Origin of the sequence: Mesorhizobium huakuii (assembly GCF_014189455.1) — a bacterium.
Classification (GTDB): domain Bacteria; phylum Pseudomonadota; class Alphaproteobacteria; order Rhizobiales; family Rhizobiaceae; genus Mesorhizobium; species Mesorhizobium huakuii_A.
Map to the genome: position 1 here is coordinate 4,596,544 of NZ_CP050296.1, position 230,686 is coordinate 4,827,229.

At 64.0% G+C, this 230,686-nt stretch carries 196 protein-coding genes, 7 pseudogenes and 1 riboswitch (2 of these 204 running past the window's edge); of the genes and pseudogenes, 90 read left to right on the plus strand and 113 right to left on the minus strand.

Going from position 1 to position 230,686, the window contains the following annotated elements; translation table 11 throughout:
* On the minus strand, nt 1-645 hold the 5' portion of the coding sequence (locus HB778_RS22170; RefSeq protein WP_183456963.1) for a carbohydrate ABC transporter permease. It extends 252 nt beyond the left edge of the window; only the first 645 of its 897 coding nucleotides appear in the window; it begins with the start codon at nt 643-645; its stop codon lies off the left edge, out of view.
* A 133-nt stretch (nt 646-778) separates the two neighbouring features.
* Entirely contained in the window at nt 779-2,098 is a 1,320-nt protein-coding gene (locus HB778_RS22175) for an ABC transporter substrate-binding protein (protein ID WP_183456964.1), read from the minus strand.
* A 169-nt stretch (nt 2,099-2,267) separates the two neighbouring features.
* Between HB778_RS22175 and HB778_RS22180 the strand changes: the two genes are divergently transcribed.
* On the plus strand, nt 2,268-3,053 hold the full coding sequence (locus HB778_RS22180) for an IclR family transcriptional regulator (protein ID WP_183456965.1): 786 nt from the start codon (nt 2,268-2,270) through the stop codon (nt 3,051-3,053).
* A 66-nt stretch (nt 3,054-3,119) separates the two neighbouring features.
* Nucleotides 3,120-3,959 (plus strand): amidohydrolase family protein, encoded by an 840-nt coding sequence (locus HB778_RS22185; protein WP_183456967.1) that lies wholly within the window; start codon nt 3,120-3,122, stop codon nt 3,957-3,959.
* Nucleotides 3,960-4,022: 63 nt separating this feature from the next.
* Here the strand turns inward: HB778_RS22185 and HB778_RS22190 are convergent, their stop codons facing one another.
* From HB778_RS22190 to HB778_RS22215, 6 genes are all read right to left on the minus strand, one after another.
* Nucleotides 4,023-5,168 (minus strand): extracellular solute-binding protein, encoded by a 1,146-nt coding sequence (locus HB778_RS22190; RefSeq protein ID WP_183465186.1) that lies wholly within the window; start codon nt 5,166-5,168, stop codon nt 4,023-4,025.
* Between the two features lie 14 nt (nt 5,169-5,182).
* Nucleotides 5,183-6,343 (minus strand): CaiB/BaiF CoA transferase family protein, encoded by a 1,161-nt coding sequence (locus HB778_RS22195; RefSeq protein WP_183456969.1) that lies wholly within the window; start codon nt 6,341-6,343, stop codon nt 5,183-5,185.
* A gap of 2 nt (nt 6,344-6,345) precedes the next feature.
* Nucleotides 6,346-6,897: a MaoC family dehydratase gene (locus tag HB778_RS22200; RefSeq protein WP_183456971.1), complete on the minus strand. Its 552-nt coding sequence runs from the start codon at nt 6,895-6,897 to the stop codon at nt 6,346-6,348.
* Between the two features lie 362 nt (nt 6,898-7,259).
* Nucleotides 7,260-8,240: a Tim44 domain-containing protein gene (locus tag HB778_RS22205; protein ID WP_183456973.1), complete on the minus strand. Its 981-nt coding sequence runs from the start codon at nt 8,238-8,240 to the stop codon at nt 7,260-7,262.
* A 64-nt stretch (nt 8,241-8,304) separates the two neighbouring features.
* Nucleotides 8,305-8,604, minus strand: a complete 300-nt coding sequence (locus tag HB778_RS22210; RefSeq protein ID WP_183456975.1) for a zf-TFIIB domain-containing protein — start codon at nt 8,602-8,604, stop codon at nt 8,305-8,307.
* Between the two features lie 175 nt (nt 8,605-8,779).
* Nucleotides 8,780-9,769, minus strand: a complete 990-nt coding sequence (locus tag HB778_RS22215; RefSeq protein ID WP_183456977.1) for a zinc-dependent alcohol dehydrogenase family protein — start codon at nt 9,767-9,769, stop codon at nt 8,780-8,782.
* Nucleotides 9,770-9,871: 102 nt separating this feature from the next.
* Between HB778_RS22215 and HB778_RS22220 the strand changes: the two genes are divergently transcribed.
* Both HB778_RS22220 and HB778_RS22225 read left to right on the plus strand, forming a co-directional pair.
* Nucleotides 9,872-10,774, plus strand: a complete 903-nt coding sequence (locus HB778_RS22220) for a LysR family transcriptional regulator (protein WP_183456979.1) — start codon at nt 9,872-9,874, stop codon at nt 10,772-10,774.
* A 94-nt stretch (nt 10,775-10,868) separates the two neighbouring features.
* Nucleotides 10,869-12,515, plus strand: coding sequence for an acetolactate synthase large subunit (locus HB778_RS22225; RefSeq protein WP_183456980.1), 1,647 nt, complete (start codon nt 10,869-10,871; stop codon nt 12,513-12,515).
* A 44-nt stretch (nt 12,516-12,559) separates the two neighbouring features.
* Here the strand turns inward: HB778_RS22225 and HB778_RS22230 are convergent, their stop codons facing one another.
* From HB778_RS22230 to HB778_RS22265, 9 genes and pseudogenes are all read right to left on the minus strand, one after another.
* Nucleotides 12,560-13,729 carry a substrate-binding protein gene (locus tag HB778_RS22230; RefSeq protein ID WP_183456981.1) on the minus strand — a complete coding sequence of 390 codons (1,170 nt, stop codon included), beginning with the start codon at nt 13,727-13,729 and terminating at the stop codon, nt 12,560-12,562.
* A gap of 79 nt (nt 13,730-13,808) precedes the next feature.
* On the minus strand, nt 13,809-14,510 hold the full coding sequence (locus HB778_RS22235) for an ABC transporter ATP-binding protein (RefSeq protein WP_183456982.1): 702 nt from the start codon (nt 14,508-14,510) through the stop codon (nt 13,809-13,811).
* A gap of 2 nt (nt 14,511-14,512) precedes the next feature.
* Nucleotides 14,513-15,217 carry an ATP-binding cassette domain-containing protein gene (locus HB778_RS22240; RefSeq protein WP_183456983.1) on the minus strand — a complete coding sequence of 235 codons (705 nt, stop codon included), beginning with the start codon at nt 15,215-15,217 and terminating at the stop codon, nt 14,513-14,515.
* A complete protein-coding gene (locus tag HB778_RS22245) occupies nt 15,214-16,200 on the minus strand; it encodes a branched-chain amino acid ABC transporter permease (protein WP_183456984.1) in 987 nt (328 codons plus the stop codon). The genes HB778_RS22240 and HB778_RS22245 overlap by 4 nt, the downstream gene beginning before the upstream one ends.
* Nucleotides 16,197-17,069 (minus strand): urea ABC transporter permease subunit UrtB, encoded by an 873-nt coding sequence (urtB, locus tag HB778_RS22250; RefSeq protein WP_244661567.1) that lies wholly within the window; start codon nt 17,067-17,069, stop codon nt 16,197-16,199. Before urtB ends, HB778_RS22245 begins: the two co-directional genes overlap by 4 nt.
* Entirely contained in the window at nt 17,059-17,541 is a 483-nt protein-coding gene (locus HB778_RS41575; protein ID WP_348524627.1) for a hypothetical protein, read from the minus strand. The genes urtB and HB778_RS41575 overlap by 11 nt, the downstream gene beginning before the upstream one ends.
* Nucleotides 17,489-18,181, minus strand: a pseudogene (locus tag HB778_RS41580) (class II histone deacetylase); the annotation flags it as partial. The pseudogene HB778_RS41580 and the gene HB778_RS41575, both read right to left, overlap by 53 nt.
* 84 nt (nt 18,182-18,265) lie before the next feature.
* Nucleotides 18,266-20,926 (minus strand): LuxR C-terminal-related transcriptional regulator, encoded by a 2,661-nt coding sequence (locus HB778_RS22260; protein WP_244661569.1) that lies wholly within the window; start codon nt 20,924-20,926, stop codon nt 18,266-18,268.
* Between the two features lie 50 nt (nt 20,927-20,976).
* Nucleotides 20,977-21,609, minus strand: a complete 633-nt coding sequence (locus HB778_RS22265) for a GNAT family N-acetyltransferase (RefSeq protein ID WP_183456988.1) — start codon at nt 21,607-21,609, stop codon at nt 20,977-20,979.
* A 178-nt stretch (nt 21,610-21,787) separates the two neighbouring features.
* On the opposite strand from HB778_RS22265, the gene HB778_RS22270 reads away from it, so the two are divergent.
* The 4 genes from HB778_RS22270 to HB778_RS22285 are packed head-to-tail and all read left to right on the plus strand — an operon-like array spanning nt 21,788 to nt 26,129.
* Nucleotides 21,788-23,089: an ArgE/DapE family deacylase gene (locus HB778_RS22270; RefSeq protein WP_183456991.1), complete on the plus strand. Its 1,302-nt coding sequence runs from the start codon at nt 21,788-21,790 to the stop codon at nt 23,087-23,089.
* The gene (locus HB778_RS22275) at nt 23,086-24,144 is read left to right on the plus strand and encodes a phosphotransferase (RefSeq protein WP_183456993.1); all 1,059 of its coding nucleotides are present in this window, start codon (nt 23,086-23,088) and stop codon (nt 24,142-24,144) included. Before HB778_RS22270 ends, HB778_RS22275 begins: the two co-directional genes overlap by 4 nt.
* Nucleotides 24,145-25,455 carry an aspartate aminotransferase family protein gene (locus HB778_RS22280; RefSeq protein WP_183456995.1) on the plus strand — a complete coding sequence of 437 codons (1,311 nt, stop codon included), beginning with the start codon at nt 24,145-24,147 and terminating at the stop codon, nt 25,453-25,455. It abuts the gene before it with no gap.
* Nucleotides 25,456-25,472: 17 nt separating this feature from the next.
* A complete protein-coding gene (locus tag HB778_RS22285; protein WP_183456997.1) occupies nt 25,473-26,129 on the plus strand; it encodes a GntR family transcriptional regulator in 657 nt (218 codons plus the stop codon).
* A gap of 24 nt (nt 26,130-26,153) precedes the next feature.
* Here HB778_RS22285 and HB778_RS22290 read toward each other — a convergent pair whose 3' ends face one another.
* The 5 genes from HB778_RS22290 to HB778_RS22310 are packed head-to-tail and all read right to left on the minus strand — an operon-like array spanning nt 26,154 to nt 30,886.
* The gene (locus tag HB778_RS22290) at nt 26,154-27,458 is read right to left on the minus strand and encodes an NAD(P)/FAD-dependent oxidoreductase (protein WP_183456999.1); all 1,305 of its coding nucleotides are present in this window, start codon (nt 27,456-27,458) and stop codon (nt 26,154-26,156) included.
* Nucleotides 27,455-28,438, minus strand: a complete 984-nt coding sequence (locus HB778_RS22295; RefSeq protein ID WP_183465188.1) for a branched-chain amino acid ABC transporter permease — start codon at nt 28,436-28,438, stop codon at nt 27,455-27,457. Before HB778_RS22295 ends, HB778_RS22290 begins: the two co-directional genes overlap by 4 nt.
* Nucleotides 28,435-29,343, minus strand: coding sequence for a branched-chain amino acid ABC transporter permease (locus tag HB778_RS22300; RefSeq protein ID WP_183457001.1), 909 nt, complete (start codon nt 29,341-29,343; stop codon nt 28,435-28,437). Before HB778_RS22300 ends, HB778_RS22295 begins: the two co-directional genes overlap by 4 nt.
* Nucleotides 29,340-30,089, minus strand: a complete 750-nt coding sequence (locus HB778_RS22305) for a branched-chain amino acid ABC transporter ATP-binding protein (protein WP_183457003.1) — start codon at nt 30,087-30,089, stop codon at nt 29,340-29,342. The genes HB778_RS22300 and HB778_RS22305 overlap by 4 nt, the downstream gene beginning before the upstream one ends.
* Nucleotides 30,086-30,886: an ABC transporter ATP-binding protein gene (locus HB778_RS22310; protein ID WP_183457005.1), complete on the minus strand. Its 801-nt coding sequence runs from the start codon at nt 30,884-30,886 to the stop codon at nt 30,086-30,088. The genes HB778_RS22305 and HB778_RS22310 overlap by 4 nt, the downstream gene beginning before the upstream one ends.
* A 128-nt stretch (nt 30,887-31,014) precedes the next feature.
* Here HB778_RS22310 and HB778_RS22315 point away from each other — a divergent pair, with 128 nt between their 5' ends.
* The 7 genes from HB778_RS22315 to HB778_RS22345 all read left to right on the plus strand — a co-directional run bounded on the left by HB778_RS22315 (nt 31,015) and on the right by HB778_RS22345 (nt 36,982).
* Nucleotides 31,015-31,749, plus strand: a complete 735-nt coding sequence (locus HB778_RS22315) for a GntR family transcriptional regulator (RefSeq protein WP_183457008.1) — start codon at nt 31,015-31,017, stop codon at nt 31,747-31,749.
* Nucleotides 31,746-32,228 (plus strand): DUF3830 family protein, encoded by a 483-nt coding sequence (locus HB778_RS22320; protein ID WP_183457010.1) that lies wholly within the window; start codon nt 31,746-31,748, stop codon nt 32,226-32,228. The genes HB778_RS22315 and HB778_RS22320 overlap by 4 nt, the downstream gene beginning before the upstream one ends.
* Nucleotide 32,229: 1 nt before the next feature.
* Nucleotides 32,230-32,583 carry a TIGR04076 family protein gene (locus HB778_RS22325; protein ID WP_095198917.1) on the plus strand — a complete coding sequence of 118 codons (354 nt, stop codon included), beginning with the start codon at nt 32,230-32,232 and terminating at the stop codon, nt 32,581-32,583.
* Nucleotides 32,580-33,635 (plus strand): aldo/keto reductase, encoded by a 1,056-nt coding sequence (locus HB778_RS22330; protein ID WP_183457012.1) that lies wholly within the window; start codon nt 32,580-32,582, stop codon nt 33,633-33,635. Before HB778_RS22325 ends, HB778_RS22330 begins: the two co-directional genes overlap by 4 nt.
* Entirely contained in the window at nt 33,632-34,063 is a 432-nt protein-coding gene (locus tag HB778_RS22335) for a hypothetical protein (protein WP_183457013.1), read from the plus strand. The genes HB778_RS22330 and HB778_RS22335 overlap by 4 nt, the downstream gene beginning before the upstream one ends.
* Before the next feature lie 49 nt (nt 34,064-34,112).
* On the plus strand, nt 34,113-35,372 hold the full coding sequence (locus HB778_RS22340) for an ABC transporter substrate-binding protein (RefSeq protein WP_183457015.1): 1,260 nt from the start codon (nt 34,113-34,115) through the stop codon (nt 35,370-35,372).
* A 212-nt stretch (nt 35,373-35,584) separates the two neighbouring features.
* Complete coding sequence (locus HB778_RS22345) at nt 35,585-36,982, plus strand: FAD-binding oxidoreductase (RefSeq protein WP_183457017.1); 1,398 nt, start codon at nt 35,585-35,587, stop codon at nt 36,980-36,982.
* A gap of 25 nt (nt 36,983-37,007) precedes the next feature.
* Here HB778_RS22345 and HB778_RS22350 read toward each other — a convergent pair whose 3' ends face one another.
* From HB778_RS22350 to HB778_RS22385, 8 genes are all read right to left on the minus strand, one after another.
* On the minus strand, nt 37,008-37,808 hold the full coding sequence (locus HB778_RS22350; protein WP_183457019.1) for an ABC transporter permease: 801 nt from the start codon (nt 37,806-37,808) through the stop codon (nt 37,008-37,010).
* Nucleotides 37,805-38,677 (minus strand): ABC transporter permease, encoded by an 873-nt coding sequence (locus HB778_RS22355; protein WP_183457021.1) that lies wholly within the window; start codon nt 38,675-38,677, stop codon nt 37,805-37,807. The genes HB778_RS22350 and HB778_RS22355 overlap by 4 nt, the downstream gene beginning before the upstream one ends.
* Nucleotides 38,674-39,777 carry an ABC transporter ATP-binding protein gene (locus HB778_RS22360; protein ID WP_183457023.1) on the minus strand — a complete coding sequence of 368 codons (1,104 nt, stop codon included), beginning with the start codon at nt 39,775-39,777 and terminating at the stop codon, nt 38,674-38,676. The genes HB778_RS22355 and HB778_RS22360 overlap by 4 nt, the downstream gene beginning before the upstream one ends.
* 77 nt (nt 39,778-39,854) lie before the next feature.
* Complete coding sequence (locus HB778_RS22365) at nt 39,855-40,880, minus strand: ABC transporter substrate-binding protein (RefSeq protein ID WP_183457025.1); 1,026 nt, start codon at nt 40,878-40,880, stop codon at nt 39,855-39,857.
* Nucleotides 40,881-40,931: 51 nt separating this feature from the next.
* Nucleotides 40,932-41,930 carry an AraD1 family protein gene (gene araD1 / locus HB778_RS22370; RefSeq protein ID WP_183457026.1) on the minus strand — a complete coding sequence of 333 codons (999 nt, stop codon included), beginning with the start codon at nt 41,928-41,930 and terminating at the stop codon, nt 40,932-40,934.
* Nucleotides 41,931-41,962: 32 nt separating this feature from the next.
* Entirely contained in the window at nt 41,963-42,742 is a 780-nt protein-coding gene (locus tag HB778_RS22375) for an SDR family NAD(P)-dependent oxidoreductase (RefSeq protein WP_183457028.1), read from the minus strand.
* Nucleotides 42,743-42,754: 12 nt separating this feature from the next.
* Nucleotides 42,755-44,482, minus strand: coding sequence for an IlvD/Edd family dehydratase (locus tag HB778_RS22380; RefSeq protein WP_183457030.1), 1,728 nt, complete (start codon nt 44,480-44,482; stop codon nt 42,755-42,757).
* A complete protein-coding gene (locus HB778_RS22385) occupies nt 44,479-45,222 on the minus strand; it encodes a FadR/GntR family transcriptional regulator (RefSeq protein WP_244661570.1) in 744 nt (247 codons plus the stop codon). Before HB778_RS22385 ends, HB778_RS22380 begins: the two co-directional genes overlap by 4 nt.
* A 109-nt stretch (nt 45,223-45,331) precedes the next feature.
* Here HB778_RS22385 and HB778_RS22390 point away from each other — a divergent pair, with 109 nt between their 5' ends.
* Nucleotides 45,332-46,258, plus strand: a complete 927-nt coding sequence (locus HB778_RS22390; RefSeq protein ID WP_183457034.1) for an aldose 1-epimerase — start codon at nt 45,332-45,334, stop codon at nt 46,256-46,258.
* A 34-nt stretch (nt 46,259-46,292) separates the two neighbouring features.
* On the opposite strand, the gene HB778_RS22395 is transcribed toward HB778_RS22390, so the two are convergent.
* The 8 genes and pseudogenes from HB778_RS22395 to pcaQ all read right to left on the minus strand — a co-directional run bounded on the left by HB778_RS22395 (nt 46,293) and on the right by pcaQ (nt 54,387).
* A complete protein-coding gene (locus tag HB778_RS22395; protein WP_183457035.1) occupies nt 46,293-47,738 on the minus strand; it encodes an aldehyde dehydrogenase in 1,446 nt (481 codons plus the stop codon).
* Nucleotides 47,739-47,776: 38 nt separating this feature from the next.
* Complete coding sequence (locus tag HB778_RS22400) at nt 47,777-48,562, minus strand: coniferyl-alcohol dehydrogenase (RefSeq protein WP_183465189.1); 786 nt, start codon at nt 48,560-48,562, stop codon at nt 47,777-47,779.
* Nucleotides 48,563-48,564: 2 nt separating this feature from the next.
* The gene (locus HB778_RS22405) at nt 48,565-49,569 is read right to left on the minus strand and encodes a branched-chain amino acid ABC transporter permease (RefSeq protein ID WP_244661571.1); all 1,005 of its coding nucleotides are present in this window, start codon (nt 49,567-49,569) and stop codon (nt 48,565-48,567) included.
* 74 nt (nt 49,570-49,643) lie between these two features.
* Nucleotides 49,644-50,525 (minus strand): annotated as a pseudogene (locus tag HB778_RS22410) (branched-chain amino acid ABC transporter permease); the annotation flags it as partial.
* On the minus strand, nt 50,522-51,250 hold the full coding sequence (locus HB778_RS22415; protein WP_183457036.1) for an ABC transporter ATP-binding protein: 729 nt from the start codon (nt 51,248-51,250) through the stop codon (nt 50,522-50,524). The pseudogene HB778_RS22410 and the gene HB778_RS22415, both read right to left, overlap by 4 nt.
* Nucleotides 51,247-51,894 carry an ABC transporter ATP-binding protein gene (locus HB778_RS22420; protein ID WP_244661996.1) on the minus strand — a complete coding sequence of 216 codons (648 nt, stop codon included), beginning with the start codon at nt 51,892-51,894 and terminating at the stop codon, nt 51,247-51,249. The genes HB778_RS22415 and HB778_RS22420 overlap by 4 nt, the downstream gene beginning before the upstream one ends.
* 117 nt (nt 51,895-52,011) lie before the next feature.
* The gene (locus HB778_RS22425) at nt 52,012-53,328 is read right to left on the minus strand and encodes an ABC transporter substrate-binding protein (RefSeq protein WP_183457037.1); all 1,317 of its coding nucleotides are present in this window, start codon (nt 53,326-53,328) and stop codon (nt 52,012-52,014) included.
* A 141-nt stretch (nt 53,329-53,469) separates the two neighbouring features.
* A complete protein-coding gene (gene pcaQ, locus HB778_RS22430) occupies nt 53,470-54,387 on the minus strand; it encodes a pca operon transcription factor PcaQ (protein ID WP_183457038.1) in 918 nt (305 codons plus the stop codon).
* Nucleotides 54,388-54,455: 68 nt separating this feature from the next.
* Here pcaQ and pcaD point away from each other — a divergent pair, with 68 nt between their 5' ends.
* The 6 genes from pcaD to pobA are packed head-to-tail and all read left to right on the plus strand — an operon-like array spanning nt 54,456 to nt 59,278.
* Nucleotides 54,456-55,289, plus strand: coding sequence for a 3-oxoadipate enol-lactonase (gene pcaD, locus HB778_RS22435; protein ID WP_183457039.1), 834 nt, complete (start codon nt 54,456-54,458; stop codon nt 55,287-55,289).
* Nucleotides 55,282-55,689, plus strand: a complete 408-nt coding sequence (pcaC, locus tag HB778_RS22440) for a 4-carboxymuconolactone decarboxylase (RefSeq protein WP_096455528.1) — start codon at nt 55,282-55,284, stop codon at nt 55,687-55,689. Before pcaD ends, pcaC begins: the two co-directional genes overlap by 8 nt.
* The gene (gene pcaH / locus HB778_RS22445; protein WP_183457041.1) at nt 55,679-56,434 is read left to right on the plus strand and encodes a protocatechuate 3,4-dioxygenase subunit beta; all 756 of its coding nucleotides are present in this window, start codon (nt 55,679-55,681) and stop codon (nt 56,432-56,434) included. The genes pcaC and pcaH overlap by 11 nt, the downstream gene beginning before the upstream one ends.
* Nucleotides 56,434-57,048: a protocatechuate 3,4-dioxygenase subunit alpha gene (pcaG, locus tag HB778_RS22450; RefSeq protein WP_183457044.1), complete on the plus strand. Its 615-nt coding sequence runs from the start codon at nt 56,434-56,436 to the stop codon at nt 57,046-57,048. The genes pcaH and pcaG overlap by 1 nt, the downstream gene beginning before the upstream one ends.
* Nucleotides 57,049-57,056: 8 nt before the next feature.
* Nucleotides 57,057-58,109: a 3-carboxy-cis,cis-muconate cycloisomerase gene (locus HB778_RS22455; protein WP_183457046.1), complete on the plus strand. Its 1,053-nt coding sequence runs from the start codon at nt 57,057-57,059 to the stop codon at nt 58,107-58,109.
* A complete protein-coding gene (gene pobA, locus HB778_RS22460) occupies nt 58,109-59,278 on the plus strand; it encodes a 4-hydroxybenzoate 3-monooxygenase (RefSeq protein ID WP_183457048.1) in 1,170 nt (389 codons plus the stop codon). The genes HB778_RS22455 and pobA overlap by 1 nt, the downstream gene beginning before the upstream one ends.
* A 23-nt stretch (nt 59,279-59,301) precedes the next feature.
* On the opposite strand, the gene HB778_RS22465 is transcribed toward pobA, so the two are convergent.
* A complete protein-coding gene (locus HB778_RS22465) occupies nt 59,302-59,973 on the minus strand; it encodes a FadR/GntR family transcriptional regulator (protein ID WP_183457050.1) in 672 nt (223 codons plus the stop codon).
* A gap of 206 nt (nt 59,974-60,179) precedes the next feature.
* On the opposite strand from HB778_RS22465, the gene HB778_RS22470 reads away from it, so the two are divergent.
* The 13 genes from HB778_RS22470 to HB778_RS22530 all read left to right on the plus strand — a co-directional run bounded on the left by HB778_RS22470 (nt 60,180) and on the right by HB778_RS22530 (nt 76,213).
* Nucleotides 60,180-61,058 (plus strand): fumarylacetoacetate hydrolase family protein, encoded by an 879-nt coding sequence (locus tag HB778_RS22470; protein WP_183457051.1) that lies wholly within the window; start codon nt 60,180-60,182, stop codon nt 61,056-61,058.
* Nucleotides 61,055-61,834, plus strand: coding sequence for an alpha/beta fold hydrolase (locus HB778_RS22475; protein ID WP_183457053.1), 780 nt, complete (start codon nt 61,055-61,057; stop codon nt 61,832-61,834). Before HB778_RS22470 ends, HB778_RS22475 begins: the two co-directional genes overlap by 4 nt.
* A gap of 52 nt (nt 61,835-61,886) precedes the next feature.
* On the plus strand, nt 61,887-63,227 hold the full coding sequence (locus tag HB778_RS22480) for a metal-dependent hydrolase family protein (protein WP_183457055.1): 1,341 nt from the start codon (nt 61,887-61,889) through the stop codon (nt 63,225-63,227).
* Nucleotides 63,224-64,273 (plus strand): branched-chain amino acid ABC transporter permease, encoded by a 1,050-nt coding sequence (locus HB778_RS22485; protein WP_432421200.1) that lies wholly within the window; start codon nt 63,224-63,226, stop codon nt 64,271-64,273. Before HB778_RS22480 ends, HB778_RS22485 begins: the two co-directional genes overlap by 4 nt.
* Entirely contained in the window at nt 64,270-65,298 is a 1,029-nt protein-coding gene (locus HB778_RS22490; RefSeq protein WP_183457057.1) for a branched-chain amino acid ABC transporter permease, read from the plus strand. Before HB778_RS22485 ends, HB778_RS22490 begins: the two co-directional genes overlap by 4 nt.
* A 52-nt stretch (nt 65,299-65,350) precedes the next feature.
* Nucleotides 65,351-66,598 carry an ABC transporter substrate-binding protein gene (locus tag HB778_RS22495; protein ID WP_183457059.1) on the plus strand — a complete coding sequence of 416 codons (1,248 nt, stop codon included), beginning with the start codon at nt 65,351-65,353 and terminating at the stop codon, nt 66,596-66,598.
* Between the two features lie 23 nt (nt 66,599-66,621).
* Nucleotides 66,622-67,407: an ABC transporter ATP-binding protein gene (locus tag HB778_RS22500; RefSeq protein WP_095198886.1), complete on the plus strand. Its 786-nt coding sequence runs from the start codon at nt 66,622-66,624 to the stop codon at nt 67,405-67,407.
* A complete protein-coding gene (locus HB778_RS22505; RefSeq protein ID WP_432421201.1) occupies nt 67,400-69,631 on the plus strand; it encodes an ABC transporter permease in 2,232 nt (743 codons plus the stop codon). Before HB778_RS22500 ends, HB778_RS22505 begins: the two co-directional genes overlap by 8 nt.
* Nucleotides 69,632-70,048: 417 nt before the next feature.
* A complete protein-coding gene (locus tag HB778_RS22510; RefSeq protein ID WP_183457061.1) occupies nt 70,049-71,908 on the plus strand; it encodes a flotillin family protein in 1,860 nt (619 codons plus the stop codon).
* A 278-nt stretch (nt 71,909-72,186) separates the two neighbouring features.
* Nucleotides 72,187-72,624 carry an SRPBCC family protein gene (locus HB778_RS22515; protein WP_183457063.1) on the plus strand — a complete coding sequence of 146 codons (438 nt, stop codon included), beginning with the start codon at nt 72,187-72,189 and terminating at the stop codon, nt 72,622-72,624.
* A 9-nt stretch (nt 72,625-72,633) separates the two neighbouring features.
* Nucleotides 72,634-74,160 (plus strand): zinc-binding dehydrogenase, encoded by a 1,527-nt coding sequence (locus tag HB778_RS22520; protein WP_183457065.1) that lies wholly within the window; start codon nt 72,634-72,636, stop codon nt 74,158-74,160.
* A gap of 85 nt (nt 74,161-74,245) precedes the next feature.
* Nucleotides 74,246-74,997 (plus strand): IS5 family transposase gene (locus tag HB778_RS22525; protein ID WP_183457067.1). Its coding sequence is split into 2 segments (ribosomal slippage): nt 74,246-74,576 and nt 74,576-74,997, totalling 753 coding nucleotides; the frame shifts between segments, so codons are not numbered across the junction.
* A gap of 181 nt (nt 74,998-75,178) precedes the next feature.
* Complete coding sequence (locus HB778_RS22530) at nt 75,179-76,213, plus strand: LacI family DNA-binding transcriptional regulator (RefSeq protein ID WP_183457069.1); 1,035 nt, start codon at nt 75,179-75,181, stop codon at nt 76,211-76,213.
* Here HB778_RS22530 and HB778_RS22535 read toward each other — a convergent pair.
* The 3 genes from HB778_RS22535 to HB778_RS22545 all read right to left on the minus strand — a co-directional run bounded on the left by HB778_RS22535 (nt 76,201) and on the right by HB778_RS22545 (nt 79,352).
* Nucleotides 76,201-77,151: an alpha/beta hydrolase gene (locus tag HB778_RS22535; protein WP_183457071.1), complete on the minus strand. Its 951-nt coding sequence runs from the start codon at nt 77,149-77,151 to the stop codon at nt 76,201-76,203. The two genes, HB778_RS22530 and HB778_RS22535, sit on opposite strands and share 13 nt — an antisense overlap.
* 23 nt (nt 77,152-77,174) lie before the next feature.
* A complete protein-coding gene (locus tag HB778_RS22540; protein WP_183457074.1) occupies nt 77,175-78,323 on the minus strand; it encodes a Gfo/Idh/MocA family protein in 1,149 nt (382 codons plus the stop codon).
* A 267-nt stretch (nt 78,324-78,590) separates the two neighbouring features.
* Complete coding sequence (locus tag HB778_RS22545; RefSeq protein WP_127291316.1) at nt 78,591-79,352, minus strand: DeoR/GlpR family DNA-binding transcription regulator; 762 nt, start codon at nt 79,350-79,352, stop codon at nt 78,591-78,593.
* A gap of 162 nt (nt 79,353-79,514) precedes the next feature.
* Between HB778_RS22545 and HB778_RS22550 the strand changes: the two genes are divergently transcribed.
* From HB778_RS22550 to HB778_RS22605, 12 genes and pseudogenes are all read left to right on the plus strand, one after another.
* Nucleotides 79,515-80,315 (plus strand): class I fructose-bisphosphate aldolase, encoded by an 801-nt coding sequence (locus HB778_RS22550; protein WP_010914679.1) that lies wholly within the window; start codon nt 79,515-79,517, stop codon nt 80,313-80,315.
* Nucleotides 80,316-80,318: 3 nt separating this feature from the next.
* A pseudogene (locus HB778_RS22555) lies at nt 80,319-81,268 on the plus strand (PfkB family carbohydrate kinase).
* 89 nt (nt 81,269-81,357) lie between these two features.
* A complete protein-coding gene (locus HB778_RS22560; protein ID WP_183457076.1) occupies nt 81,358-82,503 on the plus strand; it encodes an ABC transporter ATP-binding protein in 1,146 nt (381 codons plus the stop codon).
* A 123-nt stretch (nt 82,504-82,626) separates the two neighbouring features.
* Nucleotides 82,627-83,874, plus strand: coding sequence for an ABC transporter substrate-binding protein (locus HB778_RS22565; protein WP_183457078.1), 1,248 nt, complete (start codon nt 82,627-82,629; stop codon nt 83,872-83,874).
* Between the two features lie 138 nt (nt 83,875-84,012).
* Nucleotides 84,013-84,909: a carbohydrate ABC transporter permease gene (locus tag HB778_RS22570; protein WP_095198876.1), complete on the plus strand. Its 897-nt coding sequence runs from the start codon at nt 84,013-84,015 to the stop codon at nt 84,907-84,909.
* Between the two features lie 5 nt (nt 84,910-84,914).
* Complete coding sequence (locus HB778_RS22575) at nt 84,915-85,757, plus strand: carbohydrate ABC transporter permease (RefSeq protein WP_183457080.1); 843 nt, start codon at nt 84,915-84,917, stop codon at nt 85,755-85,757.
* Nucleotides 85,758-85,807: 50 nt separating this feature from the next.
* A complete protein-coding gene (locus HB778_RS22580) occupies nt 85,808-86,629 on the plus strand; it encodes a sugar phosphate isomerase/epimerase family protein (protein WP_183457082.1) in 822 nt (273 codons plus the stop codon).
* A gap of 11 nt (nt 86,630-86,640) precedes the next feature.
* Nucleotides 86,641-87,717, plus strand: coding sequence for a Gfo/Idh/MocA family protein (locus tag HB778_RS22585; protein ID WP_183457084.1), 1,077 nt, complete (start codon nt 86,641-86,643; stop codon nt 87,715-87,717).
* Nucleotides 87,717-88,535 (plus strand): sugar phosphate isomerase/epimerase family protein, encoded by an 819-nt coding sequence (locus HB778_RS22590; protein ID WP_183457086.1) that lies wholly within the window; start codon nt 87,717-87,719, stop codon nt 88,533-88,535. The genes HB778_RS22585 and HB778_RS22590 overlap by 1 nt, the downstream gene beginning before the upstream one ends.
* Nucleotides 88,535-89,368: an alpha/beta fold hydrolase gene (locus tag HB778_RS22595; protein WP_183457088.1), complete on the plus strand. Its 834-nt coding sequence runs from the start codon at nt 88,535-88,537 to the stop codon at nt 89,366-89,368. Before HB778_RS22590 ends, HB778_RS22595 begins: the two co-directional genes overlap by 1 nt.
* The gene (locus HB778_RS22600; protein ID WP_183457089.1) at nt 89,365-90,087 is read left to right on the plus strand and encodes a ribulose-phosphate 3-epimerase; all 723 of its coding nucleotides are present in this window, start codon (nt 89,365-89,367) and stop codon (nt 90,085-90,087) included. The genes HB778_RS22595 and HB778_RS22600 overlap by 4 nt, the downstream gene beginning before the upstream one ends.
* The gene (locus HB778_RS22605; protein WP_183457090.1) at nt 90,084-91,103 is read left to right on the plus strand and encodes an ROK family protein; all 1,020 of its coding nucleotides are present in this window, start codon (nt 90,084-90,086) and stop codon (nt 91,101-91,103) included. Before HB778_RS22600 ends, HB778_RS22605 begins: the two co-directional genes overlap by 4 nt.
* A gap of 64 nt (nt 91,104-91,167) precedes the next feature.
* Here the strand turns inward: HB778_RS22605 and HB778_RS22610 are convergent, their stop codons facing one another.
* Nucleotides 91,168-92,496 carry a dicarboxylate/amino acid:cation symporter gene (locus HB778_RS22610; RefSeq protein WP_183457091.1) on the minus strand — a complete coding sequence of 443 codons (1,329 nt, stop codon included), beginning with the start codon at nt 92,494-92,496 and terminating at the stop codon, nt 91,168-91,170.
* A 346-nt stretch (nt 92,497-92,842) separates the two neighbouring features.
* Here HB778_RS22610 and HB778_RS22615 point away from each other — a divergent pair, with 346 nt between their 5' ends.
* The 3 genes from HB778_RS22615 to HB778_RS22625 all read left to right on the plus strand — a co-directional run bounded on the left by HB778_RS22615 (nt 92,843) and on the right by HB778_RS22625 (nt 96,531).
* Nucleotides 92,843-94,663 (plus strand): sensor histidine kinase, encoded by a 1,821-nt coding sequence (locus HB778_RS22615; protein WP_183457092.1) that lies wholly within the window; start codon nt 92,843-92,845, stop codon nt 94,661-94,663.
* A complete protein-coding gene (locus tag HB778_RS22620; RefSeq protein ID WP_183457094.1) occupies nt 94,660-96,045 on the plus strand; it encodes a sigma-54-dependent transcriptional regulator in 1,386 nt (461 codons plus the stop codon). The genes HB778_RS22615 and HB778_RS22620 overlap by 4 nt, the downstream gene beginning before the upstream one ends.
* Nucleotides 96,046-96,108: 63 nt before the next feature.
* Nucleotides 96,109-96,531, plus strand: a complete 423-nt coding sequence (locus tag HB778_RS22625; RefSeq protein ID WP_183457096.1) for a GNAT family N-acetyltransferase — start codon at nt 96,109-96,111, stop codon at nt 96,529-96,531.
* Here HB778_RS22625 and HB778_RS22630 read toward each other — a convergent pair.
* The 9 genes and pseudogenes from HB778_RS22630 to murA form a co-directional block, all read right to left on the minus strand.
* Nucleotides 96,528-97,644: pseudogene (locus tag HB778_RS22630) on the minus strand (anhydro-N-acetylmuramic acid kinase). The gene HB778_RS22625 and the pseudogene HB778_RS22630 sit on opposite strands and share 4 nt — an antisense overlap.
* Before the next feature lie 10 nt (nt 97,645-97,654).
* A complete protein-coding gene (locus HB778_RS22635) occupies nt 97,655-98,653 on the minus strand; it encodes a serine hydrolase domain-containing protein (protein ID WP_183457098.1) in 999 nt (332 codons plus the stop codon).
* 222 nt (nt 98,654-98,875) lie between these two features.
* Nucleotides 98,876-100,624 (minus strand): ABC transporter ATP-binding protein, encoded by a 1,749-nt coding sequence (locus tag HB778_RS22640; protein WP_183457100.1) that lies wholly within the window; start codon nt 100,622-100,624, stop codon nt 98,876-98,878.
* Entirely contained in the window at nt 100,621-101,460 is an 840-nt protein-coding gene (locus HB778_RS22645; RefSeq protein WP_183457102.1) for an ABC transporter permease, read from the minus strand. Before HB778_RS22645 ends, HB778_RS22640 begins: the two co-directional genes overlap by 4 nt.
* Complete coding sequence (locus HB778_RS22650) at nt 101,460-102,419, minus strand: ABC transporter permease (RefSeq protein WP_183457104.1); 960 nt, start codon at nt 102,417-102,419, stop codon at nt 101,460-101,462. The genes HB778_RS22645 and HB778_RS22650 overlap by 1 nt, the downstream gene beginning before the upstream one ends.
* A 34-nt stretch (nt 102,420-102,453) precedes the next feature.
* Complete coding sequence (locus HB778_RS22655) at nt 102,454-103,971, minus strand: ABC transporter substrate-binding protein (RefSeq protein WP_183457106.1); 1,518 nt, start codon at nt 103,969-103,971, stop codon at nt 102,454-102,456.
* 99 nt (nt 103,972-104,070) lie between these two features.
* A complete protein-coding gene (gene murQ, locus HB778_RS22660) occupies nt 104,071-104,994 on the minus strand; it encodes an N-acetylmuramic acid 6-phosphate etherase (protein ID WP_183457108.1) in 924 nt (307 codons plus the stop codon).
* A 160-nt stretch (nt 104,995-105,154) separates the two neighbouring features.
* The gene (locus HB778_RS22665) at nt 105,155-106,033 is read right to left on the minus strand and encodes an N-acetylglucosamine kinase (RefSeq protein WP_183457110.1); all 879 of its coding nucleotides are present in this window, start codon (nt 106,031-106,033) and stop codon (nt 105,155-105,157) included.
* Entirely contained in the window at nt 106,030-107,286 is a 1,257-nt protein-coding gene (gene murA / locus HB778_RS22670) for a UDP-N-acetylglucosamine 1-carboxyvinyltransferase (RefSeq protein WP_183457112.1), read from the minus strand. Before murA ends, HB778_RS22665 begins: the two co-directional genes overlap by 4 nt.
* Nucleotides 107,287-107,445: 159 nt before the next feature.
* Between murA and HB778_RS22675 the strand changes: the two genes are divergently transcribed.
* Nucleotides 107,446-108,306, plus strand: a complete 861-nt coding sequence (locus HB778_RS22675) for a MurR/RpiR family transcriptional regulator (RefSeq protein WP_183457114.1) — start codon at nt 107,446-107,448, stop codon at nt 108,304-108,306.
* Between the two features lie 57 nt (nt 108,307-108,363).
* On the opposite strand, the gene HB778_RS22680 is transcribed toward HB778_RS22675, so the two are convergent.
* From HB778_RS22680 to HB778_RS22695, 4 genes are all read right to left on the minus strand, one after another.
* On the minus strand, nt 108,364-110,553 hold the full coding sequence (locus tag HB778_RS22680) for a TonB-dependent siderophore receptor (RefSeq protein ID WP_183457116.1): 2,190 nt from the start codon (nt 110,551-110,553) through the stop codon (nt 108,364-108,366).
* A gap of 136 nt (nt 110,554-110,689) precedes the next feature.
* Nucleotides 110,690-111,574 (minus strand): helix-turn-helix domain-containing protein, encoded by an 885-nt coding sequence (locus tag HB778_RS22685; protein WP_183457118.1) that lies wholly within the window; start codon nt 111,572-111,574, stop codon nt 110,690-110,692.
* Nucleotides 111,575-111,708: 134 nt separating this feature from the next.
* The gene (locus tag HB778_RS22690; RefSeq protein ID WP_183457120.1) at nt 111,709-113,064 is read right to left on the minus strand and encodes a glutamine synthetase family protein; all 1,356 of its coding nucleotides are present in this window, start codon (nt 113,062-113,064) and stop codon (nt 111,709-111,711) included.
* A 288-nt stretch (nt 113,065-113,352) separates the two neighbouring features.
* A complete protein-coding gene (locus HB778_RS22695; protein WP_183457122.1) occupies nt 113,353-114,051 on the minus strand; it encodes a GntR family transcriptional regulator in 699 nt (232 codons plus the stop codon).
* 432 nt (nt 114,052-114,483) lie between these two features.
* On the opposite strand from HB778_RS22695, the pseudogene ftsZ reads away from it, so the two are divergent.
* From ftsZ to HB778_RS22780, 17 genes and pseudogenes are all read left to right on the plus strand, one after another.
* Nucleotides 114,484-115,514, plus strand: a pseudogene (gene ftsZ / locus HB778_RS22700) (cell division protein FtsZ).
* 205 nt (nt 115,515-115,719) lie between these two features.
* The gene (locus tag HB778_RS22705; protein WP_244661576.1) at nt 115,720-117,105 is read left to right on the plus strand and encodes an SWIM zinc finger family protein; all 1,386 of its coding nucleotides are present in this window, start codon (nt 115,720-115,722) and stop codon (nt 117,103-117,105) included.
* Nucleotides 117,102-118,529, plus strand: a complete 1,428-nt coding sequence (locus HB778_RS22710; RefSeq protein WP_183457126.1) for a DUF5691 domain-containing protein — start codon at nt 117,102-117,104, stop codon at nt 118,527-118,529. The genes HB778_RS22705 and HB778_RS22710 overlap by 4 nt, the downstream gene beginning before the upstream one ends.
* 29 nt (nt 118,530-118,558) lie before the next feature.
* Entirely contained in the window at nt 118,559-119,638 is a 1,080-nt protein-coding gene (locus tag HB778_RS22715) for an ATP-binding protein (protein WP_183457128.1), read from the plus strand.
* Between the two features lie 4 nt (nt 119,639-119,642).
* The gene (locus HB778_RS22720) at nt 119,643-121,892 is read left to right on the plus strand and encodes a DUF5682 family protein (RefSeq protein ID WP_183457130.1); all 2,250 of its coding nucleotides are present in this window, start codon (nt 119,643-119,645) and stop codon (nt 121,890-121,892) included.
* A complete protein-coding gene (locus HB778_RS22725) occupies nt 121,885-123,120 on the plus strand; it encodes a VWA domain-containing protein (protein ID WP_183457132.1) in 1,236 nt (411 codons plus the stop codon). Before HB778_RS22720 ends, HB778_RS22725 begins: the two co-directional genes overlap by 8 nt.
* 228 nt (nt 123,121-123,348) lie before the next feature.
* Nucleotides 123,349-124,323, plus strand: coding sequence for a sugar-binding transcriptional regulator (locus tag HB778_RS22730; RefSeq protein WP_183457134.1), 975 nt, complete (start codon nt 123,349-123,351; stop codon nt 124,321-124,323).
* A 46-nt stretch (nt 124,324-124,369) separates the two neighbouring features.
* Entirely contained in the window at nt 124,370-125,815 is a 1,446-nt protein-coding gene (locus HB778_RS22735; protein ID WP_183457136.1) for an ABC transporter substrate-binding protein, read from the plus strand.
* A gap of 159 nt (nt 125,816-125,974) precedes the next feature.
* Nucleotides 125,975-126,898: a carbohydrate ABC transporter permease gene (locus HB778_RS22740; RefSeq protein ID WP_023777019.1), complete on the plus strand. Its 924-nt coding sequence runs from the start codon at nt 125,975-125,977 to the stop codon at nt 126,896-126,898.
* A 9-nt stretch (nt 126,899-126,907) separates the two neighbouring features.
* A complete protein-coding gene (locus HB778_RS22745; protein WP_095198845.1) occupies nt 126,908-127,765 on the plus strand; it encodes a carbohydrate ABC transporter permease in 858 nt (285 codons plus the stop codon).
* Nucleotides 127,766-127,767: 2 nt separating this feature from the next.
* Entirely contained in the window at nt 127,768-128,886 is a 1,119-nt protein-coding gene (locus HB778_RS22750) for an ABC transporter ATP-binding protein (protein WP_183457138.1), read from the plus strand.
* Nucleotides 128,883-130,007, plus strand: a complete 1,125-nt coding sequence (locus HB778_RS22755; protein WP_183457141.1) for an ABC transporter ATP-binding protein — start codon at nt 128,883-128,885, stop codon at nt 130,005-130,007. The genes HB778_RS22750 and HB778_RS22755 overlap by 4 nt, the downstream gene beginning before the upstream one ends.
* A complete protein-coding gene (locus tag HB778_RS22760) occupies nt 130,007-131,560 on the plus strand; it encodes an FGGY-family carbohydrate kinase (protein ID WP_183457143.1) in 1,554 nt (517 codons plus the stop codon). Before HB778_RS22755 ends, HB778_RS22760 begins: the two co-directional genes overlap by 1 nt.
* 10 nt (nt 131,561-131,570) lie before the next feature.
* A complete protein-coding gene (locus HB778_RS22765) occupies nt 131,571-132,611 on the plus strand; it encodes a 2-hydroxyacid dehydrogenase (RefSeq protein ID WP_183457145.1) in 1,041 nt (346 codons plus the stop codon).
* A 45-nt stretch (nt 132,612-132,656) separates the two neighbouring features.
* Nucleotides 132,657-134,174 carry a glycerol-3-phosphate dehydrogenase gene (locus tag HB778_RS22770; RefSeq protein ID WP_183457146.1) on the plus strand — a complete coding sequence of 506 codons (1,518 nt, stop codon included), beginning with the start codon at nt 132,657-132,659 and terminating at the stop codon, nt 134,172-134,174.
* A complete protein-coding gene (locus HB778_RS22775; RefSeq protein WP_183457148.1) occupies nt 134,174-135,226 on the plus strand; it encodes a class II aldolase in 1,053 nt (350 codons plus the stop codon). Before HB778_RS22770 ends, HB778_RS22775 begins: the two co-directional genes overlap by 1 nt.
* Nucleotides 135,227-135,275: 49 nt before the next feature.
* Complete coding sequence (locus HB778_RS22780) at nt 135,276-136,217, plus strand: sugar phosphate isomerase/epimerase family protein (protein ID WP_183457150.1); 942 nt, start codon at nt 135,276-135,278, stop codon at nt 136,215-136,217.
* Nucleotides 136,218-136,279: 62 nt separating this feature from the next.
* On the opposite strand, the gene fba is transcribed toward HB778_RS22780, so the two are convergent.
* Nucleotides 136,280-137,344, minus strand: a complete 1,065-nt coding sequence (fba, locus tag HB778_RS22785; RefSeq protein WP_183457152.1) for a class II fructose-bisphosphate aldolase — start codon at nt 137,342-137,344, stop codon at nt 136,280-136,282.
* 274 nt (nt 137,345-137,618) lie between these two features.
* Here fba and HB778_RS22790 point away from each other — a divergent pair, with 274 nt between their 5' ends.
* The 3 genes from HB778_RS22790 (at nt 137,619) to HB778_RS22800 (ending at nt 139,667) form a co-directional block, all read left to right on the plus strand.
* Nucleotides 137,619-138,389: a DeoR/GlpR family DNA-binding transcription regulator gene (locus HB778_RS22790; protein ID WP_183457154.1), complete on the plus strand. Its 771-nt coding sequence runs from the start codon at nt 137,619-137,621 to the stop codon at nt 138,387-138,389.
* Nucleotides 138,390-138,467: 78 nt separating this feature from the next.
* Nucleotides 138,468-139,196, plus strand: coding sequence for a triose-phosphate isomerase (locus HB778_RS22795; protein WP_244661998.1), 729 nt, complete (start codon nt 138,468-138,470; stop codon nt 139,194-139,196).
* A 27-nt stretch (nt 139,197-139,223) separates the two neighbouring features.
* The gene (locus HB778_RS22800; protein ID WP_183457158.1) at nt 139,224-139,667 is read left to right on the plus strand and encodes an RpiB/LacA/LacB family sugar-phosphate isomerase; all 444 of its coding nucleotides are present in this window, start codon (nt 139,224-139,226) and stop codon (nt 139,665-139,667) included.
* Between the two features lie 86 nt (nt 139,668-139,753).
* Here the strand turns inward: HB778_RS22800 and HB778_RS22805 are convergent, their stop codons facing one another.
* Entirely contained in the window at nt 139,754-140,488 is a 735-nt protein-coding gene (locus tag HB778_RS22805; RefSeq protein WP_244661577.1) for a FadR/GntR family transcriptional regulator, read from the minus strand.
* A 250-nt stretch (nt 140,489-140,738) separates the two neighbouring features.
* On the opposite strand from HB778_RS22805, the gene HB778_RS22810 reads away from it, so the two are divergent.
* Nucleotides 140,739-142,664, plus strand: a complete 1,926-nt coding sequence (locus tag HB778_RS22810; protein ID WP_183457160.1) for an autotransporter outer membrane beta-barrel domain-containing protein — start codon at nt 140,739-140,741, stop codon at nt 142,662-142,664.
* On the opposite strand, the gene dhaL is transcribed toward HB778_RS22810, so the two are convergent.
* The 4 genes from dhaL to HB778_RS22830 form a co-directional block, all read right to left on the minus strand.
* The gene (gene dhaL, locus HB778_RS22815) at nt 142,659-143,303 is read right to left on the minus strand and encodes a dihydroxyacetone kinase subunit DhaL (protein WP_183457162.1); all 645 of its coding nucleotides are present in this window, start codon (nt 143,301-143,303) and stop codon (nt 142,659-142,661) included. The genes HB778_RS22810 and dhaL overlap by 6 nt on opposite strands.
* A gap of 15 nt (nt 143,304-143,318) precedes the next feature.
* On the minus strand, nt 143,319-144,332 hold the full coding sequence (locus HB778_RS22820; RefSeq protein WP_183457164.1) for a dihydroxyacetone kinase subunit DhaK: 1,014 nt from the start codon (nt 144,330-144,332) through the stop codon (nt 143,319-143,321).
* Between the two features lie 58 nt (nt 144,333-144,390).
* On the minus strand, nt 144,391-144,864 hold the full coding sequence (locus tag HB778_RS22825; protein ID WP_183457166.1) for a 6,7-dimethyl-8-ribityllumazine synthase: 474 nt from the start codon (nt 144,862-144,864) through the stop codon (nt 144,391-144,393).
* A gap of 78 nt (nt 144,865-144,942) precedes the next feature.
* Nucleotides 144,943-145,090: riboswitch (FMN riboswitch) on the minus strand.
* A 100-nt stretch (nt 145,091-145,190) separates the two neighbouring features.
* Nucleotides 145,191-146,366: an MFS transporter gene (locus HB778_RS22830; protein ID WP_183457168.1), complete on the minus strand. Its 1,176-nt coding sequence runs from the start codon at nt 146,364-146,366 to the stop codon at nt 145,191-145,193.
* Nucleotides 146,367-146,414: 48 nt separating this feature from the next.
* On the opposite strand from HB778_RS22830, the gene HB778_RS22835 reads away from it, so the two are divergent.
* Entirely contained in the window at nt 146,415-146,954 is a 540-nt protein-coding gene (locus tag HB778_RS22835) for an Lrp/AsnC family transcriptional regulator (RefSeq protein ID WP_183457169.1), read from the plus strand.
* Here HB778_RS22835 and HB778_RS22840 read toward each other — a convergent pair.
* Both HB778_RS22840 and oiaX read right to left on the minus strand, forming a co-directional pair.
* Entirely contained in the window at nt 146,951-148,273 is a 1,323-nt protein-coding gene (locus HB778_RS22840) for a four-carbon acid sugar kinase family protein (RefSeq protein ID WP_183457171.1), read from the minus strand. The genes HB778_RS22835 and HB778_RS22840 overlap by 4 nt on opposite strands.
* An 8-nt stretch (nt 148,274-148,281) precedes the next feature.
* A complete protein-coding gene (gene oiaX / locus HB778_RS22845; RefSeq protein ID WP_183457173.1) occupies nt 148,282-149,532 on the minus strand; it encodes a 3-oxo-isoapionate-4-phosphate decarboxylase OiaX in 1,251 nt (416 codons plus the stop codon).
* Nucleotides 149,533-149,707: 175 nt separating this feature from the next.
* Here oiaX and HB778_RS22850 point away from each other — a divergent pair, with 175 nt between their 5' ends.
* Nucleotides 149,708-150,421, plus strand: coding sequence for a transcriptional regulator NanR (locus HB778_RS22850; protein ID WP_183457176.1), 714 nt, complete (start codon nt 149,708-149,710; stop codon nt 150,419-150,421).
* A 2-nt stretch (nt 150,422-150,423) separates the two neighbouring features.
* Here HB778_RS22850 and apnL read toward each other — a convergent pair whose 3' ends face one another.
* The 10 genes from apnL to HB778_RS22900 all read right to left on the minus strand — a co-directional run bounded on the left by apnL (nt 150,424) and on the right by HB778_RS22900 (nt 163,402).
* Nucleotides 150,424-152,262: a D-apionate lactonase gene (gene apnL / locus HB778_RS22855; protein ID WP_183457178.1), complete on the minus strand. Its 1,839-nt coding sequence runs from the start codon at nt 152,260-152,262 to the stop codon at nt 150,424-150,426.
* The gene (locus HB778_RS22860; protein ID WP_183457180.1) at nt 152,259-153,293 is read right to left on the minus strand and encodes a Gfo/Idh/MocA family protein; all 1,035 of its coding nucleotides are present in this window, start codon (nt 153,291-153,293) and stop codon (nt 152,259-152,261) included. Before HB778_RS22860 ends, apnL begins: the two co-directional genes overlap by 4 nt.
* A 2-nt stretch (nt 153,294-153,295) precedes the next feature.
* Entirely contained in the window at nt 153,296-154,360 is a 1,065-nt protein-coding gene (locus tag HB778_RS22865) for an ABC transporter permease (RefSeq protein ID WP_183457182.1), read from the minus strand.
* Entirely contained in the window at nt 154,360-155,919 is a 1,560-nt protein-coding gene (locus tag HB778_RS22870) for a sugar ABC transporter ATP-binding protein (RefSeq protein WP_183457184.1), read from the minus strand. The genes HB778_RS22865 and HB778_RS22870 overlap by 1 nt, the downstream gene beginning before the upstream one ends.
* The gene (locus HB778_RS22875) at nt 155,916-156,560 is read right to left on the minus strand and encodes a DUF2291 family protein (RefSeq protein WP_183457186.1); all 645 of its coding nucleotides are present in this window, start codon (nt 156,558-156,560) and stop codon (nt 155,916-155,918) included. Before HB778_RS22875 ends, HB778_RS22870 begins: the two co-directional genes overlap by 4 nt.
* Nucleotides 156,561-156,637: 77 nt before the next feature.
* A complete protein-coding gene (locus HB778_RS22880) occupies nt 156,638-157,579 on the minus strand; it encodes a D-ribose ABC transporter substrate-binding protein (RefSeq protein ID WP_183457187.1) in 942 nt (313 codons plus the stop codon).
* A gap of 294 nt (nt 157,580-157,873) precedes the next feature.
* On the minus strand, nt 157,874-158,701 hold the full coding sequence (locus HB778_RS22885; RefSeq protein ID WP_183457189.1) for a phosphogluconate dehydrogenase C-terminal domain-containing protein: 828 nt from the start codon (nt 158,699-158,701) through the stop codon (nt 157,874-157,876).
* Between the two features lie 109 nt (nt 158,702-158,810).
* Nucleotides 158,811-159,842, minus strand: a complete 1,032-nt coding sequence (locus HB778_RS22890) for an ABC transporter permease (RefSeq protein ID WP_183457191.1) — start codon at nt 159,840-159,842, stop codon at nt 158,811-158,813.
* Nucleotides 159,839-162,310, minus strand: coding sequence for an ATP-binding cassette domain-containing protein (locus HB778_RS22895; protein ID WP_183457193.1), 2,472 nt, complete (start codon nt 162,308-162,310; stop codon nt 159,839-159,841). The genes HB778_RS22890 and HB778_RS22895 overlap by 4 nt, the downstream gene beginning before the upstream one ends.
* 69 nt (nt 162,311-162,379) lie before the next feature.
* A complete protein-coding gene (locus HB778_RS22900) occupies nt 162,380-163,402 on the minus strand; it encodes an ABC transporter substrate-binding protein (protein WP_183457194.1) in 1,023 nt (340 codons plus the stop codon).
* A 348-nt stretch (nt 163,403-163,750) separates the two neighbouring features.
* Here HB778_RS22900 and HB778_RS22905 point away from each other — a divergent pair, with 348 nt between their 5' ends.
* Nucleotides 163,751-164,821, plus strand: a complete 1,071-nt coding sequence (locus tag HB778_RS22905) for an ISAs1 family transposase (protein ID WP_244661578.1) — start codon at nt 163,751-163,753, stop codon at nt 164,819-164,821.
* A gap of 93 nt (nt 164,822-164,914) precedes the next feature.
* On the opposite strand, the gene mtnA is transcribed toward HB778_RS22905, so the two are convergent.
* Entirely contained in the window at nt 164,915-166,009 is a 1,095-nt protein-coding gene (mtnA, locus tag HB778_RS22910; RefSeq protein WP_183457197.1) for an S-methyl-5-thioribose-1-phosphate isomerase, read from the minus strand.
* Nucleotides 166,006-167,280 (minus strand): S-methyl-5-thioribose kinase, encoded by a 1,275-nt coding sequence (gene mtnK / locus HB778_RS22915; RefSeq protein ID WP_183457199.1) that lies wholly within the window; start codon nt 167,278-167,280, stop codon nt 166,006-166,008. The genes mtnA and mtnK overlap by 4 nt, the downstream gene beginning before the upstream one ends.
* Nucleotides 167,281-167,416: 136 nt before the next feature.
* Here mtnK and HB778_RS22920 point away from each other — a divergent pair, with 136 nt between their 5' ends.
* The 3 genes from HB778_RS22920 (at nt 167,417) to HB778_RS22930 (ending at nt 171,105) form a co-directional block, all read left to right on the plus strand.
* Nucleotides 167,417-168,928, plus strand: coding sequence for a sugar ABC transporter ATP-binding protein (locus HB778_RS22920; protein WP_183457201.1), 1,512 nt, complete (start codon nt 167,417-167,419; stop codon nt 168,926-168,928).
* 81 nt (nt 168,929-169,009) lie between these two features.
* On the plus strand, nt 169,010-170,005 hold the full coding sequence (locus HB778_RS22925) for an ABC transporter permease (RefSeq protein ID WP_183457203.1): 996 nt from the start codon (nt 169,010-169,012) through the stop codon (nt 170,003-170,005).
* A gap of 47 nt (nt 170,006-170,052) precedes the next feature.
* A complete protein-coding gene (locus tag HB778_RS22930; protein ID WP_183457205.1) occupies nt 170,053-171,105 on the plus strand; it encodes a substrate-binding domain-containing protein in 1,053 nt (350 codons plus the stop codon).
* An 81-nt stretch (nt 171,106-171,186) separates the two neighbouring features.
* Here the strand turns inward: HB778_RS22930 and HB778_RS22935 are convergent, their stop codons facing one another.
* The 4 genes from HB778_RS22935 to HB778_RS22950 form a co-directional block, all read right to left on the minus strand.
* Nucleotides 171,187-171,411, minus strand: a complete 225-nt coding sequence (locus HB778_RS22935) for a type II toxin-antitoxin system YafQ family toxin (RefSeq protein ID WP_432421202.1) — start codon at nt 171,409-171,411, stop codon at nt 171,187-171,189.
* A 50-nt stretch (nt 171,412-171,461) separates the two neighbouring features.
* A complete protein-coding gene (locus HB778_RS22940; RefSeq protein ID WP_183457209.1) occupies nt 171,462-171,719 on the minus strand; it encodes a type II toxin-antitoxin system RelB/DinJ family antitoxin in 258 nt (85 codons plus the stop codon).
* A 149-nt stretch (nt 171,720-171,868) separates the two neighbouring features.
* Nucleotides 171,869-173,923, minus strand: a complete 2,055-nt coding sequence (locus HB778_RS22945) for a bifunctional aldolase/short-chain dehydrogenase (RefSeq protein ID WP_183457210.1) — start codon at nt 173,921-173,923, stop codon at nt 171,869-171,871.
* 86 nt (nt 173,924-174,009) lie between these two features.
* The gene (locus HB778_RS22950) at nt 174,010-174,975 is read right to left on the minus strand and encodes a sugar-binding transcriptional regulator (RefSeq protein WP_183457212.1); all 966 of its coding nucleotides are present in this window, start codon (nt 174,973-174,975) and stop codon (nt 174,010-174,012) included.
* Nucleotides 174,976-175,177: 202 nt separating this feature from the next.
* Here HB778_RS22950 and HB778_RS22955 point away from each other — a divergent pair, with 202 nt between their 5' ends.
* The 5 genes from HB778_RS22955 (at nt 175,178) to HB778_RS22975 (ending at nt 183,726) form a co-directional block, all read left to right on the plus strand.
* The gene (locus HB778_RS22955) at nt 175,178-176,818 is read left to right on the plus strand and encodes an acyl-CoA synthetase (RefSeq protein WP_183457214.1); all 1,641 of its coding nucleotides are present in this window, start codon (nt 175,178-175,180) and stop codon (nt 176,816-176,818) included.
* A 186-nt stretch (nt 176,819-177,004) separates the two neighbouring features.
* Complete coding sequence (locus tag HB778_RS22960; RefSeq protein ID WP_183457216.1) at nt 177,005-177,610, plus strand: TetR family transcriptional regulator; 606 nt, start codon at nt 177,005-177,007, stop codon at nt 177,608-177,610.
* A gap of 48 nt (nt 177,611-177,658) precedes the next feature.
* Nucleotides 177,659-178,801, plus strand: a complete 1,143-nt coding sequence (locus tag HB778_RS22965; protein WP_183457218.1) for an efflux RND transporter periplasmic adaptor subunit — start codon at nt 177,659-177,661, stop codon at nt 178,799-178,801.
* A 241-nt stretch (nt 178,802-179,042) separates the two neighbouring features.
* Nucleotides 179,043-182,183 carry an efflux RND transporter permease subunit gene (locus tag HB778_RS22970; RefSeq protein ID WP_183457220.1) on the plus strand — a complete coding sequence of 1,047 codons (3,141 nt, stop codon included), beginning with the start codon at nt 179,043-179,045 and terminating at the stop codon, nt 182,181-182,183.
* A gap of 223 nt (nt 182,184-182,406) precedes the next feature.
* Entirely contained in the window at nt 182,407-183,726 is a 1,320-nt protein-coding gene (locus tag HB778_RS22975) for an LLM class flavin-dependent oxidoreductase (protein WP_183457222.1), read from the plus strand.
* 73 nt (nt 183,727-183,799) lie between these two features.
* Here the strand turns inward: HB778_RS22975 and HB778_RS22980 are convergent, their stop codons facing one another.
* From HB778_RS22980 to HB778_RS23055, 16 genes are all read right to left on the minus strand, one after another.
* Nucleotides 183,800-185,509, minus strand: coding sequence for an APC family permease (locus tag HB778_RS22980; RefSeq protein WP_183457224.1), 1,710 nt, complete (start codon nt 185,507-185,509; stop codon nt 183,800-183,802).
* Between the two features lie 238 nt (nt 185,510-185,747).
* Entirely contained in the window at nt 185,748-188,117 is a 2,370-nt protein-coding gene (locus HB778_RS22985) for a DUF1989 domain-containing protein (RefSeq protein WP_183457226.1), read from the minus strand.
* A 268-nt stretch (nt 188,118-188,385) separates the two neighbouring features.
* Nucleotides 188,386-189,009, minus strand: a complete 624-nt coding sequence (locus tag HB778_RS22990; protein WP_183457228.1) for a sarcosine oxidase subunit gamma — start codon at nt 189,007-189,009, stop codon at nt 188,386-188,388.
* Nucleotides 189,002-191,983 (minus strand): sarcosine oxidase subunit alpha, encoded by a 2,982-nt coding sequence (locus HB778_RS22995; protein ID WP_183457231.1) that lies wholly within the window; start codon nt 191,981-191,983, stop codon nt 189,002-189,004. The genes HB778_RS22990 and HB778_RS22995 overlap by 8 nt, the downstream gene beginning before the upstream one ends.
* Nucleotides 191,983-192,258: a sarcosine oxidase subunit delta gene (locus HB778_RS23000; protein ID WP_183457233.1), complete on the minus strand. Its 276-nt coding sequence runs from the start codon at nt 192,256-192,258 to the stop codon at nt 191,983-191,985. The genes HB778_RS22995 and HB778_RS23000 overlap by 1 nt, the downstream gene beginning before the upstream one ends.
* Before the next feature lie 10 nt (nt 192,259-192,268).
* On the minus strand, nt 192,269-193,522 hold the full coding sequence (locus HB778_RS23005) for a sarcosine oxidase subunit beta family protein (protein WP_183457235.1): 1,254 nt from the start codon (nt 193,520-193,522) through the stop codon (nt 192,269-192,271).
* Nucleotides 193,523-193,613: 91 nt separating this feature from the next.
* A complete protein-coding gene (glnT, locus tag HB778_RS23010) occupies nt 193,614-194,921 on the minus strand; it encodes a type III glutamate--ammonia ligase (protein ID WP_183457237.1) in 1,308 nt (435 codons plus the stop codon).
* Nucleotides 194,922-194,983: 62 nt separating this feature from the next.
* Nucleotides 194,984-196,312 carry an FMN-binding glutamate synthase family protein gene (locus HB778_RS23015; RefSeq protein WP_010914750.1) on the minus strand — a complete coding sequence of 443 codons (1,329 nt, stop codon included), beginning with the start codon at nt 196,310-196,312 and terminating at the stop codon, nt 194,984-194,986.
* A 6-nt stretch (nt 196,313-196,318) separates the two neighbouring features.
* Entirely contained in the window at nt 196,319-197,050 is a 732-nt protein-coding gene (locus HB778_RS23020) for a GXGXG domain-containing protein (RefSeq protein ID WP_183457239.1), read from the minus strand.
* Between the two features lie 4 nt (nt 197,051-197,054).
* Nucleotides 197,055-197,951, minus strand: a complete 897-nt coding sequence (locus tag HB778_RS23025) for a class II glutamine amidotransferase (protein WP_183457240.1) — start codon at nt 197,949-197,951, stop codon at nt 197,055-197,057.
* A gap of 85 nt (nt 197,952-198,036) precedes the next feature.
* Entirely contained in the window at nt 198,037-198,366 is a 330-nt protein-coding gene (locus HB778_RS23030; RefSeq protein ID WP_183457241.1) for a hypothetical protein, read from the minus strand.
* Complete coding sequence (locus HB778_RS23035) at nt 198,363-199,052, minus strand: hypothetical protein (RefSeq protein WP_183465195.1); 690 nt, start codon at nt 199,050-199,052, stop codon at nt 198,363-198,365. The genes HB778_RS23030 and HB778_RS23035 overlap by 4 nt, the downstream gene beginning before the upstream one ends.
* 47 nt (nt 199,053-199,099) lie before the next feature.
* The gene (locus HB778_RS23040; RefSeq protein WP_183457242.1) at nt 199,100-200,503 is read right to left on the minus strand and encodes an APC family permease; all 1,404 of its coding nucleotides are present in this window, start codon (nt 200,501-200,503) and stop codon (nt 199,100-199,102) included.
* A gap of 14 nt (nt 200,504-200,517) precedes the next feature.
* Complete coding sequence (locus HB778_RS23045; protein WP_095198794.1) at nt 200,518-200,679, minus strand: hypothetical protein; 162 nt, start codon at nt 200,677-200,679, stop codon at nt 200,518-200,520.
* Nucleotides 200,680-200,711: 32 nt separating this feature from the next.
* Nucleotides 200,712-201,089 (minus strand): hypothetical protein, encoded by a 378-nt coding sequence (locus HB778_RS23050; protein WP_019856864.1) that lies wholly within the window; start codon nt 201,087-201,089, stop codon nt 200,712-200,714.
* Nucleotides 201,090-201,101: 12 nt separating this feature from the next.
* On the minus strand, nt 201,102-201,389 hold the full coding sequence (locus tag HB778_RS23055) for a hypothetical protein (RefSeq protein ID WP_183457243.1): 288 nt from the start codon (nt 201,387-201,389) through the stop codon (nt 201,102-201,104).
* 285 nt (nt 201,390-201,674) lie between these two features.
* Between HB778_RS23055 and HB778_RS23060 the strand changes: the two genes are divergently transcribed.
* The 4 genes and pseudogenes from HB778_RS23060 (at nt 201,675) to HB778_RS23075 (ending at nt 205,597) form a co-directional block, all read left to right on the plus strand.
* Nucleotides 201,675-202,808 (plus strand): aminomethyltransferase family protein, encoded by a 1,134-nt coding sequence (locus HB778_RS23060; protein ID WP_183457244.1) that lies wholly within the window; start codon nt 201,675-201,677, stop codon nt 202,806-202,808.
* 100 nt (nt 202,809-202,908) lie between these two features.
* Complete coding sequence (locus HB778_RS23065; RefSeq protein ID WP_183457245.1) at nt 202,909-203,505, plus strand: dimethylamine monooxygenase subunit DmmA family protein; 597 nt, start codon at nt 202,909-202,911, stop codon at nt 203,503-203,505.
* Nucleotides 203,502-204,466 (plus strand): annotated as a pseudogene (locus HB778_RS23070) (PDR/VanB family oxidoreductase). Before HB778_RS23065 ends, HB778_RS23070 begins: the two are co-directional and overlap by 4 nt.
* A gap of 90 nt (nt 204,467-204,556) precedes the next feature.
* Complete coding sequence (locus tag HB778_RS23075; protein WP_183457248.1) at nt 204,557-205,597, plus strand: heme-dependent oxidative N-demethylase family protein; 1,041 nt, start codon at nt 204,557-204,559, stop codon at nt 205,595-205,597.
* A gap of 173 nt (nt 205,598-205,770) precedes the next feature.
* Here the strand turns inward: HB778_RS23075 and HB778_RS23080 are convergent, their stop codons facing one another.
* A complete protein-coding gene (locus HB778_RS23080) occupies nt 205,771-206,484 on the minus strand; it encodes a helix-turn-helix domain-containing protein (RefSeq protein ID WP_183457250.1) in 714 nt (237 codons plus the stop codon).
* 262 nt (nt 206,485-206,746) lie between these two features.
* Here HB778_RS23080 and HB778_RS23085 point away from each other — a divergent pair, with 262 nt between their 5' ends.
* Nucleotides 206,747-208,105: an NAD(P)-binding domain-containing protein gene (locus tag HB778_RS23085; RefSeq protein ID WP_183457252.1), complete on the plus strand. Its 1,359-nt coding sequence runs from the start codon at nt 206,747-206,749 to the stop codon at nt 208,103-208,105.
* A gap of 18 nt (nt 208,106-208,123) precedes the next feature.
* Here HB778_RS23085 and HB778_RS23090 read toward each other — a convergent pair whose 3' ends face one another.
* The 7 genes from HB778_RS23090 to HB778_RS23120 all read right to left on the minus strand — a co-directional run bounded on the left by HB778_RS23090 (nt 208,124) and on the right by HB778_RS23120 (nt 216,856).
* Nucleotides 208,124-210,103, minus strand: a complete 1,980-nt coding sequence (locus HB778_RS23090; RefSeq protein ID WP_183457254.1) for an ABC transporter permease — start codon at nt 210,101-210,103, stop codon at nt 208,124-208,126.
* On the minus strand, nt 210,100-211,173 hold the full coding sequence (locus tag HB778_RS23095; RefSeq protein ID WP_183457256.1) for a quaternary amine ABC transporter ATP-binding protein: 1,074 nt from the start codon (nt 211,171-211,173) through the stop codon (nt 210,100-210,102). Before HB778_RS23095 ends, HB778_RS23090 begins: the two co-directional genes overlap by 4 nt.
* A 76-nt stretch (nt 211,174-211,249) precedes the next feature.
* On the minus strand, nt 211,250-212,224 hold the full coding sequence (locus HB778_RS23100) for an ABC transporter substrate-binding protein (RefSeq protein ID WP_183457257.1): 975 nt from the start codon (nt 212,222-212,224) through the stop codon (nt 211,250-211,252).
* 421 nt (nt 212,225-212,645) lie between these two features.
* Entirely contained in the window at nt 212,646-213,410 is a 765-nt protein-coding gene (locus HB778_RS23105) for an SDR family oxidoreductase (RefSeq protein ID WP_183457259.1), read from the minus strand.
* Nucleotides 213,411-213,468: 58 nt separating this feature from the next.
* Nucleotides 213,469-214,056 carry a hypothetical protein gene (locus HB778_RS23110; RefSeq protein ID WP_183457261.1) on the minus strand — a complete coding sequence of 196 codons (588 nt, stop codon included), beginning with the start codon at nt 214,054-214,056 and terminating at the stop codon, nt 213,469-213,471.
* 97 nt (nt 214,057-214,153) lie between these two features.
* Nucleotides 214,154-214,951: a DUF427 domain-containing protein gene (locus HB778_RS23115; protein ID WP_244661579.1), complete on the minus strand. Its 798-nt coding sequence runs from the start codon at nt 214,949-214,951 to the stop codon at nt 214,154-214,156.
* Nucleotides 214,952-215,197: 246 nt separating this feature from the next.
* Nucleotides 215,198-216,856, minus strand: a complete 1,659-nt coding sequence (locus HB778_RS23120) for an ABC transporter substrate-binding protein (protein WP_183457265.1) — start codon at nt 216,854-216,856, stop codon at nt 215,198-215,200.
* A 116-nt stretch (nt 216,857-216,972) separates the two neighbouring features.
* On the opposite strand from HB778_RS23120, the gene HB778_RS23125 reads away from it, so the two are divergent.
* Complete coding sequence (locus HB778_RS23125; RefSeq protein WP_183457267.1) at nt 216,973-217,869, plus strand: LysR family transcriptional regulator; 897 nt, start codon at nt 216,973-216,975, stop codon at nt 217,867-217,869.
* A 23-nt stretch (nt 217,870-217,892) separates the two neighbouring features.
* On the opposite strand, the gene HB778_RS23130 is transcribed toward HB778_RS23125, so the two are convergent.
* The 9 genes and pseudogenes from HB778_RS23130 to HB778_RS23170 form a co-directional block, all read right to left on the minus strand.
* On the minus strand, nt 217,893-219,935 hold the full coding sequence (locus HB778_RS23130) for an ABC transporter ATP-binding protein (RefSeq protein WP_183457269.1): 2,043 nt from the start codon (nt 219,933-219,935) through the stop codon (nt 217,893-217,895).
* A complete protein-coding gene (locus HB778_RS23135; RefSeq protein ID WP_183457272.1) occupies nt 219,928-220,806 on the minus strand; it encodes an ABC transporter permease in 879 nt (292 codons plus the stop codon). The genes HB778_RS23130 and HB778_RS23135 overlap by 8 nt, the downstream gene beginning before the upstream one ends.
* Entirely contained in the window at nt 220,803-221,693 is an 891-nt protein-coding gene (locus HB778_RS23140) for an ABC transporter permease (protein ID WP_056565658.1), read from the minus strand. Before HB778_RS23140 ends, HB778_RS23135 begins: the two co-directional genes overlap by 4 nt.
* Before the next feature lie 65 nt (nt 221,694-221,758).
* Nucleotides 221,759-224,119, minus strand: coding sequence for a molybdopterin guanine dinucleotide-containing S/N-oxide reductase (locus tag HB778_RS23145; protein WP_183457274.1), 2,361 nt, complete (start codon nt 224,117-224,119; stop codon nt 221,759-221,761).
* A 135-nt stretch (nt 224,120-224,254) separates the two neighbouring features.
* Complete coding sequence (locus HB778_RS23150) at nt 224,255-225,919, minus strand: ABC transporter substrate-binding protein (RefSeq protein ID WP_183457276.1); 1,665 nt, start codon at nt 225,917-225,919, stop codon at nt 224,255-224,257.
* Between the two features lie 260 nt (nt 225,920-226,179).
* The gene (locus tag HB778_RS23155) at nt 226,180-227,364 is read right to left on the minus strand and encodes a mandelate racemase/muconate lactonizing enzyme family protein (RefSeq protein WP_183457278.1); all 1,185 of its coding nucleotides are present in this window, start codon (nt 227,362-227,364) and stop codon (nt 226,180-226,182) included.
* Between the two features lies 1 nt (nt 227,365).
* Nucleotides 227,366-228,468, minus strand: a pseudogene (locus tag HB778_RS43090) (mandelate racemase/muconate lactonizing enzyme family protein).
* Nucleotides 228,469-228,503: 35 nt separating this feature from the next.
* Complete coding sequence (locus HB778_RS23165) at nt 228,504-229,196, minus strand: GntR family transcriptional regulator (protein WP_183457280.1); 693 nt, start codon at nt 229,194-229,196, stop codon at nt 228,504-228,506.
* A 112-nt stretch (nt 229,197-229,308) separates the two neighbouring features.
* Nucleotides 229,309-230,097, minus strand: a complete 789-nt coding sequence (locus HB778_RS23170; protein ID WP_183457282.1) for a HalD/BesD family halogenase — start codon at nt 230,095-230,097, stop codon at nt 229,309-229,311.
* Nucleotides 230,098-230,198: 101 nt separating this feature from the next.
* Between HB778_RS23170 and HB778_RS23175 the strand changes: the two genes are divergently transcribed.
* Nucleotides 230,199-230,686 carry the 5' portion of a LysR substrate-binding domain-containing protein gene (locus tag HB778_RS23175; RefSeq protein WP_183457284.1) on the plus strand. Its footprint extends 421 nt past the window's final position, so 488 of the gene's 909 nt are visible here — the first part of the coding sequence; the start codon lies at nt 230,199-230,201; its stop codon lies off the right edge, out of view.

Below are 230,686 nucleotides of genomic sequence, written 5' to 3' on the forward strand. Positions count from 1 at the left end.
GGCGAAGGGCATGACGAAGGGCCACGTCACATAGCGGAACGTCTGCCACGGCGTGCAGCCGTCGACCCGCGCCGCCTCGATCGGCTCCTTGGGCATGGCGAGCAGGCCGGCGAGGATCAGGATGGCGAAGATCGCCGTCGACGACCAGATCTCTGCGATCGAAATGGCGATGAAGGCGAGATGGCCCTCGATCAGCCACGGAATAGCGTCCTGCGTGATGCCGAGCGACTGCAGGGCATTGTTCACCAGGCCGATATTGTCGTTGAACATGAACTTGAACTGGAAGCCGACGAGGATCGGCGAGAACATCATCGGAAACATCATCAGCGTGCGCAGGATGCGCTGACCACGCGTCGCCTTCTCCACCAGCATGGCAAGGCCGAGACCCAGCAGCATTTCGAGATTGAGCGCGATGGTCAGCAGCAGCACCGTGCGGCCGAAAGCCCACCAGAAATCGGCGTTGGCCAGGATCGAAAGATAGTTCCGGAAGCCGACGAAGACGAAGAAGGTTTCGGGCTTGGTCAGGCGGAAGGGTGTGAAGCTGGAATAGAGCGACAAAAGCAGCGGCACGACGACGACCGCCGCCAGCACGATGATGGCTGGAAGCAGCAGCAGGAATGGCGCGGATGGCTTGAAGCCCTTCATCAGAATTCCTGAAATGTTGCATTGGACTGGCGGCGAGGCGGACGCGACGAAAGGGCCATGTATCGCCGAGCCTCCGGCAAGACGCGATCGCCTCCCCCATTCCTGATGGGGGAGGCAGCCTTGGGAGACGGTTCTAGAGCTTGCCGGCGTCCTGCAGGATCTGCGTCGCCTTGGCGGCTGCTTCATCCAGTGCCTGCTTGGAGGTCTTGTCGCCAAGGATCGCCGCCTGCAGTTCGGGATAGACGGCGTTCGAGATCTCGATCCATTCAGGCGTCTGCGGCACGGCGAAGGCGTGCTTGGCTTCTTCCTGGAAGGCGGACAGAACCTCCTTCTTGTAAGGATCGTTCTCGGCCTGCTTCAGGTCCCAATCCCAGACAGCGGTGCGGGTCGGCAACGGGCCTGCTGCCGCCTCGAGCTTCTGGCTGTCCTCGTTGGTCAACCACCACACCAGCGAAGCCGCGGCCTCCTTGTGTGGGCAGTTTTCCGTGACCGAGAAGCCGTGGAAACCGGACCAGCCGGTGCGCTTGCCGGAAGAGCCCTTCGGCGCGACTTTCACGCCGACATTGCCGGCGACCTTCGACGACTTCGGATCGTTGAAGAACCCGGCCCAGCCCGGCCAGTCGAGGTTGATGGCGACGGTGCCCGAGGCAAAGCCCTGGCCGAGATCGTCCCAGAGATAGTTGGTGGTTCCGGCCGGCACGGCCTTGGCCTTGTAGAGATGGACGAACCAGTCGAGCGCGCGGATGCCGGCCTCGGAGTTGAAGACCGGCTTGCCGTCCTTGTCGAGATATTCGCCGCCTTCGGCGACCACCATCTCGTAGAAGCGGCCGTTGATCGCCTCTTCCTTGCCGGCAAATTGCGTGCCGTAGAAATTGGGTGGGTTGGCGAAGAACTCGGCCTGGTCGGTGACTTCCTTCCAGCTGTCCGGCGGCACCAGGTCATAGCCGTATTTGGCCTTGAACTTGGTCTTGTTGTCGGCGTTCTCGTAGAGGCTCTTCTGGTAGTAGAGCGCCGAGACGTCGAACTGCGCGCGCGGCAGCATCTCCAGCTTGCCGTCGATGGTTGCCGCGTTGATCGTCGACGGCACGAAGGCGTCGATCTCTTCCTTGGGCAGCAATTTGCTGAGGTCGGTGTAGAGGCCGGTATATTGCGGCGCGAAGGACGAGTGGTTCCAGCCGACGCACCAATTGGTGCTGCCCGAGGCGATGTCGGACTTCAACTCCTTGTCGATGTCGAAGCCGTTCTTCTTGGTCAGGATGTTGACCTTGGCGCCGGTCGCCTTCTCCCATTCGGGGATGCGCTCGTAGAGCTTTTCATATTGCTGGCCGCCGATCAGTTTCACGTCGACGGTCACGCCTTCGAACTTGCCGGGCAGGTCGCCGGCAAGGGCCGTGCCTGCACCAAATGCAAGCATCAATGCACCGGCGGACACGCCGGAAAGCAGTCTGTTCATTGGTATCCTCCCTTGGTGCGCCTTGGCAGGCGACCGCAACTCGTCTGATGACAAGAAGTGCTACATTCATATACAAACAAAACATTCATGGATACGTCAAGGCGAAATTTGTTTCCGCCGGCTCCATTTATGCGTATATGAAGAATCGATTTCACTGGAGAAGTGCCCCATGGACGACAGCGAAGACGAGCGCTATCGCGCGCCGGCGCTCGACAAGGGACTCGACATCCTGGAATTGCTCGCCGGTGTCGATGGCGGCCTGACGCAGGCGGAAATCGCCAAGAAACTCCACCGCAGCCCCAATGAGTTCTACCGCATGCTCGACCGGCTGGTGAGGCGCGGCTATGTCACAAGGCTGGATGGCGACCGCTATTCGCTGACGCTGAAACTGTTCGGCCTGGCGCAACTGCACGCGCCGGTGCGGCGGCTGGTTTCCTACGCCACGCCGCTGATGCGCGAGCTGGCCGAGACCTCGCAGCAGGCCAATCAACTCGTTGTTTTTGATCGCGGTTCCGCCGTCGTCATCGCCCAGCAGGAGGCGCCGAATTACTGGGGCATCTCGATCCGCGTCGGCTCCCACATCAGCCTGTTCGACACCGGTTCGGGCCATGTGCTGCTCGCCTTCCGCTCACAGGAAGAGCGGCAGATGATGATTTCCGAGCACGTCCGCAGCACCGACAAGACGGCGCAATCGGCCGAGTTCTTCACCCGGCTCGACCAGATCCGCGACCGCGGCTACGAGATGATGGCCTCGATGCAGACCGCCGGCGTCTTCAATCTTTCGGCACCGGTGCGCAGTTCTGATGGCAGGGCCATCGCAGCGCTGTCGATCCCCTACATCACAGTCATCAACACGCCTTCAGCGCCTGACATCACCAGGACGATCGAGCTGTTGCTGGCAACCTGCGAAAAGCTATCGCATCTGGCTGGGTCGGCTGTGGGCTCGGCAGCATAAATTCTTATTTGAATGAAGAATTCCTCCGTGAGATGATTGAAAAACACTGGAGGGAGGAGCCTCGCCATGATCATCGACACTCATCTGCATCTCATCGATCGCTCGGCCTTGCGCTATCCCTGGCTTGCCGGCGTGCCGGCGCTCAACCGCGATTTCTCCTATGAGGAATACGCCGTGGAAGCGCAGCGCGTTGGCGTCGAGCGCGTGCTGCATATGGAGGTCGATGTCGATCCGGCTGACATCGAAGCCGAGACCGCGCGGGTCGAAGGTCTGTCGCGGCAGGCCGGCAGCATGCTGGCAGGGGTCATCGCATCGTGCCGGCCGGAAGAGGCGGACTTTGCTACCTATCTCGAGAGGCAGCGGGCAAATCCCTTCGTCAAAGGCTTCCGCCGCGTGCTCCATGTCGTGCCGGATGATCTCTCGGAAGGCGCGGTGTTCCGCGACAACATCAAGCAGCTCCGCGGCACCGGCCTGACCTTCGACCTCGTCGTGTTGCCACATCAGATTCCGAAAGCGATCGCGCTGGCCGACCTGGCACCTGACGTCCAGTTCGTCCTCGACCATTGCGGCGTCCCCGACATCAAGGGCAACGCCGAGCATCCCTGGCGCGAGCATATGAGCGAGATCGCGCGACGTCCGAATGTCATCGCCAAGATCTCCGGTGTCGTTGCCTATGCCGATGCCGGCAGTTGGACGGTCGAGACGCTGCGTCCCTACGTCGAGCACACCATCGCTGCGTTTGGCTGGGACCGTGTTGTCTGGGGCAGCGACTGGCCGGTCTGCACGCTTGGCGGCGGCCTCTCGACCTGGGTCGGCGCGACCCATGCGCTGCTTTCCGGCTGCAGCGTCGCGGAGCGCGACAGACTGTTGTCCGCGAATGCCCGCAAGCTGTGGCGGCTGGAATAGTTGGATTCGCCTCGGCGTCTTGCTGGGGCGTAGCCCCAGACGTTCTCCTCCATTCGGTTTCTCTCAGGCTCCTCCACCGGCAGCGCCGGACACCTGTGCGGGAGAACTCTCCCGGAACAGGTTATTGAGATCGGCAACGACCGCGGCGGGCTTCTGCCTGCCGGTGATGCCGGAAAGGATGCGGCCGGACGCTGCCTGCTGGAACGCCATGTAGCCGTCATGGCGCGGCCGCACCCATGCGCCCTCCAGTGTCGCGCGCGTGTAGCGATAGAAATTGCCGGTCGCGGCGTTGACCGTCTGATCCTCCCAGGCAGCCGCATGACCCGGCTGTCCGCCGGCGGCGGCATAGGGGCCGCGCTGGACATCGCCGCTGGCAACCCAGTAGGCGAAGTCGATCGCGGCTTCTTTTGCCTGGGAAAAGGCTGACACCGCTATGCCGGTGCCACCGAGCGCCGAGCCGATTGGACCGTTTGAGCCGACGGTCGGGATGTCGGCGAAGGCCAGGCGGTGTGCACGAAATCCTGATATCGCATAGGAGACATAGCCATAGATCAGCGGCGCGCAGACGATCTTGGAATCGGCCGCCGCCATCCATTCCGAAACCGCGATCGGATCCATCTCGAAACAGGCCGGTTCGACCAGCGCGGCGATCTCGCGCATCGCCTCGAAGATCTGGCTGCCGGTCTCGATATTGATGAGAGCACGGGACGGATCGGTGGCGCAGGGATGACCGAGATTGCCGGCCAGCGTATAGAACACCATCAGCACATGTGGCGGCCGCAGCGGCAACAGCACGCGGCCTTGCCGCGCGAGATAGAGCACCTCGCTCCAGCGCGCCGGCGGCGCGTCGAGCGCATCCGGTCGCCAGGCCAAAACTTGGCTGGCCGCGTCGATCGGGAAAGCCCATTGCCGTCCCTGCCAGTTGTAGCTCGGATAGGACTGGCCGACGCTGGCCGAGGCGAGCGCGGTACGTTCCGCTTCGCGGCCGGCGACATCCAGCGGCGCGAGGCAACGCTCCGCCGTGATCCGGCCGACATGCGGGTGGTCGATGACGATGAGGTCGTAGGCGCGCGCCAGTTCCTCGACCGGGAAGGACTCAAAATCCTGCAGCGACCGCTTGTCCCATGCGATGGCGACGCCGGTCTTCTGCTCCCACAGCGCCGAGCATGCGACCATCGGATCGTAGCCGCGCGGATGGCTCCAGGTCATGCCCTTGAGTTTGGTCACAGGCCAAACTCCGCGCGGATCGCGGCACTGTGCTCGCCGATGCGTGGTGCGGCGCGATCGACCTTGGCCCTGATACCATCGACCCTCAGCGGCGAACTGGTGGTGAGGATCGAAACATCGTCCTCGCGCGTCACCGTCTGCAGCATGTCGAGCGACTGAAAACCTTCGCTGGCCAGCATTTCCGGCCAGGTCAGCACCTTGGCGCACCAGATGTCGGCCGGCTCGAGAATGGCGAGCCATTCGTCGATTGTCTTGCTGGCGATCCTTTGCGCAATGATCGCCTTGATGTCGTCGCGCGCGGTGAACCACGAGGCCGGTCTGTCGCGATAAGGCGCCAGCTCTTCGAGCGACAGCAGATCGGCGAGTTTCGGGATCGGCGTCATGGCGATGGCGAGGTAGCCGTCCTTGGCCGGATAGACGCCATAAGGCGCCGACAGATAGGCATGCGCGCTGCGGAAGCTGGAGCGCCTGGGCAAGCGACGGCCGTCATTGAGATGCGTGGTCAGCACCTCGAACTGGAAGTCGACCAGCGCTTCCAGCAGGCTGGTTTCGATATGGCTGCCTTGGCCGGTGATGCCACGCCGCACCAGAGCCGCCAGAATGCCTTGCGCGCAGGCCGCACCCGCCAGCATGTCGCCGATGGCGAGGCCAAACGGTACGGGTCCCTGGTCCTCGTCGCCGTTCAGCCACATCACGCCGGAGCGCGACTGCGCCAGCAGATCCTGGCCGGGCCGTTTGACCCATGGACCCTCTTCGCCATAGCCGCTGATCGAGGCATAGACGAGCCGCGGATTGATCTTGCGGACGGCCTCGTAGTCAAGGCCGAGGCGCTCGATGACGCCGGGCCGGAAATTCTGGATCAGTACATCGGCCTTGGCCAGAAGCCCGCGCAGCGCCTGGAGATCGGCCTCGTTCTTGAGGTCGATGGCAAAACTTTCCTTGGCGCGGTTGATGGCGTGGAAGATGGTGGAATCGCCGCCGATCTCGGTGTCGCTGAGATAGAGCCGGCGCGACAGGTCGCCGCCATCCGGGCGCTCGATCTTGATGACGCGGGCGCCGAGATCGAGCAGCCTGAGCGAACAATAAGGCCCGGACAGGAACTGGCTCATGTCGACGATGACAAGACCGGTAAGCGGCAATTCGGCTGGCGCCGGCATCTCTATTTCTCCGTCTTGCCGACGAAATCGGCCGGGTTGCGGTACTTCACTGTCTGCAAATGCTCGCAATAGAGAACGAGTTCACCTTCGCCCTTGAACACTTCGTAGCTGGCGCGGATCAGCCCCATCTCCTTGTAGCGCGGCTTCTTGTCGAGGTTGGAGCGGATCGAATAGATCGTGTCACCAATGAAGACAGGCTTTATGAAGCGGAGCTTGTCATAGCCATAGGAAAAGGCATTGACGCAGTTGGTGGCGACCAGCCCCAGCCCCGCCGAAAAGACGAAGGCGCCGGCGATCAACCGCTTGCCGAAAATGCCTTCGCTCTCGGCAAATATCTGGTCCTGCACATAGGGGTGGATGTCGAGCACCAGCGTGTTGAACAGATGACTGTCGCCTTCCGCCATGGTGCGCCGCAATGAGCGGATTTTCTGGCCGACAGGCCAGTCCTCATAGAACCAGTTCTCGGCGTTCCACACCGGTAGCGCGGCATGATCTTCAGGCATGTTTTTTGGATGCGTCGAGGCAACGCCGACTGTGGGGGCGAAGTCGTTCATGGCTGGCTCCAGCGATCTCGCAGGAGGTTCCCAGCAATCGTTTGAACACGCTTCGAAGCGCCCAAATGCAAGACGTCTCCTCCCGTCAATCTTCTTTTGTAAATAGTATTTTCACATATGGGGTTGCGTTGCAAGCGAGGACAGGCGAAATTTTGGCCGGCCACAGGCGCTCAAGCGTGGCCGGGCAGGGGAGCAAATCCCGCGCAGTGCCTGTCTGGTGTTGTCGGCAGTCTGAACCGGAAGGCGCCTTGTTCTCGGCGCGCGCGGGGACACCGGAAGCGCCATCGAGATCGGCACGCCGAGTGTGTCGGGATCGTGCGCTGAGGCGCGCCCGCGACGACCCTCGGACAGCTGGACGGGGCTCAGGCCTGTTGTATGGCCGAGAGCTTCCAGCTCGAGCCATTCTGACGCGTGAATGTCCAGAGCTCGGTCGTCTCGGTCGGATGGTCCGCGTCGCCCTCGACGACCTTGCCGCTGGCCCGTTCGCGCATCACGTCGCGAGACTCGTAGCGCAGCGCGGCCGTGGCGTAGTCGCGGTCATCCTCGCGCCAGCTTTCCGCAATGTCGGCCTGCAGTAGAGTGATGTCAGAGACCTCGTTCCTGAGACCTTTCTGGGCATTGTCGGCCAGTTCTTCTGAGAGATAGGATACCATCTCGGGCGTCGTCGCCCGGCGCAGGGCGGCATGGTCTTCGCGTCCGAATGCTTCTTGGACGTCGGTCAGCAGTTGATGGAAGGCGTCGAGGTCGGTCTGAGCCAGCGTGATCTCCTCGGAGACGGAGGCCGGAGAGCCTTCGCCAGAACCACCGCCAAAGCCGGGAATTGTGAACGAGCCTGCCGTCTGCGGCTGTGACGTTGCGCGGTTCTCGAATCGCGACGCCTGGGCATTGCCGGCACCAGCGAGCGCGGGCGCCGGACCACGCGCGGATTGCGACCGGAAGAAGCGGATGGCCAGCATGATCGCGCCACCGATGAGCAGGGCCTGAAGCAGGAAGCCGAACATGCCGGCCAAGCCGCCGAAACCTTGGCCCACGAGCAGGCCGATGAGGCCACCGATCAGCAGGCCGCGCATCATGGTTCCGCCGAAGCCGCTCATGAAGCCAGGCCTCTGCACCTGCGGCTGCCGTGCGGCAGAATTCACACCGGTGTTGGGTGTCATCGAACGCTCGACCGGAGCGGTCGGCGCCGGTGCGGTCCTCGTCGGCGGTGCCGACTGGAACGTGCGCGTGCCGCGACTGCCGAAACTGCCGCCGCGCCGCGCCTCGGCATGATCGATCGCGACCATGGAGAATGCGAGGAACAGTCCGGCAAACAGGGTTGCAAATCGGCTGGTGCGAGACATCATCGGAGATGAACCTTTGTCGATGTGGTTTTGTGGAAATTTTCAGCAGCCGCCGGGCGACATCTGGTCAATCGAACAATTCTTCGAAGAAGGATTTCTTCCGCTTGGGATAGCGGTGGCCCTGCGAGCGGGAATAATCGTCGTCGCGGCCATGGCCATGCTGCGGCTGGGAGAAGGCAGCCGGCTGTGGCTGCGGCGCAGGCGCCGCCTCCCTGCCGGAACGCTCGATGATCTTGTCGAGTTCGCCTCGATCAAGCCAGACGCCTCGGCACTGCGGGCAATAATCGATCTCGATACCCTGGCGTTCGCTCATTGTGAGCGCGACGCGGCAGGAAGGGCAAACCAGGCCAAGAAGGGAAGATGTCATACGGGGCTCCAAACCGAAAGGAATGAGCCCGCTTGACCGAAAAGGAAGGAAACGGGCCCGTTAAAGCGGTCCGACATCACGGTCGCCAGAAGCAACAGTCAGAGGGGCCCGGCCCGCATTCGACAGTTAGGAATGCGGAGCCGCGCCTTCAAGGGCGATAGTGCCGGAAAGTTGCTCAGACCGTCACGACGATCTTGCCGAACTGTTGGTTCGATTCGAGATAGCGATGCGCCTCGATGATCTGGTCGAAGGGGAAGGTCCGGTCGATGATCGGCCTCAGCGTGCCGGTCTCCAGCCCTTCAAGGATGAATGCCTTGGCGGCTTCCAGTTTTGCCGGGTCACCGGTGATCTCGTGGACGAGGTAGCCACGCAGCGTCAGCGTCTTGCTCAAGACGGCAGGCAAGGGGAACGGCGTCGGCTCGCTGCTGAGGCCGCCATATTCGATCAGAATGCCACCCTTTGACATCGCGGCCGTCAGCGGCTCGAAGATCGGATCGCCGACCGCATCGAACACGACGCGCACGCCTCGCGGTCCCGCGATTGCGTTCAGCCGTGCGGTGAGATCCTCCTCGGCCAGGACCACGACTTCAGCCGCTCCGGCGTCGAGCAGGGCCTGTTTCTTTGCCGCCGTTCGCGTCACCGCGATCGCTGTTGCGCCAACCTTGTTGGCGATCTGGATCGCCGCGAGGCCGACACTGCTCGACGCCGCCGTGATCACGACGGCGTCTCCGCTACGCAGCCTGGCGATGTCGATCAGCGCGCCATAGGCGGTGAGATACTGCATCCAGACAGCCGCCGCCGTCTGCCAGTCGAGCGATGGCGGATGCCTGACGATGAGCCCGGCCGGATAGGTGACCAACTCGCCGTAAGCCGACCAGTGAACCATCGATTGCGGCGGGATGACGCTGACAGCATCGCCCGGCGCGAAATCCTTCACGCCTTCGCCTACCGCTTCGACAACCCCCGCCGCTTCAAGGCCAAGTCCGGAGGGCAGGGCGGGTGTTTCGATATAGGTGCCTGCGCGCAGCAGCGCTTCGGCGCGATTGAGGCCGAGCGCCTTGACACGAATTTGAACCTCGCCAGGGCAGGGTGGGGGAAGGTCGATATCGTCGATGCGCAGAACCTCGGGACCGCCATGCTGGTGGAAGCGAACTACACGTGTCATTCGGGTTACTCCAAATTATCTGAACCGAATGAGCTATGCAGCCAGAGGTTTCATGGATAAATGGGCGTAAGGATAAAGAAGTAGAAACCAGAGGTTTCGAATATGGATAGGCTCGAGAGTATGGCCGTGTTCGTCAAGGCGGTCGACCTTGGCTCGTTCGCGGCTGCTGCCGTCGCGCTCGACCTGTCCGGGCCGATGGTGGGCAAACATGTCCGCTTTCTCGAGGAGCGGCTTGGCGTGCGTCTCATCAACCGCACCACGCGCCGCCAGAGCCTGACCGATTTCGGCCGCGCCTATTACGAACGCTGCCGGGTCGTATTGGCCGAGGCCGAAGCCGCGGATGCGCTCGCCGCCGACCAGTTTTCCGAACCGCGCGGAAAACTGCGCGTCACCATGCCGGCGCATTTCGGCCGCCACTGCGTCACCCCCGTGCTGCTGCAGCTCGCGCGGCAATATCCGATGCTGGAACTGGACCTGTCGCTCAGCGACCGCTTCGCCGATCCCGCCGAGGACGGTTTTGATCTCGCCATCCGAACCGGTGATCTGGACGACAAGGCCGGCGTGATCGCGAGGCGTGTCGCGCGCCAGGGCATGGTTGTCTGTGCCGCGCCGTCTTATCTCAGAATTCATGGCGAACCGCGTCGGATCGAGGACCTCGCCGATTATCAAGCCATTGTCTATCGCCGGCTCGGCCAGGTCGCTCAGCCGTGGCTCTTCCCACGCGAAGGGCAAGCCGCACAGGAGGTCATGCCCAATGGCCGGCTGCGGCTCGACGATCTCGATGCCATCGCCGACGCCGCGGTCGAAGGCATGGGGTTGGCGTGGCTGCCCTGGTGGCTGGTTCGCGAGCGCATCAAGGCCGGTACGCTGGTGGCGCTGTTGCCGGACCAGCCGCGCTATCCCTACGACTGCCACGCCCTTTGGCTGCAGACGCCGCATCTGCCGCTCAAGGTCCGGCTCGCCGTCGATGCGCTGGCGGCCACCTTGTCGAAACTGATGGCCTGATTGCCGACAGAGCAGGCTTGCGCTCTTTGCGGCGGCGCCTTCCCTGCCATATGAAGGTGACTGGCGGAATGCGCGCATTGCAGGGAGATTGTTCATGACCAAAGGTTCGGATCTGTTCGTGGCGGCCCTCGAGAATGAAGGGGTCGACCGGATCTTCGGCATTCCGGGCGAGGAAAATCTCGACATCGTCGAATCCATCCGCCGTTCGTCGATCCAGCTGATCCTCACCCGCCACGAGCAGGCCGCTGCCTTCATGGCCGCCACCTATGGCAGGCTCACCGGCAAGGCGGGCGTGTGCATCACCACGCTTGGCCCTGGCGCGCTCAACCTGACGACCGGCGCGGCCTATGCACTGCTCGGCGCGATGCCGATGATCATGATCACCGGCCAGAAGGGCATCCTGTCATCGCGGCAGGCGCGTTTCCAGATCGTCGACATCGTCGCCGCGATGAAGCCGCTGACCAAGCTTTCGCGCCAGATCGTCTCACCGAAGATGATCCCCTCACTGGTGCGCGAGGCCTTCCGCGTCGCCCAGGAAGAGCGTCCAGGCCCCGTGCATCTGGAACTGCCGGAAGACATCGCGGCGGCGGAGTGCGAGCCGGTGGCGCTGGTGCCGACGCACCCGGTCGAACTGCCAACGGCCAGTGCGGGTGCGCTCGATCGCGCCGCCCGCATGATCATGGAGGCCAAACGTCCGCTCTTGATGTTCGGCGCGGCGGCGTCGCGGCCGCGCGTGACGCCCGATGTCGCGCAGTTCGTGCTGCGTACGCAAATACCCTACTTCACCACGCAGATGGGCAAGGGCACGGTGCCCGGCGGCACCGAGCTCTATATGGGAACGGCAGCCCTTTCGGAGCGCGACTATGTGCACGAGGCCATCGAGCAGGCCGATCTGATCATCACCATCGGCCACGACACGGTGGAGAAGCCGCCCTTCATCATGGGCGCCAAGGGGCCGAAGGTTATCCATGTCGGCTATCAAACGGCCGATGTCGAGCAGGTCTATTTCCCACAGGCCGAGATCGTCGGCGACCTTGGCCCTTCGCTGGCGCTGCTGGCAGACCGTGTCGAGGGCAAGATCCCCAACGCGCAGGCCCTGCTGCCGCTGAGGGAAGGCATTTTGAGCCGGATCGCCGCGCGCGCCACCGAGGACCGCTTCACGCCGCAGCGCCTCGTGCATGACGTGCGCGCCGTGATGCCGGCGGACGGGATCCTCGCCCTCGACAACGGCATGTACAAGATCTGGTTCGCCCGCAATTACCGTACGCGCATGGCCAACACGCTGCTGCTCGACAATGCACTCGCCACGATGGGCGCCGGCCTGCCGTCGGCGATGATGGCGTCACTGCTCTATCCCACGCGCCGCGTCATGGCCATTTGCGGTGACGGCGGCTTCATGATGAACAGCCAGGAGCTGGAAACCGCCGTCAGGCTGAAGCTCAACCTCGTCGTGCTGCTGCTTGAGGACCACGCCTATGGCATGATCCGCTGGAAGCAGGCGGTCGACGAATTCCCGGATTTCGGCATGACCTTCGGCAATCCCGATTTCGTCAAATACGCCGAGGCCTACGGTGCCAAAGGGACGAGGGTTGCCGAGGTCGCCGACTTGCGCCCGGCGCTGGAACAGGCCTTCACCGGTGGCGGCGTGCATCTCGTCGTCGTGCCCATCGACTATTCCGAGAACACCAGGGTGCTCGTCGACGAATTGCGCGAGCGGCTGCCGGCGCCACAGAGACCCTGACGGCAGCGGCAAAGCCGCCGTCAGGATTGGTTGGGTGCGAGGGCCTACACTTTGCAGTAGGGCGTGACCGGCGCGATGGTGCCGAAATCCTTAGCGATCTCGTAGCTGATGCCGTCCGCCACCGCCTTGCCGACATAGGAATGGCAGAGCGTGTGGTTGTTGGAGGCATCGACGCGGATCTTGCCTTGCGGCGCGTCGAACTCGATGGTCGGCAGCGCCTTGAGCACATCGTCGTCTTTCAGCGATCCGGCCTTCTCGGCGGCCAGCGCATAGAGATGCAGGCCGTTGTAGCCGGCCTCGCCGATGCCGTTGACCATTTTCTCCTGGCCGAACTTTTCGCGGAAGCTCGCGATGAACTTCTTGTTGACCGGATTGTCGAGCGCCATCCAGTAGGGCTGCGGCGCATAGGTGCCGGCGGCGACGCCAGGCGGCAGCGCGTCCTTGTTGAAGACCTCGTCGAGCGGCGCGATCAGCGGCTGCTTGATGTCGAAGCTGCGATACTGCTTGAGCTGCGTGACCGCATCGTTGCCGACCACCATCGACCACACGACATCGGGCTTCAGCGACTTGATCTTCTGGAAGGCCGGGCCGAAATCCGTGGTGCCGAATGGATAATAGTCGGCGCCGATGATCTTGCCGCCGGCCTTCTCATAGGCGGCCGTGATCGCCTCGGTCATCTTCTGCGGCCAGGCATAGTCGGAGGCCATGACGTAGATCGTCTTGCCGAGGTTTTCCGCCACCCAAGGCATCATCGGGTCGACCTGCTGCATCGGGATCGGCCCCGTGGCGACGAAGTAGCGGTTGCATTCGCCGCCCTCGAAATTGGTCGGGTAGAAGAACAGCTTCTTGGCTTTCGAGGTCACCGACAGCGTCGCGCTGCGCTCGGGCGAAATGATCGTGCCCATGATCATGTCGACCTTGTCTTCGTTGAGGAGCTTGCGCGCCTTGTCGATGGCGCCCTTGGTCGTGGTCTGGTTGTCCTCGATGAACAACTCGACCTGGCGGCCGCCAATGCCGTTGGCGGCGTTGAGTTCGGCGGCGGCGAGCTTGTAGCAATTGAGCAGAGTCTCGCCGAGGATCGCCTGCAACCCCGTGATCGGGATCGACAGGCCGACCTTGACGGTGTCGGCGGCGCGCAGGATCGACGGCGCGCCGACCATGGCGAAGGCGGCGGCAGCGCCGCCGGATTTCAGGATCGTTCTTCTGCTTATCATTGTTATGTTCCCTTCCAGTCCAGGCGCGCCCCATGCACGCCTTACAAAGTCATCAGGTCCAGGCGCGCTTGGGCGCGCCTCATAGGGCCAGCAGGTCCTTCAGCAGGCTCTCGTCGGCGAACGCCTCCGGCGTGCCTTCGTGCACGATCCTGCCCTTCTCCATCACCAGGCAGCGGTCCGCCGCCTTGAGAACGAGATCGAGATTCTGCTCCACCAGAACGATCGCGATGCCGCGCTCGCGGGCGATGCGCGGCACCAGCTCGGCGATCGACTGAACGATGTTCGGCTGGATGCCTTCCGAGGGCTCGTCGAGCAGCAGCGCCGAGGGCAGGCCGCACAGCGCGCGGCCGATGGCCAGCATCTGCTGCTGGCCGCCTGAAAGCGTGCCGGCGACTTGTGCCTCACGTTCCCGCAGAATTGGGAAATAGCCGAAGATATCGTCAGGAATGCCGCCGTCGCCACGGTCCCTGGCGGCACGCGTGCCGACCTCCAGGTTTTGTCGCACAGTCAGCTGGTTGAAGATGCCGCGGCCCTGCGGCACATGCGCGATGCCGGCCCGCGCCCGGCGGAAGGCCGGCGCATTCGTAAGGTCCTGGTCGCCGAGAACCACGGCGCCACCGCTCGCCTTCAAGCCGCCAGCGATGACGCGCAGCAGCGTCGTCTTGCCGGCGCCGTTGCGGCCGAGCAGGCCGACGACTTCGCCTGATGCGACGCTGAGGTCGATGCCGTTCAGCACCGGGAGCAGGCCGTAGCCGGCCGAGACCGCGAGTGTCCGCAGCATGGTCAGCGCCTCCCCAGATAGACATCGCGGACCATTTCGTCGGTCTCGATGTCATGGAAAGGACCACTGCGCAGCCGGCGTCCCTGATGCAGCACCAGCGTCTCGCAGTTCAGCGCCCGCACGAAACGGATGTCGTGTTCGACGGCGACGATCGAGAACTCGCCCTTGAGCTGCAGCAGCATCTCGGCGGTCGCCAGCGTCTCCTGCGGCGTCATGCCGGCGGTGGGCTCGTCGAGCAGCAGCAGCCGAGGCTCGATCGCCAAAGCCATGCCGATCTCCAGCCATTGTTTCTGGCCGTGCGCGAGTTCGCCGGCCAGCGTGGCGGCGCGATTGCCGAGCGCGACCAGTTCCAGCAGTTCACCGACTGGACGGACAGGCGAGGGCACGCCCCATCGCGCCACCTTCAGATTGTCCTCGACCGAGAGGCTCGGGAACACCGACGGGATCTGGAATTTTCGCGCAATGCCGAGTCGGGCGATGCGGTGCAGCGGAAGGCCGGCTATATCGTGGCCGAGGAAGTGCACGCTGCCGCTGGTCGGGCGAAGCGTGCCGGTCAAGACGTTGAGGAAGGTGCTCTTGCCGGCGCCGTTCGGGCCGATGATGCAGCAGAGCTCCTTATCGCGGACCGTCAGGTTCAACCCTTCCAGTGCTTGCAGTCCGCCGAAGCGGATGCCGACATTCTCGGCCTGGAGCAGGACGTCGCTCATCGCGCCTGCCTCCGGCCTTTGAACAGGCTCTTCAGCCGCGCGTAGATCGACAGTATGCCGTCGGGCAGCACGAAAACGATGATGACGAAGACGCAGCCGAGCAGCAGCGGCCACAGGCTCGGGTTGAAGCTTGAGATCGTCTGCTGCGCGCGTTGGATGGCGATGGCGCCCAGCACCGGACCAAGCAGCGTGCCGCGCCCGCCGACCGCCACCCAAACGATGACTTCCGTCGACAGAAGCAGGCCGGACAGGTCGGGCGCTACCAGCCCGGCCATGCAGACATAAAGCGCCCCGGCAAGCCCGGCGATGGCGGCGGACAGGACGAAGGTGACGAGCAGCCGCAGCGGCGCATTGTGGCCAAGCGCTGCCGCCCGGACCTCATTGTCCTGGATGGCGGTCAGCACCGTACCCCAGCGGCCACGGCTGATCGACCACAGCGCCAGCACGACCACCGCGACGATCGCCGTGACGAAGATGTAGGAGGGCAGATCCTGGCTGAGATCGACATGCATCCCGCCAACATCAAACGCGATCGGCGGGATACCAATCAGGCCGCTGTCGCCGCCGGTGACCGAGCTCCAGGAGACGGCGGCTTGCTGGCAGATGACGCCCATCGCCAGCGTGACGATGGTGAAGTAGCTGCCGCGGATGCCGCCAAAGAACAGGAAGTAGCCGATGATGGCGGCGACGAAGGCTGCACCGGCCACCGCGCCCATGATGCCGAGCAGGCTGCCGAAGGGGATGGCGTCGTTGAGCGTGATCAGCGCCATGATGTAGCCGCCAATGCCGAAAAAGGCGGCGTGGCCGAAACATAATATGCCGGTGCGACCCCAGAAGAAGTCGAGGCTCGCCGCGAACAGGCCGAAGATCAGCGCGTCGCGGATCACCGTCAGCTGGTAACCGTCGGCGAAAAGGGGATAGATGACGGCGAGCGCCGCGCAGACGGCGAAGATCAGCAGCCAGTTGCGGTCGCGGGCGATCATCGCGACGCTCCGTTGAACAGGCCGTTGGGCCGCAGCCGCACGGCGACGATGGCCGCCAGCAGCACGATCGCTTGCGCCAGCGATGGCGAGATCTGGTAGTTGAGTACGCTGGTCAGCCCGCCGACGAAGACACTGCCGGCGACGAGGCCTCCGATCGAGCCGACGCCGCCGACAATGACGACGAAGAAGGCGTTGGCGAGATAGTTCACGCCCATCTGCGGCAGTACGATCGCCAGCGGCGCGACCAGCCCGCCGGCGAGCCCGGCAATGGCCGCACCGAAGGTGAAGGCGATGGCGTAGGTGCGCCGCGTGTTGATGCCGACGCCTTCGGCCATTTCGCGGTTCTGGATGACGGTGCGGATGTCGAGCCCGAAGGAGGTCCGGCTGATCAAGAGGACGACGCCGAGCAAGGTCAGCATGGCAATGGCGATCAGGATCAGCCGATAGGCGGGATAGACGGTGAAGAACAGGTCGAGCGTGCCTTCGATCGGTGGCGTCACCGGCTTGGCGCCGAGACCGAAGGTCAGCTCCAGTCCTTGCTGCAGGATCAGGCTGACGCCCCAGGTGGCAAGCACGGTCGAGACCGGCCGCGAATAGAGATGACGGATGATGGCGAATTCCAGGATGCAGCCGACCACGGCGCCGGCGATGGGCGCGGCGGCCAGACCCAGCCAGAACGAGCCGCCGATGCTCTGGACGAAATAGACCGCAAAGGCACCGACGGTGACGAACTCGCCATGCGCCAGGTTGGTCACGTTCATCAGGCCGAAGCTGATCGCCAGCCCGAGCCCGACCAGCATCAGGATGCTGATCAGCGTCAGCGCGTTGAGGAGCGTGGTGACGACAAAATCCATCGTGTCAGGCAGCACTTGCAAGGCGTTGGCGCAGGCCGGCGAGCAGGGCTTCGGCGGCGTCGATCACCGCAGCCTGATGCGGCTGCAAATCCTGTCCGGCCCATTCGTCGATATGGTCCGAGAGCGGGTCGACCACTTCGGTGCGGTGATTGGCCAGCGTCTCGATGACGGCATGGCCGCAGAACGGCACATAACCCTCGGAGTAGCCGCCTTCATGGCTCATCATCAGGCGCCCGTTCGACGTTTCGGCGGCCAGCGCCACCATGCGCGCGGCAAGGCGCCGGAAGCATTCGCTGTTCAGCATCATGCGGCCGAGCGGATCGAAGCCCGATGCGTCGAAACCGGAGGCGACAATGACGAGGTTCGGCTTGAAGGCGCGCAGTGCGGGGGGCAACAACGCGGTCGAAGGTCGCCTCATAGGCGCCGGTGCCGCTGCCCGCCGGCAGCGGGATGTTGATGTTGTAGCCTTCGCCTTCACCCTTGCCATTGTCGGCCAGCGCGCCGCGCCCGGTCGGGTAGAGATTGTCCTGGTGCAGGGAAATCGTCAGCACCGACGGATCGGAATAAAACACCGTCTCGGTGCCGTTGCCGTGATGCACGTCCCAGTCGACTATCGCCGCACGGCCGAGCAGGCCTTCATGCTGCAGCCGGCGCACCGCCACGCCGATGTTGGAGAACAGGCAGTTGCCCATCGCCTGGTCGGGCTCGGCATGATGCCCCGGCGGGCGCGCCAGCGCATAGGCATTGTCGACGCGGCCGGTCAGCACCGCGCGCATCGCGGCATAGGTGGTGCCGGCCGAGAGCAGGGCGATGTCGAAACTGTTGAGGCCGATCGGCGCCTGCGGCCCGGCGAAACCGGAACCGCGTTCGCTGAGCATGCGGATATCGTCGACATGGCGCTGCGTGTGAACGCGTAAGAGATCCTCGACCGTCACCGGCTCGGCAAGGATCGGCACCAGGTGGCGCGCCAGGCCGCTGACCTGGATGAGGTTGTTCAGCCGGCGCTTCGATCCGGGCGATTCCAGGTGCCGGCCGGGTTCCACGAAACGGCCGGGAGGCATCATGTCGGCACTGGGGCCGGTGTCATGCCACATCAGCTGTTCGTGAAAAACGTAACCTGTCGCCATAAGCAGCGTCCTCTGCAATCCGGAGGAGGCTAGCAGGCTAACGATGCCATGGCCCGACCCGAAAGAGGGGGTTGTGCCAGATGTCTATGCCCCTCCTTTCGGAGGGGGACGGAGGTTCGCTGCCGCCTGCGCGGCACGCACGGCCTGGACGCGGTTCGACACCGAGAGCTTGCCGAAAATGTTCTTCAAATGCCATTTCACCGTCGTTTCGCTGACCGACAGCGCAACCGCGATATCCCTGTTGGACATGCCTTCCGACAGGCAGCGCAGCAGTTCGGTCTCGCGTTGGGTGAGTTGTTCCTTTTCCGCTGCCGGTGCCGCCTGCTTCCGCATCGCCACAGGCATGGTCTGCGCGGCATCGATGATGCGCGTTGCATAGGCTGACAGGGACGGGTCGGTCTTTGCCTGCGCGGCGCGCAGCCGCATCAACGCTTCGACCACAGGCCTGCCCTCGTCGACGAAAGAGCGAATGAAGCCGGAAGGCTGGGCAAGGCGCAGCGCTTCGAGGAGATGCCGGTCGGCCTCGCGCTGGTCCTGGCCGGCGCTCTTGGCGCGCAGGATCAGCGCCAGTATGTGGCGGCGCATGCGCCCGCTGCTTTTCGTCCGCTCCAGCAGCGCGTCGAGAAGTGCCGCGGCCGCCGCGTAGGATTTTTCCGCCGTCAGCAGCCTTCCTTCGGCGAAGAACTCGAATTCGTTGGCGACAGTCGGGGCGGTTTCAGTGCTTTCGCGGCGATGCTCGTCGAGCAGGGCGCGCGCCTCGGCGATGCGGTTCTGGTCGATGAGCAGCCGGATGCGATCATGCACCAGCACCGAAGCGAGGCGGCGGTAGACGGAGCCGCGCACGCGCTGGTAGACGCGTTCCAGCATATCCAATGCCACGTCGCCGCGACCGGTCAGCTGCAGCACGCGGGCATAGGTCGGCACGCTGGCCAGGGGATAGACGATGACCGCGGCGCCCTCGATCAGCGGCCCGAGATTTTCGACCAGCGTCAGCGCCTCGCCGGATGCGTTGGTTTCGTAGGCGAGTTCGGCGAGCAGCGTTCCGGCCAGCGCCTCGGCATAGGAGTTCGCGCCGATCCGCGTCCTGGCCTCGATGATAGTGTTGCGCAGCAGCTTTTCGGCGGCGGGCAGGCGGCCGGCCGAGCGCTCGATGACGGCCATGTAGCAATTGGCGATGGTGACGCCGAGCAGGCTGCCGCTTCGCTCATGCGCCTTGCGCGCCGCGTCCGCCGCCGCCCGAGCACCCTCGAGGTCGCCCAGCGCGTAGAGATTGTAGCCGATGACATTGGCGGTCGCGCCTTCCATGAACCAGGCGTCGGGGGCGATGATGCGCAGGGCAGACAGCGCGGTGTCCCGCGCGGCCTCGAACTGCTCCAGCGTGCTGTGCACGGCGGCATCGAGGACGACGATTTCGGCCTCGATCGTGGTGCCGGTCAGCGTGCCCGGATCCTTGCCGTCGGCCGGCCGGGTCTCGACTAGCTTGCGCGCATTGGCGAGCGTCTGCTGCGCGATCTCGGGCTGGCTTGAGTGCACCGCCAGCCACAGCACGACGAGTTGCAGCCGGATGCGCTGGTCGACCAGTTTCCTCGGCAGCAGTGCCAGCAACTGGCGCACATAGAGCAGCTGGCACTGGGCGATGAGTTCGAGCGCGTTGTTTTCGACGAACACCGCCGCGCGGGCCTGGTCGCCGGCGGCGAGCGCATGTCCGATCGCCTCGGTCAGCATCTTGCGTTCGCCGAACCATTCGGCCGCGGCCAGATGCAGCGGTGCGATCATCTCCGGCTCGCGCCGTTCCATTTCGCGGCTGAGGAAGTCGTGGAACAGATGATGATAGCGGAACCAGCGCCGCTCCTCGTCGAGCGGCACCAGGAACAGGTTGCGGGTCTCGATCTCGGTGATGTCAGCCTCGGCGTCGGCCGCGCGCAAGACGGCCCGGCACGCTTCGGCGCTGAAGCGCTCGAAGATCGAACTGTGGAGCAGGAACTTCGCCAGGGCCGGCGGCAGCCCCAGGAAGACTTCGCCCATCAGGAAATCGGCGACATTGCGGTTGGCGCCGGTGAAATTGCCGATGACGGTTTCCGGAGCATGCGCGGCACTGAGCGACAGCGAAGCGAGTTGCAGGCCGGCGGCCCAGCCTTCGGTCCGCGAGCACAAGGTCTCGACGGTACCGCTGCTGACGCTGAGGCCCAATTTGTCGTTGAAGAAGGCTTCGGCTTCGGACGATGCGAAGCGCAGATCGTCCGGGCCGATTTCGAACACGTCGCCAAGCACCCTGAGCTTGCCGAGCTGCAGGTCGGGCAGGTTGCGCGAACCGATGACGAAGGCGACGTCGGCCGGCGCCTGCCGGGTCAGCCGCTCCATGAACCGCTTCACCGCCGGCGCCTCGATGACGTGGTAGTCGTCGAAGAACAAAGTGATGTCGGCGTCGCGCGCCGCAAAACCCGCCACCAGTGCTGCGAGCACGACATCGAGCTGCGGGATCGGGCTCGACTGGAAGGCGAGGTCGAGCTCGGCCGGATTCTGGACGAGATGGCGCAGCGCGCCCACCAGATGCGACAGGAAGGCGCCTTCGTCATTGTCCGTCGCCTCGCAGGACAGCCATGCGGTCAACCGGCCATGGCGTGCGACCTCAGCCGCCCACTGCGCCATCGTCGTCGACTTGCCGAAGCCTGCTGGCGCGGCGAACAACACGATGCGCGTGTCGACATGCCGCTCCAGCCTCGACAGGATGCTTTCGCGCCACACCCACCGGCGATGGTGAGACGATGAAAGGCCGGCGGGTTGCGAAGACGGTCTCATCTGGCGCCAGGCACCCATTCCGTTTCGATCAACGGGATTTGCGGGGCCGCATCGCGCGGCAGGGTTCCCTTGATACGGGGATCGTCGGTGATCTCGAAACCCGCTGCATAGGGCTTGAACCCGCAAGCCCGGTAGAAACCGATGACACTGTGATGGTCGATGCTGCTTGTGTGCAGCCAGATGCGGCCGGGGCCGAGGCGCCATGCCTGATCGAGCGCACCGGCCATCAGCCGCTTGCCGAGGCCGCGGCCGGTCAAGGAAGGGAAAAGGCCGAAATAGGTGATCTCGATCTCGTTGTCGTCGGCAACGCGGAATTCGACCATGCCGACATGGCCGCCGCTTTCATCATGGCCGTAATAGAGATGCTGGCGCGCGGCGACTTCGGAATCCGACATTTCGGCGGCGCGGTCCCACAGCCAGGGAGCGCCGATCTCGAGAAAGATCGCCCGGTAGGCGGCGCTGTCGGGCTTGCTGATCCGGGTCATTGCCAAGGGTTGGGCGAGACCCGGCATCGGGGCACGCGCTTCCATCCATGTCACCGCATTGACGATCTTGCCGGCCGGCACGCGCCGGTAACCGGACGCGAGATCGGTGATTTCATCCGGCAATGGGCCGTCGGTGACCTGCATCTGTCCTCGATCTCCGCCATGCAGCTTCGCTGGCATGCGGGAAGCTGATGCCAACTCTGCGCCCCCCCTGCCAAGAGCTTCCCGGGTTGGGCCATCGTTTTGGCCCGACCTGTCTCTTTGCCTTTCCCGGTAATGGCATATGAGATATGATACACCATCCACGAGAAAGCGGAATATCGTGACTGAGCGAATTGCCGACGAAGCCATTTTGCGCGCGGTCGATGACGGCTTCGCGCGGCAAGTCGCATTCCTGGCGGACCTCGTGCGCTTTCCCTCCCAGCGCGGCGGGGAGCACGCCGCGCAATCCTTCATGGCCGCTGCCTATGAGGCCGATGGCTATAGGGTCGACATGTGGCGTGTCGATGTCGGCGCAATCCGCGATCTGCCGGGCTTTTCACCCGTGGCGGTCTCGTATGACGATGCCTTCAACGTCGTTGCCACCCACACGCCGCGAAACGCCACTGGCCGCTCGCTGATCCTCAACGGCCATATCGACGTGGTGCCGACGGGACCGCTCGACCGCTGGGTGCGCGATCCCTACGACCCGGCGATCGAGGGTGGTTGGATGCATGGCCGCGGCGCAGGCGACATGAAGGCCGGCCTGTCGGCCTGTCTCTATGCGCTGACCGCTTTGCGCAGCCTCGGCTATCAGCCGGCTGCGAACGTTTACCTCCAGTCGGTGGTCGAGGAGGAATGCACCGGCAATGGCGCGCTCGCTTGTCTGCAGCGCGGCTATCGCGCCGATGCCGCCTTCATTCCCGAGCCCCTGGAACCGCGCTTGATGCGGGCGCAAGTCGGGCCGATCTGGTTCAGGGTCGAGGTCGACGGCGATCCGCAACATGCCTCCGGCGCTTTCTCGGCCGGCGCCAATGCCATCGAGAAGGCCTTCCTCATCATCCAGGCGCTGAAGCAGCTCGAAATCGTCTGGAATGCGCGCAAGGTCGATGATCCGCATTTCTGCAATCACCCGCATCCGATCCGCTTCAACCTCGGCAAGATCGAAGGCGGCGAATGGACATCGAGCGTGCCGGCGCGCTGTGTTTTCGAGATGCGTGTCGCGACCTATCCCGGCCAGAAGCTCGAGGACGCCAGGGCCGAGCTCGAAGCCTGCATCGCCGATGCGGCCCGCGCCGATCCGTTCCTGGCCAATCGCCCGCCCAAGATGAGCTACAATGGCTTCATGGCCGAGGGCTACGTGCTGGAGGGTGCCGACGAGATGGAAGCCGTGCTGCGCCGCAGCCATACGGCCGTGTGGGGCGAGCCGCTGACCGAACATGTTACCTCTGCTACGACGGATGCACGCTTCTTCGGCCTCTATGCCGACACGCCGGCGATCGTCTATGGCCCGATCTGCCGCATGCCGCATGGCTATGACGAGGCCGTCGATCTGGATTCGGTGCGCAAGGTCACCCAGACCATCGCGCTGTTCATCGCCGACTGGTGCGGCCTCGAGCCGATCGATCCGGAGGCGCACTCATGAACGCAGCCGTGCCTGACGGTTTCGGCGAAACGCTCGCCGAGGACGCGCCCGATGTTTCGATCGCCGACGCGCTCGCCATCTTGCGCCGGCACTACGGCCTCACCGGCAGCGCGCGTCCGCTGCCGGGCGAACGCGACCACAATTTCCACATCCAGACCGAAGGCGAGGGCGAGTTCGTCCTGAAAGTTTCCCATCCGGCCGAAGAAGCCGGCTTCACCGATTTCCAGAACAAGGCACTCGACCATATCCTTGCGGTCGACCCGACATTGCCGGTTCCTTCGGTGCGCAAAAGCCGCGAGGGCGAAGCGCAATTCACGGTCAGCGTCGGCGGATCGGCGCCGCGCATCATCCGGCTGGTCACCTATCTGCCCGGCCAGTTGCTGTCGCGCTCGCCCACCTCGGCGGCGCAGGATCGCAATCTCGGCATTTTTCTCGCCCGGCTTGGCCGGGCACTGCGCGGCTTCTTCCATCCGGCGGCCGGCAGCGACCTGCTCTGGGACATCCGCAAGGTCGCCAAGACGCGGCCGATGCTGGCGTATATCGCCGATTCCCGTCACCGGGCTATGGTCGAGCGTGTGATGGACGCCTTTGAGGAGCACGCGGCGCCGGTCATCCCGACCCTGCGCGCCCAGATCGTCCACAACGACATGAACTCCTACAATGTGGTGATGGACGCCTCGCGGCCGGAGGTCGTGACCGGCATTCTCGATTTCGGCGACATGATCCATTCGCCGCTGATCTGCGACCTCGCCATCGGCGCCGTCTATCGCTGGCCGGCTGAAGGTCATCCGCTGGCATCCGCCGCGCGCTTCGTCGCCGGCTATCAATCCGTGCAGCCGCTGGAACCCGAAGAGGTCGGCATTCTGTTCGATCTGATCCGCGCCCGGCTTGCGCTCATCGCCAACATCGCCAGCTGGCAGGCCGAACGGTTCCCGGCCAAGCGCGACTATGTGCTGCGTCTCATCACCGAGGTCTGGGCATCGCTCGAACGGCTGGACGGACTGTCGTCCGCGGAGGCCCGCCGCTATTTCCTCGACCATTCCAATCCGGAGTAGATGCTCGTGTCCCAGTCCTCGCCATATCCTGCCAATGCCGATTCGGTGGCATCCGAGCAGGCCCTGCTCGAACGCCGCGCCAGGCTGCTCGGGCCGACCTACCGCGCCTTCTACCGCAACCCGATCCATCTGGTGCGCGGCAGCGGCGTCTGGCTCTACGATGCGGGAGGGCGCAAATTCCTCGACGCCTACAACAATGTCGCCTCGGTCGGGCACTGCCATCCGCGTGTCGTCGAGGCGCTGTCGGGGCAGGCGGCCACACTCAATACGCACACGCGCTATCTCAGCGAGATCATCCTCGACTACGCGGAAAAACTGCTCGGCACGGTTCCGGCCCATCTCGGCCATGCCATGTTCACCTGCACCGGCAGCGAGGCCAACGACCTCGCCATCCGCATCGCCCAGCATTCGAGCGGCGGCACCGGCGTCATCATCACCGATTTCGCCTATCACGGCGCCACGATCGCCACCGCGCAGCTGTCGCCGGCGGCGGTTGGCGCCAAGGGCGTACCCGCGCACCACCGGACCGTGGCGGCGCCGGACACGTTCCGCGACCATGGCCGCGCCGCGCATGATTTCGCCGGAAATGTCGCCGCCGCCATCGACGACATGCGTGCGCAAAATATCCGTCCGGCGGCGCTGCTGCTCGATTCGGCCTTTTCCAGCGACGGCATTTTCTTCCCCGATGCGGCTGTCATGCGCGAGGCGGCCGATCATGTCAGGAATGCAGGTGGCATCGTCATCGCCGATGAGGTCCAGTCCGGCTTCGGCCGCCTCGGCCAGGGCATGTGGGGTTTTGCCAATTATGGCCTCGAACCCGACATCGTCACCATGGGCAAGCCGATCGGCGACGGGCATCCGATGGGCGCGGTGCTCGTGCGGCCGCAGCTTGTTTCCTCCTTCGGCTCCAACACCGGTTACTTCAACACATTCGGTGGCAATCCGGTCGCGGCCGCCGTCGGCATCGCGGTGCTGGACGTGATCGAAGGCGAGGGGCTGATCGAGAACGCACGCAATGTCGGCGCCTATACGGCTGACTTGCTGCGCACGCTGCAGACCCGGCACGGCATGGTGGGTGACGTCAGGCAAAACGGCCTCTATTTCGGCGTCGAGCTGACGGCGGATGGCGACGAGGCGCTGGCCGCCAGCAAGACATCGTCTGTCGTTGAAGCCATGCGCGAGGATGGCGTGCTGATCTCGTCCTGCGGTCCGCGTGGTAATGTGCTGAAGATCAGGCCGCCTCTGCCGTTTGCCAGGGACAATGCCGAGCAACTGGCCGCGACGCTCGATCGCGCTTTGTCGAACTGGTGATCGGAGCAGGCCCGCGCATGCTAAAGCTCGAACATCAAACCCTCAACGACCGCGCCTATGGCGCGCTCAAGCAGGAGTTGATTTCGGGTGGTTTCAGTCCGGGCCAGACGCTGGTCATCCGCAAGCTCGCCGAGACCTTCGGCATCTCGACGACGCCGATCCGTGAGGCGCTGCAAAGGCTGGTCGCCGAGCGGTTGCTCGAGATGCAGAACAACCGCTCCATCATCGTGCCCTTGCTGTCGGCTCCCGCCTTTGAGGAACTGACCCATATCCGCATCGCCGTCGAAGGGCTGGCGGGTGAGATGGCGGCGTCGCGGATGAGCGAAAGCGGGCTGGTCGACATACAGGCGACGCTTGCCGGCATGCAGCGCGCCATCGAGGCCGGCGACGCCAGCGCCTATCTCGCGCTGAACGAGGCGTTTCACTTCGCCATCTACCAGCATGCCGGCGCGCCAATTCTGCTCAACATGATCCGCGATCTCTGGGGCCGCGTCGGGCCCTACCTGAAACTGCTGATGCAGGCCGATCGCTACATTCCGCAGTCGAACGACGCGCATCGCAGGATTGTTGCCGCATTGGAGCAGCGCAATGGTCCTGCTGTTCGGGCTTCTCTTGAACAGGACATCGCCGCGGCGGCCGCGGTTCTCTCCGAAAATCTTCGCATGACGGCCTGATCCGCGCGGCCAGAAGCGACCGCCTTATCCGGTCTCGTCCAGCCGGTCGCGCAGCATGCTCCAGCCGAGCAGCATGTTGGGCGCGTGCCGCAGCACGGCATGGAAGGGGATCGGCGCCGGCGGCGCGAACGGCAGCGGCAAATCGCGCGCTTCGGTTCCGGCGGCCCAGTCGGCCAGCACCTTGCCCATCGCCGTCGTCATGGCGATGCCGCGCCCGTTGCAGGCGCGGCCGGCGATCAGTCCCGGCCCGAGGTCCAGGAGGTGCGGCAGGAAATCCGGTTCGACCGCGGCCATTCCCGACCAGCCATAGGCCAGCGGCGGCAGGTCAGGCAGGTCGAGATGCCGGGCGAGACGCCGCCAGATTGTAAGCGGCACGCGCGTGTCGGCGCCGGCACTCAGAATATGCATGCCGCCGCTGATCAGCCGGTTGTCGGCATCGAAGCGGAAGGTGAAGAGATTGCGCCTGGTGTCGCCAACGCCTTGCCCGCCGGGAAGCAGCCGCGTGCGGATCTCGGGCGGCAGCGGCTCGGTCGCAATCTGAAAAACCTTCAGCGGAATATAGGTCCGCCGCAGTGATGGATTTAACGTTCCGCCATAGGCGTTGGTGGCGATCAGCACCTTGCCGGCACGCACCGAGCCCGATGGCGTTTTCAGTGTCCAGCCATCGGCAACGCGATCGACCGAGGTAACCGGCGTGCGCTCGAAGATCTTCGCGCCAGCCTTCTCCGCCGCGTCGGCCAGTCCGTTCGCGTAGGCGACCGGATTGAGCACGCCACCTGAACGGTCCATCCAGCCGCCGGCATAGCCGCGCGCGCCGGTCAGCGCCTCGACCTCCTGCCGATCCAACGCGACAGCCGGTCGGCCACGCCGTGCCCATTGCCCGGCACGCGATTTGACCTTCTCGAAAGCGGCAACCGAATGCGCCGGCTGGATCCATCCGTTCTGCACCGCGTCGCAGTCGATGCCGTGCCGCCTGATCAGGCCGAAGACCAGATCGGCGCTGCCGGCGGCAAAATCGATCAGTCTCTCGCCTCGCTCGGGGCCGAGATGCGCAAGGATGGTGTCCGGGTCCATCTTGGCGAAGTTGGGCACGACGAAACCGGCATTCCTGCCGGTCGCGCCCCAGGCGATGATTGCGGCCTCGAGAACGGCAACGGAAAGCCCTTTCCCGGCGGCGTGCAGCGCGGTCGACAGGCCGGAAAAACCGCCGCCGACAATGGCGAGGTCGACAGTGATCTCGTCGTGCAGCGCCAGCCGGTCGCGGCGGTTGCGGCTGACGGCCTGCCAGAGTGAAGCACCATGCGCTTCCTGCCGGATCGCAGCGGTCATGAGCCGGAACTGCTCTTGGCCGTAGTCACCTTCGCCTGCTTGCCCAGACGTGGCCGCCGCAGCCTGTCGCCGAACAACCCGTTCGGCCGGATCAACAGGATGACGCAGAGCATGACGCCGATGGCGACGATCTGCAGCGAGGCCGCACGCGCCTGCTGCTCGGGCGCAAACAGCACGCTGGTCAGCGTCCCGGATCCGGCCCATATTCCCCAGACCAGAATGCTGCCAATGACGGCGCCGAGATTGCTGCCCGAGCCGCCGACGATCAGCATCACCCACACCTGGAAGGTCAGGATCGGCAGATAATTGTCCGGCGCGATGAAACCGGTGAAATGCGCCTGCAGCGCGCCGGCCAGCGCCATGATGGCGCCGCCGACGGCAAAGGCCTGGACACGGTAGAAGCGCGCGCTCTTGCCGAGCGAAATCGCCGCCCGCTCATCCTCGCGCAAGGCCTTCAGCACGCGTCCCCAGGGGCTGCGCGACAGATGCTCAAGGGCGAGGTAGGCGATCAATGTGACGGCCGAGACGACGGCGAGGTTCGACAGGTTGAACAGCAGCGGTGTCTCGGCGAGGCTGCCGAACGGACGTGGGATGAAACCGATGCCGAACGGCCCGCTGGTCAGCTTCTGCGCATTGAGCGCGACCAGCTGTACGACCACGGCGACACCGAATGTGGTGATCGCCAGATAGTCGGATCTCAGCCGCAATGTGGCCATGCCGGTCAGCGCCGCGGCGATGCCGCCGACGATCATGGCGCCGAGCCAGCCGACAAGGATCGGCAGGCCGAAGCCACCGAGCCGCGCGGCATCGTCCGGTGTGGTCAGCAGCGCGGATGTATAGGCGCCGATGGCGACGAAGCCGGCGAGGCCGACATTGAAAAGTCCGGTCAGGCCCCACTGCAGATTGAGCCCCAGCGTGACCAGCGAAAAGATCAGCGCGGTGGTCAGGAAGAAGGCGCCGTAGCCGAGCAGGTCCATCAGCGTTCCCTCACACCAAACAGGCCGATCGGCCGCACGAACAGCACCGCCATCAGGATGATGAAGGAGACGGCGGCGCGCCATTCGGCACCAATCAGCTGCACCGCGCCGGCTTCGGCGAGCCCGATGATCAGGCCGCCGAGCACCGCGCCCGGGATGCTGCCGATGCCGCCGAGAATGGCGGCGGCAAACATCGGCAGCAGCATGTCGAAGCCCATGAACGGGCGGATCTGCACCAGAATGCCGATCATCACGCCGGCGACGCAGGCGAGCGCCCCGCCGATGACCCAGGTGACGCGCACCACGGAGGCGACGTCGATGCCGACGATGCGGGCCAGTGCCGCATTCTGGCTGAGCGCCTGCATGGAACGGCCGGTCTGCGTGCGCGTCATCAACAGATGCACGCCGAGCACCAGCACGGCGGTCAGCAGCAAAAGTGCGATCTGGTCGGGTGTGATGCGGATGCCGAAGCCGACCGGCATGGCGATCTGGATCGCCCGGCTGAAATAGGTCGGCCGCGAGGTGAAGGTGAATTCGAGCAGGCTGCGCAGCGCCATCGAGGCACCAAAACTCGCCATCACCACGATGATGGCTTGCCCCTGCGAGCGCAGCCGCGAAAACAGCACCTTGTCGAGCAGCAGCGCCAGTATAGCGGTGAAGGCCATGCCAATGACCAGTGCGACAAGCAGCGGCCAGCCGAAGGACAAAGGCGCGATCGGCGCTGCCTTGCCGAAAGTGGCGCCGACGGCGCTGACGACGGCCAGCGTCGCATAGGTGCCCCAGGCCATGAAGTCGCCATGGGCAAAATTCGAGAAGCGCAGGATCGAATAGGTCAGCGTCACGCCGATGGCACCGAGGCCGATCATCGAGCCGGTCAGCAATCCATCGACGACAAATTGCAGGCTCATGCCGCGCCTCCCTTGCTGGCGTGGGAAGGGCGTTGGCCGAGATAGAGTTCGGCGACGACAGGGTCGTTCCACAGTTCGGAAGCGATGCCCTCGTGCCGGTCCTTGCCTTCGACCAGCACATAGGCGCGGTCGCCAATGGCCAGTGCCGCCTTGGCATTCTGCTCGACCAAAAGGATGGTGACCCCGGATTTGCGGATGCCGGCCAGCATCTCGAACACCATCGACACGAATTTCGGCGACAGGCCGGCCGACGGTTCGTCGAGCACCAGCACCTTGGGATGGACGATCAGGGCGCGCGCGACAGCCAACATCTGCCGCTGTCCGCCCGACAAATTGCCGGCGGCGGTGCGGCGCTGACGGACGAGGTCCGGGAAGGCGGCATACATTTCTTCGATGCGGCCGGGGATTTCGCGCCGTTCGAGGATGCCGCAGGCGACCCTAAGATTGTCCTCGACCGACATCAGCGGAAAGATGTTTTCCGTCTGCGGCACGAAGGCGAGCCCAAGCCGCACCATGGTGTGGGCGGGTGCCGCGGTGATGTCCTTGCCATCCAGGAACACGGTGCCGCCGGTGATCGGGACGAGGCCGGCGATCGCCTTGATGAAGCTCGACTTGCCGGCGCCATTGGGGCCGAGGACGACGACGATCTCACTTTTTCTGACAATGATCGAGGCGCCGCGCACGATCGGCACGCCCGGTTCATAGCCGGCCTCGAGATTACGGACGTCGAGGACGGTCTCGCTCATGCCGTGCCTCCGAGATAGGCCTCGATGACGCGCGGGTCGCGCGCGACCTCTTCCGCCGTGCCTTCGCTGAGCAACTGGCCGCTCGCCATGACCAGGACGCGATGGCAGAGCCGCGTCACCATGTCGATGTTGTGCTCGATCAAAAGGAAGGTGATGCCGCGCGCATTGATGTCACGGATGCGGTCGATGATGACTTCCAGAAGCGTTGCGTTGACGCCGGCTGCCGGCTCGTCGAGCAGGATGATCGCCGGGTCGGCCATCATCACGCGGGCGAGTTCGAGCAGCTTGCGCTGGCCGCCGGACAGCACGCGCGCCGGCTCATGCGCGAGATGGGTGAGGGTGACGAGTTCCAAAAGGTCGAGCGCCTTTGTCCTGGCCGTTTTTTCTTGCGCCGCCACCCGCCACGGCGTGACGAAATTGGCGAGCAGCCTTTCGCCGGCCTGGCCCTGTGCCGCCAGCATGATGTTTTCGATCAGCGTCAGATTGGGCAGCGGGCGCGGGATCTGGAAGGTGCGGCCAAGACCACGGCCGATGCGCAGATGCGCGGCTTCGCCCGAAACGCGCGTGCCGTTGAGCAGGATATCGCCGCTGGTCGGCAATATGCTGCCGGCGAGCAGGTCGAACATCGTCGTCTTGCCGGCACCGTTCGGACCGATCAGGCCGAGGATTTCGCCCGCTTTGACATCAAACGAGACATCATTGACGGCGACAAGGCCGCCGAACCGTCTGACGACATGGCTTGCCGTCAGAACAGGTGCCCGGCTCTCCTGCCCTTGGCGCTCCGCTGCCTCGCTCATCAAACCCTCTGGCCGAAGACGATCGTTGTCGCCTCCTGATTTTTGATTTGTGATCACACTTGCTTTGATCACGCTATTCGGCTTTAATTTCATCCGCAAGCCGAAAACGGGCCAAGACCGGGAATGCCATGCAAAAGGCTGCCATCGAGCGAAACAACGAAACGATCGCAGCCCAGCTTACGCCGGTCGGCCGCGAGACCGTGCAGGATCGCGTCTATTCCGAGTTGCGCCGGGCTCTGATCGGCGGCCTGTTCGAGCCGAACCAGGTGCTGACCATCCGTGGCCTGGCCGATGCGCTGGTCACCTCGACCATGCCGGTGCGCGAAGCGCTCGGCCGGCTCATCACGGAAAAGGCGCTGGAGGCACTGCCCAACCGCTCGGTGCGCGTGCCGCCGATCACGCTGGAGCGCATCGACGACCTTTTGCGCGCCCGGTCGCTCATCGAAGGCGAAGCGATTGCGCTTGCCGCCACGCGCATGAGCCCGCGCCAGATCGCTTCAATCGAAGCCATGCTCGGCGAATGGGACGAGATGCGGGCACTGAAGCACAAGAAGGATATCGACCGCGAGGCGACGCTCAACCAGAGCTTCCATTTCGAGATCTACCACTGCTGCGGCTCGGCCGTGCTGATCCCGATGATCGAAAGCCTGTGGCTGCAATCGGGCCCCTGCATCCGCGTTGCCATCTATGCCTTTTCCGACGCCGGCGAGGTCGACACCGCGCACTATCACCGCAGCATCGTCGCAGCTCTCGCCAAGCAGGATGCGCAAGCGGCGCGCGAGGCATTGGTGGCCGATATCAGCCGGCCTTTTGCTTTCCTGCGCGACAAGCTTCAGTCCGCCGCCACGAAAGACCAGACATGACCTCCATCAGCATCACCGAGTCGCGCTCGAAGCTTTCCGTGACGGCGCTGCTGCTGCCCGAAAAGGCGCCGGAAAACGCTGCCTTTCTCATCGCGTATCTCGCCACGCCACGCGTCGTCCCGGGCATTCATGCCATGTGGACGGGACCTGAGATCTCCTGCCCGGTTCCGTCAGCCGATCTCGAAGGGGAGGCCTATGCCAAACCCTTGCCGGCGGAGAATGCCACGCTGACGCCGCAGCCGGGCGACATCGCGTTGTCCTATGTGCCGCCGCGCATTTGGGGCGGCAATCCCAATGCGATTTTCGACATCGGCCTCTACTACGGACAAGGGGCGCGGCTTCTGTTTCCGATCGGCTGGCTCGCCGGCAGCGTGGTGGCGCAGGTGCGGACCGATCAGCGCGACCAGTTCGCCGCTGCCTGCGGCATCATCCGCCGCAACGGCGCATGCGACATCACCTTCAGCCTGGTGGAGGCCTGACATGGCGGACGACAGTTTCGAGCTCTTCGATCTTCGCGTCGAGGCGGTCATCCCCGAGGGCAAGCCGATCTATTGCGGCGCCAAGCCCGGCGACTATTTCGAGCTCAAGGGCGAGATGCTGTCGATGCCGGCAGGGCAGAGTTTTTCGATCTATTCGCTTGCCTCCGTATTGCCGTTTCTCGCGGCAAAGCAGCGCCCGACCGACCGCAATGACTGGATGACCACAGACGCCGAGATCGCTTGTCCCGATCCCAATTGCGCCAGCCGGCTGCGGATCGTCAGGCTGGCCAAGCGGCGGTTCAGCCATGCCGAAACCACGGCCGTGCCGCTGCCGAAGGAGAACGACCAGACATGACCGCCAAGACCTTCGAGCTCGGCCCCGGCTACACCATCTCGCGCGTCATTCGCGGTGGCTGGCAGCTCGCTGGCGGACATGGCGCCATCGATCGTCAGCAAGCTGTCACCGACCTGATCGCCACCTTCGATGCCGGCATCTGGACCTATGACTGCGCCGACATCTATACCGGCGTCGAAGAACTGATCGGCGCCGCGCGCCTGCGGTTGGCCAGCGAGCGCGGCCTGGATGTCGCGGCAAAAATGAAGGTGCACACCAAGCTGGTGCCCGACCTCGAACGGCTGGCCGGCATCAGCCGCGATTATATCAGGGGCATCGTCGAGCAGTCGCTGCGGCGGCTGAAGACCGAACGGCTCGATCTCGTGCAGTTCCATTGGTGGGACTATGATCAGCCTCGTTATGTCGAGGCGATGGGCTGGCTCAACGAGCTTCGGCTGGAGGGCAAGGTGCGCAATCTCGGCACCACCAATTTCGACACGCCGCGGCTCGCCGAAATCCTCGCCGCCGGCATTCCGCTGGTCAGCCAGCAGCTGCAATATTCCGTGCTCGATCAGCGACCGGGCAACAGCCTCGCCGCACTCGCCACGAAAAACGGCGTCAGCTTCCTCTGTTATGGCTCCGTGGCCGGCGGCTTCCTCAGCGACAAATGGCTCGGCGTAGCCGAACCCGCCATGCCGCTCGAAAACCGCTCGCTGGTCAAATACAAGCTGATTATCGACGACTTCGGCGGCTGGGACCTGTTCCAGCAGCTGTTGCGGGTACTCAAGGGCGTGGGCGACCGCCACGGTGTCGACATCGCCACCATAGCCAGCGCCTGGGTGCTGGAACAGCGCCAAGTGGCGGCCGTCATCGTCGGCGCCCGCAACCAGGCGCATGCGCTGGCTAATGCGAAAATCATGGACGTCGCGCTCGACGCCGACGACCGGGCGAAGATCGCGGCCGTGATTTCGCAAAGCCAGGGTCCACTGGGTGACGTCTACACGCTGGAGCGCGACCGCCACGGCCGCCACGGCTCGATCATGCATTACAATCTGAACGCAGGCCGCACATGAGCGCCGTCAACGATACGCTGTTTTCCAAGGCCAGCGCTGAGGTCATCGACCTGCATCGCTTCTTTGTCGACTGGTTCGTCGCCGCGCGTGCCGACACGGTGCATTTCGACCGCTTCGAGCGTGCCATGGGTGATGGCCTCAGCATGGTCGCGCCGGACGGCAAGGTGCTCGATCGCGCTGCGGTCGTCGACCATGTCCGCTCCAGCCGCGCCACATGCGACGACGGCTTTGCCATCTCGATCGAGGACATCCGGCCGGGCTGGCAAAGCGCCGATACGATCGTCATCTTCTACGTCGAGGCGCAGCTGCGCGCGGGCAAGCACAGCCGCCGCCAGTCGAGCGCCGTCTTCACCACCAGTTCATCGGCGCCCAACGGCGTCGAATGGCGACATCTGCATGAAACCTGGCTGCAGGTGCCGGAACGCTGAACAGGCTCCAGAGATCAAATTAGAGTCGAGTAACGAAAGGGGAACATCAATGAGAAAGACGATACTCCAACTCACCACCGCGCTTGCTCTCGTGACGATGGCGGGTGCTGCGCAGGCCGCCGACTGCAAGATCACCGTCGGCCTCGTCATGGAACTGACCGGCCCGGCCGGTGAGTACGGTCAGGCCGGCGCCAAGTCGGTCGAGATGGCCTTCCGCGACATCAACGCCGCCGGCGGCGTGCGCGGCTGCGATCTGGCGACCGATACGCGCGACAGCCAGAGCCAGGGCAACATCGCGGTCGATGCCGCGACCCAGCTGGTGCAGGTCAAGAAAGTGCCGGTCATCATCGGCGGCATCATCTCGTCGGTGTCGATCCCGATCCTGACCTCGGTCACAGCGCCTGCCAAGATCGTCCAGGTCTCGCCGGCATCATCGTCGCCGACACTGACCGCGCTCGGCCGCGACGGCAAGACCAACGGCATCTTCTTCCGCACCATCACCTCCGATGCGCTGCAGGGCGTCGCCGCCGCCAAATACGCCATCGACAAGGGCTTCAAGAAGCTGTCGATCATCCACGTCAACAACGATTTCGGCGTCAACATGGTGGCCGAATTCTCTCGCGCCTACAAAGCGCTCGGCGGCACCATCGTCTCCGACACGCCCTACAACGAGAAGCAGTCGAGCTACGCCTCCGAAGTCACGGCGGCGATGGCGGGTGAACCGGACGGACTCTATCTGGTCAGCACGCCGGTCGACGGCGCAACCGTTGCCCGCACCTGGATTTCGCAAGGCGGCGTGCAGAAATTCCTGCTCAATGACGGCATGAACAGCCCGGATTTCATCGAGTCCGTCGGCGCCGATTATCTGAAGGATGCCTATGGCACCTCGTCCGGCACCAGCCCGACGGCCTCCACCGATTACTTCATGAAGAACTACAAGGAATTCTCCGGCATCGAACCGTCGAACCCGGCCGCAGACCGTTCCTATGACGCCGGCGCCATCGTCGGCCTGGCCATCGCCATTGCCGGCTCCGAGGATCCGGCCAAGATCAAGGACGCGATGTACAAGGCGGTCGACCCAGCCGGCACGCCGATCTTTGCCGGCAAGGAGGAGTTCGCCAAGGCGCTCGGTCTGATCAAGGACGGCAAGCCGATCCGCTACGAAGGCGTCATCGGCCCGGTCGCTTTCGACAAATATGGCGACATCACCGGCCCGTTCCGGCTGTGGAAGATCGTCGACGGCAAGGTGACCACCGACGGCGAAATGACCACCGACGATGTCAACGCGCTGCAGGCCAAGCTGCAGTAGGCCGACAGTGCTTCCGGCATCAATCGCGCCTTATCGTGATTGATGCCGGCATCGTTCACGGCAGGTCGATATCGCTTGCACGGCAAGCGATCCCGAATAGGATCGGCCGGCTGCAATTGAAGGATGGCGTGCGTGTCGGACAGGAATACTCATCGGGCCGTCCGGTTGGTGGATGCAGACGACGCGCTTCGCCACGCAGGCGTGTGAGCACGATGTCGCCTGAAACGCAACGGCTTTTATCCGCTCTTGGCGACAGGCTGGGCGCCGGCGGCGTGCTCGCCGGCTCTGATGTCGACCAGCGCTATCGCGACGATCCCGACGGCAAGCTTGGCGCGCTACCCGAAGTGGTGCTGCGTCCGCGCGATACCGTCGGTGTCGCGGCGGCCCTCGCCGGATGCAATGCTGTCGGCCAGCCGGTCGTGGTCCAGGGCGGCCGCACAGGACTGGCCGGCGGCACACGCGTCCAGCCGGGCGAGATCGTGCTGTCGCTGGAGCGCATGAGCGGCCTTGCCGCGCCGGATGGTCAAGCCGCCACCATCGTCGCCGAAGCCGGTGCGACGCTGCAGGCGGTGCAGGAGGCGGCTGATGGCGCCGGGCTGATGTTCGGCGTCGATATCGGCGCTCGTGGTTCGGCCACGGTCGGCGGCAACATCGCCACCAATGCCGGCGGCATCCGCGTGCTGCGCTACGGCATGTACCGCGCGCAGGTGCTGGGGCTGGAGGCCGTGCTTGCCGATGGCAGCGTGCTGTCCTCGCTCAAGGGCCTGCCCAAGGACAATTCCGGCTACGACCTCGGCCAGCTCTTCATCGGCGCGGAAGGCACGCTTGGCGTCGTCACCCGCGCCGCGCTCAGGTTGCATCCGAAGCCGGCATCGGAGGTGAACGCCTTCTGCGCGCTCGCTTCGCTCGATGCGGCGATCGCCCTGCTCGGGCTGCTGCGGCAAAAGCTCGGCCCGCTATTGTCCGCCTATGAGGTGAATTTCGCACCGCTCTATGACGTCATGGCGGCCAGCATGGCTATGCCGGCACCGTTGCCGGCAGGCTCACCCGTCTATGTGCTGGCCGAGATCCAGGGCAGCGAGCCCGAGCGCGACGGTGAACGCTTCGCCGAGGTCCTGATGCAGGCGGTCGAGGACGGCGTGGTCGACGATGTCGTCGTCTCGCAGTCGCCGCGTGAATTCCGTGCGCTGTGGGATGTGCGGGAAGACGCCAACCGCGTCCTGTTTTCGATCAAAGGCTTGATCGGCGTCGACATCAGCATCCCGCTGGCGCGCATGGGCGCGTTCCTGCAGGAAGCCGACGCCGCCATTCATGCCGTCGATCCCGGCGCCGACATCTATGTCTTCGGCCATCTCGGCGATGGCAATCTGCACTATCAGGTCCTGACGGCGGATCCGGCGGCGGCCTACGGCATCATCTATCGCGGCGTGGCGGCGGCAGGCGGTGGCGTTTCGGCCGAGCATGGCATCGGCCTCGACAAGAAACAGTGGCTGCATCTGGTGCGCAGCGATGCCGAAATCGCCACGATGCGGCGGCTGAAGACGGCGCTCGACCCGAAGAACATCCTCAATCCGGGGCGGGTCTTCGATCTCGATCCAATGGCCCGATGATAGGTGTCGCCCTGTAAGCCGGCACTCAGGTTCGTTCCGTCGCCATCTGCCTGGGGATCAGAAAGCGGGCGGCGAGCACGCAGAGCAGCACGGTGAACATCAGGATCAGTGCGACCAACGCATTGATGTCGGGCGAGAAGCCAAGCCGCATCATCGCCCACAATCGGACCGGCAGCGTGCTCTGTGTGCCGGTGACCAGGATGGTGATCATCGTCTCGTCGAACGACAGCGCGAAGGCCAGGATGGTGCCGCCCACCATGGCGCTCGACAGGTTCGGCAGGATGATGCGCCAGAAGGTCTGCCAGCCCGTGGCGCCGAGATCGTAGGAGGCTTCGACCAGCGTGCGGCTCATCGACTGCAGCCGCATCAGCACGGTGCGGTAGACGATCGCCAGCACGAAGACCGTATGGCCGATGACGACCGTCAGCAGCGAGCGTTCGAGGTGGATCTCGCGGAAGAAGATCAGCAGCGCCAGGCCGCTGATGATCGGCGGCATCAGGAACGGCAGGAAGATGATGAACTGCAGGATCGAGCGTCCCGAGCGGCGCCCGTGATAATAGAGCGCCAGCAGCGTTCCGCTGACCACCGAAAGCACGACGGTGCAAACGCCGACGATCAGCGTGGTGCGCAAGGCGGCCAATATGTCGTGGTTTTCGGCCAGTGCGACATAGGTTGAGAGGGTTGGCGAAGACCAGTCGACATTGCCATGCGAAACCGTGAAGAACGACGACACGATAGGCACGAAGAGCGGGCTGTAGAGCAACACCGCGACCAGCGTCGTGATCGCGGCCAGGAAGATGGTGGAGGGCCGGGGCAGGGCGTTCATATCGACGTCCCCCGGTTGCGCCCGAAGCGTTCGCCGATGAGGATGGCGCAGATCACGATGATCGCCAGCGCCACCGAGAGTGCGGCGCCGAACGGCCAGTTGTAGGCCGTGCCGAACTGGCTGTAGAGGATGCGGCCGAAGGTGAAGCCGCTGATGCCGCCGACCATCTGCGGCGTCAGGAAATCGCCGATCGCCAGCACGAAGACGAAGCTTGCCGCCGAGGCGACGCCGGGCAGGCTGAGCGGCAAGGTGATGCGCAGGAATGTCTGCAGGCCGCTGGCGCCAAGATCGTCGGAAGCGCGCAGCAAGGTCTGCGGAATCCGCTCCAGCGACAGGAAGATCGGCAGGATGGCGAAGGGGATCAAAAGCAGGCTCAGCGTCAACAGGATAGCGTTCATGTTGAAGACGAAAAGCGTCGACGGCTCGTGCAGGATGCCGATTGCCACCAGCGCCTTGTTGAGGAAGCCGTTGAGGCCAAGGATGCTGCGGATGGCGTAGATCTTGATGACGTAGCTCATCAAGAGCGGCACCAGGAGCAGCATCAGCAAGGCATAGCGCCACCGCCCCTTGAGCGTCGTCAGGAAATAGGCGGCGGGATAGGCGAGCAGGATGCAGATCACGGCCACCGACACGCACAGCACGATGGTGTTCCAGAACACCGGCAGGAAGATCGGGTCGGTGAAGAACCTGGCATAGTTGCCCAGCGTCGGCGCGAAGACGATCGTGCCCTGGTCGACGCTGAAGAAACTGTAGACCAGGAAGATCGCCAGCGGCACCAGGACGAAGATCACCGGCAGCGCGAAAGCCAGCACCGTCACCAGCAGCGACAAACGCCTTTCCGCGGGCTGTGTCGTGGCGGCCGCGCTCATGCCAGCACCAGATGGCCTTCATGCGGCGCAAAGCAAAGCGAGACCGTCTCGCCGGACTTGAGCGCGCTGCCGTCGATCCGGCTCGGCATGCGCAGCCGCAGGCGTTGCACTGCAGTGTCCGCACCCGCCGTTACGGTGGCAACGGTAGATGAGCCGGCAAAGGCCAGGTCGGCGATGGTGCCGGAAAAACGGTTGCCGCTGTCCGTCGCATCCGCAAGACGCAAGGCCTCGGGACGGAATGCCGCGAAGGCGCTGGCGCCATCCGGGGCAGTCTTCAGATGGAGCTGGTCGCTGATCGAGCAGATCAGGCGGCCAAGTGCCGTCTCGATCGGCCGCTGCTCGCCCTGGACGGGACCGAGCTTTCCAGCCACCAGATTGTTCTCGCCGAAGAAGCGCGCCACGAACTCGCAATTCGGCTTGTAGTAGAGCTCGTGCGGCGTACCAAGCTGGCGGATATGGCCGGCCTGCATGACGCAGATCCGGTCGGCCATGCCGATCGCTTCTTCCTGGTCGTGGGTGACGAACAGGAAGGTGGTCTTGATCTCGCGCTGGATGGATTTCAGGAATTCCTGCATCTGCCGGCGTAGCTCTAGGTCGAGAGCGGCCAGCGGTTCGTCAAGCAGGATCAGGCGCGGCTGGCAGATCAGCGCACGGGCGAGCGCGACGCGCTGGCGCTGGCCGCCGGAAAGCTGTGACGGGAAGCGGTCGGCGAAACGTCCGAGCTGCACCAGCTCGAGAGCCTCCGCCACGCGGCGCGCGATCTCCTTGCGCTGGATATGGCGCACCGAAAGCCCATAGCCGACATTGCCGGAAACGGTCATGTGCGGGAACAGCGCATAGTCCTGGAACACGGTGTTGAACGGCCGCCTGTTGATCGGCATGCGGCTGATATCCTGCCCGTCGAGGCGGATCTCGCCCGAAGTCAGCGGTTCCAGCCCGCCGATCAGCCGCAGCACCGTGGTCTTGCCGGATCCCGATGGTCCAAGCACGGTCAGGAACTCGCCGTCCTTGATCGACAGGTCGATGTCGTGCAGCACGGGAACCGTGCCGTAGGATTTCGAGACGGACCGCAGCGTCAGCAGGTCGGTGTTCAGGTTCATAAACTATTCTCGCATACGCTGCGGCGGTCCGGAATGTCCGGACCGCCGGGTCCTTCGAAGTCAGGCTGCGGAAAGGATCAGGGCGTCGCCTTGATCTCGTTCCACAGATCAGAGCGCTTGAGCGGGTCCTCGACATTGTTGAGCCAGACCAGCTTGTCATTGCCGCCGGCGCTGCTCGACTCGACCACGGTGTTGCCGAAGCCGGTGCGCTCGGAAAGCGCGACGCTGACCTTCTTCGTCAGCATGAAGTCGATCCATTTCTCGGCCGCCGCAGTGTCGCGGGCACCCTTGGAGATGACCCAATTGTCGAGCCAGGCCAGCGCGCCCTCGCTCGGATTGACGTAGGCGACATGGGCGCCGATCTTCTGCAGCGCCTTGACCTGCTGCTGGCCGTAATTGGCCCAGATCAGGGCAACGTCATTGTTCTGGTAGATCTGCTGCGCCTCGTCGGCGGTGGTGTAGAAGCTCAGCACATTGCGCTTGAGTTCGACCAGCTTGGCCTTGACCGCCGCCAACTGCTCCGCGTCGAGGTTGAACGGGTCCTTGTAGCCGAGCGTGAGCGCGGTGAACGAGAAATTGTGCTCGCCATTATCATAGGCCAGGATCTTGCCCTTGTAGGCCGGATCCCAGAGCACCGACATCGAGGTCGGCGCAGGCTTGACCTTGTCGGTGTCGTAGATCAGCCCGATGGAATCGAAGCAGAACGGAATGCCGTAGACCTTGCCGTCCTTGGTGTCACCGCTGACCTGCGACAGATCGCGGAAGCGCGGCAGCACCTCCTTCTGGTTCGACAGCTTCGTGATATCGATCGGCGACACCAGGTCGGCCTTGATGTAGCGCTGCAGCTGGGCGGTGTTGACGGCGAAGACGTCGAAATCCTGGCCTTCGCTGCCCTTGATCTTGGCCCAGATCTCGTCATCGCTGCCGATGAAGACGACATCGACGCCGATGCCGGTGGCGGCGGTGAAATCCTTCACCCAGTCCGGGTCGGCATAGCCGTCCCAGGCCAGCACGCGCAGGTTCGCGGCCAGTGCCGCCGAGGTCATCAGGCCGATGCCGAGCCCGATTGTCGCCAGTCTTAGAAACGCTTTCTTCAGTCCCATTTTAATCTCCCATTGTCGTTCTGGTGGACCGTGAATTCCGGACCTTTGCCGTCACAGCGGGGTGACGGTGACCAGTCCCTCGTCCGGCACCGACACCATCCGGTTGCGCAGTGGCTTGCCGAATGTCTGTGCCTGGATTTCATACTCGTCGCCGGAGGCCGTCTTGACGCCGGAGGCGTAGCTCATCACCGCAGCGCCGAAGAAATAGGCGTGCAGGTCGCCGGCCCTGCGGTGCATCGGGTAGCGGAAGTGGAAATGTTCGAGATTGGCGATCGCGTGCGACATGTGCGCTTCGCCCGACAGGAACTCCTGCTCCCAGACAACAGCGCCGTCGCGCAGGATGCGGGAATGACCACGCACTTCGTCCGGCAAATCGCCGATCAGCAGTTCGGGGCCGATCGAGCAGGAGCGAAGCTTGGAATGCGCGAGGTAGAGGTAGTTCTCGCCCTCCGTCACATGGTCGGAATATTCGTTTCCGAGCGCATAGCCGATGCGATAGGGATGGCCGTCCGGCCCATTGAGATAAAGCCCGACGATCTCGGCCTCCTCTGCCCCGGCTTTCGCGAATGCCGGCATCGGCAGCTCAGCACCTGGCGGCACGACGCAGGTGCCGACGCCCTTGAAGAACCACTCCGGCTGGACGCCGATCTTGCCAGCGCCAGGCTTGCCGCCCTCCAGCCCCATGCGGAAGATTTTCAGGGAATCGGATTCGTCGGCACCTTCGCCATGGGTCAGAACATGCATCTGGTTGCGTGCGGCAGCACTTCCGGTGTGGGTCAGGCCGGTTCCGGTGACCAGAAAGCGCGCCGGCTCCGGATGGTCGACAGGAGCGAGCACACGGCCATCGCGCAGCAGCGCGTCATAGTCGACTGTCGCGGTGCCGGTCCGCTTTTCGACCAGCGATGCAATGGAAGTGCCCTCGGCAATTGCCGCTTCGGCGAGTTCCAGTACGCTGCCGGTCTCGTCGAGCGGATGCAGGTGGTTGCCGTCATCGGAGACGCGGCCGACCCGCCTGCTGCCATCCGGCATTCTGTACTGAACAAGACGCATGAAATACCCTTCTTCCCTTGGGGCCGTATGGGTCACACCCAGCCCGCATCGACAATAAACTGCTGGCTCGTGCACATCAGGCTGTCGTCGGCGGCGAGGAACAGCGCCATGCGCGCGATGTCGGAGGGCTGCAGCCGGTCGGGCAGGCACTGCCTTTCCGCGATCTGGCGCTCGCCGGCCGGGTTCAGCCACAGCCGCACCTGGCGCTCGGTCATCACCCAGCCCGGCACCATGCAGTTGACGCGGATGCGCTCGGGGCCGAGTTCGCGGGCCAGTGCCCGCGTCATGCCGTAGACGGCCGCCTTGGCGGTGACATAGGCCGGGCAATCGGGATCGCCGACCATCCAGGTGATGGAGCCGAAATTGATGATCGAGCCGCCGCCCAGCGAGCTCATCTGCGGGCGCACCGCCTGGGCTGCAAAGAACTGATGGCGCAAATTGACCGCCATGCGGTCGTCCCAGTAGGCGACCGTTACATCCTTGGTCTGGTGGCGATCATCATTGCCGGCATTGTTGCACAGCACCTGGATCGGGCCGTTGTGCTGCGCTGCTTGCGCGGTAGCCGCCTGTAGCTGCTCGACATCGCGCAGGTCGCAAGGAATGAAGAGCGGCGCGTTATGTCCTTCGGCAGTGATTGCATCGACGAGCCGCCGGGATGGTTCCTCGGCCAGATCGACGAAGGCGACGCGGCTGCCTTGCGCGCAGAAATGCCGCACCAGGCTTTCGCCGATGCCGCTGCCGCCGCCGGTGATGAAGACGCTGCGGCCTTTGAGGCTCGGGTAGGTCGCGTAACTGCCGATCTGATCCGTCATCGCGCGCCTCTCCTAATGGGAATGCCGGGGAATGCCGGCATCGCGCCGGCCGACGAGGAAGTCGAAATCGCAGCCTTTGTCGGCCTGCAGCACGCGCTCGACATAGAGGCTCTGGTAACCGCCTTCGGGCGGCGCCGGCGGCTTCCAGTCACGGCGACGGATCGCCAGTTCCTCGTCCGACACCAGCAGTTCCAGCCGCCTGCCGGCGACATCGAGTTCGATGAGATCGCCATCGCGCACCAGTGCCAGTGCGCCGCCTGCCGCGGCCTCCGGCGCCACATGCAGCACCACGGTGCCATAGGCGGTACCGCTCATGCGCGCGTCCGAAATGCGCACCATGTCGGAGACGCCTTGCTTGAGCAGCTTGGCCGGCAGCGGCATGTTGCCGACCTCGGCCATGCCGGGATAGCCGCGCGGTCCACAGTTCTTCAGCACCATCACCGAGGAGGCGTCGATATCCAGCTCCGGATCGTCGATGCGGGCGTAGTAATGCTCGATGTTCTCGAAGACGACGGCCTTGCCGCGATGCTGCATCAGTTCGGGCGTCGCCGCCGACGGCTTGATGACGGCGCCGTTGGGCGCCAGATTGCCGCGCAGGATCGAGATGCCGCCTTGCTCGGTCAGCGGCTCGCTCAGCGGCCGGATGACTTCGCGGTTATAGTTGGGCGCACCGTCGATCAACTCCCCGATCGTCTTGTCACTGACGGTCATGACGTCGCGATGAAGAAGCCCCACTTCATCAAGCGACGCCATGACCGCAGCTAGCCCCCCGGCATAGTAGAAATCTTCCATCAGGAATCGGCCCGACGGCATCAGATCGACAATGGTCGGCACGTCACGGCCGAGGCGGTCCCAGTCCTCGAGGCTGAGATCGACGCCGACCCGGTTGGCGATGGCAATCAGATGCAGCACCGCATTGGTCGAGCCGCCGATCGCGCCATTGACGCGAATGGCGTTCTCGAACGCCTGCCTGGTGAGGATCTGCGCGATCGTCACGTCGCGGCGGACGAGCTCGACGATCTGGCGTCCGGCCATCTGGGCGAGCACGCCCCGGCGCGAATCCACCGCCGGGATCGCGGCGTTGTCCGGCATGCCGATGCCGAGTGCTTCCACCATGCTGGCCATGGTCGAGGCCGTGCCCATCGTCATGCAACTGCCGGCCGACCGGCTCTGGCCCTGTTCTGCGGCAAGGAAGTCGGCGACCGGCATGCGGCCGGCCTTCACCTCTTCGGCGAATTTCCAGACATGGGTGCCCGAGCCGATATCCTGCCCGCGGAATTTACCGTTGAGCATCGGCCCGCCGGAGACGGTGATGGTCGGCAGGTTGCACGAGGCAGCCCCCATCAACAGCGCCGGCGTGGTCTTGTCGCAGCCGACCAGCAGGATGACGCCGTCGATCGGATTGCCGCGAATGGATTCTTCGACATCCATGCTGACCAGATTGCGAAACAGCATGGCGGTCGGGCGCATGTTGCTCTCGCCCAGCGACATCACTGGAAACTCCAGCGGCAGGCCGCCGGCCTCATAGACGCCGCGCTTGACGTGATCGGCGAGCAACCGCAAATGGGCATTGCATGGCGTCAGTTCCGACCAGGTGTTGCAGATGCCGATCACCGGGCGACCGTCGAAGGCGTCGGCCGGGATGCCCTGGTTCTTCATCCAGCTGCGGTGCATGAAGGCGTTCTTGCCTTCACCGCCGAACCAGGCTTCGGACCGCAGTTTGCGTCTGGTCTCGGTCACGATGTCTGTTCCCGATCCTGGCGGCGCTCGTTGCGGTTCTCGACGCTGCGACGCACGTCGTCCTCGGCGTTGTCGATGAGCACCAGCAGTGCTTTTTGTGCGCCAGCGGCGTCGCCGGCGGCGATCTTCTCGGCCACCTCGCGATGCAGTGGCAAGGAGTGGCGCTGGCCTTCCGGATTGTCGTTGGAGAGGCGAAAGCTCATCACCAGTGCGGTTTCGACCAGTGCCGCCAGCGAGCCGATCAGCTCGTTGCCGGTCATGCGCAGGATGGTCTGGTGGAACACCAGATCGGGCTTGGCGAAGCGGTCGCCGTCATCGCTCACCGCTTCCATTTCGGCGAGTGCCGCATGGATATCGGCGATCTGTGCAGGTGTGGCGCGCTGAGCGGCAAGTGCTGCCGACATCGGCTCGATGGCACGGCGCAGTTCGAAGAGCGCGCGGACATCGTCGGCGCTGACACCGCGGGCGTAGCGCCACGACAGCACGTCCGGATCGAGGAAATTCCAGTCGGCGCGCGGACGGACGCGTGTGCCGGTCTTCGGCCGCGATTCGACCAGCCCCTTGCCGGCCAGCACCTTGATCGCCTCGCGCAGCACCGTGCGGCTGACCCCCAGCATCTCGCTGGAATCGTCGGCATTGGGCAGGGCCTCGCCGGGCAGGAAGTCACCCTGCACGATGCGCAGGCCGATCTGCTCGACGACCGTTGCGTGCAGTGCGGTGGAGCCACTGGAAACGGCCACGGCAACCCGTGACGTCCGTGCCGTGATGAAAGATTTCTTATTCTTCATACTATTCATATGATATGTCTTATAGCCGTGGCGATTGGAGTCAAGGGACGGGGGAGCGCCGATGACAAAGAATTTTGCTGCCGTTGCCGCGCAGCACACGCAGCTGATTTCGATCAGCGACGGCATTGCGACTGTCGACATTGCGCCGGCCGCCGGCGGAGCGCTGGCGTCCTATCGATGGTGGCACAATGGCGCTGCCGTGGATTGGCTGCGCCCGGCGGATCCGGCGGCGATCAGCGGGCGCGATGCCGGCGCCATGGCATGCTTCCCGCTCGTTCCCTATTCCAATCGCATAAGGGGCGGCTGCTTCGAGTTCGCCGGGCGCACCATCCAGCTTCCGACGACTGCCGACGATCCGCATCATGAGCATGGTCATGGCTGGCGCCGGCCCTGGACGGTCGTGAGGCATGAAGCCAGCACGATCGTCCTGCGCTATCGCCACACCGCCGATTCCTGGCCATGGAGCTACGAGGCCGAGCAAGAGATCACGTTGGCCGATGGCAGGCTCTGCATCACTATTGTAGTGCGCAACCTGTCGGACGCGCCGATGCCGGCTGGCTTCGGCCTCCATCCCTATTTCCCGTCGACACCATGGACGCATGTGCAGGCGTCGGTGTCAGGCATGTGGGAAAACGATGCGGAGGTCCTGCCCGTCAGGCATGTCCTGCCGCCTGTAGGAGCCGACCCGTCCATCGGTTTTGACGTATCGGAAGTGGATTTCGACACGGTTTTCACCCGATGGGAACGCCGCGCTCGGATCTCCTGGCCCGAACACGGACGTCAGCTGGACATCGAGGCCGAAGCACCGCTCGATTTCCTCGTCCTCTACACGCCGCCAGGCGAGCCGTTCTTTTGCGCCGAGCCGGTCAGCAACATCACGGATGCCTTCAACCACACGGGCGGCCGCATCGACACCGGTTGCATCGTACTGGCGCCCGGTCTGATGCGATCCGCCAGTGTTCGGTTTACGCCGTCACTGGCTGTTTGATCCCTCGCTATCGGTTGCCCGAAGCGAGGCCGGCTCAGAACGGATAGTGCTGGCCGGGATCCTCGATCGTCACCCAGCGCAGATCGGTGAATTCGGCGATCGAGGCCTTGCCGCCGAAACGGCCATAGCCCGAGCCCTTGACGCCGCCGAAAGGCATCTGTGCCTCGTCGCCGACGGTCGGGCCGTTGATGTGGCAGATGCCGGCTTCGATGCGCGCGGCAACCGCCATGGCTCGCTTGATGTCACGGCTGAACACGGCTGACGACAGGCCGTATTCGGTATCGTTGGCGACACGTATGGCTTCGTCCTCACCCTTCACGCGGATCACCGGCTTGACCGGTCCGAAGGATTCTTCTGCGTAGACGCGCATGGCCGGCGTGACATGGTCGAGCAGCGTTGCCTCGACAACGGTCCCCGTCCGCTTGCCGCCAGCGACAAGCTTGGCGCCCTTCGCAACGGCGTCGGCAACGAGCTCCTCCATCTTGTCGGCGGCCTGGCTGCTGATCAGCGAGCCCAGCACGACATGGCCGCGCGGATCGCCGGCCGGCAGCTGCGAGGCGCGGGCGGCCAGCTTGGAAACGAAATCGTCGGCGACTTTCTCGTCGACGATCAGCCGCTCGGTCGACATGCAGATCTGCCCCTGATGCATGAAGGCGCCGAAGGTGGCGGCATTGACCGCCGCATCGATGTCGGCATCGTCCAGCACCAGCAGCGGCGCCTTGCCGCCGAGCTCGAGCAGCGCCGGCTTCAGATGCCGGCCGGCAAGCTCGGCGATGATGCGGCCGACCTTGGTCGAGCCGGTGAAGTTGACGCGCTTGACCGCAGGGTGGGCTACCAGCGCTTCGACAATCCCGGCGGCATCCTTGGGATCATTGGTGACGACATTGATGACGCCCTTGGGCAGGCCGGCCTCGACCAGCACCTGGCCGATCAGCCGGTGCGTGCCCGGGCACATTTCCGAAGCCTTCAGCACCACCGTGTTGCCGCAAGCGATCGGCATGGCGATGGCGCGGGTGCCGAGAATGACCGGCGCGTTCCACGGCGCGATGCCGAGGCAGACACCGGCCGGCTGGCGGATCGCCATGGCCAGCGTGCCCGGCTTGTCGGAGGGGATGATCTCACCCGAAATCTGCGTCGTCATCGCCGCTGCCTCGCGCAACATGTTGGCCGCCAGCATGACGTTGAAGCCGGCCCAGGGACCGGTGGCACCGGTCTCTTCCATCATCAGCTTGGTGAACTCGCCGACCTTGGAGGCCATCACGTCAGCTGCTTTGGATAGCAGAGCGCGGCGCTCGCCAGGTCCGGTCTTCGACCAGGTCTTGAAGGCGGCTGCGGCGGCTTCGACGGCGGCGTTGGCGTCGGCGACGCTGGCCGCCGCGGCGCGCGTTGCCAGTTTGCCAGTGAACGGGTCCATGCGCTCATAGGAGGCTGCGCCGGACGCATCCCTTTTGTCGCCGTCGATCAGAAGTCCGATATCCATGATTGTCTCCCTCGCTCCATCAGGAGCGCCTCATTGAATTAGAAGCCGAGCACTTCGGCATTGATCGATGCTTCGAGGCCGCCGTCGACCGGCACGTTGGCGCCATTGACCCAGCGTGCGCCGTCCGAACACAGGAACAGCACGACAGGTGCGATGTCGCCCGACGTGCCGGCGCGGCCGACCCTGCCAATGTCGCTGTCGACGCGGGCGTCACCCAGCACGGTCCGGAACTGTTTCAGGATCGGCGTCTCGACAGGTCCGGGGCTCACCGCATTGACGCGGATGCCACGGCTCTTGAACAGGTCCTGATGCGCGGCACGAAAGGTCCACAACAGCAACAGTTCCTTGGAGACGGGATAGCCTTCCTCGTTCTTGACCGCATGGTCTTCGACCACCTTGGCGACATCCGGAAAACCCTCGATGCCGACCATCGAGGCGGCGCGGTTGAGATTGGCGCGCCAGCCATAGCCGGCGATCGAGGCGACGTTGACGATGGCGCCGCCCTCGCGAAGCCTTGGCGCGAGGCCTTCCGAAAGCGCCCTGAGGCCAAAGAAATTGACAGCCAGCGTCGCTGCCGCACCGGTGTTGCCGGAGAGGCCGGCGACGTTGCAGAGCGCATCGATGCGCTGCGGCAAGCGCGCGATGAGGTCATCGACACCGGCCTTCGACGAGATGTCGGCCTTGACGAAACTGCCGACCGGTGCGGCCGGCTCACGCACATCGACACCGATGAAATCAGCGCCAAGCTGGCCGGCGAGTTCCGCCGTGCGGGCGCCGATGCCTGAGGCGACACCGGTGATGAGGATCGTCTTGCCGAAAAGCATGGTCATGCCTTCTCCTGATCAAGTGTGGTTCGCTCCAGCGAGGGTGCAGTTCCTTCATCGGCTGGAGCATTCCCCGGAAGCCTGACACGGTAGCCGACCGGCAGCAGGCGCAGCCCAAAACGCTCCTCGATCGTTCCCCACAGGCCGCGCGGCAGGAAAAGCGAGAACAGCACCGCGGTCGCGCCAAGGCCGACCAGGTACCAGACGCCGGTGCCGCCGAACCAGGTCTCGATGAGGAAGAACACCAGCGCACCGAGAATGGCGCCCTCGAACGTGCCGATGCCGCCGACCAGCACCATGAAGATCATGTAGGCGGTCCACTGCACGTTGAAATAGGTTTTCGGCTGGAAGGTGATGGAGGTCGCCAGCCATAGCGCGCCGGCAATGCCGATGCCGAAGGCGGCAAGCACGAACAAAAGCCGCTTGGTTCCGGTGACGCGCACGCCGACCGAGGCTGCCGCATCCTCATTGTCGCGGATGGCGCGGATCGCCGCACCGGTGCTGCCGCGCAGCAGGCCGAACAGGATGGCGAGCAGCGCGGTCATCGACGCCAGCGCCAGCCAGTAGATAACGGCCCGCCTGGTGCCGGCATCGTAGACGTTGAGCGAGATCAGCGACGTGCCGGTTTCGCCTTGCACCAGCCGGTCGAGATTGACCAGGAGATGCGTCAGCGCCGCGATCACCCACATGCCGATGGCGAACTCGCCGTTCCTCAGCCGCAGCATGAACAGCGACAGTGGCCAGGAGACCAAGCCGACAATGACAGCCGAAACAAAAAGCGAGGCGAAGGGGTTGAGCCCGGCATCGGCCAGCCGGATGGCGAAATAGGCGCCGAGCCCGAAGAACACCTGCTGGCCGACCGAGACCAGCCCGCCGAAGCCGGCAAGAGCGTTCCACATCGCCGCCAGGATCACATAGATGAACAGCGCGGTCATGCGGTCGACGGCGCCAGCCGAGAGGAATTGCGGCGCAATGGCAAGCAGCGCGATGATGACAGCAACAGCCACCGCCGCGATCCGCGATGTCGCCGTACCGCGCTCGATGACCGGTGAGGACGAAACGGTGCTCGTGACGCGCTCCGCGAAGGCAGACGCAACAGGCCGCGCAGCCCGAGGCCGGATGTCGACAACCGCACGAACAGCACGACGAGGAACACCGCATGGCCGCCAATCAGAAATCCCTGCGGATGCACCTGCGCGCCAAGCGTCTGCGCAAGCGCCAGCACGATGCCGCCGATCAGCGTTCCCCACAGTGAGCCGGCGCCACCGATCACCGCCGCCTCGAAAGCAAACAGCAATTGCGGCGCGCCGGCATAGGGGTCGAAGGTGGCGCGCATGCCGAGGAAGGCGCCGGAAAGGCCAACCGTGACCATGGCAATGGCCGCCGCAATGGCATTGGCGCGGCGTGCATCGACGCCGACCAAGCCGGCCGTATCAGGGTCTTCCGAAGTGGCGCGGATCGCGCGGCCAAGCCTGGTGCGGGTCAGGAAAAGCTGCAGCCCGCCCAGCAGGATCACGGCGGTGGCAAACATGATCACGGCAAGCTTGCCGACATAGATGCTGCCTGGCCACTCCCAGGAATCATAGGACAGGCTGCCGATATAGGGCGCCAGCGAACGGGTATCGGCGCCGAACTGTTCGAACAGCATGTTGTCGATGACGATCGCCAGGCCGAACGTGGTCAGGATCGGCAACAGCGCCCCGCCGCGCGCGCTGCGCTCGAGCAGGAAGCGCTGCAGCGCCCAGCCGATCGCCGCCATCAAAGGCAACACGATGAGCAGGCCGACAAAGGGCGAGATATGGAACCGCGAGGCCAGCCACCACAGCGCAAAGGCAGCGAACACGGCGAGGCTGCCATGGGCGAGGTTGATGATGCGCATCACCGAAAACATGAACGACAGGCCGCAGGCGATCAGCGCATAGTAGCCGCCGAGAAGAATGCCCTGGATGATCTGATTGCTCATGCCAGAACGCTCCCGGGGCTTTTCCGGTGCAGGCCGAAATAGGCCTTCGTCACATCGTCGCGCGACACCGCCTTGCTCGGCCCTTCGAGCGCAACACGCCCCTCGAGCATGCAGATCACCCGGTCGGAGACCGCGAGCGCGCGGTTGAGGTCCTGTTCGACGAGGATGATGGTCGTGCCGGAAGCGATCAGCCCCTGAAGGGCCGCATAGACGCGATCGACGATCAGTGGCGACAGGCCGAGCGAAACCTCGTCGAGCAAAAGCACGTCCGGATTGCTCATCAGCGCGCGGCCGATCGCCGTCGCCTGCTGCTCGCCACCCGAGAGATGGCCCGTCCTGGCGTGGCGGCGCGGCTTCAGGTTCGGAAACATCTCCAGCACCTTGTCGACGCTCCAGTCGCCCGGCCGGCCGGCGGTCTTGCCGAGCAGCAGGTTCTCCTCGACCGTCATCTGCACGAACAGCTTTCGCCCCTCCGGGACCAGCGCGATGCCCATGCCGACGCGCCTGTGCGACGGCACGCTGGTGAGGTCGGCGCCGTCGAGCAGCACGCGGCCGGCGGCCGGCTGATGCGCGCCGGCGATTGCCCTGAGCAGCGTCGTCTTGCCGGCGCCATTGGCGCCGACCAGCGCCAGCGTCTCGCCGCGTTCGACAGAGAAGCTAACGCCACGAACCGCCTGTAAGAGGCCGTGGCGGACAACCAGATTCTCGACCGACAGCAGGCTCATTTCGGGCCTCCGCCGAGATAGGCGCGCACGACCTCGGGATCGGCCATCACCGCTTGCGGCTCGCCGTCGGCGATGATTTTTCCCGCATCCATGCAGATCAGCCGCTCGGCCACCTGCAGCAGGATGTGGACGATGTGCTCGATCCAGACGATGCCGATCTTACGCCGGCGCAACTCCTTGATCGTGTCGACAAGCTCACTGGCTTCGCCGTCGGTCAGGCCGCCGCCGATCTCGTCCAGAAGCAGCAGCGTCGGTCGCGCGGCAAGCGCCCGCGCCAGTTCCAGCCGCTTGCGGTCGAGCAGGCCGAGCGTTTCGGCGCGGCGGTTGGCGACGCCCAGCATGCCGCACAGTTTCAGCGAGCCGAGCGCCTCCTCATAGGCCTCGTCGCGGCCAAGCCCTGCGCCATGCGAAGCGGCGACGAAGACATTCTCGAAAGTGGTCATGCCGCTGAATGGTTTGGGCACCTGGTGCGCGCGCACCAGGCCAAGCCGGCAGCGCTGCGTCGCCGGCAGGGACGTCACGTCGCCGCCTTTGAAGCTGACCGTCCCTGCACTCGGCGGAAAGGCGCCCGAAAGCACGCTGAGCAGCGTGGTCTTGCCGGCGCCGTTGGGGCCGACAATGCCGACCGCCTCGTCGGCTGCCATGGTGAAGTCGACCGCATCCAACACCACAAGCGCGCCGAAGCGTTTGTGGATGCCGGCGGCGGTGAGAACAGCCTGTTGCTGCGGATGGGTCACCAGGCGGCCCTCGTCAGCGGTCCATCAGCCGTTGTAAGGCAGAAGCTTGGCTTCGACCGGCACCTTCGGGTCGGTGGCGTTCTCGGTCACCACATAGTCGAGCGGGAATTTGCTGCCTTCCTTGGCGGCCACCCACTGCGTGCCGATGATCGGGCCGGGCGAGACATTGGCGACCGGTCCGCTGGTGAAGTCGACCTTGCCGATCATCGTCTCGGTCTTGAGCGTGCTCAGCGCCTTGGCCACCGCCGCCTTGTCCTTGGCGTTGGTGCTGGCCTTCAGCGCTTCGAAGCCGGCGTCGAGCAGCGACATCGAGGCGCCGAGCTGCTGCGTCCACTGCTTGCCGCTCGCCGCCTCGTAGCCGTCGGCGAGTTCGGTGCCCGAAACACCGGTCAGCGGCGACTTGTAGGGGAAGGCCTTGTGCCAGTAGGCGGCGCTGGAAATCTTCATGCCGAGATCGCCGAGCGCCTCGATGTCGGACGGGAACAGCCCGGTCTTGGCGACCTGGCAGATCTTGATCTGCTTGATCAGCCCTTGCTGCGCCGCCTGGCGCCAGAAGGCGGCGAAGTCAGGCGGGATCGGGAAGGAGTTGAAGATCTCGACGCCTTCCTGCTTGAACAGCGCGATCTGCGAGGAATAGTCGGTGGTGCCGGTTTCATAGGCGCCGGGATCGACAATGGTAAAACCTTGCTTGGCCAGCAGTGGCGCCAGATTGGCGCGGATGGCGTTGCCGTCGGCATCGTTGGGATACATGACGCCGACCTTCTTGTTGGTCTCCATCAGGTTCCATTGCGAGATGTAGGTCTTGAAGAACTCGCCGACGCCGAAGCCGAAATGATAGGTCCATTTGAACGGCGAGGGCGCGCCGGGCTTGGCACCACGGCCGAAATACCATGCTTCCCACGGCATGACGGTCGACAGGCACGGCACGCCGGCGGCCTCGCAGGCATCGGCCACCGGATTGATCACTTCGGGCGTCGACACCGCCAGCATCAGGTCGATGGCCTGGTTGTTGATCAGGTCCTTGGCGAGCTGGCCGGCGCGGGAGGGATCCGATTGCGTATCCTGATCGAGGATTTCCACACTGTATTTCTTGCCGCCGATCTCAAGGCCGCCGGCCAGCGCCTTGCGGGCAAGATCGAGCACATAGCCGTCGGTCTGGCCGAAGCCGGCCAGCGGCCCGGTGCGCGGACTGACGAAACCGACCTTGAGCGTGTCGCCTGCCTGCGCGAAGGCGCTCTTGCCGCCCAGCGCGAGCGCGGCGCCGCCGGCAATCGAGGTGGCAATGAACTGGCGCCGAGACACGCCACGAATACTGGATCTGCTACCGCTAGCGTAGGTCATGCATTCCTCCCTCTGTGGTCCTCCATCGGTACAGTGCACCAGTGGTTTGGTTCGGTAAAATGATATTTTGCGGTGTTTCATTAACCCCAGGGTTAGGAGATTTCCGATGAAGACGGCGCCCGGCTCGACCAGCCCAATGCCTCACTTGCCCGGTCTGGCCGCTTCGCGAATGGTTTGCAGCAGGATGGTGAAGGCCGGCGAGGGCGCCGTGTCGGTGCGCATCGTCAGGCCAACCGGTCCTTTGGTCTCCTCGGTGTCGACCGGCAAAGCGACGAAGGTGCCGTTGGCGAGCTCGTTGGCCACCACGCCGGCCGAAATGATCCACACCGCATTGCTTTGCCGCATGAAGGAACGCCCGAAGGAATCCGAGACCGTCTCGATCTCGGTGGCCGGTGCGGTCATGCCGTTGGTGATGAACAGGCGATCGACGAAGGGACGGATGACGGATTCCCGGGTCGGCATCAGCACCGGGAATTCGTCGAGCCTCGCGAAGATGTCCGCCCCCGGTTCCAGCAGCGGATGTCCGGCCCGCACCACGAACAGCACCTGTTCGGAATAGAGGTGCTCGAAGAAGAAGCCGGTCATGTTTTCTGGCGCCGCCAGTCGGCCGACGACGAGATCGAGCGCGCCGATGCGCAATTGTTCGAGCAGCACGGCATTCTCGCCGGTGACGATCTTGATCGCCGCCCCGGTGTTTTCCCTGAGGAACAGGCTCATGGCCTGTGGCATGACCTTCGCCGACACTGTCGGCAGCGCGCCGATGCGGATCGGATGGCGGTTGATGGCGCCGTCCTGGCGCACGGAATCGACGCCGCGTTTCAACGCTGTAATCGCCGAGCCGGCATGGCCGAGGAAGATCTCGCCAAGCCTTGTGACGCGGATGCCGCGGCCGTCACGCTCGACGACGGCGACACCGAGCGCCTCCTCCAGCTCACGCAGCGTCTTGGTCACCGCCGGCGCGCTGACATGCAGGAAATCGGCGGCGCGGGCCACGCTGCCTTGCCGCGCGACCTCCAGGAAGGCCTGCAGATGACGGAACCGGATGCGGCTCTCGACCATAATTTGATAACCCCGGAGTTAATGAAGTGGCGCAAAATATCATTTTACCGAACCAAATGCCTTGTGCAATGTGGAGATGGAGGATCGAAATCGTGCCATTCGTCACCATCGGCGGCATCACGCTGCACCATCGCCACATCAAGGCGACCGGCAATGCGCGCGCGGTCATATTCATCAATTCGCTGGGCACCGACTTCCGCATCTGGGACGACATTGTTTCGGCGCTTGATGGGGAAATGTCCCTGCTGGTCTATGACAAGCGCGGCCACGGGCTCTCCGACATCGGCGACATCAGGTCGATCGACGATCATGTCGACGATCTTTCGGGGCTCATCGATCATTTCGGATTGGAGAAGATCGTGCTGTGCGGCCTGTCGGTCGGCGGCATGATCGCGCAAGGGCTCTATGCCAGGCGGCCGGAGATCGTCGAGGCCATGATCCTGTGCGACACGGCCCACAAGATCGGTACCAACGAGAGCTGGAACACACGCATCGCGGTCGTTGAACGCAAGGGTATCCAGGCCATTGCCGACGGCGTGCTCAAAGTGTGGTTCACCCCCGCCTTCCACACCGCACGGGTGGCCGAGCATGACGGCTATTGGAACATGATGACCCGGCAAGCGCTCGCCGGCTACATCGGCACGTGCGCTGCTGTCCGCGATGCGGATTTCACCGAGAGCGCGCGCCGCATCGCGGTGCCAACGCTCTGCGTCGTCGGCGACCAAGATGGCTCGACGCCCCCCGATCTCGTCCGCTCGCTGGCCGCTCTGATCCCCGGTGCGCGCTTCGAGATCATCCGCGACGCCGGACACATCCCTTGCGTCGAACAGCCTCAAGCACTGGTCGCGCTGATCCGCGATTTTGTCGCATCGCTTGCCCCTGGAGCACAAACCCATGGATGAAGTCCCCGGCAACGCAGCCAGATATCGCACCGGTCTCGCGGTGCGACGCGCCGTGCTCGGCGACCGCCATGTCGACCGGGCCGAGGTCACCGCCACGGATTTCGATCAGCCTTTCCAGGAACTGATCACCGAGGCGGCCTGGGGGACGGTGTGGTCGCGGCCGGGTCTCAGCAAGCGCGAGCGCTCGATCGTCACGCTGGCGCTGCTGGCGGCACTCGGCCATGATGAAGAGGTCGCCCTGCATGTGCGCGCCACCGCCAACACCGGTGCTACGCGCGACGATATCTGCGAGGCGTTCCTGCATGTCGCCATCTATGCCGGCGTGCCGGCCGCCAACCGTGCCTTCAGAATAGCCAAGGACGTGTTTTCGGAAATGGACGGAGCCGACAATGCCAGCTGAGGCCGGCTCGAACCGGAGGCCCGAGACCGGCGCTTTCTTCCAGCGCGACCGGACATGGCATCCGCCGGCGCTGACGCCGGGCTACAAGAGTTCGGTGCTGCGCTCGCCGCAGAAGGCGCTTTTGTCCTTCGACAACACCCTGTCGGAAATAGCCGGACCGGTCTTCGGCCACGCCATGCTGGGCGAACTCGACGCCGACCTGATCCACAATTTCGCCAGGCCGGGCGAGAGCGCCATCGGTGAGCGCATCATCGTCCATGGGCGCGTGCTCGATGAGCGCGGCATCGGCGTTCCCGGCGTGTTGCTCGAATTCTGGCAGGCCAATGCCGGCGGCCGCTACCGCCACAAGAAGGATGGCTATCTCGCCCCGCTCGACCCGAATTTCGGCGGCTGCGGCCGCACCATATCAGCCGAGGATGGCGGTTATGCTTTTCGCACCGTCAAACCCGGTCCTTATCCCTGGCCGAACGGGCCTAATGACTGGCGTCCGGCGCACATCCATTTCTCGGTCTTCGGCCATGGCTTCGCCCAGCGGCTGATCACGCAGATGTATTTCGAGGGCGACCCACTGATCTGGAAGTGCCCGATCGTGCGCGGCATCGCCGACAAGGCGGCCATCGAGGCGCTGACGGCCATCCTCGACACGCAGGCGACGATCCCGATGGATGCGCTCGCCTACAAGTTCGACATCGTGCTGCGCGGCCGCCGCTCGTCGCTATTCGAAAACCGGCTGGAGGGCAATTGATGGCGCAATCGCTCGACCGCCTCAGGGAAAGCCCCTCGCAGACCGCTGGCCCTTACGTCCATATCGGGCTGACGCCGAACTTCTGCGGCATCGGCGGCGTCTATGCGGCCGACCTTGGCGCGACCATGGTCAACGACAAGACCAAGGGCGAGCGCATCGCTCTCAAAATCCGCGTGCTCGACGGCACCGGTACGCCGCTCAAGGACGCGCTGATCGAGATCTGGCAGGCGGACGCCGACGGGTTTTACAACTCACCGGCCGAATTGCGCGGCGCCGCCGATCCGAACTTTTTCGGCTGGGGCCGTTGCCCGACGGATATGGACACCGGCATCTGCGCATTCGAGACGATCAAGCCTGGTCGCGTACCATTCCGGGATGGTCGCCTGATGGCGCCGCACATCACGCTATGGATCGTCGCCCGCGGCATCAATCTCGGCCTGCACACACGGCTGTATTTCTCTGACGAGGAAAAAGCCAATGCCGAGGATCCGATCCTGGCGCGCATCGAACATCGCATCCGCGTGCCGACGCTGATCGCCGAGCGCCAGGGCGACACCTACGTCTTCGACATCCATCTCCAGGGGGAGAAGGAAACGGTCTTCTTCGACAGCTAGGAGATCTCATGACCGTATCGCCCTTCGACCATCCGTTACAGTCAGCTCTCCTCGGCGACGAGGAAGCATCGAGGCATTTTTCCGTCGAGGCGGAAATTGAGGCGGCGCTGGCGTTCGAGAGCGCGCTTGCGGAGGCCGAGGCTGAAAACGGCGTTATCACCGGAGAGGCGAAGGCAGCGATTGTGACGGCGCTTGCCACGTTCCGGCCCGACACCGCCTTGCTCAGGGAAGGCGTCGCCAAGGACGGCGTTGTCGTGCCCGAACTGGTGCGCCAGATCAGGGCTGCGGTGGGCGAACCGCATGGCGACAAAGTGCATTTCGGTGCCACCAGCCAAGACGTCATCGACACGAGCCTGATGCTTCGGCTGAAATCCGTCATCGAGCATCTCGGCCTGCTGCTGACCGAGACCATCATACGGCTTACCTCGCTCGAGGAGCGCTTTGGGGGCGGGGCGCTGACCGGCATGACCCGCATGCAGCCGGCGATCCCGATCAGAGTGGCGGATCGCGTGACTGCATGGCGTGCGCCGTTGCAACGGCATCAGGAAAGATTGTCGGACCAATCCAGGCGCTTGCTGGTGGTGCAGTTCGGCGGTGCCGCCGGCACGCTGGAAAAGCTTGGCGACAAGGGGCCGGCGGTGCGCGCCGCGCTTGCCGCAAAACTCGGCCTTGCCGACGCGCCGCAATGGCAGAGCCAGCGCGACGGGCTCGCCGACTTCGCCGGCTGGCTGTCGTTGGTAACTGGCAGCCTCGGCAAGTTCGGCCAGGACATTACGCTGATGGCGCAGGGCGGCGCCGACATAGCGCTGTCCGGTGGTGGCGGCTCGTCGGCCATGCCGCACAAGCAGAACCCCGTGAAGGCCGAGGCGCTGGTGGCGCTTGCCCGCTTCAACGCCACGCAGCTTTCCGGCATGCACCAGGCGCTGGTGCATGAGCAGGAACGCTCGGGCGCGGCCTGGACGTTGGAATGGCTGCTGCTGCCGCAGATGGCGGTAGCCACGGCTGCGTCACTGCGGCTCGCAGCCGAGCTGGCAGCGCAGATCGAAAGTCTCGGCCACTGATGCGCACTCAGATCGTCATCGTCGGCTCGGGACCCTCCGGCCTGCTGCTCGGGCAGCTTCTGGCCGGCATTGGCGTCGAGACCGTCATTCTGGAACGTTCGAGCCGCGAGCATGTGCTTGGCCGCGTGCGGGCAGGGGTGCTCGAACAGGGCACGGTCGAATTGCTGGAAGAGGCGGGCGCTGCGGCAAGGCTGCATGCCGAAGGCTTGCCGCATTCCGGCATTTCGCTGGCCTTCGACGGACGCCTGCACCGCATCGATCTCGCGGCACTCACCGGCGGCAAGCATGTCACCGTCTATGGCCAGACCGAGGTGACGCATGATTTGATGGATAAGCGCGAGGCGGCCGGCCTCGTCACGGTGTATGAGGCCGCCGATGTCGCGCTGCATGATTTCGATGGCGCGCCGTTCGTCACCTACGCCAAGGACGGCGTCTCTCATCGCATCGATTGCGACTTCATCGCCGGCTGCGATGGCTATCACGGTGTCAGCCGCAAATCGGCCCCGGAGCGCGCGCTGAAAACCTTCGAACGGCACTATCCGTTCGGCTGGCTCGGCGTGCTGGCAGAAGTGCCGCCGGCCGATCAGGAACTGGTCTACGCCAATCACGAGCGGGGCTTTGCGCTGTGCTCGATGCGCTCGACGCATCGCAGCCGCTACTATGTGCAGTGCCCCGAGGGCGACCGCGTCGAGGCCTGGTCGGACGACCGCTTCTGGGACGAATTGCGCCGCCGCTTGCCGGAACGGACTGCGGCGAACGTCACCACCGGGCCGTCCTTCGAAAAGTCGATCGCGCCGCTGCGCTCCTTCGTTGCCGAGCCGATGCGCTTCGGCCGGCTGTTCCTGGTCGGCGACGCCGCCCACATCGTGCCGCCCACCGGCGCCAAGGGCCTCAACCTCGCCGCCAGCGATGTGCGCTATCTCTTCGCCGGCTTGCGCGATTTCTACATCGAGAAGTCGCAAACCGGCATCGAGGTCTATTCGCAAAAGGCGCTGGCGCGGGTGTGGAAGGCAGTGCGCTTTTCCTGGTGGATGACGACCATGCTGCACCGTTTTCCCGACACCGGTGACTTCGGTCAGCGCATCCAGGAAGCCGAACTCGACTACCTCGTGCACTCACGGGCCGCATCGACCGCGCTCGCCGAGAACTATGTCGGGCTGCCTTACTGACGGGCGGCCAACGATGCGCGGATCTATCGACCCAGAAGGTTGCGCTCGACGGTTCTGAGGTGCGCAAGCATTGCGTTTTTCGCACCTTCAGGATCGCGATGAAACAGGCAATCTAGGATCGCCTGGTGCTCGTCGCAGTAGGCTCGGCGGCGTTCCTCCGAGAACGAACGCTTCTTCATTTCGAACCAGGGTGACTGGTTGCGAATGGCGCGCATGAGATTGTGGATCTCCTTCAGAAAGTCATTGCGGCAGCACGCAAACACCCGGTGATGGAATTCCGCGTCCCAATGCTCGAAATCCGGCATGTCCCTGGCGTCGCATGCGGTCTGGTGCGCTTCGCGAACCGCGTTCAGTTCGGTGGCGCTGGCATTGGTTGCGGCAAAGGCGGCGGCCGCCGGTTCGAGCAGCTGTCTGATCTCCATCATGTCGGCGGGGCTGGTGCCTTCCATCCGCGTGACCATTGAGGTGATCGACGTCGGGTTGGTCGCGGTCAGAAAGGTACCTCGACCGACATGGCGGACGACAGTTCCATCGTCCTCCAGGAAGCCGACGGCACGGCGCACTGTGTTGCGCGCGACGCCGAATTCGACCGCTAGGTCGCGCTCAGGCGGCATGCGGCCGTCCTCAAGCCACTCGCCCGAGGAAATCCGCTTCTTGAGCATTGTTGCGATATCGTTGGCGACGAGTTTCGGCATCCGTTAAGAGCTTTTATCTGATCCAATGTTGAACCAATATTATCAACCGATTGCCGCGAGGTCCAGCGTTCAGATGAAAAACGGGCGCGATATGCCTATATTTTGTCGATCTGTGAGTCGGAATCCTCTTGAAGCGTGAACCAATCGGCGATAGCGTGTATCGAAAGAGCCAGTATTGGTTCATAAAAGGTTCAGGGAGGAAGTGGATGCGGGTCGCGACTTTTTCGATCGCCGGCGAACGTCGCGTGGGTCTTGTCGACCTCGATGCCCAGACCATTGCCCCCTTCGATTTCTCCGTCGACCAGGCCAAATCAGGCATTCTGGCTTTGATCGAGCGCAATGGCGCCGGCCTGCCGCGCACGCTCTCGCCGATCCCGCTGGTGCAGGTCGAGATCGAAGCGCCGATCCCGCAGCCGCGCCGCAACATCTTCTGCGTCGGCAAGAACTATCACGAGCACGCGCATGAATTCGCCCGCAGCGGTTTCGATTCCAGCGCCGGCGCCGGCGCGATCCCCAAGCATCCGATCATCTTTTCCAAAGTGCCGGAATCGGTCGTCGCCAACCATGCCAGCGTGCTGATCGATCCCTCGGTTTCGACGGCGATCGACTACGAGGCGGAACTGGCCGTCATCATCGGCAAGGGCGGGCGCGGCATTTCGAAGGCGAATGCGCTCGACCATGTCTGGGGCTATACCATCGTCAACGACGTCACGGCGCGCGACCTGCAAGGCAAATACAGCCAGTGGCTGATCGGTAAGTCGCAGGACACATTCTGTCCAATGGGGCCATGGGCGGTGACCAAGGACGAACTTGATCTGGCGACCGCCGGCATCCGGTGTTTCGTCAATGAGGATCTGCGTCAGGATTCCCGGATCTCGCTGCTCATCTTCGACATTCCGACCATCATCGCCACCCTGTCGCAAGGCATCACGCTGAAGCCCGGCGACATCATCGCCACCGGCACGCCGGTCGGTGTCGGCATCGGTTTTGATCCGCCGAAATACCTCAAGGCCGGCGACGTCGTGCGCATCGAGATCGACGGCATCGGCACGCTGGAAAACCGCTTCGCGGAGCATGCGCAATGACCACGGTGACAGTTGGCCAGGTGGTTGCCGAAACCGTCGGCGATGGTGCGGCCGTGGTGATGATCCATGGCCTCGGCGGCACGTCGAACATGTTCCAGCCGCAGATGGCGGCACTTTCCGGGTACCGCGTCATCCGGCTCGACCTTCCGGGCTCTGGCCGCTCGCCACGCCCGATCGAACCACTGACCATCGAAGGGATGAGCGAGGCCGTCATCCGCGCCATGGCCGGCATGGGGGTCGTATCTGCGCATTTCGTCGGCCATTCGATGGGCACCATCGTTTGCCAGCAGATCGCCGCGACGCAGCCCTCGCTGGTTAAATCGCTGGCGCTGTTCGGTGCGCTCGCGGAACCGGCTGAAGCGACCAGGCAAGGGCTCGGCAATCGGGCGCGGCTGGCGCGTTCGGGTGGTATCGCCGACATCGCCGACCAGATCGTCGCCAATGCGATCTCGGCGCACACCAGGGAAACCTCGCCTGCCGCCGTCGCCTTTGTGCGGGAGTCGATCACCAGGCAGGATCCGGAATCCTATGCCCGCACCTGCGAGGCGTTGGCCAAGGCGACCGCCGTCGATGCGCGCAGGATCACGGCGCCGACATTGCTGGTCACCGGCGACGCTGACACGGTCAACCCGCAAGGGGTCGCCCAGGCGCTTGCCGACAAGATCAAGGGCGCCGTATTCTCGTCGCTGGATCGGTGCGGGCACTGGGCCACGGTGGAAAGCCCGCGCGAAAGCAGCCAGAAGCTCGCCGATTTTTTGAGACGGGTTGATAGGTGAGGATTTCAGATCGGGCGTAGAACTACGCGCTCGGCAAGTTGGGAGGCTTGTGATGGCAGACGATAGCTGGAACGGCAACGGTTCGGGCAGCACGCTGTTCACCAATGTGCGCGTGCTCGACGCATCAGGTGAATATCCCTACACCGGCGAGGTGCTGGTGCACGGCAACCGCATCAAGCAGATCACCAAGGGCTCGTCGCGCTTCGGCTCGTCCTCTTCGTCGTCCTACACTGGCGGCGCACCAGGGGGCGCAACCGTCATCGACGGCATGGGCGCGACGCTGATGCCCGGCATGATCGATGCGCATCTGCATCTGTCCTGGAACAACGCGCCCGGCATCGACCCCATCCAGATGATGGAGATCGAGGAGCACATGCTGGTCACCATGGAAATGGCCAAGCTGGTGCTCGATGCCGGTTTCACCGCCGGCAGGGGTGCGGCCGCCGCCAAGCCGCGTCTCGATGTCGTCGCCAAGAAATTCATCAACCAGGGCCGCTTCCCCGGACCGCGCTACCTCGCGGCGGGGCCGGAGATCACCACGGTCGGCGGCCTCGGCGATTCCTCGCCGTCGCACATTCCGCATGAGGGGCTGAACCTCGGCATCGTCGTTTCCGGTCCCGAGGAAATCCGCCGCACCGTGCGCCAACTGATCAAATACGGCGTCGATTCGATAAAGCTCAATCTGTCCGGCGAGAGCATCACCGGCATGGGCGCCGAGGAGACGCCGATGTCGGAAGAGGAGGTCGCCATGGCCGCTTCCGAGGCGCGCTGCCGCAACAAGGTGCTGTCGGCGCATGCGCGCTCGTCCGGCTCGGTCAAGCAGTGCGTCCGTCACGGCATCCAGAACATCTACCATGCCTCCTTCGCCGACGAGGAAGCGCTCGACATGCTGGAAGCGGTCAAGGACAAGCATTTCGTCGCGCCCGGCATCGCCTGGCTGATCAACACCGCGCGCCATGCAGAGCAATGGGGCATCAAGCCGGGCTCGCCGCTGTCGCTCGAATATGAGCGCGAACTCGAAATGTGCATCGACACGATGAAGAAGATGCACCGGCGCGGCATCCGCGTCCTGATCGGCGGCGACTACGGTTTTGCCTGGACGCCGCAAGGCACAAACGCAAAGGACATCCAGACCTTTGTCGAGATGCTCGGCTTCTCGCCGATGGAAGCGATCCAGGCCGGCACGAAGTATGGCGGCCAGATCATGAACATGGGCGACGAGCTCGGCATGATTAAGGAAGGTTACCTCGCCGACATCCTGCTGATCGACGGCGACCCCATCGCGGATGTGCGCATCCTGCAGGACAAGAACCGCATCCTCGCCATCATGAAGGACGGCAAGTTCCACAAGGCGCCGCGCATGAACGAGCAGCGCCGGCGGCTGACGGCATGAGCCTGCTCGACCGGCCATCGCAGTCGGCGCTCTCGGAGGGCGGCATGACGCGCCGGCAGGCCTGGGGCCTTGTCGGCCTGCTTGGCGTCGCGATCATCGCATGGCTGGTCTTCGCTGTCTGGCCGGATTGGCTGAACGCGATCCTGATTTCGAAAAAGGCCTTCGTCAGCGCCATCCTCAACGGCATCACGCTGGCCGGCCTCTATTTCCTCGTCGCCAGCGGCTTCACGCTGATCTTCGGCCTGATGCGCAACGTCAATCTCGCGCATGGTTCGCTCTATCTGCTCGGCGCCTATATCGGCTACGAAGTCACCAACCGCACCGGCTACTGGCTGCTCGGCGTCGCCGCCGGTTTTGCCGTGCTGGCCATCGTCGGCGTCGTCATGCAGGTCTTCGTTTTCCGTCGCCTCGAAGGCGATGATTTGCGCCAGACCCTGGTCTCGATCGGCATCTCGATCGTCGCCGCCGATCTGATGCTGGCGGTGTGGGCCGGCGGCACCTACCAGATCACCACACCGGAATGGCTCGACGGCGCCCTGACCTTGCCCATCATCACAGCCGTGCGTTCCAACGGCGCCTCGGTCTTCCTCACCTATCCGCTCTACCGCGTCGTCGTGCTGGCGGCGGCGATCGTCATCGGCGTCGGCCTGTGGCTGATGCTGCACAAGACCCGCGTCGGCATGATGATCCGCGCCGGCGTCGACGACCGCGCCATGCTGCAGGCGTCGGGTGTGAATGTGCATGCGGTGTTCGCCATCGTCTTCGCCGTTGGTGCCGGCCTTGCCGGCTTTGCCGGCGTCGTCGGCGGCTCGGCGCTCTCGGTCGCGCCCGGTGAGGATGTGCGCTACCTCCTGGCCTCGCTGGTCGTGGTCATCGTCGGCGGCATGGGTTCGATCACGGGCGCCGCCATCGGTGCGCTGCTCATCGGCCTCGCCGAGCAGATCGGCCTCGTCTACTTCCCGACCTATGGCATCGTGCTGACCTTCGTCATCATGGTGGTGACGCTGGCGGTCCGACCGCAAGGCATTATGGGGAAGGCAAGATGAGCCTGGCTATCGCCACCCCCAATGCAGCGGCGCAGCGGAACTGGCTGGAGAAGCTCGGCGCCGGCCACATCATTCTGGCCGTCGCGTTGGTGCTCTATCCCTTGGTGGCATCCGATTTCTTCCTGACGCAGATCGGCGGCTATTCCTTGATCTTCGGCATGCTCGGCCTGTCGCTGATGCTGCTCGCCGGCTATGGCGGCATGGTGAGCCTGGCGCAGATCACTGTTGCCGGCATAGCCGCCTATGCCATCGCCATCCTCGGCAACAACAATTCCAACATCCTCGGCTTCGGCTGGCCATGGTGGCTCGCGGTGCCGTTCGCGCTGCTTGCGGCGGCTTTGGCATCGGCGCTGATCGGCTGGATCTCGGTGCGCACCGAGGGCATCTACACCATCATGATCACGCTGGCGATCGCTACCGCGACCTACTATTTCGCGCAGCAGAACTACGCCATTTTCAACGGCCATTCCGGCTATGCCGGCATCCGTGCGCCAGCCTTCTGGAGCGTCAACTGGCGTGACCCCAGGCCGTTCTACTATCTCTGCCTTGGCCTGGCGGTGCTCTCCTATGCCGCCGTGCTCTACGGCTCGCGCTCGACCTTCGGCATGACCTTGCAGGCGATCCGCGACAATCCGCGCCGCATGCGTGCGCTGGGCTATCACGTCACCGCGCATAAGGTCTTCGCCTGGCTGCTGGCCGGCGTGATCGCCGGACTGGCGGGCGTGCTGCTGGTCTGGTTCAACGGCCGCGTCTCGCCCGGCACCATCGGCGTCGATGCCGCGATCGACGTGCTGATCATTGCCGTCATCGGCGGCCTGCGCCACCCGATCGGGCCGTTTCTGGGTGCGGTCGTCGTTATCCTGATGCAGACCTTCGCCATCGACATCGTCGGCGCCGAGCGTTTCAACACGCTGATCGGCATGGTGTTCCTGGTGATCGTCTTCGTCTCACCGGATGGAATTCTTGGGTTGTGGGGGAGGATCAAGCCACATCTTGCCCAGGAGTCCTTGCGTCCCGGCCCCTAGCCGCCGGGATGGAATGAACCACTGCAAAAACGAAATCAACGGGAGGAAAATCATGAGGATGCATAGACGTACAGTGCTCGCGCTGGCTGTGTTCACCGGGCTAACGGCGCCGTCGATGGCGCTGGCTGCCGACGACACCATCAAGATCGGCCTGCTCGCCACTTTCGAGGGGCCGTTCACGGTGCTCGGCGAGGATAGCGAGCGCGGCGCCATGACCGCGGTCGAGGAAGTCGGTGGCAAGGTTGCCGGCAAGAAGATCGAGATCGTCAAGGGTTCGTCCGATGCCTCGCCCGACAGTGCGGTACGCGCCGCGCGCAAGCTGGTCGAGCAGGACGGCGTCAAGGTGCTGGTCGGCCCGCTCTCGGGCGACGAAGGCCTCGCCGTCAAAGACTACGCCAAGACCCAGCCGAACGTGACCTTCATCAACGGCACTTCGGCCGCGCAGGACACCACGCTGCGCAATCCGGCGGAGAACTTCTTCCGCTTCTCGACCGATGGCGCGCAGTGGATGGCCGGCCTCGGCACCTATGCCTTCAAGGACAAGGGCTACAAAAAAGTCGCCACCGTCGCCGAGGACTATTCCTTCCCCTACACGCAGGTGTTCGGCTTCATGGCCGAGTTCTGCAAGGCCGGCGGTCACGTGCCGTCGAAGTCGTGGGTGCCGATCGGCAACAAGGACTTTTCCTCGGTCATCGCCGCCATTCCTGAAGGCGTCGACGCGATCTATGTCGCGCTCGGCGGCGCCGATGCTGTCAACTTCCTGACCCAGTACCAACAAAGCGGCGGCACCGCGCCGCTGATCGGCGGTTCGATCACCGTCGACCAGACCGTGCTGACCTCGAAAGGCAAGCTGAAGGATGTGCTGAAGGGCACGCCGTCGGCCGGCCCGACCGCCGACACCAATGACGCGCCGGCCTGGAAGGCCTTCGTCGAGGCCTACAAGAAGCAGCCGGGCGCGTTTCCGTCGCCCTCGCTCTTCGCCCATGGCTACTATGTCGACATGAAGGCGACGCTGCTCGGCCTCGACCAGGTCGGCGGCGATGTCTCCGACGGCGGCAAGAAGCTGCGCGACGCGCTGTCGAAACTGTCCTTCGACACGCCGACCGGCAAGGTGTCGCTCGACAAGAACCGCAACGCCATCGCCGACATCTTCCTGACCGAGGTCACCGAAGGCGCCGACGGCAATCTCCTCAACAAGCTGGTCAAGGTCGTGCCGCAGGTCAACCAGACGCTCGGCATTCCCGAAGACGAGTTCATGAAGCTCGGCGCGGTCAACCGCGACAATCCGAGCTGCCCGTAACCGGACGTCGAGTGCAGCCGCCAGTGACCGAAAGCTTCGCAGCAAACCGTCTCCAGAGCACCGGCGCCTATGCGCTGGAGCTCGATGGCGTGGCGCGGCATTTCGGGGCGCTGGTGGCGCTCTCGGGCATCACTATGAGGATCGCGGCCGGCGAACGGCGCGCGGTCCTCGGCTCCAACGGCGCCGGCAAGACGACTCTGTTCAACGCCGTGACCGGCGACTTCCTGCCGACGGCGGGGCGCATCCGTTTCTTCGGCGAGGACATCACCGACCTGCCGCCGCATGAGCGCATCCGGCGCGGGCTGCGCCGCACCTATCAGATATCGCAATTGTTCAAGGGCCTGTCAGTCCTCGATTCCATCTTTCTCGCTTGCCGTGGCGTTTCGCGCCGGCGGTTCTCGCTGCTGCGCCCGGCGGCAAACGACGTCAACATGGTGCAGGCGGAATCGATCCTCAACGCCGTGCATCTGGAAACCTACCGCGACACGCTGGTGGCGACGCTGAGCCACGGTCAGCAGCGCCAACTGGAGATCGCGCTGGCATTGGCCGGCGCGCCGCGCTTCATCCTGTTCGACGAGCCGGCGGCCGGCCTGTCGCCGACCGAGCGCCGCGATCTCGTCGCCATCCTCAACGCGCTGCCGAAGCATATCGGCTACATCATCATCGAGCACGATCTCGATGTCGCGCTGCGCGTCTCGGAATATGTCTCGATGATGCACAATGGCCGCCTGTTCAAGGAAGGCACACCGCAGGAGATCGAGGCCGATCCTGAGGTTCAGGAGATCTATCTCGGGGGCAAGCATGGCTGAGCGCACCTCTCGCCAAACGCCTGGGAAGATCGCCAAGGCCATGCTGCGCATCGACGATCTGCAGGTCTTCTATGGCGAGAGCCATGCGCTGCAAGGTGTTTCCCTGACGCTGGAAAGCGGCGTGCTGTCGGTGGTCGGCCGCAACGGTATGGGCAAGTCGACGCTGTGCAACACCATCGTCGGCTTGAAGCGGGCCAAGTCCGGCTCGATCCGCGTCGACGGCCGCGAAATCACGGCGCTCGAGCCGCACGAAATCCATCGGCTCGGTGTCGGCTATGTGCCGCAAGGCCGCCGTGTCTGGCCAAGCCTGACGGTCGACGAGCATCTGCGCCTCGCCGCCGGCAACAGGCGCGATGCGAGCTGGACAGTCGAGCGCGTCTACCAGACCTTTCCGCGCCTGGCCGAACGCCGCGGCAATGGCGGCTCGCAGTTGTCTGGCGGCGAACAGCAGATGCTGGCCATCTCGCGGGCGCTGCTCAGCGATCCCAAGCTTTTGGTTATGGACGAGCCGACCGAAGGTCTGGCGCCAGTCATCGTCGACCAGGTCGAGCGCATGCTGGTCGACCTCGCCGCCGAAGGCGAGATGGCGGTGCTGGTTATCGAGCAGAATATCGGCGTGGCGACCGCGGTGTCGAACCAGGTCGCCATCATGGTCAATGGCCGCATCAACCGGCTGATGGATGCCAAGGCGCTCGCCGCCGACCGCGAATTGCAGCAACGGCTGCTCGGAGTCGGCCGCCATGGCGAGGAAGCGCAAGTCACGCCGGCGGACGTGGCGCAGGCCAGGGAACAACTGGCTGAAGTTTACCGCGTCGACAGGGCTGGCACCGGTTCGGCCGAGCCGATGCCGCAGAACGGCGTCTATCGCCCAGTCACCGAACTGCCCAACCGCTGGAACGTCCCGGTCACCGAGCTGCGGCAGGCAGCGGTCGACAAGGCAGCACCGCAGGACGATTTGAAAAAGGTTTTTGCCATTCCCTTTGCCGAGCGCATCGGCCGGACCGTGCTGGTCGTCGGCACTTTTGACACCAAGGGCAAGGAATTGCGCTTCGTCGCCGACCGGCTGAAAGCGCTCGGCCTGCCCGTGCGCACGGTTGATCTCTCCACATCGGGAAAACCGACAAGCGCCGATGTCCCCGCCATGCAGGTGGCCGGCATGCACCAGCGGGGTTCGTCCGCCGTCTTCACCAATGATCGCGGTGGCTCGGTCAGCGCCATGGCCGAAGCCTTCGCACGCTGGATCGAGCGCGAACCGCGCATCGGCGGTGTGATCTCGGCCGGTGGTTCCGGCGGCACCACGCTGGCAACGGCGGGCATGCGCGTGCTGCCGGTCGGCATCCCGAAGCTGATGGTCTCGACGGTGGCGGCCGGCGACGTCGCCCAATATGTCGGCGGCGCCGACATCATGATGCTCCATTCGGTCGCCGATGTTCAGGGGCTGAACTCAATCACCGAACAGGTGCTGTCCAACGCCGCGCACGCCATGGCCGGCATGGTCGCGCAACTGCCCAACGCCGAGGCGTGGGAAGCAAAACGCAAGCTGGCGCGACCGGCCGTCGGCATCACCATGTTCGGCGTCACCACGCCTCTGGTGCAAGCGGTGACCAAACGCCTCGAGGCCGACTATGACTGCCTCGTCTTCCATGCCACCGGCATTGGCGGGCGGGCGATGGAAAACCTCGGCGACTCCCGGCTGCTGTCGGCCTTCCTCGATCTCACCACCACGGAAGTCGCTGACATGATCGTCGGCGGCGTCTTCCCGGCGACAGAGGATCGCTTTGGGGCGGCCATCCGCACCGGTCTGCCCTATGTCGGCTCGACCGGCGCGCTCGACATGGTCAATTTCGGCCCGCGCGACAGCGTGCCGGAGAAATTCCGCAGCCGCAAATTCGTCATTCACAATCCCAACGTCACGCTGATGCGCACCACGCGCGACGAGAACCGCGCTTTCGGCGAATGGATCGGCGCCCGGCTCAACGCCATGAACGGCCCGGTGCGCTTCCTGCTTCCCGAAGGCGGCGTGTCGATGCTTGATGCGCCCGGCCAGCCCTTTCATGATCCGGAAGCCGACAACGCTCTGTTCGAGGCGATCGAGAAGACGGTTCGCCGCACGCCCTTGCGCCATGTCGAACGCGTGCGGGCCAACATCAACGACACGCCTTTCGTCGACGCGGCGATTGCTGCCTTCCACGCGATCACGCCGAAGCTGCAGAGGCGGGCATGAAGAATTGGACTTCGCCACCGTGCGGGTGGATGTTTGAAAATATCGCCGGTCGCCCCGTGCCGACCGTATTGTCTTGGGGAGGATAGATCATGGACGCGCAGACCTTTGGCGCTTTCCTGTTGTGGCTGATCATTGCCGCGGTTGTCGTGGTGATCGCCGTCTACATCTTGCGCTGGCTTTATCGCCGCTCGACCAAGGAGACGGCGTTCGTGCGCACCGGCTTCCTGGGCGAGAAGGTGGTGGTCAATGGCGGCGCGTTCGTCATCCCGGTGCTGCACGAGATCACCCCGGTCAACATGAACGTGCTGCGCATCGAGGTGCGGCGCGAGGACGGACTGGCGCTGATCACCCGCAACCGCATGCGCGTCGACCTGATCGCCGAATTTTTTCGTGCGCGTCGGCGCCAGTCGCGAGCTGGTGGCGGCAGCCGCGCAGACGCTTGGCCGCCGCACGCTGCAGCCCGACAGCCTGCGCGAATTGCTGGAGGGCAAGTTCGCCGGCGCGCTGCGCACCGTGGCCGCCCAGATGACGCTGGAAGAAATGCATGAATTGCGCGGCGACTATGCCGCCAGGGTGCGCAGGCTCGCCGAGGAATCGCTCGCCGCCAACGGCCTGGAACTCGAAAGCGTCGCCATCGTCGACCTCGACCAGACCAGCCTCGAATATTTCGATCCGTCAAACGCCTTCGACGCCGAAGGCCTGACGCAGCTGACGGAATCGATCGAGACCCGGCGCCGGATGCGCAACGAGATCGAGCAGCGCACGCTGGTCGATATCCGCAACCAGAATCTGGACACCCAGCGCAAGGTGCTGGAGATCGATCGCGACAGCGAATATGCCCGCCTCGAACAGGAGCGCGAGGTCGAGATTCGCCGTGCGGCACAGCGTTCGGAGCTCGCCATCGAGCGGGCGTTGCGCGACCAGGAGTCCGAGCAGGCACAGCTTTCGTCGCGCGAAGCGGTCGAAAAATCGCGGCTCAACCAGGAGCGCAACATCACCGAGGAGCGCATCAAGAGCGAGGAGGACACGCAGCGCCGCGAGATCGCGCGCCGCCGCTCGCTCGACGAGACCGAGATGAAGATGCGCGAACTGACCGAGCGCGAGCAGATCGCGCTCGAACTGTCGCTGGAGAAGGCCCGCATCGAGCGCGAAGGCGCGCAAAGCAAGCTCGAGATCGAACGCAAGAAGCTGCTTGAAGTCGCCGAACTGGAACGCCAGATCGCGCTCGCCGAAAAGGCGCTGGAGGTGACCCGGGCCGAGGCGGAGAAGCGTCGTGCCGAGATCATCGAGAACCAGGCGACCGAGACCGCGCGGATCGCGCAGGAGCGCGTCGTCGACGAGGTCCGCATCGAACGCGAGCGCCACCTCGAAGCGCTGCAGATCGCCAAGCGCCAGGCGTTCGAGGAAGCCGAGATTTCGGCCGGCGAAGAGGTCGAGCGCGCCCGCATCACCACCGAGCGCGGCATCGAGGAAGCGCGGCTGATCAAGGACCGCGACATCAGGCAGCTGGGTGTCGACCGCGACCAGAAGATCGAGATCGCCGAGATCCAGAAGGCGATCGACATCGCCAAGAAGACGCAGGAGCGTTCCTCCGCGATCGCGGCTTCCGAAGCCGTGCGGGCCAAGGCGGTCCAGGCCGAGGAGCAGGCCTTCACCGCCCGCGAGCGCGAGATCGCCGAACGTCGCAAGCTGACCGACCTGATCGGCGCGCAGCGCGAAGCCGAGCGCGAGGCGCTGCGCATCACATCCGCGGCGGACGCCGAGATGAAGGCGGCGAAGAGCCTGGCCGAGGCGCAGAAGATCGCCGCAGTCGCTTCGGCCGAGTCGGAGAAGATCCACGCCCTTGCCGCGGCCCAGCGCTACGAGGTCGACGCCGCCGGCCACCGCCAGCTCAACGAGGCCGAGAACATCCTTTCCGAAGGTGCGCGGGCCGGGCGCCTGCGCGGAAAGCTGCTCGACCACATGGAAGGGATCATCCGCGAGAGCGTCAAGCCGATGGAGAAGATCGACGGCATCAAGATCCTGCATGTCGACGGCATCAATGGCGGCTCAGGCGGCAACCGCAACGTCACCGACGAGGTCATCGATTCCGCGCTGCGTTACCGGGTGCAGGCGCCGATGATCGACAATCTGATGAAGGAGATCGGCATCGAGGGCGGTTCGCTCGGCCGCATGACCGACGTGCTGCGCGACGCCAAGGATATTTCCAGCCTGACCCGTGACAAGAAGGGCAAAGGCAAACCCGCCAAGGACGACGATGACGACCGCGATCACTGAGGTGAGGGCGGTGTTTCGTTGTGCTTCGTTGGGCCGTGCGAGACGATATCTTGCGCCTGATTGCCAAGTGGTTCCCCCACTCCGTCGCTGCTTCGCAGCGCCACCTCTCCCCCTCCGGAGGGAGAGGAAAGGAGCCTGCCGCGGATGGTTCGCGCCCTTCCTCTCCCCCGTCGATCGGGGGAGAGGTGTCGAGCGAAGCTCGACGGAGTGGGGGTCGACCTGGCGCGGCGCGGGACAATGCATGCGCGGACTGCAATGCCCATAGCCGGCTCGCAAGCATGACCAAGGTCTATGTCTCCTCGGTCATTCCAGCGCCGGCAGCGGAGGTGTGGAAGCTGGTGCGAAACTTCAACGCATTGCCAAGCTGGGCGCCGTTCGTCGCCGAGTGCCGCATCGAGCAGAACGCCCAGGCCGACCAGATCGGCTGCATCAGGAATTTCACGCTGAAGGACGGCGGCCGCATTCGCGAAAGGCTGCTGGCGCTGTCCGACTACGACCTGTCCTGCAGCTATGCGATCCTCGAAAGCCCGATGGCGGTGGAGAACTATATTGCCACCCTGTCGCTGACGCCGATCACCGACGGCAACCTCACCTTGGCCGAATGGCAAGCGGAGTTCGATTGCGCGCCGGATCGCGAGGCTGCTCTCATGCATCAGATCGGCCATGGCGTGTTTCAGACCGCCTTGACCGCGCTGAAACACCGGTTCGGGCGCTGACGCCGGCCGATGGTCAAGGTTTGCCAGAGCACGATCATCGATGCACCGGTTGACGAGGTCTGGGCGATCCTGCGCGATTTCAACGGCCATGACCGCTGGCATCCGGCGATCGCTTTCAGCGAGATCGAGGGCGGCGAACCGGTCGATGCGGTAGGCTCCGTGCGTCACTTCCGGCTGAACGATGGCGGTGAATTGCGCGAGCAGTTGCTGGCACTGTCCGACAAGGACCGGCGGCTGAGCTATTGCCTGCTCGAAGCGCCGCTGCCGCTGATGGGCTATGTCGCCTCGCTGCGGCTGAAGCCGGTGACCGACGGCAATGCCACCTTCTGGGAATGGCGCTCCGAATTCCAGCCGCCGGCGCATCGCCGCGACGAACTGGTCAGGCTGGTCACCGAAGGAATCTACCAGGCCGGCTTCGCGGCGGTGCGCAATCTGCTGCGACGCAGGAGCGTGGGCTCGCCAGTCGAGACGAGACCGCCCCATGCGATGGTCGGCCCGACCCCGTTGGCGAGCATGCCGCGTGCCGTGTCAATGGCCGCGCCTGGCCAGGCCGCAACGACCCGGGCGATCGTTGTCGAGCGCTATGGCGGACCGGAGGAGTTGCAGTTCAAGGAGATCGGGCTGCCGCCGCCAGCGCCGAACGAGGTGCGGATCCGCCACACGGTGATCGGCGTCAATTTTATCGACGTCTATTGCCGCACCGGGTTTTTCGACCTCCTGCAGCCGCCCGGCGTGCCGGGCATGGAGGCGGCCGGTATCATCGAGGCAGTCGGCTCGGCGGTGTCGGGCTTTTCGATTGGCGACCGTGTTGCCTATGCCTGTCCGCCGGTCGGCGCCTATAGCGAGCGGCGCAATATGGCGCCCGAGCTGCTGGTTCATCTCTCGGACGACATTGCCGATGAGATCGCCGCCGCCGGCCTGCTCAAGGGCGTCAGCGCCAGTTTCCTGCTGCATGATGTCCACGCCGTGAAGCCGGGCGATATCGTCCTCATCCATGCAGCGGCCGGCGGCATCGGCCAGTTGCTGGTGCAATGGGCGCGTCATCTCGGGGCGACGGTGATCGCGACCGTGTCGAGCGACGACAAAGCCCGCGTCGTCGAGCGTCTCGGCGCGCACCATGTCATCGTCTATTCCCGCGAAAATTTCGCCGATGCCGTCATGCGGCTGACCGGGGGCAGGGGCGCCGACGTCGCCTATGACGCAGTCGGCAACGACACATTCGCCGGCTCGCTCGCCGCCCTTGCCGTGCGTGGCCATCTCGTCAGCTTCGGTCAGGCTTCAGGACCGATCGGCAATTGGGATATCGGCCGCTTCGCGTCGAAGTCGCTGACCATTTCGCGGCCCAACTATGGCCACTACACCGACACGCCGGAAAAACTCGCGCCGCACGTCGCCAGGTTCTTCCAGGCGCTGCGGCAAGGTGTGGTCCGCGTAGAGGCGCCGACGCGTTACACCCTCGCCAACGCCGCCGACGCGCACCGCGATCTGGAATCCCGCCGCACGACCGGAGCGCTGGTCCTGCTGCCGAAGCCGTAACCGAGGCTCCAAGTCCGAGTTTTCGTTTTAAGGCTTGTTGAGATTCAGGATTCCAGTTTTGGCTTGGTTGTGATTCAAGCTTTGGATGGACCGATTCGTGCTGACGGACGCCCAATGGGCGAAGATGGAACCGCATTGTCTGGGTAAACCAACCGACCCCGGACGAAGTGGGGGTGACAATCGCCGCTTCATTGAAGCCTTGCTTTGGATCGTGCGGACCGGAAGCCCATGGCGAGATCTTCCCGCCTTCTTCGGGAGCTGGAACACCGTTTTCAAGCGCTACCGCGATTGGGTCAAAGCCGATGTTTTTATAAAGCTTTTCGAGGCCTGCTCGGATGAACCGGACATGGAATACGCCATGGTCGATGCCACCATCGTCAAGGTCCACCGCCATGGACAGGGCGCAAAAGGGGGACTCAAAGCCAGGCCATAGGCCGCTCCAAGGGCGGCATGACCACCAAAATCCTGGCGCTCACCGATGCACTTGGAAATCTGGTGCGCTTTGTCCTTTTGCCCGGCCAGCGGTTCGACACGGTGGGCGTTGCACCGCTCATTGATGGTGTCTGCTTCGGCGGCTTGATCGCCGACAAAGCCTTCGACAGCAACACCATCATTGCCGATCTGAACGAGCGCGGCGCCAAGATCGTTATTTCACAGCACTCCCGTCGCGCTTCTCCCCTGCCGCTCGACAAGGAACTCTACAAATGGCGCCACCTAATCGAGAACTTCTTCTGCAAACTCAAGGAGTTCAAGCGCATCGCCATGCGTGCCGACAAAACCGACCATAGCTTTGCAGCCTTCATCAATCTCGCGGCTGCCGTCATTAACTCACGATGAATCTCAACAAGCCTTAGAGCGTCAATAAATAATTTGACGCGCGCAACTCTTTTGCGTTGTAGTGGAAACGCGAAAATTTGACTGAACAAATTCAGTCAAGCAATGCTGCCTCACGGCAACGGCGGCAGGACTGATTCTGGCCGGACCGGGAAGGTCGGCGGGCGCGGGCAAAGGAATATCGATGGCGGAGAAGACCCACCGCACGATGGATGATTTCGCCAGGGCGTCCGGCGTGTCGCGGCCGACCCTGTCGAAGTATTTCGACGATCCTGCCAGCGTGAAGCCGGCGACGCGGGCGCGCATCGAGGCGGCGCTGCGCTCCTCGGACTATCAGCCCAACGTTTTCGCGCGCAATCTCAACCGCAAGCGCACCCGCAATGTCGGCATCGTCGTGCCGACGATTACCGATCCGTTCTATGCCGAAATGGTCAGCCGCATCGAACTGCGCTGCCGCGATGAGGGTTTCTGGCCGATCGTCATCTCTTCGCACGGTTCGCCGAAACTGGAGGCGGAATCGGTCAAGACGCTGTTGTCGCTGAAGGTCGCCGGCGCCATCGTCGCTCCGCTCGGGTTGGTCTCCGAACCCGGCGTCTTCGAGCGGATGAGCGAGGACATTCCGATCGTCTATTTCGACACTTACATCGAAGGTGACACGCCTTTCGTCGGCAACGACAACCACCAGAGTACGTCGACCATCGTCGACTATCTCTGCCGGTCCGGCGAACCGCCGGTCTATGTCGACATTCCGCATGTGAACCACAATTCGGGCGAACGCCTGCAGAGCTATATCGAGACGATGCGAGCCGCCGGCCTGGAACCCGTCGTCCTTGAGGCGGCGGGCGGCTACAACTGGGATTTCGAGCGCATCGGCCATGAGTGGATGGAGCGGACGCTCGAGAAAGGCGGCCTGCCGGCGCGCACGCTGCTGTGCGCCAACGACCGTCTCGCCTTCGGCGTCATGGCGGCGGCTTTTTCGCGCGGGCTGAAGATCGGCCGCCGGCCCGATTGCGACTTCCGCGTCGCCGCCCATGACGATCATCCGCTGAGCCGCTACACCTGTCCGGCGCTGACCACCATGGCGCAGGATTTCGCCGCCATGGCCGGCCGCAGCGTCGAGATGCTGCTGGCCTTGCTGGATGAGACCGACCCGCCCGGCCAGGGTCTGGCACGCAACGTCAAGCTCGGCGCGGCGCTGGTGATGCGTCAATCAGCCTGAGTGCGTGTTTGCAATTGCAGCCAGGCCGCCGCCTCGCTCACCGCTTGCCGCGCCGCCAGAATGTGGCGGCCCATCGAGACGAAGCCGTGGATCTGTCCCGGCCAGTGCCGCAGGACCAGCGGTACGCCCTCGGCCCGCAGCCGCTCGGCATAGGCCGTGCCTTCGTCGGCAAGGATGTCATGGCCGGCGATCACGACAAACGCCGGTGCGGCGCCGGCAAGGCTCGAGGCCAGCAGCGGCGAGACGCGCCAGTCGGTGATGTCGTCCGGCGTTCGCACATAGTGGTCGCGGAACCAGGCCATGGTGGCGGCGGTGAGCCCGAAGCCGTCGCCGAAGCGCCGGTAGCTGTCGGCTGTCTGGCGTGCATCGGTGTTGGGATAGATCAGGATCTGGGCGGCAAGCGGCGGCGCCAGCCCGTCGCGGGCGAGCAACGCCAGCACCGCGGCAAGGTTGCCGCCGGCGCTGTCACCGGCAAGGCTGATGCGGGCGGGGTCGATGCCCAGTTCTCCGGCGTTTTCCGCCATGAAGCGGAGCGCCGCCGCGCAATCCTCGAGCCCTGCCGGAAACCTGTGCTCCGGCGCCAGCCGGTAATCGGGGCAGACGACGACGGCGTTGCCCAGATTGGCGAGCCATCGGCAGATCTCGTCATGCGAATCGAGATTGCCGATGACCCAGCCGCCGCCATGCAGATAGAGCACGGCGCGCGCCCCGGTTCGCGGTGCGCCGATGCCGCGATGGATGCGGAACGTGACCGGGCCGTTCGGCCCGTCGATCTCTTGTTGCGAGGTCGCCGCAACCGGCTCGTGCTCGCCCTGCTGTGTCGGGAAGGAAGCGTTGTAGGCGGCCCGCGCCGCCGCCACGCTGCCGTTCTCGAATGGCTCGCCACCGGCCGCACGGCCGATTTCGAGGGCGCGCAAGGCATCCGGATCGAGCGTCATCCCCACCTCCGTCATGCCCGTGCCTAGGCGAGCAGGCTGCTTGCCTCGTCCTCGGTCAGCAGCGCCGGCTGGACGACATCGCCAGCAATGGCGACCGAGCTTTTGGTTTCGCCCGAATGCAGGATCGCTTCCATGATTTCCAGCACATGCAGCGCCAGATTGCCGGATGCGCGGGGCGTTGCCCCTGTCTGGAGCGAGCGCACCAGATCGGCGACGCCGAGCATACGATAGTTGGCGCGATCAGGCGCTGCGTATGGCCAGTTACGGGCGCCGTAGAGCTCGCCTTCGCTGGCAAAATCCTTCCACTCGGCGCCGCGTTCGGACAGCGAAACGGTGCCGCCGAACGTGTCGGGATCGGGCAGGCGCAGCGAGCCTTCCGTGCCATGCAGTTCGATCGGATGGTTGGAGTGCTTGAAGACGTCCCATGACGCGCCGAAGGTGACGGTGGCGCCCGAGCGGAATTCGAGCAGCGACAGCACGTTGGTCGGCGTGCCGACCTCGAAGCTGGTGTTTTTGAACGGTCCTTCGGCGGTGATCAAGCGTTCCTCCTGGCCGCGCGTCGCCATCGCCATGACGCGCGCGACAGGACCGAGCAGATTGACCAGCATGGTCAGGTAGTAGGGGCCCATGTCGAACACCGGGCCGCCGCCCGGCTGGTAGTAGAATTGCGGGTTCGGGTGCCAGTGCTCCATGCCGCGCCCCATCATGAAGGCGGTGCCGGTGACCGGGCGGCCGATGGCGCCCTCATCCATCAGGCGGCGCGCCCGGCGCCCGGCGGCACCGAGGAACGTATCAGGCGCCGAGCCGAGCAGCACGCCGCGCTTGGCCGCCTCTGCCACCAGCCGACGCCCGTCGCTGGCCGACGTCGCCAGAGGCTTTTCGGTGAAGACATGTTTTCCCGCCGAAAGCGCTGAGAACGAAATGTCGAAATGTGCGGCAGGAATGGTCAGGTTGAGGACGAGATCAATCTCGGGGTCGGCGAGCAGCGCATCGACGCCCAGTGCCTTGATGCCATATTCCTTGGCTCGCAACGCTGCCATGTCGGTCGAGATATCGGCGCAGGCGCGCAGCTCGATGCCGCCGAAAAGCGCGGCATTGCGCAGGTAGGTCATCGAGATGTTGCCGCATCCGATGACGCCGATTCCGAGCTTCGTCTTTGATTTTGCCTGCATTTTTGGCCTTACCTCCCAACTTCGTCATGCTCTGCCGGATCCGTTGCTCCGGCAACGGATCATCTTCGAAAAGCGCTATACAACATTTTAAATATTGACGCGCGTAAAATTTTTATAGAACATGCGAAAATGCTGGCGCGATATTGGGAGGCTGCCGGCCTTGGGAGGAGAAGATGACAGACCTGAAAAAACGGCCGGGCGCCGATGCGAATCCCGTGGGTCATGCGCGCATAGATCTTTCCGTCGCGGCCAGGGACCGCGACGGGGTCAGGCATAGATCACCTTGGCCCCGGTCCTATCGAGCTGGCTGCGTATCGGGCCGGACAGGCCATCGTCGGTGATCACAACATCGACGCTCGACAGCGAAAATGCCTTGGAGGTCCCGCTGACGCCCCATTTGCTCGAATCCGCAAGGAGGACAACGCGCCGGGCCATGCGCACAAGGTTTCGCTTCGTTCGCGCCATGTCTTCGTTCACGTCGACCACATCCAGTGACGAGTCAATCGCATGCGCTCCAACAAAGACCTGATGCGCCACCAAGCCGCCGAGAGCCGTGTCGGCATCGGTGATCAGCGTGCTCACCGTGTCTGGATAGACCCGGCCACCGATCATGTGAACGTCGAGCCCGGGCCGATGCATCAGATGCTGCACGATATTCATCGCCGTGGCCGCGACCACGACATTGCTGAGCGGTGGTAACAGCATGGCAACCTGCATCAATGTCGAGCCGCCGTCGAAGATGACCGATTGGTTGTCCTCGAACAGTTCTACCGCTGCCCGGGCGATGCGTTTCTTTGCATCGAGGTTCGTTTGCATCCGCCGGGCGAACGCGGCCGTGGTCGAATCCGTGGTCCGGGTCACCGCCCCTCCACGGGTCTTGGTCAGCAGTCCCTTGCGGTCCAGTATCTCGAGGTCGGAGCGCACCGTGACTTCCGACACGCCAAAATCGTCTGACAGGTCCTTGATGCGAACCTGTCCGCTGCGTTGCACTTCACCCAGGATCGATTGGCGTCTCTGCTCTGACAACATTGCCCTGTCCTTGCCTCCATGCGCCAAGCGATCGCCTTGGCCTCGGTTCACTCTACCAAAAATATGCGAATTCGAAAGATTTCGAAAGATTGCATTTATCCTTTCTTTCGAAAACACTGGGTACGGGATTTTGAAGTCAATCGATTGGAGAGTTTTGGACCCATGAGCCTCGGAACCAAGGTGCGCCTGGCGCGCCTCTTCTCGCATCCATCGGGGAACCTTTTTGGCGGCGCGGTCGACCACTTCGTCGGCTATGGCGACGTGCGCAAAGGCGGCCTTGCCGACCTGCCGGGTGCGCTTGCACGCGTCATGGCGGGCAAACCCGACTACGTCAGCATCCAGCCTGGCACCGCGCGCCATCTGTGGCCGCAATATGCGGGCAAGGCTTCCCTGGTGATCCAGGCCGGCTGCTTCACCCCGGACGATCGCATCAGTGAGCTGATTGCAACGCCCGAGGATGCGGTGCGCGCTGGCGCCGATGCGTTGGCCGTGGCCATTCCGGTGCGCGGCGCGACCGAGGGCAAATACATACGCTGGCTGACCGATTCGGTGAATGCGGCGGCCCGTTACGGCATGCCGGTGGTGGCGCATATCTACCCTCGCGATTTCACCGACGGGGCAAAAATCGTCTTCACCCCCGACGAGATCGCCTATGCGGCGCGCATCGGCTATGAGTCCGGCGTCGACGTGATCAAGATCGGCTACACGGGCGATTTCGAGTCGTTTCGAGAGACCGTTCGGACCTGCCCGGTGCCGGTTGTGATCGCCGGTGGTCCGAAGACCGACACGCTGCTCGGCGCCCTTCAGCAGACGGCGGACGCGATCCGTGCCGGTGCGCGCGGCGCCGTGGTGGGCCGCAATCTCTGGGGGCATGGCGATCCTCAGAAGGCGGCGCTTGCCTTTCGCGGCGTCATCCATGACGGCCTGTCGGCGCAAGATGCCCTGGCGAAAGCGGGGGCCTGAACGATGCCCGCCGTCCCCTCGATCCTCGGCTTCGGCGCTATTGCGATCGACGACATCGTCTATGTCGATCAGCCGTTGTCGGCGGGCAAGGGGAAGGTTCTGCAGAGTGCCCGGGCTTTCGGGGGAAATGTCGCAACGGCACTTGCCGCCGTCGCGCGGCTCGGCGGAAGCGCCGGGTTCGTCGGATGGCTGGGCAGTGCCGCCGACGACGCCGTGTTGTGCGATCTCGTTGCGAGCGGCGTTGAAACCGCGTTCGCGCCGCGCCACCCTCACGCGCGCCCGGTGCGCTCGCGCATCACCGTCGGTTCGGATGGGGAGCGGTTCATCGCATATGACGACGAAGCGATGCTGGGCACCACGCCGGATTTCTCGGGCGAGGTCCTCAGCCGCGCGACCGTCCTGATCGTCGACAGTTACGCGATCCGCTCGCTGGATGTCGTGGCTCGGGCTCGCGATCTCGGCCTAGCGATCCTCGGCGATATCGAATGGAGCGGCGGCCCAGCCACCGAGAGGCTGATCGCGCTATGCGACCACCTCATTCTTCCCCTGGGCTTTGCACGGGCCGCTACGGGCTGCCGATTGCCCGCCGAGATACTCGATGCATTGTGGTTGCCGTCGCGGTCCGCCGTGGTTCTGACCGATGGTGGCAGGGGCGTGTACTATCGCGGACGCGATGCGACAGGGCTCTGGCACCTGCCTCCGCACCGGGTTGTCGTCGTCGACTCGACCGGTGCCGGTGACTGCTTTCATGGCGCCTATGCCCATGCATTGACGCGCGGTTCCGACACCGCCGGCCGGGTGGCATTCGCTGCGCGGCGGCGGCCTTTTCGATAACGGGGCGTGGCGGGCGCGAGGCGCTTCCGACGAATGACCAGGTCACGGAACTGCTGGCATCGGCAAACGCGCCGTCGGCAGTCGAACTCAGATATGCGCAACTCGATACCGGAACATAGCCTGAAACTATCCGAGGAAACATTTTCACGGGCGAAAGGGCCAAGAAGGATAATAAAAATCAGTGGCTTAGACTTGTGGAGGGAGGAATATGGCAGAAGTCGTTCTTGAGAATATCTGCAAGACCTACGGGAACAATTTTCGCGCAATCGACCAATTGAACCTGTCGGTCGAGGACGGCGAGTTCTTGATTCTCGTCGGGCCGTCCGGATGCGGCAAATCCACCGCGTTGCGAATGATCGCGGGACTGGAGGACATCACCAGCGGCAGCCTTCGGATCGGCGGTACCGACGTCGTCGACATGCCGCCCAAGGATCGCGACATCGCGATGGTGTTCCAGAGCTATGCGCTCTACCCGCATATGACTGTGTTCGAAAACATCGCCTTTTCGATGCGGCTGGCAGGCAAGCCGAAGGCCGAACGCAAGAAGCGCGTGGACGAGATCGCCAAAACCCTTCAGCTGACGTCTTTGCTGGACAGCAAACCCGCCAACCTTTCCGGCGGACAGCGTCAACGCGTTGCCATGGGCCGCGCCATGGTGCGCGAGCCGGCCGCCTTTCTCATGGACGAACCGCTTTCCAATCTGGACGCGAAACTGCGTGTCCAGATGCGCGCCGAAATCACCAGCCTGCAAAAGCAGCTCGGCGTGACGACTATTTACGTGACCCACGATCAGACCGAAGCGATGACGATGGGGGACAGGGTCGCGGTGCTGAAAGGCGGCGTGCTGCAGCAGGTCGACACACCGAAGAGGCTCTATGAATCACCGGTGAACGCCTTCGTCGCCGGCTTTATCGGTTCTCCCTCGATGAACCTTTTCGAGGCCACCCTGACGGGCGACGAACTGACGGCCGGCGCCTTTGCCATCCGGCTGCAGGATGCGGCCTTCGTGCGCAGGCCAGGCTTGAGGTCGTATGCAGGGCGCAAAATCGTGTTCGGGATCCGGCCGGAGCATCTCTATGACAGCAGCCTCGAATCCGGCCGCAAGTATCAGACGATACCCGCAAAGGTGACGTCGATCGAAGAGCTCGGATCCGAACATATCGTCCATCTGAACATCGACGCGGTCCGGGTGGACTCCGGCGATCCCGACGCGGTGCAGGACTTCGGCCTGACGTCGAACGCGGTGGCGAAATTCGAACCGGACAGCGCAGTCCGCTCCGGCTCGGAAATCCGGTTGGCCCTGGATGATAGCAAGCTCCATTTCTTCGATCCCGAGACGCATCTGGCGATCTGAAGATCTGTGGCAGAGCCCGCAGGCGAGAGCGAGGCGCCTGCGAAGTACTCGTAAGAAGACTTCTGAATGAAGCAGATGATCGGCTGCATTGTGCGGTCGATCCTAGAGAAGGAGGAGAAAAAAATGACGTTTCGGATAAAGCCCGCGATGCTGAAAATAGCCGCGGCCGCATGGTTGCTTGGCGCAACCGCCGCCATGGCGGACACGACGCTGGAATTCACCCAATGGTGGGAGCCTGAATTGCCCGCAGGCTCCTTGCGGAAAATCATGGACGATTTCGAGGCCGCGAATCCCGGCATCAAGGTGACGCTGGTCAGCGGCCCCTATGCGACCACGCGAGACCAGATCTCGGTTGGTGCTGCAACCGGAACGCTCAGCGACGTCGTCGGGCTCGACGGCGCCTGGGTGAACAATCTGAACGCGCAGGGTGCGCTCGCCGACATGAACCCGATGATGGATGCGAGCAAGTTCGACAAAGCCCAAGTCGCCGACATCATCAAGGTGGACGGCAAGGCGGTGATGTTTCCCGTGGCTTCCTTCGTCTATCCGGTCTTCGTCAATTTGGACCTCGCCGCCCAGGCGGGCGTGACCAAGCTGCCGTCGACCCGCGCGGAGTTTCTCGAAGCCGCCAAGAAGATGACCCATGCCGACAAGAACCAGTATGGCTGGGTGCTGCCGCTGTCGCTGCAGACGCCGTCCGGCGTCCAGAACGACATGATGTCGTGGGTCTGGGCATCGGGTCAGTCGATGATGGCGGACGGCAAGCCCGCTCTCGAGGGCAAGCCCGTGGTGGACATGCTCACCTTCGTCAAATCACTCAACGACGCCGGCACCATCTCGCCCGGCATCGCCACCAAGACCGAGCAGGAAAAGGTCGAGGAATTCGTCAACGACCGCGTCGGGATGATGATCGACTCGCTCGCGCATGTGAACCTCATCCGCAAGCGCAATCCCAAGCTGAACTTCGACCTCATCCCGGTTCCGGTCGTGGAGGGCTATACGGGCAAGCGCGGCCTTCCCTATGCCTCCTGGGGCATCGGCATCTCTGCTGCCTCGAAACATCAGGAAGAGGCCTGGAAACTCGTCCAATATCTGATGGGTGAAAAGGTGAATGCCAAGCTGGTGTCGCTTGCCAACGCCTTCCCCGGCAACGTCAACGCCAAGCCCGATTTCGTGACCTCGGACAAGGCTTTCGGCAAGGCTTTTGAAATCTTCAAGACCGGTTATCTCGCCAATGAGTTCACCGGCCTGCCGGTGGCTGAAGACCTGATGACCCAGTTCGACGTGCAAGCCCAGAAGATGCTCGCCGGCGAGCAGTCTCCGGAACAAGCTGCTGCCGCCGCTCAGAAGGGCTGGATGGCGAAATTCTGATCGGCCTGTTCCCGTTTGCTATCTTCGACCGGGTGGTCTGACTTCGGGCAGGCCACCCGGCAACAACGGATCGGCAATTTGAGATGGACCTGTTTTTGAAGCTTACCTTCTCTTGAAGGCGTATCCCAAGGTTGGCACATGACCCGGCAAAAGCGCTCCCACCACAAGCTGAAACGAGCGGTCGCACCCTACCTCTATCTGTCGCCCTCGCTGCTCATAATCGGGCTTCTGATGCTGCTGCCGATGGTGACGGTGATTGCCTATTCGTTCCAGAACAGCGCGGTGCTGCGTCGTGACCCATCCTTTGCCGGACTGAAACACTACCAGGCGATCTTCGACGACCCAGTGTTCTGGGCTTCGCTGTGGCACACGCTCTACTTCACCTGCATGAGTGTCATTTTCCACATGACCATCGGCATGGCCTTCGCGCTCATGCTGAACAGCGACCGCATCAATCCGACGCTGCGCAATATCCTGCGCGTGCTCTACATACTGCCCTGGCTGTTCACCGCGGTGATCATCGCCGTGATCTGGCGCCTCCTGCTCGAGCCGAACGGCGTCGTGAACAGCATTCTCCTGCAATTGGGCATCATCGGTTCCAAGGTCGAGTGGTTTTCCTCGCCCGAGACCGCGCTGCACGCCGTCACCTTCGCCAATATCTGGGCGGGCTATCCGCTCTTCATGGTCAGCCTGCTCGCAGGCTTGCAGGGCATCCCCAAGGATTTCTACGAGGCCGCCGATATCGACGGGGCGAAGGCTTACCAGAAGCTGATCTTCATCACCATCCCGCAGCTGATGCCGATCATCATCAGCATCTCGCTGCTCGACTTCATCTGGACCATGCAGGTCTTTCCGTTGATCTGGATAACGACGGGCGGTGGCCCGATCTACTCGACCGAGGTCCTCAGCACCTACACGTACAAGCTGGCGTTTTCGAGCTACAACCTGTCGCAGGCCTCGGCGAGCGCTGTGGTCATCCTGCTGATCTCTCTCGGCCTGACGCTGTTCTACATCCGCTATCAGAAGGCGCGGTAGTCACCATGAGGAAAAGGCACACGCCGAAAGACAGGCTGATCACCTTTGCGCTGCATGTCGCGCTTGCCGCGGGGTTGTTCTTCGCGGCCTTCCCGATCTACTGGATGCTGAGCAGCTCGTTCAAATCGAATACCGAAATCTTTGCCCTGCCGCCAACCATCCTGCCCAAGGCCTTCACGCTGGAAGCGTATGCAGCCATCCTTGGCGACCCGGTAAAGCTGCGCTTCTTCTTCAACAGCTACTTCGTGGCCGGAGCGGTGACCGTGCTGACGGTGCTGATCGCCTTGCTGGCGGCCTATGGGTTCAGCCGCTTCAACTTCCGCGGCAAGGGCAGCCTGAACACACTCATCATCAGCACGCAGACGATTCCGCCGATCACGCTTTTGATCCCCTTCTTCGGGCTTGTCGTCTCATACGGTATCTTCGATACCTACGTCGCACTGATCCTGACTTACCTGGTGTTTACACTGCCCTACGCGATCCTGCTGATGACTGGATATCTGAACACCTTGCCCCGCGATCTCGACGAAGCGGTGGCTGTCGATGGCGGCAGCAGCTGGACCGCACTCTGGCGGGTGATCGTCCCGATTTCACTGCCTGGTATCGTGGCGACGTCGGTCTACACCTTCCTGTTGTGCTGGAACGAATTTCTCTTTGCGTTGACGCTGACGAAGTCAACGTCCATGCGCACCGTCCCGATCGGCATCCAGCTGTTGATGGGGCAGCACGCCTTCGAATGGAACCAGATGATGGCGATGAGCGTGCTCGGCTCGCTACCGCTCTTGCTCATCTATCTCGTTGCCCAGAGGTACTTCCTCGCCGGCATGACCGCGGGCTCGGTCAAGTAGGATCCCCCCACGGGGGCATCAAGGAATAAGCGGTATCAAGGATTGAAAGGATGAACGTGAAAGACCTCAAAGTCGGCTGCCAGACCTTTACCTGGGAAATGCTCGGCGACCGTTTTGCCGGCGGCCCCGACGATCTGTTGAAGGCCATCGCCGATGGCGGCTATTCCGGCATCGAGATCACCGACACCATGATCGGCCGCTACGCCGACCGGCCGTCGGAGTTCGCTGCCGCGCTGAAATCGTCCGGCCTGACGCTGGTCTCCTTCGCCTTCGGTTCGAACAGCGGGTTTACGCTCAAGGATCAGATCGACGCCGAGCTCGAGGCGGCGCAGCGCTGGATTGATTTCGCCGCCGCATTTCCCGGTGCGCTGGTCTCGATGGGTTCGGCTACCGTGGTGTCCGACGGGCCGCGCGACGACAAGTTCGCCATCGCCGCCGAGGTTTACAACAAGGCCGGCGAGCTCGGCCGCAGGGCCGGTGTCCAGGTGGCGGTGCATCCGAGCTCGCACCACAACACGCTGCTGTTCGACCGCGCCGACTATGACAGGATCTTTGCCTTGCTCGACCGCGATCTGGTCGGCTGGGTGCCGGACACCGGCCACATCCTTCGCGGCCACAAGGACATGGCCGACACGCTGCGTACCTACCGCGACCGCATCCGCTACATCCATTTGAAGGACGTCGACGCCAGCGGCACCTGGGCGATGCTGGGCAAGGGCGTCTGTGACACGCCGAAGGTTATCGAGATCGCCGGTGCGGCGCCGCGTTTCAATGGCTGGCTGGTGCTCGAAGAGGAATCCGAAACGGCCGCCGCCGATCCCGCCGGCGCGGTCAAGACCAACCGCCAGACAATGCGCAGCTACGGCGCCTGAAGAACGAGACGATGATCAAGAAACAAGACAGACGCCTGAGAGTCGGTGTGCTCGGTTGCGGCCCGATCGCGCAGTTCGCGCATCTGCAATCCTGCGCCAAGGCCGCCAATGCCGACCTCTACGCCATCTGCGACGCGGCGCCCGATCTGCTCGCCCGCATGGGCGCCACCTACGAACCACAGAAGATGTATGCCGACTATGACGCCATGCTCGCCGATCCCGAGCTGGAGGCGGTGATCGTCGCCACGTCTGACGCCTATCACGTGCCGATGTCGATCAAGGCGCTCGATGCCGGCAAGCATGTTCTCTGTGAAAAGCCGATCGGCACTTCGGTGGAAGAAGGCGAGGCGCTGGCGGCGGCCGTGAAGCGTTCGGGCAAGGTGCTGCAGGTCGGCCACATGAAGCGCTTCGACCCGGCGCTGGAGGCCGCGCGCGACTTCGTCCGCGACGAGATGGGCGAGGTGCTGGCGCTGAAGGCTTGGTATTGCGATTCCACCCACCGCTACACCAACACCGACGCCATTCAGCCGCTGCCGGTCACCAGCAAGCTGGCGAGGAAACCTTCGGGCAATCCGAAGGCTGACCTCAGGCAATATTTCATGCTGGCGCACGGCTCGCATCTCGTCGATACCGCGCGCTTCCTGTGCGGCGAAATCACCGCCGTGCGCGCGCGCCTCAACGAGCGCTTCGGCGCCTATTGCTGGTTCGTCGAAACCGAATTCGTCAGCGGCGCGCTCGGCCATCTCGATCTGACCGTCGCCGTGCGCATGGACTGGCACGAAGGGTTCCAGCTCTATGGTGAGAACGGCTCGGTCATCGCCAAGACATTCAACCCCTGGTACTTCCGCGCCAGCGAGGTCGATATCTTCCATGAAAAGGACGCGACCTCGCGCAAACCGCTCGGCGCCGACGGCCATTTCTTCCGCCGCCAGTTGGAAGGCCTTGCCGACACCGTGCTGAACGGCGCGACGATGCGCGGCGCCAATGTCGAGGACGGCATCGCCTCGATCCGCGCCATGGTCGCCATTGCCCGCTCCGTGGAAACGGGCGAGCGGGTCGAACTTGCCTCCGTCTCGGGTGCGGTCTGATGCGCCTCGGCATCTTCGCCAAGACCTTTGCGGGCACTGACCCCGCCGCCGTGCTGGCTGCGGTGAAGCAGGCCGGATATGAGACGACGCAATTCAACCTCGCCTGCGCCGGCCTGCCGTCAATGCCGGATGCGGTACCAGCGGATGCCATCGCTTCCATCCGCGCTGCCGCACAGTCGACAGGCGTTTCGCTTGCAGCACTCTCGGGCACCTACAATATGGCGCATCCCGACAGGGCCGTGCGCGACGATGGCCTGAGGCGCCTCGCCGTCGTCATCAAGACGGCAGCATCCCTCGGTATCCCGCTGGTCACGCTCTGCACCGGCTCGCGCAATATTGCCGATCAATGGGCCTATCATCCCGAAAATGCCACGCCTTCTGCCTGGTTCGACATGGCTGCCGAAATGGGCAAGGCGCTGGCGCTGGCCGAAGATGCCGGCGTCGATCTCGGCATCGAGCCTGAGCAGGCCAACATCGTCACCTCGGCCAGGGACGCGACGCGTCTGATCGCCGACATGCGTTCCAGGCATCTGAAGATCGTGCTCGATCCGGCCAATTTGTTCGAGCACGCGATAGCGGACGAGGCACGCGCCATCGTCGCCGCCGCGATCTACGAGGCCGCCGGCCACATCGCCATGGCGCACGCCAAGGACCGGCATGGCGACGGCCGCTTCGCCACGGCAGGGCAAGGCATCGTCGATTTTCCGGATTTCGTCGCGCGGCTGAAGGCCGTGGGTTTCGATGGAGCGCTGGTCACGCACGGGCTGTCCTCTGATGAGGCCCCTGGCGTCGCCGCCTTCCTGCGGGGGCTGCTCTGATGAGTGCGGCGCCAACGATCCTGCTGCGCGACGATGCCGCGCTTCGTGTCTTCGACACCGGGCAGGGCAGGCTTCCCGTCGTCTTCCAGCATGGTCTCGGTGGCGATGCCGCCCAGGCGGCGCAGAATTTTCCTGACCAACCATCATACCGCCGGCTGACCGTCGAATGCCGCGCGCAGGGCGGCTCCGGCGCCGGCAGCAAGCGTCCGTTTTCGATCGCCATGTTCGCCGACGATGTGCTGGCCGCCGCTGATGCGGCTGGACTCGACCGCTTCGTGGCCGGTGGCATTTCGATGGGAGCGGCGATCGCGCTGCACCTCGCGAGCCGGCACCCTGACCGTATCCTTGGCCTGGTGTTCGTGCGTCCCGCCTGGGCCTTCGACGCAGCACCACAAAACATGCGCCCTTACGTCGAAGTAGCCGAACTCATCCGTCGGCTTCCACTGGCTGAAGCGCGAGACGCCTTCGCGTCCTCCGCGACAGCGGCCCGCTTTCGCACAGAGGCGCCGGACAATCTCGCCTCGCTGCTCGGCTTTTTTGCCCGTGAAAACGCGGTTGTCTTTGCCGAGGTGATGCAGGCGATCGCTAATGACGGGCCTGGCGTGACGCAGGCGGAAGCCGCCAGCCTCGCAATCCCCACGCTGGTCATCGGCAGCGGGATCGATCTCGTCCATCCCTTGGCGACCGCGCACGAGCTTGCCGCGACCATCCCCAATGCCGCCTTCGCCGAGGTGACGCCGAAAGCAGCAGACAAGGATCACCATTTCGCCGAAATCCGCGCCGCTATCGGCGGCTTTCTCGACAGAAATTTCAACAACCAGGACCAATCATGACTTCAAAGCCCCTGTCAGGCCCCGCCGCCATCGCCGCGTTGCCACACGATCGCTTGATCGCCGAATTTTCGCTCTGGTCGGCCAATCTCGCCAACTTCGAGAGCGACCTGAAACGGATCGAACCTCATGTCGATCTGCATCACATCGACGTCGCGGACGGTCATTTCGCGCCGTCCTTCCTGTTCTTCCCCGATCTCGTCGCCCGCATCGCCGGGCTGACGGCCAAACCCATCCACGTCCATCTGATGGTCGATGATGCGATCGTCGAAGCACAGACGCGCCAGTTCATCGAGGCCGGCGCCGACATGATCAGCGTCCATGCCGAAAACGGCGAGGCGGGATTGCGCGCCGTGCGGCTGGCACGCGAACTCGGCGCCGAAGCCGGCGTCGTGCTCAGGCTGGAGACGCCGGTCGAGGCGGTGACGCCTTTCGTCTCCGAGGTCGCCTTCGTCACGCTTCTGGGCACGGCGATCGGCGTCAAGGGCCAGAGCCTGTCGGAGAAAGCCTGCGACAGGCTGGGCGCCGCCCGTGCGATTCTGAGAAAGGCCGGCCGCGAGGCGGCCGTCGTTCTTGCTGCCGATGGCGGCATCCGCCACGAGACGGTGCCCTTGCTGCGCGCGGCCGGCGCCGAAACCGTGGTTCTCGGTTCGCTCGCCTTTGGTGACAAGGATCTCGCCGGCCGCATCGGCTGGCTGCATGGGCTGAAGGTTGCGGCATGACCAATGAAGCCGCCCTCGCGATCGATCTTGGCGGCACCGAGCTTCGTGCCGCCCTGGTCGACCGTGACGGCAAGATCCTGGCCTTCGCCGCCGTGCCGACACAGGCACAGGCCGGCCCCGACGTGGTGATCGGCCAGATCGAGGCGCTGGCCGCGACCGTGCATGCCGAGGCGCCAGGCCTCGCCATTGTCGGCGTCGGCGTCGGCGCGCCGGGGCCGCTCGATCCGCTGGCCGGCATCGCCGTCGGTCCGCCGACGCTCGCCGGCTGGCAGGATGTGCCGCTGGCCGACATCCTCGAGCGCCGGCTCGGCCTGCCGGTGCGGTTGGAGAACGACGCCAACGCGGCCGCACTCGGCGAATGGCGTTTCGGCGCCGGCCACGGCGCTCGCTCGCTGGTCTTCGTGACTGTGTCGACCGGCATTGGCGGTGGCGTCGTTGCCGACGGGCGCATCCTGCACGGCCGCCGCGGGCTGGCCGCCGAGATCGGCCATATGACCATCACCAATGAGGGCGAGCGCTGCGTCTGTGGTGTCGTCGGCTGCTTCGAAGCCATCGCCTCGGGCACGGCACTTGGCCGCCGCGCCAATGCCGCGACATCAGCCTTCGACGGCTCGACGCTGCGCCGCCTCTCCGCCAATGCCGAGGTCACGGGTCGCCATGTGGTCGAGGCGGCAAGGCTGCAGGACGACCTCGCTCTGGCCTTGCTCGAGGAGGAGGCGCGCTGGCTGGGCGTCGGCTTCACCAACCTCTTGCATCTCTATTCGCCGGACGTGCTGGTCGTTGGCGGCGGCATCGCCAATGGGCTAGACCTGATGCATCCGGTTATCGAGGCGACCATCCGCCAGCGCGCCATGCGCGCCTATCGCGACGTGCCGATCGTCCAGGCGCAGCTCGGCCGCCATGCCGGGCTGGTCGGCGCCGCCAGCCTTGTGCTGTTCGATGATGGCAGCCTGGCCGCCCGCATGCCTGTCGGTCCAAGCACGTTCCCGGAAGCGCGGAGGGACTTCAATGGCTGACACGTCAACGTAAAAATGGCCGGAGGCGCGATGCCTCCGGCCATTTGGTGTGCGACCGCGCGGATTACTCGGCGGGAACGACATCCGCCGGCAGGCTGTCGTCGGCCGTGCCGGCCAGGGCTCTCGCCAGCTTGGCCTCGTCGAGCTCGCCTTCCCAGCGGGCGACAACCAGCGTGGCGACGGCATTGCCGATGAAGTTGGTCAGCGCCCGGCATTCCGACATGAAGCGGTCGACGCCGAGGATCAGCGCCATGCCGGCGACCGGCACCGACGGCACCACCGAAAGCGTCGCGGCCAGCGTGATGAAGCCGGCTCCCGTGATGCCGGCGGCACCTTTGGACGAGAGCATCGCCACCAGCAGCAGCAGGATCTGGTCGCCCATCGACAGGTGGATGTTCGTCGCCTGGGCGATGAACAGCGCGGCAAGCGTCATGTAGATGTTGGTGCCGTCGAGGTTGAAGGAATAGCCGGTCGGGATGACCAGTCCGACCACCGAGCGCTTGGCGCCGGCCTTTTCCATCTTCTCCATCAGCGAGGGCAGGGCCGCTTCCGACGAGGAGGTGCCCAGCACCAGCAGCAGCTCTTCCTTGATGTAGCGCAGCAGCGACAGGATGGAGAAGCCGTTGTAACGGCAGACCGCACCCAGCACGACGAACACGAACAGCAGCGACGTCGCGTAGAAAGTGCCGACCAGCATGGCGAGGTTGATGACCGAGCCGATGCCGTATTTGCCAATGGTGAAGGCCATGGCGCCGAAGGCGCCGATCGGGGCTGCCTTCATCAGCACGCTGACCAGCTTGAACATCGGCGCCATCAGCGCCTGCAGGAAGTTGAGCACCGGCGCGCCCCTGTCGCCGACCAGCGCCAGCGCGATGCCGAACAGCACCGAGAAGAACAGCACCTGCAAGATGTCGCCATCGGCGAAGGCGCCGACGATCGTGCTTGGGATGATGTTTATCAGGAAGCCGGTGACCGACTGGTCATGCGCTTTGGCGGCATAGGTGTTGACGGTCGAGGCATCGAGCGTGGCCGGGTCGATGTTGAAGCCGGCGCCCGGCTGAACGACATTGGCGACGACGAGGCCGATGATCAGCGCCAGCGTCGAGAAGGTGAGGAAGTAGAGCATCGCCTTGCCGGCGACGCGGCCGACCTTCTGCAGGTCGCTCATGCCGGCGATGCCGGTCGCGACCGTCAGGAAGATGACCGGGGCGATGATCATCTTGACCAGCTTGATGAAGGCGTCGCCGAGCGGCTTCATGCTCTCGCCGACAGACGGATAGTAGTGGCCGAGCAAGATGCCGACGGTGATCGCCACCAGCACCTGCACGTAGAGTTGGGCATAGAGGGGCTTGCGCTGCGCGGCAGGCGCGCCCGATTGGTCTGCGATGTGCATCGATCTCTCCCTGGCCGGATGGACGGAACCCGCCCTGCGTGACTTCTCCCATCGCGGCGTTCCGGTCGCCCGCCGCTAGCAAGGAGTTTTGCAAGCGCTGTGCCAGATAGGTGAAAGCACGGAATCCCGGGATTCCGGGCGTTGTTCGGCATCCTTCGGCGGAAGCTTGTGCGGATTTCCGCACACGAGGCGTTTGCCTGGGCGGAATTTCGCATTAGAGTGACGGCGAGGCCGCTAGAAAAGTGTGAGCGCTTTCCCTTGGGAATTGCGTCAAAACGAAAGAAGGAGAGGGCAGACGCTGCAGGCAGGCACCGACAGTGGTCCAGCAGGGTCTGCCGGCCGTGAAATGCTGCGCGAGGTGGTGGCGCGGCTGCGCGATGGCCGCTGGCTTGTCGTCGTTGTTGCCCTGGCGATCATGGCGGGCGCAATCGCTATGGCGGGGCGCATCGCCACCGGCCAGGCGACCAATGACTTGCGCGATAGCGCGCTCGCCGCTCTGCCGCTGGCGGCGGGAACGCTGACCGGCGAAATCGAAAAGCAGCGCCTGGTGCCGCTGGTGCTGGCCCGCGACGATGCCGTGCGCGGGGCGCTGCGCCGGGCCGGGACGATGCAGGAAGCGGCCCTCAACGACAAGCTCAAGGCGATTGCCGGCGATGCCTCGGCGTCCGCCATCTATGTCATCGACACGGCGGGCATCGCCATATCGGCCAGCAATGCCGGCGAGCCGACGAGCTTTGTCGGCATCGACTATAATTTTCGCCACTATTTCAACGAGGCCATGGCCAAGGGCGCGGCCAGCCAGTATGGGCTCGGCACAATCAGCGGCCGGCCGGGTCTCTATCTTTCGAGCCGCGTTGACGACAACGGCAAGCCGCTGGGCGTGGCGGTGTTGAAGGTCGAACTTGACGGTGTCGAAGCCAATTGGCGCTCCAGCGGGTTCCTGGTTTTCGTCACCGACGAACGCGGCGTCGTGCTGGCCACCAGTGAGCCCGAATGGCGGTTTCATGCGCTGGCGCCACTGTCCGCCCAGGATGCCGCCGCCGCCCATGAGCAGCTGCAGCTGACGGACGCCGCCTTCGAACCGCTGCCGATACGGCGCGGTGCCGGTGACGACCTGGCGACGATCGACGGTTCGGGAAAGCCACGCCAGTTCGTCGAGGTGGTGCAGGACCTGCCCGGTGCGGTGCCCGGCTGGCGCCTCTGGCTGTTGACGCCCGCCGACGCCGCCCTCTCATCCGCCGCCAACACGGCGCGGTTGACGACGCTGCTCGGGCTGCTGCTGACCGGCCTGCTTGCCTACGTATTCACAAGGCGCCGCCGCACCCGCCGTCTGCGGCAGGAGGCGCTGGCGCGCATGAATGCCGAACTCGAAAGCCGGGTCAGCACACGGACAGCCGAACTGACGCGCTCCAACACCGCGCTCGCCGGCGAAATCGCCGAGCGCGAAAATGCCGAGGCCAAGGTCCGCCGGCTGCGCGACGATCTCGCCCAGGCCAACCGGCTTTCCATCCTGGGCCAGATCGCCGCCGGCGTGGCGCATGAGATCAACCAGCCGGTCGCCGCCATCCGCACCTATGCCGAGAATGCCGGCCGCTTCCTCGAAACCGGCAAGACCGAACCGGCAAGCGGCAATCTGACATCGATCGTCTCGATGACCGAACGCATCGGCGCCATCACCAATACGCTGCGCACCTTCGCCCGCCGGCCGGGTGTCGCCGCTTCGCCCTTGCCGGTGCGCGAGGCGATCGACGGCGCGCTGTCGCTGCTGTCCGGCCGCATCCGCGATTCCGGCGTCACCATCGTCAAGCCGCAAGGCAACCAATCGCCGATGGTGATGGCGAGCCGCATCCGGCTGGAACAGATCCTGGTCAACCTGTTGCAGAATGCGCTGGACGCAATGAAGGACCAGCCCGATCCCCGCATCGAGATCGAACTCGCCGAGCGCGACGATCGGGTGTTGATCTCGGTGCGCGACAACGGCCCCGGCCTCGGGCCAGAAGCGGCCGGCAATCTGTTCATGCCGTTCCAGACCACCAAGGAGAAGGGGCTCGGCCTCGGGCTGGTGATCTCGCAGGAGATCGCCCAGGAATTGGGCGGCACCTTGCGGCTCGATCCCGAAAGCGTCAAAGGCGCATCCTTCACCATCGATTTGAGGCGAATAGAATGACCGACAAATCAGGGTTGGTCGCACTCGTCGACGACGATGCCGACCTGCTGCACGCCACCACGCAATTGCTCGAACTTGCCGGCTTCACTGTGGTCGCCCGCGATGCCGCTGAAACCGCACTAGCTGTCGTCGACAGGGACTTCGACGGCGTGGTCGTCAGCGACATCCGCATGCCGGGCATGAACGGGCTGCAGCTGTTCGACCGCATCAAGGCGATCGACCCTGATATACCGGTGATCCTGGTCACCGGCCATGGCGATGTCGATCTTGCCGTCGCCGCGCTCAAGGACGGCGTCTACGATTTCATCCCAAAACCCTATGCTGGCGACCGCCTTGTCGAGGCGCTGAAACGGGCGAGCGAAAAGCGGCGGCTGGTGATGGAGAACCGGCGGCTGCGCGAAGCCGCCGCGCTGGCCGCCGACGGCCTGCCGCTGATCGGCGAAGCGCCCGCCATCCGCCGGCTGCGCGAGACCTTGCGGCAGATCGCCGACATGGATGTCGACGTGCTGGTGGAAGGCGAGACCGGAACCGGCAAGGAAGTAGTGGCCGACCTCTTGCATCGGTGGGGCCGGCGCCGGGCCAAACCCTTCGTGGCGCTGAATTGCGGTGCCCTGCCGGAGACCGTCATCGAAAGCGAGCTGTTCGGCCACGAGGCCGGCGCATTCACCGGCGCGCAGCGGCGGCGGATCGGCCGTGTCGAGCATTCCAGCGGCGGCACGCTGTTCCTCGACGAGATCGAATCCATGCCGCCGGCTCTCCAGGTCAAGCTGCTGCGGGTGCTTGAAACGCGCAGCCTCACACCGCTCGGCTCGAACGAGATCCGGCGCCTCGATCTGAGGGTCGTGGCGGCGACGAAGGTCGATCTCGGCCGGCCCGACCAGCGCGGTGATTTTCGCGAGGACCTCTATTTCCGGCTCAACGTGGTGACGCTGCGCATTCCGCCTTTGCGCGAGCGGCGCGGCGACATCCCGATGCTGTTCGGCCATTTCCTCGGCAAGGCCGCCGAGCGCTTCGGTCGGCCCGTCGCCAAAATGAACGCCGCGGTCAGTGACCATCTCCAGGCGCATGCATGGCCGGGCAATGTCCGCGAACTCGCCCATTTCGCCGATCGCGTCGCCCTTGGCCTCGGCCCGGACGACGAGATGAGGGCGGTCTCCCCGCAATCGGCGGAGCCAGCGGCCTCGCTGCCCGAACGCGTCGGCCACTACGAGGCGCAGCTCATCCGCGATGCGCTGCGCGACCATGGCGGTGACGTGCGCGGCGCTATCGACGCGCTCGGCGTGCCGCGCAAGACGTTTTACGACAAGCTCAAGCGCTACGGCATTGCCGCGTCCGAGTTCCGCAATGGCGGCGATCCGCACCCTGTTCGAGAGCAGACATAGATTGCGCCGGCCTCACGCCTCATAACTGTTCATCCCATCCAGCCGAGCCTTCCGGAAAGAGCCATGAACACGACCCTCGAAACAACGGCAAACCCCTTGCCGCAAGACCTCACCTTTCTCAGCGAACAGCTGACGGCGTTCAACGACGGCGATGTCGGTGCGTCGGAAAGAAAGGCGCTCGCGGTGTTCGTGCGCGACGAGGCTGGCGCGGTCGTTGCCGGGATTTCGGGTTACACGGCGTGGGGCTGGCTCTACGTGCAATGGCTGTGGGTCGATGAAAGGCTGCGCGGCCAGCAAATGGCCGGCCAGATGCTGGATGCGGCCGAGAAGGAGGCCGTGGCGCGCGGTTGCAACAACGCCTGGATCGACACCTTCAATCCCAACGCCGCCAAGGTCTACCAGCGCCAGGGCTATCAGCCCTTCGGAACGCTGGCCGATTTCCCCGTCGGCCGCAGCCGCATCTTCCTGCAGAAGAGGCTGGCTTAACCTGCCAGTCTTCCGCCGCGCATCGGCTGCGGTGCGCCGGTGGTGCTTGGAAAACTGATCGGCAGGCCGCGCAGCACGCGCACCGCGAGGAAGGCGAAACACTCGGCTTCCACCGCATCGCCGCTCCAGCCGAGGCTTTCGGCCTGCACCACCTCGACGCCGGCGCGGCTGGCGAGCATTGCCATCATCGTCGGATTGTGGCGGCCGCCACCGCTGACCACCAATTTCTTCGGCCGGGTTGGCAAGAGGTCGAGCGCCTTGCCGATGGCGCCGGCCGTGAAGGCGGTGAGCAGGGCCGCACCATCCTCGGCATTCAGGCCGTCGGCCATGGCGGCGCCGAAGTCGAAGCGGTCCAGCGACTTGGGGTAGGGCTTGGTCAGATAAGGATGCTGCAACAGCTTGGCGAGCCGGGCTTCGTCGACCGTTCCCGCGCGGCCAAGCGCGCCGTCGCGATCCATGTCGCCGAGGCCCTTCGACTTGATGAAATCGTTGAGCGGCGCGTTGGCGGGGCCGGTGTCGAAGGCAACGACATTGTCGGCGCCGTCCCACCAGGTGATGTTGGCGACGCCGCCGAGATTGAGCACGGCCACTTCGCCACTGGCGCCCGCGCTGCGCATCAGCGCGGTGTGATAGGCAGCCGCCAGGGGGCGCGCCTTGCCCGCCGGCGCGCATGTCGGCCGAGCGGAAATCATAGGCGACCTTGGTGCCCAGTATGCTGTGCATCAGCTCGCCGTCGCCCAATTGCCGCGTCTGGCCAATCCGTCCGACCTGCGGCGCGCGATGCAGCACCGTCTGGCCGTGAAAGCCGACGACGCCGATATCGGCCATCGTCATGCCGTAGCCCTCGACCAATTCCTTGACCGCCGCCGACTGCGCGCGCGTCAGCGCTTCCTCCGCCTTGCGGAAGATCGCCGGTTCCGGCCCGACAAAATTCCAGGCTCTGGCCGCCGTCAGCGTCTCTTCCAGCAGCGACCGGATCGACTGGGCGTAAGGCATCAGCCGGTAGGTGCCGAAATCCTCGATGCGTTCGCCATCGGTCTTGATCAGCGCGACGTCGATATTGCCGTCAAGCACGGTGCCGGTCATCAGGCCGACGGCCCAGATTGGTTCCATCATCTAGCTCCTAAAGTCCATTGACGAGATCGCCGACCGCTTGCCGAAGCTGAACGATTCCGCTGTCGAAATGACGTGTCGGATGGATCCGGTTGGTGAGCAAGGTCCAGGCCTTGCCGCTGTCGAAATCGACCCACAGTCCCGTGCCGGTAAAGCCGGTGTGGCCGATGGTTCCAGGGCTGCACAAGGCCCCGCCGGACCAGCCCTTACAAGGGCGCTCCCAGCCATGGGTGCGTGTGGTAGACAAGGACGTGCGCATCAGGGCGGTCGAAAGCTCGGATGCGCCGGTCAGCAGCCCATGCGCGAAATCCAGTACCGAAGCGGCTGTTCCAAACAGGCCGGCATGACCGGCGCCCTGCAGCGCAGAGCAGTTGTCGTCGTGCACCTCGCCGGACAGGACGCGGTGACGCCAGGTGCAGTCCTCGGTCGCCGCGGCGGCGTCGGGCTCCGTGGACCATGCGAATCCGAGGCCGGGATCCATGTCGCGGATCGTTTTCCCCGACAGCCGCTCGAGCGCAAAGCCGAGCAGGATGAAGTTGATGTCGGAATAGACCAGGTCACGCGCCCGCCATTCGCGCTGCAGGATGAAGGCGCGCAGCAGGTCTGGGTCGCGTCCGTAAGTGTAGATCGGCTCGACGGCCGGGAAGGGCGTCTGATGGCCAAGGCACTGGCGGAACGTCACCTTTCGCTCCCAGGCCTCGGCATCATACTGGCGAAGGTCCGGCAGCACCGAGATCAGTGGCGCGTCGAGATCGATGACGCCGTCTTCGGCCAGCGCCAGAATGCGCGGCGTGGTAAAGATCACCTTGGTCAGGGACGCCAGGTCGAACCAGGTCTCGGCGGTCATCGGTCGCTGCTTCGGCACAAGTTGCGCCGAGCCGATTGCCCTGGTGATGCGGTGGCCATTGCTGTCGACAATGCCGAGCACGCCGCCGGGAATGCGCTTGCTGGACACTGCGGCTTCGAGCGGCGCGAACGCGCGGTCGAATAGCTGGGCGAGGGCGCTCAATGCCGGCCTCCACTAGAGAGGCTGCGATCCTTGGCGCCCCCCTCTGTCCTGCCGGACATCTCCCCCACCAGGGGGAGATCAGCAGCTTTGATGTTCCGCCAACCTTCCAACGTTGGAGATTGGCGAAAGCTGCGACGACATCCGATCTCCACCCTAGTGGGGGAGATGCCCGGCAGGGCAGAGGGGGGCGCTGTCCCGCCAACCGCTGACATTCGAGGGCCATCACCCTTCAACCCTCGCTCGATGATCCGGCCCAAATTGCTCCCACCGCGCCGGCGCCGGCTCGAAACCTTGCGGGCGCACCAGTGAAGGCACTTGGCGCGTGTCCAGTTCGAAATGCTCGCGCCGCCGGTCGATGGTCGGAACGGCGGCAATGAGTTTCTTCGTATAGGAATGCTTCGGCTCAGACAGCACCGAAGCCGCATCGCCGATCTCGACGATCTGGCCCGCATAGATGACGGCGATGCGATGCGCGATCCGCTCGACCACCGCCATGTCGTGCGAGATGAAAAGATAGGCCAGCCCAAACTCGCGCTGCAGGTCGACCAGCAGCTCCAGCACCTTGGCCTGGACCGAAACGTCGAGCGCCGACACCGCTTCATCGAGCACGACCACGGACGGGTTGAGCATCAGCGCGCGGGCAATGCACAGTCTCTGCCGCTGGCCGCCGGAGAATTCATGGGGATAGCGCTGAAGGCTATTCACGGGCAGGCCGACACGTTCCAGCAGGCTCGCCATCCTGGCGCGCGTCTCGGCATCCACACGGCCACCGGTGGCGATCACCGGCTCGGCCAGGATGCTTTCGATGGTCAGTCTGGGATTGAGCGAGGCATAGGGGTTCTGGAACACCATCTGCACCGGCTTGGCGCTGTGCTCCGCCGAGGCCGCCCGAGCGCCGACCGAGAAGCTCCCGCGCGTTGAACGGACCAGCCCGAGCACCGCCTTCGCGGTGGTCGATTTGCCCGAACCGCTCTCGCCGACGATGGCCAGCGTCTCGCCCGGCATCAGGTCGAAATCGATGCCGTCGACGGCGTGCACCGCACCGGTGGCGCGGCTGAAGAAATTGCTCTTGAGAGGGAACCGCACGACGAGGCCGTCGACCTTCAGCGCGGGTTTCATGTGCTCGCCCTTGTCGCGCTGGCCGTCGACACGCGCGGCGCTTCCGTTGGCGAAATGCGGCACATCCCGCAGCAGATGCTGCGTGTAAGGGTGCTGCGGCCTGTCGAGGATCTGGTTCAGTTCGCCTTGCTCCACGGCCTGCCCGTTCTGCATCACCATCACCTTGTCGGCGATGCCGGCAACCAGGCCGATATCATGGGTGATGAAGATCATCGACATGCCGGTCTCGCGCTTCAACTCGGCCAGCAGCGCCATGATCTGCGCCTGCACGGTGACGTCGAGCGCCGTCGTCGGCTCGTCGGCGATCAGCAGGCGAGGATTGCAGGCGAGCGCTATGGCGATCATCACCCTTTGCAGCATGCCGCCCGACAGCTGGTTGGGTGTGTATTTCAACCGCCGTGCGGCATCGGGAATGCGCACCCGGTCGAGCGCATCCTTGGCCGCTGCAGTAGCCTGCCGGCCTGTGAGGCCTCGATGCAGCCGGAACGATTCCTCGATCTGCGTGCCGATGGTCAGCACCGGATTGAGCGAGGTCATCGGTTCCTGGAAGATCATGCCGATCTCGGCGCCGCGAATGCCGGTCAGCTGAGGTTCGGTGGCTCCCATCAGGTCGAACAGGCTGCCGTCGGCCCGCTTCAATTTCATCGAACCGCCGATGATGCGACCGCCGCCGAAATCAATGAGACGGTTGATCGACAGCGCGGTGACGGATTTACCCGAACCGCTTTCACCGACAATGGCCAGTGTTTCGCCATCAGCCAGATCGAAGCTGACGCCGCGCACCACCTCATTGGCTTGGCGGTCGCGGCCGAAGCCGACGCGAAGGTCGCTGACCGACAGAAGGGGCGTCATGCCGGCGCCCTCCGCATCCTGGGGTCGAGGATATCGCGCAAGGCATCCCCAAGCAGGTTGAAGCCGAGGATGCTGATCATGATGGTCAGGCCTGGAAAGATCATCAGCCAGGGCGCGGTTTCCATCAGATTGCGGCTGTCGCTCAGCATCAGGCCGAGCGAGGCGGCGGGCGGCTGCGTGCCGAGGCCGAGGAAGCTCAGGCCGGCTTCGGTGAGCAGCGCCCAGGCCAGCGCCAGCGTCACCTGCACCGTCAACGGTGCCACCAGATTGAGCAGCAAATGGCGCGTGACGATGTAGAACGAGCTGCTGCCGAAGGTGCGCGCGGCGTCGACGAATTCGCGTGCTTTGAGTGAGAGGGCAGGGCCGCGGACCACGCGGGTGAAGATCGGCGTGTAGACGATGCCGATGGCGACGACGCTGGTCCATGTGCCCGGCCCGGCGACAGTGACGATGAGCAGGGCCAGAAGGATGGCGGGGAAGGCCAGCAGCACGTCCATGATCCGCATCACCACGCCATCCCAGCGGCGCCCGAGCCAGGCCGCCGCCAGCCCGAGCACCGTGCCGGCAAGAGTGGCGAAGGCCACCGAGAAGAAGGCGACCGTGAAGGATTGGCCGATGCCGGCCATCAGCCGGCTGGCGACGTCGCGACCGAACAAATCGGTGCCCATCCAGTAGGCGCCATTGGGCGCGTGCAGCCGGTCGACGCGGAACTGTGTGATCGGGTTGTGCGGCGTCAGCCCGACCAGGCCGAGGATGGCGATCAGCAAATAGATGCCGACAATGACGCCGCCGATGCGGCCGCTGCCGTGGCCGAAGATGGCGCGCAGGATGCGCATCACTGCTCTCCCAGCCGGATGCGCGGATCGAGCGCGACATAGGCGAGGTCGACCAGGAGATTGACGATCATGAAATTGAAGGCGATGAACAGCACGGCTCCTTGCACCAGCGCGTAGTCGCGCTGCAGGATAGCGTCCAGCACCATGCGGCCGAGGCCGGGCAAGGCATAGATCTGCTCGACGATGACGGCGCCGCCCAGGAGGTAGCCGAACTCGATGCCGCTCAACGTCACGACCGGGATCAGCGCGTTAGGAAGCGCATGCCGCCAGATGACGCTGCGCGCCGAGGCGCCCTTACTGCGCGCGGTGCGCACATAGTCGTCACTCAACACGTCGAGCATGGCCGAACGCGATATGCGCGTGACCGAAGCGGCAAAGGCAAAGCCAAGCGTGATGGCGGGCAGGATCAACTGGCTGAGATTGCGCAAGGGATCCTGCCTGAGCGGTGCGAATTCGCCCATCGCCGGCAGCACGCCAAAGCCGGCCGACAGCGTGTAGATGATCAAAAGGCCAAGCACGAAGCTCGGCGTCGACTGGCCGATCATGGCGGCGATACGCACCCCCAGGTCGGACAGTTTCTCATTGTGCGTCGCGGCGTAGATGCCTGCCGGCATGCCGACGGCAAGCGCGATGATCATCGACAGGACGGCCAGCTCGAGCGTCAGTGGGAAGCGTTCGAGGATGACATCGAGCACCGGCCTGCCATAGGTGACCGAAATGCCGAAATTGCCGTGCAGGATGCCGCCGATCCAGCGCCAGTACTGGACGAACCAGGGCTGGTCGATGCCGAAATAGGCGGCGAGCGAATCCCGCTGTGCCGGCGTCAGCAGCCCGGCTTCGGTGCCCAGCATCGCCGTGATCGAATCGCCGGGGACCATCCGGATCGCCACGAAGACCAGGACGGACACGCCAAACAGGACGAGAGGAAACGTCGCCAGTCGTCGCATCAGATAGTTCACGCGAAGAAGTCCTCTCGCCCAATGCCTGCCGCGGCTACTGCTGGATGGTAACCTTGCTCAGGCTGAACAGCGTGCCGGTCGGCGTCGGCACGAAGCCGGCGATGTTCTTCTGCTGGGCTGTGTAGCTGTAGGACGTGTAGAGCCAGATCCATGGCGACATCTCGGCGAGGTGCTTCTCGAACTCGGCGAAGATCGCCTTGCGCTTGGCCGGGTCGGTCTCGGCGCGGCCCTGCTGCATCTGGCTGTCCAGAGTGTCGTCGATGTAGTTCGCCACCTTCTGCAGATTGCCTGATTTGGTCCAGTAGCGGTTGTACATGGTGTAGGGGTCGGCGCGGCCGCCATTGAGCGCGATCGCCATGTCGAAATCGCCCTTCAGCCAGGCGTCGACATAGACGTTGAGCTCCATCATCTTGATGTCGAGCTTGACGCCGATTTCAGCGAGCTGCGACTGGATGACCTGGGCCTCCGCCGCCGCCGTCGGCGGCTCGCCGGTGGCGCCGATCACGGTCGCCGAAAAGCCGTCGGCAAAGCCGGCCTCGGCCATCAGCTTCTTGGCCTTTTCGACATCGCGCTTGTAGCAGAACAGCTGGATCGGATCGGTCGCCAGCGCCGGGATGGTCAGCGGTCCGGTGACCTTGCCTTCGCCGAGCGAGGCGGTGTCCAGCACCTCCTGCCGGTCGATGGCGCAGGAGATCGCCTGGCGCACCTTGAGCTCGGTCATCGGCTTGCGCGACGGGTTGAGCTGCAGCACGTGATAGGCGAGCACGGGCACGCGGTTCAGTTGCAGGCTGGCTTCCTTCGGCACCAGCGTCGCGACCAGCGGGTCGTTGAGCAGCGCGAAATCGATCTGCTTGGTGCGCATGGCGGCCAGGATCGCCGCTTCGTCCGGCAGCACGCTGATCTCGATGCCGTCGACACCGGTCGCGCCGCCGGCCCAGTCCTTGTTGGCGCTCAAGACTTCCTTGGCGTTGGGATCCCATTTGTCGAGCTTGAACGGACCTGAGCCAACCGCCTTGGTGCCGATCGAGCCGGCCTTGATTTCGCTGGCCGGAACGATGGCAGCGTTGACGTCGCTCATCGCCGTCAGGATCGGCACGTCGGGCTGCGACAGATGGAACACGACGGTCGCCGCATCCGGCGTGTCGATGCTGGCGATCGACAGGAAGTTGGCGCGAGCGGCCGCCCCAGTCTTCTCGTCGAGGATGCGCTCGAACGAGGCCTTGACGTCGGCCGAGGTCACCGCCGTACCGTCCTGGAATTTCGCCTTGGGATCGAGCTTGAAGGTCAGTTCCTTGCCGTCCTTGGAGAATTCCCAGGATGTGGCGATTGCCGGGATGATCTGCAGGCTGGCGTCGACTCGCACCAGCGGCTCATAGATCAGTTCCAAAAGCCGCAGCGACGAAAACGCCGTCTGCTTGTGCGGATCAAGGCCGGTGGCGTCCTGCGACCAGGCCATATGCAGCGTTGCCGCCTGTGTTGAAACCGTGGCCATGCCGAGCATCGCGGCAACCGTGATGCCCGACAGCAATGTTCTTGTGAGATGCCTTGTCATTTTCGTCTCCCATTATGATTTGACTTGATGCCTTGCAGTTTCTGCCGACCGCTTCCAAGACACACATGCTTCGGAGTATCGGCCCAGTTCTATGCGGCCTTAGGCCGTCTTGTCGCTGATTGCCTTTCGCAGGAAGCCTCCGGCCTTGCCGAGGGCAGCCCGCGCCGCCTCGACATCAAGGCCAGTGATCGTCACCAGGATCGCTAGCTTCACGTCATTCCCGGTTTGCTGGAGCGCCTGTTTGGCCTGCTGCGCCGTGCAGCCCGTCGTCTGCATGACCATCCTGGTTGCCCTTGCCACCAGTTTCTTGTTGGACGGGTTGAGGTCGACCATCAGATTCTGAAAACTCTTGCCGATGCGGATCATCGAGGCCGTGGTCAGCATGTTGAGCACCAGCTTCTGCGCGGTTCCCGATTTCAGCCGGGTCGAGCCGGTGAGCACTTCGGGGCCGACGACCGGCGAGATGGCGATGTCGGCGATGCCGGCAATGGTCGAGGCCGGATTGCAGGACAGGGCGACCGTGGCGGCACCCACCCGTTTCGCATAGTTCAGCCCACCGATGACATAGGGCGTACGCCCGCTGACCGCGATGCCGACGACAATGTCGTCCGCTGTGAGCCCGATCTCCTGCAGCGCCTGCGCGCCCATTTTCGGATCGTCTTCGGCGCCTTCCAGCGACCGCACCAGGGCATCGGGACCGCCGGCGATCAGGCCGACAACCATGCCTTCGGGCACGCCGAAAGTGGGCGGACACTCCGAAGCATCGAGAACCCCGAGCCGGCCGCTGGTGCCGGCGCCGATATAGATCAGCCGCGCGCCTTTCTGGAAGGCAAGCACGATACGATCGACCGCGGCGGCGATTTCCGGCAGCACCTTTTCGACAGCCGCCGGAACAATCCTGTCCTCATCATTGATCTTGCGCAGCACATCGATGGTCGGCAGCAGGTCGATATCCATCGTCCGCGGGTTACGGCCTTCGGAAACCAGCAGGTCCAGCTCAGACATCAATCCTTGCTCGGTCATTCCAGTGCCTTCAAAATTCTGCTGCCCGGCATGGCTCAATGGGCGCCAGGGAACACGGACCTTGGGTCCGTCATCGCATTTTTCTTTGTTAACTTTTTAGAATTGGATATTCGTATCGTCAACAGGAGATTGGAATATTTTATTCCAACTCCCGCGAAACTTACTGTGTACAGAGCGACCGTTTGGCAAGGATGATCGCACCGGACACGGCGTCACCGTCGGCGGGCTTCAGACGGCGCCGCACATCGGGCGAAAGCCAGGGTTCGAGCGGGCTGGCGAGGCCGCCCAGCAAGGTCACGCGCGGCGCGCCTTTTTCGAACAGCACCCGCACCAGCGTGTCGATCTGCTCGGCGGCACTTTGCACGATGCGCCGTCCGGCGGGATCGCCCTGGTCGGCATGGCGCATCACCATCGGCGCCAACGCGGCGTAATCCGTGGCGCTGGCGCGGTCCATCCAGGCGACGGCCTCCATCGGGTCGCCCTCGAAGCGCTGCATCACCTCCGCCAGCAGCGCTGTCCGCTCGTGCCGGCCGTCATGGGCGCGCAGAGCCAGTTGCACGGCTTTCAGGCCAAGATCGGCGCCGCTGCCCTCATCAGAGATCGGAAAACCGTAACCGCCGACCCGCAGGTCGCGCCCCTCGGCGAAGCCAAGGCCGATCGAACCGGTGCCGGCGATGACGATGGCACCGTCCTGCCCGGAATGCGCGCCAAGGCAGGCGCCAACGCCGTCGCTGACGAAATCGATGCTGGCAAAGGGATGCGCGATTGCCCGCAACGCCTCCAGCGCACCCTTGCGGCCGATGCCGGCGAGGCCGATGCCGGCCCGGATTCGGCCGATCTCGAACGGCCCGAAGCCTGTCTCTTCGATCGCCGCGCCAAAGGCTTTGGCAATGGAAGCCCAGGCCGCGTCGATCCCGAGCCGCGTTGTCGCCGGGCCTGACAGGCCCTGTCCCAGCACGGTTCCCGCCGCATCCTCGATGCGGGCCCGGCAGCCGGTGCCGCCGCCATCGACGCCGAGGAAATAGTCCACGCCGCTCATGCGCTCAGCCGCTCGATGTCGGCGCCGCAAAGGCGCAGCTTGCGATCCAACTGCTCATAGCCGCGATCGAGATGATAGACGCGGTTGATGATCGTCTCGCCTTCGCTGACCAGCGCCGCCAACACCAGCGACACCGAGGCGCGCAGGTCGGTGGCCATGACTTGAGCGCCATGCAGTTTCTCGCCGCCGCGCACCAGCGCCATGGTGCCTTGCAGCTTGATGTTGGCGCCGAGCCGCATCAGCTCCGGCACATGCATGAAGCGGTTCTCGAAAATGGTTTCGCGCAGCAGCGATGCGCCCTCGGCGCAACACATCAGCGCCATGAACTGCGCCTGCAGGTCGGTCGGAAAACCCGGATAGGGTTCCGTCGTGAGGTCGGCGGCCTTGAGCGGCCGCTCGCGCGAGACGATGAGCCCGCGGTCGCCGGGCCAGACGCTGACGCCGGTGGCTTCCAGCAATTGCACCACCGAGGCCATATGTTCGAGCCGGGCGTGGGTGAGCTCGAGCTGGCCGCCGGTGATCGCCGCGGCGATCGCATAGGTGCCGGCCTCGATCCGGTCCGGGATGATGTCGTGCCTGGCCGCATGCCAGCCGGTGTCGCCGGCGATCAGAATGCGGTGCGTGCCGGCGCCCTCGATGCGCGCGCCCATGGCGTTGAGGCAGGCGGCGAGATCAGCCACTTCCGGTTCGCGCGCCGCGTTGAGGATCTCGGTTTCGCCCTTGGCCGTGGTCGCCGCCATCATTGCGGTTTCGGTTGCCCCGACCGACGGCGAACTGAGTACGATGCGCGTGCCGGTCAGCCCGTTCGGCGCCGAGGCGACGATGGAGCCGTTCTCGATCGCAATCCTTGCACCCGGTGCCGCGAGTGCCGCGACATGCATGTCGACCGGCCGCGCGCCGATCGCGCAGCCGCCCGGCAGCGAAACCCGGGCATGGCCGAACCGGGCGAGCAGCGGCGCCAGCACCAGCACCGTCGCGCGCATTTTGCGTACCGTGTCATAAGACGTTTCCTTCGAAACGGCAGCGCTTGTGTCGATCGTCGCGGCATGCGCCGACCGCGTCACCTCGGCGCCGTGAAGCCGCACCACGCCGAGCATGTTTTCGACGTCGGTTACATCTGGCAGATTGGTCAGTTCGAGCGGGTAGGGGCTGAGCAGGGCAGCCGCGATCTGCGGCAGAGCGGCGTTCTTGGCGCCTGAAATGGTGACCGCGCCTTCCAGTCTTCGTCCGCCGACGATCCGCAATCTGTCCATGGCTGAACCCTTGTATGGCGAAAGCCGGGCGGCGGTCTCTCCGGAAGACCTTCTCGATTCCCGAACCTGGCCGATCCGAGAATTAATTCTGCGTTCTTGGCTGTCAATCGAAATTGGAATATTTTATTCCTCCAAGCACCGCAGCGCTCCAGAGGGTTCATGTCCGTTCTCAAGCAGATCCATGCGAAGCTCGACGGCATGGCGCCCGGCGATCGCGAGATCGGCCAGTACATCGTCGACAATCCCGACCAGATGCTGCGGCTGTCGACGGCAGCGCTTGCGGCCGAGATCGGCCGCAGCCAGTCGAGTGTGGTCAAGTTCAGCCAGAAACTCGGCTATGCCAGCTACCAGGAGCTCAAGCTCGCCGTCAGCGAGGCCAAGGCGCAGGACTGGCAGGTGCCGGCCGGCGTTATCCACGGCTCGATCGAGGTCGGTGACAACTATCCGGTCATCCTGAAGAAGCTGATCGGCAGCAAGCTGCTGTCGATGCAGCAGACCGTCGCCGCCAACACCGAGCGCATCATCGGCCGCACGCTGGAACTGCTCGACGGCGCGCGCCGCATCCATCTGGTCGGCGTCGGCGCCTCCTCGCTGGTGGCGCGCGACTTCTCCTACAAGCTGATGAAGCTCGGCCGCAACGTGCTGCATGACAGCGACAGCCATATCCAGATGGCCAATGCCGCGACGCTCGGGCCTGGCGACGTGCTGTTCGCGCTCTCCTATTCCGGCGCCAGCATCGAAACCTTGCGCATCGCCGAGCTTGCCCGCAAGCGCGGCACGATGGTGATCGCCGTCACCGGCCTGCACGACAATCCGCTGAGCCGCGTCGCCGACATCCGCCTCTACACCATCGCCGATGAAGAGCGCGCGCGCTCCTCCTCCATCACCGCGCGCGACGCACAGCTGACGCTGACCGATTTGCTGTTCATCCTTTTGGTGCAGAGGCAGCCGGACGCCAACGACTATGTCCACAACAGCGAGATGGCGGTCTCCGTGCTGAAGGCCGAGCGGTCCTCGTAGGCGTAAGCCGCCTGTAGGGCCGCCGGCGGGTTCGGCAAGCTGCGATTAGGTGGGTGGCTACCAGCTCGTGTGCACCTTCAGCTTGAACGAACGGCCTTCGCCGTAGGAGCAGGTCAGCGTCGTCTGACAACTGGCGACATAGGTCTTGTTGAACAGATTGGTGACGTTGAGATCGACGCCCCAATTCTCCTTCTCGTAGCCGAGTTTCAGGTCGGCGAGCGTGACGGCCGGCACCTTCGCCGTGTTCTCGTTGTCGGCCCATGAGGAGCCGATATAGCGCAGACCGCCGCCAATCGAGATGCCGTCATACCAGTCACCACGGAATGTGTAGTCGGCGGAGGCCGAGGCCATCACTTCCGGTACGATGAAGGGCGTCTTGCCAATCAGCGCCGGGTTGGCATCCTTCGTGATTTCGAGATTGTAGGCGGTGAATGCGCCCGTAATCCGGAAATCATCCGTCATATTCACCTTGCCTTCGAGTTCGACGCCGCGTGAGCGCACTTCCCCGGTCTGCATCTGTGTGAAGAGCGTGACGTTCGAGGGCACGTTCTGGCGCGTCAGGTCAAACAAGGACAGGGTGAACAAGGCATCGATGAAGGTCGGCACATATTTCACGCCGACTTCATATTGCGTGCCTTCTTCCGGCCTGAACAGATTGCCCATCGCGTCCGTACCGATGATCGGATTGAAGAAAGTGGCGATGCTGGCATAAGGGGTTACGCCGTTGGCGAACTCATAGGCGAGGCCGGCACGGCCGGAGAAATCGCCTACCGTGCTGCTCTGCGTGCTGGAGCTCGCCGAGTAGAAGGTCGGACGATTATCGGCGTCGAGCCAGCCACGGTCGTAGCGGCCATTCAGCGTCACCAGCCAGCCATCGCCAAAACGCAGCTGATCCTGCGCATAGAAGCCAAGCTGCTTCTGCGTCAGGTTCTGGTTGAGGTAGCTGACGCGTGGCGTCAGCGGCGACCCGTATACCGGATGGAAGGCATCAATGGGATTGTCGTAGTTGGGATCGTAGAGGCCAGAGGACTGTACCTGATCGATGTTGTAGTATTTGAAGTCCAGACCGGCGAGGATCGTGTGCTCGATTGGACCGGTCGTCACCTTGCCTTCGATCTGGTTGTCGAGAAGGAAGGTCTTTGCCGTGGTGTCGTGGTCGAAATTTATTCGCGCCAGGTCGGTAGGCCCGCCGGTGAGCGACCAGCCGTTCGGATAGACACTGACCTCATCGATATCGGCGGCGGTGAAGCGGGCGTTGGAACGCGCGGTCCAGTCATTGTCGAAATCGTGTTCGAACTCATAACCGATCGAGCCTTGTTCACGCTTGTAGAGATCGATGCTTGGTTCGGTGAAATTCGCATCGGGGTCGATGCGGCCGTAGTTCACCCCACCGGCAATGTGGTCCGTCACCGTGCCGTCATAGGGCAGGAAGCTGCCGCCATTATGGTTCTCGTCGATGTGGCTGTAGTTGGCCAGGATGGTCAACGTGGTTGCTTCGTCCGGCTTCCACGTAATGCTGGGCGAGATGAAGCCGCGCCAGCCGTTCTGCAGGTCGCTGTAGGTGTCGCCGCCGGCGACCTTGCCATTGATGCGGTAGCTGACCGTGTTGTTGCTGGCCACGTCGCCGACGTCGAAGCCGAGATAGACATTGCCGGCATCGTTGACGCCGGTTTCGACATAGCGCTTGCGTTCGAACTCGGGCCGCTTGCTGACATAGTTGACCAGTCCGCCGGGGTTGCTGCCGCCATAGAGCACTGAGGCCGGGCCCTTCAGCACCTCGATGCGCTCAAGGCCGAAACTGTCGACATAGAAGCCGCCGAAGCCGTAGCTGAACAGCTGCAGGCCATCCATGTAGGTGCCGGTAGCGGTCGCCTGGAAACCGCGGATCAACAGCCAGTTGGTGTCGCTGTCCGGGCCGAAGGGCTGGGCGAAGACGCCGGCCGTGTAGCGCAAGGCCTCGTCCACCTTCTGCGCGCCCTGGTCGTCGATCTCCTGCCGGCCGACGACAGAGACGGATTGCGGGATGTCCTTGATGTCGGTTGCCGTCTTCGAGCCTGTCGTGGTCTTCTTGGCGACGACACCTTCGACCGGCCCGGTCGCGCTGCCGCCAGCCTCACCCTCGACCACCACCGGCTCAAGCTGGGTGCTGGTTTGCACGGCCTGCGCGAAGGCGGCCATCGGCGTGATCATTGCGACAGTGGCGACACTGGCCGCCAGAAGCGCCTTCCTCCGGTAAAGTCTGCTCATCAGGAAAGTCCCCGCCTGTCGTCGTTGAGATACTTGATCATTTATCTCAACTTATCCGCGGGTCATTGGACGGATTTGGGCGGCTTGTCCATTCTTGTCCAAACGAGGGACATCGCGGCGTCATGTTGCGGAAATGTCACTGGTGGTCGGCACTTTTCATCCAGGCGCCGGGTGTCACGCCGACCACCGATTTGAACACCCGCGTCAGATGCGCCTGGTCGAAGAAGCCGGTCGCCTCGGCGATGTCGGCAAGCGAGGCAGCGTCATTCGCCATCATCGCCTTGGCCCTGTTGACCCGCGCCTGCATCTGCCAGCGGTGCGGCGGCACGCCCGTTGCCGCCTTGAAGGCATGGCTCATCGCGGTCTCGGACAGGCCGGTCAGCGCGGCGAGATCGGCAAGCCGGATCCTGTCCAGGCAGTGCGCGTCGATATAGTCGGTGACGAGGCGCAGCTTGCGGCGCGACAGCAGTGACCGACGCCTGGCGACATCCGGCGGGTCGATCTGGAAAAGGCTGGCGAACAAGGCATTGAGCAGGCCCTCGCCATAGAGATCATGCAGCGGCTGGTCGCTGCCGCATTCGGCGGCGATCAGGCCGGCCAGCATGGCGACGCGGTCGTCGCGAAACTGGAAGCGCGACATCTGTAAGGCCTCACGATCGAGGCTGCGGCCGAAGCGCCGCGTCAGCGTCGCCACGTCGAAATGCAAATCGAGATGTCGGATGCGGCGCAAACCCTCGACCCGGCCACGGATCGGCACACCGGCCGGAATGTAGGCCATGGAGAGGGGGCCGTCGTGGCGCGATACTTCGCCTTTGGCGCCTTCGACGAAGAAGGCGCCGCCGCCATCCACATCGAGCGCCACAAACAGCCGGGGATCGGGAGAGACATAGTAACCCTCGGCCCGGTCACCGCACGAGACATCCCAGAGGTCGGCGACCACGCCGTCCCATAGATGCCATTTCAGGTCGCCGATGACCGAAAAGCCCTCGATCCGGCTTTCCATGCGTGCAACGAAGGTCAAGTCCTGTCTGTCTCCGAGGATAATACATGATAAAAATAATCATGTTTATGCCCGGTTGAGGATCGCATCGCAAGCCCCATGCTTCTGCGGTCGATCAAGGGGCGTGCGGAACCGATATCCCCGGTCAGTTGGGATTAGACACTTTCGAGATAGGTCTCGATCTCGAAATCGCTGACGTTGAGGGCGAAGGTGTTCAGTTCCTGGCGTTTGCAGGCAACAAAGGAGTCGCGCAGAATCCCCGGGAAAATCTCCGCCACATGCGTTCCGCTTTCGAAGGTGGCGATGGCGGAGGCCCAGTCCGGCGGCAGCTTGGCTGGTGCCGCGCCTTGTCCGTCATTCCCGGTCGGCTCGCCCGGCGACATCTGCCTTTCGATGCCGATCAGCGCGGCGCCCAATATGGCGGCCAGCACCAGATAGGGATTGGCGTCCGCTCCCGACACGCGGTGCTCGATGCGGCGCGCGGCGGTCGGGCCGCCGGGAATGCGGATCGCGACCATGCGGTTCTCGTAACCCCAGGCGACCGCGGTCGGCGCATAGGAGCGCGGGCGAAGCCTGCGGTAGGAATTGAAGTGCGGCGCAAACACCAGCGTGCTTTCGGCCATCGCCGCCAGCAGCCCGCCGACCGCGTGGCGCATGATTTCCGAGCCCTGATCGGTGCCGTCGTCGAACACGTTGCGCCCTTCGGCGTCGATAAGGCTGAAATGGACGTGAAAGCCGTTGCCGGCCCGATCGCCATAGGGCTTGGCCATGAAGCAGGCGGCAAAGCCGTGCTTGCGGGCGATGCCCTTCACCGTGCGCTTGAACAGCACCGCATCGTCGGCGGCCCGCAAGGCGTCGGCGACATGGTTCAGGTTGATTTCGAACTGGCCGACGCCATTTTCGGCAATCGCCGTATCGACGGGAATGCCTTGTGCCCGGCAGGCTTCGTAGACGTCATGGATGAAGGCCTCGAAATCGTCGATCTCGTCGATCGACAGCGCCGCATCGGAATCGAGGCGCCGCCCGGTGACCGGCGAGACAGGCCCCACCGGCCGCTGCGATTGCGGATCGACCAGGTAGAATTCAAGTTCGGTCGCCGCGACCGGGGTCAAGCCGAGCGCCTTGTAGCGGTCGAGGATGCGGGCCAGCGCCCGCCGGGGATCGCCGAGATAGGGTGCGCCGCTTTCATCGGCGAGCCAGAGCGGGACGAGTGCCGTCGGATGCGCCGTCCAGTCCACCGGCAGAATGCCGCGTCCCGTCCATTGGCAGAGGCCATCGGCATCGCCGGTCGAGAAAACCAGCGTGTTGCCTTCGATATCCTCGCCCCAGATGTCGAGCCCGATCAGCGAATAGGGCATGCGCAGCTTGCCTTCCAGCGCCTTGCGAGCCTGCTCGACGGGTATGCGTTTTCCCCGCATGACGCCATTAAGGTCGCACACAGCCGCCCTCAGACTCTGTATGTCGCTTCTGCTTTCAAGCCAGCTCAAAACGTCCGCAATTGCATCGCTCAATTTCAAAACCTCTGGTTTTCGAAGGTGCCTCAGCCTGATCGGCCGCACTGTCCCTGGTAAAAAATGCTTGTGAGTTTTCGGGAAACTTATCCGACTGTTGTCGGATATTTTTCCTTATTTTTTCAAGTCACTAACCGGGATATCGGGAGGCATTTCAAAACCAATTGCGCGATCTGCGATCGCAACATAGAGGCAAGAAGATGGAAAGCCAAGGGGCATTCGGCGTGCCGGCTCGCCGCAGGGCAGGTGCGACCGGCCTTAGGGTCGAACGACTGTCGCCCGGCAACCCTAGCTTCTTGCGTCCGGAAATCTGGCCTGCCGCAGGATGTGTGCAGCGCCTTCTTCGATGTCGCGCACGATGGCCCCGCGGGCGCGCGCCGCGTCCTGCGCCTCGATCGCGGCGACGACTTCCTCGTGATAGTCGATGTCGAGGATGGAGGAGAGGTCGTCCTCGAAGCCCATGGCGAGATTCCTGAGGAAGGGGCCAACCTGCATCCACACGGTCTCGATCAGGAAGATCATCTGCTCGTTGCCGCAATGGCGGTAGATCGAGAATTTGAAGGCGTAATTTTTCCTCAGATAATCGTCGATATCGCCCTGGCGCGCCGCCAGGGTCAATTCGGTGCTGTGGCGCCGGATCGTCCGCAGATTGTTGCCGTTGATGCGTTTTGTCGCGAGCTCTGTCGCCGAACCTTCGAGGATCGTTCGCACGGCGGTCAGTTGCGAGAATCGGTCGGCCGAAATGACGGGCACCTCGACGCTGCCGTTCGGCATCGGGCTCAGCGCCCGCAGCGCCTGCAACCGCATGAAGGCGCTGCGCACCGGCATGTCGCTGGTGCCGAGTTCCTTGGCGAGCTTGCGCGAGGTCAGCTTCTGCCCGGGCGTTAACTGGCCGGACATCAGGGCCCGCACAAGCTCCAGATAGACCTTCTCATGCAGGGGCGCGCTGTCGACGGCGCTCAACCCGAATTGTGTTCTGTCGGCCATGGTCGGGGGCGCTACTTCATTCGTTCTGAGATCTCGCCTGACGACCACGGACAATCACGATCGGGCCGATCATGGCGGGAGGCCGAAGCCTGCGGTTTATTGGACCATGATAGACGCTTCAATCCTTGCACGGCAAGACTTGGCGCGTTGCCACCAGGCCTCGGAATTCGGCTCGCCGCAGCGCTCACCGTGACGCCCGGATTGCCGGGTTTTTCGGCCTGGCTTGCAGGCGCGCGGCATCGCGGGCGCCGTCTGCAATATCGTCATCACAAATCTTGAGCTTGCGCGCACTTGCACGTCCGGCCGCTCTCTGGCTTTTTGGGGCACCCATCCGAACGGACTGATTCGCGTCATGCCGCTCGATTGCAATGTCCTAGAGGCAGTCTGCTCGTGGGTCGTGAAGCGCGCGCAATTGGCGAAGGAGAAGCAGGCATGGCCGAGTTCAAGAAGCCGGAAATCTCCGAGATGAGACCCAAGATCACCGTTATCGGCGTCGGTGGCGGTGGCGGCAACGCCATCAACAACATGATCACGGAGCAGCTTCAGGGAACCGAATTCATCGCCGCCAACACCGATGCGCAGGCGCTGACCATGTCGAAGGCGACGCGGCTGATCCAGCTTGGCGCCCACGTGACCGAAGGCCTTGGCGCCGGTTCGCTGCCGGAGATCGGCCGTGCCGCGCCGAGGAATCGCTCGACGAGATCATGGATCATCTGGCCGGCACGCATATGTGCTTCGTCACCGCCGGCATGGGCGGCGGCACCGGCACCGGCGCAGCCCCAATCATTGCGCAAGCGGCGCGCAAGGCCGGCATCCTGACGGTGGGCGTCGTCACCAAGCCTTTCACCTTCGAGGGCAGGCGCCGCATGCAGATGGCCGAGGAGGGCATCGAGCGTCTGCGCGAGGCCGCCGACACGGTGATCGTCATTCCGAACCAGAACCTGTTCCGCATCGCCGATGCCAAGACCACCTTCGCCGACGCTTTCGTCATCGCCGACCGGGTGCTTTATTCCGGCGTCAGCTGCATCACCGACCTCATCGTCAAGGAAGGCCTGATCAATCTCGACTTCGCCGACGTCAAATCGGTCATGCGCGGCATGGGCCGCGCCATGATGGGAACCGGCGAGGCCTCGGGCGAAAGCCGGGCGATGAAGGCCGCGGAAGCCGCGATCGCCAACCCGCTGCTCGATGAAGTGTCGATGAAGGGCGCCAAGGGCGTGCTGGTCTCGATATCGGGCGGTCGCGACATGACCCTGTTCGAGGTCGACGAGGCCGCCACCCGCATCCGTGAAGAAGTCTACGAGGACGCCGACATCATCGTCGGCGCCATCTTCGACAAGAGTATGGAAGGCCGCTTCAGGGTTTCGGTGGTAGCGACCGGTCTCGATAGGGCGATCGCCGATGCCGATGCCGGCATCGCGCATGACCGTGCTGTCCAGTCGCCATTGCGGACGCTGCAGTAAGCCATATCCGTCGCACAAGCATCCTCCCGGGAGACATCACCGAAAGACAGCTGTCTGCCTGCGGGCCAGATCGGCCGGCGCAATTATTGCAGTCGGCTGTATCGACCTCTATCCCTCTGCTGCTACAAGAATCCGTCACATCAGGCCATCTATACTGGCAGTGGGCGTTTGTTCGAGCGACGAGAGGCGCGGCTTGGAATTTGACTTGAAAACCATCGAAGCGCTCGCGCCTGATCAGGCGTCGTTGAGCTCCGCTTCCAAGTTGACCAAGCAATCGAACTGGCCCCGGCTCGAAAAGAACGAACAGCTGGCGCTTATCTGGGGCGAATGCCAGGGCTCCGGCTCCAATCCCTATCGCGTCGTCGTCGACACCGGTGACCACGGCTACAAATGCACCTGTCCGTCGCGAAAGTTCCCCTGCAAGCACACATTGGCGCTGATGTGGATCGCTGCCACCGCGCCGGCGAGTTTCACCGCCGCCGGCTCGACGCCGGAATGGGTGAACGATTGGCTCGGCCGTCGCCGGAAGATCACCTCGCAGCCGGCTGCACCGGCGCTTGGTGCGGGAGGCAAGAGCATTGGCGAGGCCGCGCGCGACGATGAAAACGCTGCTGTCGAGGATGCCGCCGCGATCGAGCGCCGCGAGGCCGCGCAGCGCAAGCGCGCCGAGGATACGCGGTCCTCGGTCTCGGCGGCATTGGACGAACTCGATCAATGGATATCGGATCAGTTGCGGCTCGGCCTTGCCGGCTTTGTCGACAACAGCAGCGATCGTTGCCGCCGTATCGCGGCACGGCTGGTCGACATGAAGGCGACGGCACTCGCCGGCCGCATCGACGAGATTCCGTCACGGCTGATGGGTCTGCGCAGCGAGGAGCGGCCGGACGCGGCGATCCGCGAACTCGGCAAGCTTGTGCTGCTGGCCAAGGCCTGGCGCTCGACGCCTGACGATGCCGAACTGAGACGGCTGGTGTCGACCTCGGAAAGCCGCGAGCAGGTTCTGGCTAATCCCGAGGCGATCCAGGTCGAAAGCGTCTGGGAGGTGCTTGGCGAGAAGATCGAGACGCGCCGTGACGGTCTTGTCAGCCATTCAACCTGGCTGCTCGATCTGAAGAGCGCGGCCCCGCAATTTGCTCTCCTGCTCGACTATTTCCCGGCCTCTGCCGGCCGCCGGTCGAACGCCTTCACGCCGGGCGATCGCTTCGACGCGAGGCTGGTCTTTTATCCGGCGCGCCAGCCGCTGCGGGCGCTGGTGGTGGAGCGCAAGGGCGATGTTTCGTCAGGGCAATGGCCGGATTTCGGCTTTGACGCGGTCGATCCGCTGGCGGCCCATGTCGCCCACCAGGACACAGCCCCCTGGCTCACCGATAGTCCGGTCATGCTGCCGCCCGGCGCGATCCTGCTGGACGATCGCGGCGATGCCTGGTGGCAGTCGGCCGATGATCCGCACGGCATCGCCTTGCCGATCGCCGATACCGTCAGCCCAACATTGCTTGGGTTGGACCTCGCGGCGACAGCAGCGCTCTGGAGCGGCAGCCGGCTTCACCTTCTTGCGGCGCAAAGCGGCTTTGGGAGGCTTGATCTGTCGTGAACGAGATCGAGCAGACGGGTCTCGCGACCATGCGCGACTGCTGGATCACCGGCGGAACCAGCTTCGACCTGGCTCCGGTCGGTTGGAAGGAGATCGCAGGCAGTGCTAATCCCGATGAGCGTGAGCGCCGATTGCTGGCGATTGCGGCGCAAGCCCTCGAAATCGCCTTGCGGCCGGCCGCGCCAAAGACGCTGAAGCGGCGCCCGCCGCTGCCCGAGCTTGCCTTGCCGATGCTGCCGGAGCGGTTGCGGCCGCTGTTTCGGGCGGCTCTGAAACAGGCCGCCGACGCAAGGGGCAAGTCGCGCGTGGTGGCCCTCGTTGCCAGCCGCGGCTTCGTGCTGCATCCGATGGACTGGATGCCGGCCGCGTCGGATCAGACCAGTCCGGATGTCTATGCGCCGTGGGTCGACTGGCAGGCGGGGGTGGACGGCGAAAAACACACGAGACGGGAGCAACTGACGGCTGAGAACTGGGACGATTTCTATCCCGCCGCACGCCGCACGGCGCTGGCCGATATGCGCCGCACCGCGCCGGCTGCGGCGCGGCAGCTGATCGAGACCAGGGGTTCAAGCGAGCCGGCGGAGGTCAGGCTTGCGCTCATCGCGCTCATGCATTTCGGCCTGGGCGCCGACGACGTGCCGTTCCTGAAAAGCCTGTCCGCCGACCGCTCCGGCAAGGTGCGCGAATTGGCCGGCCGGCTGCTGGCGCGGTTGGGAGAGCATGGCCAGCCAGGCGATGGCGGGCCGGAAGACCCGATAGCCGAACTCGCCGCCTTCATCACGGAAGGCAAATCCGGCTTCATCCGCCGCCGCACCACCTACGCGCCGGCAAAGCTGAAATCCCCGGCACAGGAACGGCGCCGCGCCGAACTGTTCGAAACCTGTAACCTGGTCGATCTTGCTGCCCGCTTCGGCGTCACCGAATCCGACTTCATCGGCGCATGGCAGTTCGGCGCCGACAACAATGTCGATATCCTTGTCGCTCGCATGGTCGCAGCGTCGGGCAGCGATGCGGCGGTCGCGCACATGGCCGACACGCTTGTCGCCGAGGGCGGCAAGCCCGCGCTTTTCGTCCTGCATTTGATGCCGCGTCTGGACAGTCGCCGGCAGCGTGTCCTGGTCAGGCTGATCCTGAAGGACACGCAATATCTTGGCGCGCTCAGCCTGGCCGAGGGCGTCGAAGCAGGCTGGCTGGACTGGGCCGACCTGACCAACGGCAAGACGCTGCCGGCACTGCGCACCGCTGTCGCGGGAAACGACGACGCCGTGAAGCGCGGCGTCGACCAGTTTCTGGAAACGCTGGGCTTTCTCGCCACCGCCGCGGCGGCGGAAAAATTGATCGGCGATGTCGTCGCGGCCGGCATGGCGCCGGCAGCACCGTCGCTTGGTCTTCTGCGCCTCAACGCATCCCTGACCGGCCCTTGAATGAACATGATCAATCCGGAGAACAGCAAATGAACGCAGCCATCCGTCTTCCGGTCGAGCAGGCCTACGCCGCCGAATTGCAGGCCCTCGCGCGCAACGACGACAGGCAAAGACCCGCCGGCTGGAGCCTGTCGCCAAAGGCGGTGCTGACCTATCTGCTTGGCGGAAAGGCTGACGACGGCACGCTGATAACGCCCAAATATGTCGGCCGTCGCCGGCTGATGGAAACGGCGGTGGCGACGCTCGCCACCGACCGAGCGTTGTTGCTGCTCGGTGTTCCCGGCACCGCCAAATCCTGGGTGTCGGAGCATCTAGCCGCCGCCATCATGGGCGACTCGACGCTGATCGTGCAGTGCACGGCCGGCACCGACGAGAACCAGGTCCGCTATGGCTGGAATTACGCGCAGCTTCTGGCCAAGGGCCCAAGCCAGGAGGCGCTGGTGCCGACGCCGCTCTACCGCGCCATGCAGGACGGCAAGCTCTGCCGCCTCGAGGAACTGACGCGCATGGGGTCGGATGTGCAGGACACGCTGATCACGGTGCTGTCCGAAAAGATGATGCCGATCCCCGAACTCAACACCTCGATCTATGCGCAGCGCGGCTTCAACATCATCGCCACCGCCAACAACCGCGACAAGGGCGTCAACGAATTGTCCTCGGCGTTGAAACGCCGCTTCAATGTCGTCGTGCTGCCTTTGCCCGAAGACATGGCGGAGGAAGTGGCGATCGTCTCCAAGCGGGTCGGCGAGATGGCCGGCGGCCTCGACCTGCCGGTGCCAAAAAATGTCGGCGAGGAGATTGCCCGCGTGCTGACCATTTTCCGCGAATTGCGCTCTGGTGCAACGGCGGACGGCAAGGTGACGTTGAAGACGCCGTCCGGTTCACTGTCCACGGCAGAAGCGATTGCAACCATGGTCGGCGGCCTCAGCCAGGCGGCCTGGTTCGACAGCGGCAAGCTCGGTGCTGAAGGCCTTGCCGCCAGCCTTGTCGGCGCGATCGTCAAGGATCCGGTGCAGGACAAGCTGGTGCTGGAGGAATATCTGGAAACCGTGCTCAAGAAGCGGCCCGATTATGCTGGCTACTACGCTGCCTTGAACGCCGCGATCTGACGCCATGGCGCTTAGCGAGGTTTCCTATTTCGGCATACGCCATCACGGGCCTGGCTCCACCGCCAGCCTGGTGGAGGCGTTGCAGGAGTTGAAACCGGTCGCCGTGCTGATCGAGGGACCGGCCGATGCATCGGCGCTGCTGCCTCTACTCGCCCGCCCCGAAATGCAGCCGCCGGTGGCGCTGCTGTGCTATCCCGAGGACGATCCGGCCTCGACCAGTTTCTGGCCCTTCGCAGAGTTCTCGCCGGAGTACCAGGCGACGCTCTGGGCCGTGGCCAACAACGCGACAGTGCGCTTCATCGACCTGCCGTCCTCGGCCCGCGTCGCACCCGCAGAGGCCACGCAGGAGGCCGAGGCCGATGAGACGAAAGCCGAAGCCGAGATTGAGGTAGCGCCGCATCTGCGCGACCCGATCGGCACGCTGGCGCAGGCCGCCGGCTATGAGGATGGCGAGAGCTGGTGGGCCGATATCATCGAGCAGAACCCTGAGCCCGGCCCGATCTTCGCGGCAATAGCCGACGCGATGACGACGCTGCGCGAAGGCGAAGGTCCGCTTGCCGAATTCGAGGCCAAACGCGAAGCCCATATGCGGCTTGAAATCGCCGCGGCGCGCAAGGAATTCGACGGGCCGATCGCTGTCGTCTGCGGTGCCTTCCATGTGCCGGCGCTACAGGCGACGCGTCCGCTCAAAGAGGATCAGGCCTTGCTCAAGGGGCTTGCTCGGCGCAAGAGCACGATGACCTGGGCGCCATGGACCGGCCCGCGCCTGGCGCTCGGCTTCGGTTATGGCGCCGGTGTCGTCGCGCCCGGTTGGTGCAAGCATCTGTGGCGCACGCGGGGCCGGCACGACGCGGCGACGCTGTGGCTCGCCATGATCGCGGCAGTGCTGCGGGCCAAGGGGCACATGGTCTCGACCGCCTCGCTGATCGAGGCCGAACGGCTGGCCCGCACGCTGGCTGTGATCCGCGAGCGGCCAAAGCCCGGTTTCGAAGAATTGCGCGATGCCGCGATCGCCGCTTTGTTCAACGGCGAAGCGGTATTGTGGGCGCTGGTCGAAGCCGAACTGCTTCTGGGCGCCGATGTCGGTGAGATTCCGCCTGACACGCCGCTGGCGCCGCTGATCGAGGATCTGCAGCGCAACCAGAAGACGGCGCGGCTGAAGCCGGAAGCGCTTGAGCGCGAATTGTCGGTCGACCTGCGCAGCGAAAGCGGGCTGTTCCGGTCGACCTTGCTGCATCGCTTGAACGTGCTTGGCGTGCATTGGGGCAAGCTGACCGACAGCGGCCGCAGCCGTGGCACGTTTCGCGAGCGTTGGACGCTGTCGTGGGAGCCGGAATATGCCGTTCGCCTGGTCGAGAACCTGGTCCATGGGCCGACCATCGAAAAGGCCGCCAACGGCCGGCTGATCCAGATGATCGGCGCGTCGACATCACTCGACGCGCTGGCGGCACTGGTCCAGGGCGCCATCACGGCCAATTTGTCGGAGGCCTCGACGGCCGGCCTGGCGGCACTGGAGGAACGCGCGGCGCGCAGCAGCGAATGCCTAGAAATCCTGGCGTCCGTGCCGCCGCTCGCCGACATCATCCGCTATGGCGAAGCCCGCAAGACCGAAACGGCACGCCTGTCCGGCCTGCTGGAGCGGCTGATCGTCGAGGGCGGCATCGCGCTCGTCTACGCCGCACGCGACCTCGATGCCCAGGCTTCCTCGGCGCTGGTCGGCGCTATGCGCAAGGCCGATGAGGCGATCAAGCTGGTCGAACCGGAACAGGACGTCCTGGACGCCTGGCGCAATGGACTGGCGGCCGTGCTCGACGGATCGCGATCGACGGCGCTGGTGGCCGGCTGTGCCGCGCATCTGCTTTACGAGGCCGGCCATCTGTCCGCCGACGCCGCGGCGGGCCTGATCGCGCGGCGCCTGTCGCCGGGAACGCCGGTCGCCGAGGCCGCTGGGTTCTTCGAGGGCTTCTTCAGCACCGCCGGTCAGCGGCTGATCTATGATGAAGGCCTGCGCGGAGCGGTCGATGCCTGGCTCAAATCCCTCGACGAGGATGCCTTCATCGCGCATCTGCCGCTCCTGCGCCGGGTCTTCTCGCATCTCGACTCGATGGAGCGGCGGCGGTTGATCGAAGCGGTCCTCGGCCGCATCAGGCGCCTGCCGGCCGGGCTGACGCCGACGCCGAACGGCGAGGAGGCCTGGCGCCGGCATCTGGAACGGCTTGGACCTTTGCTGACGGGTGGGAACGGCAATGGATGACGAGGCCGACATCAACGAAACTGAGCCCGCCGGCGACGACCGGGAGCGTCGCTGGCGCCTGGCCATCGGTGCCGATGATGAGTCCTCGTCAGCGCTCTCCGACACCGACAAGCGGCTCTCGGCGGCGCTCGATGCGCTTTACGGCGATGGCACCGGCGATACGGCTGGCGACCCGCGCAAGCGGCGCGGCGGGCTCGGCCGCTCGGCGCCACGGGTGGCGCAGTGGATGGGCGATATCCGGTCGTTCTTTCCGGCGCAGGTCGTGCAGATCGTTCAGAAGGACGCGTTCGAGCGGCTCAATTTGAAGCAGATGCTGATGGAGCCGGAATTCCTCAAGGCGATCGAGGCCGACGTCAATCTCGTCGCCGACCTGATCTCGCTGCGCTCGGTCATGCCGGCCAAGACCAAGGATATCGCCCGCACCATCATCGCCGATATCGTCGCCAAGCTGATGCAGCGGCTGGAGCAGAAGACCGCCGAGGCGATCCGTGGCGCGCTCGACCGGTCGCAGCGCACCAATCGTCCACGCCAGCGTGACATCGACTGGCCGCGCACCATCTCGGCCAACCTTCGCCATTACCAGGCCGAGCACAAAACCATCGTGCCGGAGAAGCTGGTCGGCTTCATGCGCAAGCAGCGAAGGCTGGTCGATCTGGATGAGGTGGTGCTGTGCGTCGACCAGTCGGGCTCGATGGCAAGTTCGGTGATCTACGCCTCGATCTTCGCCGCCGTGATGGCTTCTTTGCCGGTGGTGCGCACCAAGCTCGTCTGTTTCGATACGGCCATCGTCGACCTGACCGAGGAACTCAGCGATCCGGTCGAGGTCCTGTTCGGCGTGCAACTCGGCGGCGGCACCGACATCAACCAGGCCGTCGCCTATTGCGCCGATCGCATCGAGCGGCCGACCAAGTCGCATATGGTGCTGATCACCGACCTCTATGAAGGCGGCAACGGCCAGGAATTGCTGCAGCGGCTGGCGGCGCTCGTTCGCTCGGGCGTCAATGTCATGGTGCTGCTGGCGCTGACCGACCAGGGCAGGCCGGGCTATGACCCGAAGATGGCAGGGTCGGTGGCGGCACTCGGCATCCCCGTCTTCGCCTGCACGCCGGACCTGTTTCCCGACATGATGGCGGCGGCCTTGCGACGGGAAGATGTCGGCGCATGGGCGGCAGGCGCCGACATCAAGCTGGTTCGCGCCGAGGACGACAGTCCTGCGGCCGACGCGTAGCCGCGCTCGACCTGGCGTCATCAAAAGCGGCAATCCAAAACCAGGCTCGGCGGTGCTGACCTGCACGCTGGAAGAGGCCCCCTCGCATCGCCATTCACTGATATCGCCAGACGGCCGGCCAAAGCCCGCTTCGGCCGTCATGTCGTGATTTGCGCCATCGGTCGCTTGACTCTGATCGAGCCTTGTGAAAAATTTTGCAGCAACTGATAAAAATATCATAGGGTGGAAATGGTAGGGTTCGGCAACGGTCTCCTGCGCGACGACGAAACCAGCATGGCGACGCGCGCCGCCTGGCTTCACTATGCCGGCGGGCTTACCCAGTCCGAGGTTGCCAAGCGGCTGGGGCTGACCAGCCTCAAGGCCCATCGCCTCATCACCAAGGCCAACCAGGAAGGGCTGGTGAAGGTCTATATCGACGGCGAAGTGTCGGAATGCGTCGAGCTTGAAGACGAACTGTCCCGCCGCTACGGCCTCGACTATTGCGAGGTGGTTCCGGACTTCGATTCCGAGGATCTGCCGCTCAAGGCGCTCGGCATTGCCGGCGCGCAGTTCCTCAAGCGCGAGATCGAGCGCGGCGAGGAGGCGCTGATCGGTGTCGGCCACGGTCGCACGCTGGCGGCTTGCGTGGAATATCTGCCGCGCACCTCGACCGACAAGATCCGTTTTGTCTCGCTGCTTGGCGGCCTGACGCGCAAATTCTCAGCCAATCCGCATGACGTCATTCACCGCCTAGCCGAACGCACCGGCGCCGAAGCCTATGTCATGCCGGTGCCGATGTTCGCCAACACGGCGGAGGACCGCACCGTCCTGCTCGGGCAGAAGGGCATCAGCGAGGTCTTCGATCTCGCGCGCTCCGCCGACCTGTTGTTTGCCGGCATCGGCACCGCCGAACGCGAGGCGTCGCTGGTTGCCACCGGCATGATCGAAAAGGGCGAGATGGAGGAGATCCGCCGCAATGGTGGTGTCGGCGAATTGCTCGGCCATTTCTTCGACGACGCCGGCAAGGCGGTGGCGACGACCGTTTCGAACCGGGCGCTGGCCTTGACGCGCGAGGACATTGCCAGCCGCCGGATCGTCGCCGTCGCCGGCGGCAAGATCAAGGTTCGCGCCATCAAATCAGTGCTGGAGGGGCGCTATCTCAAGGGCCTGATAACAGACGAGCGGACGGCGCGGTCGCTCGTGGAAGAGACGCCGGTCGGGTAGCCGGCAACCGTTTTAGCTGAAACTACCCTGTGGAGGAGAAGACGAAATGCATGAGAAAGAGAAAGACCTCATTGATGCCTTCCTGCGCGGACAAGTCGACCGTCGCGGACTGATCAAGGGCCTGGGTGCCATGGGCCTTGCCGCCGGCACCGCCGGCACGCTGCTCAATCTGGGGCAGACCCGCGCGCTTGCCGCGGATTTCGACTGGCAGGCGCATAAGGGCAAGACCATCAAGCTCCTGCTCAACAAGCATCCCTATGCCGACGCGATGATCGCCGATCTGGAGAACTTCAAGCAACTGACCGGCATGAACGTCGTCTATGACGTGTTCCCCGAAGACGTCTATTTCGACAAGGTCACGGCGGCGCTTTCGGCAAGCTCGCCTGAATATGATGCCTTCATGACCGGCGCCTACATGACCTGGACCTATGGCCCCGCCGGCTGGATCACCGACCTCAACGAATGGATCAAGGATCCGGCCAAGACCAACCCGAAATACGCCTGGGACGACTTCCTGCCCGGCGTCAAGAACTCCTGTGCCTGGAACGGCAAGCCGGGCGGCGCGCTGGGTTCGGACGACGCCAAGCAGTGGTGCATTCCGTGGGGCTTTGAACAGAACAACATCACCTACAACAAGGCGATGTTCGACAAGGCCGGCGTCGCCATTCCGGGCAACATGGACGAGATGGTAGCCGCGGCCGCCAAGCTCACCAAGGATGTCGGTGGCGGCGTCTACGGCATCGGCGTGCGTGGCTCGCGCTCCTGGGCGACGATCCATCCCGGCTTCCTGTCGGCCTATGCCAATTTCGACCAGAAGGACCTGAACGTCTCGGCCGACGGCAAATTGTCGGCCGCCATGAACACAGCCGAATCCAAGGCTTTCCACAAGCAGTGGGTGCAGATGATCCAGGAGAGCGGCCCCAAGGACTGGTCGACCTACACCTGGTATCAGGTCGGTACCGATCTCGGCGCCGGCGCCTCGGCGATGATCTTCGACGCCGACATCCTCGGCTACTTCATGAATGGCGGCGACAACAAGATGGCCGGCAAGCTCGCTTTCGCGAACTTCAAGGCCAATCCGGCAGCCAAGGCGGCGACACCCAACATCTGGATCTGGTCGCTGGCAATGTCCAACTTCTCCAAGGACAAGGACGCCACCTGGTACTTCATGCAATGGGCCTCGGGGCCGGAGCATGGGTTGTTCGGGGCGACCAAGATGGACTTCGTCAATCCTGTCCGCCAGTCGGTCTGGAAGGATCAGGGGTTCCGCGACAAGCTGAACAAGAGCTATCCGGGATATGTCGAGATGTTCGACGCCTCGGCGCCGGGCGCGAGCATCAAGTTCACCGCTCAGCCGCTGTTCTTCGACCTCACCACCGAATGGGCGGCAACGCTGCAGAAGATGGTGGCCAAGGAAGTGCCGGTCGACGAGGGCCTCGACAAGCTTGCCGAAAGCATCAACGGCCAGCTCAAGGAAGCCGGTCTCGGTTAAGTCGCAACGAGGGCCGGCCTGCCTGGCGGGCCGGCCCTCGTCATACCTTTTCAAGCTTGCGATGCGGTGCCGGAAGGTGACCGCTATTTCGCCCGACCGGTCGCCTTGCTCCCTTAGGCGGCCGGCAGGGCGAAGCAACAGCGACAACGGAGCAACTCGATGACCGCGGTGGTATCGCAAAGGCCCAAGCCATCCGGCTTCAGGATCAGCAAGCGGGTGCTGCCCTATGTGCTCAGCCTGCCGGCCTTGCTCGTCTGCATCGGCATCCTGATCCCGTTCCTCACCTCGGTCGTCTACTCCTTCCAGCGCTACCGGCTGAGCCAGCCCTGGGCGCGGCAGTTCAACTGGGGCGACAACTACATCTCCTTCTTCACCGATCCGAAATTCTGGAACACGCTGAAGGTGTCGCTGCTCTATGCCGGCACCACCGTCGTGCTGGAACTGCTTCTCGGCCTCGCCATCGCTCTGCTGCTGCAGAAGCGCTCGACGCTGAACAATTTCATTTCGATCATGCTGTTGATGCCGCTGATGACGGCGCCGGCGCTTGCCGCGCTGATGTGGAAGCTGATGACCAATCCCGGCTTCGGCGTCTTGAGCTATCTCGCCAGCCTGATCGGGCTGCAGGATTTCCGCTGGGCCTCGTCGCCGTCGACAGCGCTGTTCACCGTCGTGCTCGTCGACATCTGGGTGTACACACCCTTCATCATGATCCTGCTGCTCGCCGGCCTGCGCAGCCTGCCGACCCAGCCCTTCGAGGCGGCGGCGCTCGACGGTGTGCCGCGAAGCTTCGTCTTCTTCCGCATCACGCTGCCGATGCTGACGCCCTACATCCTGACGGCGACTTTGTTCCGCCTGCTCGATTCCATCCAGCAGTTCGACATCATCTATGCCATGACGCAGGGCGGACCAGGCGACACGCTGACCGTCTTCCAGGTCGAGGCCTATCTCAACTTCTTCCAGTCGACCAATGTCGGCCGCTCGGCGGCGCTGATGATCATCCTGTGGGCGATCACCTATTTCCTCTCCAACATCTTCATCAAGAACTGGCTGCGGCTGCGCGAACGCGCCCGTGGGCAGGCATAGGAGGCCGAGATGGAACACACCTCGCTTCTCGAACGCATCCTGCGCGGCGTGGCGCTGACGCTGGTCGTGATCTTCTTCATGTTCCCGATCGTCTGGATCTTCATGATGTCGTTCCAGACCAACGAGACCATCCTGCGCATTCCCCCACAGCTGATCTTCGAGCCAACGCTCGCCAACTACACGGCGCTGATCACCGGCAAGCTGATGACCGCCGCCGGCACGCTCGACATCGCCTTCATGCGCAATCTCGGGAATTCGGTGTTCCTGTCGGTGACCTCGGTCGCGGTCTCGCTGCTGCTCGGCGTGCCGGCGGCTTACGCCTTCGCCCGGCACAAATTCCGCGGCTCGGAGGACATCGCCTTCACGCTGCTGTCGTTCAAATTCGCGCCGGCGCTCTTGGTGCTGTTGCCGCTCACCCTCTATTTCCAGAAGCTTGGGCTCGCCAACACCTATATCGGGCTGATCTGGGTCTACCAGCTGATCTGCCTACCGTTGATCCTATGGATCGTGCGTGGCTATTTCGAGGATATCCCCGCCGACATCGAGTATGCCTACCGCATCGGCGGCCATTCCTGGTTCGCCACTTTCCGCAAGATCGCGCTGCCGCTCGCCGGTCCCGGCATCGCCGCCGCTGGCCTGCTCGCCTTCATCTTCGCCTGGAACAATTTCGTCTTCGCGCTGGTGCTGGCCTCGGCCGACAAGCAGCCGGTGACGGTCGGCGCGCTCGCCTTCATCACCTCCTCGGGCATCCAGTACGGCCAGATTTCGGCAGCCATCGTGCTCTCGATCACGCCGACACTGGCGCTCGCGCTCTATGCGCAGCGCTATCTCGTCGAAGGCCTCTCGCTTGGCGCGGTGAAAGGATAGACATGGCCAGCCTCGAACTCAAAAACATCGTCAAGCGCTACAAGAGCCAGACCGTCCTCGACAATCTGTCGTTGACCGTCGCCGATGGCGAAACCCTTGTCCTGTTCGGTCCGTCCGGCGCCGGCAAGACGGTGTTGCTACGGCTCGTTGCCGGCGTCATTGATCCAGATGAGGGCAAGATCTTCATCGGTGGCGAGGACATGACCGATGTCGACGCGGAGTTCCGTGGCGTCGGCATGGCGTTCCAGAATTTCGCGCTGTTTCCGCATATGAGTGCGTTCGACAACATCGCAACGCCGCTGCAGGCCAAGCGGTCCTCTCCGGGCACGATCAAGGCCGGTGTCGAGAGCGTCGCCAAGCTGTTGAAGATCGCTCATGTGCTCTCCCACAAGCCGCGCGCGCTCTCCAATGGCCAGAAGCAGCGCACGGCACTGGCCCGTGCGCTGGTCGGCTCGCCGCCGCTGCTGCTGCTCGACGATCCCTTGCGCAATGTCGACGCCAAGCTGCGCTTCGAAATGCGGCTTGAACTGCCGCGTCTGCTTGCCGATCGCGGCGCGACCGTCGTCTACGTCACCCAGGACTACAAGGAAGCCATGGCGCTTGGCGACCGCATCGCAGTGATGTCGCAAGGCGTCATCAGGCAGCTCGGCACGCCCGAGCAGATCTATCGCGAACCAGCCAATATCGAGATCGCGCGGCTGTTCGGCGACCCGACCATCAACCTGCTCGACGTCAAGCCCGCGCGGGATACCAGGGGGATTTATGTCGGCCTGTCCAACGTCCAGGTCCATCTGGCCGGCGCTTACGACACGGCGGTTGGCCGCGATTGCGTGATCGGCCTGCGGCCCGAAGCGCTGAGCTTCGTCGAGGAGGGTATCCCTGGCGCCATTCCGGTGACGGTCGAGGCCGAGACGCCGCTCAACGAAAAGATCGTCACGCTGGTGCGCACCGTGCGCGGCCGCGAGATCCTGGTCTCGCGCCCGGCCGGAACGCCGGGCCGCAGCGAAGGCAAGGCCCATATCGCCGTCGACGGCAAGAGCGCCCTGCTGTTCGATCACGCCAGCGGCGACCGCATCGGTTCCAAGAACGTCGTCGCCTTGCGCAATGGAGAAGCGGCATGAGCCAGAGCGCGCTCACCATATCAGGTGTCGACAAGTTCTACGGCCCGATCGACAGGGGCGTGCACGCCGTCAAGAACCTGACCATGGAAATCGTCAAGGGCGAGATCGTCGCGCTGCTCGGTTCGTCCGGCTGCGGCAAGACCTCGACATTGCGCATGATCGCCGGCTTCGAAGAGGTGTCGCGCGGCGCCATCTCGGTCGGCGGCCGTCAGGTGCACACCTTGCCGCCGGTCAAGCGCAATGTGGCGATGGCCTTCGAAGGCTATTCGCTCTACCCGCCGCTGACCGTGCGCGAGAACATGGCCTTCGCGCTCAAGGCGGCGCGGCTGCCCAAGAGCGAGGTCGACGCCAAGGTCGCAAGCATCGCCAAATTGCTGGAGATCGAGGACATATTGGAGCGCTATCCAAGCTCGATCTCCGGCGGTCAGCAGCAACGCGCCAGCCTTGGCCGCGCGCTGATCCGCGAGGCTGATCTGCATCTGCTCGACGAGCCGATGGGGCAGCTCGAACCGCAGCTGCGCGCCGTGCTGCGCGGCCGCATCAAGCACTTCATCAAGGAGCGCGGTCTGACCGCGATCCTGGTCACCCACGACCAGACCGAGGCCAATGCGCTTGCCGACCGCATCGCGGTGATGGAAGGCGGCGTGCTGCAGCAGTTCGACACGCCGGACCGGATCAAGGAGCGCCCGGCGAACCTGTTTACCGGCACCTTCGTTGGCGAACCGCCGATGAACGTCTTCGAGGCCTATGTCGGCGCGACCGCCGGCCGCATCAATCTCAAGCTGCCCGACGGCCTGTCGCTCGACTACGACAAGGACGCTTTCAGCGCGCCGGTTCGCGATCAATTGCTCAGCCGCGAGCGGGTGGTGATCGGCATCAGGCCCTACGCGGTCCGGCGCTCGAAGGAAGGCGTTCCCGCCAGGGTTTCGGCGAACCAATGGCTTGGTGACCAGACGCATATCGCGGCGGATTTTGCCGGCGGTTCGTTGGTGCTGGTCGAGCATGACCGCACGCGTCTGGATCTCGGTGCGCCGATCAATGTCAGCATCGATCCGAAGAACCTGCATGTCTTTGATCAGGCGAGCGGCAAGGCGATTTCGCACGGCATGGAGCTTGCGTGATGCGTGACATACTGATCGGCATCGATGCCGGCACCTCCGTCATCAAATCCATCGCCTTCGACATAGCGGGCCGGCAGATTGCCGCCGCAGCTCTCCCGAACCACTATGAAACCCTGCCGGGCGGCGGCGCCGAACAGGATCTTACGCAGACATGGGCTGACGCCGCCACGACCTTGCGCCAGCTCGCCGACAAGGTGCCAGATCTCGCCAGCCGGACGGTGGCGATCGCGGTCACCGGGCAAGGCGATGGCACCTGGCTGATCGACGACAAGGGCGAGCCGGTGGCCAAGGGCTGGCTCTGGCTCGACGCGCGCGCGGCCGGCGTCGTCGAGGAGATCCGCGCGCGGCCCGAGGACCGGCTCCGCTTCGAAAAGACCGGCAGCGGTCTTGCCGCCTGCCAGCAGGGTTCGCAATTCGTCTTCATGAAGCGCACCATGCCCGCAATGCTGAGCAAGGCGGCAACTGCGTTCCACTGCAAGGACTGGCTCTATTTCAAGCTGACCGGCGAACGCGCCACCGATCCGTCGGAGGGAACCTTCACCTTCGGCGACTTCCACACCCGCGACTACAGCGACGAGGTGCTCGACGTGCTTGGCGTCACCGATCTCAGGCATCTGCTGCCGCCGATCGTCGACGGCACCAGGAACAGCACCGGTCTGTCGCAGGCAGCGGCCGACGCCACCGGCATGCTGGCCGGCACGCCGGTCGTGCTCGGCTATGTCGACGTCGTCTGCACCGCGCTTGGCGCCGGCCTTCTCGACCGCGAGCGCAAGCCCGGCTGCTCGATCATCGGCTCCACCGGAATGCATATGCGGTTGGCCGAAACCCCGGACGACGTGCAACTGAACGAAGCGGCGACCGGCTACACCATGGCGATGCCGGCGCCCGGCGTGTTCGCGCAGATGCAGTCGAACATGGCGGCGACGCTCAACATCGACTGGGTGCTTGGGCTGGCCTCCGGCATTCTCGCCTCCCAAGGCATCACCCGCAGCAATGGCGAGATGATCGCGCTGGTCGACACCTGGATCGCCACCGCGCAGCCGGCCTCACTGCTCTATCAGCCCTATGTATCGGAGGCGGGTGAGCGGGGGCCGTTCGTCGATGCCAATGCCAGGGCGGGTTTCGTCGGTATTTCCTCGCGGCACGGCTATGCCGACCTCGTCCGCGCCGTCTTCGAAGGGTTGGCCTTCGCGGCGCGCGATTGCTACGCCGCCATGGGGCCGCTGCCGCGCGAAGTCCGCCTGACAGGCGGCGCCGCCAGAAGCCCGGCGCTGCGCAAGATCCTGGGTGCCGCGGTGGGTGCCGATATTCGCACCAGCGCGCGCGAGGAAGCGGGCGCGGCGGGTGCGGCGATGATCGCCGCGGTCTGCGTCGGTCTCTACCCGTCCATGGATGCATGCGTTGGCGAATGGGTGACGCCGCTGCTTGGCGAAGCCGAGCCGAGCGACCGGAACCTCGCCGCGATCTACGACAAGATGACCCCCTCCTACATGTTGGCGCACCAGGCGTTGCGGCCGGTGTGGCGCGCGATGGCTTCAGTGCAGGCAAATTGAGAAGTCGAGTATGCGTAAGACAATAGCGATCATTGGCGACAACTTCATGCTCCCGGAGGTGTTCCGCGCCAAAATCGAGAAGGTTGCCACTGGCGACCTCGACATCAGGACATTGCAGACGGCATGGCCCGACGAGCCGATGGAATTCGGCAATCCGGCGCTCGGCCTCGACAGGGTCAAGGAGTATTTCGGCCATCCCGACGAGGTCGTCGATTTCATCGGCGATGCCGAGATCCTCGTCACCCAGCTGGCGCCCCTGTCGGAAGGCATGATGCGGCGCCTGCCGACGCTCAGACTGGTCGCGGTTTCGCGCGGCGGGCCGATCAACATCGACATGGCTGCTGCCAAGGCGCACGGTATCACCGTGGTCAACGTGCCCGGCCGCAACGCGACGGCTGTGGCCGAGTTCACCATCGGCGCGATCCTGGCCGAGACGCGGCTGATCCGGGTCGGCCACGAGGCCTTGCGCAAGGGCGAATGGCGCGGCGACCTGTACCGCGCCGACCGCACCGGCCGCGAACTCAGCGAAATGACCGTCGGCGTCGTCGGCTATGGCAATATCGGCACCAAGGTGGTGCGCCTGCTGCGGGCCTTCGGCTGCCACGTCCTGGTCAGCGATCCCTATGTGCAGTTGAGCGCCGAAGACCGCAATGCCGGTGTCGAACTCGTCGCGCTGGACGATCTTCTGGCTCGCTCCGAGGTAGTCACGCTGCATTCGCGGGTGACCGAGGAGACGCGCGGCCTGATCGGCAAGGACACCATCGCGCGGATGAAGCCTGGCGTGATCTTCGTCAACACCGCGCGCGGGCCGCTGGTCGACTATGACGCGCTCTACGAGGCGCTGGTTTCAGGCCAGATCGCCAGCGCCATGCTGGAGACATTCGCCGTCGAGCCGGTGCCATCGGACTGGCCCTTGCTGCAGCTTCCCAATGTGACACTGACGCCGCACATCGCCGGCGCCTCGGTGCGCACCGTCACCTATGCCGCCGAACAGGCCGCCGAAGAGGTGCGCCGCTACCTCGCCGGCATGCCTCCGGTCAATCCGTGCTGAGGCAGTGGCTATGACGCATCAAATCGACATCGAGGCCACGGCAACATGAATGGCGGCCCCGAAATCGTCGACCTCTTCGTCGTCGGCGGCGGCGTCAATGGCGCCGGCATTGCGCGCGATGCCGCGGGCCGTGGGCTCTCCGTCATCCTGTGCGAAAAGGATGATCTCGCCGAAGGCACCAGCTCCCGCTCGGGCAAGCTCGTCCATGGCGGCCTGCGCTACCTCGAATATTACGAGTTCCGCCTGGTGCGCGAGGCGCTGATCGAGCGTGAGGTGCTGTTGGAATCGGCGCCGCACATCATCTGGCCGATGCGCTTCGTGCTACCGCACAGCCCCGACGACCGGCCGGCCTGGCTGGTGCGGCTTGGCCTGTTCCTCTACGACCATCTCGGCGGCCGCAAGCGGCTGCCGGCCACCCGCACGCTCAATTTGCGCACCGCCCCGGAGGGGGCGCCGATCAAGGATGCCTTCCGGCGCGGCTTCGAATATTCCGACTGCTGGGTCGACGACGCCCGCCTCGTCGTCATCAACGCGCTCGACGCCGCCGAGCGGGGCGCCAGGGTTTTCACCCGCACCGCCTGCACCGCCGCTCGCCGCGAGAACGGCCTGTGGGTTGTCGAGATGCAGGATGGCAGGACCGGCATCAGGACGGTGGTTCGGGCGCGCGCTCTGATCAATGCCGCCGGCCCCTGGGTCAACGACATCGTCAACCGCGTCGCCGGCCAGAACTCCAGGCGCAATGTGCGCCTGGTCAAGGGCAGCCACATCGTCGTGCCCAAGTTCTGGGAGGGGCGGCAGGCCTATCTCATCCAGAACAGCGACAAGCGCGTGATCTTCATCAACCCCTATCAGAACGATCTCGCACTGATCGGCACCACCGACATCCCCTATGAGGGCCGGCCCGAGGACGTGGCCGCGGATGAGAGCGAGATCGATTACCTGATCAAGGTGGTCAACCGCTATTTCAAGCGCGGCCTTGCACGCGGCGATGTCGTCTATTCGTTCTCCGGCGTCAGGCCGCTCTATGACGACAATGCCGACAACCCCAGTGCTGTGACCCGCGACTATATTTTCGAACTCGACGCGCCGGACGCGCAGGCGCCGCTGCTTTCCGTCTTCGGCGGCAAGATCACCACCTTCCGCAAACTGGCCGAGCATGCGCTGGACAGGATCGCTTCGTTCTTTCCCAAAATGGGCAAGCCGTGGACCGCGAAGGCGCATCTGCCGGGCGGCGACATCGCCAATGCCGATTTCGAACAGTTTCTCGGCGACCTCGGACGCGAATATCCGTGGATGCCGGCATCGCTAGTCAAGCACTACGGCCGGCTCTACGGCACCAGGACACGGGCTTTGGTTGGCGCGGCCCGCTCGCTCGATGAACTCGGCCGCTGCTTCGGCAAGGATTTCTTCGAGCGCGAGGCCAATTATCTCTTCGACCGGGAATGGGCCGTGACATCGGCCGATATCCTGGAGCGGCGCACCAAGCATGGCCTGCATCTGTCCGCCGAGGAGAGGGCGGCCTTCGAGCACTGGTCCGCAAAACGGTTGGCGAGGGCGGGCTGATGGCGGGCGACAACCACTCCAGCGAATTCCGCATGCTGCGCTCCTTGTCCGCCAGCATCGGCGCCGACCCGCTGCTGGTCCAGGGCGCCGGCGGCAACACCTCTATCAAGCAGGCCGGCGTGCTGTGGATAAAGGCATCCGGCACCTGGCTGAAGAATGCGCGCGACGATGAAATCATGGTGCCGGTCGCGCTGGCGCCGTTGCTCGATGCCGTGGCGCAGCGCAGCCCGGCGGCCGAGACGGCCGGGCAGTTCACGCTGGCTGACCTCAACCCTCGCCAGCTGCGGCCCTCCATCGAGACGACCGTGCACGCGCTGCTGCCGCAGAAGATCGTCGTCCACGTCCATTGTGTCGAGACGATTTCGATCGCCGTGCAGGCCAATGCCGAAGCCCTGCTGGAGGAGCGCATGCGCGGCCTCGATTGGGCGTTCGTACCGTACCGCCGGCCCGGCCTGCCGCTGGCGCAGGCGATCGCCGAGCGGCTGAAGCCCGCGACAAACGTGCTCGTGCTCGGCAATCACGGGCTGGTGGTCGCCGCCGACACGGTCGCCGAAGCAGCCTTGCTGCTGCAACGCGTGACCGGGCTGCTCGCGCGGCCGCCGCGGCCGACTTCTCCGCCCGATCTCGACGCGCTGCTGAGGCTCGCCGCCGGCAGTGATTACCGGCTGCCGGCCTTGGTCGCCGCCCATGCCGTCGCGACCGATCTCGCCAGTTGCCGCATCGCCGCCTCCGGCAGCCTCTACCCGGATCATGTAATCTTCCTTGGCGTCGGCTCGGTGATCGCCGGTCCCGGCGAGAATGCGGCGGCGGTCGTGGCCCGCAATGGAGCCGCGCCGACATCCATCCTGTTTCCCGGTAAGGGCGTGCTGATGCGCCGGGATGCCAATGCCGGCGCCGAAGCGATGGCGCGCTGCCTGGCCGACGTCGCCCAGCGCATCGATGATACGGCGCGCGTCAACTATCTCAGCCCGAAGGAGAATGCAGAGCTCTTGAACTGGGACGCTGAAAAATACCGCCAACAACTCAACCGCGAGGGAGCGACGCTGCAATGACGGCATTCCGCTCCACTGTCTTGCCGTCGCGTAGGGAGGGATAGCGGCCTTGGCTTTCACGCTTTCCCTCAACACCAATCCGCTGGTCAACCGCTTTGCCGATCCGGACGATCTGATCGACACCATCGCCTATGACATCGGCATTCGCGACGTGCAGCTCACGCATGAGTTCGTCAATCCGGGCTGGCCCGCCGCGACGATCGTCAAATTCGTCCGCCTGTTCCGCAACGCGCTCGCCCGCACCGGCGTGCGCGTGACGTCTGGCATGACGGGCCCTTACGGCCGGCTCAATCATTTTGGCCATCCTGATGCCGATGTGCGCCGCTACTATGTCGACTGGTTCAAGACCTTCGCCGACATCTCGGCCGAGCTCGGCGCCAGCGGCATGGGTACGCAATTCGCCATCTTCACCCATCGCGACTTTGACGACCCCGAGCGCCGCGCGCGGCTGTTCGACATTGCGCTGGACTGCTGGCGCGAGGTCGCTGAGCACGCCAAGGCGGCGGGCCTGATCTACCTGTTCTGGGAACCGATGTCGGTCGGCCGCGAGTTCGGCCACACCATCGAGAACTGCCGGATGCTGCAAGGCGCGATCGACGCCGCCGGCATGGCCATTCCGCTGGAGATGATGGTCGATATCGACCATGGCGACGTCACATCAAGCAACCCGGCTGACATCGATCCCTATGCCTGGGCCGAGGCCTTTCCCCGAAAATCGCCGATCATCCATATCAAGCAATCGTCGATGAACAAGGGCGGCCATTGGCCGTTCACCGCAACCTACAACAGGGATGGCCGCATCACGCCGGAAAAGCTGCTGGAGACGGTGTGGCGCGGTGGCGGCACCGACAATGAGATCTGCCTCGAACTGTCGTTCCGCGAGCGCGAGCCGGTCGACCATCAGGTCGTCGCCATGATCCGCGAGTCCGTCGACTACTGGGCGCCCTTCATCGACGCCGGCAGGTCCGGTCTTCTGCCAAAGGCCGAATGAAAAACGGGCAGGGGCCGATGCGGCTCCTGCCCGTTGAATGCAGATTTGAAGTCGCCGGAGACTCAGCCGAATTTCGGGTCGAGGCTGCCCGATTTGTAGCGCTTGGCCATTTCCGAGACCGGCAGCGGCTTGATCTTCGGCGCGTTGCCGGCGGTGCCGAACTGCTCGAAGCGCTGCTTGCAGAGCTTGCGCATCGCAGCCATGGCCGGCGTCAGATATTTGCGCGGGTCGAACTCGCTCGGGTTTTCCGTCAGCACCTTGCGGATCGCCCCGGTCAGCGCCATGCGGTTGTCGGTGTCGATGTTGATCTTGCGCACGCCATGCTTGATGCCGCGCTGGATCTCTTCCACCGGCACGCCCCAGGTCGGCTTCATCTGGCCGCCATATTTGTTGATGATCTCCTGCAGGTCCTCCGGCACGGAGGACGAGCCGTGCATGACAAGATGCATGTTGGGCAAGCGGCGGTGGATTTCCTCGATGACGTTCATCGCCAGCACAGCACCGTCCGGCTTGCGCGAGAATTTGTAGGCGCCGTGGCTGGTGCCCATCGCCACCGCCAGCGCATCGACATGGGTGTCCTTGACGAACTCCACCGCCTGTTCCGGATCGGTCAAGAGCTGGTCGTGGCTGATCGCGCCTTCGACGCCGTGGCCGTCTTCCTGCTCGCCGCCGCCGCTCTCGAGCGAACCGAGCACACCGATCTCGCCTTCCACCGACACGCCGCCCCAATGCGCCATGTCGACGACGCGCTTGGTGATGCCGGAATTATAGGCGTAGTCGGCCGGCGACTTGCCGTCTTCCTTGAGCGAGCCGTCCATCATCACCGAGGTGAAGCCGTACTGGATCGCGGTGACGCAGGTGGCTTCGTTGTTGCCGTGGTCGAGGTGCATGCAGACCGGGATGTCGGGGTGGATTTCGACCAGCGCGTCGATCAGCTTGGCCAGCACCACGTCATTGGCATAGGCGCGCGCACCGCGGCTTGCCTGCAGGATGACAGGCGATTTGGTCTCTTCCGCCGCCTCCATGATGGCGAGGCCCTGTTCCATGTTATTCATGTTGAAGGCCGGCACGCCATAGCCGTATTCGGCAGCGTGATCGAGCAATTGTCTCAGTGTGATGCGAGCCAACGAATAGTCTCCCGTATCTGGTTTCAAACCTGGTGGTTGCGGGCTGTCCGCGCATCGTCCAGCCCACCGATGCTTCTGGCCGGATTTCCGCGCAACCGCAACCGTGACAGACCGTCCCGGCAGCAATTCTTGTTACAGCGCCGCGATCAGGGCAAGCGGAATATCCCAAGAAATTATCCCATTATCACAAAATATTTGATACTTTTGCGACGATAGCTGTTATATCCTGAAGCTCGATCAAGGAGCCACGCTGCGGCGTTGGCGGTCAGCGGCAATGAAGAGCGACATCAGGCGTCAAGGCATCATGGAGTTTCTAATGGACGCCGGTCAGGCCGGCGTCGACGACCTCGCCTTGCGCTTTGGCGTCTCGAAAATGACCGTGCACCGGGACCTCGACGAGCTCGAGGAAAGCGGTTTCCTGCGCAAGGTGCGGGGCGGCGCCTCGATCCAGCCGAGCAGCCTGTTCGAAAGCGACTTCCGCTACCGGCAGAAGCAGGCGACCGAGGAGAAGCAGCGTCTCGCCGCGGCCGCCGTGGCCATGATCGAACCCGGCCAGACGGTGATCATCGACGATGGCTCGACAGCGGGTGGCATTGCGCGCCATCTCGCCGACCTGCGGCCGCTGACCGTGATCTCCAACAACCTGGCCGTCATCCAGGACCTGGCTGGCGCGGGAGGGATCAACCTGATCGCGCTCGGTGGGCAATACAGCAAGAAATTCCACGGCTTCTTCGGCTTGCTCGCCGAGGCTTCGCTCAAATCGCTGCGCGCCGACGTCGCCTTCCTGTCGTCTTCGGCCATCCATGGCGCTTCCGCCTTCCACCAAGACCAGGAGGTGGTGCAGGCCAAGCGGTTGATGATGGCGGCGGCGACCCGCAAATATCTGCTGGTCGATCACGGCAAGTTCGGCCGCACGGCGCTGCATTTTCTCACCGACCTCAGTGCGTTCGACGCCGTGTTCACCGGCCGCGCGCCCGAACCGGGGATGCGCTCGGCGCTGGATGCCGCCTGCGTTTCGCTGACGGTGATCGACAAGGGATCATGAGGCCGGAAATCGGCAGATCGTGATCAACAGAGTTAAGGAGCAATACGCGTGGTTTACTGGGTCGGTACAAGCTGGAAGATGAACAAGACGCTCGCCGAGGCGCTGGATTTCGCGCAGCGCCTCGCCGGCTTCATTCCCGGTTTCGACGACCGCATCCAGCCCTTCGTCATCCCGTCCTTCACGGCGGCGCGCGAGGTCAAGCAGGCGCTGTCGTCGACGCGCATCAAGGTCGGCGCCCAGAACATGCATTGGGCCGATGCCGGCGCCTGGACCGGCGAGATCTCGCCGCTGATGCTGACCGACTGCGGACTCGATCTGGTCGAACTCGGCCACAGCGAACGGCGCGAGCATTTTGGCGAGACCGACCGCACCGTCGGCCTCAAGACGGCGGCCGCCGTGAAGCACGGCTTGATCCCGCTGATCTGTGTCGGCGAGACGTTGGCCGAGCGCGAAAGCGGGCAAGCCGATGCCGTGCTGAGTGCCCAGGTCGAAGGCGCGCTGCAGTTCCTCGAAGGCGAGGCGAGGGGCGCAAGAATCCTGTTCGCCTACGAGCCCGTCTGGGCGATCGGCGACAAGGGCATTCCGGCCAGCGCCGATTATGCCGACAAGCAGCAGGCATTGATCAAGACGGTGGCTGGCGGCCTGCTGCCGGCGGTGCCGCCGGTGCTTTATGGCGGCAGCGTCAACCCCGGTAATGCCGCCGAGCTCGTCGGCCAGCCCAACATAGACGGCCTCTTCATCGGCCGCTCCGCCTGGCAGGCGGACGGCTACATCGACATCCTCGGCCGCGCCTCGGCGGCGATCTGAAATCATCCAAACACGAAAGGGAAAACCATGAAAATAGCCATTGGAGCCGACAGCGCCGGCAAGCCGCTGCTCGATGTCATCGCCGCACACCTTGCGACCAAGCCGGGCCTCACCGTCAGCGACCTCAGCCAGGCCGGTTACTATGCCGATCTGTCGCAAAAGCTCGCCCAGACCATCATCGATGGTGAGAACGAGCGCGGCATCCTGTTCTGCGGCACCGGCATCGGTGTCTCGATCTCGGCCAACAAGGTGCCGGGCATTCGTGCTGCACTCACCCACGACACCTATTCGGCCGAGCGAGCGGCGAAATCCAACAACGCGCAGATCATCACCATGGGCGCCCGCGTCATCGGCCCGGAACTGGCCAAGGCGATTGTCGATACCTGGCTCGCCTCGGAGTTCGACGAACAAGGTCCCTCGGCCGGCAATGTCCAGGCGATCAACAGGCTCGACGCGGCCAAACCCGCATGATCCGCGCAGGCAAGCCTGCGGCATAGTCTGAGAGAAGTTCGGTCCGGGCGTACCGCGCCGGTATGCCGCGTGCGGCGATGCCGGCTCTATTTCTGCCTGCCGAGCCTGGCCGCGAGGGAACGCCGCACGTCCTCTTCCGCTCCATCCAGCAGGTCGATCAGCACCTTGCTGGTGGCTGCCGGGTCACGCTTTTCGATGTTCTCGACAATCTGCCGGTGCAGGCTGAGCGAGTGGCGCTGACCGTCTGGATTGTCGTCCGAAAGCCTGAAGCTGATCACCAGCGCCGTCTCGATCAAGGCCGCCAGCGAACCGATCAGCTCGTTGCCCGACATATGCAGGATCGCCTGATGGAAGGCCAGATCCGGTATCGCGAAGCGTTCGCCGTCATCGCCGGCCTGTTCCATCTCGTCGAGGAGTGCCCGCAATTCGGCGATCTGCTCCGGGCTGGCGCGCTCCGCCGCCAGGGCCCCGGCGGTCGGCTCGATCGCGCGGCGCAGCTCGAACAGGGAGCGCGCCTCCTCGGCCGTCGTCCTCGAGCCGAAACGCCACAACAGCACATCCGGGTCGAGGAAATTCCAATCCTTGCGCGGGCGCACCCTGGTTCCGGTCCGGGGGCGCATTTCCACCATGCCCTTGCCCGCCAGCACCTTGACGACTTCCCGCAGCCCGGTGCGGCTCGCGCCATAGGAGGCGCTCCAATCGTCGCCGTTCGGCAACTGGTCACCCGGGATCAATTCGCCGCGCACGATGCTGAGGCCGATTTCGTTGAGCAGCCTGGCGTGGAGGCCGGAATGGGACGAGCCGGCCATGCGCGACGTCATTCGGGATGCCCTGGGGTGGGCCGCTAAATTCTTCATACTATTCCCATTATTCATACGATTGTCACGTGCCCACCCTAGTGAGCACATCGTTGAACTCCCCGCCAGAGCGATCGACGAACCACAGCGCAGATAGCACCCGAAGAACCACAAAATCTCGAGTCTTGCCATCGCCGACGGCCGCCACCGTCGTTGGTCGATGTCGTGCGCGTCGAGCCCGCCGATCGTAAACACCAACAGGAACGCGCCAGAAATGTCTCCCAAGATGATCGATCACGCCAGCAAAGCCGCCCTGAAGGGAACGGCCCGCCTTCCGAAAACCATAAGCTCCTGCATCTTCGTGTCCAGCGCGCTTGCCATGACATCGGTGCCGGCACTCGCCGTCGAACCCTGGATCATGGTCGAGAAGACCACCTTCACCGGCGACGCGATAGCTGCCAAGCAGCAGGGTGTGACCACGGACGGAACGAACTGGTATTTTTCCGGCACCAATATTCTCGAGCGCACCGACAAGAACTACAATCCGAACCTGCGTGTCGCGCCTGCCATTCCGCTTGCTCTCCAGCTTCCGTCTGAATTTTCCAGCATGGGGCTAAACCATATTGGCGACATCGACTATGCCGACGGGCTTCTCTACATCTCGCTTGACACGAGCAAGCGCGACCCGATTACCGGAGGCAAATATGACCACCCGGTTTTCGCGGTCTTTCGCGCCAGCGACATGAGCTATACCGGCCAGGCCTTTTCGCTCAACCCGCCCCATGGCACCCATGACATCGCCAGCTGGGTTGCCGTCGACGCCAAGAACGGCCTGGGCTACGGCATGGCCTATGAGAATGCGACGGAGATAGCCGTCTACAATCTGTCGGACTGGAGCTTCAAGGAATACATCCCGCTGACGCAAAAGATCGACCAGGCACAGGGCGGCAAGCTGCTCGACGGCTGGATGTATTTTTCGACCGACAATGATCAGAAGATCATCTACCGGGCGAACCTCAAGACCGGCGAAGTCGAGAACCTCGGCAACCTGAAGATCGATCGCGAGCAGGAAGTCGAAGGGCTTTCCTTCAACCAGACGAAGGATGGCTGGTCGATGTATATCCTCAATCGGGAAGCGCTGGAGAGCGACCCCAACGTGGAGGCCGTCGGCTTCTACCGTTATCTGCGCCCTTATGGAAACGCGCTCTCCGGCGAGATCCACGCCGATATCAATGGCGCGCTTGTCGAGGACAGCCGCTTCGCGCGGGATGCGGCGAGCAGCCGAATTCGCTCCGCCTTCGATGCGGTCTCCGCGCCGGTTCTGACAACCGCCAGCATCGACACCGACGGCGCGCACGCCGCGCCCGCCAATGCCGACGGCATCGTGATCTGGAGCCAGGCACTGGCAATGACGGGCGATGCGAACGGCTCCGGCGATGCCGCTGCCTTCGGCCGCAACACGACAGGATTCATCGGCGGCGCCGACGCACCGGTCGGAAGCTGGCGAGTTGGCGTGCTCGGCGGTTACAGCCATTCGCGCTTCGATGTCACCGACCGGGCTTCATCCGGCTCGAGCGACAACTACAATCTCGGCCTCTATGCCGGCACGCAGATGGGCCAGCTCGGTTTCCGCGCCGGCGCGATCTATGGCTGGCACGACATCGAGACCAGGCGCAGCGTGGTCTTCCCCGCCTTCAGCGAGCAGCTCTCCGCCGACTACAATGCTGCGACGGCGCAGGCTTTCAGCGAACTGGCCTATCGGTTCGACATCGGCCGCAATGCCTTCGAACCCTTCGCCAACCTCGCTTATGTCCATCTGAACACCGATGGCTTCGCCGAAACCGGCGGCACGACTTCGGCGCTGACGGCACAGAAGACGACAACCGAAAACACCTTCTCGACCTTTGGCGTTCGCGCTTCGACCCAGTTCGACACGGGGGCGACCAAGACTTCCCTGCACGGCATGCTGGGCTGGCAGCACGCCTATGGCGACGCGGATCCGACCGCCGGTCTGGCCTTCAACACCGGGGCATCCTTTACCATCTCGGGCGTGCCGATCGCCAGGGACGCGCTGGCGGTCGAAGCCGGACTGGATGTCTCCCTGTCGTCCAATGCGACGCTCGGCGCGTCCTATTCCGGGCAGATCGCCAAGGACGCCCAGGGACATGCCTTCAAGGTCAGTTTCGATCTGAAACTATAGTGCCGACGTCAGGCTCTTCGTCATCGCGCCGATGACGGTGACGGCCGACGCCGCGCCCGGGTCCATATGGCCGAGCGATCGCTCGCCGAGCCGCGAGGAGCGGCCCTTGGCGGCGATCATGTCCTTGGTTGCTTCGGCACCAGACTCGGCGGCGGCAAGGGCCGCTTTAAGACTCTCAGCCAGGGTCTTGCCGGCGAGATTGGCCGCGGCGGCGGCTTCGGCCGCCGGCTGCCAGGCATCGACCATCGTCTTTTCGCCAGGTTCTGCCTTGCCGCGATCCTTGATGCCTTGCGCCATGGCCTGGAACAGGGCGATGAAGTCCGCCTCCACCAGCGTCGCCTTGCCCTTGACGGCGGAAGCCGCGCGCATGAAGGCCGTCGCGTAGAGCGGGCCTGACGAGGCGCCGACGGCATTGAGGAACGATTTCGCCGCCGTGTTGAGCAGCGCCGTCGGCTCGGTCGCGGCAAGGTCGAGAGGCGCCAGCGCATCGCGCACGGCATTGAAGCCGAGCTCCATCGCAATGCCGTGGTCGGCGTCACCGATGACGCCGTCGAGTTGGCAGAGCCGGTCCTTGTCGGCCTCGATCGCCACCGCGATCGCTTCGAACATTCTTTTCAGGTTGGCGGCATCGATGGTCACGGGAACGCTCTTTCGTCAGCCGGCACGGAACATCGCGCAGTCGCAGGGGTGATCGAGCATGGTCTGCAATTCCGCGTCGAGATGAAAAAGCGTCACCGAGGCGCCAGCCATTTCCAGCGACGTGCAGTAATTGCCGACCCAGGTCGCGTGAATGGAAACGCCGATATCGTCGAGCCGCTGCTTGACCCGCCGGTTCATGATGTAGAGCTCCATCAGCGGCGTCGAGCCGAGCGAATTGACCAGCACCGCGACCTTGTCGCCGCGCGACGGTGCCATCTCGGCGAAAATCTTGTCCAGCATCTCATCCGTGATCTCGTCGGCGGTCCTGAGCTTGCCGCGGGCGATGCCGGGCTCGCCATGGATGCCCATGCCGATCTCCATCTCGTCGGCGCCGATCTCGAAATTCGGCCGCCTTGTCTGCGGCAGCGAGCAGGGCGACAGCGCCACGCCCATGGTGAAGGTGTGGTCGTTGGCCTTGCGCGCGATGCGCTCGACCTCGTCCAGGGAGAGCATGCGGTCGCAGGCGGCGCCGGCCGCCTTGAAGATGAAGAAATTGCCGGCGACGCCGCGGCGCTTCTGCCGCTGGTCACGCGGTGCCGAGGCGACATCGTCGGTGGTCAGCACCGTGCGCACCTCGATGTCGTCCATGTCAGCCATCTCAGCCGCCATGTCGAAATTCATCACGTCGCCGGCATAGTTGCCGTACATGAACAGGACGCCGGCGCCGCCGCTCACCGCCTTGGCGCATTCGAGGATCGGATCGGGCGGCGGTGAGGCAAAGACGTTGCCGATCGCCGCCGCGTCCGCCAGTCCCCTGCCGACAAAGCCGAGAAAGGTCGGCTCATGGCCGGAGCCGCCGCCGATGACGAGCCCGACCTTGCCGGGTCGCGGCCCGTCACGGGCGATGATCGAGCGCGGGCTGCCGTCCGCACTCCTGAGGTGGCGAGGATGCGCGGCGAGGATCCCTTCGAGCATCTCGTCGACGGCGCGGTTGCCGTCATTGATGATCTTCTTGGTCTGCACCGGCATCCTCCCGACTTCTGGCAAATACTACCGGGTGTTATCGCGATTTCCACCCGGGAAGATTTCATGCCGCGATCTTTTCCCGTGCGGCGAGAATTTCCACGCAGGCCTTGGCCGCTTCCTTGCCCTTGACGGTGAAGTGCTCGAAGAAGAAGCGGTGGTGCTCGGCGCTGTCGTGATAATTGTGTGGCGTCAGCACCGCCGAAAGCACCGGCACGCCGGTCGACAGCTGCACGTTCATCATGCCGTCGATGACGGCACTGGCGACGAACTCATGCCGGTAGATGCCGCCATTGACGACGAACGCCGTGCCGAGGATCGCGGCATAGCGGCCGGTCCCAGCCAGGGTCTTGGCGTGCAGCGGGATTTCGTAGGCGCCGGGCACGTCGAAGACATCGACGGCGAAGCGGTCGCCGCCGGTGCCGGCCAGTTCCGCCTCGAAAGCGCTTACGCATTGGTCGACGATGTCCGCATGCCAGCGCGCTCTGATGACGGCGATGCGAACAGTTTCATAGTCTTTGTGGGAATGCTGATTCATGGGTCCATCCTTCCGTTTCGAACCAGAATCAGGACGCACGATACGAAAATCCGGCCCGCCGGAGCGGTCCGTTTTCCGTTTCGTTCTCTTTCATCCGGACTCTAACCGTCGGCTCCGGAATCACACCGGATCTGCTGACCTTTCCGATTTTGCCGGAAAGCGCTCGCGGGCTTGGATCGAGATCCTTACCGCCGGTGGGGACTTTCACCCCGCCCTGAGAACATTAACGGGCTTTGTATGGAAGGGCAGGGGTGCTGCTGTCAACCGCGCCAGGCCGGTGGCCAATCACGTTCTGTCGACTGGAGCAATTCCCGGAAGCAGTCGGTTTATCGCGTGCGCCACGCCGCCGCCGAAGCGGCAACCAGCATCAGCAACGCCGCAACCATCGCGCAGACCGCAAAGCCGAAGCTGGAATAGATAGGCCCGAAGCCGGTGGTGCCGATAAAGACCGCCAGATAGGTGACCGAGCTGTTCAGGCCCATGATCGTGCCGCGCCGTGAGGGATCGAGTGCCGAGAGGCGCATCACCAGGACATTCAGCCCGAAATGATTGGCCAGTCCCCACACCACCACCATGGCCAGCGTCAGGCCGAAACTGTTGCTCGTCGCCGCAATGGCGACATAGACGGCGGCGACGAGAAGATAGGCGAACGGCATGACGCGCCGCGCACCAAGCCGGTCGATCACGCCGTCGAGCAGAGCAGCAGTGCCGAAACCGATGCCATAGGCGAGTGCGGCCCAGCCATTGGCGCTCACCGGCTTGCCCAGTCCGCTGTGCAGGTGGTCGCCGAGATAGCCATAGACACCGTAGAAGGCGGTCATGAAGGCCGCGCAGGCGACGAGAAGCGGCACAATGCCGGGAATACCGAGCGCTGCCAGCGGCGTCGGTGCCGGGCCGCTCTTCCTGATGTCGCTCAGTGACGTCATCGTGAGGCTGGCCAGCGCAAGCAGTGCCAGCACCGCGACGGCGGCGAAGACGGCGCGCCAATGCACAAGATCGGCAAGCACGGCCGACAGCGAAACGCCGGCCACCATGCTGAGCGTCCATCCGGTCAGCACGACGCCGATGGTGCCGCTTTCGCGGCCGGGCGGCGCGATCGCCGCCGAACTGGCATAGATCGCCGGCATGGCGACGCCGGCAGCGATGCCGGCGACGAGCTGCGCCGCGACCAGCATGATCACCGTCGGCGCCACGGCACTGGCGACCAGCGCAAGCGCCAGCAACAGCAATGCCCCTTGCAGCATTCGACGTGCGCCGAGCCGATCGATGTAGCGGGCCAGGAACAGGGCGCTTGCCGAGGTGCCGAGGCCGAAGGCGGCCGTTGCGATCATCACCACTGGCACGCTTGTTCCGAACGACAAAGCGACGGCCGGGGCTATCGGGCCCAGGACCAGCGAATTCGAGCCGATCACGGCGATGCAGCCGGTCAGCAGATAGGCGAGGGCCGGGATCGGCGGCCTGGCATCGGCTGTCAGGGCTGTGGCTTGATTGCTGTTCGACATATGACCATAATGGCCGTATTAAATTCCGTGGCAATCAGGATTGTCGATATGGATGAAGAAACAGATGGCATTCTGCGGAACACGCCAGCGCCCCGCGATATCGATGCGATTGACCGAAAAATATTAGGCGTCCTCGTCGACGACGCCACGGTCAGCTATGCCGAACTCGGCGATCGGGTCGGCCTTTCGCCGCCTGCCGCGCATGAACGGGTCAAGCGCCTTCGGCGCAGCGGCGCCATTCGCGGCACCATGGCCATCATCGACCCCAAGGCGGTTAAGAAGCCGCTGCTCGCTTTCGTGCATATCGACACCAGGGGCTGGGGCAAGACCCCGGAGCTGATGGCGGTTTCGCAATATCCGGAAGTCGAGGAGATCCACACCGTCGCCGGCGACACCTGCATGTTGCTGAAGGTCCGCACCGAAGATACGAGAGCGCTGGAAGGCCTGCTTGCTCGCCTGTACGAAACGCCCGGCGTCACCTCAACGCGCAGCTACGTGGTGCTGTCGACCTATCTCGAGCGCCCGGTGCAACCCGGCGTCACCGAGACGTGGCCGACGCCCAACCACATGGGCAAGCCGCTGTATTAACTGCCCAGCCGGATCGTCTCGAAATAGGCGTCGGTGCCGACCTGGCCGCCCTTCAGCGCGATTTCGAGACCGTCGATCTCGCCGCCGCCATGGGCAAGGCAAAGCGGTGAACCCGGTGATTGCGGCAGCGGCATGCGCACGGTCAGCGCATCGATCGACAATTGCCCCAGCGCGTGGCTGGAAGTGTCGCCACCGGCGATCACCGCGCGCTTGAGTTTCTGCTCGACGACCAGCCGGCGCAGAATGTCCCCCAGCGCCCGGCCGAGCCTGTTCCGCGCGCCGTCGATATGGTCGATCTCGGCACTGCGGTCGGCCTGCGGACCAAGGGCGGTGTAGAGGATGACGCTGCGCCCTGCCGCGAGGCTCGCCAGGCCACCTTCAATAGCGCCCTCGATCGCCTTGCCGGCGCCGCCCGAGACCAACTGCATGGCATCCATCTGGATGCCGTCGAAGCCATGGGCGAGCGCGAAGCGGATCTGCTTCTCGGTGGTCGGCGACACACTGCCCGAGACCACGGCGAGCCGGTCCACCGGACCGGGCGGCGCGAAGGAGGCGTGACCCGTGGCGATGCCTTTGCCGGCCCATTCGGCGAGCAAGGCATATTCGACGCCCGAGGACCCGACGACGAAACCATGGCCTTGTTTGCAGATCCGCCAGATCTGTTCGCCGACGCGTGTCTGCGTCTGGCGGCTTTCGACGTCGAACAGGACGATCTCCTTGTCCTGCAAGGCCTGGTCGACCGTTTGGGAAAGATCATCCGCCTGCAGCGCCGCCAGGTCGACAAGGCCGGAGCCGAGATCGGTCTGGCGATGGAGGTGGACGAGCAGATCGGCTTCCTTCATCGGCGTCACCGGATGCCGGCTCATGACGGGGTGGCGGTCGATGCGGAAATAAGTGCCACGAAAAGCCGCGAAGAGGTTGCCGAACGCCGTGTAGCGTTTGAGCTGGGGCGCTCCGACAACCACCGGCACGCTCTTCTGGTTGAAGACGCGCCGGCCGATCTCGATGGCGCGGCCGATGTTGCCGATTGTCGGGCCGGAATCGAAGGTCGAGCAGATCTTGTAGTGGCAAACTGCCGCTTCAAGGCTTCTAAGCCATTTAAAGGCCGGCGACAGATTCTCGTCCATCCATTGCGGCGTTTCGCTGCGGCTCGTGCCCGCCAGTCCCACGGCCCGGCACTGCGAAAACCGTGACAGCAGATGCTGGTCGGGTTGGCGCATGAACAGCACCGTCGGCACGCCGCCAAGCTCGAGCGCCTCCATGACGTCGGTCGAACCGGTGAGGTCGTCGCCATAATAGCTGAGGAGCAGGTTCTGCATGGCGTTGCTCACGCCGCCTTGCCGTCGCCGAATTTTTCGATCGAGCGCGCCAGCTCGACATGGCTGCTGGCATAGTCCGCCAGCGCAATGCCCGCGACAGCGGCCTGCCAGGCCTGCTGCACGGCGCGTACGCCGGCACCCGGGCCATCCGGATGGCTGACAATGCCGCCGCCGCAGAGATAGAGGAGATCGACCGTGCGCCCGGTGCGCTCATAGGTCTCGGGTGCCTGTCCGCCCCACTGGCCGGAACCGGCGACCGGCAGCGCGCAATCGTCAGGCGAGAACAACGGCGTCGTCACCGCCTCGAAGGAGCGGACGAAAGACACGTCCGGCTCCCAATATTTCGAGGCGATGCCGTTGATCTGGAACTGGTCGACGCCGAGCAGCCGCCAGAACTGCTGCCACACTTTGAAATCCATGCCGAGGCCGGGATGGCGGGTGAGGATGTCCCAACCATTGCGGTGGGCGTGCAGCACCAGGCCGGAGCGCTTTCTAAGGTAAGCCATGCCGCCGAAGCCGATGGAGTTGATGTTGACCACGGCGCAATTGCCGCCGGCCTTAAGCACCAGATCGTGGTTGCGCATCATCTCATCGGGATCGGCATGCGAAATGCCGAAGGCATACATCACCTTCTTGCCGGTCTTCTGCTCGTGGTCGAGGATCAGCGGCATGATCGCCTTCACCCGCTCCGAGAGCGGCGAGTAGGCCGGGCTCATCAGCTTTTCATCGTCCTTGATGAAGTCGACGCCGGCCTCGATCAGCTCGCCCACCATCGCGGCCGTCTCGGGCGGCCGCAAGCCAAGTGCCGGCTTGACGATGGTGCCGATGATCGGGCGACCCTCGACGCCGGTCAGCCGGCGGCTGCCGGCGACACCGAACTGCGGGCCAGGATGCGCGCCCCTGAATTGTTGCGGCAGCTTCATGTCGACGACGCGGATGCCGGACAGGCCCTTGATCGAATAGGTACCGCCGATGGCGATGGTCATCAGCGCCGAAAGGTCTGTGCCGATCGCGTCGAAGGGGAATGCGATGTCGACATCGGCGCGCTTGAAAGGCCCGCCGCCGGCCTCGGGAATGGATGGTTGCTGCGCATCGGGCAGATGCCGGATCGCCAGCACCCGTGCCGCCACGCGTGCCTTCAGCTCTTCGGTCTCGCCGGGCAGGGCGACAAAGGTGCCGGTCGACTGGTCGCTGGCGATCTTGGCCGCCAGCGCTTCGATGCTGTCAGGCGTTTCGATGCGATAGGTGAACGTGATCATGGCCGGTCGAAAGCGTCCGAAAAAGTTTTGTTGTGCTCCAAATCTGGTATAATGAGTACATAAGTATTGCAAGCAAATATCCCAGTTCGCGCAACGGGGCGGTCAAAGCGCAGGCATTCCGGGAATCGCGCCGGGAATGCTAAACAGGAACCGGGCCAGGGAGTGATTCGTCACGATGAACCGTTCGGAGCCGATCGTCCGGCGCAAACTTTCCGACGAAGTCTTTGCAAGGCTGAAGCGGCTGATCACCAGCGGCGAGCTGCAGCCGGGCGACGACATGCCGTCGGAGCGCGAATTGATGGAGCGCTTCGAGGTTGGCCGGCCGGCGATCCGCGAGGCGATGCAGGCGCTGAGCAATATGGGCCTTGTCGCGATTTCGCATGGCGAGCGGGCCAAGGTGCTGCAGCTCACCGCCAAGTCGATCATCAAACAGGTCGACGGCGCGGCCAAGATCATCCTGTCCTCGTCGAGGGACACGCTCGAGCACCTCAAGACCGCGCGCATCTTCTTCGAGCGCGGCATGGTCAGGGAGGCTGCCGAGAAGGCCACCGTCGAGGACGTGCAGCGGCTCAAGGCAACCGTCGCCGAGCAGCGCGCCGCGCGGGGCGATTCCGACGCCTTCATTTCCGCCGACATGAAATTCCACACCCAGATCGCGATGATATCGGGCAACCCGATCTATGTCGCCGTCAGCGAGGCGATGCTCGGCTGGCTGAAGGAATATCACACCGAGATGCTGATCTGGACCGGCAAGGAAAAGTACACGCTGACCGAGCACGAAGAGATCGTCGATCGCATCGAGCAGCGGGACGCCGACGGCGCCGAAAAGGCGATGATCAAGCATCTCGAACGCTCGCGCGCGCTCTACGTCATGAATTCCGAGAAATAGGCCTAGCCGATCCGGGCAATAGCGTAGGGAGCCATGATGAGATGGCCCTGGCCGAGCGCGGACGCATCGACCGCGACATCCTCCGCCGTCAGGTTCGCCAGCCACACGATGGTCTCGCCGGAGGCGGAGCGGCCGGCCAGCGCCGCAATCCGCGTCTCGTCACTTGTCTCGGCCGGCACATGGACGAGGCCGGCCAGCTCGCAAAGCCCCTTGATAGCCCTAGAGATCGGCCGCGGTGACCCTTCGGTGGCAGGTTCCCCGGATGCCGCCAGCACGCCGAACGGTCCGGTGAAGCTGGACAGCGTCAGCATTTCCAGCCCGGCCGGCGCGACGCGCGCGGCATAGCCGATGGTCCAGGCGGCGGCGAACAGGCCGTTGTGGCGCGGATCGCGGTTCGCCATGGCGATGCGCTGTCCCTGCGGATTGTCCTTGGTCGCGCCACCATAGGGGTTCTGCCGCATGGCAATGGTCGAGGGCCCGATCCGGTAGGGCTTGTCGCCGAAGATCGCCCGCGCCGACCGGGTGATGAACGGCAACGCCTCCAGCGACTGCATGACGCTGAGATCGTCGGCGGCATGCACGATCGGGCAGGTGCAATGCGTGACGAAATCGAGCAGCCCGGCCGGGACGCGCTTGCGATTGAGTTCGGTGAAGTAGCTGAACATGCCGCCGCCGAGACGGATATCGGGAAAGGCGCGCCGCGCCGCGGCATAGACATCCTCAAGCGGCGGGCAGGGCGGCCAGGCGCTGCCCGGCGGCGTCGACTGCCGGTCGACCGAAGGCGACACCGCGATCGCATCGAGCCGCAGCTTTGCCAGGCGCACCAACTCGGCGACCTCTGCGAGTTCGGCATCGAGATCGCCGCTGCAAGCGACCACGCATTCGAGCGTTGTGCGGGCGGGATAGGCGTCGACGAGCCGGGCGAAAGAGTGCAAGGCGTCGAGCCCGTGACCGCGCGTTGGATCGTAGTGGAACAGCAGTTGTTGCGGGCCGAGCGCAGACAAGGTGGCGAGGTTCGCCAGCGCTGTCTCGACATCACTGGGATAGATGATCACGCCGACATCCGGCAGCGCCGGGCCGGGCTCGCCGAGCGTCACGCGGACCGCGCCGGACGCCTCGATGGCGGCCGGCGTCGTGCCGTCGCTGGCAATGCGCAAGCTGATCGTCTGGCGGTTGGTCTGGCCGGCAGGCAAAACATAGGGCCAAGGCAGCGCCAGCGGCCGCACATAGGTCTTGTAGGAGGCATCGGACCAGTTGCGTTGGTCTTCCATTTCGAAAACGTCGCCTTCCATCCGGCATTGCGCGGTGACGCCGGGCCGCACCTCATGCGTGATGGCACGCAAATCCTTGAAAGGCTGCCAGGGGTCGATCAGGTCTGGCAGTTTCGTGTCCACCACGCTGCCGTCGGTGTGCTCCACCGTAACTGGGCTGCCGGCGAGGCCGGCGATCGGATGCAGGATGCAGAAGCCGCAACGGTTGGTCTCGAAATCGCTTTCGGGCAGCGCGCCGACGTCAAACACCAGCCGGCCATCGGAGGAGCCTTTGATGGTGGCGCGGAGGGCGAGCCGGCTTCCGCCCGGTCCGGCGCAGGTCGCCGTGTAGCTAACGGAGAAGGCATCGGCGCCCTGGTCGATGGAAAGGTCCGATAGCACTGGTTCGTAAGTGCCCCAGTCGCGGTCGCGCACGATATAGGAGATGGCGCGCAAGACCTCCGTGCCGCCATGGCGGATGGTGCGCAGATTGCCGTTGACGAAATCGGCGCTGAGCGGACCAGCAGTCAGCCAAGCCGGTTCGGTCTCCGCCGCCCGTGTGCCGCAAATCAGGAAGCGATCCGCCGTCATTTCAGCAGGTCGTCGATCTTCACCGGCTCCCGGCTTGTGGCGCCGGCATAGGCCGCCTCGACCAGCGCGAATGTCTTGAGGTTGTCGGCGCCCGAGGTTGCCGGCTCCTTGCCTGATGCAAGGCTCTCGACCCAGTGCCGCTGGATAGCCAGCACGCTTTCCTGGATGTTGTGCCATGGCCGCGATGCCCAGGGCAGAAGCGGCGGCGAGATATCCCTGACCGTTGTGCCGCTCTTGCCGGTGACGGTGAGCTGGTAGCCCTGCGCCAGCCGGAGCGTGCCGTTGCTGCCGTCGATCTCGATCAGCGTTTCGGGAAACGGCTCCACCGCAAGCCGCGTCGCATAGCTGCAATCGACCACCGAAATGGCGCCGCTCTTGTGATCCATCAGCATGGTGGCGACATCCTCGCCGGCGATGGCCGGGTTGATGCGTGCCGTCCGGGCGGTGAGGCTCGAGACGTCGCCCAGCAGAAAACGCGCAATGTCGAGGATATGGATGCCGAGATCCTCGATGATGAAACGCTTGCCCGTCGCCAGATAGGGCTGGCCGGAAAACACGTCATAGGCGGAGCGGAAGGAGATGCGCCCGAAGAAGGGGGTGCCGATCTCGCCGCTGTCGAGCACGGCGCGCACCGCCTGGATCGGCGACTGCCAGCGGAAATTCTCATGCACCATCAGCGGCACGCCAGCCTTGGCGCAGGCCGCGACCATCGCTTTGGCGTCGGCCAGCGTCGGCGCGAACGGCTTCTGGCAGATCACCGGGACGCGGTGGGCGGCCGCCATCTCGACCAGCGGCCGATGGCTGCCGACGGTGGTGGCGATGTCGACGAAGTCCAACGTCTCGACCGCGAACAGCGCGGCCGCATCACTGTAGCGCTTCGCAATGCCGAACTGGTCGCCGACGATCCGCAGCCGCTCCGGATCGCGATCGCAGATGGCGACGATGGAGGCGCCGTCGATGTCGCGCCAGGCATGCATCTGGTTGACGGCGAAGAAGCCGCAGCCGATCAGCGCTCCGCTCAAAGTCGCCATGCTCAACCCGCCTTTGCCATCTGCATCAGGGTGACACGCTGCTGGAGCCGGCGCTGCGCCTGGTCGACGACGACGGCGACGATGATAACCAGGCCCTTGATCACCATTTGCCAGAAGGAACTGACGCCCATCATCACTAGCCCGTCCGACAGGATGCCGATGACGAAGGCGCCGACGATGGTGCCGCCGATCGTGCCGCGGCCGCCCGACATCGAGGTGCCGCCAAGCACCGCGGCGGCAATGGCATTCAATTCGAAGCTTTCGCCCGTTGCCGGATGCGAGGCCATCAGTTCCGACGAGATGATCAGGCCGACGATCGCCGCGCAGAAGCCGGAGAACATGTAGACGAACATCTTGACCATGTTGACGCGCACGCCCGAGATGCGCGCAGCGCGCTCATTGCCGCCGACGGCGAAGATGTGACGGCCGAGCGGCGTGTACCGGGCGAGATAGGCCGCCCCCAGCGCCACCACGATCAGGATCCAGATTGAGACGGGCAGGCCGACGAGCCGGCCGGCGCCGAAGAAGCCGAAGCCTGTGGTGCCGAGTTCCGGCTTGCCGACAAGGTTGGGGAAGGTACGGCCGTCGGACGACAGCAGCGCCAGGCCGCGTGCCACATAGAGCACGCCGAGCGTGGCGATGAAGGGCGCGACGTTGAGCCGGGTGATCAGCAGTCCGTTGACGGCGCCGATCAAAATACCGACCAGCAGCGTGATCAATGCGATCTCGACCACATTGAAATAGATGGTGTAGCCGATCTGCAGGTCGATGCCGTTGAGCACGAGATAGCCGGCCACCATCCCGCACAGGCCGACGATCGAGCCGACCGAAAGGTCGATGCCGCCGGTGATGATGACGAAGGTCATGCCCATGGCGAGGAAGGCGTTGAGCGCCACATGCTTGGCCATCAGGATCAGGTTCGCCGCCGACAGGAAGTTCGGTGCCGCGATGGAGAAGAACACCAGCACGGCGATCAGTGCGATGAAGGTCCTGAGCTTCATCAGCGTCAGCAGTACGGAGCCGCTGGAGGCCGAAGAATGAGCCGCCCTGGCCGGAATGTCAGTCATCAGCTTTGCTTTCCATGTGCGGGGGCAAGATGGGCAGGTCCGTGGCCGAGCGCGGATGCGGCGACGATCGCGGCCTCGGTCGCCTCGGCGCGGTCGAACATGCCGGTCAGTTTGCCATTGCTCATCACCGCGATCCGGTCGGACAGCGCCATTACCTCGTCGAGGTCGGAGGTGGCGAAGAGGATGCCGAGCCCATCGCGCGACAGCTTGCGCATGGTGCGGAAGACGTCGGCCTTGGCGCCGACATCGATGCCGCGGCTCGGCTCGTCCATCAAAAGCACCTTCGGTCCGGTGAGCAGCGCCTTGCCGATCACCACCTTTTGCTGGTTGCCGCCGGACAGCGACGAGACCTCCTGCGTCGGGTCGGCGACCTTGATCGCGAGTTCCCGCACCATCTGCACCACGGCCTGCCGCTCGGCACTGCCCTGGATATGGAACAGGCGCACGAAGCGCGACAGGCTCGCCAATGTCAGGTTGCTGGCGACGGATAGGATCGACACGAGGCCCTCGCGCTGGCGGTCTTCCGGGATCAGCGCCAGACCGCGCCGGATGCGCCGCGTCGTGTCGCGTTCCCTGACCTGTTTTCCCTTAATGAAGATCTTGCCGCTGGCATGACCGTGGCGGCCCATGATGCAGTCGAACAGCTCGCTGCGCCCGGCGCCCATCAGGCCGTAGATGCCAAGGATCTCGCCGGCCCGCAGCGACAGCGAGACGTGGTCGACCGCCAGTCCGCCGGTGGCGCGCGGCAGGCAGATGTCCTCGGCGCGGAAGATCTCTTCGCCCGGCACATGGCCGTCGGCCTTGGCGAAATCCTTGGCGTCCGAGCCGATCATCTGCCGCACGATCCACTGCGTGTCGACGTTCTTGACCTCCTCCTGGCCGGTGATGCGGCCGTCGCGCAGCACGGTGATGTAATCGCCGATGCGGATCAGCTCCTCCAGCCGGTGCGAAATGTAGACGATCGCCACGCCACGCGCCTTGAGGTCGGCGATAACCTTGAACAGGATCTCGACTTCGGCGGCACTCAGCGCCGAGGTCGGCTCGTCCATGATCAGGATGCGCGCATCGAGCGACACGGCCTTGGCGATCTCGACCAGCTGCTGCTGGCCGATGCGCAGATCCTCGACCAGCATGTCCGGCCGGATGCCGGCTTCGAGCCGATCGAGGAATTCACCGGCCCGCCGTTCCTGTTCCTTGCGGTCGATCTTGCCAAACCGGTTGGTGATCTCGCGCGTGGCAAAAATGTTCTCGGCGACCGTCATGTTGCCGAACAGGTTCAATTCCTGGAACACCATGCCGATGCCGCGGTTCACCGCGTCACCGGAGGAGGAGAAGGACACCTCATTGCCGTCGAGCAGGATGCGCCCGGCCGTCGGCTGCTCGACGCCGGCGATGATCTTCATCAGCGTTGACTTGCCGGCGCCATTCTCGCCGACGAGCACATTGACCGCGCCCTTACGCACCTCGAAATTGGCCTGCTTGACCGCGACGGTGCCGGCATAGACTTTCGAGACGTCTTCCAGCTTCAGGATGACGTCGTGGCTAGCCGCCGTGGTCATGGCTTCGGCCCGATCTCGGCCTCCGCCGGGGTCACCAATGGCAGGTCCTGGCCGCCTTCGATCGTATAGGCGCCGAGCACCTTGGCGGTGCGGCCCTCCAGCGCCTCGCGCGGCAGCTTGGACAGCACGGTCTTGTCGGCATAGGCGTTGAACGCCTTGCCGAACTGGGCGAAGTCGATCTGGTTGGTGAAATCGTTGAACTGGACGAAATCGAGGCTGTCGCGCAGTGCGGTTCCGCGCATCGCCGGCCCGATCTGCACCCGCGCATCCGCCTTGCCGTCGCCGTCGACGTCGATATCCATCGTTGCCGCGCGCGACTGTGTGTTGGCGGCGATGACCTTGCCCTCGACGCGGACCGCGAAGGTCCATGGCGAATTCGCCTGCTTCTTGGGGTTGCCGTATTTGGCACCAGCTGCCGCCTGATCGGTCTTCGCCAGCGCATGGACCTCGGCGAACGGCCCGGCCTTCTGCTGCAGGTACGGGATGACCTTCGCCACCCAGATCTCCTCGACCATCTTGTCCGGGTTGAAGCCGGACGCATTGGCGCCGCCTTGCGCGGAGGGCGTCGGCAGAATCTTGCAGGCGCTGAGGCTAAGGCCGGCGAGCGCGACAAGGGTCAGCCAGGTCAACTTCTTCGGCATCGCGGTCAAGCATTCCAGGGAAATGGAGACGAGGGACGAACCCTAGGTTCGCCCCTCGCGGATTGCATTGCGCAGGCTCAGTTCTTCAGCGCGAAGGTTTCCAGCTTGGCGGCATTGTCGCCATTGATGAGCATGCAATCCATCAGCTGCTTTTCCTTCTCGGGCGACTTCTTGTTCTTGATGAAGTCGTTGGCCTGCTCGACCGCCATCTGCGCCTGGGCGTAGGCCGGCTGCAGCACCGTCGCCTTGATGCCGCCAGATGTGATGGAGTCGCGCACGTCGTTGGAGCCGTCGAAGCCGACGACGATGACATCCTTGCGGTTCGCCGCGGCGAGCGCCGCATAGGCGCCCATCGCCATCGTGTCGTTGCCGGAGATCACGCCCTTGATGTCGGGATTGGCCTGCAGGATCGATTCCATCTTGGAATAGGCCTCGGTCTGGCTCCAGTTGGCTGATTGCTGCGCGACCTTCTTCAGGTCCGGATAGTCGTCGATCACGTCGTGATAGCCCTTGGAGCGGATGCCGGCATTGGTGTCGGATTCCTTGCCGACCAGCTCGACATAATTGCCCTTCTCACCCATCAGCTTGACGAACTCCTGCGCGCCGAGCTGGGCGCCCTGGTAGTTGTTCGAGACGATCTGCGCCACGGCAACGCCGGTGGCGTTGATCTCGCGGTCGATCAGGAAGGAGGGGATGCCGGCGTCCTTGGCCTTCTGCACCGCGGCGACGGTGGCGTCGGCGCCGGCATTGTCGAGGATGATCGCCTTGGCGCCGCGGCCGATCGCGGTGTCGATCAGTTCGGACTGCTTGTTGGCGTCGTCGTCATGCACCAGCACCAGCGCCTCGTAGCCGAGCTCCTTGGCCTTTGCCTCGGCGCCGACGGCTTCCGCCTTGAAGAACGGATTGTCGTGCGAGGGGGTGATGATGGCGATCAGGTCGGCTGCGAAGGCCGGCGCCGCCGTGCCGAGTGCCAATACGCCGGCGAAAGCCGCAAGCGTCATTCTGCGAGTAAGTTTCATGAAGTCCTCCCGTTAAAAAGACATCGCCTCGACCAACCGAGGCCATTGTCTGCATTTGAATTCATAGGCAGTGCGGGCACACGCTCGGTCAGGCAAAGCCGCTTGACGACTTTCCAACCGAACCGATTCTCGCTCCCCGTCCCTCGCCATCCTCCGCTCGTCCCGGCTTCAATTCGAGCGCGGGAGTAGCTTAGCCAACTGGTATGATGAGTCAATCACTAATTGAGGTGATCTGTATCCGAGCAGTTGATGTTTCTTCCTTCTCCCGCAAGGGACAGGAAAGACGGAGCCCTTTCACGTAATCCGCTGGATGGAGGCGGCAATCTCTTCCGGCTCGAAGACGCGCTTCCAGTCGTCGCGCATCAGCACCGGCTTGCCGAATTCGATGGCCTTGTTGCAGGCATCGGAGAACACGCCCTTGGTCTCGCCGAAGATGACGGCGCCGAGCACATTCATGTGGCCGAGCAGGAAATCGAGCGCGGCCTGCCGGTCGACGCCGCGCGCCACGACCTCGTCGAGGGCTTCCTTCATGACGACGAGCAGCGAAGCGCACACCGTCTCCGAGAGGCCGGGCTCGAGCAGCGCCATGTGTTCGACCGTGACGCGGTGCGAGCGCATCACCGGCGCCCAGATGATCTGGGCGATCTTCTCGCCCTTGGCGTAGTCCGCCTCCGGCCCTTGCATCAGGGCGCTGACGAAATGCTGTTTGGCCTTGACGCCGCCGAAGAAGTCCTTCTTGGCGGCCATGTCGGTCTCGTCGTTGAAGATCGGCGGATGGCAGGGATGGGTGACGAAATAGGTAAGGTCGGGACGATCGGGCAGGTGCCCGGCGAAGGGGGCGGCCGCGTCAAGCACGATCACCATCGTGCCAGGGGCCAGCTTGCTTTCGATGCTGGCGGCGACCTTGCCGATATGCGTGTCCGGCACCGCCAGGATCACGACCTCGGCACGTTCGAGCGCCTCGTCGACGCCGACCGCGTCGAAGCCCAGACCGGTTTTCAGCCGCTCCTTGCCCGCTTCGCTGATCTCGACATGGCGGATCGTATAGTCCGATCCGCGAAAATTGGTTGACAGGCGATAGCCCATTTTCCCGCCCGCACCGAACAGCGCAATCGTTGTCATCTGACCTTGCTCCCTAATCCATAGGCGATCGTCCAGCGATCGTCATCTTGTGCACTGGTATGATCACTCTACCAGAATTTGGCAAGAGGAATCATTGGTTTTGTGTTCGTCACTTCGACAGGGGCGCGGCAGCGCCTGGCCCTGTCTTCGCCGCCGCAGCGTCCGTGGGATCGACCGCGGCACGGCGCGCCAATGCCTGCCGTCCGGCAAGTGCCAGCACGAAGATGACGACGATGCCCTGGACGATGTCCTGGGCGCCGGGCGGCAGCCCGATAATCTGCATAGTGGTAACGATCAGGATGAGCAGGATGCTGGCGAACAGGGTACCGAGCGCGGTCGCCGAGCCGCCGAAGATCAGCGTGCCGCCGAGCACCACGGCGGCGATCGACTGCAAGAGATAGGGCTGGCCCATTTCGAGGAAGGCGCCGCCGATATAGGCGCCGAGCAGCAGGCCATCGAGCGAGGCCAGCACCGACGAGATGATGAAGGCCGCCGCGATCACCCGGCCGTTCCTGATGGCGGCGAGCCGGGCAGCGGTCCGGTTCTGGCCGACCGCCGACAGAAGCTGCCCGAACACGGTGTAGCGCAGCACGAAGGAGGCGATCGCCACGCCGACAATGGCGATGATGGCCATGATCGGAACACCCGAGACGCGGCCCGTCGCCAGTCCCTTGAGCGCCGGGCTGACGGCAAAGCCGGGGATTGCCTTGTTCGACAACAGCGTTGCGGTCGCCAGCACGTAGCCGGTGGCGAGCGTCGCGATGATCGCCGGAATGCCGAGGCCGACGACGAGCAGCGAATTGAGCAGCCCGACCGCGAGGCCGAGCAGGACGGCAGCTGTGACACCAATGGCGAGGTTGGCATCCTGGCCCTTGATGGTGAGCAAGGCGACGAAGGCGCTGAGCGTGATCACCGAGGCAACGGAAAGATCGATATTGCCGCGTCCGGTGGTGACGACGAACATCTGGCCGATGCCGACGACGGTCAGGAACGAGGCCGACAGGATGATGCCCGACAGGCTGGAGAGGCTGAACCGGTTGGTGACGATCGACAGCACCAACCACAGAAGCAGGACACCGATCGCCGCCCAGATCCAGCGGTTCCTCTGCGCCCAGAAAGTGAAGGCGGACATCACGTTCATTGTTCGCTCCCGCGATCCGCGGTCAGGCCGCGCAGCGTCAAGAGGGCGATCAGGATCAGCCCTTGCGTCGCGGCGTTATAGTCGCTGCTGACATTGAGCGTGCCGAGCAGCGCGCCGATCAGCGACAGCGTCACCGCGCCGGCGATGGCGCCGACCGGAGAGACGATGCCGCCCAGAAGCGAGCAGCCGCCCATCACCACGGCGGCGATGCTGAGCAGCGTGAACGAATTGCCGGAGTTGATGTCGCTCGCCGTGTTGATCGCCGTCAGCGACAGGCCGGCGGCCGCAGCGAACAGCCCGGCGATGAGATAGCGCACCAGTGCGTAGCGCGTCGGCGACCAGCCCGAACGGATCATTGCCGTCGGGTTGTTGCCGAAGCCACGCAGCACCACGCCGAGCGGCAGCCGGTCGATCACCAACACCACCAGGGCGACCGCCGCGATGAGGATGATGGATGTCGGCAGGAAATCGAGCGACCAGCCGAACAGCGCCGTCAGCCATTCAGGGCTGGCGCCGCCCGGCGTTGGTTGCAGCGCATAGCCCAATCCCACCCAGATGAAAGAGGCGCCGAGCGTGACGACGATGGCCGGGATCTTTCGCGCCTGGATCAACCCGCCAAGACCGGCATAGGCGGCGATCGCTGCCAAAAGCGCCAGCGCGCCGAGCCATGGCTGATCATAGAGCAACGTGGCGCTGAGCACGCTGACCAGGCCGGCAAAGGCGCCGACGCCGAGATCGATTTCGCTGCCGCCGACGATGAACATCTGCGCCGCCGTCACCAGCACCAGCGACAGCGCCGGCATCAGCAAAAGGTCGAGGCCGAAGATCGAGGCGACTGCCGGATTGGCCGAGATCATCACTGCCAGCACGGCGGCGAGGCCGATGAAGGGGGCTGCATTCACCAGCCTGCGGGCAAGCCCGGCCGCACCGGCCTTGCCGTGCGCGGCATCAGTGCGCTTGTCGGCCTGCTGGACGAAGGATGCCCCGACGATCGCCGCTTCGGTGATCGCCTCGCCAGTCAGTTCCTTGACGATCCGGCCGCCGGCAAAGACCAGCACGCGGTCGCAGGCCAGCAGTTCGGCATCCTCGGTGGTGTGCCAGACAAGTGTCCGTCCGCTCCGTGCGATGTCATTGCAGAGCCGGTAGAAATCCTGCTTGGTGGCGATGTCGACGCCGCGCGTCGGATCGTCGAGCAGGATGATCGGCGTATCGGCGACGAGCGCGCGGGCAACCAGCGCCTTTTGCTGGTTGCCGCCGCTCAGCTCCAGAATGTTGGAGCCGAAGCGGTTTTCGTCGAGCCGCAGCCGGCCCGCGGCTTCGGCCGCGGCCTCGCGGTTGAGCCGGTCCGAGACCAGGCCCAGCGCCGCGCGGCGCGCAAGGCTGCCGATGGAGATGTTGCCCAGCACGCTCCACAGCGGGAACACGCCTTCCTTCTGGCGGTCGCCGGCAATGAAGCCGGCTTCGCCGGTCCGGGTGACGGCGGCATCCTTTCCGGGTTTGAAGATGGCATGCAGCAGATCCTTCTGGCCGCTGCCCTCGAGCCCCGCCAACCCGACGATCTCACCGCGCGCGATCTCGATGTCGCGGCCGAGTTCCGATGTCAGCGCGCCGGACAGCCGCACCAATGCGCCTCCAGTGCTGGCGACGGTGGCGCCGTGCTGATGGATCGAGTTGGCGTCGCCGCCCATCAACTGCACCAGCTTGCCGATCGACGTATCGGCCACGTCGCCGCGCCAGGCGGTGCGCCCGTTGCGCAGCACGACAACCTGCGCGGCGATGTCGATGATTTCCTGCAGCTTGTGGCTGATGAAGATGAAGGCGAGTCCAACCTTGGCCCGCTCACGGATGAAGGCCCGCAATTGCTTGGAGCGATCGAGATCGAGCGAGGAGGTCGGCTCGTCGAGAACGATGAGCCTGACGCCGGGCGTCGCGGCGGCGCGTGCAATCTCGACCATCTGCCGTTCGGCGATGGAGAGCTGGCTGACTTCCGCGTTTACATCGATTGTGTTGCCGGGAAAGACGGCATCCAGCGCCACGCGCGCGCGGCCTCTGTAAAGCGTCCGCCAGCCCGGGCGGCTTGCCGCATCCTGCGGCGTCTCCAGAAAGAAGTTCTCGGCCACGGACAGGTTGGCGCACAGCGACAGTTCCTGATGCACCATGCGGATGCCGCGCCGTTGCGCTTCCGCCGTGTTGTAGTCGGTGAAGTCAAGCGCCTGGCCGGCGAAAGAGATCGAGCCAAGGGTCGGCCACATCGTGCCGCAGAGAATGCGCATCAGCGTCGACTTGCCGGCGCCGTTGCCGCCGACGAGGCCGATGATCTCGCCGGCCGAAACGGAAAGATCGATTTCGGCATTCGCCAGCGTCGGCCCGAAACTCTTGATGATCTGTGAAAGCGATACGATTTCCTGCCGAGCGGCGGGCGCCATGGCGGCTGCGCGCCGTGGATCGGCAACGGCGAGATGGGACATTCGTCCTCCGTTTCTTCACGGCCATGGATCGGGCGCCATCCGGCGTCCGATCCACTTGTGCTGGTCGCGTTACTTGCTCAGCAGGTTCTGCTTGACCCAATCGAGCGAATAGCTGGGGCTGATGATCTGGCCGCCCGGTAGCTTGGCGTATTCCTTGAGGTTGCTGGCATCGACGGTCGCGACCGGCATGATCATCATCTTGGGCGCCTTGGCGCCCTTGAGCAGGGACAGGCCGAGCCAGAACGCGGCGCCGCCAATACCAGGTGTCGTGTTCATCGAGACCGTCTGGTAGCCGTTCTTGGCATTCTCGTCGGCCCACCATTTGACGAAATCGGTACCGCCGCCGCCTTCGATGATCGGCATCTTGCCGGCATAGTCGCCACCATACTGGACGAAGGCCTGGGCAATGCCGACATCGTCGCTGCCGCCCTGGCCGAGCACCGCATCGACATGCGGCAGCGAGGGCAGGACATTGGCGATGGCCGCCTGCGCGACCGAGGCGGTCGCCTGGCCATAGACGGTGGCGACAACCTTGATATCGGGATATTTCGCCAGCACCGATTGCTGCGCGTTGAACATGTCGTTGTCCGGGGCCGAGCCCTTGACGCCGCGCACCTGGATGACGTTGCCCTTGCCGCTGAGCATCTTGAACACCGCCTCGGCCTGGGTCGCCTTGTAGCCCTTGAAGTCGAAATTGAGCTGGTAGTTGCAGGGCGCCGAGGCGACCGAATCGAAGGAGACGACGATGATGCCGGCCTTGCAGGCCTTTTCGATGATGCCGTTGACCGCGGTTTCCGAGGCGGCGTCGACGGCGAGCACGTCGACCTTCTTGAGGATCAGTTCGGCGATCTGGCTGTTCTGCTGCGCCACCGAACCATCGCCGTTCATGACGATGTAGTCGGAGATCTGCCCAGCCGCCTTCGCTTCCTTGGCCGAGGCTTCGAAAGCCTCCACCATCTGGTGCCGCCAGGTGTTGCCGTAATAGGCGTTGGTCAGTGCGATGACCGGCTTGTCCGACGATGCCATTGCCGGCAGCACAAACACACTCCCCAGCGCGGCGCTGGCAAGCGCCGCCACGGTCACAAACCTCATAATGGTTCCTCCCAAGAACACGATACGCCGAACCTCACCGGTTCGGCTTTGCCACTCGACTACGGCGCTCTTGTTGAGGACGCCATACCAGGTACATATTATACCAGCATACCAAATGCGCAAGCAACCGTATGTTGAGCGGGAAGGGAGTTTCCCGTGCTCGGGGCATCTTGGCGTGGGGGACTGCTGGCCCTGTCGTCGGCTCACGGAGCGTTCGGGAACGCTTGAGCTTTCAGGGCCGCAAAAGCCGGCCGATCTCCCCCGCACGGGCAGGGGAATCGCATATGGCGATTTTGGGCTTGAAGTTGGTTTGAGAAGGGATTCTTTGGGAAGGCAGTCCAGCGAGGAGTGACTGCCATTACCAGCCTTGAGAGCTATTTCGGTACGGTGCCTGATCCGCGCGCGGCCAACGCCACACATCGGCTTGGCGACCTGATCGTGATGATGATCGCTGCGAGCCTGTGTGGCGCGACCAGCGCAACGGAGTTTTCGTTGTTCGCGCAAGAGCGCAAACAGGCGCTGTCGCGCTTGATCGACTATGAGGAGGCGCCTAGCCACGACACCTTCTCGCGGCTGTTGCGCCTGCTCGATCCGGAGGCCTTGGGACGGGCGTTCGCCGCCTTTGCCGCAGGCTTTGCCCAGGCACGTCAGGGTGTGGTCGCACTTGATGGCAAGGCGCTGCGGCGGGCCTATGAGAAAGGCCTTGCGGCCAGCCCGCCCCTGACGGTGTCGGCCTTTGCCAGCCAGACGCGGCTGTGTTTGGCGGCGGTCTCGCCCGGCGACGAAGACAATGAGGTCGAGGCTGCCCTCAAGGTCGTCGAACTCATTGATCTTACTGGCCGATTGGTCACGGCCGATGCCCTCCACTGCCACACGCGCATGGCCAAGGCCATCATTCAGCGCGGCGGCGACTATCTGCTCGCACTCAAGGGAAACCGCCGGCATTGGTTGGCTCGGGCCAATCAACAACTGGCCCAGACCACTCCCGCCGTCACTGAGCGGCCCGAGACCAGCCATGGCCGCAACGAATGGCGGCAGGCAGAGGTCGTGGTGGCGGCTGAACCAATGATGCCGGGGCACAAGGCCTTCATCCGCATCACCAGCCGGCGCGATCAGGCCGAGCCGCTGACGCGCCTGTTCATGGCCTCAACGCTGCTGTCGCCACAGCAGGCGATCGACCTCACCAGAGCCCATTGGCAGATCGAGAACGCACTGCACTGGATGCTCGACGTTCATCTGCACGAGGACCTCAGTCGTGCCCGCAAGGACAACGCTCCCGCCAACACCGCCCTCATCAACCGCATCGCCAGAAATATCCTTCAGGCCGCCGACATCGACAAAGTCCCCATTAGCCACCGCATCAAGAAATGCGCTTGGAATGACGACTATCTCATCCAGGCAATCGCTCATATGCGATAGCCCTGCCCGCACGGGGGAGATGCCTGGCAAGGCAGTGTTAGGAACTCGAGGTCTCGGTGACGTTACCCCAGCGGCGGCAAGGCCGGTCGAGCGCTATCCGCGTTCGGGGAACATCGCCTTCAGGCCCTCGCGCGAGGCCTTGGCGACGCCGCGTTCGGTGATCAGTCCGGTCACCAGCCGCGCCGGGGTCACATCGAAGGCCGGGTTCGCCGCCGGCGTCGCTTCGGGCGAGATGCGAACCTGGGCGATTTCGCCGTCGGCGGTTTTGCCCCACACCAGCGAGACCTCGTCGGCCGAACGCTGCTCGATTGGGATTTCGTTCAACCCATCATGCACCGTCCAGTCGATGGTCGGCGACGGCAGCGCGACATAGAACGGCACGTCATTGTCGGCGGCGGCGAGCGCCTTCAGATAGGTGCCGATCTTGTTGCAGACATCGCCGTCGGCGGTGGTGCGGTCGGTGCCGACGATGACCATGTCGATCGCGCCGCGCTGCATGAGATGGCCACCAGCATTGTCGACGATCAGCGTGTGCGGCACGCCATGGCCGGCCATCTCCCAGGCGGTCAGCTGTGCGCCCTGGTTACGCGGCCGCGTCTCGTCGACATAGACATGGACCGGAATGCCGGCTTCCGTCGCGAGATAGATCGGCGCGGTGGCGGTGCCATAGTCGACTGTGGCCAGCCAGCCGGCATTGCAGTGGGTGAGGATGTTGACCCTCTCGCCCGGCTGCTTGCGCGCCGCGATCGCCTTGATGATGGCAAGGCCGTTCTCGCCGATGGCGCGGTTCAGCCCGACATCCTCGTCGGCGATCTCACCGGCGCGCCGGTAGGCGGCCGCGGCGCGTTGTTCTGTTGGCAGCGGCTTCAAGAAGCGCCGCATCTCGTCCAGCGCCCAGCGCAGATTGATCGCCGTCGGGCGTGTTTCGTGCAGCGTCTCCCAGACGGCATCGAGCGCTGCGTCGGAAGGATCGTCCGCCATCTGCATGGCAACGCCATAGGCCGCGGTCACGCCGATCAGCGGCGCGCCGCGCACCCACATGTCGCGGATCGCGGTGGCGATGCCGGCAACCGTGCGGATCGTCTCGATGCGAAAGTCATGCGGCAGCCAGCGCTGGTCGATGATGTCAACCGAACGGCCGTCGTCGCTCAGCCAGATGGTGCGATAGTGGCGGTCGCCGACGTTCAAATGCTGCTCTCCTGTTCGATCAGCGCGGCCAGATTGTTGACCTCGTCGATGCTGTGAATCTGGCGCCGGTTGACGGCGATGTGACGGCCGAATTTGAGCGCCTTCGCCTCGCAGGAGGCGCGCAGATTCTCGTCGGCGATGGTCTCGAAATCGGCATTGTGGGCAAGGCCGAGGATGCGCCTGTGCACCTCGATACCGGCAAAGCCGAGCAGGTCGGTCCAGATCTGGTGCAGGACATGGTCGAGCGCCTGCTCCGCGCCCAGCCTGTCGCCCTGATCCTCGAACAGGCTTTTTTGGTAGAGCATGCCGGTGCGCTCGGTGCGCCACAGATGGGAAAACTCGGCGCGGAACACCGCCCATGTTTCTGCAGTGACCCCAAGTAGATAGGCGCGCATGGCATCGCGCTTGCCTTTCTGCTCATGTCCGCGCTGCGAGAAGAACGACATCCAGAAATTGGCGAGCAGCATGCCGACATCGAACGCCATCGGACCATAGAAGGCGAACTCCGGATCGATCATCCGGGTCTCCTGGTCGGTGACCATGATCGAGCCCGAATGCAAATCGCCATGCAGCAGCGTTTCGGCGTTGGCGGCGAAAATATGCTTCAGCCGTTGCGCCTCGACTTTGAGGTCGCGATCGGCGCGCAGTTCGGCAACGAGGCCGTCGAGCTGCGGCGACGTATGCCGGTTCATCTTGGCGTCGAAATAGGGATCGGAAAACACCAGGTTCTCGGTGATGTCGCAAAGGTCGACATTGTCGGCGAACAGCGCAAGATCGGCCTTGCGATCCTTGGTCACCATTGACAGGTCGGAACCGCGAAACAGCGTACGGGCCATGAACAGGCCGATATCCCTGGCGATGTTTGGAAGCTGGCGTCCGTCGATCAGGGCGCGCCTGAGAATGATGTATGGCGGCGCCAGATACTCCATGATGATCAGGGCCTGGCCTTCATCGAAGTAAAAGATTGCCGGCACCGAGCCGGGCGCGCGCTCCCCTTGTCTGGTCAGCGCGTGATATTCGAAGAAGGAGCGCTTCAGGGGTAGCGGCCAGCTGTCGCCGACCAGGCGGACATAGGGCAGGGCCTGCTTGACCACTGCGGCACCGCTGGCGCCCTCGACAATGAAGACGAGGTTCAGATTGCCGTCACCGACTTCGCGGACCTTCCAGTGTGTCGTGTCCCGGCCGATCTTGGCGCACAGCGCCTCGTTCGTGCCGAGGCGCGTTGCAAGCGTCTCCACCGACAGTGCTTCGAACGGCAATTTCCCAGTCATCATCATCCCCTCGCTTATGCGCTCCGAACATAACGAAGGCATGGCGGCCGGGCCAAGCTAGGAAGCGATCTGGCAATTGTCAATCGTGTTGACAATTGCCGGCGTAGCCCATAGCGTCACGGTCAGGGAGGAACGCATGGTCGGCAATGCCGTGTTCCGCGTAGAGGGACTGAGGAAATCCTTTGGCCGCAACGAGGTGCTTGGCGGCATCTCGCTCGAGCTGCATTCCGGTGAAGTCACCGTGCTGATGGGCGCCAACGGCGCCGGCAAATCCACACTCGTCAAGATCATCAGCGGCGTCTACGAGCGTGGCGGCGGCACCATGACCTTGGCCGACCAGGACTTCGCGCCGAACACGCCGGCGGAAGCGATCCGCGCCGGCGTCGTCACCGTGCACCAGAACATCAATGACGGTGTCGTGGCCGATCTCGATGTCGCCACCAACCTGACCCTCGACCGGCTCAGCGGCCGGGGCGCGCCGACCCTGTTCAATCCGGCCCGGGTGCGCCGCGAGGCCAGGGCCGTCGCCGACCGCATGGGTCTGGCCATCGATCTCAAGGCCCGCGTCAACGACCTTTCGCTGGCCGACCGCCAGATGGTGGCGATCGCACGTGCCTTGGCGCATCAGCCGAAGGTGCTGATCCTCGACGAGCCGACCTCCTCGCTCTCCAGCGCCGAGGCCGACCGGCTTTTCGCGCTGGTCGACCGGCTGCGCGAGCAAGGCGTGGCGATCCTCTACATCTCGCATCGTATGTCGGACATCAGGCGGCTCGCCGACCGCATCGTCTCGATGCGTGACGGCGTCATTTCCGGCGTCTTCGATGCCCAGCCGCTCGACTATGAAGGCGCGGTCAATGCCATGCTCGGCCGCAAGATCCATCTCGACCAGATTGTTGCCAGAAGTTCTGCCAAACCGGTCCTGTCCGTCGAAGGCCTGCGCATCGGGCAGGGCGCCAGGCCGATTTCGTTGACGCTCGGCGATGGCGAGGTCGTTGCCATCACCGGCCTCGTCGGCGTCGGCAAGACAGCACTTGCCGAAACGCTGTTCGGCGTGCGCAGGCCGCTCGCCGGCACCATGACGATGAACGGCAAGCCCTATGCGCCGCGATCAGCGGGTGACGCGATCGCAGCCGGCGTGTTCCTCGTCGCCAAGGACCGCGCCACCAGCGGCATCGTCGGCGGCTTCAACATCGAACGCAATGTCAGCCTGCCATTCCTCAAGCGGATGTCGAATCTGAGCGTGCTCAAGCGCCGCCTCGAACGCGCCACCGCGCGCCGGCAGATCGAGGAACTCAGCATCGTCTGCCGCTCCGAGAAGGACGAGATGTCGGCACTGTCCGGAGGAAACCAGCAGAAGGTGATGGTCGCCCGCTGGATGGCGCAGGATGCCGCGCTGTTCATCCTCGACGAGCCGTTTCAGGGCGTCGACATCTCGGCCAGGCGCGACATCGCCGCCAAGCTGAGGGCAAGCGCCCATGGCCGCGCGACGCTTTTATTCGTCACCGAACTCGACGAGGCGCTGGAGACGGCCGACCGCATCCTGGTGATGTCGGAACACACAATCGTCGGCGAACACCGCAATGCCGACGTCGATCTCGACCGCTTGCTGGCCGAGGTCGCCGGCGGACCGCTGCACAGCGTCGCCTGAGCGTGGCGACGGGTAGAATTGGAATGGAGAGACTATGGGTTCGAGTTGGGTAAAGTGGGCAGCGGCGCTGGGGTGCGCTGAATGACGTTGCGCGACTACGCCATCCGCTACGGCTTCATCGTCCTGTTGTTCGGGCTGGTCGCCTATTTCGCGATCGCCGCCGACGGCTTCGTCTCGCCACAAAGTGCCGTCTTCATCTTCCAGTCGGTGGCCATCACCGGCGTGCTGGCGCTCGGCGTCACCGCCACCCTGGTCGTTGGCGGCTTCGACCTGTCGATCGGCTCGGTCGCCACATCGGCCATGATGGCGGCGGCCTATGTCATGGTGGTGCTGGAGCAGAACGCCGTCGTCGCGGTCGTTGTCTGCCTGCTCATCGGCGCTGTTGTCGGCCTGATCAACGGCTGGCTGATCGTCTATATGCGCGTGCCTGACCTGCTGGCGACGCTCGGCATGATGTTCCTGCTGGTCGGCCTGCAGCGCATCCCCACTGAGGGCCGCTCGATCGCCACCGGCATGACCATGCCGGACGGCTCGGTCGCCAATGGCAAATTCGGCGATGCCTTCCTGGCTCTTGGCCGCCATCGCTTCGATTTCTTCATCCCGAACCTCATTCCAGTGTCGGTGTTCGTGCTCCTCGTGCTGGCCGTGCTGATCTGGTTCTTCCTGGAATACACCCGCTTCGGCCGCATGATGTATGCGGTCGGCTCGAATGAGCGCGCCGCCGAACTCGCCGGCGCGCCGGTCAAGGCATACAAGATCTGGGCCTACGTCATTTCAGGCGTCTTTGCCTCGATCGGCGGGATTTTGCTCGCCGCCCGACTCGGACGCGGCGACATCGCCTCGGGCAACAATCTGCTGCTCGATGCGGTCGCCGCGGCGCTGATCGGATACGCGGTGCTGGGGGCTGCCAAGCCGAACGCCTTCGGCACCGCCGTCGGCGCGCTGTTCGTCGGCATCCTGCTGCAGGGTCTGACGATGATGAATGCGCCTTATTACACGCAGGATTTCGTCAAGGGCGTGGTTCTGGTCGTCGCCCTTGTCTTCACCTTTGCCCTTTCGGGCAGGGGCAGGGGGTAGTCTCGACCGGACAGGATTTTGGGTTCAACAAGAGTGGAGGAAACAAGGTGAACATCACAAGAAGACTTCTGGGGAAGGTGGCGCTCGGATTGGCCGGCGCAACCATGCTGATGCAGGTTCCGGCTTTTGCGGCGGACAAGCCGGCGCCGTTCGACAAGCCCGGCGTCAAGATCGCGCTGGTGCGCTATCTCTCGACCGGCGACTTCTTCCAGGCCTATCTCTCGGGCGTCGAGGCGCAGTCGAAGGCGCTCGGCATCGACTTGCGCGTGCTCGACAGCCGCCAGGACGCCGCCCTTCAGTCCGACATGGTCGACCAGGCCATCGCACTCGGCGTGCAGGGCATCATCATCCAGCACGGACTGACGGAATCGATGAAGGACGCCGCGCAGCGCGCGGTCGACGCCGGCATCAAGGTGGTGGCCTTCGACGTCAATGTCGAAAACCCCAAGATCCCGCAGATCGAACAGTCGGACAAGGACCTTGCCCGCCTGGCGCTTGAGCAGGCGGTCAAGGACAATGGCGAGAGCTGGAATGCAGGCTATGTCTATGTCGCCGGCATTGCCCCGCTCGACCGCCGCAACGAAACCTGGGTGGACGTGAAGAAGAAGTATGCGGGCATCAAGGAAGTCGCGATGTTCGGCACGCTCGACAACCCGATCGCCAATTCCGTCGCCAACCAGGCGCGCTCGGTGCTGTCGGCTCATCCCGACATCAAGGTGATGTTCGCCCCCTATGACGAATTCGCCAAGGGCGTGAAGATCGCCGTCGATGAAGCCGGCCTGAACAAGGGCATCAAGATCTACTCGGCCGACATCTCGACCTCGGACATATCCGCGATGCGCGAGCCCGATAGCGCCTGGGCTGCGACCGCCGCGACCAACCCGGCCGTCGTCGGCCAGGTCTCGGTGCGCGCGCTGGCACAACTGCTCGCCGGTGAGGATCCCGGCCACAGCGTCATCGTGCCGCCGACGCTGATCACGCAGAAGGAACTGATCGACAAGGACATCAAGAACATGGAGGACCTGTCGGCCAAGCTGCCGCAGTTCGCCCATGCCGATGTCGCCATGCCGGCCTGGATGCCGAACCCGAACGCGAAGTAACTTTCGCCGCTTCACGGCGTAGAATGGGAAGCACTGAGAGCTGCCCGCAGCAGATCGCTGTGGGCGGCTATTCCGTGGAGTTCACTCGTTGAACAGGTCGGAATGCGAACCGGTACGGGCAAGCTGCAATTCGTCGCCGACAACGCGGTAGATCAGGAGCCAGTCCGGTTCGATATGCGCGTCTCGAAAGCCCTTCCAGTCGCCTCTCAAAGGATGATCCTTATACGTCGCCGGCAGTTCACGCCCGGCGATGAACAGGCCTAGCAGATCGCGCAACTTCCCAAGGTTCTTGCCACGCTTTTCCATACGCTTCACATCCCGGCGAAATTGCCCGGAGTGAATGGGCGCTGGCATGCTTAGAGCCCCAAATCCTTGAACAATTCATCAGCCGAGGCGAAGCGCTTGCCTTTACCTTTTTCCAACTCGGCCATGGCCTTTCGCGTAGTTGCGTTAGGCACTTTCACCGGGAAGGGAAATTCCTTATCGGCGGCCACGCGCACCAGAAGCAGGCGGATGGCATCGGAGACTGACAAGCCCATCGCCGCCAGGGCTTCCGTTGCCTGATCCTTTGTCGCCGTATCGATCCGAGCGCGAACCACGCTATCCGTTGCCATATTATAACTCCTGAGTGAGCTACAATGTAGCTACGGATGGCTGGTTTTTCAAGCCGGTTGGCTCTCTCGCAAACTCATTCGCGAAAGTCCGACTTCCCGTGGCGCGTACGATCGGGAGCGTGATTGTCACGACTGCCGATCAATTGCCACTACCGCAGCGCCGCTGCGATGTTGCCGCCGTCAACCGTCGTCACGTCGGCGGTGGTGCGTTCAGCCAGCGCGTGATGCAGGAAGGCCTGAGCCACGTCCTGCGCGGTCACTTCCTGGCCGAGCAGGTTGCCGGACATGTATTCCTTCTCCGAGACGCCGCGCGCGCCGGAGCGGCTGGCGATCATGGCGTCGGTCAGAAGGCCGGAGCGGATGCGATCGGCGTTGACGGCGTTGGAGCGGATGCCATGGGCGCCGTAGTCCAGCGCATATTGCCTGGACAGGAACAATGTCGCCGCCTTCGGTACGCCATAGGCGCCGAATTTCGGGCCCGGATTGACCGCCTGCTTGGAGGTGTTGAACAAAAGCACGCCGCCGGTGCCCTGTTCCAGCATGATGCGCACGGCGTTCTGCGCCACCGACTGGTGGGCGAAGAAATTGAGCTCGAAACTCTTGCGCAGCAGCGCGTCATCGAGTTCGCCGATCCGGCCTTCCCAGGCCGCGCCCGCATTGGAGACCAGAATGTCGACGCCGCCGAAGACGGCAACGGCCTTGTCGAAGGCGGCGCGCACCTGGGCCGGGTCGGTGATGTCGGCGGCCACGCCGATCGAATTGTTACCGGCTTTCTTGGCGGCATCAGCGGCCTTGTCGCCATCGAGATCGACGACGACGGCATGGGCGCCATTGTCGGCGAACAGTTTTGCCGTCGCAGCACCAATCGCGCCGGCGCCGCCGGTGATCAACACTACCTGGCCGGTCAGCGGCTTCGGCTTGTTGGAGGCAAGCTTGGCCTGTTCAAGCGACCAGTATTCCAGCGGGAACAGATCGGCTTTGGACAGCGGATGGAACCGGCCGACAGCCTCTGCGCCGCGCACCGCCTCGATCCACATTTCGCCGACGTCGGAAGCGATCCTGGCATCCTTCAGCGTGCGGCCATGGCCGAACATGCCGAGGCCCGGCACCAGCGTCAGCCGCGGCATCGGGTCGAGCATGGTGCGCTTGACGTCGTCGAGCGCGTCATTGGTCTCGAAATAGGCGCGATAATCGCTGGCGAAGGCGTCGACATGGCTCTTGATGACGGCCTTGTAGTCGCCGGCCTTCTCTGCATCGGGCGCCGGCACCGCCATCGGCCCGGTCTTGATGCGGATCGACAGATCCGGTGTCGACACGCCGCGTCCGGCATAGTCGGCGATCGCGGCCGAGTTGATGAAATCGACAATAGCATCCGATGTGCGGAAGTCAGAGATCATGCGATCGAAGCGGCCGTCGCCGCGTGCCACCGCAACCGCGCCGCGCAGCATCGGCGCGATCGAAGCCGGTGTCGCAAGCTTCGCCGGCAGCGCCGCCTTGGCTGCCTTCGGCTTGGCGTTCTTGGTGACATACTCCTCGGCGACGTTCACATAGTGGATCATCCGGTCGTAGGCCTGTTTGGCGTCGTCACCAAAGGTGAAGATGCCGTGCTTGTCGAGGATCAGGCCCTCAACGGTCGGATCGGCATCGAACACATCGGCCGCCGCCTTGGCGAGGTCGAAGCCCGGCATGATGTAGGGCACATAACCCATCTTGCTGCCGAACACCGTTTTCACCAGCGGCTTGCTATCTTCCTGGTCGACGATGGCCAGGATGGCGGTCGAATGGGTGTGGTCGACGAATTTGTGCGGCAGGAAGGCATGCAGCAGCGTTTCGACTGAAGGGTTGGGCGAGGACGGGTCGATGAGGTTCGCCCGCTGCAGCGCCACCATATCCTCGTCGGCGAGCCTGTCCAGCGCGCGCGCCTTGAGCAGGGCGCCCATCTTGACCGCCGGCAGGCCCTGCGGCTCGATGACGGCCATGTCCCAGCCGCTGCCCTTGACGCAGAGCACATCCCATTCATCGCCGACCAGATCGGTCGCCTTGATCTTGCAGGAAGTGTTGCCGCCGCCATGCAGGACCAGTTGCGGCACGCCGCCCAGCAGCCGCGTCGTGTAGACGCGCAGCGCGAGGTCGCGGCCGACGCCTTTCTTCGCATAGTCGGCGACGAGTTTCTCGGCCGCGTCGTCGTTCCACAGATTCTTCATGTTCGCTTCGTCCAGTTGCTGTCTTGGGTGGTGAAACAGGAATGCCGCGACGCCTTGATGACAATGCGCCGGCGAAAGGTTGCTTTTCAGGATGCTTTTTGTGGTGCCGCTCCGGCATGATCGAGCAGCCGCTGCGCCATGCGCGCGCCGACCACCAGATGCGTGCAAAGCCCGCCGGCAAGTGCTGCGAGCAGCGGTTCGAACTTGCTGTCCTCCTGCACCACCATCAGGCGTTTTTCGATGGCGCCGAGCGAGGCGAGTTCAGCCGAAATGACCCGGCGGTTGTAGCTGCAGTCGAGCGCCTCGCCACTGGCGTCGATGATCTGTCCGGCGATGACGCCGGCGGCGCCGATGCCGCGCAGGGCGGCCATTTCGTCCGGGTTCAGCGCGCCGCATTTGACGACATGGCTGTCGGCATCGACGGTGCCGACGGAAAAAAGCGCGAGATTGCAATCGCTGATGCCGGCCAGCTGCTCACGGATCACCGGCTCGGCGCGCAGCGCGCGCGCCAGCTCTTCCGTCGACAGCACCAACGGCGCGTAGAAATTAAGTCCCTTGGCGTTGAGCCGGCGCGCGATTTCCATGGTGCACTGGTCTGGCCGGTAGGAATAGGGCGCGCCGAGATTGCCGCAGAGTTGAACCACCGTGACATCCTGCAGGTCGGCATAGGACATGATGTCGGCGATCATGTAGACGGTTCGGCCCCAGGCGACGCCGATGCGGTCGCCCTTCTTGACCAGCTCGAGAAACACGCTCGCCGCCAGCACGGCGATATCCGTCGACGGGTCCGGGATATGGCCGTTCTCCGGCGCGATCCACACCGCATCGAGCTTCAAAGCGTCCTCGAGCTTGCGTGCCATCACGTCGTCGGTGAAAAGTTGGGTCGAGGTCGAGATGTTGACGATGCCGGTCTCGCGCGCCTTGCGCAGATACATCGCCACCGAAGCACGCGAAATGTTAAGCTGGCTGGCAACCTGGTCCTGCCGCAGGCCATGCGCATAATAGAGCCAGGCGGCTTTGTGAATGATTTGTTCTGCCGGTCGGATCGCCATGCCGTCTCCTTAGCTGACATTAGTCACGGCTCTCGACAAAAGTCAAATTTGGATGTGTGAGCGCGATCGCCTCTCGACAAGGCGCATCCGGGATCGCCATTCTACAAAGCCCGGATAGCATAGTATTTTCGGCCATTCAGGGGGATGGCCTGACGAGAGCCCTAAGGTTAGAAAGCTCGAAAAGGACTTTGGGGAGGACGGGATGGGCAATCCCTACGAACAGGATCTCGACAGGAACGCGGCCAACCATCAGCCGCTGACGCCGCTCACCTATCTGGAGCGCGCGGCAAAGACCTATCCCGGCCACATCGCCATCATCCATGGCCGCCAGCGCATCTCTTATCGCGATTTCTGGCGCCGCTCGCTTAAGCTCGCCTCGGCGCTGCAAAAGCGCGGCATCGGCAAAGGTGACACGGTCACCGTCATGCTGTCGAACACGCCGCCCATGCTGGAGGCGCATTTCGGCGTGCCGATGACCAAGGCGGTGCTGCACTCGCTCAACACGCGGCTCGATGCTGCGGTCATCGCCTTCCAGCTCGACCATGCCGAGACCAAGGTGCTGATCGTCGACCGCGAATTCTCGGGCGTCGTCCGGCAGGCGCTCGATCTGGCCAAGGTCAAACCGCTGGTCATCGACTATGACGATCCCGACTACGCCGCCGACGCGCCCTATCCGAAAGGGGAGCGGGTCGGCGCGCTCGACTACGAGGATTTTGTCGCCAGCGGCGACGAGGATTTCGCCTGGTCGATGCCCGACGACGAATGGGACGCCATTTCGCTCAACTACACCTCAGGCACGACGGGCAATCCCAAGGGCGTCGTCTACCATCATCGCGGTGCCGCCCTGATGGCCTATACCAACACCATCCATGCCGGCATGGCCAAGCACGCCGTCTATCTCTGGACACTGCCGATGTTCCATTGCAATGGCTGGTGTTTTCCGTGGACGCTGGCCGTCCAGGCCGGCACCCATGTCTGCCTGCGCTGGGTGCGGCCGAAGCCGATCTACGACGCCATCGCCGACCATGGCGTTACCCATCTGTGCGGTGCGCCGGTCGTCATGTCGGTGCTGATCAACGCCCGGGATGAGGACAAGCGCGCCTTCGCGCAGATCGTGACCTTCAACACCGCGGCCGCGCCGCCGCCCGAAGCCGTGCTGTCGGGCATGGCCGATGCAGGTTTTGCCGTCACCCATCTCTACGGCCTGACCGAGACCTATGGCCCGGCCGTGGTCAACGAATGGCACGGCGAATGGGACAGTCTCGCAAAGGGCGAGCGCAGCGCCAAGAAGGCAAGGCAAGGCGTGCGCTACGCCGCGCTCGAAGGGCTTACTGTCATGGACCCCGAGACGATGCAGACGACGCCGGCCGACGGCGAGACCATCGGCGAGGTCATGTTTCGCGGCAACATCGTCATGAAGGGCTATCTCAAGAATCGCAAGGCGAGCGACGAAGCCTTCGCCGGCGGCTGGTTCCACTCCGGCGATCTCGGCGTCATGCATCCGGACGGCTACATCCAGCTCAAGGACCGCTCCAAGGATATCATCATCTCGGGTGGTGAGAACATTTCCTCGATCGAGGTCGAGGATGCGCTCTACAAACATCCCTCGGTGGCGTCCTGTGGTGTGGTCGCCCGCGCGGACGACAAATGGGGCGAAGTGCCGGTTGCCTATGTCGAACTGAAACCCGGCAAGGCGGCGACCGAGGCCGAGATCATCGAGCACTGCCGCACGCTGCTTGCCCGCTTCAAAGTGCCGAAAGCGGTGATCTTCGCGGAGATCCCGAAGACCTCGACGGGCAAGATCCAGAAATTCCGGCTGCGGGAAATGGCCAAACTCGCCTGAAGCGCCGACGGCCTCTTTCAAAAATATTTTGAGTTGCCCGCATCCTTCGGCCGCTTGGTGACGTCTGTTGGATGTCACCATCTGTCACTATCTTGTACGCGTACGTCGATTTCGCGTTGACATCCCATCTTCTTCAATTTACGACTGACGAAAATTGAAATTCGTCACTTGTCAAACGAAAGAGCTATGTCCGAAGCCGCCACCATAGTCGCCGATGCCGCCAGGCAGGAGAATGTGACGCGCATTCTCGACTGCGCCGAGCGTCTGTTCCGGCACTATGGCTACGGCAAGACCAATGTTGCCGACATTGCCCGCGACCTCGGCATGTCGCCGGCCAACATCTACCGTTTCTTCGCCTCCAAGGTCGAAATCCACCAGGCGGTCTGCGGCCGCATGCTCGGCGCCAGCTACAAGATGGCTTACGAGATCATGCATCTGCCGATCAGCGCGGAGGAGCGGCTGCGGCGCTACATTCACGCCCAGTACAAGATGACGCTCGAGACCATGCTCGACGAGCAAAAGGTCCATGAGATGGTCATCGTCGCGCTCGAGCGCGACTGGGCCGTCATCGACGCGCACGTCAACAGCATCCACGACCTGTTCGCCGAGGTGATCCGCGAGGGTGTCGAGACCGGCGAGTTCAGGCAGCAGGATCCCGAAGTCGCCTCGCGCTGCTTCGGCGCCGCCACCGTCATCCTCTGTCACCCGCAAATGGTGGCACAGTGCCTTGCCAAGACCAACCGGGCAATGCCCGACGAACTTATCGACTACGCCATCAGAGCCTTGAAATAGCCGCCGCTCGCCGGTGTTGCCAGTCCGCCTCCAGTCGGGAGTACCACGATGTCTTTGTCCAATTCCATTGTCCGCCGGATGCCGGTCGCGGGCTTGATCGTTGCGGCGCTCGCTCTGGCCGGCTGCAGCCAGGAAAAAGCCGAAGTCAAGGATATCATCCGCCCGGTCAAGGTCGTCGAGATCGCCCAGGCGCATGACACCCGCATGCTTTCCTATTCCGGTTCGGTGCGGGCCCGCACCGAAAGCGCCCTGGCATTCCGGGTCAACGGCAAGATCACCGAGCGTCTGGTCGACATCGGCCAGCACGTGGCGCCGGGCGATGTGCTCGCCCGCATCGATCCCACCGACTACGACCTTTCGGTCAAGAGCGCGCGGGCCACCCTCGATGCCGCCGAACGGCAGGTCGAGACGACGGAGCTTGCCCGCAAGCGCGCCGAGCAGCTTTTTGCCAAGAATTTTTCGCCAAAATCGCAGCTCGAACAGGCGACACTGACCTATGACCAGGCAGTCGCCACGCGCGATTCCGCCCGCTCGTCGCTCGACCAGGCGAAGAACCAGGTCGGGTATACCGACCTCAAGGCTGACAAGGACGGCATCGTCACGGCTGTCAACGCCGATGTCGGCCAGGTGGTCGGCTCCGGCACGCCAGTGGTCACTGTCGCGGTCGACGGCGAAAAGGAAGTGCTGATCGCGGTGCCGGAAATGGAGATCGCCGAGTTCAAGCCGGGCAAGTCGGTCAAGGCCGGCTTCTGGTCCGACAGCACGCTGACGCTCGATGGCAAGGTCCGCGAGGTCGCAGGCAGCGCCGATGCGCAGTCGCGTACCTTTGCCGTCCGTGTCAGCCTGCCCAACGACCCGCGCGTGCTGCTCGGCATGACCGCCAATATCGAGGCCTCGGCCGCCAACGAAAAGCAACTCGTATCGATCCCGCTGAGCGCGTTGGCGAAGCAAGACAGCCAGTCGATCGTCTGGACCGTCGATCGTGGCGCCGACACCGTCCATGCCCGCCCGGTCAAGGTCGCCGAGTTCGCCGCCGATGGCGTGCGTGTCACCGAAGGATTGAAGCCCGGCGATATCGTGGTCGCCGCCGGCACGCAGTTCATGACCGAGAATCTGAAGGTGAAGCTCGCCGGCGGTGTTGCGCAGCAGTCTGCCTCCGCTGAGGGCGAAGACGCCAGCCGGCTGCGCTGACGACAGATAGTCGGCCGCGCGTTCCCGCGGCCGCAGGTTTTCGGGCGGCGAGCGCCCCGAAGGTCGAGACGTCAAGGGCCCGATGTACCCCCGCATCGATCCTAGCGTCCCACCGCGATGAGTGTCTCTCCACTTGGAAGGCCTCGCCGCCCGGAAGCCAGATCAAAGATGATTTCGTTTCGCGCGCCGCGCTTTTCCCAAGCACCAGGCGCCGGCAACCAAGCAAAGTGGACCAGCACCGATGACGACCTCCACTGAAGAAAAGCGGCCCTTCAACCTATCACGCTGGGCGATCGGCCATCCCTCCATCGCGCGCTTCCTGTTCGGGCTCATCATCATCGCCGGTGCGCTCGGCCTGATGCGCATGGGCCAGAAGGAAGACCCCGACTTCACCTTCCGGGTCATGGTCGTGCAGGCGATCTGGCCGGGCTCCTCGATCCAGGAGATGGAAGACCAGGTCGTCAACAAGATCGAGCGCAAGCTGCAGGAAACACCGCATCTCGACTTCGTGCGCTCGTTCACCCGCGCCGGCAGCGCCATCATCACCGTCCAGATCAAGGGCGACACCAACGCAGCCGAAGTGACCGACGCCTTCTATCAGGTGCGCAAGAAGGTCGGGGACATCTCCGGCGACCTGCCGCAAGGCCTGCTCGGCCCCTATTTCAACGACGAATTCGGCGACACTTTCATCACGCTGCATTCGATCAGCGGTGACGGCTTCTCCTATCCCGAGCTGAAGAAGTTCGCCATCCAGGCGCGCGACATGCTGTTGACCACGTCCGGCGTGGAGAAGGCGGTCATCATCGGCGACCAGCCGGAAAAGCTCTATATCGACGTCTCGTCCAAGGCGCTGGCCGAACGCGGCCTGACGCTGACCGACCTGCAGAACGCCATCAAGGGCCAGAACAATGTCGATCCGGCCGGCTCCGTCGACACCGGCGTCAATTCGGTGCGCATCTCGGTCGAAGGCGACGTCACCAAGGCCGCCGATATCAGGGAATTGCGCCTGCGTGCCGGCGGCCAGGTCACCCGTCTCGGCGACATCGCCACGGTGACCTCGGGGCTCGAAGATCCCTTCCAGCGCAAATACCGTTTCAACGGTCATGACAGCGTGCAGCTTGGCGTCGTCATGGCCAAGGGTTTCAAGGTCACCGATGTCGGCAAGGATGTCGAGGCGACCTACAAGCGCTTCGAGGAGGCGCTGCCCTATGGCGTGTCGGTCGACCAGATTTCCGATCAGCCGGGCGTCGTTACGGATGCAGTGGCCGAATTCATGCATGCGCTCGGTGAAGCGCTGCTGATCGTGCTTGTTGTGTCGTTCCTGTCGATCGGCTGGCGTTCGGGCCTGGTCATTGCCATTGCCATTCCGCTGGTTCTGGCCGCGACCTTCGCCATCATGTACGAGCTTGGCATCGACCTGCAGCGCATTTCGCTGGGCGCCCTGATCATCGCGCTCGGCCTGCTCGTCGACGACGCCATGATCGTCGTCGAGATGATGGAGCGCAAGCTGGAGGAGGGGCTGGTCAAGATCGAGGCCGCAAGCTTCGCCTACACATCGACCGCTTTCCCGATGCTGACCGGTACGCTGATCACCACCGCCGGCTTCATCCCTGTCGGCTTCGCAGCCTCCACCGCCGGCGAATATGTGCGCACGCTGTTCTATGTCGTCGGCATCGCGCTGATCGTGTCGTGGTTCGTCGCGGTCTATTTCACGCCGTGGCTTGGGCATATGATCCTCAAGCAGCGCAAGCATGCCGGCACCCATCACGATGCCTTCGACACGCGCTTCTATCGTCGGCTGCGCTCGACCGTCGGCTGGGCGGTGCGCCATCGCATCATCGTGCTAGTGATGACTCTGGTGACTTTCGGCGCCAGCCTGTGGGCATTCCAGTTCATCCCGCAGAACTTCTTCCCGCAATCGTCGCGGCCGGAAATCCTGGTCGACCTGTGGCTGCCGGAAGGCACCAGCATCAAGGAGGTCGAGACGCAGGCCAAGGCGCTTGAAACCAAGATGATGGACGACAAGGACAAGCGCTTCATCGCCACCTATATCGGCGAAGGCGCGCCTCGCTTCTTCTTGCCGCTCGACCAGCAGCTCACCAATCCGAACTTTGCCCAGATGCTGGTGATGGCCAATGACGAACCGGCGCGCGAACGGCTGATCGTCAAGCTGCGCACGGTTCTGGCCGAGGACTTTCCCTCGATCCGCGCCAAGGTCGATCGCCTGTTCCTCGGGCCGCCGACCGGCTGGCCGGTGCAGATGCGCGTCATGGGTCCCGATCGCCAGGAAGTACGCCGCATCGCCGACCAGGTGAAGGCGAAGTTCCAGCAGAATCCGCTGCTGGGCGCCGTGCATGACGACTGGCTCGAACCCGTGCCGGCAATGAAGCTGGTGATCGACCAGGATCGTGCCCGTGCGCTCGGCGTCACCTCGCAGCGTATCCGCCAGATGCTGCAGGCAACCATGTCCGGCGCGCCGCTCGACAACTTCCGCGACGGCGAAGAGACGGTGTCGATCGTTGCCCGCGAGCCGGATGCCAGCCGCAGCCTGCTGTCCTCGGTCGACTCGGTCTACATCCCGACCGATTTCGGCGGCTTCGTGCCGCTGTCGCAGGTGGCCAAGGTGGTGCCGGTGCTGGAGCAAGGCATCGAGTGGCGCCGCGACCGCCTGCCGACCATCAGCGTGCGGGCAACGTTGCCTGATGGCGTGCAGTCCAACGACGTCGTCACCAAGATGTACAAGGACATCCAGGGCCTGCGCGATGGCCTGGCGCCCGGCTACAAGATCGAGATCCAGGGCGGTGCGGAGGATTCGGCCGAAAGCCAGGCGTCCATCGCCGCCAAGGCGCCGATCATGCTGGCCATCATCGTCGTGCTGTTGATGATCCAGCTGCAGAACTTCGGCAAGGCGATGCTGGTGCTGGCAACCGGTCCGCTCGGCATCATCGGTGCTGCGGCCGCCCTTTTGATCAGCGGCGCACCGTTCGGCTTCGTCGCCATTCTCGGCGTCATCGCGTTGCTCGGCATCATCATGCGCAACTCGATCATCCTGGTCGACCAGATCGACCAGGACATCGCCAGAGGCATGGATCGCTCGGAGGCCATCATCGGCTCGGCCGTGCGCCGTTTCCGGCCGATCGTGCTGACGGCGATGACGGCGGTGCTGGCACTGATCCCGATCTCGCGCGCCGTGTTCTGGGGGCCGCTCGCCTATGCGATGATGGGCGGCATCGTGGTCGCCACCGTGCTGACCATCCTGGTGCTGCCGGCCGGCTACGCCCTGTTCTTCGGCCGCGAGCCGAAGAAGGTGGTGAACAGCGAGCAGGCGCCCGAACCGGAACTGGCCGCCGAGCGGCCGCAACTGGCCCTGGCCGCGGAATAGAGCGGTTACATCGCATCATCCGCCGCCGGCGATGGCGGATGATGCGGCGTGACAGGCCAGCCGTCACGCCGATGAAAATGCTCCGCAGTGCCGGTTTTGCAAAACAGAATTCCTTCCCAGGACCGCAAAGCGGTCCCATCCTGCGCTATATGGAGCGGCAACGCTCGTCCTCATCAGGGTGTCTTCCCATGGCAGAAAAAAGCAATTGCGGCTCGGCGCCTTCATGCGCCCGGTCAGCTTGCACACCGGCGCCTGGCGCTATCCAGGCGCCTATCCCGACGCCAACTTCAACTTTGCGCATCTGAAACGCTTCGCGCAGACGCTGGAGGCGGCGAAGTTCGACGCTTTCTTCATGGCCGATCACCTAGCGGTGCTCAACATGCCGATCGAGGCGCTGCGGCGCAGCCACACGGTGACCTCGTTCGAGCCGTTCACGCTGCTGTCGGCGCTGGCCGCCGTCACCGATCACATCGGGCTGGTCGCCACAGCGTCGACGACCTTCGACGCGCCCTATCACATCGCCCGCCGCTTCGCCTCGCTCGACCATATCAGCGGCGGTCGCGCCGGTTGGAACATCGTCACCACGTCCAATCCCGATGCAGCGCTCAATTTCGGACTGGACGAACATGTCGAGCATGACGAGCGCTATCACCGGGCGCGGGAATTCTACGATGTCGTCACTGGCCTGTGGGATAGTTTTGCCGACGACGCCTTCATCCGCGACGCCGAAAGCGGACTTTATTTCGATCCCGCCAAACTGCATGTGCTGGATCACAAGGGCGAGCATCTCTCCGTGCGGGGTCCGCTCAACATAGCCCGCCCGGTGCAGGGCTGGCCGGTGATCGTCCAGGCCGGCGCGTCGGAAGCAGGACGGCAGCTGGCCGCCGAGACGGCGGAGGTGATTTTCGCCGCCCATGGTGATCTCGCCGCTGGCCAACGCTTCTTTGCCGACGTCAAGGGTCGGGCCCAGAAACTCGGCCGCTCGCGCGAAGACATCAAGATCCTGCCTGGCGCCTTCGTCATCGTCGGCGACAGCGTCGAGGAGGCGCGGGCCAAGCGGGCGAAGCTCGACAGCCTGGTCTATTACGAGAGCGGCATTGCCTCGCTGTCGATCGCGCTTGGGCATGACGCGTCGGCCTTCGATCCCGACGCCGCTTTGCCCGAAATACCGGAGACCAATGCCTCGAAGAGCAGCCGCGAGCGCGTCATTGAGCTCGCCCGGAACGAAAACCTGACGGTCCGCCAGCTTGCCCAGAGGCTCGGCGGCTATTCCGGCCTCGCCTTCGTCGGCACGCCGCAAACCATCGCCGACGAGATGGAGGAATGGCTGGTCACCGAGGGATCGGACGGCTTCAACATCATGTTTCCCTATCTGCCCGCCGGGCTCGACGATTTCGTCGAGAAGGTGGTGCCCGAGCTGCAGCGGCGCGGCATCTTCAGGCGGCAATATGAGGGCTCGACGCTGCGCGAGAATCTCGGCCTGAAGCGGCCGCCCAACCGGTTCTTCGAACACCCGAAGGCAGTGGTCCGAAAGGCTGGTTGACGCGAGGCTCCGGCTGGTGGTCAAAAAACGTCGGGCGCGCCGAAGCGCGCCCGATCATTTTTAAGTCGCTACGTCAGATGACGAACAGCCAGTTGGCGAGCAGCATCACCACCACGCCGGCAACCAGCGTCAGGTAAGGCAGAATGCCCGCTTTCTTCACCGAGAGGTCCGCTCCCGTCATGCCGAGATCGGCCAGCATGTGGTCGGGGAACTTGCCCTTGTCCTGGATGTAGTGGCGGAAGCAGAACACCGGGATGATCAGCGCCGCGGTGATCAACCCGGCCCACAGTGCCATCGGGTTCCACACCTTGGCGCCGGCGCCCATGAAGATGGCGTTGACATAGGCGAAGATCGCCCCGATCCCCAAGAGCCAGCTCGGCGCCTTCCATGGCCGCGCGATGTGGCCGTTGTCGATGCGGTGGATCCAGCCGGCGTTGAGGTTGAGGAAGTTGAAGATGATGTAGCCGCAGTTCGACACGGCGAGGATGAAGAAGAAGCTCGTCGCGTCGGCCGAAGCGATGGCCAGAACGATCAGGTTGAAGACGAGATCGGTCCACATCGCCCGCGTCGGTGCGCCATGCTCGTTGACGTGGCTGAGATAGCGCGGCAGCCAGCCATCCACGGAACCCTGATAGAGCGTGCGTGAGGAACCGGCCATCGCCGTCATGATGCACAGCACCAGTGCCAGGATCATCAGCATCACCAGCAGGCTGTGGATCAGTGCGCCCCCACCGACCATGCCTGCCAGAGCGTCGGCAACGCCGGAGCCGTCGACGATCGGTGTCGCCAGCATGCCGTTCAGGCCGAGAACGCCCTGAAAGGTGAAGGGCACCAGGATGAACAGAAGCATGCAGAGCAGGCCGGAATAGAAGATGGCCTTGAAGGTGTCGGTGCCCGGGTTCTTGAACTCGGATGTGTAGCAGACGGCCGTTTCAAAGCCGTAGGTCGACCAGGCGGCAATGAACATGCCGCCGAGCACCAGCGTCCAGCCGGCGATGTTCCAGGCGCCCGGCTCGGGCGCATAGGCGGCGGCCAGCGGCACCAGCGGTGAGAAATTGGCCCAGTTGATCTGCCCGGTGACGATCGGCACGACGCCGACGATCAGCATCGGGATGATGACCAGCAGGCCGATGTATTTCTGCACATTGGCCGTGCCGAGGATGCCGCGATGCTGGATCGAGAAGATGATCAGCATCAGCACCGCGCCGATGAAGAAGGTCGCGTTGAGCGTGAAGGAGACCGGACCCAGCGTGTGGCTGTACAGCGTCCAGTTGCGGATGGCCGGTGTCGCGGCGGTCGTCACGGCGGCAATCGCGTCGGTGGGCGCCGTCCCGGCATGCGCCGCGATATAGGCGACGACTTCCGCCGAGGTCTCGGTGAACAGCGGCACCGGCGCCAGCGCGTTGAGGATATAGGCGGCGGCGATCGAGCAGCCGAGCGACAGCACCGGCGACCAGGCGAACCAGTTGCACCACACCGACAGCGGCGCGATGAACTTGGAATAGCGCAGCCAGGCTGTGGCGCCGTAGATCGAGGCGCCGCCCGACTTGTTTGGAAACAGGCCGGCGATTTCGGCATAAGTGAAGGATTGCAGGAAGCCCATGATCATGGACACCGTCCAGATCAGGAAGGCCAGCGTCCCGGTCGTACCGGCGATGCCGCCGATCGAAAACAGGACCAGGGCCGGAACGCCGCTTGCCACCCAGAAGGCGCCGCGCCAGTCGATATGCCTGAGCAGCTTGCTTTCGGCAGGCTGCTCGAGGGCCGTGCTTATGGTGCTCATGTCAGTGACTTCCCCTTTTGTAAGTGTTCCCCGCCGGTGATGCCTCGGCTTTGCGAAGCTTGCTCCCCGGCCAATGATCTCGACCGACGTGTTTCCACTCAGTCGCATTTTTTTCTTAGCAGTGAAGATTGATCCGGCGCGCTTTCACGTCAAGCGTTTTGTGACGCCGTGCACATCACGCTTGCGCGCACATGCTCTTGCCTTCTCCCACAAGGGGAGAAGGCAGGGGTTGCAACGCTCAGGAGCGCGGTCTGGTCTTCTGCGGATCGTAATGGGCGAAGGCGACGACTCGCGCCGGCAGCCGCTTGGCATGCCCGTCCAGCTTGCCGATCTCGACCTCCGTGCCGAGGGATGCATGGGTGACGTCGAGCCTGGCCAGCGCGATGTTCTTGCCGAGCACTGGCGAACGCATGCCCGACGTGACCACGCCGATCTGCGCACGGCCGACATGGACGCAGTCGCCATGGCCGACCGCGACATTGCTGTCGATGTCGAGGCCGACGAGCTTGTGCTGCGGGTGCTCCTTGCGCCGGATCAGCGCCTCGCGGCCGATGAAATCGTCGGTCTTGCTCTTCAGCGGCACGGTGAAGCCGATGCCAGCCTCGAACGGGTCGGTCTGGTCGGAGAATTCATAGCCCGCGAAGATCAGCCCGGCTTCGATGCGCACCATGTCGAGCGCCTGCAGGCCCATCGGCTTCAGCCCATGCGGCTGGCCGGCGTCCCAGATCGCGTCGAACACCTTTTCGGCGTCGCGCGGATGACACCAGATCTCGTAACCGAGCTCGCCGGTATAGCCGGTGCGCGAGACCACGACCGGAATGCCGTTGCCGCCGCCGATGCGGGCGACGGCGAAGCGGAACCATTCGAGCTCGTCGATCGACGGCTGCAGCGGCGACGTCCAGATCACTTCTCGCAGGATGTCGCGGCTCTTCGGCCCCTGCACGGCGACATTGTGCATCTGGTCGGTCGACGAGCGCACCAGCACGTTGAGCCCGAGCTTCTTGGCCGTCTCGCGCAGCCATTCGCCGGACAGGTCGTCGCCGCCGACCCAGCGGAAATTGTCCTTTCCGAGCCGCAGCAGCGTGCCGTCGTCGATCATTCCGCCATGCTCGTAGCACATGGCCGAATAGACCACCTGGCCGACGCTGAGTTTCTTCACGTCGCGAGTCAGCGTGTATTGCAGCAGCGCTTCCGAATCCGGACCGGTGACCTCGAATTTTCTGAGCGGCGACAGGTCCATGATCACCGCGTCCTGCCGGCAGGCCCAGTATTCGGCGATGGCGCCTTCCCTGGCGAAGGAATTGGCCAGCCAATAGCCCCTGTACTCCGAGAAGTTGCGGGTGTGCTTGGCGAAGGACGAATGGAAGGAGGTCTCGCGGGTCATTTTCGGTTCCGAATCGGGCGTCATGCGTCTGGCGATCGCTCGCGAGAATTTGTGCTGGCCGGAATAGGTGCGCACATGGATGTCGGTGAGATCCCAGCCATTGGCCGGTGTCGTGTCGTCCGGGCAGGCGGAGGACACGCAGACGATATCGGTCAGCGCGCGCAAGAGCACATAGTCGCCGGCACGCGACCATGGCTCGTCGGAGACCATCACGCCATGCGCGTCGATCGCGGTATTAAAGAAGAAGTTGATCGCCATCCAGCCGGCACGCGGATTGACGCCCTTGCCGGCCAGCGCACCGTTGAAATTCTCCGAGCAGTTGGTGTGGCCGGGGTAGCCGATGTCGTCGTAATATTTGGCAGCACAGGCGAGCGCGAAGGCGTCATGCCGGCCGCATGTGTCCTGCACCACCTCGACCAGCGGCTCCATGTCCTGGTCGTAATATTTCGAATGCAGGCCCGGCATCGGATAGCTCGATCCCATCAGCGTGCGCGTCGTGGTCACGTCGAGCGGATGGTCAAGGCCCTTGTCGAGCTTGCGCGCCGAAAAGCACTGGAAGTCGGTGCACTGGCGCCCGTCGACGTCGATGATCTGCAGATAGTCGCCCGCCTTGACGAAATAGGATTCCGCCGTCGCCGAGTGGACGCGCAGGTCGAGCACCGGGTCGGCGAGCGGATCGGCCAGCTGCGTTTTTGTTTTCAGGCGGATCGTCTTGCGCCGCACGATGACGGTGAGCGGCGTTGCCGTGTCATGGCCGTCGACCAGCATCGGCCCGCCGGGCGCGGCGATGACCATCCAGCCGTCTCGCGTAACGGTGAATGCTTGTTCCGTACCGGCCGGCGTGGCGCCGCCGAACACGCGCACCGCCTTGGCCTGATCGAGCACCACCTGCCGGCGCGCAATGCCGCGCCGCAACGCGCCGATACTGTCATCGCCCTCGGCAAGCAACGCCTTGATGCCGGCGGCATTGCTGTTGGATTTTTCGCCGAAGATGGAGGGATCGGTGGCACCTGTGGCGTCCCAGGCCAGCAACTCGCAAGCCTGGCCGCCTTCGACATTGCGCACCGTGATCGTATCGCCCGCCTCGACCTCGATCAGCACCGCGCCATTGCCCTGGATCGTATAACGCTGCATGCCCGGCGGCAGCGCGATCTGGCCGGGCCTCAGGATGAGGCTCGGCCTGGGCGGTCCGGCAGCGACTGTGGGGTAGGGCGACTGGCTCATCTCAGCCTTGCGGTTCGAGAAACAAGTTTGCCTGTGTGTGAAATTATTTTAGCAGCAAGAATAGCAGCGCGGTTGCGTTTGGCAAGGCGAAGGTGGCACAAGCTCCCCCTTCTCCCCTTGTGGGAGAAGGTGTCGCCGAAGGCGACGGATGAGGGGTGCTCCAGGGAACGCCAACGTCTCACCTCGCTGGAACACCCCTCATCCGTCTCGGCGCTAACGCGCCGATCCACCTTCTCCCACAAGGGGAGAAGGAAGAGGCGCACAAACGCTACGTCAGTTCCTCAGAGTGGCTAATGTCGACACCATACTCCGCAGCCGAGTCGAGCATCGTGTGCCATAGGCTTTCGGCGAAGGTCGCAAACACCAGAACGTTGAACACGGCCAATCCATCTCGATCATTTCCCCGCCACAGCGTGACGCTGGTGTGATCCATTGAGGTCGCGGCCGCCGCGCCAACAGCGAACGCATCGGGGTGCAGGTCAATCGACGACAGCTTGGCCAGCATCGCCCGTGCCTTGGTGCCGGAGATGCTGATCAGCACCCGCGCATGCGACTGGTCGGACAGCGACGCCGATCCGGCGAGGGAAAGCGCAAGCTCCGCTATCCCATGCTTTCCACCCTTCGACAGGACAAAGAACTGATCCGGTCCCGACCAGATCAACGTCGCATCCGCCGTGCCGACCGCCTTCGGCGTTTCCGAAGCCACGACACCGAAGCGAGCCAGGGCAGCCTTGGCAAGCTCCGTCGCCTTGCCGCGCCGCGCCATCACCTGGACGAGGTCGAAATTGCGGATCTCGGTCAGCGACACGCCGGCATCACCCCGCGCGCCATAAGCACCCGACACAAGCGCGCGGTCGAGTGGGCTGCGGACGTCCCAGGAAAACTCAGCCACGCTGGCGCCCTCCATCCGGGTCGTAGAAGACGGGATTGCAGAGTTCGACGTCATAGTCCTCGCCGCGTATCGGGTCATGCGCGTGGACGATCTCGCCGATGCGTTCGCGGCCGCGTTCGACCAGCGCCAGCCCGATCCACTGGTCTGATGTCGGCGAGAAGCAGACCGAGGTGATATAGCCTTGGTCGTTGCCGGGGCCAGGTGTCTGCCCTTTCGGGATGATGTGCGCACCGGAGCGCAGCCGGCGCGCTCTGTCCGTCGGCCTGATGCCGACGACGACCTGCCGGTCCGGCGCGACCAGAGCCTCGCGGCCGGCCATGACGCGGCCGATAAAGTCCTTCTTGGTCGACATCATCTTGCCGAGGCCGAGATCGGCCGCCGTCGTTGTGCCGCTCAATTCCGGTCCGGCGATATGGCCCTTCTCGATGCGCATCACGCCGAGCGCCTCGGTGCCGTAAGGCGTGACGCCGAATTGTTTGCCGGCCACCATCAGATTGCGCGCCATCGCCTCGCCATAACGCGCCGGCACCGAAATCTCGAACGCCATCTCGCCGGAGAAGGAGATGCGGAACAGCCGCGCCTTGATGCCGCCGCGCAAAGCGACTTCGCGCGCGCCCATGAACGGAAAACCTTCGTTGGAAAGGTCCTCCGCCGGGTCGAGGATCTCCTTCAGCAGATCGCGGGTCTTGGGGCCAGCTATGGAAAACTGCGCCCACTGGTCGGAGACCGAGGTCAACTGCACGTCGAGTTCTGGAAACAGCACCTGCCGGCAGAATTCGAGATGCTGCATCACCAGCCCGGCCTTGGCCGTGGTGGTGGTCAGGAAATAATGGTCCTCGGCCAGCCGCGACGTCGTGCCGTCATCATAGACGATGCCGTCCTCGCGCAGCATCAGCCCGTAGCGCGCCTTGCCGACGGCAAGATTGGAGAAGGTGTTGATGTAGACGCGATCGAGGAAGGCGCCGGCATCCGGGCCGTGCACGTCGATCTTGCCAAGCGTCGAGACATCGCAGAAGCCAACGCCGCCGCGCACAGCCTTGACCTCGCGGGTCACCGATTCCAGCCAGTCCTTCTCACCCGCGCGCGGATACCATTGCGCGCGCTTCCATAGGCCGGTGTCGACGAAGATCGCACCTTGTTCGGCGGCCCAGTGATGCGACGGCGTCAGCCGTGTCGCATGGAACGTTTCGTCGCGATGATGGCCGGCAAAGGCGCCGATGGCGACGGGCACGTAAGGCGGCCGGTAGATGGTGGTGCCGGTCTCGGGGATGGACTTGCCGGTGACCGCCGCCATGATGGCGAGCCCGGCGACATTCGACGTCTTGCCCTGGTCGGTTGCCATGCCGAGCGTCGTGTAGCGCTTCAGATGCTCGACCGATTCAAAACCTTCGCGCTGCGCGAGTTCGATGTCGGAGGCGGTCACATCGTGCTGGTAGTCGACAAAGGCCTTGCCCTTGCCGGCGACATGCCAGAGCGGCGTCAGCGAGAACGCCTCGTCATCAGCCACCGGCGCTGAGCTGGACTTGCCACCGTGCCCGGCGTCATTCGCTGCTGCTGAACCTGCGGCGAAGCCCTCAGCCAGGCAGGCGCCAAGGCCGAAGGCGCCGTTGGCAGCGCCGGCGGCAACCATTCCAGGAGGCGCGCCATCCGGCACGAAAGCAGCAATGTCGTCGCGCCATTTCGGCCGGCCGCGATGATAGGAGGTCAGCCCGACCGCCGGGTTCCAGCCGCCGGAAACCGCAAGCCCGTCGGCTTCGACTTCGGCGCGCGCGCCGCCGGTGAGCGACACCGCGATTTTCCTGACACCATCCTTGCCACCGTCGACGCCGCTGACGGCGCCGTGCAGCACAGTGAAGCCATTCCTGGACGCCAGCGAGCGATGTGCCGGCGAAACGTCCGGCCGCGCGTCGATGACCGCCGCGATCTGCAGCCCCGCGCCAAGCGCCGTCTCGACCGTGCGCCAGCCATCCTCATTGTTGGTGAACAGTGCAATGCGCTTCGCCGGAACGGCGGCATAACGCGCGACATAGGTGCGCATCGCGGACGCCATCATCACGCCGGGCGTGTCGTTGCCGGCGAAGACGATCGGCCGCTCGAGAGCGCCGGCCGCGACCACGCAACGCTTCGCCACGATCCGCCACAGCCGCTGGCGTACCTGGTGCTCAGGCGGCGAGGGAAGGTGGTCGTTGACCCGCTCCAGCGCGCCATGGGTGCCGCCGTCATAGACGCCGAACAGCGTCGTGCGGGTCATGATGCGGACATCGGGCATTGCCGCCAGCTCAGCCAGTGTCCGTGACAGCCATTCGGCTACCGGCAGGCCATCGATCGAACCGCCATCCGAAAGCAGGCGGCCGCCAAGCGTGAAATCTTCCTCGCACAGGATGACACGAGCACCGGAGCGGCCGGCAGCAAGTGCCGCTGCCAGACCGGCCGGACCGGAGCCGGCGATCAGCACATCGCAATGCGCCCAGGCCTTGTCGTAGTGGTCGGGATCGGCGACGCCCGCAGCGCGGCCAAGGCCGGCGGCGCGGCGGATCGCCGGCTCGTAGATGGCTTCCCAGAACTTCGCCGGCCACATGAAGGTCTTGTAGTAAAAGCCGGCAACGAAGATCGGCGCGAACAGCTGGTTGACCGACATCACATCGTGGCGCAGCGACGGCCAGCGGTTCTGGCTGGCGGCCTCGAGCCCTTCATAGAGCTCCGCCGTCGTTGCCTTGGTGTTCGGCTCACGCCGGGCGCCGGTGCGCAGTTCGACCAGCGTGTTGGGCTCTTCCGAGCCTGCGGTCAGGATGCCGCGCGGGCGATGGTACTTGAACGAGCGGCCGACCAGCTTGACGCCATTGGCAACGAGCGCCGACGCCAGCGTGTCGCCCTGGAAGCCGGAAAAGCTCTTGCCGTCGAAGCGGAAATTCAGCGGCGCCGAGCGGTCGATGAGGCCGCCACCGTCCAGCCGGTTTGTCTGCACGCCGGCCATCACGCGCCAACCTTGGCGGCGCCTGCGCCTGCAGCCGGTTCGATGGCCGAAATCTCATGCGTCAGCGTGTTGCGGGTGATCTTCAGCCAGGCCCGGCAACCGCCGCCATGATACCAGTTCTCGCTCATCACGCCGGCGATGTTGTCACGCAGATAGACGTAGTCGAAGACCTCGTCTTCCGAAGCGCCAGCCGTCGGTCGCACCGGCTTAGCGTCGCCGAGATAGGTGAACTCGCCGAGTTCGCGTTCGCCGCAGAAGGGACAGGTGATGCGCATACTCGGGCCTTCAGTGCAGGTTCGGTTGGGCGCCCTGGCCCTTTTCGTCGATCATGGCGCCGGTCCGGAACCGGTCGAGGCGAAACCGTGCAGCCTCCTCATGTGGCGTGTCGCGGGCCAGCAGATGGGCAAAGACAAAGCCTGAGCCAGGCGTCGCCTTGAAGCCGCCATAGCACCAGCCGGCGTTGAGGTAGAGACCGTCGACCGGCGTCTTGTCGATGATCGGCGAGCCGTCCATCGACATGTCCATGATGCCGCCCCACTGGCGCAAAAGCCGCACACGGCCGATCATCGGCATCAGCGCCATGCCGCCCTCGCAGACATCCTCCATCACGGGCATGTTGCCGCGCTGGGCGTAGGAATTGTAGCCGTCAATGTCGCCGCCGAAGACCAGCCCGCCCTTGTCGGACTGGCTGACATAGAAATGGCCGGCGCCAAAGGTCATGACGCCGGGGATCAGCGGCTTGATCGCCTCGGAGACGAAGGCCTGCAGCACATGGCTTTCGATCGGCAGGCGCAAGCCCGCCATATCAGCGACGCGCGACGAAGAGCCGGCGACGGCCATGCCGACCTTGCCGGCGCCGATCTTGCCACGCGACGTCTCGACACCGGTCACCTTGCCATTGGCGTCCCTGACGAAACCAGTCACCTCGCAATTCTGGATGATGTCGACGCCGAGCCCGCTCGCCGCATGGGCATAGCCCCAAACCACGGCATCGTGACGTGCCGTGCCGCCGCGCCGCTGCAGCAGTCCGCCTTGCACAGGAAAGCGCGCATTGTCGAAGTTCAGGAACGGCATCATCTTCTTAACCGCGGCGAGGTCGAGCAGCTCGGCATCGATGCCGTTGATGCGCATGGTGTTGCCGCGCCGCGCATAGGCGTCGCGCTGTGCGTCGGAGTGGTACAGGTTGATGACGCCGCGCTGGCTGACCATCGAATTGTAGTTGAGGTCCTGCTCCATCCGCTCCCACAGCTTCATCGACAATTCGTAGAAGCCGGTATTGCCGGGTAGGCCGTAATTGGAGCGGATGATGGTGGTGTTGCGGCCGGCATTGCCGGAGCCGATCCAGCCCTTTTCCAGCACGGCGACATTCCTGATGCCGTATTCGCTGGCGAGGAACCAGGCGGTGGCCAGGCCATGGCCGCCGCCGCCGATGATCACCACGTCGTACCGATCCTTCGGCGTGGCGTCGCGCCAGGTGCGCTGCCAGTTCTTGTGGCCTGACAGGGCGGCACGGGCGAGCGAGAAGATCGAGTATTTCATACGTTCATTCCGAGGTCGCTCGCCCAAACTGGACCTTTCCTGACGCATCGGATTCACCCGAAAACCGTTTCACACTTTTCGGTCCGATGCTCTAGATATCCAGCGTGTGGTCGCGCTCCCATTGCGTGAAGTGCGAAGCATAGGAATTCCATTCCTGGTGCTTCAGCTTTAGGTAAGCCGACGAGAATTCCTCACCCAGCGCCGCCTTGAGCGATTTGTCCTTGTCGAACTCGCGCAGCGCGTCGAGCAGGTTCAGCGGCAGTTTCGGCGCACCTTTCACCGTGTGTCCGTGCTGGTACATGTCGATGTCGTAGCGCTTGCCGGGATCGGCCTTGGAGCGGATGCCGTCGAGGCCGGCGGCGATGATGACGGCCTGCAAGAGATAGGGGTTGGCGGCACCATCGGGCAGGCGCAGCTCAAAGCGGCCGGGGCCGGGAACGCGCACCATGTGGGTGCGGTTGTTGCCGGTCCAGGTGACCGTGTTCGGCGCCCAGGTCGCGCCCGAAATCGTACGCGGCGCGTTGATGCGCTTGTAGGAATTGACCGTCGGGTTGGTGATCGCGGCAAGCGCGGAGGCATGCTTCATGATGCCGCCGAGGAAATTCTTGCCCTTGGCAGACAGGCCGAGTTCCATCGAATTGTCGGCGAAGACGTTGGTCTTGCCGGCCTTGTCCCACACCGAGATATGGGCATGGCAGCCATTGCCGGTCAGGCCCTGGAAGGGTTTCGGCATGAAGGTGGCGCGCAGGCCGTGCTTCTCGGCCACCGACTTGACCATGAACTTGAAGAAGGAGTGCTTGTCGGCGGTGGCGAGCACGTCGTCGAAAGCCCAGTTCATCTCGAACTGGCCGTTGGCGTCCTCATGGTCGTTCTGGTAGGGACCCCAGCCGAGCGCCAGCATGTGATCGCAGATCTCGGCGATGACATCGTAGCGGCGCATCACCGCCTGCTGGTCGTAGCAGGGCTTTGAGGCCGTGTCGTACTGGTCTGAAATAACGCTGCCATCCGGCGAGATCAGGAAGAACTCGGCTTCGACGCCGGTCTTGACATGCATACCGTCGCCCGCCGCTTCCGCGATCAGCCGCCGCAGCGTGTTGCGCGGCGTCTGGTCGACCTCCTTGTCGTCCATGACGCAGTTGGCGGCGACCCAGGCCACTTCCTTTTTCCATGGCAACTGGATGACCGAGTCCGGATCCGGCACCGCCAGCATGTCGGGATGCGCCGGCGTGAGGTCGAGCCAGGTCGCAAAACCCGCAAAGCCGGCGCCGTCCTTCTGCATGTCGGCGATTGCCTGCGCCGGCACCAGCTTGGCACGTTGTCCGCCAAACAGGTCGGTGTAGGAAATCATGAAATATTTGACGTTTTTCGCCCTTGCGAACTCTGCAAGATCAGCTGTCACGGAAGTTCCCCATTTTTGTCGATTGTTGGCCCCAGAGCATGTGGGCTTCGGCCCTTCGTTGATTAGAAGCCGTTCTTCCCCGGTATCCAGTTGGTGCCGGCCAGCGGCACGCCGGCCATGGCGGCGGCTTCGATGGTGAGCGCGACGAGGTCCTCGGGTTCGAGATTGTGCAGGCTGTTCTTGCCGCAGGCGCGGGCAATGGTCTGCGCTTCCAGCGTCATCACCTTGAGGTAGTTCGCCAGCCTTCGCCCGGCGGCCACCGGGTCCACCCGCTTCATCAGCTCCGGATCCTGCGTGGTGATGCCGGCAGGGTCGCGGCCCTCATGCCAGTCATCATAGGCGCCGGCTGTTGTGCCGAGTTCGTTGTACTCCGCCTCCCAGCGGGGATCGTTGTCGCCGAGCGCGACAAGGGCCGCCGTGCCGATCGAGACCGCGTCGACGCCGAGCGCCAGCGCCTTGGCGACATCGGCGCCGTTGCGGATGCCGCCGGAGACGATCAGCTGCACCTTGCGGTGCATGCCGAGATCCTGCAGCGCCTGCACGGCCGGCCGGATGCAGGCGAGCGTCGGCTGGCCGACATTCTCGATGAACACCTCCTGCGTCGCCGCAGTGCCGCCCTGCATGCCGTCGACGACGACGACATCGGCGCCGGCCTTCACCGCAAGCGCGGTGTCGTAATAGGGGCGGGCGCCGCCGACCTTGACGTAGATCGGCTTTTCCCAGTCGGTGATCTCGCGCAGTTCGAGGATCTTGATCTCGAGATCGTCCGGCCCGGTCCAGTCGGGGTGACGCGAGGCCGAGCGCTGGTCGATGCCCTTCGGCAGCGTGCGCATCTCGGCGACGCGGTCGGAAATCTTCTGGCCAAGCAGCATGCCGCCGCCGCCGGGCTTGGCGCCCTGGCCGACAACCACCTCGATCGCATCGGCGCGGCGCAGGTCGCGCAAATTCATGCCGTAGCGAGAGGGCAGATATTGATAGACCAGTTGCTTGGAATGGCCCCGCTCTTCCTCGGTCATGCCGCCATCGCCCGTGGTGGTCGAGGTGCCCGACAGCGTTGCGCCGCGCCCCAGCGCTTCCTTGGCCGGGCCGGACAGCGAGCCAAAGCTCATGCCGGCAATCGTGATCGGGATCTTCAGTTCTATCGGCTTCTTGGCGTGGCGCGAGCCGAGCACCACGCTGGTATCGCAACGCTCACGATAGCCTTCGAGCGGATAGCGCGAGATCGAGGCGCCGAGGAACAGCAGGTCGTCGAAATGCGGCAGCTTGCGCTTGGCGCCGGCGCCGCGGATGTCATAGATGCCGGTCGCCGCGGCGCGGCGGATTTCGGAAAGCGTGTAGTCGTCGAATGTCGCGGATTTGCGCGGCGTCGTCGGCGGGTTGCGATAGGTCATGCTGCCTCAATACGCGTCGGCGTTGTCGATATTGAAATTGTAGAGCGTGCGCGCCGAACCGTAGCGCTTGAACTCCGACGGTTTGACGCCGGTCACGCCGGCGCGGTCGAGCAGGCCCTGCAGCAATTCCAGGTGCTCGGGCCGCATCTCCTTGGCGATGCAGTCGGCGCCGAGGCTGTCGACCTTGCCGCGCACGAACAGCCGCGCTTCGTAGATGGAATCGCCGAGCGCATCGCCGGCATCGCCCAGCACCACCAGATTGCCGGACTGCGCCATGAAGGCCGACATGTGGCCGATATTGCCGTGCACGACGATGTCGATGCCCTTCATCGAAATGCCGCAGCGCGACGAGGCATTGCCCTCGATGACCAGCAGGCCACCCTTGCCGGTGGCGCCGGCATACTGGCTGGCGTCGCCTTTCACGATGATCGAACCCGACATCATGTTTTCGCCGACGCCGGGACCGGCCGAACCATGCACGGTGATGGTGCTGCCGGAGTTCATGCCGCCGCAGTAGTAGCCGACGCTGCCGCGCACATCGATGCTGACCGGCTGGTCGACGCCGACGGCGACCGAATGGCTACCCTTCGGGTGCAGCACTTCCCAGGCCGTCTCGTTGGAACCGGGCGTCAGATTGTGCAGCGCCTGGTTGAGCTCGCGCAGCGACGACACATCGAGATCGAAGATCCGGGAGGCGTGGTCGTGCGCCGCCGCCTTTGAAAGTTTGGTTGCCGGCATGAACTCAATGCTCCCAGAAGTAGACGGTTGCGGGCTCCGGTTCCCAGACCCTCGCATTGTCTATGCCGGGCAGTTTGGTCAGCGCGCGATACTCCGAGCCGAAGGCGACATACTGGTCGGTCTCGGCCATAACGGCGGGCTTGCAGGCGATCGGGTCGCGGACGACGCCAAAACCGTTCTTAGTGCCGACGACGAAGGTGAAGAAGCCGTCGAGGTCGGAGAGCGTGCCTTCCAGCGCCTCGCCGAGGTTCTTGCCATGCGCCATCTGCGAGGAGAGATAGGCGGCCGCGACCTCGGTGTCGTTCTCCGTCTCGAATTTCATGCCTTCGCGGATCAGCTCGCGCCGCACATTGTTGTGGTTGGAGAGCGAGCCATTGTGCACCAGGCACTGGTCGGCGCCGGTCGAGAAGGGATGCGCGCCCATCGTCGTCACCGCCGATTCCGTCGCCATGCGGGTGTGGCCGATGCCATGCGTGCCGGTCATCTTGCGGACGTCGAAGCGATCGACGACCGCTTCCGGCAGGCCGACTTCCTTGTAGATTTCGACCACGTCACCGGCGCCCATGATGCGGATGTCGGGACGCAGTGTCTGGATGGCTTCACGCGCCGCGTCGATCTTGGCAGGCGTGGTCCTGACGACGGCATGGGTCGACTTCACAGCAATGCTCACCGGCGCGCCGATGGCCTTGGCCAGCTCCGCTTCGAGACCGCGGAAATCACGCTCCGGCTTGGCCGATTGGATGGTGATCTTGGCTTCATTCTTGGAGGGCGCGCCATAGATAGCAATGCCGGCGCTGTCCGGACCGCGATCGCTGAGCGAGACCAGCATCTCCGACAGCATCGCGCCGAGCTTTGGCTCCAGCGACTTGTCCTTCAAAAACAGTCCGACAATTCCACACATGTCAGCCTCCCGGCGTTTGTAGCTAAGAGATGATGTACCGAATGCGGTGGTCGAATTCAATCATATGAAAAAAATTTTCCTGTAGTTACGTATGCGGCGTGATGCCGCCCTGCGAATTGTCACTGCCCTGCGCGGCATTGTGAACCCATAGCGCATGGCGGATGCGGGCCAGCTTGTAGGCGTCCAGAACAGATAGCGCATAGATCAGGAAGCCGCCGGCATGACGGCCGATGAAGCTGGCGTCGGGCGGCGCGATCTTGGCGGTCACCCAGGCCAGGATCACCATGAAGAACAGAAACTGCAAGCCCCGCACCGGCACACCCAGAATGACGTGGCCGCTTGCCGGCAGCACGATTGCCGCGCCGAGGACGAGATAAGGGCTCACCGGCGCCGGCTCTGTGTTCGAACTGGTCATGCGGCTTGCCGTTCGCTTTTGTTGATGGCGTCGCGCAGCGCCGAGAGAGAGGTGAGCAGCCGCTCGATCAGCGCCGGATCGATCTGCGCCTCACCGAATGCGGCCTGCCGGAAAACGCCGTAACGCGCCCGCTCGGCCTCGGCCAGCAGCCAGACGATGCGCACCCCGTTTGGCGTGATCAGCAGCTCCTTGGCGCGCCCCTCCGAAAAGGGTTCCAGATGGTCGGCGATGATGCCTTGCGGGAACCGTGTGCCGCGGCGGTCTGTCCGCAGCACCGCTTCGAGGGGAAATCCCGGAGCCTTCGGCAGCGTATGCTGGAGGTGGTCGAAATTCGAGAAGGTCGTCGGCGAGCCGGGTCGCATCATCATGTCGAACGTCGCCGGCACCGCCACCTTTTCGGTGATCGAAACGCTGAGCCAGCGGGCCGGGAGTTTTCGTGTTGCCAGCGTATCGACGATGGTGCGCAGCTGAACGCGTTGGCTGTTCCACGACCCTTCCCAGGTGACGACGCCGGCGGTGCCGTCCGAAACATCAGTGGCGTCGGCGATGATCGTGCGAATGCGGGCCTCGTCGGCGGCAAGCGCCGCCAATGCCCTGTTGCGGCTGCGCCGCGCCAGCCACGCAAGATGGAGGGCGAGAGCCAGGACGATGGCCCCGACAAGCAGTGCTGATGTCACGTCGGACATTTTTGTCATGTCCGGCCCGCCAAGGATCGGGGGCGGGCCGTCTCCCATCAATAGCCCTGCGGTTTCGGCCACGGCATGGTGAACTGGTCGCCGCGCCGCACGAATTTGTAGCGGTAGAAATGGAACCACAGCGAGATCAGGAAATAGAAGATGGTCATCGCGATCAGCTGCGAGCCGAAGCCGAGGAAGATGGCGAAGAACGTCACCACGCACAGGCAGAACAGCACGATCGCCGGCAGCGGATGGAAGGGGTGCGTGTAGCCGCGGCGGATGGAGCCGAGCGGCCACTTCTTGCGGAACATCATGATGTTGATGCTCATGAAGGTGTACTGCAGCACGCCCGACAGGATCGAAAAGGTGATCGCCTGGTTGAGGTCGGCGATGAAGGCGAAGGCGAGCGCGATCGGCAGCAGGAACAGGATCGAGCGATAGGGCGTGCGGTACTTCGGGTGAACGGCCGAGAACCAGCTCGGCAGATAGCGGTCGCGGCCAAGCGAGAACCACGCGCGGGCAGCATCATTGATACAACCATTGGCCGATGCCAGCGCCGCAAGCAGTGTCGCGATAAACAACAGGTTCTCCAGCAGCGGACTGCCAGTCAGCTTGCCGGCGTCCCACAGCGGGTAATAGGTGATGCCGAGATATTCCCAGGGCATCAGTGAGGCGCAGACATACCAGGTCATGGCGGCGGCGATCAGAAGCGTGATCATGCCGGCCATGGTGCCGTAGGGCAGGGACCGGGCCGGCGAGCGCACTTCCTCGGCCGCCTGCGTGGTGCCCTCGATGCCGAGATAATACCAGATACCGAACTGGAAGGCGGCGATGACGCCGATCCAGCCATAGGGCAGCGCATTGCCGGGAGTAACCAACTCATTGAGCTTCAGCACCGCGCCTTGCGTCCACGGGCTGACCGAGAAGAACAGGATGACGATCGAGACATAGGCGATCGCGGTGATGACGAAGTTGACGTTGAGCGTCATCAGCACGCCGCGATAGTTGAGCCAGGCCAACACCACGATGGTGGCGGCGATGAAGGAATTGTGGGTCAACCCTTCGACGCCGGCCTTGGCGACGATGGTGTCGCCGAGCAGGATCGCGTCCGAGACTTCGAGCATCGTGTAGGCAAACACCAGGAACAGCGCGACATTGAAGGCCATTAGCGGGCCGACAATGTGCTTGGCCTGCGCATACTGACCACCGGCGGCGGCGACCGTCGACGTCACCTCGGAATCGATCATGGCGACCGAAGTGTAGAGCAGCCCGACGATCCAGCAGACGATCAGTGCGGCCAGCGCGCCGCCCTTGTCGGCCGAAAAATTCCAGCCGGTGAATTCACCGACCAGAACGATGCCGACGCCAAGCGCCCAGACATGGGCGGGACCGAGCACCCGCAGCAGCGAGACCCTGTCGCCATTTGTTACCGAACCCGCAGTTTCAACCGCGACCGTCATTGTTCAATCCCCACTCAGATCCGGTGTTTTTCGGAAACGGCTTCAAGCTCGCCTTCGCGCGACGAGGTCAGAACGTCCTCGGAATAGGTCGTATCAACCTTGAACCAGTCGTAGAGCATCCACAGCGCGAGCACGACCGAGATGCCCCAGCATGCGTAAGAGAGTGAAATCCACATGGTGCGTCCCCGATTGCTTGTCTTCGGAACTCTTACTTGTCGTCGAATTTTTCGTTGATGACGTCGCGGTATTCGCGGTCGGATGCGCGAAACAGGAAGACGAAATAGCCGATCAGCACCGCGGCCATGATGATCAGCGTCGGCCAGTCGATGACATAGTGGAAGCGGTTCTGGATGACGTCATGCGCGGTCTCGGGCGTATAGCCGAGTTTCTCCCAGATCGCGGCCATGGTCGGGTTCTGGCCAAGCGCTTCCCACGTCTTGGCGTCGAGCGCGTCGATGGATTTGGCGGCTCCGGCGAGACCCAGTTTGAGCGGCAGCCACAGCGCCACGAAAATGGCGACCACCACGACGACGATATCGAAAACCTGACCGGCCTTGCTCTGCTCCGGTGGCGTATAGCGGGACATGCGGTGTACCCCTCAGGAGTTGCGGTTGCGGGATGCGTCGGCGTTCTTGATATCGAGGCCGTAGATGAAGTCCTTGTCTTCCTTGTAGTGTTTGACCATCGCCAGGATCGCTGCGGTGTTGAAGATCAGCACGGCGGCGGCGGCAATCGCGACGACGGCCTTGATGCCGCTGTCGGGAATGTACGGCCATGTCATGAAGAGGACGAAGAGGATCGTCGCCCACAGGCAGATGATCAGCAACGCGGATCCGCGCAAGTCGGAACGGTACAGCGCTTCGATGCGCTGCTGCAGGTCTGACATCGGTTTTCCCCTTTTTTCCGACGTCCGGTTCCGAATCCACCGTGCGCCGCTCTCTTTCAAGAGAGTGAAATTTTTTCATAAATTCAGACCGTTTACCGCAATTGTCAAGACGAATTTACGCTGAGTTAACCGTTTGCTCGAGGCGGCCAATTTTGCCTGACAATGAAATTATTTGCTTTCAGGGGATTGCGGCCCTCCCACGTTTGCGATCAATATTCGGGCCAAAGCTCCGGCCTCGCGCCAAGGAGCAGGGAACAATGGAATTTTTGAACGGAGGACGAGCGGATGACGGCATCCTGGAGATTTTCGACCCTGGCGGATCGCCACCGCGCGCTGGGTTCGAAGCTCGAAGACTGGAGCGGCATGGGCACCGCCTGGACCTACGACAAGGACGCCGACGAAGAGTACATCGCCATCCGCACCAAGGCCGGGCTGATGGATGTGTCGGGCCTGAAGAAGGTCCACATCACCGGCCCGCACGCTTCGCATCTCATCGACCTCGCCACCACGCGCGACGTGGAAAAGATCTACCCCGGCAAGTCAGCCTATGCCTGCATGCTGAACGAGGCGGGAAAATTCACCGACGACTGCATCCTCTACCGCACCGGCCCGAACAGCTGGATGGTGGTGCATGGCTCGGGCACCGGCCATGAGGAATTGCAGCGGGCGGCGATGGGCAGGGACGTGTCGCTGCGCTTCGACGACAATCTGCACGATTTGTCGCTGCAAGGGCCGACATCCGTCGACTATCTCGCCAAGCACGTGCCGGGCATCCGTGACCTCAACTATTTCCATCACATGCAGACGCAGTTGTTCGGCTTCCCGGTGATGATCTCGCGCACCGGCTATACCGGCGAGCGCGGCTACGAGATCTTCTGCCGCGGCCAGGATGCCGGCACGATCTGGGACAGGATTCTCGACGAGGGCAAGAGCGCCGGCATCATTCCGTGCCGGTTCACCACGCTCGATATGCTGCGGGTCGAAAGTTATCTGTTGTTCTATCCCTACGACAATTCGCAAAAATATCCGTTCGAGAATGAAGGCCCTGGCGACACGCTGTGGGAGCTCGGCCTCGACTTCACCGTCAGCCCGGGCAAGACCGGTTTCCGTGGGGCTGAAGAGCACTATCGCCTCAAGGGCAAGGAGCGCTTCAAGATCTATGGCGTGCTGCTCGACGGCAAGGAGCCGGCCGACGAGGGTGCCCCGGTCTATCGCGACGGCAAGAAGGTCGGCGTGGTGACCTGCGCCATGTATTCGCCGCTGGTCAAGAAATCGATGGGCATTGCCCGCCTCGACGTCGACTGCGCGGTCAAGGACACCAAGCTCGAAATTCGCAACAAGAGCGGGTCGATCAAGGCGACGGCGCAGCCATTGCCGTTCGACGATCCGAAAAAGACCAAGCGCACGGCCAAGGGTTGAGGCATCATCAACGGCGAGGGGTTTTAAGGCACTAGAGCATGATCCCGAAAAGTGGGAACCGGTTTTCGGAAAAGATCATGCTCCAACTGATTTAGAGAGAATGGCAGCCAAGACCATCATCAGCCGGCCCATTTACGGAACCCTGTCTCCGCAGCCCGGCAAGCATCATCTATTCATCGCCGATGCGGAAGGCGCGCTGGCGATCGTTGATATGGCAAAGACGGCTCCGCCCGGTTTCTTCGGTGGCGCCGAAATCGTCTTCATCCCAGGCCCCGACGGCAAGCATGTCGACGCCCTCGAAGCGCTGAAGCCGGCGCAGTTTCATCAGGCGCCGTCCTTCGCCAGCCTGCTGCCACGCTTGAAGCAGACGCTTAGCAACGCCCATATGGGCCTGCGTCTCTACATCGCCGGCACCGAAGGTCTGATCGGCCAGGCCATGCAGGTGGCGCTCGAAGCCGGCATCGATCATACCTCGATGCAGACCGAGCATCGCGGCTCGCTGGCGCGGCGCATGCAGTGCGTGCACTGCAAGGGCATCACCGAGAACGTGACGACGCAGCCCGCCACCTGTGCGCATTGCGGCCTGCTGCTCCTGGTGCGCGATCACTATTCGCGGCGGCTGGCGGCTTTCCAGGGTGTCTGCATCAACGCCGAGGATCGCACCGAGATTCCTCCGATGGAGGAGGCCTTCCCATGAGCACCGGCACCACCAAGCTCGATGTCGTCGTCAGCGATGTCGTTCCGGTCAACGAGCTGGTCACCCGCTTCCATTTCCGCCGGCGCGACGGCGAGCTGTTGCCGACCTTTTCCGGCGGCGCCCATGTCGTGGTCGAGATGCGCGATGGCGACCGCACCCGACTCAATCCCTATTCGCTGATGGGCTCGCCGCTCGACACGCGTGAATACACGATCTCGGTGCGCCGCGACGATGTCGGCGCGGCGGCTCGCTGTTCATGCATCGGTCCGTCAAGCCGGGCCTGGAGATGGTGATCAGCTATCCCGTCAATCTGTTCTCGCTCGACCTGCGTGCCAAGAAACACCTGATGCTGGCCGGCGGCATCGGCATCACGCCGTTCATGGCGCAGACCGCGCAGCTGGCGGGGGAGGGCGGCAATTTCGAACTGCACTACACCTGCCGCACCGCGTCTCTCGGCACCTATGCCGATGTGCTGCGGGAGCGTTACGACAGGCGCATCAGGCTCTATCAGGACGACCGCGATGAGCGCATCGATCTCGACCGGTTGCTGTCGACGCAGCCGCTCGGCACGCATCTCTATGTCTGCGGTCCGGCCGGCATGATCAATTGGGTGCGCGACCGCGCGGCCGCCTTGGGTTGGCCATCGGAGGCCGTGCATTTCGAGCATTTCGCCGCCCCCCAGCCGGGCCTGCCTTTCGACGTGACGCTTGCCGTCAGCGGCAAGACGATCCGCGTCGACGAGCAGCAGAGCCTGCTCGAAGCCATCGAGGCGGCCGGCGTCGATCCGCCCTATCTCTGCCGCGGCGGCGTCTGCGGCCAGTGCGAGACCAACGTCATCTCTTGTGACGGCAAGTTCATCCACAACGACCACTGGCTGAGCGAGGAAGACCATCGCTCCGGCTGCAAGATCATGCCGTGCGTCTCGCGCTTCGAGGGCCGGTCGCTGGTGCTGGAGCGGTAGAGCATTTTGCAGCCAAGTGGGTACACTTGGCGTCGCAGAAATGCGGCTAAACAAAGAGATAGAGCGGGCTTCCCGCTCTAGGAGGAAATCATGGGCATCACCTTTCGCAAGGAAACGTTCCGCGACGATTTCACCTTCAGGAACAGCCCGGAGCACATCAGGCGCTTCCCGTTCCCGTTCCATGAAGACGCCTACATGTATGCGGTCAACATCGAACCGCATGTCGTCGGTCCGAAAGACAGCGTGCTGGAAAACCTGATCGACGTCGACGAGCACTATGTCGCCGAGATGCAGGACCGCGCGCTGGTGCTGGCCGAGGATCCGCTGCGCTGCCAGTCGCTGCCGCACATGACGCTGGCGGGCTGGGATTTGCTCGAACTTTTGATGGAGCAACAGGCGCTGGGCTACCCCGAACATTTCACGCTGACCCGCGACGGCGACCGCTGGCGCTGGATCAACCGGCCGCTCGGCATCGACGACACCTTCACTTTCGGTGATACCTCGACACTGCCTTACGGTCCGATGGAATACATCACCCGCCAGAGCCAGGGCGATTTCTGCATCCTCGACCAGCGCGACGGCAATCTTTGGATGGATGCCGGCATGGTCACCACCCAGGCAGATTGGTCGCTCGATTTCGACATCGGCATGAATTTCTTCGAGTGGCACGCGCCGGTGCCGCTGGCGCATGAGAAGGGTATTTTCACCAGGGCGCTGAAATTCCTCACCAACATCCAGCAAGGCAAGCCGGCGCGGCGCCTCAACTGGACGATGACCATCAATCCACGCCTCGACACCAGTCCCGAGAATTACCACAAATGGGGTCCGGATCGCGCCACTGTGACGCCGGAGAATGTTGGCGACAAGGTGCATCTGCGCGTCGAACTGCAGAGCTTCTGGCGGCTGCCTCGCTCCAACGGCATCGTCTTCCCGATCCGCTGCTACCTGATCAAGATGGACGAGCTGGTCACCCAGCCGAAATGGGCAAGGCGTCTGCACCGCGTGATCCGCGACCTGCCGGAGGAGCTCGCCACCTACAAGGGCCTGACACGCTATCGGCCGACGCTGGTCGAATGGCTGTCGAAGCTTGATGATGGGAGTGCGACGTCACCGGGGTTTGGGCCGGACTAAATCTTCCTTTGCGCCGTCCTCTCAGGATCTGGGTTCCTCGCCCCCGCAAAGCGGGGGAGAGGTGGCCGCGAAGCGGTCGGAGAGGGGGCAGCGCCGGCGCGAGAGATTGGGCACGCACGACACCACGGTCCGCGCCATCCCCCACTCCCTTGGGGGCGAGGAACCCAAGCGTCTCACCCCGCGCTGTTCTGCGGATAGCAGATAATCGACAAATACCGCATCGGCAGTTTCGTCAGATGCTCCGGTCCATGCGGCGCGTCGGCGTCGAAGAACAGGCTGTCGCCAGGCTTCATCGGGTAGAGGTTGCTGCCGTGCCGGTAAACGACTTCGCCCTCGAGCATGTAGAGGAACTCCATGCCCTCATGCTGGAAGGTCGGGAACACGTCGGAGTCTTCGGTCAGCGTGATCAGATAGGGTTCGACGACGACACCGCTGGTGTTCGAGCCGATATGGCCGAGCAGATTGTACTGGTGGCCGGCGCGCGTGCCGCGCCGCTCGACGTCAAGGCCTTCGCCGGCCTTGACGAAGACAGCACTTCGCTCCTCCTCGAAGCGGCGGAAGAAAGCGGTGACGGGAACGCCGAGCGCCCGCGACAGCGCCTGCAGCGTGGTCAGCGACGGCGAGGTGATGCCGTTCTCGATCTTCGACAGCATGCCCAGCGAAATGTCGGTGGCGACGGCGAGATCGGCGACGGTGATGCCGAGCTTCTTGCGGAACGCCCGCACCTCGCGACCGATCGCCACCTCCAGCACTTTTTCGCGCGTGTCGCGGATGGCGTGTGGGTTCTGCGTCAGCGGTGCGCGGATGGTCTTGCCGTCGGCCGAGACCTTTGGCTGGGGTTTCGGCTTGGCGCTGGCAAGCCCGGCCTTGGAAGTGTCTTTCGCCATGTCGCCCCCGGACTTCGCGGATTTATTTCACTCAAGGTGAACATCAGAGGTGGCGATACAGCAGCGCGGCGGTGTCGGCAAGCCGTCTTAAGTCCCATTCGACCATCCCATGAATTCTGTCAGCGAAGGTTTTCCGCCAGGAATCCTTCGTGGGCAAACGCCGTTCCCGCAGATGTCTGTTGACAGCACCGAAGGGCCAATTAGTGTCACTGTCAGTGAAATTTGTTTCGCTGGGGAAATCAAAAATGAGGAGGCCCTGGAAATGAAAAAACGTGTTGCCGTCATCGGCGCCGGACCGTCCGGCCTGGCACAGCTCAGGGCCTTCAAGTCGGCTGAAGACAAGGGCGCCGATATCCCCGAGATCGTCTGTTTCGAAAAGCAGTCGGATTGGGGCGGCCTGTGGAACTACACCTGGCGCACCGGCCTCGACGAGCATGGCGATCCCGTGCATGGCTCGATGTACCGTTACCTCTGGTCGAACGGACCGAAGGAATGCCTAGAGTTCGCCGATTACACGTTCGAGGAGCATTTCGGCCGGCCGATCGGCTCCTATCCGCCGCGCGCCGTGCTCTGGGACTACATCAAGGGCCGTGTCGAAAAATCAGGCCTGCGCAAATGGGTGCGCTTCAACAGCCCGGTGCGCATGGTCACCTTCTCGGACGAGACCAAGAAATTCACCGTCACCGCGCATGACCGCACCAACGACGTCACCTACTCGGAAGAGTTCGACAATGTCGTCGTCGCCTCAGGCCATTTCTCCGTTCCCAACGTTCCCTATTTCGAGGGTTTTTCGACCTTCAACGGCCGCATCCTGCACAGCCACGATTTCCGCGACGCGATGGAATTCAAGGGCAAGGATATATTGATCATCGGCCGCTCCTATTCGGCCGAGGACATCGGCTCGCAGTGCTACAAATACGGCGCCAAATCCATCACCTCCAGCTACCGCTCGAAGCCCATGGGTTTCAAATGGCCTGAGAATTGGAAAGAGGTGCCGCTCTTGCAGAAGGTCGTCGGCAAGACCGCGCACTTCAAGGACGGCACCACCAAGGATGTCGATGCCATCATCCTGTGCACCGGCTATCTGCATTCCTTCCCGTTCCTGACCGACGATCTGAAGCTCAAGACCGCCAACCGCATGTGGCCGCTCGACCTCTATGAAGGCGTCGTTTGGGAGAAGAACCCGAAGCTCTCCTATATCGGCATGCAGGATCAGTTCTACACCTTCAACATGTTCGACGCGCAGGCCTGGTTCGCCCGCGACGTCATCATGGGCCGCATCAAGCTGCCTTCCGCCGAGGCGATGGCCGAGCACGGCGCCAAGTGGCGCGCCCGCGAGGAGACGCTGGAAGACGCCGAGCAGATGATCTGGTTCCAGGGCGACTACACCAAGGAACTGATGGACCAGACCGACTATCCCGGCTTCGACGTCGAAGCGGTCAACCAGACCTTCATGGAGTGGGAACACCACAAGGCGGAAGACATTATGAGCTTCCGCGATCACGCCTACCGCTCGCTGATGACCGGCACCATGGCGCCGCTGCACCATACGCCCTGGCTGCAGGCGCTGGATGATTCCATGGAGAGCTATCTCGAGGTGAAGGGCGTCGCGGCGGAGTAGCCGCGGCGCATCGTCCAGCTATCCCAGCCTTGCCCGCGCCTTCGCCGTCCAGGCGTTGAACAGCCGGTCGGCGACGATGCCGATGAAGGCGATGGCCAGGCCGGCGACGATGCCGCGACCGGAATCGGCTTTGGACAGCGCGATGAACACCTCCTGACCGAGATCGCGCGTGCCGACCATGGCGCAGATGATGATCATCGCCAGCGCCATCAGGATGGTCTGGTTGACGCCCAGCATGATCTCGGGAAGCGCCAGCGGCAGTTGCACGCGGAAAAATGTCTGGCGCGGCGTGCAGCCCGACACCTTCGCCGCCTCGATCAGCGCCGGCGGCACCTGGCGGATGCCGTGATTGGTGTAGCGGATCGCCGGCACCACGGCGAAGGCGATCGTTGCGATCATGGCGGTGACATCGCCGACGCGGAACAGCATCACCACCGGGATGATGAAGCAGAAGGACGGCAGCACCTGCAGCGTGTCGATGATCGGCGTGACGATCTTCTCGAAACGGTCGCTGCGCGCCGCCATCAGCCCGATCGGAATGCCGATCAGGCAGGCGATGAAGGCCGAGATGCCGCAGAGATAGACCGTCGCCATGGTCTTTTCCCACAGCCCGGTGATGGCGCAGAAGGCAGTCAGTGCGGCGACCAGGGCTGCCAGGCGCAAGCCTGCGAGCTGATAGCCGGCAAGGCCGAGCAGGAACACCGCGCCCAGCCAGGGAAAGCCTTCGCAGAAGGCGCGCACCGGGTTCAGCACATTGAGGATCAGCGCCACGCGGAACGCTTCGATCACATCGAAGAAGTTGATCGTCACCCAGTTCACCGCCGCCTTCCACAGCGGCGCGGTGGTGAAGGTGATCGCCTTCGGCACCGCCGCGAAGGCCGGTACGAACAGGCCAAGCAGCGTGGTGACGGCAAGGACGGCGATGGCCAGCGTCAGATTGGGGTAGCGCCGCCAAAGAGTCGGGCTCGATTCCTGATGGACATGGCCCTTCGCCTGCTTGTGCGCGATGGCCTGGCTCAACCGGTCGAGCGCGATCGCCAGCGCCACGATGGCGAGGCCGGCCTCCATCGCCTCACCAACCTTCAGCGCGCGCAGCGCCAGAAGCACGTCGTAGCCGAGGCCGCCGGCGCCGATCATCGATGCGATGATCACCATGTTGAGCGCCAGCATGATGACCTGGTTGACGCCGACCATCAGCGTCGGCCGCGCCGAGGGCAACAGCACCCGCCACAGTTTCTGCCGCGCCGTGCAGCCGGCCATGTCGCTGAATTCGCCGATCTCCACCGGCACCCGCGTCAGGCCGAGCATCGTCGCCCGTACCATCGGCGGTGTGGCGAAGATGGCGGTTGCGATCATCGCCGAGACCGGGCTGTTGCCGAACAGCAGCAGCATCGGGATGAGATAGGCGAAGGTCGGGATCGTCTGCATCAGGTCAAGGGCAGGGGAGATGATCAGCCTTTCCGCCCATGGCTTGCGCCATGCCCAGATGCCGGCGAACAGGCCGGTGACGATGCAAAACGGCACGGCGATGGAGATCAGCGCCAGCGTCAGCATGGCGCTGGTCCATTGGCCGAACAGCGCGATGTAGAGGAAGCAGCCGCCGACTAGCAGGCTGAGTTTGCGACCACCCACGGCATGGCCGGCGAGGAAGGCGACAGCACAGACCCCGACCCAGGACAGGCGCGGCAGGACCAGGGTATCGACGCCGTGGCCGATCTTGAAATTCTTGGCCAAGAGATTGAGCGCGAAGTCGAGCGGCACCCCGAGAACCGCGGTGATCGAGCGGGTCAACCACGACAGGTTCGATTTGATCCAGCCCATCAGCGCGCTGACCCAGTCGGCGACCGGCACGACGGCGCTCGCCGGATAGTCGACAGCCCAAGGGACGCTGTCTTGGAGCAGGAACACCATGAGCACAGCGGCAAGGGCGAGCGCCCAGACAAGCAGCCATCGCTGAAGCGCCGGCCTCGGCTCGCTGGTGCTTGCCGTCACCGTCATGCGCCGGCTCTCGCATGCTCGATGCCGGCCAGCAGATCGATGACCGCTTGCGGCGTGACTTCGCCGACCGGCTTGCCGGTGCCGTTGACCACCGCGAACGGCTTGCCGGCGGAGACGATGCTTGCCGAGAAACTGGCGATCTTGGCATCCGGCGAAACCGTCCCGCCATGCTCGGTGCCGTCGCAGGCGCGCATCAGGCTTCGTGCCGAGATCACCTTGGCGCGGTCGACGTCGCGGGTGAATTCGGCGACATAGTCGGTCGCCGGATTGACCACCAGTTCTTCCGGCGTGCCGATCTGGATGACCTCGCCGTCCTTCATGATGGCGATGCGGTCGGCGAGCCTTATGGCTTCGTCGAAATCATGGGTGATGAAGACGATGGTCTTGTGCAGCATGGTCTGCAGCCGCATCAACTCGTCCTGCATCTCGCGGCGGATCAGCGGGTCGAGGGCGGAGAATGGCTCGTCGAGGAACCAGATTTCCGGTTTGGTCGCGAGACTCCGGGCAATACCGACACGCTGCTGCTGGCCGCCGGACAATTCGCGCGGATAGAAATGCTCGCGGCCACTTAAGCCGACGAGTTCGATGACCTCGCGCGCCCGCGCCTCGCGCGTTGCCCGGTCCTGCCCCTGGATGCTGAGCGGAAAGGCGATGTTGTCGAGCACGTTGAGATGCGGCAGCAGCGCGAAATTCTGGAACACCATGCCCATGCGATGGCGCCTGAGTTCGATCAGTGCCGCATCGGAAATCTTGAGCAGGTCCTTGCCTTCGAACTCGACCTTGCCGTGGCTCGGTTCGACCAGCCGCGACATGCAGCGCACCAGTGTCGATTTGCCGGAGCCGGACAGGCCCATGATGATGAAAATCTCGCCCTGGCGGATTTCGAGATCGACGGCGCGCACGGCGCCGACCAGTCCGGCAGCCGTGACATCGGCCATGCTGGCCTTGCCGTCGCGCTCGCGGATGAAACTGGCCGCGTTCGCCCCGAACAGCTTCCACACATTGCGGCAGGCAAGTTTTACCGGGCGGTCGTTTGTGCCCGGTTGCGTCGATCCCTGTTCAGTCGTCATCCAATCGTCCTTCTGGAGCATCAAGACTTGAAACCCGGCCGATCAACGGCCGGGTCTCACTTTCCAGTCGGAAGGGTCACTGCGCCCAGGCTTTCCAGTCGGCCTCGTGCGCGGCGATCCAGGCAGCGGCGACGTCTTCCGGCGTCTTGCCGTTGAGGTCGATCTCGCCGCTCATCTTGTTCAGCTCGTCGGTATCGATCGTGAAGGCCTTCGCCACCTTGTAGGCGACCGGCCATTTGTCCTTCATGCCGTTCCAGGCATATTTCCAGATCTCGCCATGCGGCTTGCCGCAATCATATTTGGCGTCGGGGTTGGTGCCCCATTTCGGGTCGTTGTAGCATTCGGGTGTGTATTCGGGGAATTGCACCCATTCGCCCTTGTACTTGGCCGGCGCCCAGTGCGGCGAATAGATCCACAGCATGATCGGCGCCTTGCGCTGATAGGCGGAATCGAGTTCCGCGAACATCGCCGCATCGGTGCCGGCATGGATCACGGTGAAGGGCAGTTTCAGCGCCGCGACGCGCTCGTCGTCAAAGCCTTCCCAGGTCACCGGACCGCCGAGATAGCGCCCTTTCGGCGCCGTCTCCGCCGTCGAGAACGACGCGGCGCATGTGGCGTCGAGCAGCGCATGCCAGTCCGGCAAGGTCGGGCACTTCTCCTTCATGTACTCGGGAAACCACCACTCTTCCTTGGCCTTTGGGCCGAGCTTGCCGAGCCTCTCGGTCTGGCCGGTCGCGTCGGAGGCCTTCATCGCTTCGCCGGCGGTGGTGTCCCAGAACTCCAGGCCGACATCGAGGTCGCCATTGGTGAGGCCGGTGGTCAGGCTGGAAAGGTAATCGGCGGTTGGATATTCTACGGTATAGCCGAGCTTTTCCAGGATGCCGCCGAGGATCTTGGCGTTGAGGTTCACGCTGGTCCAGTCGAACAGCGCGATCTTGATCGGGTCGTTGGATTCCGGTGCGGCGGCTTGGGCGGAAGGTGTCAGCAGGCTCAGCGTTGCGAGCGCGACGGCGCCCATCGATAGTTTCGAAACTCGACTGCGAAATGACATGCTTGTTCTCCTTCAAGCTGTGACGGTTATCGGTCGTTCCCTTCTTGCGGCTTTTCTTGATTGTGTTGGAAAGGCGGTTCGTTGCGCAAGGCCGTCGGCGCCATAATTGTCGCCCTGGCGTTGGCCAGCGCAGGCAAGATGGTGCTCAATTCTCGTGATGGTGGAATAGGCTGTCGGGTTCATGGCTGCCGATGGATCGCTGCGGGAGCGATCACCCGCGGATCAATTGCCAGTCTTGCGGCGCCCTGCAAGGTGCAAGCCATCAAGGTCCCATGATCTCGGCTGTCGGCATGGCAAGCCCCGTCTCGCCAAACCGTTTCATAGGATGAAATTATATATACCAACGTTCATCTCGCGCAACGACTAACGCTTCGCGGATGCACAAATTCAGACTGCAGGCGAGGTCCTGCGAGATGCGGTCCTACCAGCAGACGTAGCCGCCATCGACGATCAGGTCGAGGCCGGTGACGAAGCTCGACGCACCGCTGGCCAGGAACACCGTCGGCCCGACCATTTCCTCCGGGGCAGCCATGCGTCCTATCGGCGTGTCGCGCTTGAAGATCTTGATCTCCTCCGCCACCTCCGGCCGCTTGTTCATCGGCGTCAGCGTGTAGCCCGGGCTGACGACATTGACGCGCAAGCCGCGATCGGCCCATTCCATGGCGAGGCTCTTCGACATGTGGATGACGGCGGCTTTCGAGGAATTGTAGTGCGCCTGTGTCAGCCCCCGATTGACGATGGTGCCGGACATCGAGGCGATGTTGATGATCGAGCCCTTGCGTCGGGCCAGCATCTTGCGCGCCTCTGCCTGGCAGGACAGGAACACGCCGGCGACATTGACCTCGTGCACCTTCTGCCATGTCCCCAGAGACATCGTTTCGGCCGGCTCCGAACCGGCGATGCCGGCATTGTTGACGGCGACAGTCAGCGCACCGAGTTCGACCTCGACGCGATCGATTGCCGCCGCGAGATCGCTTTCCGAGGTGACCGTGCCGGTCAGCACCAAAGCCTTGCGGCCAAGTGCAGTAATCCGTTGCGCGGTCTCCTCCAGCCCGCCTTTCGATGCATGACCGAAACAGGCGACGTTGGCCCCTGCCTCGGCCAGTCCGATCGCGATTGCCTGGCCAATGCCGCTGCCGGCACCAGTGACCAGTGCGACATCGCCGTTCAGCTTGAAAAGATCCATCGATAGCCCTCCCCGTTTCAGGGAGATTATTGCCTATGCCGTCTTTCGAGCAACCTGTTTAGAAGTTGCAGGCCTTCGGGCGCCTGCCAGTGGACCAGTCCTTGAGTGGCACCGGCTTGAACTTGCCCTTGATCGGCGTGCCGGCCTCAAGGTCCTTGGAGACGGTACCCCGGCCGGTGAGATAGTTGATGTCGCATTCGCCGACTTTGGTCTCGACGCCATTCGATGCCTGTTGGTTCCAATCCCAGCTGCGGCTATAGCCGCCGACCAGGAATTGGCCCCGGCGATAGACGATTGTCAGCGTGTCTTCCGTTGACTTGCTGGCGCCGCAGCCGAAGCAGGACGTCACCGCCAGCGATCCCTTGCCCTTGCTTTCAAGGTCGATGACCCGGTCTTCGGTCAGCCCCTTCTTGACGAAATCGGGCCGGCGCGAGGGGTCGAGCTTGTCCTCGCCGACTGCCAGGTAAATATATAGATCAGCCGGCCCGCCGGGCTCCTGCATCGCCACGGCCCGGTCCATCTTGCCGTTCTGGTCGATGTCGAGCTTGAGCTCGAAAGCCGGACTGTTTTCGGCAAATGCCGGCACCGGCAAAACGGCCAGGGCGACGAGCCAGGGCAGGGCCGCAAGATGAAGTGCTGTCCTCATGAGCAATCGTCCGCCGCGAAAGCTCAGCGTAGCACTGGCCCTGGCGAACGAAAACTCGAAACACTGGATGACTTCGAACGCAGTCAGCCAGTGCGGCTCAGAAATAGCCGCTGGACGCGGCCGTGAATTCCTTCGGGATTTCGACGCCGTCGACCAGGATCTTGTCGACCAGTTCGTGGTGGAAGCAGACCAGGCCCTTGATGCGCTCGGCCTCGTGCACCGGCTCGGGATAGTACCAGACCAGGTTCTCGTGCCGCTTCTTGGGCGTCGTCACGTGATAGTAGCTGGAGATGCCCTTGTAGGGGCAGCGCGAAATGTAGCGGCTGGGCGCGAACATATCGAGCCGCGTGTCGGCGATCGGCAGGTAATGGCGCACGGGATGGCCGGTCTCGAAGAGGAAGACGCCGCGGCGTGAATCGGCGACCTGCTCGCCGTCGAGGATCACCTGCACCCGCCGCGACGAGGGCAGGCAGTCGACCCGGCGGAACGGATCGCGGGCGTGGACGAAGATCTCTTCGTCCTCCTCATACCAGTGCGTCATCTTGGGCCAATAGAAGGACATGTAGTCCGACAAGTCAGGCGATCCCTTGACCGGATCGAGATAGCGCCAGGCCGCATCCTCCACCAGCGTGATGCCTGTGTTCAGCGAATAATGGGTGGCGACACCCTTGAACGGACTCTCCGTCGTCGTCGCGCTCGGCAGCAGGAATTCTTCGCGCACATCGCTGATCGGGAAGTAATAGACCGGAAGATGGTCGGATTCGTAGAGCACCAGCGCCTTGGTCGTGTCGGCGACGACCATCGATCCCACCTGCACGCGCAGCCGCTTCTGCATCGGCATGGTGAAGGCGACATAGCCCGGCTCGAACTCGTACTGCACGATGGTGTCGAGCAAGGGGAAATGCGGTCCGCGACCGCGCAAATGAGGCTTGCGAATGGTAGTCTCCCGTTTCTTGTCTTTTGTCATCGATCGTTGGCGCACAGCGAGATGAACCTGGATTGAACTATGGTGCCGGAGAGGGTTTCCGGGCGGCGGGTTTGCCCTTGCGTCGAGCGGCTCGAACGATGGCCCCCCATCGCCCTTCGCAACCCTGCCGGCGGATAGCCCACCGCCCGAAAGCGGAATTGTCCAATCCAGCCTTTATCCCAGCGACACGCGATCGAGCAGCAGACCGGCAGCGATCGGCGGCAGGCCGCTGACATTCTTGCGCACCGGCACCAGCAGATCCGGGAAATAGCTGAAAATGACCGGCGTCTCGTCGAGCAGCAGCTTCTGGATGTCTGAGGCCGCGGTGCGTTGCGCACCGATGTCGAGTGCCTTGAGATAGGAGGTGACCATGCCGTCATAGGCAGGGTTCTTGAAATGCGCCGCGTTCCACGGGCCATCGCTGACCAGCGGGCTTTTCAGGAAGACGTTCGGCACGCTGCGATGGGCGTAGTCGGTGATCCCCAACGGGCTGTCCAGCCAATCCGACTGGCCGAACACCGCCTTGCCGTAATATTTGTCCTGGTCCTCGATGTTGAGTGCGATGCGGGCGCCGATCTCCTTGGCGAAATTCTGGAACAGCTGTGCATAGCCCGGAATGTCGGAATAGCGCAGCGTTGTCAGGGTCATGTCGAAGCCGCTGCCAAGGCCTGCCGCCTCCATGAGTTGCTTGGCCTTGGCGATATCCTGGACGCGCTGCGGCACCGTCTTGTCGGTGGCGGGGAAGGCCGGCGCGAACGGGCTGTCATTGCCCGTCGCCGCCATGCCGCGGCACAGGCCGTCGACCAGCTTGGAGCGGTCGATGCTGAGCGCCAGCGCCTGGCGCACGCGCTTGTCGGTGAACGGACCGGTGTCGCAGCGCATGTGGAGCTGGCGATGCGCGGTCGAGGCGACGCGCAACACCATGATGTCGGGACTGTTCAGCACCACCTGGCTGACATCGAGCGGCACGGCATCGAGGACGTCGACCTCGCCGGCCTGCAGCGCCAGGATGCGCGGCTGCACGTCGCCGTAGAACTTGAACTCGAGGCGGTCGGGCAGCGCCTTCTCGCCCCAATAGTCCTCATTGCGCACGAAGGTGGCGCCGACCTTCGGCGTGTAGCTCTCCAGCCGGAACGGCCCGGTGCCCTCAAAGGTCTTTTCGTAGTCGCCCTTGTAGCTCGCCGGCAGGATGACGGCGTTGTAATTGTCGATCGACACCGAATAGGGAAAGCTGCCGTTTGGCGCATCGAGATGGAAGGCGACGGTGTGATCGTCGACCTTCTGCGTGCCGCCTTTCGACAGCAGGCCCTTGAACACGGAAAGCGCGTTCGAGGCGCCGTTCGGGTCGGCGAGGCGATCGAAGGTCGCAACCACGTCGTCGGCTTTGAAATCCTCGCCATTGTGGAATTTCACGCCCTTGCGCAGCTTGAAGGTCCACACACTGCCATCCGCGTTCGGCGACCAGCTTTCCGCCAGCAGCACCGGTTTCAAGGTGAGATCCGGCTGCGTGATGCAGAGGAATTCGGCGGTCTGGAAAACCAGCTGGTAGCTGCCGCTGTCATAGTAGGTGACGGGATCTATGGCGCCACCGGGCGTGGCGACACCGGCGCGCACCGTGCCGCCCGGCTTGCCTTCGGCGCGGGCCTTCTGCGTGCCGAGACCTGCAGCCGTCACAAGGCTGCCCAGGAAGGGCAGGGAAAGGCCGAGAACGCTGCCATGGCGCAGGAAATCGCGGCGGTCGAGCCTGCCGGCCAGCAATTCGTCGACAGCGGAATTTTCGATTGCCGCCAGATTTTTGCGAGCGGCGTCGATCGTCATGAAAGGCCTTGCCATGGCTGCATTCCTCGCTTGCCCTTGGGGGATCGGCCATTTAGGTCATTGTTGATCGCGGCCGGAAAGCGATATTTTTTGATAGGGGTCATCGAAATTTTCGATGCGAGGTGCAGACCATGGATACCGAGAACCTGCGCAGTTTCCTGGAGGTTGCCGAGCATGGCAGCTTCACCGTCGCGGCCAGCCGGCTCAACCTTGCGCAATCCACCGTCAGCGCGCGGATCAGGGGATTGGAGGAGCAGTTGGGGCGCCGGCTTTTCGTGCGCGACCGCGATGGCGTCACGCTGACGCCGGCCGGCCGGCAGTTCCTGCCGCACGCCTCCTCCATCACCCGCACCTGGGAGCAATCGAGGCAGGACATCGCCGTTCCCGATGGCTATGAGAGCCTGCTGCGGCTGACCGCTCCCGCCTATCTGTGGGAGCGCATCACCTCGCCATGGGTCGAGTGGATGCGCGCCAAGCGGCCGAACGTGGCGCTGCGGCTCGAGGGCAGTTTTCCGGACCTGGCGATCGACCAGCTGGCCGAAGGCCTGCTCGACATCTGCATCCTCTATCTGCCGCGCCCGCATCCCGGCATCGTCTATGAGACGCTTGCCGTCGATCAGGTCGTGCTGGTCCAGCATGCGGCGCAGACCAAGCCATGGACCGAAAACTACATCCTGATGGACTGGGGGCTCGAATTCCGCATCGAGCACGATCGCGCCTTTGCCGGCATGGTCAAACCGGCCATTTCGGCGGGGCTGGTCTTCATCGGGCTGCAGCACGTGCTGTCACAGCAAGCGGCCGCCTACCTGCCGCTCAGCGCCGTCAGCGGCCATATCGAACGCGGCGAGATGCGGCGCATCGACAACGCGCCGGTGTTCCAGCGGCCGATCTATCTCGCCTATCCCTCGAACCCCGTCTCTTCCGATGTGCTCGACGTCGCGCTGACGGGCTTGCGCTCGCTGGCCAAGGGCTGGACCAGCGAACAGGGTTTCTCGGAAGGCGACCGCTCCTGGGCATGGCCGGCCTGAGGTAGCCGGCCGGCGATGGCTTGCTATGCCGGCTCGGTTACGGCCGCCTTCTGCAGCCTGGCCAGTTCCGGGTAGGGGATGTGGCAGCGGATCGAGTGTCCGGGCTGCGCCTCGGCCAGCGGCGGCTCCTGCTGCTCGCAGATCGGGCCGATCTTGCGCGGGCAGCGTGTGTTGAAGACGCAGCCCGGGGGCGGGTTGGTGGCGCTGGGGATCTCGCCGTCGAGCCGGATGCGCGCCGTCTCGGTCTGGTCGAGCTTGGGCACGGCCGACAGCAGCGCTTCGGTATAGGGATGATGCGGACCGGAAAAGACTTCCTCCGATGGCCCGATCTCCATGATGCGTCCGAGATAGAGCACGGCGATCTTGTCGGAGAGGTAACGCACCACGCCAAGGTCATGCGAGATGAAGATGTAGCTGACGTCCTCCTTGGATTGCAGATCGGCAAGCAGGTTGAGGATCGCCGCCTGGACGGAGACGTCGAGCGCCGAGGTCGGCTCGTCGCAGACGACGATGCGCGGATCGCCGGCGAAGGCGCGCGCAATGGCGACGCGCTGCTTCAGGCCGCCCGAGAGCTGGCGCGGCTTGACGGCCAGATGCCGGTCGGTGAGGCGCACCGAGCGGACGAGGTCGTCGAGCCGCGTCTCCTGCGCCTTGCCGGAGAGGCCGGCCAGCCGCTTCAAGGCGCGGCCGAGGATGTGGCGGATCGAATGCGAGCGGTTGAGCGCGGAGTCCGGGTTCTGGAAGACGATCTGCATCGCCTTGACCTGGTCGTCGCCACGGTTCTCCAGCTTCGGTGCCAGCGCCTTGCCCTCGAGCTCGATGGTGCCGCCGTCATCGGGCGGCACAAGGCCGAGCAGCAGCCTGGCGAAGGTGGTCTTGCCGCTGCCGGATTCGCCGACCAGCGCCAGCGTCTCGCCGGGCCTGAGATCGAGCGAGACATCTTTCACCGCGCGCAAGGGGTGGCCATGGCTGGCATAGGTCTTGTTCAGCCCGGCGACACGCAGCACCGGTGCGGTGGCCGGCTTGGGCGCTGTCGCAACATCGCTCGGTGTGGCGCGCGGCAGAGCTTGCGCCTTGTCGTGATGGAAGCAGCGCGACAGACGCTTGCCGCGCTCGTCACTCAGATCATAGAGCGGTGGCAATTCGGTGCGGCAGCGGTCGTCGGCGAGCGCGCAGCGGTCGGCAAAGGCGCAACCCTTGATGTCGGCGCCAATGCCGGGCAGGAAGCCCGGAATGGTGTCGAGCCGGCCCTGGTCCTTGCGCTGACCGCCACGCGGCAGGCAGCGGAGCAGGGCAACCGTGTAGGGATGGCGCGGATCGTTGAAGACGACATCCGTCGGCCCTTCCTCGACCAGCATGCCGGCATAGAGCACGCCGACCCGGTCGCACATGTTGGAGACGACAGCGAGGTTGTGGCTGATGAACAGGATCGAGGCCGACAGCTCTTGCCGCAGCTGTGCGATGAGGTCGAGCACCTCGGCTTCGACCGTCGCATCGAGGCCGGTGGTTGGCTCGTCGAGGATCAGCATCGAGGGATCGTTGGCCAGCGCCATGGCGATCGCCACGCGCTGCTGCATGCCGCCGGAGAGCTGGTGCGGATAGCGCTGCATGACGCTTGGCGGGTCGGAGATGCGCACGCGGTTGAGCATGGCAATCGCCCGATCGGTCGCCGCCTGGCCCGTTATGCCGCCAAGCTCGAAGATCTCGGTCAGTTGCCGGCCGATACGGATCGACGGGTTCAACGCCTTGCCGGGATCCTGATAGACCATCGAGACGCTTTCGGCCCGCGCGCGCCGCAAGGCCTCCGCATCGAGCTTCATGACGTCCTGGCCGTCGAGCGAGATGGCGCCGCCGGATATCGAGCCGTTCCTTGGCAAATAGCGCACGACGGTGAGCGCCACGGTGGATTTGCCGCAGCCGGACTCACCGACCAGCCCATAGGCCTCGCCTTGCCTGATGTTGAGGCTGAGATTGCGCAGAACGGCGCGGTTGCGCCCGGCGACCCGGTAGGCGACCGACAGATCGTGCAGTTCGAGGGCGTTTTCAGCCTTTGCGGAGTTAGTCATTGAGCACTCCATGAACGCCGTCGGCCACCAGATTGACGCCGATCACCAGCGAGGCGATGGCGAGCGCGTCGAACAGCACCGTCCACCAGAAGCCGCCGCCGATCATGCCGTAATTCGAGGAGATCGAGAGTCCCCAATCGGGTGACGGTGGCTGGATGCCGAAACCCATGAAGGAGAGCGTGGCGACCGCGAAGATGGCGTAGCCGAGCCGCACGGTGGTCTCGACCAGGATTGGCGGGATGACGTTGGGCAGGATCTCGACGAACATCGTGTGGAGTGCGCTCTCGTGCCTCAGCTGCGCGGCAGCGACATAATCGAGTTCGCGCTCGGCCAGCACCGCCGAGCGCACGGTGCGGGCGATGATCGGTGCGAAGCTGAGCCCGATGACGACGATGACGGTGGCCTTGGAGGTGCCGAGCGCGACGATGGCGAGCAGCGCGACGATGACCACGGGGATCGCCATGAAGGCTTCCAAGATGCGGCTGACGACATCGTCGACGATGCCGCGGAAATAGCCGGTGAGCAGGCCAAGGGCGGTGCCGGCAACCGTCGCCAGCAAGGTCGCCAGCGGGGCAACGGTGAGGATATCGCGCGAGCCGACGATGACGCGCGAGAAGACGTCGCGGCCGATCTGGTCGGTGCCGAACCAATGTTCGCGCGAAGGCGGCGCCAGCGCGTTGATGATGTCGTCGGCAAGCGGGTCATAGGGCGCGAAATGTTCGCCGAACAGCGCGCAGGCGACCCAGAACAGCACGATGAAGAGGCCGACAAGGAAGGTCCGCGAGCGCAGCAGCGAGAAAAGGACTTCCGCCAGGGGACTGCGCCGGCGCGTGTCGTCTTGCGGGGGAGAGGTGGTCTGCACGGCGCTCATTGGTCTGACCCCAGGCGGATGCGCGGATTGAGCACGGAATAGAGGAAGTCGGCGATCAACGTCGCCACGGCATAGACGATGCCGATCGTGAGGATGCCGGACTCCAGCATCGGAAAGTCCTTGCCGCGCGCGGCGGTGAAGATCAGCGAACCAATGCCCTGGTAACGGAACAGCGTCTCGATCACCACCAGGCCGCCGATGAGATAGCCGGTCTGGGTGGCGATGACGGTGATGGTCGGCAGCAGCGCATTGCGCAGCACATGGCGCCAGATCACCGTGCGCCAGGGCAGACCCTTGAGCACGGCCGTTCGCGTATAATCGGAATCGAGCGCCTCGATCATGCCGGAACGCGCCATGCGCGCGATGTAGCCGAACAGCACCAGGAACAGCGGCAGCGACGGCAAGATCAGATAGTAGAGCTGGGTGAAGAAGCCGGCATCCTTCGGCCATGCCGCCGAGATCGGCAGCCAGCGCAGCCAGACGCCGAAGATCAGGATCAGGATGATGCCGGTGACGAATTCCGGCAGCACCGTCACCGACAGGCCGCCAAGGCTGATGATGCGGTCGAGCGGGCGGTTGAGGTTGAGGGCTGCCACCACGCCGCCGAGAATGCCGATCGGCACCACCAGCACGAAGGCGACCGCCGCCAGCTTCATCGAATTGCCCAAGGCATCGATGACGAACGGCGCCACCGGCGAGCGGAAGATGTAGGACGTGCCCATATCGCCGCGGACGAAATTCCAGATCCAGGTCGCATATTGGGTGAGCAGCGGGCGATCGACGCCGAGCGTATGATTGAGCGCGTCGACCGCGCGCTGATCCGCAAACGGCCCCAGGATCGCACGCCCGACATTGCCGGGCAGCACCTGGCCGCCCAGGAACACCATGATGCTCAGCAGGAACAGCGTCACAAGCGACAGGGAAACACGCCGGGCAAAGAAGGAGAGAATGGCTAAGCCTCCTTGTGATGGGGCTGCGACCCGGGCAGGCCGGGTACGTCGGCTAAACGCACTGTGGCAGGCGGATCGAACGCTGTCACCGGGGGAACGGCTCCGTCAAATCGCGACACCTCGACCAGCGTCGAATTGCAGGTCGGCGATTGGGCAAGGCGCGACGTCCCCCGATCAGGCGTCAGCACGTTCGGATTGCCATGTTTTTCCAGACTGAGCGACTGTCCCGGCGAGGAGGGGTCGAACCATGCACCGGTGGGCAGCTGGACGACGCCGGGGATCAGGCCATCCGTCAGCACGGCGCCCGCGAGGCACGCTCCGCGATCGTTGAAGACGCGCACGATGGCTCCGTCGACAATGCCGCGCGCGGCGGCGTCAACAGGGTTGATCCACAGCGGTGCGCGGCCCGACACCTTGCCCGCCCTGCTGACCGAGCCGTGATCGTACTGGCTGTGCAGCTTGTCGGCGGGCTGCGGGGACAGAAGATGCAGCGGGAACCGGCTGACAAGCTCGCTGCCCAGCCATTCCCGCGGCTCAAGCCACACGGCATGGCCTGGACAGTCGTCATAACCGAAGGAATTGATCGTCGGCGAGAACAGCTCTATGCGACCCGACGGCGTCGCCAGCCGATGGCGCTCTGGATCGCCGCGGAAGGAAGCGAGCAGTGTCTGCGACGTCACTTGCCGGACAAGGTCGGCGTGGCCGTCATGCCAGAAACGATCGAAGGACGGCATCTCGACCCCGGCCGCCTTCGCATTGTCCCTGGCCTGCTCGTAGAGAGCCCGGATCCATTCGCTGGCGTCGCGCCCTTCGGTGAAGGCTTCGCAGGTGCCGAGCCGCGCCGACAGGTCGGCAAAGATGCGATAGTCGTCGCGTGCCTCCCCAACCGGATCGATCGCTTGCTTCATAGCGACGACGAGGTTTTCCCGGTTCGAGAAGGCGAGATCGTTTCGCTCCAGCGGTGTGGTGACCGGCAGCACGATGTCGGCATGGCGCGCCGTCGCCGTCCAGAAGGGCTCGTTGACGATGATGGTTTCAGGACGTTGCCATGCCTCGACCAGCCGGTTCAGATCCTGGTGATGATGGAAGGGATTGCCGCCGGCCCAGTAGACGAGCTGGATGTCGGGATAGGACATCGTGGCACCGTTGAATTGGAAGGAACCGCCGGGGTTGAGCAGCATGTCGGCCATCCGCGCGACCGGGATGAAGTCCTGGACCTGGTTCCAGCCTTGCGACACGGATGGCCACCGGAATCCCATCTCCGGCCTTCCGGCGCCATTGGTCGACGAATAGCCGAAGCCAAGGCCGCCGCCCGGCAATCCGATCTGGCCGAGCAGCGCGGCCAGCGTGATCGCCGCCCAGTAGGGCTGCTCGCCATGGTCGGCGCGCTGCAGCGACCAACTGACCATCACCATTGTGCGCTTGGCGGCCATTTCCCTGGCCAGCGCGACGATCCTATCCTGCGCCACGCCGCTCAGGGCGGCAGCCCATGCCGGGCTCTTCGGCTGGCCGTCGGTTTCTCCCAGGATATAGGCCCGCACGACCTCGAAGCCGGTGCAGTAGCGCGCCAGGAATGCCTGGTCATGACGACCCTCGCTGAGGAGGACATGGCAGAGAGCCAGCATCAAGGCGGTGTCGCTGTTCGGCCGCAGCGGCAGCCATTCGGTCTCGACGCCGCGCGGCGCGTCATCGCGCACGGGCGAGACGTTGATCAGCCGGGCGCCGTTGCCGACGGCCTTTTGCAAGGCCGCCGCCGCCTCGTGCCGGGCGGCGCCGCCGCCCTGTATCTGGGCGTTGCGCCAGGGCAGGCCGCCAAAGGCGATGATCAGTTCGCTGTGCCGTTCGATCCCGTCCCAGGTGGAATGGTTGCCCGTCAGCCCATCGGTCCCGCCAAGCACATGCGGCAGGATGATCTCGGCCGCGCCGTAGGAATAGCTGAGCACCGAACTCGTATAGCCGCCGATCGTGTTGAGGAAGCGGTGGATCTGGCTTTGCGCATGGTGAAATCGCCCCGCGCTCGCCCAGCCATAGGAGCCCGCATAGATGGCGCTGTTGCCATGCTCGACGCGGACACGGTCGAGTTCGGCCGCCACAATGTCCAGCGCCGTCTCCCAGGAGACTTCGACAAAAGCCTCGCTGCCGCGCCCGCCCTTACCGCCGGACCTGTCCCCCTCCAGCCAGCCGCGCCGGATGGCGGGACGGGAGACACGCAAGTCGCCCTGCACCGTGCCGAGCATGGACTTGCCGATCGGCGATGGATCGGGGTCGCCGCTCCATGGCTCGACGCCGACGAGCCTGCCGTTCTCGGCACGGATCTCGTAGGTCCCCCAATGCATGGTGGTGAGCAGGGTCTCGGACTCCATGGGACAATGATCAATCGTCCCGCAACGCGAGGCTCCGCGTCAGGCCGGCGCGCAGCGCCTTGCCTCGGCCTGACAGCGGAAGCACCAGCCCCCGGAGAGGGCTGGTAGTTGCGGGATGGGCTTGTCTGCCTCCGCTTAGGCCTTCGATGCCTTGTCGAGGAACAGCTGCGACATGGCGGTCGGCTGCACGCCGGCCACGCCTTTGGCCGTCGCCGTCAGGTAGTCGTAGAAATAGCCGAAGATGACAGGCGTTTCCTCGAGCAGCAGCTTCTGGATCTTGCCGGCGTCAGCCTTCTGCGCCTCTAGGTCGAGCGCGGCGATGTAGCTGTTCGCCAGCGTGTCGTAGTCCTTGTTCTTGAAGTGCGCGGCGTTCCAGGTGCCGTCGCTCTTCAGCGGTGCGGCAAGGAAAACGTTCGGCACACCACGGTGACCGTAGTCGGTGATGCCCATCACCGAATCCAGCCAGTTCGATTTGCCGAACACCGCGTCGCCGTAATACGCGCCCTGGTCGAGGATGTTGAGCTCGAGCTCGATGCCGATCTCCTTGACCCAGTTCTGGATGAGCTGGGCGTATTCAGGAATTTCCAGATAGCGCTCGGTGGTCAGGGTCACCTTGAAACCCTTGCCGGCGCCGGCTGCTTCCATCAGCTGCTTGGCCTGCGCTATGTCCTGCTTGCGCTGCGGCACGCTGGTATCGGTCGACGGATAGGCAGGCGCGAACGGGCTGTCATTGCCCGGCGATGCGCGGCCCTTCATCAGGCCGGCGACCAGCTTGTCGCGATCGAGGCTGAGCGCGATAGCGCGGCGCACGCGCGGGTCCTTGAACGGATCGGAATCGCAGCGCAGATGCAGTTGCTGGTGCGCGACAGACTTCAGGCTGATGATGTCGATGCTCGGATCGTTGAGCAGTGCCACGCCGGCCAGAACCGGCATCTGGTTGATGATGTCCACCTGTCCACCCTGCAATGCCAGGATCATCGGCTGCACGTCGGTGAAGAAGGTGAACTCGGTGCGATCCGGCAAGGCCTTCTCGCCCCAATAGTCGTCGTTGCGGACGAAGGAGGCGCCGACCTTGGCGGTGTATTTTTCGATCTTGAACGGGCCGGTGCCGTCGAAGCTTTTCTCGTAGTCGCCCTTGTAGCTCGCCGGGATGATGACGGCGTTGTAATTGTCCGACGACACCATGTAGGGGAAGTTGCCGTTCGGCGCGTCGAGATGGAATTCCACCGTGTAGTCGTCGACCTTCTTGGTGGCGCCCTTCTGCAGGATGCCGGTGAACACCGACAGGGCATTGGACGAGTTCGCCGGGTCGGCGAGGCGGTCGATGCTGGCCACGACGTCGTCGGCCTTCATCTCGCCGCCGGAGTGGAATTTCACACCCTTGCGCAGCTTGAAGGTCCACACCGTGCCGTTGTCGTTCGGCTTCCAGCTCTCGGCCAGTGCCGGCTTGAGCACGAGGTCCGGGCCATCGACGCAGAGGAATTCGGCAACCTGCTGCATGACCAAAAGGCCGCCGGCGTCGGCGATGGTGACCGGGTCGATGGCTGCCGCCGGCACGCTGCTGGCGACGCGGATGGTGGCGCCGGCTGCGCCCGCGGCGCGCGCCAGCGACGGCATGCCGCCAAAGCCGGCAGCCGTGGTGATGCCGCCCAGAAGCGGCAGCGACAGGCCGAGCAGGCTGCCGTGGCGAATGAAGTCGCGGCGGCTGACACGGCCGTCGACGAGACCGTCGATGAGATGGTTTTCGAGCGGCGAGCGATTGCGCCGGATCAGGTCGAGAATGCGATAGTTCTTGCTCATGGGTTTAGCCCTTTCCCCTGTTTCTTATGGCTGAAGATGCACTTCCGGTTGACGTAATTCCGAGGAGTTCTCCTGTCCCGGCCATCAACGAAGTCGGTCGACCGGGACTGTAGCATGCTGTCTTTTCTGGTCCATCCGATCCTTGCGGCGCAGGGGCCAGATTTTCTTGAGGCGATGCTTCCACCCGTCACATCCTGCCGTGGCGATCCAGATCGCTGCGGCGGACCCTTGTTGTTGGCTAGTCTCCTTCCTTCTCGGTCCTAATTGAGCGGCAGGCGGCGATATGTGCCGGGCTTCGCCGGGTCGTGATATTTGTTGCACGGGCCGTTCTCGACGAAATCGCGATGGCAAGCCGCGAGGTTTTTCCGCGATAAGGTGACGCCGAGACCGGGTCCTTCCGGCACGCGCACGACATTATTCCTCGGCGAAAACGGCCCTTCCTCGGTGATGTCCATGGGCTGCATGCGAAACAGTGACTGGTTCGGCTCCCGGATCCAGCCGAGCGCCGCGCACAGATGCAGATAGGCCGCGCTGCCGATGCCGCTGTCGCCGCTGTAGCACCAGAAATCGACGCCGGCGTGCTCGCAGGCGCCGACGAAACGCAGCATGCGGCCGATGCCGCCATGCGTCGTCGGATTGCCGACGAAGGCGTCGGGAACCTTGAGGTCCATGGCGCGCGCAATGTCGATGTTGTGGGTCGAGAACGGGATCGAGCAATGCTGCCGCAACTGCCGCATCTCCTCGATGGTCGCCACTGGGTCCTCCCAGTTGCGCACGCCGAGATCCTCCAGCGGTCGCGCCAGCCGCCTGGCCGTCGCCAGCGAATAGGCCTGGTTGGAATCGATGCGGATCATTGCTTCGTCGCCGAGTTTTTCGCGGATCAGCTCGACCATTCTCAGCGAGACTTTCGGGTCTTGCGTCGAGAATTTGCCTTCGAAGAAGGTCGTGCCATGCGTCTCGTGCAGTTCGACGCAATAATCGGCGACTTCGTCCGGCGTCGTCTCGCCTTTCACCTTGGGTCCGTCGCCGCGCAGCGAAAAATAATCGGTGAAGGGGATGTCCTTGCGCACCGCGCCGCCGAGCAGCTGATAGAGCGGCTGCTTCCACGCCTTGCCGCGCAGATCCCACAGCGCCATCTCGATGGCGCCGAAGGCCATGATGCGGGTGCGGTCGTTGATCGACTGCACGCCAGTCCAGTAGGGCAGGCAGACATGCTCGGCGCCGGCGATGTCGAAGGCATCACGGCCAACCAGGCGCTCGGCCAGAACACCATTGATGATCGCGGCCGCCGCCGGCGTCGGCGCCTCGCCGAGGCCGATCAGCCCATCCTCGGTCTCGACCTCGACAATGGTCTGTGAAAACCCGTCGAGTTCGCCGAACACCCAGCCATAGGGCGCTTCGAGGCGCAGATTGATCGGCGTGGCCTTGATGCTGCGGATTTTCATCTCAGCCAATCTCGAAGAACGGCTTGCCGAGCAGGCTCGGGTCGACGTCGATGCCGAGGCCGGGCCCGTCTGGAATGCCCATATGGCTGCCGGTGACCGGCGGGGCGTTGAAGGCCGTGCGCACCGTCACCCATTCGTGGAAGGCAATGGCATGCAACCGCCGCTCTTGCGGCGTCGACAGCGACAGATGTGCCATTGCCGCCGTGTCGATCTCGGCGCCGCCAGTGTCCTCAACCGTGATCATGAAGCCGAGGTTGACGGCAACGTCGCGGATCTGGCGCGTCTTCGTCACGCCGCCGAGCCGCGAGATTTTCAGCGTCAACCCGTCGGCGGCGCCCAGGCGGTGGATCTCCAGCATTGCCTCGAGCGAGATGACGGATTCGTCGAGCACCATCGGCTTGTCGAGCATGCGGCGCACCGACATGTTCTCCTCGATCGTCGTACAGGGCTGCTCGAACGTGTAGTCGATGCCACGCGTGGCATCGGCGAACTGCCGTGCCTGATACGGTGTCCAGCCGGCATTGGCGTCGCAGAAAATCACCGTACCTTTCGGCACGGCCGAGGCGACTGTCGTGACCCGCTCGATGTCGTCGTGCACATTGCCACCGACCTTGACCTGCAGACGGCGACAGCCCTCTGCGATGATCCTTTTGCCAGTGCCGCCATCTGATCGAGCGTGCCGTGGGTGACGACCCGGTAGGTCTCCGCCATATCGCTCTCGCGGCCGCCGAGCATGGTCACCAGGGGCACGTCGGCGGCGCGCGCGGCGAGATCCCAGCAGGCCATGTCGAGCGCCGATTTGATGTAGGGGTGGCCCTTGAACACCGTGTCCATCAGCCGGCCGATGCTGGCCAGCCCACGCGGATCGTGGCCGATAAGATGCGGCGCGATTTCCGGCACGCCGGCGCGGGCGCCGGCCGGGAAGGCGGCCGAATAGAAATTGCCGAGCGGCGCCATCTCGCCCCAGCCGGTCACGCCGCTATCGGCGGTGATGGCGACGATCACCGCGTCGAAGCAGTCGGCCTCGCGCCCCTTGGACATCCGGTAGGGCCCGTCCACGAAGGGCTGCACGACATGGTAGGCTTTGATGGTTTCGATCCGCACGTGTCTGTCCGTTGGCTACAATTTCTGGGGAATGATCAGGCGCCCCTCGATGGGCGCTGTTCGAGGCCGCGTGCGTAAGAAAGCAGCTGTTCGAAATCGAGGTGGATATGCTCGCGGGCGTGGCGCTGGGCAGCGCGCATATCGGTGCCCTTCATCAGTTGCACGTAAGTCTCATGGACGTCCTCGGCCGGCACCGGCTCGTTGCGCGCATGCTGGTGCAGCGCGAAATACATCTGCAGCCGGCTGGTCAGCCGCTGCCAGGTTTCCAGCAGCACGGAATTGTCGGCCCATTCGTAGATCAGGCCGTGCAGTTGCAGCGCCGTTTCGATCTGCCTTGTGGTGTCGAGGTTGCGTGTCGCCTGCTTTACCGCTTCGTGGCGCCTGTCAAGTTCATCGAAGAAACGCTGGTCGCGTTGCGGCCATGTCCGTTCGATGGCGAACTCGTCCAGCACCTGGTTGAGCGAATAGGCATCGTCGATGTCCTTGGCGGTGACATCGATGACGAAGGTGCCGGCATAGGGAATGCTGGTCAGGAGACCTTCCTGCACCAGCTCGCGCATCGCCTCGCGCAAGGGCGCGCGGCTGACCCGCATCTGTTCGGAAATCCGGAGCTCGTTCAGCTTCTGGCCGGGTTCCAGCTGACCGGTCAGGATCGCGCGCCGCAGCAGCGCGACGATTTCGGCGCGGCGCGTCGTGTCGGCAATCGGGCTGAAATCCGTCTTCACCATCCGGCCCACTCCAGCGAGAACAGAAGGCAAGACAATCAGATTGTCGACAATCTAACAAGATGGCATTTTTGGATTTTTTCACCCGGCACCCCGGTCGATGAGTTGGGACGGCTCAGGCTGCCCGGCCGTAGAAGCCGACGCGCTCCTCGGTGCTGAACATCACACCCGGCTTCTCATAGTAGGAAAACACCGCAATCATGCGTTCGCGCTCGCCTTCGACCGTGGTGACACGGTGCGCGGTGTTCTTGCCGCGGAAGACATTCAGCGTCCCCGGCTTCATGCGCAGGATTCTTGCGTCGGGATCGCGGCCTTCGAGCAGCCGGGCGACGCCCTCATAGTTCGGGTTGTCATCCGACCTGAGATCGGTGCGGTATTCGAGGTCACCGCCGCGCTCCGCCTGCTGCAGCAGCAGCGTCGTTGTGAATTCCGAACGGTCGAAATGCCAGTTCAACGCCTCGCCGGCGCGATAGGCCATGACATTGGTGCGGGCCAGCGGATCCTGCATGACATGCAGTTTTTCCTTGCCCATCGTCGCTGCCAGGAACCGCACCAGCGGTTCATACTCGTAGATGGCAAGCACGGTGCTGCCGGGAATCTGGTCGGCGCAGACAGTGTGGCTGATGGTTTCGACCTTGCGCAGCGCGGGATGCTCGGGTGCGAGTTCGGGGATATCGGGCTTGAAGTAGATGTTGTGCATGCGCTTGTGGACATGGGACTGCGTGTCCATCACCGGCTTAATTTCCCGCACCGCCTGTCCGGCGACGCCGGGCCGCAAAAAGCCTTCGAGGTTGAACATGCCGTCGGCTCTGAGGGCTTCAATCGACTGTTCGACGAGGCGTTTCCATTCGGCGCTGCCTTCGCGGTCGAGCGGATAGCGGTCGAGATCGAGAATGTCTTTCATGTCGCGTGCTCCATAGGTTGGGTACAGAAGATGGCAAAAAATTCTTTCTCTCAACGGGGAAAATTATTAGGATTGCCCAAGAAAAACTTGTGGAGCCTGGCATGGAGAAACTGCCGCCGCTGAACGCGATCAAGGCCTTCGAGGTGGCCGCCCGCGCCGGCAGCTTCACTCTGGCCGCGAGCGAGCTTGGCGTGTCCTCGGCGGCGGTCAGCCAGCAGATCCGCAATCTCGAAACCTGGTTCGGCAAGCAGTTGTTCGTGCGCACCGGCAACCGCATCACGCTGACAGATGCCGGCCACGCCATCTATCCGCAGACCGCGCGTGCGCTGGGCGACATCGCCGCCATTGGCCAGCGCATGCTGGAAGGTGGCTTGAGGACGCGCCTTGTCGTCAGCGTGCCGTTCTCGCTGGCCGAACTGTGGCTGGCGCCGAGATTGGCCGCACTCCTCGATGCCTTCCCGCATATGGCGATTGATGTGCGGGCGGAAGACGATCCGATCGACCTGATGCGCCAAAATGTCGACCTGCGCATCTCCTATGGCGACTATCACTATCCCGGCCTGCGGATGGTCCGCCTCGTCCATGACGA

Bases quoted from the DNA above. Each gene is read 5' to 3' on its own strand.
- HB778_RS22860 (WP_183457180.1), bottom strand. From the start codon at position 153,293: ATGGCGACTTTGAGCGGAGCGCTGATCGGCTGCGGCTTCTTCGCCGTC.
- HB778_RS22400 (WP_183465189.1), bottom strand. From the start codon at position 48,562: ATGCTTTTCGGCAAGACGATCCTCATCACCGGTGTCGCCTCAGGCATC.
- HB778_RS23130 (WP_183457269.1), bottom strand. From the start codon at position 219,935: ATGACTAACTCCGCAAAGGCTGAAAACGCCCTCGAACTGCACGATCTG.
- HB778_RS23090 (WP_183457254.1), bottom strand. From the start codon at position 210,103: ATGACGGTGACGGCAAGCACCAGCGAGCCGAGGCCGGCGCTTCAGCGA.
- HB778_RS23055 (WP_183457243.1), bottom strand. From the start codon at position 201,389: ATGTCAGACCTGCAGCAGCGCATCGAAGCGCTGTACCGTTCCGACTTG.
- HB778_RS23100 (WP_183457257.1), bottom strand. From the start codon at position 212,224: ATGTCATTTCGCAGTCGAGTTTCGAAACTATCGATGGGCGCCGTCGCG.
- HB778_RS22235 (WP_183456982.1), bottom strand. From the start codon at position 14,510: ATGCTGCGGACACTCGCGGTCTCGGCCGGCTACGGCCTGCTCCCGGTG.
- HB778_RS22960 (WP_183457216.1), top strand. From the start codon at position 177,005: ATGTCCGAAGCCGCCACCATAGTCGCCGATGCCGCCAGGCAGGAGAAT.
- HB778_RS22940 (WP_183457209.1), bottom strand. From the start codon at position 171,719: ATGGCAACGGATAGCGTGGTTCGCGCTCGGATCGATACGGCGACAAAG.
- pcaG (WP_183457044.1), top strand. From the start codon at position 56,434: ATGGCGCAATCGCTCGACCGCCTCAGGGAAAGCCCCTCGCAGACCGCT.
- HB778_RS22290 (WP_183456999.1), bottom strand. From the start codon at position 27,458: ATGACCGCTGCGATCCGGCAGGAAGCGCATGGTGCTTCACTCTGGCAG.
- HB778_RS22740 (WP_023777019.1), top strand. From the start codon at position 125,975: ATGACCGCGGTGGTATCGCAAAGGCCCAAGCCATCCGGCTTCAGGATC.
- HB778_RS22825 (WP_183457166.1), bottom strand. From the start codon at position 144,864: ATGAATCAGCATTCCCACAAAGACTATGAAACTGTTCGCATCGCCGTC.
- HB778_RS22485 (WP_432421200.1), top strand. From the start codon at position 63,224: ATGAGCCTGCTCGACCGGCCATCGCAGTCGGCGCTCTCGGAGGGCGGC.
- murQ (WP_183457108.1), bottom strand. From the start codon at position 104,994: ATGACCGAGCAAGGATTGATGTCTGAGCTGGACCTGCTGGTTTCCGAA.
- HB778_RS22605 (WP_183457090.1), top strand. From the start codon at position 90,084: ATGACCAATGAAGCCGCCCTCGCGATCGATCTTGGCGGCACCGAGCTT.
- HB778_RS23085 (WP_183457252.1), top strand. From the start codon at position 206,747: ATGAAAAAACGTGTTGCCGTCATCGGCGCCGGACCGTCCGGCCTGGCA.
- HB778_RS23030 (WP_183457241.1), bottom strand. From the start codon at position 198,366: ATGACCAGTTCGAACACAGAGCCGGCGCCGGTGAGCCCTTATCTCGTC.
- HB778_RS22505 (WP_432421201.1), top strand. From the start codon at position 67,400: ATGGCTGAGCGCACCTCTCGCCAAACGCCTGGGAAGATCGCCAAGGCC.
- HB778_RS22340 (WP_183457015.1), top strand. From the start codon at position 34,113: ATGAGAAAGACGATACTCCAACTCACCACCGCGCTTGCTCTCGTGACG.
- HB778_RS22875 (WP_183457186.1), bottom strand. From the start codon at position 156,560: ATGCCGAAGAAGTTGACCTGGCTGACCCTTGTCGCGCTCGCCGGCCTT.
- HB778_RS22320 (WP_183457010.1), top strand. From the start codon at position 31,746: ATGACCTCCATCAGCATCACCGAGTCGCGCTCGAAGCTTTCCGTGACG.
- apnL (WP_183457178.1), bottom strand. From the start codon at position 152,262: ATGACGGCGGATCGCTTCCTGATTTGCGGCACACGGGCGGCGGAGACC.
- HB778_RS22365 (WP_183457025.1), bottom strand. From the start codon at position 40,880: ATGGGACTGAAGAAAGCGTTTCTAAGACTGGCGACAATCGGGCTCGGC.
- HB778_RS22520 (WP_183457065.1), top strand. From the start codon at position 72,634: ATGGTCAAGGTTTGCCAGAGCACGATCATCGATGCACCGGTTGACGAG.
- HB778_RS22455 (WP_183457046.1), top strand. From the start codon at position 57,057: ATGACCGTATCGCCCTTCGACCATCCGTTACAGTCAGCTCTCCTCGGC.
- HB778_RS22420 (WP_244661996.1), bottom strand. From the start codon at position 51,894: ATGGCAGCCGACGAGGCGGTCGGCATTGTCGGCCCCAACGGCGCCGGC.
- HB778_RS22610 (WP_183457091.1), bottom strand. From the start codon at position 92,496: ATGCACATCGCAGACCAATCGGGCGCGCCTGCCGCGCAGCGCAAGCCC.
- HB778_RS22185 (WP_183456967.1), top strand. From the start codon at position 3,120: ATGATCATCGACACTCATCTGCATCTCATCGATCGCTCGGCCTTGCGC.
- HB778_RS22490 (WP_183457057.1), top strand. From the start codon at position 64,270: ATGAGCCTGGCTATCGCCACCCCCAATGCAGCGGCGCAGCGGAACTGG.
- HB778_RS22850 (WP_183457176.1), top strand. From the start codon at position 149,708: ATGAACCGTTCGGAGCCGATCGTCCGGCGCAAACTTTCCGACGAAGTC.
- HB778_RS22765 (WP_183457145.1), top strand. From the start codon at position 131,571: ATGCGTAAGACAATAGCGATCATTGGCGACAACTTCATGCTCCCGGAG.
- HB778_RS22215 (WP_183456977.1), bottom strand. From the start codon at position 9,769: ATGACACGTGTAGTTCGCTTCCACCAGCATGGCGGTCCCGAGGTTCTG.
- HB778_RS22585 (WP_183457084.1), top strand. From the start codon at position 86,641: ATGATCAAGAAACAAGACAGACGCCTGAGAGTCGGTGTGCTCGGTTGC.
- HB778_RS22200 (WP_183456971.1), bottom strand. From the start codon at position 6,897: ATGAACGACTTCGCCCCCACAGTCGGCGTTGCCTCGACGCATCCAAAA.
- HB778_RS23105 (WP_183457259.1), bottom strand. From the start codon at position 213,410: ATGGATCTTTTCAAGCTGAACGGCGATGTCGCACTGGTCACTGGTGCC.
- HB778_RS22470 (WP_183457051.1), top strand. From the start codon at position 60,180: ATGCGGGTCGCGACTTTTTCGATCGCCGGCGAACGTCGCGTGGGTCTT.
- HB778_RS22970 (WP_183457220.1), top strand. From the start codon at position 179,043: ATGACGACCTCCACTGAAGAAAAGCGGCCCTTCAACCTATCACGCTGG.
- HB778_RS22750 (WP_183457138.1), top strand. From the start codon at position 127,768: ATGGCCAGCCTCGAACTCAAAAACATCGTCAAGCGCTACAAGAGCCAG.
- HB778_RS22300 (WP_183457001.1), bottom strand. From the start codon at position 29,343: ATGAGCCTGCAATTTGTCGTCGATGGATTGCTGACCGGCTCGATGATC.
- HB778_RS22675 (WP_183457114.1), top strand. From the start codon at position 107,446: ATGTCCGTTCTCAAGCAGATCCATGCGAAGCTCGACGGCATGGCGCCC.
- HB778_RS23140 (WP_056565658.1), bottom strand. From the start codon at position 221,693: ATGGTGTTCCTGGGCGGCCAGGTGCTGCCCGGCAATGTCGGGCGTGCG.
- HB778_RS22600 (WP_183457089.1), top strand. From the start codon at position 89,365: ATGACTTCAAAGCCCCTGTCAGGCCCCGCCGCCATCGCCGCGTTGCCA.
- HB778_RS22240 (WP_183456983.1), bottom strand. From the start codon at position 15,217: ATGAGCGACGTCCTGCTCCAGGCCGAGAATGTCGGCATCCGCTTCGGC.
- HB778_RS22390 (WP_183457034.1), top strand. From the start codon at position 45,332: ATGACAAAGAATTTTGCTGCCGTTGCCGCGCAGCACACGCAGCTGATT.
- HB778_RS22535 (WP_183457071.1), bottom strand. From the start codon at position 77,151: ATGACGCTCGATCCGGATGCCTTGCGCGCCCTCGAAATCGGCCGTGCG.
- HB778_RS22645 (WP_183457102.1), bottom strand. From the start codon at position 101,460: ATGCGCATCCTGCGCGCCATCTTCGGCCACGGCAGCGGCCGCATCGGC.
- HB778_RS22715 (WP_183457128.1), top strand. From the start codon at position 118,559: ATGAACGCAGCCATCCGTCTTCCGGTCGAGCAGGCCTACGCCGCCGAA.
- HB778_RS22575 (WP_183457080.1), top strand. From the start codon at position 84,915: ATGAGGAAAAGGCACACGCCGAAAGACAGGCTGATCACCTTTGCGCTG.
- HB778_RS22350 (WP_183457019.1), bottom strand. From the start codon at position 37,808: ATGAACGCCCTGCCCCGGCCCTCCACCATCTTCCTGGCCGCGATCACG.
- HB778_RS22595 (WP_183457088.1), top strand. From the start codon at position 88,535: ATGAGTGCGGCGCCAACGATCCTGCTGCGCGACGATGCCGCGCTTCGT.
- HB778_RS22515 (WP_183457063.1), top strand. From the start codon at position 72,187: ATGACCAAGGTCTATGTCTCCTCGGTCATTCCAGCGCCGGCAGCGGAG.
- HB778_RS23060 (WP_183457244.1), top strand. From the start codon at position 201,675: ATGACGGCATCCTGGAGATTTTCGACCCTGGCGGATCGCCACCGCGCG.
- HB778_RS22830 (WP_183457168.1), bottom strand. From the start codon at position 146,366: ATGTCGAACAGCAATCAAGCCACAGCCCTGACAGCCGATGCCAGGCCG.
- HB778_RS23045 (WP_095198794.1), bottom strand. From the start codon at position 200,679: ATGTGGATTTCACTCTCTTACGCATGCTGGGGCATCTCGGTCGTGCTC.
- HB778_RS23150 (WP_183457276.1), bottom strand. From the start codon at position 225,919: ATGAGCAAGAACTATCGCATTCTCGACCTGATCCGGCGCAATCGCTCG.
- murA (WP_183457112.1), bottom strand. From the start codon at position 107,286: ATGGACAGATTGCGGATCGTCGGCGGACGAAGACTGGAAGGCGCGGTC.
- HB778_RS22230 (WP_183456981.1), bottom strand. From the start codon at position 13,729: ATGATAAGCAGAAGAACGATCCTGAAATCCGGCGGCGCTGCCGCCGCC.
- HB778_RS22540 (WP_183457074.1), bottom strand. From the start codon at position 78,323: ATGCAGGCAAAATCAAAGACGAAGCTCGGAATCGGCGTCATCGGATGC.
- HB778_RS22190 (WP_183465186.1), bottom strand. From the start codon at position 5,168: ATGACCTGGAGCCATCCGCGCGGCTACGATCCGATGGTCGCATGCTCG.
- HB778_RS22755 (WP_183457141.1), top strand. From the start codon at position 128,883: ATGAGCCAGAGCGCGCTCACCATATCAGGTGTCGACAAGTTCTACGGC.
- HB778_RS22745 (WP_095198845.1), top strand. From the start codon at position 126,908: ATGGAACACACCTCGCTTCTCGAACGCATCCTGCGCGGCGTGGCGCTG.
- HB778_RS22360 (WP_183457023.1), bottom strand. From the start codon at position 39,777: ATGAACCTGAACACCGACCTGCTGACGCTGCGGTCCGTCTCGAAATCC.
- HB778_RS22770 (WP_183457146.1), top strand. From the start codon at position 132,657: ATGAATGGCGGCCCCGAAATCGTCGACCTCTTCGTCGTCGGCGGCGGC.
- HB778_RS22205 (WP_183456973.1), bottom strand. From the start codon at position 8,240: ATGATGTCTCGCACCAGCCGATTTGCAACCCTGTTTGCCGGACTGTTC.
- HB778_RS22680 (WP_183457116.1), bottom strand. From the start codon at position 110,553: ATGAGCAGACTTTACCGGAGGAAGGCGCTTCTGGCGGCCAGTGTCGCC.
- HB778_RS23170 (WP_183457282.1), bottom strand. From the start codon at position 230,097: ATGAAAGACATTCTCGATCTCGACCGCTATCCGCTCGACCGCGAAGGC.
- HB778_RS22640 (WP_183457100.1), bottom strand. From the start codon at position 100,624: ATGACGCCCCTTCTGTCGGTCAGCGACCTTCGCGTCGGCTTCGGCCGC.
- mtnK (WP_183457199.1), bottom strand. From the start codon at position 167,280: ATGACTGGGAAATTGCCGTTCGAAGCACTGTCGGTGGAGACGCTTGCA.
- HB778_RS22900 (WP_183457194.1), bottom strand. From the start codon at position 163,402: ATGAGGTTTGTGACCGTGGCGGCGCTTGCCAGCGCCGCGCTGGGGAGT.
- HB778_RS23110 (WP_183457261.1), bottom strand. From the start codon at position 214,056: ATGAGGACAGCACTTCATCTTGCGGCCCTGCCCTGGCTCGTCGCCCTG.
- HB778_RS22175 (WP_183456964.1), bottom strand. From the start codon at position 2,098: ATGAACAGACTGCTTTCCGGCGTGTCCGCCGGTGCATTGATGCTTGCA.
- HB778_RS23120 (WP_183457265.1), bottom strand. From the start codon at position 216,856: ATGGCAAGGCCTTTCATGACGATCGACGCCGCTCGCAAAAATCTGGCG.
- HB778_RS23080 (WP_183457250.1), bottom strand. From the start codon at position 206,484: ATGGCGAAAGACACTTCCAAGGCCGGGCTTGCCAGCGCCAAGCCGAAA.
- HB778_RS23025 (WP_183457240.1), bottom strand. From the start codon at position 197,951: ATGTGTGGAATTGTCGGACTGTTTTTGAAGGACAAGTCGCTGGAGCCA.
- HB778_RS22805 (WP_244661577.1), bottom strand. From the start codon at position 140,488: ATGACGTCGCGCATGGCCGGCTCGTCCCATTCCGGCCTCCACGCCAGG.
- HB778_RS22695 (WP_183457122.1), bottom strand. From the start codon at position 114,051: ATGGCCGACAGAACACAATTCGGGTTGAGCGCCGTCGACAGCGCGCCC.
- HB778_RS23040 (WP_183457242.1), bottom strand. From the start codon at position 200,503: ATGACGGTCGCGGTTGAAACTGCGGGTTCGGTAACAAATGGCGACAGG.
- HB778_RS22955 (WP_183457214.1), top strand. From the start codon at position 175,178: ATGGGCAATCCCTACGAACAGGATCTCGACAGGAACGCGGCCAACCAT.
- HB778_RS22730 (WP_183457134.1), top strand. From the start codon at position 123,349: ATGGTAGGGTTCGGCAACGGTCTCCTGCGCGACGACGAAACCAGCATG.
- HB778_RS23165 (WP_183457280.1), bottom strand. From the start codon at position 229,196: ATGGTGAAGACGGATTTCAGCCCGATTGCCGACACGACGCGCCGCGCC.
- HB778_RS23065 (WP_183457245.1), top strand. From the start codon at position 202,909: ATGGCAGCCAAGACCATCATCAGCCGGCCCATTTACGGAACCCTGTCT.
- HB778_RS23035 (WP_183465195.1), bottom strand. From the start codon at position 199,052: ATGTCCGACGTGACATCAGCACTGCTTGTCGGGGCCATCGTCCTGGCT.
- pobA (WP_183457048.1), top strand. From the start codon at position 58,109: ATGCGCACTCAGATCGTCATCGTCGGCTCGGGACCCTCCGGCCTGCTG.
- pcaH (WP_183457041.1), top strand. From the start codon at position 55,679: ATGCCAGCTGAGGCCGGCTCGAACCGGAGGCCCGAGACCGGCGCTTTC.
- HB778_RS22425 (WP_183457037.1), bottom strand. From the start codon at position 53,328: ATGACCTACGCTAGCGGTAGCAGATCCAGTATTCGTGGCGTGTCTCGG.
- HB778_RS22275 (WP_183456993.1), top strand. From the start codon at position 23,086: ATGAACGCAGCCGTGCCTGACGGTTTCGGCGAAACGCTCGCCGAGGAC.
- HB778_RS22550 (WP_010914679.1), top strand. From the start codon at position 79,515: ATGAGCCTCGGAACCAAGGTGCGCCTGGCGCGCCTCTTCTCGCATCCA.
- HB778_RS22885 (WP_183457189.1), bottom strand. From the start codon at position 158,701: ATGACAACGATTGCGCTGTTCGGTGCGGGCGGGAAAATGGGCTATCGC.
- HB778_RS22225 (WP_183456980.1), top strand. From the start codon at position 10,869: ATGACCAAAGGTTCGGATCTGTTCGTGGCGGCCCTCGAGAATGAAGGG.
- HB778_RS22475 (WP_183457053.1), top strand. From the start codon at position 61,055: ATGACCACGGTGACAGTTGGCCAGGTGGTTGCCGAAACCGTCGGCGAT.
- HB778_RS22220 (WP_183456979.1), top strand. From the start codon at position 9,872: ATGGATAGGCTCGAGAGTATGGCCGTGTTCGTCAAGGCGGTCGACCTT.
- HB778_RS22315 (WP_183457008.1), top strand. From the start codon at position 31,015: ATGCAAAAGGCTGCCATCGAGCGAAACAACGAAACGATCGCAGCCCAG.
- oiaX (WP_183457173.1), bottom strand. From the start codon at position 149,532: ATGATCACGTTCACCTATCGCATCGAAACGCCTGACAGCATCGAAGCG.
- HB778_RS22480 (WP_183457055.1), top strand. From the start codon at position 61,887: ATGGCAGACGATAGCTGGAACGGCAACGGTTCGGGCAGCACGCTGTTC.
- HB778_RS22590 (WP_183457086.1), top strand. From the start codon at position 87,717: ATGCGCCTCGGCATCTTCGCCAAGACCTTTGCGGGCACTGACCCCGCC.
- HB778_RS22880 (WP_183457187.1), bottom strand. From the start codon at position 157,579: ATGAAACTTACTCGCAGAATGACGCTTGCGGCTTTCGCCGGCGTATTG.
- HB778_RS22920 (WP_183457201.1), top strand. From the start codon at position 167,417: ATGGTCGGCAATGCCGTGTTCCGCGTAGAGGGACTGAGGAAATCCTTT.
- HB778_RS22840 (WP_183457171.1), bottom strand. From the start codon at position 148,273: ATGCAGAACCTGCTCCTCAGCTATTATGGCGACGACCTCACCGGTTCG.
- HB778_RS22890 (WP_183457191.1), bottom strand. From the start codon at position 159,842: ATGAACGTGATGTCCGCCTTCACTTTCTGGGCGCAGAGGAACCGCTGG.
- HB778_RS23005 (WP_183457235.1), bottom strand. From the start codon at position 193,522: ATGAAATACTCGATCTTCTCGCTCGCCCGTGCCGCCCTGTCAGGCCAC.
- HB778_RS22935 (WP_432421202.1), bottom strand. From the start codon at position 171,411: ATGGAAAAGCGTGGCAAGAACCTTGGGAAGTTGCGCGATCTGCTAGGC.
- HB778_RS22280 (WP_183456995.1), top strand. From the start codon at position 24,145: ATGCTCGTGTCCCAGTCCTCGCCATATCCTGCCAATGCCGATTCGGTG.
- HB778_RS23015 (WP_010914750.1), bottom strand. From the start codon at position 196,312: ATGACCTATCGCAACCCGCCGACGACGCCGCGCAAATCCGCGACATTC.
- araD1 (WP_183457026.1), bottom strand. From the start codon at position 41,930: ATGCGTCTTGTTCAGTACAGAATGCCGGATGGCAGCAGGCGGGTCGGC.
- HB778_RS22265 (WP_183456988.1), bottom strand. From the start codon at position 21,609: ATGCAGGTCACCGACGGCCCATTGCCGGATGAAATCACCGATCTCGCG.
- HB778_RS22665 (WP_183457110.1), bottom strand. From the start codon at position 106,033: ATGAGCGGCGTGGACTATTTCCTCGGCGTCGATGGCGGCGGCACCGGC.
- HB778_RS22355 (WP_183457021.1), bottom strand. From the start codon at position 38,677: ATGAGCGCGGCCGCCACGACACAGCCCGCGGAAAGGCGTTTGTCGCTG.
- HB778_RS23145 (WP_183457274.1), bottom strand. From the start codon at position 224,119: ATGGAGTCCGAGACCCTGCTCACCACCATGCATTGGGGGACCTACGAG.
- pcaQ (WP_183457038.1), bottom strand. From the start codon at position 54,387: ATGGTCGAGAGCCGCATCCGGTTCCGTCATCTGCAGGCCTTCCTGGAG.
- HB778_RS23155 (WP_183457278.1), bottom strand. From the start codon at position 227,364: ATGAAAATCCGCAGCATCAAGGCCACGCCGATCAATCTGCGCCTCGAA.
- HB778_RS22995 (WP_183457231.1), bottom strand. From the start codon at position 191,983: ATGGCCGGCGTGCAGACAAACCGGCTGGACGGTGGCGGCCTCATCGAC.
- HB778_RS22925 (WP_183457203.1), top strand. From the start codon at position 169,010: ATGACGTTGCGCGACTACGCCATCCGCTACGGCTTCATCGTCCTGTTG.
- HB778_RS22325 (WP_095198917.1), top strand. From the start codon at position 32,230: ATGGCGGACGACAGTTTCGAGCTCTTCGATCTTCGCGTCGAGGCGGTC.
- HB778_RS22570 (WP_095198876.1), top strand. From the start codon at position 84,013: ATGACCCGGCAAAAGCGCTCCCACCACAAGCTGAAACGAGCGGTCGCA.
- HB778_RS23135 (WP_183457272.1), bottom strand. From the start codon at position 220,806: ATGAGCGCCGTGCAGACCACCTCTCCCCCGCAAGACGACACGCGCCGG.
- HB778_RS41575 (WP_348524627.1), bottom strand. From the start codon at position 17,541: ATGGCAAGGGTGAAGGCGAAGGCTACAACATCAACATCCCGCTGCCGG.
- HB778_RS23050 (WP_019856864.1), bottom strand. From the start codon at position 201,089: ATGTCCCGCTATACGCCACCGGAGCAGAGCAAGGCCGGTCAGGTTTTC.
- HB778_RS22790 (WP_183457154.1), top strand. From the start codon at position 137,619: ATGAAGAGCGACATCAGGCGTCAAGGCATCATGGAGTTTCTAATGGAC.
- HB778_RS23020 (WP_183457239.1), bottom strand. From the start codon at position 197,050: ATGCCGGCAACCAAACTTTCAAAGGCGGCGGCGCACGACCACGCCTCC.
- HB778_RS22580 (WP_183457082.1), top strand. From the start codon at position 85,808: ATGAACGTGAAAGACCTCAAAGTCGGCTGCCAGACCTTTACCTGGGAA.
- HB778_RS22245 (WP_183456984.1), bottom strand. From the start codon at position 16,200: ATGATCGCCCGCGACCGCAACTGGCTGCTGATCTTCGCCGTCTGCGCG.
- HB778_RS22375 (WP_183457028.1), bottom strand. From the start codon at position 42,742: ATGACGGATCAGATCGGCAGTTACGCGACCTACCCGAGCCTCAAAGGC.
- HB778_RS22620 (WP_183457094.1), top strand. From the start codon at position 94,660: ATGACCGACAAATCAGGGTTGGTCGCACTCGTCGACGACGATGCCGAC.
- HB778_RS22810 (WP_183457160.1), top strand. From the start codon at position 140,739: ATGTCTCCCAAGATGATCGATCACGCCAGCAAAGCCGCCCTGAAGGGA.
- HB778_RS22495 (WP_183457059.1), top strand. From the start codon at position 65,351: ATGAGGATGCATAGACGTACAGTGCTCGCGCTGGCTGTGTTCACCGGG.
- HB778_RS22465 (WP_183457050.1), bottom strand. From the start codon at position 59,973: ATGCCGAAACTCGTCGCCAACGATATCGCAACAATGCTCAAGAAGCGG.
- HB778_RS22335 (WP_183457013.1), top strand. From the start codon at position 33,632: ATGAGCGCCGTCAACGATACGCTGTTTTCCAAGGCCAGCGCTGAGGTC.
- HB778_RS22865 (WP_183457182.1), bottom strand. From the start codon at position 154,360: ATGACTGACATTCCGGCCAGGGCGGCTCATTCTTCGGCCTCCAGCGGC.
- HB778_RS22975 (WP_183457222.1), top strand. From the start codon at position 182,407: ATGCGCCCGGTCAGCTTGCACACCGGCGCCTGGCGCTATCCAGGCGCC.
- HB778_RS22545 (WP_127291316.1), bottom strand. From the start codon at position 79,352: ATGTTGTCAGAGCAGAGACGCCAATCGATCCTGGGTGAAGTGCAACGC.
- HB778_RS22395 (WP_183457035.1), bottom strand. From the start codon at position 47,738: ATGGATATCGGACTTCTGATCGACGGCGACAAAAGGGATGCGTCCGGC.
- HB778_RS22800 (WP_183457158.1), top strand. From the start codon at position 139,224: ATGAAAATAGCCATTGGAGCCGACAGCGCCGGCAAGCCGCTGCTCGAT.
- HB778_RS23095 (WP_183457256.1), bottom strand. From the start codon at position 211,173: ATGACGACTGAACAGGGATCGACGCAACCGGGCACAAACGACCGCCCG.
- HB778_RS22795 (WP_244661998.1), top strand. From the start codon at position 138,468: ATGAACAAGACGCTCGCCGAGGCGCTGGATTTCGCGCAGCGCCTCGCC.
- HB778_RS22285 (WP_183456997.1), top strand. From the start codon at position 25,473: ATGCTAAAGCTCGAACATCAAACCCTCAACGACCGCGCCTATGGCGCG.
- HB778_RS22330 (WP_183457012.1), top strand. From the start codon at position 32,580: ATGACCGCCAAGACCTTCGAGCTCGGCCCCGGCTACACCATCTCGCGC.
- HB778_RS22950 (WP_183457212.1), bottom strand. From the start codon at position 174,975: ATGGCGATCCGACCGGCAGAACAAATCATTCACAAAGCCGCCTGGCTC.
- HB778_RS22530 (WP_183457069.1), top strand. From the start codon at position 75,179: ATGGCGGAGAAGACCCACCGCACGATGGATGATTTCGCCAGGGCGTCC.
- HB778_RS22195 (WP_183456969.1), bottom strand. From the start codon at position 6,343: ATGCCGGCGCCAGCCGAATTGCCGCTTACCGGTCTTGTCATCGTCGAC.
- HB778_RS22415 (WP_183457036.1), bottom strand. From the start codon at position 51,250: ATGAGCCTGCTGTCGGTCGAGAATCTGGTTGTCCGCCACGGCCTCTTA.
- pcaD (WP_183457039.1), top strand. From the start codon at position 54,456: ATGTGGAGATGGAGGATCGAAATCGTGCCATTCGTCACCATCGGCGGC.
- HB778_RS22760 (WP_183457143.1), top strand. From the start codon at position 130,007: ATGCGTGACATACTGATCGGCATCGATGCCGGCACCTCCGTCATCAAA.
- HB778_RS22345 (WP_183457017.1), top strand. From the start codon at position 35,585: ATGTCGCCTGAAACGCAACGGCTTTTATCCGCTCTTGGCGACAGGCTG.
- HB778_RS22180 (WP_183456965.1), top strand. From the start codon at position 2,268: ATGGACGACAGCGAAGACGAGCGCTATCGCGCGCCGGCGCTCGACAAG.
- HB778_RS22720 (WP_183457130.1), top strand. From the start codon at position 119,643: ATGGCGCTTAGCGAGGTTTCCTATTTCGGCATACGCCATCACGGGCCT.
- HB778_RS23000 (WP_183457233.1), bottom strand. From the start codon at position 192,258: ATGCGCATCACCTGTCCCTTCTGCGGCGAACGCGAACTCGGCGAGTTC.
- HB778_RS22305 (WP_183457003.1), bottom strand. From the start codon at position 30,089: ATGAGCGAGACCGTCCTCGACGTCCGTAATCTCGAGGCCGGCTATGAA.
- HB778_RS22560 (WP_183457076.1), top strand. From the start codon at position 81,358: ATGGCAGAAGTCGTTCTTGAGAATATCTGCAAGACCTACGGGAACAAT.
- HB778_RS22210 (WP_183456975.1), bottom strand. From the start codon at position 8,604: ATGACATCTTCCCTTCTTGGCCTGGTTTGCCCTTCCTGCCGCGTCGCG.
- pcaC (WP_096455528.1), top strand. From the start codon at position 55,282: ATGGATGAAGTCCCCGGCAACGCAGCCAGATATCGCACCGGTCTCGCG.
- HB778_RS22980 (WP_183457224.1), bottom strand. From the start codon at position 185,509: ATGAGCACCATAAGCACGGCCCTCGAGCAGCCTGCCGAAAGCAAGCTG.
- HB778_RS22655 (WP_183457106.1), bottom strand. From the start codon at position 103,971: ATGACAAGGCATCTCACAAGAACATTGCTGTCGGGCATCACGGTTGCC.
- HB778_RS22985 (WP_183457226.1), bottom strand. From the start codon at position 188,117: ATGAGCCAGTCGCCCTACCCCACAGTCGCTGCCGGACCGCCCAGGCCG.
- HB778_RS22625 (WP_183457096.1), top strand. From the start codon at position 96,109: ATGAACACGACCCTCGAAACAACGGCAAACCCCTTGCCGCAAGACCTC.
- HB778_RS22895 (WP_183457193.1), bottom strand. From the start codon at position 162,310: ATGTCCCATCTCGCCGTTGCCGATCCACGGCGCGCAGCCGCCATGGCG.
- HB778_RS23075 (WP_183457248.1), top strand. From the start codon at position 204,557: ATGGGCATCACCTTTCGCAAGGAAACGTTCCGCGACGATTTCACCTTC.
- HB778_RS22820 (WP_183457164.1), bottom strand. From the start codon at position 144,332: ATGCCGGTGCAGACCAAGAAGATCATCAATGACGGCAACCGCGCCGTC.
- HB778_RS22725 (WP_183457132.1), top strand. From the start codon at position 121,885: ATGGATGACGAGGCCGACATCAACGAAACTGAGCCCGCCGGCGACGAC.
- HB778_RS22945 (WP_183457210.1), bottom strand. From the start codon at position 173,923: ATGAAGAATCTGTGGAACGACGACGCGGCCGAGAAACTCGTCGCCGAC.
- HB778_RS22310 (WP_183457005.1), bottom strand. From the start codon at position 30,886: ATGAGCGAGGCAGCGGAGCGCCAAGGGCAGGAGAGCCGGGCACCTGTT.
- HB778_RS22870 (WP_183457184.1), bottom strand. From the start codon at position 155,919: ATGACCACGGCGGCTAGCCACGACGTCATCCTGAAGCTGGAAGACGTC.
- HB778_RS23125 (WP_183457267.1), top strand. From the start codon at position 216,973: ATGGATACCGAGAACCTGCGCAGTTTCCTGGAGGTTGCCGAGCATGGC.
- HB778_RS22965 (WP_183457218.1), top strand. From the start codon at position 177,659: ATGTCTTTGTCCAATTCCATTGTCCGCCGGATGCCGGTCGCGGGCTTG.
- HB778_RS22735 (WP_183457136.1), top strand. From the start codon at position 124,370: ATGCATGAGAAAGAGAAAGACCTCATTGATGCCTTCCTGCGCGGACAA.
- HB778_RS22775 (WP_183457148.1), top strand. From the start codon at position 134,174: ATGGCGGGCGACAACCACTCCAGCGAATTCCGCATGCTGCGCTCCTTG.
- HB778_RS22615 (WP_183457092.1), top strand. From the start codon at position 92,843: ATGCTGCGCGAGGTGGTGGCGCGGCTGCGCGATGGCCGCTGGCTTGTC.
- HB778_RS22565 (WP_183457078.1), top strand. From the start codon at position 82,627: ATGACGTTTCGGATAAAGCCCGCGATGCTGAAAATAGCCGCGGCCGCA.
- HB778_RS22835 (WP_183457169.1), top strand. From the start codon at position 146,415: ATGGATGAAGAAACAGATGGCATTCTGCGGAACACGCCAGCGCCCCGC.